The sequence below is a fragment of the Mucilaginibacter paludis DSM 18603 genome, from assembly GCF_000166195.2.
Classification (GTDB): Bacteria; Bacteroidota; Bacteroidia; order Sphingobacteriales; family Sphingobacteriaceae; genus Mucilaginibacter; species Mucilaginibacter paludis.
Genome location: NZ_CM001403.1, coordinates 8,199,731 through 8,408,322, shown reverse-complemented (window position 1 = coordinate 8,408,322; position 208,592 = coordinate 8,199,731). Strand labels below are relative to the sequence as shown.

At 42.9% G+C, this 208,592-nt stretch carries 150 protein-coding genes, 2 tRNA genes, 1 other RNA gene and 1 riboswitch (1 of these 154 cut by a window edge); of the genes, 91 read left to right on the top strand and 62 right to left on the bottom strand.

All coding sequences use genetic code 11. The features are described from left to right. Positions 1 to 322 precede the first annotated feature (322 nt). The 13 genes from MUCPA_RS35480 to MUCPA_RS35420 all read left to right on the top strand — a co-directional run bounded on the left by MUCPA_RS35480 (position 323) and on the right by MUCPA_RS35420 (position 18,204). Positions 323 to 886, top strand: a complete 564-nt coding sequence (locus MUCPA_RS35480) for a helix-turn-helix domain-containing protein (protein WP_040626875.1) — start codon at positions 323 to 325, stop codon at positions 884 to 886. A gap of 119 nt (positions 887 to 1,005) precedes the next feature. After that, positions 1,006 to 3,252: an InlB B-repeat-containing protein gene (locus MUCPA_RS37405; RefSeq protein WP_008513501.1), complete on the top strand. Its 2,247-nt coding sequence runs from the start codon at positions 1,006 to 1,008 to the stop codon at positions 3,250 to 3,252. An 80-nt stretch (positions 3,253 to 3,332) separates the two neighbouring features. Beyond that, positions 3,333 to 5,264, top strand: a complete 1,932-nt coding sequence (locus MUCPA_RS35470; RefSeq protein ID WP_008513500.1) for an OmpA family protein — start codon at positions 3,333 to 3,335, stop codon at positions 5,262 to 5,264. Between the two features lie 140 nt (positions 5,265 to 5,404). Beyond that, positions 5,405 to 6,358, top strand: coding sequence for a D-2-hydroxyacid dehydrogenase family protein (locus tag MUCPA_RS35465; protein WP_008513499.1), 954 nt, complete (start codon positions 5,405 to 5,407; stop codon positions 6,356 to 6,358). A gap of 141 nt (positions 6,359 to 6,499) precedes the next feature. Further along, the gene (locus MUCPA_RS39390; RefSeq protein ID WP_008513498.1) at positions 6,500 to 7,012 is read left to right on the top strand and encodes a nucleoside deaminase; all 513 of its coding nucleotides are present in this window, start codon (positions 6,500 to 6,502) and stop codon (positions 7,010 to 7,012) included. Between the two features lie 171 nt (positions 7,013 to 7,183). Then, on the top strand, positions 7,184 to 8,236 hold the full coding sequence (locus MUCPA_RS35455) for a glycoside hydrolase family 130 protein (protein ID WP_008513497.1): 1,053 nt from the start codon (positions 7,184 to 7,186) through the stop codon (positions 8,234 to 8,236). A gap of 86 nt (positions 8,237 to 8,322) precedes the next feature. Further along, the gene (locus MUCPA_RS35450; protein WP_008513495.1) at positions 8,323 to 8,514 is read left to right on the top strand and encodes a hypothetical protein; all 192 of its coding nucleotides are present in this window, start codon (positions 8,323 to 8,325) and stop codon (positions 8,512 to 8,514) included. A 151-nt stretch (positions 8,515 to 8,665) separates the two neighbouring features. Next, positions 8,666 to 9,436 (top strand): N-acetylmuramoyl-L-alanine amidase family protein, encoded by a 771-nt coding sequence (locus MUCPA_RS35445; protein WP_169316222.1) that lies wholly within the window; start codon positions 8,666 to 8,668, stop codon positions 9,434 to 9,436. Between the two features lie 234 nt (positions 9,437 to 9,670). Beyond that, positions 9,671 to 10,267, top strand: coding sequence for an RNA polymerase sigma factor (locus MUCPA_RS35440; protein WP_008513492.1), 597 nt, complete (start codon positions 9,671 to 9,673; stop codon positions 10,265 to 10,267). 90 nt (positions 10,268 to 10,357) lie between these two features. Further along, a complete protein-coding gene (locus MUCPA_RS35435) occupies positions 10,358 to 11,497 on the top strand; it encodes a FecR family protein (RefSeq protein WP_008513490.1) in 1,140 nt (379 codons plus the stop codon). A 175-nt stretch (positions 11,498 to 11,672) separates the two neighbouring features. Continuing rightward, complete coding sequence (locus MUCPA_RS35430; protein ID WP_008513487.1) at positions 11,673 to 15,137, top strand: SusC/RagA family TonB-linked outer membrane protein; 3,465 nt, start codon at positions 11,673 to 11,675, stop codon at positions 15,135 to 15,137. A gap of 13 nt (positions 15,138 to 15,150) precedes the next feature. Then, positions 15,151 to 16,623, top strand: a complete 1,473-nt coding sequence (locus tag MUCPA_RS35425) for a SusD/RagB family nutrient-binding outer membrane lipoprotein (RefSeq protein WP_008513484.1) — start codon at positions 15,151 to 15,153, stop codon at positions 16,621 to 16,623. A gap of 33 nt (positions 16,624 to 16,656) precedes the next feature. Next, a complete protein-coding gene (locus MUCPA_RS35420) occupies positions 16,657 to 18,204 on the top strand; it encodes an alkaline phosphatase family protein (protein ID WP_008513483.1) in 1,548 nt (515 codons plus the stop codon). Positions 18,205 to 18,284: 80 nt separating this feature from the next. Here MUCPA_RS35420 and MUCPA_RS36630 read toward each other — a convergent pair whose 3' ends face one another. The 5 genes from MUCPA_RS36630 to MUCPA_RS35395 form a co-directional block, all read right to left on the bottom strand. Further along, positions 18,285 to 19,175, bottom strand: coding sequence for a TlpA family protein disulfide reductase (locus MUCPA_RS36630; RefSeq protein ID WP_008513481.1), 891 nt, complete (start codon positions 19,173 to 19,175; stop codon positions 18,285 to 18,287). Further along, complete coding sequence (locus tag MUCPA_RS35410) at positions 19,151 to 19,732, bottom strand: hypothetical protein (protein WP_008513479.1); 582 nt, start codon at positions 19,730 to 19,732, stop codon at positions 19,151 to 19,153. The genes MUCPA_RS36630 and MUCPA_RS35410 overlap by 25 nt, the downstream gene beginning before the upstream one ends. 154 nt (positions 19,733 to 19,886) lie before the next feature. Next, positions 19,887 to 21,359, bottom strand: coding sequence for a hypothetical protein (locus MUCPA_RS35405; protein WP_008513477.1), 1,473 nt, complete (start codon positions 21,357 to 21,359; stop codon positions 19,887 to 19,889). A gap of 274 nt (positions 21,360 to 21,633) precedes the next feature. Continuing rightward, a complete protein-coding gene (locus MUCPA_RS35400) occupies positions 21,634 to 23,049 on the bottom strand; it encodes a pentapeptide repeat-containing protein (RefSeq protein ID WP_157544056.1) in 1,416 nt (471 codons plus the stop codon). Between the two features lie 465 nt (positions 23,050 to 23,514). After that, entirely contained in the window at positions 23,515 to 24,411 is an 897-nt protein-coding gene (locus MUCPA_RS35395) for a class I SAM-dependent methyltransferase (RefSeq protein ID WP_008513473.1), read from the bottom strand. A gap of 184 nt (positions 24,412 to 24,595) precedes the next feature. Here MUCPA_RS35395 and MUCPA_RS35390 point away from each other — a divergent pair, with 184 nt between their 5' ends. The 3 genes from MUCPA_RS35390 (at position 24,596) to MUCPA_RS38060 (ending at position 27,221) form a co-directional block, all read left to right on the top strand. Continuing rightward, positions 24,596 to 25,177, top strand: coding sequence for an RNA polymerase sigma factor (locus MUCPA_RS35390; RefSeq protein ID WP_008513472.1), 582 nt, complete (start codon positions 24,596 to 24,598; stop codon positions 25,175 to 25,177). Next, the gene (locus MUCPA_RS35385; protein WP_008513470.1) at positions 25,174 to 26,775 is read left to right on the top strand and encodes a hypothetical protein; all 1,602 of its coding nucleotides are present in this window, start codon (positions 25,174 to 25,176) and stop codon (positions 26,773 to 26,775) included. The genes MUCPA_RS35390 and MUCPA_RS35385 overlap by 4 nt, the downstream gene beginning before the upstream one ends. A 272-nt stretch (positions 26,776 to 27,047) precedes the next feature. Then, positions 27,048 to 27,221, top strand: coding sequence for a hypothetical protein (locus tag MUCPA_RS38060; RefSeq protein ID WP_008513467.1), 174 nt, complete (start codon positions 27,048 to 27,050; stop codon positions 27,219 to 27,221). Between the two features lie 231 nt (positions 27,222 to 27,452). On the opposite strand, the gene MUCPA_RS35380 is transcribed toward MUCPA_RS38060, so the two are convergent. Together MUCPA_RS35380 and MUCPA_RS35375 are read right to left on the bottom strand one after the other, a co-directional pair. Continuing rightward, a tRNA-Leu gene (locus MUCPA_RS35380) sits at positions 27,453 to 27,537 on the bottom strand. 52 nt (positions 27,538 to 27,589) lie between these two features. Next, a tRNA-Gly gene (locus MUCPA_RS35375) sits at positions 27,590 to 27,662 on the bottom strand. A 550-nt stretch (positions 27,663 to 28,212) separates the two neighbouring features. Here MUCPA_RS35375 and MUCPA_RS35370 point away from each other — a divergent pair. From MUCPA_RS35370 to MUCPA_RS35350, 5 genes are all read left to right on the top strand, one after another. Beyond that, on the top strand, positions 28,213 to 32,319 hold the full coding sequence (locus MUCPA_RS35370) for a hybrid sensor histidine kinase/response regulator transcription factor (RefSeq protein WP_008513464.1): 4,107 nt from the start codon (positions 28,213 to 28,215) through the stop codon (positions 32,317 to 32,319). Between the two features lie 409 nt (positions 32,320 to 32,728). Beyond that, positions 32,729 to 35,794 (top strand): SusC/RagA family TonB-linked outer membrane protein, encoded by a 3,066-nt coding sequence (locus MUCPA_RS35365; protein ID WP_008513461.1) that lies wholly within the window; start codon positions 32,729 to 32,731, stop codon positions 35,792 to 35,794. A gap of 18 nt (positions 35,795 to 35,812) precedes the next feature. After that, a complete protein-coding gene (locus tag MUCPA_RS35360; protein ID WP_008513459.1) occupies positions 35,813 to 37,342 on the top strand; it encodes a RagB/SusD family nutrient uptake outer membrane protein in 1,530 nt (509 codons plus the stop codon). A gap of 126 nt (positions 37,343 to 37,468) precedes the next feature. After that, positions 37,469 to 38,608: a glycoside hydrolase family 53 protein gene (locus tag MUCPA_RS35355; RefSeq protein ID WP_008513457.1), complete on the top strand. Its 1,140-nt coding sequence runs from the start codon at positions 37,469 to 37,471 to the stop codon at positions 38,606 to 38,608. Between the two features lie 103 nt (positions 38,609 to 38,711). Further along, positions 38,712 to 41,072: a glycoside hydrolase family 2 protein gene (locus MUCPA_RS35350; protein ID WP_008513455.1), complete on the top strand. Its 2,361-nt coding sequence runs from the start codon at positions 38,712 to 38,714 to the stop codon at positions 41,070 to 41,072. 275 nt (positions 41,073 to 41,347) lie between these two features. Here MUCPA_RS35350 and MUCPA_RS35345 read toward each other — a convergent pair whose 3' ends face one another. From MUCPA_RS35345 to topB, 3 genes are all read right to left on the bottom strand, one after another. Next, the gene (locus MUCPA_RS35345) at positions 41,348 to 42,484 is read right to left on the bottom strand and encodes a cysteine desulfurase family protein (RefSeq protein ID WP_008513453.1); all 1,137 of its coding nucleotides are present in this window, start codon (positions 42,482 to 42,484) and stop codon (positions 41,348 to 41,350) included. A gap of 86 nt (positions 42,485 to 42,570) precedes the next feature. Next, positions 42,571 to 42,685, bottom strand: a riboswitch (SAM riboswitch). A gap of 387 nt (positions 42,686 to 43,072) precedes the next feature. Continuing rightward, positions 43,073 to 43,975 carry a glycoside hydrolase family 25 protein gene (locus MUCPA_RS35340; protein WP_157544055.1) on the bottom strand — a complete coding sequence of 301 codons (903 nt, stop codon included), beginning with the start codon at positions 43,973 to 43,975 and terminating at the stop codon, positions 43,073 to 43,075. Between the two features lie 30 nt (positions 43,976 to 44,005). Continuing rightward, positions 44,006 to 45,853 (bottom strand): DNA topoisomerase III, encoded by a 1,848-nt coding sequence (gene topB / locus MUCPA_RS35335; RefSeq protein ID WP_008513449.1) that lies wholly within the window; start codon positions 45,851 to 45,853, stop codon positions 44,006 to 44,008. Positions 45,854 to 46,103: 250 nt separating this feature from the next. Between topB and MUCPA_RS35330 the strand changes: the two genes are divergently transcribed. Together MUCPA_RS35330 and nifJ are read left to right on the top strand one after the other, a co-directional pair. Then, positions 46,104 to 47,732 (top strand): NAD(P)-binding protein, encoded by a 1,629-nt coding sequence (locus MUCPA_RS35330; protein ID WP_008513448.1) that lies wholly within the window; start codon positions 46,104 to 46,106, stop codon positions 47,730 to 47,732. 27 nt (positions 47,733 to 47,759) lie between these two features. Further along, positions 47,760 to 51,335 (top strand): pyruvate:ferredoxin (flavodoxin) oxidoreductase, encoded by a 3,576-nt coding sequence (gene nifJ / locus MUCPA_RS35325; RefSeq protein ID WP_008513446.1) that lies wholly within the window; start codon positions 47,760 to 47,762, stop codon positions 51,333 to 51,335. Between the two features lie 71 nt (positions 51,336 to 51,406). Here the strand turns inward: nifJ and MUCPA_RS35320 are convergent, their stop codons facing one another. From MUCPA_RS35320 to MUCPA_RS35310, 3 genes are all read right to left on the bottom strand, one after another. Then, on the bottom strand, positions 51,407 to 52,306 hold the full coding sequence (locus MUCPA_RS35320) for an IS3 family transposase (RefSeq protein ID WP_157544057.1): 900 nt from the start codon (positions 52,304 to 52,306) through the stop codon (positions 51,407 to 51,409). Continuing rightward, positions 52,228 to 52,749 carry a helix-turn-helix domain-containing protein gene (locus tag MUCPA_RS35315; RefSeq protein WP_008503751.1) on the bottom strand — a complete coding sequence of 174 codons (522 nt, stop codon included), beginning with the start codon at positions 52,747 to 52,749 and terminating at the stop codon, positions 52,228 to 52,230. The genes MUCPA_RS35320 and MUCPA_RS35315 overlap by 79 nt, the downstream gene beginning before the upstream one ends. Positions 52,750 to 52,892: 143 nt before the next feature. Beyond that, positions 52,893 to 53,924, bottom strand: a complete 1,032-nt coding sequence (locus MUCPA_RS35310; RefSeq protein WP_008513444.1) for a class I fructose-bisphosphate aldolase — start codon at positions 53,922 to 53,924, stop codon at positions 52,893 to 52,895. Between the two features lie 397 nt (positions 53,925 to 54,321). Between MUCPA_RS35310 and MUCPA_RS35305 the strand changes: the two genes are divergently transcribed. From MUCPA_RS35305 to MUCPA_RS35295, 3 genes are all read left to right on the top strand, one after another. After that, entirely contained in the window at positions 54,322 to 55,179 is an 858-nt protein-coding gene (locus tag MUCPA_RS35305) for a universal stress protein (RefSeq protein WP_008513441.1), read from the top strand. Positions 55,180 to 55,316: 137 nt separating this feature from the next. Then, complete coding sequence (glgP, locus tag MUCPA_RS35300; protein WP_008513439.1) at positions 55,317 to 56,987, top strand: alpha-glucan family phosphorylase; 1,671 nt, start codon at positions 55,317 to 55,319, stop codon at positions 56,985 to 56,987. A 216-nt stretch (positions 56,988 to 57,203) separates the two neighbouring features. Next, complete coding sequence (locus tag MUCPA_RS35295; RefSeq protein ID WP_008513437.1) at positions 57,204 to 57,623, top strand: hypothetical protein; 420 nt, start codon at positions 57,204 to 57,206, stop codon at positions 57,621 to 57,623. Positions 57,624 to 57,949: 326 nt separating this feature from the next. On the opposite strand, the gene MUCPA_RS35290 is transcribed toward MUCPA_RS35295, so the two are convergent. Both MUCPA_RS35290 and MUCPA_RS35285 read right to left on the bottom strand, forming a co-directional pair. Further along, entirely contained in the window at positions 57,950 to 58,468 is a 519-nt protein-coding gene (locus MUCPA_RS35290) for an MGMT family protein (protein ID WP_008513434.1), read from the bottom strand. Positions 58,469 to 58,493: 25 nt separating this feature from the next. After that, on the bottom strand, positions 58,494 to 59,579 hold the full coding sequence (locus MUCPA_RS35285; RefSeq protein WP_157544054.1) for a baeRF3 domain-containing protein: 1,086 nt from the start codon (positions 59,577 to 59,579) through the stop codon (positions 58,494 to 58,496). 462 nt (positions 59,580 to 60,041) lie between these two features. Here MUCPA_RS35285 and MUCPA_RS35280 point away from each other — a divergent pair, with 462 nt between their 5' ends. Both MUCPA_RS35280 and MUCPA_RS35275 read left to right on the top strand, forming a co-directional pair. Further along, complete coding sequence (locus MUCPA_RS35280) at positions 60,042 to 60,908, top strand: universal stress protein (RefSeq protein ID WP_008513428.1); 867 nt, start codon at positions 60,042 to 60,044, stop codon at positions 60,906 to 60,908. Positions 60,909 to 61,171: 263 nt separating this feature from the next. Then, positions 61,172 to 62,752: a L,D-transpeptidase family protein gene (locus tag MUCPA_RS35275; RefSeq protein WP_233276825.1), complete on the top strand. Its 1,581-nt coding sequence runs from the start codon at positions 61,172 to 61,174 to the stop codon at positions 62,750 to 62,752. A gap of 70 nt (positions 62,753 to 62,822) precedes the next feature. Here the strand turns inward: MUCPA_RS35275 and MUCPA_RS35270 are convergent, their stop codons facing one another. Genes MUCPA_RS35270 through MUCPA_RS35250 form a run of 5 tightly spaced genes read right to left on the bottom strand, consistent with a single transcriptional unit; the run spans position 62,823 to position 69,323 of the window. Beyond that, complete coding sequence (locus MUCPA_RS35270) at positions 62,823 to 63,422, bottom strand: chemotaxis protein CheB (protein ID WP_008513424.1); 600 nt, start codon at positions 63,420 to 63,422, stop codon at positions 62,823 to 62,825. Then, the gene (locus tag MUCPA_RS35265) at positions 63,404 to 64,222 is read right to left on the bottom strand and encodes a CheR family methyltransferase (RefSeq protein ID WP_008513422.1); all 819 of its coding nucleotides are present in this window, start codon (positions 64,220 to 64,222) and stop codon (positions 63,404 to 63,406) included. The genes MUCPA_RS35270 and MUCPA_RS35265 overlap by 19 nt, the downstream gene beginning before the upstream one ends. A gap of 2 nt (positions 64,223 to 64,224) precedes the next feature. Beyond that, a complete protein-coding gene (locus tag MUCPA_RS35260; RefSeq protein WP_008513420.1) occupies positions 64,225 to 64,602 on the bottom strand; it encodes a response regulator in 378 nt (125 codons plus the stop codon). A gap of 10 nt (positions 64,603 to 64,612) precedes the next feature. Continuing rightward, entirely contained in the window at positions 64,613 to 68,176 is a 3,564-nt protein-coding gene (locus MUCPA_RS35255; protein WP_008513418.1) for a response regulator, read from the bottom strand. Positions 68,177 to 68,204: 28 nt separating this feature from the next. Continuing rightward, complete coding sequence (locus MUCPA_RS35250; protein WP_008513416.1) at positions 68,205 to 69,323, bottom strand: hybrid sensor histidine kinase/response regulator; 1,119 nt, start codon at positions 69,321 to 69,323, stop codon at positions 68,205 to 68,207. A gap of 514 nt (positions 69,324 to 69,837) precedes the next feature. Here MUCPA_RS35250 and MUCPA_RS35245 point away from each other — a divergent pair. From MUCPA_RS35245 to MUCPA_RS35230, 4 genes are all read left to right on the top strand, one after another. Then, positions 69,838 to 70,443, top strand: coding sequence for an RNA polymerase sigma-70 factor (locus tag MUCPA_RS35245; RefSeq protein WP_008513413.1), 606 nt, complete (start codon positions 69,838 to 69,840; stop codon positions 70,441 to 70,443). Positions 70,444 to 70,555: 112 nt separating this feature from the next. Continuing rightward, positions 70,556 to 71,554: a FecR family protein gene (locus tag MUCPA_RS35240; RefSeq protein ID WP_008513410.1), complete on the top strand. Its 999-nt coding sequence runs from the start codon at positions 70,556 to 70,558 to the stop codon at positions 71,552 to 71,554. 254 nt (positions 71,555 to 71,808) lie between these two features. Further along, positions 71,809 to 75,270 carry a TonB-dependent receptor gene (locus tag MUCPA_RS35235; RefSeq protein ID WP_008513408.1) on the top strand — a complete coding sequence of 1,154 codons (3,462 nt, stop codon included), beginning with the start codon at positions 71,809 to 71,811 and terminating at the stop codon, positions 75,268 to 75,270. A gap of 22 nt (positions 75,271 to 75,292) precedes the next feature. After that, positions 75,293 to 76,813, top strand: a complete 1,521-nt coding sequence (locus MUCPA_RS35230; protein ID WP_008513406.1) for a RagB/SusD family nutrient uptake outer membrane protein — start codon at positions 75,293 to 75,295, stop codon at positions 76,811 to 76,813. A 137-nt stretch (positions 76,814 to 76,950) separates the two neighbouring features. On the opposite strand, the gene MUCPA_RS35225 is transcribed toward MUCPA_RS35230, so the two are convergent. The 6 genes from MUCPA_RS35225 to MUCPA_RS35200 all read right to left on the bottom strand — a co-directional run bounded on the left by MUCPA_RS35225 (position 76,951) and on the right by MUCPA_RS35200 (position 84,494). After that, positions 76,951 to 77,715: an SDR family NAD(P)-dependent oxidoreductase gene (locus MUCPA_RS35225; protein WP_008513405.1), complete on the bottom strand. Its 765-nt coding sequence runs from the start codon at positions 77,713 to 77,715 to the stop codon at positions 76,951 to 76,953. Positions 77,716 to 77,819: 104 nt separating this feature from the next. Then, on the bottom strand, positions 77,820 to 78,725 hold the full coding sequence (locus MUCPA_RS35220) for a helix-turn-helix domain-containing protein (RefSeq protein WP_008513404.1): 906 nt from the start codon (positions 78,723 to 78,725) through the stop codon (positions 77,820 to 77,822). A 212-nt stretch (positions 78,726 to 78,937) separates the two neighbouring features. Further along, positions 78,938 to 79,945 carry a YncE family protein gene (locus tag MUCPA_RS35215; RefSeq protein WP_008513403.1) on the bottom strand — a complete coding sequence of 336 codons (1,008 nt, stop codon included), beginning with the start codon at positions 79,943 to 79,945 and terminating at the stop codon, positions 78,938 to 78,940. A 76-nt stretch (positions 79,946 to 80,021) separates the two neighbouring features. After that, positions 80,022 to 81,284, bottom strand: coding sequence for a sensor histidine kinase (locus tag MUCPA_RS35210; RefSeq protein ID WP_008513402.1), 1,263 nt, complete (start codon positions 81,282 to 81,284; stop codon positions 80,022 to 80,024). Then, the gene (locus MUCPA_RS35205; protein WP_008513401.1) at positions 81,281 to 81,958 is read right to left on the bottom strand and encodes a response regulator transcription factor; all 678 of its coding nucleotides are present in this window, start codon (positions 81,956 to 81,958) and stop codon (positions 81,281 to 81,283) included. The genes MUCPA_RS35210 and MUCPA_RS35205 overlap by 4 nt, the downstream gene beginning before the upstream one ends. 67 nt (positions 81,959 to 82,025) lie before the next feature. Beyond that, complete coding sequence (locus MUCPA_RS35200; protein WP_008513400.1) at positions 82,026 to 84,494, bottom strand: TonB-dependent receptor domain-containing protein; 2,469 nt, start codon at positions 84,492 to 84,494, stop codon at positions 82,026 to 82,028. Between the two features lie 63 nt (positions 84,495 to 84,557). Between MUCPA_RS35200 and MUCPA_RS38510 the strand changes: the two genes are divergently transcribed. Further along, positions 84,558 to 84,914, top strand: a complete 357-nt coding sequence (locus MUCPA_RS38510) for a hypothetical protein (RefSeq protein ID WP_217220380.1) — start codon at positions 84,558 to 84,560, stop codon at positions 84,912 to 84,914. Between the two features lie 41 nt (positions 84,915 to 84,955). Here the strand turns inward: MUCPA_RS38510 and MUCPA_RS35190 are convergent, their stop codons facing one another. Both MUCPA_RS35190 and MUCPA_RS35185 read right to left on the bottom strand, forming a co-directional pair. Continuing rightward, positions 84,956 to 85,204, bottom strand: a complete 249-nt coding sequence (locus tag MUCPA_RS35190) for a hypothetical protein (protein WP_008513399.1) — start codon at positions 85,202 to 85,204, stop codon at positions 84,956 to 84,958. 69 nt (positions 85,205 to 85,273) lie between these two features. Continuing rightward, positions 85,274 to 86,236: a YihY/virulence factor BrkB family protein gene (locus MUCPA_RS35185; RefSeq protein ID WP_008513398.1), complete on the bottom strand. Its 963-nt coding sequence runs from the start codon at positions 86,234 to 86,236 to the stop codon at positions 85,274 to 85,276. A gap of 222 nt (positions 86,237 to 86,458) precedes the next feature. On the opposite strand from MUCPA_RS35185, the gene MUCPA_RS38055 reads away from it, so the two are divergent. From MUCPA_RS38055 to MUCPA_RS35175, 3 genes are all read left to right on the top strand, one after another. Further along, entirely contained in the window at positions 86,459 to 86,614 is a 156-nt protein-coding gene (locus MUCPA_RS38055; RefSeq protein WP_008513396.1) for a lmo0937 family membrane protein, read from the top strand. 43 nt (positions 86,615 to 86,657) lie between these two features. Beyond that, positions 86,658 to 87,200 (top strand): YciE/YciF ferroxidase family protein, encoded by a 543-nt coding sequence (locus MUCPA_RS35180; RefSeq protein WP_008513393.1) that lies wholly within the window; start codon positions 86,658 to 86,660, stop codon positions 87,198 to 87,200. 299 nt (positions 87,201 to 87,499) lie between these two features. Then, positions 87,500 to 90,358, top strand: coding sequence for a TonB-dependent receptor (locus tag MUCPA_RS35175; protein WP_008513392.1), 2,859 nt, complete (start codon positions 87,500 to 87,502; stop codon positions 90,356 to 90,358). 104 nt (positions 90,359 to 90,462) lie between these two features. On the opposite strand, the gene MUCPA_RS35170 is transcribed toward MUCPA_RS35175, so the two are convergent. After that, positions 90,463 to 90,873 (bottom strand): energy transducer TonB, encoded by a 411-nt coding sequence (locus MUCPA_RS35170; RefSeq protein WP_083839410.1) that lies wholly within the window; start codon positions 90,871 to 90,873, stop codon positions 90,463 to 90,465. An 18-nt stretch (positions 90,874 to 90,891) separates the two neighbouring features. Continuing rightward, on the bottom strand, positions 90,892 to 92,475 hold the full coding sequence (locus MUCPA_RS36625) for an energy transducer TonB (RefSeq protein ID WP_008513387.1): 1,584 nt from the start codon (positions 92,473 to 92,475) through the stop codon (positions 90,892 to 90,894). A gap of 718 nt (positions 92,476 to 93,193) precedes the next feature. Here MUCPA_RS36625 and MUCPA_RS35160 point away from each other — a divergent pair. The 12 genes from MUCPA_RS35160 (at position 93,194) to MUCPA_RS35105 (ending at position 118,694) form a co-directional block, all read left to right on the top strand. Beyond that, a complete protein-coding gene (locus tag MUCPA_RS35160; protein ID WP_008513384.1) occupies positions 93,194 to 97,627 on the top strand; it encodes a hybrid sensor histidine kinase/response regulator transcription factor in 4,434 nt (1,477 codons plus the stop codon). Positions 97,628 to 98,287: 660 nt separating this feature from the next. After that, positions 98,288 to 100,558 carry a fasciclin domain-containing protein gene (locus tag MUCPA_RS35155; protein ID WP_008513381.1) on the top strand — a complete coding sequence of 757 codons (2,271 nt, stop codon included), beginning with the start codon at positions 98,288 to 98,290 and terminating at the stop codon, positions 100,556 to 100,558. Positions 100,559 to 100,583: 25 nt separating this feature from the next. Next, positions 100,584 to 103,850, top strand: a complete 3,267-nt coding sequence (locus MUCPA_RS35150) for a SusC/RagA family TonB-linked outer membrane protein (RefSeq protein WP_008513379.1) — start codon at positions 100,584 to 100,586, stop codon at positions 103,848 to 103,850. A 12-nt stretch (positions 103,851 to 103,862) separates the two neighbouring features. Beyond that, entirely contained in the window at positions 103,863 to 105,428 is a 1,566-nt protein-coding gene (locus MUCPA_RS35145; protein WP_040626859.1) for a RagB/SusD family nutrient uptake outer membrane protein, read from the top strand. Between the two features lie 22 nt (positions 105,429 to 105,450). Next, entirely contained in the window at positions 105,451 to 107,190 is a 1,740-nt protein-coding gene (locus MUCPA_RS35140) for a fasciclin domain-containing protein (RefSeq protein WP_008513376.1), read from the top strand. A gap of 77 nt (positions 107,191 to 107,267) precedes the next feature. Continuing rightward, positions 107,268 to 108,740 carry a fasciclin domain-containing protein gene (locus MUCPA_RS35135; RefSeq protein ID WP_083839409.1) on the top strand — a complete coding sequence of 491 codons (1,473 nt, stop codon included), beginning with the start codon at positions 107,268 to 107,270 and terminating at the stop codon, positions 108,738 to 108,740. Positions 108,741 to 108,762: 22 nt separating this feature from the next. Further along, entirely contained in the window at positions 108,763 to 111,969 is a 3,207-nt protein-coding gene (locus tag MUCPA_RS35130; protein WP_008513372.1) for a SusC/RagA family TonB-linked outer membrane protein, read from the top strand. 41 nt (positions 111,970 to 112,010) lie between these two features. Continuing rightward, on the top strand, positions 112,011 to 113,726 hold the full coding sequence (locus MUCPA_RS35125) for a RagB/SusD family nutrient uptake outer membrane protein (RefSeq protein WP_008513370.1): 1,716 nt from the start codon (positions 112,011 to 112,013) through the stop codon (positions 113,724 to 113,726). Between the two features lie 143 nt (positions 113,727 to 113,869). Next, positions 113,870 to 115,168, top strand: coding sequence for a pectate lyase family protein (locus tag MUCPA_RS35120; RefSeq protein WP_008513368.1), 1,299 nt, complete (start codon positions 113,870 to 113,872; stop codon positions 115,166 to 115,168). Between the two features lie 28 nt (positions 115,169 to 115,196). Next, positions 115,197 to 117,350 (top strand): hypothetical protein, encoded by a 2,154-nt coding sequence (locus tag MUCPA_RS35115; protein ID WP_008513365.1) that lies wholly within the window; start codon positions 115,197 to 115,199, stop codon positions 117,348 to 117,350. Between the two features lie 226 nt (positions 117,351 to 117,576). Then, positions 117,577 to 117,981 (top strand): hypothetical protein, encoded by a 405-nt coding sequence (locus tag MUCPA_RS35110; RefSeq protein ID WP_008513363.1) that lies wholly within the window; start codon positions 117,577 to 117,579, stop codon positions 117,979 to 117,981. A gap of 179 nt (positions 117,982 to 118,160) precedes the next feature. Beyond that, positions 118,161 to 118,694, top strand: a complete 534-nt coding sequence (locus MUCPA_RS35105) for an OmpA family protein (protein ID WP_008513361.1) — start codon at positions 118,161 to 118,163, stop codon at positions 118,692 to 118,694. Between the two features lie 678 nt (positions 118,695 to 119,372). Here the strand turns inward: MUCPA_RS35105 and MUCPA_RS35100 are convergent. The 3 genes from MUCPA_RS35100 to MUCPA_RS35090 all read right to left on the bottom strand — a co-directional run bounded on the left by MUCPA_RS35100 (position 119,373) and on the right by MUCPA_RS35090 (position 123,017). Beyond that, positions 119,373 to 120,218: a transglutaminase-like domain-containing protein gene (locus tag MUCPA_RS35100; RefSeq protein ID WP_008513360.1), complete on the bottom strand. Its 846-nt coding sequence runs from the start codon at positions 120,216 to 120,218 to the stop codon at positions 119,373 to 119,375. Further along, positions 120,215 to 120,967 (bottom strand): peptidase, encoded by a 753-nt coding sequence (locus MUCPA_RS35095; protein ID WP_008513358.1) that lies wholly within the window; start codon positions 120,965 to 120,967, stop codon positions 120,215 to 120,217. The genes MUCPA_RS35100 and MUCPA_RS35095 overlap by 4 nt, the downstream gene beginning before the upstream one ends. A 139-nt stretch (positions 120,968 to 121,106) precedes the next feature. Further along, entirely contained in the window at positions 121,107 to 123,017 is a 1,911-nt protein-coding gene (locus MUCPA_RS35090; protein ID WP_008513356.1) for an AAA domain-containing protein, read from the bottom strand. Positions 123,018 to 123,226: 209 nt separating this feature from the next. Between MUCPA_RS35090 and MUCPA_RS35085 the strand changes: the two genes are divergently transcribed. After that, positions 123,227 to 125,806 carry a BamA/TamA family outer membrane protein gene (locus MUCPA_RS35085; protein ID WP_157544053.1) on the top strand — a complete coding sequence of 860 codons (2,580 nt, stop codon included), beginning with the start codon at positions 123,227 to 123,229 and terminating at the stop codon, positions 125,804 to 125,806. A gap of 100 nt (positions 125,807 to 125,906) precedes the next feature. On the opposite strand, the gene bla is transcribed toward MUCPA_RS35085, so the two are convergent. The 12 genes from bla to rnpB form a co-directional block, all read right to left on the bottom strand. Next, positions 125,907 to 126,800: a class A beta-lactamase, subclass A2 gene (bla, locus tag MUCPA_RS35080; protein WP_008513352.1), complete on the bottom strand. Its 894-nt coding sequence runs from the start codon at positions 126,798 to 126,800 to the stop codon at positions 125,907 to 125,909. Positions 126,801 to 126,832: 32 nt separating this feature from the next. Continuing rightward, complete coding sequence (gene hisIE, locus MUCPA_RS35075; RefSeq protein ID WP_008513350.1) at positions 126,833 to 127,420, bottom strand: bifunctional phosphoribosyl-AMP cyclohydrolase/phosphoribosyl-ATP diphosphatase HisIE; 588 nt, start codon at positions 127,418 to 127,420, stop codon at positions 126,833 to 126,835. 89 nt (positions 127,421 to 127,509) lie between these two features. Then, the gene (gene hisF / locus MUCPA_RS35070; RefSeq protein ID WP_008513349.1) at positions 127,510 to 128,274 is read right to left on the bottom strand and encodes an imidazole glycerol phosphate synthase subunit HisF; all 765 of its coding nucleotides are present in this window, start codon (positions 128,272 to 128,274) and stop codon (positions 127,510 to 127,512) included. Positions 128,275 to 128,456: 182 nt separating this feature from the next. Beyond that, positions 128,457 to 129,206, bottom strand: a complete 750-nt coding sequence (hisA, locus tag MUCPA_RS35065; protein ID WP_008513347.1) for a 1-(5-phosphoribosyl)-5-[(5-phosphoribosylamino)methylideneamino]imidazole-4-carboxamide isomerase — start codon at positions 129,204 to 129,206, stop codon at positions 128,457 to 128,459. A gap of 9 nt (positions 129,207 to 129,215) precedes the next feature. Then, on the bottom strand, positions 129,216 to 129,869 hold the full coding sequence (hisH, locus tag MUCPA_RS35060) for an imidazole glycerol phosphate synthase subunit HisH (RefSeq protein ID WP_008513344.1): 654 nt from the start codon (positions 129,867 to 129,869) through the stop codon (positions 129,216 to 129,218). 73 nt (positions 129,870 to 129,942) lie between these two features. After that, positions 129,943 to 131,091, bottom strand: a complete 1,149-nt coding sequence (hisB, locus tag MUCPA_RS35055; protein WP_008513343.1) for a bifunctional histidinol-phosphatase/imidazoleglycerol-phosphate dehydratase HisB — start codon at positions 131,089 to 131,091, stop codon at positions 129,943 to 129,945. A gap of 335 nt (positions 131,092 to 131,426) precedes the next feature. After that, positions 131,427 to 131,702, bottom strand: coding sequence for a hypothetical protein (locus MUCPA_RS35050; RefSeq protein ID WP_008513342.1), 276 nt, complete (start codon positions 131,700 to 131,702; stop codon positions 131,427 to 131,429). Positions 131,703 to 131,704: 2 nt separating this feature from the next. Next, positions 131,705 to 132,757 (bottom strand): histidinol-phosphate transaminase, encoded by a 1,053-nt coding sequence (gene hisC, locus MUCPA_RS35045; protein WP_040626856.1) that lies wholly within the window; start codon positions 132,755 to 132,757, stop codon positions 131,705 to 131,707. Positions 132,758 to 133,217: 460 nt separating this feature from the next. Beyond that, positions 133,218 to 134,558, bottom strand: coding sequence for a histidinol dehydrogenase (gene hisD, locus MUCPA_RS35040; protein WP_008513337.1), 1,341 nt, complete (start codon positions 134,556 to 134,558; stop codon positions 133,218 to 133,220). A 66-nt stretch (positions 134,559 to 134,624) separates the two neighbouring features. Then, a complete protein-coding gene (hisG, locus tag MUCPA_RS35035) occupies positions 134,625 to 135,476 on the bottom strand; it encodes an ATP phosphoribosyltransferase (protein ID WP_008513336.1) in 852 nt (283 codons plus the stop codon). 515 nt (positions 135,477 to 135,991) lie between these two features. After that, positions 135,992 to 137,365, bottom strand: coding sequence for a sigma-54-dependent transcriptional regulator (locus tag MUCPA_RS35030; protein WP_008513334.1), 1,374 nt, complete (start codon positions 137,363 to 137,365; stop codon positions 135,992 to 135,994). Between the two features lie 147 nt (positions 137,366 to 137,512). Then, an RNA gene (gene rnpB / locus MUCPA_RS36645) (RNase P RNA component class A) lies at positions 137,513 to 137,905 on the bottom strand. A gap of 270 nt (positions 137,906 to 138,175) precedes the next feature. Between rnpB and MUCPA_RS35025 the strand changes: the two genes are divergently transcribed. Both MUCPA_RS35025 and MUCPA_RS35020 read left to right on the top strand, forming a co-directional pair. Continuing rightward, positions 138,176 to 140,569 carry an ABC transporter permease gene (locus MUCPA_RS35025; protein ID WP_008513332.1) on the top strand — a complete coding sequence of 798 codons (2,394 nt, stop codon included), beginning with the start codon at positions 138,176 to 138,178 and terminating at the stop codon, positions 140,567 to 140,569. Between the two features lie 152 nt (positions 140,570 to 140,721). Next, entirely contained in the window at positions 140,722 to 141,021 is a 300-nt protein-coding gene (locus tag MUCPA_RS35020) for a hypothetical protein (protein WP_008513330.1), read from the top strand. A 55-nt stretch (positions 141,022 to 141,076) separates the two neighbouring features. On the opposite strand, the gene MUCPA_RS35015 is transcribed toward MUCPA_RS35020, so the two are convergent. Both MUCPA_RS35015 and MUCPA_RS35010 read right to left on the bottom strand, forming a co-directional pair. Further along, positions 141,077 to 142,618, bottom strand: a complete 1,542-nt coding sequence (locus MUCPA_RS35015; RefSeq protein ID WP_008513329.1) for an MFS transporter — start codon at positions 142,616 to 142,618, stop codon at positions 141,077 to 141,079. A 140-nt stretch (positions 142,619 to 142,758) separates the two neighbouring features. Next, positions 142,759 to 143,094, bottom strand: coding sequence for a MerR family transcriptional regulator (locus tag MUCPA_RS35010; protein ID WP_008513327.1), 336 nt, complete (start codon positions 143,092 to 143,094; stop codon positions 142,759 to 142,761). A gap of 156 nt (positions 143,095 to 143,250) precedes the next feature. Between MUCPA_RS35010 and alaS the strand changes: the two genes are divergently transcribed. Beyond that, the gene (gene alaS / locus MUCPA_RS35005; RefSeq protein WP_008513325.1) at positions 143,251 to 146,034 is read left to right on the top strand and encodes an alanine--tRNA ligase; all 2,784 of its coding nucleotides are present in this window, start codon (positions 143,251 to 143,253) and stop codon (positions 146,032 to 146,034) included. Between the two features lie 337 nt (positions 146,035 to 146,371). Here alaS and MUCPA_RS35000 read toward each other — a convergent pair whose 3' ends face one another. Further along, on the bottom strand, positions 146,372 to 147,001 hold the full coding sequence (locus tag MUCPA_RS35000; protein ID WP_008513323.1) for a hypothetical protein: 630 nt from the start codon (positions 146,999 to 147,001) through the stop codon (positions 146,372 to 146,374). A 216-nt stretch (positions 147,002 to 147,217) separates the two neighbouring features. Between MUCPA_RS35000 and gatB the strand changes: the two genes are divergently transcribed. From gatB to MUCPA_RS34980, 4 genes are all read left to right on the top strand, one after another. Continuing rightward, complete coding sequence (gene gatB / locus MUCPA_RS34995) at positions 147,218 to 148,690, top strand: Asp-tRNA(Asn)/Glu-tRNA(Gln) amidotransferase subunit GatB (protein WP_008513321.1); 1,473 nt, start codon at positions 147,218 to 147,220, stop codon at positions 148,688 to 148,690. Continuing rightward, positions 148,687 to 149,811: a TlpA disulfide reductase family protein gene (locus MUCPA_RS34990; RefSeq protein WP_008513319.1), complete on the top strand. Its 1,125-nt coding sequence runs from the start codon at positions 148,687 to 148,689 to the stop codon at positions 149,809 to 149,811. Before gatB ends, MUCPA_RS34990 begins: the two co-directional genes overlap by 4 nt. Before the next feature lie 90 nt (positions 149,812 to 149,901). Beyond that, positions 149,902 to 150,591, top strand: a complete 690-nt coding sequence (locus MUCPA_RS34985) for a response regulator transcription factor (RefSeq protein ID WP_008513316.1) — start codon at positions 149,902 to 149,904, stop codon at positions 150,589 to 150,591. 470 nt (positions 150,592 to 151,061) lie between these two features. Next, on the top strand, positions 151,062 to 151,928 hold the full coding sequence (locus tag MUCPA_RS34980; RefSeq protein ID WP_008513314.1) for a DUF808 domain-containing protein: 867 nt from the start codon (positions 151,062 to 151,064) through the stop codon (positions 151,926 to 151,928). Between the two features lie 76 nt (positions 151,929 to 152,004). Here the strand turns inward: MUCPA_RS34980 and MUCPA_RS34975 are convergent, their stop codons facing one another. Genes MUCPA_RS34975 through MUCPA_RS34965 form a run of 3 tightly spaced genes read right to left on the bottom strand, consistent with a single transcriptional unit; the run spans position 152,005 to position 154,214 of the window. Beyond that, the gene (locus tag MUCPA_RS34975; protein WP_008513312.1) at positions 152,005 to 152,184 is read right to left on the bottom strand and encodes a DUF6496 domain-containing protein; all 180 of its coding nucleotides are present in this window, start codon (positions 152,182 to 152,184) and stop codon (positions 152,005 to 152,007) included. A gap of 24 nt (positions 152,185 to 152,208) precedes the next feature. Continuing rightward, the gene (locus tag MUCPA_RS34970; protein ID WP_008513311.1) at positions 152,209 to 153,051 is read right to left on the bottom strand and encodes an SDR family oxidoreductase; all 843 of its coding nucleotides are present in this window, start codon (positions 153,049 to 153,051) and stop codon (positions 152,209 to 152,211) included. Beyond that, positions 153,051 to 154,214: a zinc-dependent alcohol dehydrogenase gene (locus tag MUCPA_RS34965; RefSeq protein WP_008513309.1), complete on the bottom strand. Its 1,164-nt coding sequence runs from the start codon at positions 154,212 to 154,214 to the stop codon at positions 153,051 to 153,053. Before MUCPA_RS34965 ends, MUCPA_RS34970 begins: the two co-directional genes overlap by 1 nt. Positions 154,215 to 154,321: 107 nt before the next feature. On the opposite strand from MUCPA_RS34965, the gene MUCPA_RS34960 reads away from it, so the two are divergent. Both MUCPA_RS34960 and MUCPA_RS34955 read left to right on the top strand, forming a co-directional pair. Further along, positions 154,322 to 155,857 carry an FAD-dependent oxidoreductase gene (locus MUCPA_RS34960; protein ID WP_008513308.1) on the top strand — a complete coding sequence of 512 codons (1,536 nt, stop codon included), beginning with the start codon at positions 154,322 to 154,324 and terminating at the stop codon, positions 155,855 to 155,857. A gap of 209 nt (positions 155,858 to 156,066) precedes the next feature. Continuing rightward, positions 156,067 to 156,354 carry a hypothetical protein gene (locus tag MUCPA_RS34955; protein WP_008513307.1) on the top strand — a complete coding sequence of 96 codons (288 nt, stop codon included), beginning with the start codon at positions 156,067 to 156,069 and terminating at the stop codon, positions 156,352 to 156,354. Positions 156,355 to 156,773: 419 nt separating this feature from the next. Here MUCPA_RS34955 and MUCPA_RS34950 read toward each other — a convergent pair whose 3' ends face one another. The 4 genes from MUCPA_RS34950 to MUCPA_RS34935 all read right to left on the bottom strand — a co-directional run bounded on the left by MUCPA_RS34950 (position 156,774) and on the right by MUCPA_RS34935 (position 164,374). Next, on the bottom strand, positions 156,774 to 158,618 hold the full coding sequence (locus MUCPA_RS34950; protein WP_008513305.1) for a polysaccharide lyase family protein: 1,845 nt from the start codon (positions 158,616 to 158,618) through the stop codon (positions 156,774 to 156,776). A gap of 168 nt (positions 158,619 to 158,786) precedes the next feature. Further along, positions 158,787 to 160,181 carry a glycoside hydrolase family 88/105 protein gene (locus tag MUCPA_RS34945; protein ID WP_008513303.1) on the bottom strand — a complete coding sequence of 465 codons (1,395 nt, stop codon included), beginning with the start codon at positions 160,179 to 160,181 and terminating at the stop codon, positions 158,787 to 158,789. Positions 160,182 to 160,566: 385 nt separating this feature from the next. Continuing rightward, positions 160,567 to 162,870 (bottom strand): DUF5703 domain-containing protein, encoded by a 2,304-nt coding sequence (locus tag MUCPA_RS34940; protein ID WP_157544052.1) that lies wholly within the window; start codon positions 162,868 to 162,870, stop codon positions 160,567 to 160,569. A gap of 49 nt (positions 162,871 to 162,919) precedes the next feature. Further along, positions 162,920 to 164,374: a sialate O-acetylesterase gene (locus MUCPA_RS34935; RefSeq protein ID WP_008513300.1), complete on the bottom strand. Its 1,455-nt coding sequence runs from the start codon at positions 164,372 to 164,374 to the stop codon at positions 162,920 to 162,922. Positions 164,375 to 164,667: 293 nt separating this feature from the next. Between MUCPA_RS34935 and MUCPA_RS34930 the strand changes: the two genes are divergently transcribed. Both MUCPA_RS34930 and MUCPA_RS34925 read left to right on the top strand, forming a co-directional pair. After that, entirely contained in the window at positions 164,668 to 165,372 is a 705-nt protein-coding gene (locus MUCPA_RS34930; RefSeq protein WP_008513297.1) for a DUF3826 domain-containing protein, read from the top strand. A gap of 18 nt (positions 165,373 to 165,390) precedes the next feature. Beyond that, complete coding sequence (locus MUCPA_RS34925; RefSeq protein WP_008513295.1) at positions 165,391 to 167,049, top strand: polysaccharide lyase; 1,659 nt, start codon at positions 165,391 to 165,393, stop codon at positions 167,047 to 167,049. A gap of 338 nt (positions 167,050 to 167,387) precedes the next feature. Here the strand turns inward: MUCPA_RS34925 and MUCPA_RS34920 are convergent, their stop codons facing one another. Continuing rightward, positions 167,388 to 168,602, bottom strand: coding sequence for a pectate lyase family protein (locus MUCPA_RS34920; protein ID WP_008513293.1), 1,215 nt, complete (start codon positions 168,600 to 168,602; stop codon positions 167,388 to 167,390). Positions 168,603 to 169,173: 571 nt separating this feature from the next. Continuing rightward, positions 169,174 to 169,542, bottom strand: coding sequence for an iron chaperone (locus tag MUCPA_RS34915; protein WP_008513290.1), 369 nt, complete (start codon positions 169,540 to 169,542; stop codon positions 169,174 to 169,176). 231 nt (positions 169,543 to 169,773) lie between these two features. Here MUCPA_RS34915 and MUCPA_RS34910 point away from each other — a divergent pair, with 231 nt between their 5' ends. From MUCPA_RS34910 to MUCPA_RS34890, 4 genes are all read left to right on the top strand, one after another. Beyond that, complete coding sequence (locus MUCPA_RS34910; protein WP_008513288.1) at positions 169,774 to 172,542, top strand: DUF5695 domain-containing protein; 2,769 nt, start codon at positions 169,774 to 169,776, stop codon at positions 172,540 to 172,542. Positions 172,543 to 172,664: 122 nt separating this feature from the next. Beyond that, positions 172,665 to 173,585, top strand: coding sequence for an NADP-dependent oxidoreductase (locus MUCPA_RS34905; RefSeq protein WP_008513286.1), 921 nt, complete (start codon positions 172,665 to 172,667; stop codon positions 173,583 to 173,585). 269 nt (positions 173,586 to 173,854) lie between these two features. Further along, a complete protein-coding gene (locus MUCPA_RS34900) occupies positions 173,855 to 174,610 on the top strand; it encodes a hypothetical protein (protein ID WP_008513285.1) in 756 nt (251 codons plus the stop codon). Between the two features lie 453 nt (positions 174,611 to 175,063). Next, positions 175,064 to 176,578 (top strand): glycoside hydrolase family 30 protein, encoded by a 1,515-nt coding sequence (locus MUCPA_RS34890; RefSeq protein WP_008513284.1) that lies wholly within the window; start codon positions 175,064 to 175,066, stop codon positions 176,576 to 176,578. 83 nt (positions 176,579 to 176,661) lie between these two features. On the opposite strand, the gene nudK is transcribed toward MUCPA_RS34890, so the two are convergent. The 3 genes from nudK to MUCPA_RS34875 form a co-directional block, all read right to left on the bottom strand. Next, positions 176,662 to 177,243, bottom strand: coding sequence for a GDP-mannose pyrophosphatase NudK (gene nudK, locus MUCPA_RS34885; protein WP_008513283.1), 582 nt, complete (start codon positions 177,241 to 177,243; stop codon positions 176,662 to 176,664). After that, positions 177,224 to 177,589 (bottom strand): NUDIX hydrolase, encoded by a 366-nt coding sequence (locus MUCPA_RS34880; protein WP_008513282.1) that lies wholly within the window; start codon positions 177,587 to 177,589, stop codon positions 177,224 to 177,226. Before MUCPA_RS34880 ends, nudK begins: the two co-directional genes overlap by 20 nt. Before the next feature lie 63 nt (positions 177,590 to 177,652). Next, positions 177,653 to 178,231 (bottom strand): Crp/Fnr family transcriptional regulator, encoded by a 579-nt coding sequence (locus MUCPA_RS34875; RefSeq protein WP_008513281.1) that lies wholly within the window; start codon positions 178,229 to 178,231, stop codon positions 177,653 to 177,655. A gap of 780 nt (positions 178,232 to 179,011) precedes the next feature. Between MUCPA_RS34875 and MUCPA_RS34870 the strand changes: the two genes are divergently transcribed. From MUCPA_RS34870 to MUCPA_RS34825, 10 genes are all read left to right on the top strand, one after another. Further along, a complete protein-coding gene (locus MUCPA_RS34870; RefSeq protein WP_040626851.1) occupies positions 179,012 to 179,485 on the top strand; it encodes a TlpA disulfide reductase family protein in 474 nt (157 codons plus the stop codon). Between the two features lie 61 nt (positions 179,486 to 179,546). Then, positions 179,547 to 179,915: a hypothetical protein gene (locus tag MUCPA_RS38740; RefSeq protein WP_050982201.1), complete on the top strand. Its 369-nt coding sequence runs from the start codon at positions 179,547 to 179,549 to the stop codon at positions 179,913 to 179,915. 184 nt (positions 179,916 to 180,099) lie between these two features. Beyond that, positions 180,100 to 180,888 carry an MbnP family protein gene (locus tag MUCPA_RS34860; protein WP_157544050.1) on the top strand — a complete coding sequence of 263 codons (789 nt, stop codon included), beginning with the start codon at positions 180,100 to 180,102 and terminating at the stop codon, positions 180,886 to 180,888. 5 nt (positions 180,889 to 180,893) lie between these two features. Continuing rightward, on the top strand, positions 180,894 to 181,988 hold the full coding sequence (locus MUCPA_RS34855; RefSeq protein WP_008513277.1) for a cytochrome-c peroxidase: 1,095 nt from the start codon (positions 180,894 to 180,896) through the stop codon (positions 181,986 to 181,988). After that, entirely contained in the window at positions 181,988 to 182,836 is an 849-nt protein-coding gene (locus tag MUCPA_RS34850; RefSeq protein ID WP_008513276.1) for an MbnP family protein, read from the top strand. Before MUCPA_RS34855 ends, MUCPA_RS34850 begins: the two co-directional genes overlap by 1 nt. A 6-nt stretch (positions 182,837 to 182,842) precedes the next feature. After that, positions 182,843 to 183,892: a cytochrome-c peroxidase gene (locus MUCPA_RS34845; protein WP_008513275.1), complete on the top strand. Its 1,050-nt coding sequence runs from the start codon at positions 182,843 to 182,845 to the stop codon at positions 183,890 to 183,892. A gap of 9 nt (positions 183,893 to 183,901) precedes the next feature. After that, entirely contained in the window at positions 183,902 to 184,822 is a 921-nt protein-coding gene (locus MUCPA_RS34840) for a transporter family protein (protein ID WP_008513274.1), read from the top strand. 17 nt (positions 184,823 to 184,839) lie between these two features. Then, the gene (locus MUCPA_RS34835; protein WP_008513272.1) at positions 184,840 to 185,325 is read left to right on the top strand and encodes a hypothetical protein; all 486 of its coding nucleotides are present in this window, start codon (positions 184,840 to 184,842) and stop codon (positions 185,323 to 185,325) included. Positions 185,326 to 185,327: 2 nt separating this feature from the next. After that, positions 185,328 to 185,966, top strand: coding sequence for an SCO family protein (locus MUCPA_RS34830; protein WP_008513270.1), 639 nt, complete (start codon positions 185,328 to 185,330; stop codon positions 185,964 to 185,966). A gap of 17 nt (positions 185,967 to 185,983) precedes the next feature. Further along, positions 185,984 to 186,673: an SCO family protein gene (locus MUCPA_RS34825; protein ID WP_008513269.1), complete on the top strand. Its 690-nt coding sequence runs from the start codon at positions 185,984 to 185,986 to the stop codon at positions 186,671 to 186,673. 367 nt (positions 186,674 to 187,040) lie between these two features. On the opposite strand, the gene MUCPA_RS34820 is transcribed toward MUCPA_RS34825, so the two are convergent. After that, on the bottom strand, positions 187,041 to 188,273 hold the full coding sequence (locus MUCPA_RS34820; protein WP_040626850.1) for a hypothetical protein: 1,233 nt from the start codon (positions 188,271 to 188,273) through the stop codon (positions 187,041 to 187,043). Beyond that, positions 188,267 to 188,617, bottom strand: a complete 351-nt coding sequence (locus MUCPA_RS34815; protein ID WP_040626848.1) for a hypothetical protein — start codon at positions 188,615 to 188,617, stop codon at positions 188,267 to 188,269. Before MUCPA_RS34815 ends, MUCPA_RS34820 begins: the two co-directional genes overlap by 7 nt. 198 nt (positions 188,618 to 188,815) lie before the next feature. Here MUCPA_RS34815 and MUCPA_RS34810 point away from each other — a divergent pair, with 198 nt between their 5' ends. From MUCPA_RS34810 to MUCPA_RS34730, 17 genes are all read left to right on the top strand, one after another. Beyond that, positions 188,816 to 189,631: a PKD domain-containing protein gene (locus tag MUCPA_RS34810; RefSeq protein WP_008513267.1), complete on the top strand. Its 816-nt coding sequence runs from the start codon at positions 188,816 to 188,818 to the stop codon at positions 189,629 to 189,631. A gap of 45 nt (positions 189,632 to 189,676) precedes the next feature. Further along, positions 189,677 to 190,834 carry a S41 family peptidase gene (locus MUCPA_RS34805; protein ID WP_008513265.1) on the top strand — a complete coding sequence of 386 codons (1,158 nt, stop codon included), beginning with the start codon at positions 189,677 to 189,679 and terminating at the stop codon, positions 190,832 to 190,834. Between the two features lie 77 nt (positions 190,835 to 190,911). Next, on the top strand, positions 190,912 to 191,535 hold the full coding sequence (locus tag MUCPA_RS34800) for an outer membrane beta-barrel protein (protein ID WP_040626846.1): 624 nt from the start codon (positions 190,912 to 190,914) through the stop codon (positions 191,533 to 191,535). A 272-nt stretch (positions 191,536 to 191,807) separates the two neighbouring features. Then, positions 191,808 to 192,194, top strand: a complete 387-nt coding sequence (locus MUCPA_RS37400; RefSeq protein ID WP_008513261.1) for a hypothetical protein — start codon at positions 191,808 to 191,810, stop codon at positions 192,192 to 192,194. Between the two features lie 123 nt (positions 192,195 to 192,317). After that, the gene (locus MUCPA_RS34790) at positions 192,318 to 194,702 is read left to right on the top strand and encodes a TonB-dependent receptor (RefSeq protein WP_008513259.1); all 2,385 of its coding nucleotides are present in this window, start codon (positions 192,318 to 192,320) and stop codon (positions 194,700 to 194,702) included. 3 nt (positions 194,703 to 194,705) lie between these two features. Continuing rightward, entirely contained in the window at positions 194,706 to 195,482 is a 777-nt protein-coding gene (locus tag MUCPA_RS34785; RefSeq protein ID WP_008513257.1) for a DJ-1/PfpI family protein, read from the top strand. A gap of 18 nt (positions 195,483 to 195,500) precedes the next feature. After that, on the top strand, positions 195,501 to 197,855 hold the full coding sequence (locus MUCPA_RS34780; protein ID WP_008513255.1) for a TonB-dependent receptor: 2,355 nt from the start codon (positions 195,501 to 195,503) through the stop codon (positions 197,853 to 197,855). 113 nt (positions 197,856 to 197,968) lie between these two features. Continuing rightward, positions 197,969 to 198,823 carry a DJ-1/PfpI family protein gene (locus MUCPA_RS34775; protein ID WP_233276824.1) on the top strand — a complete coding sequence of 285 codons (855 nt, stop codon included), beginning with the start codon at positions 197,969 to 197,971 and terminating at the stop codon, positions 198,821 to 198,823. A gap of 49 nt (positions 198,824 to 198,872) precedes the next feature. Further along, positions 198,873 to 199,286, top strand: coding sequence for a hypothetical protein (locus MUCPA_RS34770; protein WP_008513252.1), 414 nt, complete (start codon positions 198,873 to 198,875; stop codon positions 199,284 to 199,286). A gap of 11 nt (positions 199,287 to 199,297) precedes the next feature. Further along, complete coding sequence (locus tag MUCPA_RS36615) at positions 199,298 to 200,068, top strand: MbnP family protein (protein ID WP_008513250.1); 771 nt, start codon at positions 199,298 to 199,300, stop codon at positions 200,066 to 200,068. A gap of 1 nt (position 200,069) precedes the next feature. Beyond that, complete coding sequence (locus MUCPA_RS34760; RefSeq protein WP_008513248.1) at positions 200,070 to 201,128, top strand: cytochrome-c peroxidase; 1,059 nt, start codon at positions 200,070 to 200,072, stop codon at positions 201,126 to 201,128. Positions 201,129 to 201,161: 33 nt separating this feature from the next. Beyond that, positions 201,162 to 201,656 carry a DUF3347 domain-containing protein gene (locus MUCPA_RS34755; protein WP_008513246.1) on the top strand — a complete coding sequence of 165 codons (495 nt, stop codon included), beginning with the start codon at positions 201,162 to 201,164 and terminating at the stop codon, positions 201,654 to 201,656. 5 nt (positions 201,657 to 201,661) lie between these two features. Then, a complete protein-coding gene (locus MUCPA_RS34750; RefSeq protein WP_008513243.1) occupies positions 201,662 to 202,108 on the top strand; it encodes a hypothetical protein in 447 nt (148 codons plus the stop codon). A gap of 107 nt (positions 202,109 to 202,215) precedes the next feature. Then, positions 202,216 to 204,522, top strand: coding sequence for a TonB-dependent receptor (locus MUCPA_RS34745; protein ID WP_008513242.1), 2,307 nt, complete (start codon positions 202,216 to 202,218; stop codon positions 204,520 to 204,522). A gap of 95 nt (positions 204,523 to 204,617) precedes the next feature. Next, complete coding sequence (locus tag MUCPA_RS34740; protein ID WP_008513241.1) at positions 204,618 to 206,873, top strand: TonB-dependent receptor; 2,256 nt, start codon at positions 204,618 to 204,620, stop codon at positions 206,871 to 206,873. 675 nt (positions 206,874 to 207,548) lie between these two features. Then, complete coding sequence (locus MUCPA_RS34735; RefSeq protein ID WP_008513239.1) at positions 207,549 to 207,950, top strand: response regulator; 402 nt, start codon at positions 207,549 to 207,551, stop codon at positions 207,948 to 207,950. Between the two features lie 111 nt (positions 207,951 to 208,061). Then, positions 208,062 to 208,592 carry the 5' portion of a universal stress protein gene (locus MUCPA_RS34730; RefSeq protein ID WP_008513237.1) on the top strand. Its footprint extends 306 nt past the window's final position, so the window shows 531 of its 837 coding nt (coding positions 1-531); the start codon lies at positions 208,062 to 208,064; its stop codon lies beyond the right edge, outside the window.

Genomic DNA, 208,592 nt, shown 5'->3' with positions numbered 1-208,592 from the left:
TTTATTTATTGAAACCGATTGATATTTAGTTTAATTTGAAATCAACTAAATATAAACTATAAGTTAATATGATACAGTTTATTCTCTAATAGTAATCATAACTTAATTTTTGGTTAAGTTTAAAAGGCTTGCGCCGATTGCGAGCTGAGTTTATTTTGTGTTTAAAGGCACATGTTGCATTGCCTTAATTTTAAGCAAAAGTACTTTGGTTTGAACAGGGCAGGCTATTTAAGTTGTCCAAACAAAAGGTTGAGCAGCTATTATGTTTTATGGTGTACCTTGCTGTACGTAAACGGGCACTTGCTTTGCAAGTATACCTGCAATGATACTGTTTATTAAAAATATGGTTTGCCTGAGCTGCCAGATAGTGGTTCAATATGAGTTAGAGAGGATCGGGCTGACCGTGATCAAGGTAAATGCAGGTGGGGTAGAAATTCTGGAACCAGTATCAACAGATCAGATGCAAAAATTCTGGGTCGCTTTAATTAAAGCAGGCTTGGAACTGATGGACGATAAAAAAAATATCCTGGTAGAAAAAATCGTCAGTGCTATTTCAGAAATGATCCAACATCCGGAAGGCATGAAGATTAATTTTTCTGATTATCTCAGTGGCAAACTCAATCTTGATTATACTTACCTGGCTAATGTTTTTTCGGAAACACAACGCATCGCCATTGAGCATTACATCATCATCAATAAAATAAAACGGGTTAAGCAATTAATTTGCAATAACGAGCTTAACCTCACCGAGATTTCGTGGAAATTGAATTATAGTAGTGTGGCTCACCTATCCACCCAATTTAAAAAAGTTACCGGTATAACTCCTTCCTATTACAAACACATCACCTGCAAGGGCTCTCTGCAGTTTGAAATGTGTGAATTATAGAACTTATTTAAAAAATTGTGTAACAGCTTCATCTAACACTTAGGGTAGGTTTGTATTGTCCTGAATTTTGACATTATAAATCCTCGCAATAAAATTCAACATCGTTTTAATAAATAATCATGAAAAGAATCTCTACTTTAACAGTGGATAGTCCGCAGCGTAAAGGTGCTGGCTATTCTAAAATCTTCAATGCCATCTGTTGCCTTGTGCTCCTGGCGGCCACCTTGATATCGAGTTGTAAAAAAGACAACTATAAAGGCGAAGTAGTAGGGGTGTGCCCCCTGGTTGTTAGTACCGACCCTATGGACAAAGCCGTAGATGTGGCTTTGAACAAAGTGATAGCGGTAACCTTCAATACCAGCATGAGCGCGGCCACTATTAATAAAACTACGTTCTCAATTAAACAAGGAACTACAGTTATTTCCGGTACTATTGCACCAACTACCAACGGCGCTAACTTTACATTTACACCGGACGTACCTTTATTACCGTTTACTGTCTATACCGGTACTATTACAACTGCGGCTACAGATACACTTCGCACCGCATTGGTGAGCGATTATGTATGGAGCTTTACCACAAGCCCACAAGTAGTTTTATCGGCCAACCCCGCAATTGGCGGAACAGTGAGTGGTGCCGGAACGTTCGCACAAGGTTCAACAACTACAGTTACTGCTACCCCTAACACGGGTTATACCTTTACCAACTGGACAGACAACGGTGTAATAGCTTCAACAAGTTCAAGCTATCAATTCACCATGGCTGGTAACAGAACTCTGGTTGCTAATTTTACAGCCATACCGGCTGGCCGTTTTGCGGTCACCTTAACATCCTTACCTGTAGCCGGGGGCACAACTAATGGCTCAGGTTCATATGCGTCTGGTTCGCAGGTAACGGTAACAGCAGCGCCTAATACAGGGTACACTTTTGTGAACTGGACAGAAAATGGCAATATTGTGTCGGTAAGCTCAAGCTATCAGTTTGCCATAGCCGGAAACAGGATATTGATTGCTAATTTTAAAGTGATACCTGCATCTCAGTTCGCGGTGGTATTATCATCAAACCCTCCAGCAGGTGGTTCAACAAGCGGATCGGGTTCATATTCAGCAGCGTCATCTGTAACGGTAACTGCCAATCAAAACCCTGGTTATACCTTTACCAACTGGACCGAGAACGGAAATGTTGTTTCAACCAGCGCTGTTTATACTTTCGCTTTATCTGCCAGCAGAACGTTGGTGGCTAATTTTGCTATCAATACCTATACGTTAAATGTATCAGCTACAAACGGCACAACGGCTAAAACGCCATCGCAGGCCACTTATAACAGCGGCACAACCGTACAGGTTTCGGCCACGCCCAATACTGGCTACGTGTTTTCTGGATGGAGCGGGGATGCCACAGGCTCCACAAATCCATTAACGGTTACCATGGATGCTAATAAAAACATTACAGCCAATTTTACGGCTATTACTTATACCCTGAATGTAACCGCGGTGAATGGAACGGTTGTAGCCAACCCTAACCTGGCAGCTTACAACAGCGGCGCCACTGTAATACTTACGGCAACAGCCAAAGCGGGCTACACTTTCAGTTCCTGGACGGGTGATGCTGTAAGTATTAGCAACCCATTAACGGTCACCATGAACGCCAATAAAAACATCACGGCTAACTTTATTTTAACTCCGGCCATTGGCCCGGTATTGCCGAGCCTTGGTACAGCGGCTAATTTTACCATTTTAACCAAAGCGGGTATTTCAACTACAGGTATTACCTCGGTTGGGGGCGATATAGGTGTGAGCCCGGCTGCGGCAACATCCATTACCGGATTTGGGTTAATTATGAATGCCAATGGCCAGTCGTCGCATACGCCTATTGTAACCGGTGTGGTTTACGCGTCTGACTATGCTGCGCCAACGCCATCTAACATGACGGTTGCCGTTAACGATATGCAAACCGCCTATACCACTGCAAACGGTTTAGTTACCCCGGCACCAATTGTTGATTTGTATGCAGGTAATATAAGCGGCAAAATTTTAACTCCCGGCCTGTATAAATATAACTCCGGAGTATTGATAACCAGCGCAGGTGTAACACTTGCCGGTGGCCCTAATGATACCTGGGTATTCCAGATCTCTCAGGATTTAACGGTAAACAATAGCGCTATCATTACCTTAACTGGTGGCGCCCAGGCAAAAAACGTGATGTGGGTAGTTGCAGGTCAGGCCACGCTTGGAACCAATGTTGATTTTAGCGGCAATATTTTAAGTAAAACACTGGTCTCTTTAAACACTGGTGCTAAAGTTACAGGCAGGTTACTTGCACAAACAGCCGTTACCTTAAACGCCAGTACTGTTATTCTCCCTTAATTATCATAACCTTCATCAATCCGGCCAACGCGGGATTGATGAGGTTAAAAAAAGTTCCACTAATTTAAAAGAGATTTAGAATGATACACCTCCATAAAAAAATACAAACAGTCATCATCTGTTCGATGATAATGATTTTAGCTAACAACGCACTTAAAGCACAGGTTACACAGCCTAACTGGTGGTTTGGAATATCCGGTGCCGCCAATTTTAACTGGTACGACGGAACTACTCAAAGGCTTAATGGCTCGCTCATTGTTCCGGCGGCTTTTCATAAAGGTTTTGGGGTACGCCCTTACGGTTCGGTTTTGGTTGAATACCGCCCGGCGGGTATGTGGGGTGGTGCTTTAAACGTAGGCTATGATGGTCGTGGAGGTAAATTTAAAGAGGTTGTGGCCCCATGTAACTGCCCCGCCGACTTAACTACCAACACCAGTTATGTTACGGTAGAGCCAAGTTTGCGCTTATCCGTGCCCAAAACAAACCTGTACTTTTTTGCAGGGCCAAGAGTTGCCTTTAGCCTTACCAACGATTTTACCTATACGCAACTTAAACAGCCTACTACCAATGCGCAGCTGAGCGATATGCATAAAACCATAATCTCGGGCCAGGTTGGCGTTGGTTATGAAATTCCTCTTTCGCCTGCGGCCAGCCTTACTAAAGTCAATCTTTCTCCCTTCGTTTCGTACCAGCCATATTTTGGTGAGGAGCCACGTGATATCGAAAGTTGGTCTATCACTACGGTTAGGGCAGGTATTGCCTTGAAATTTGGAAGGGGTTCAAAACTGCCTGTCAAGGATATTACAGCACCGCCCGTACCCGAAATCTCTTTTACTGTTCGTGCGCCTAAAACGGTGCCGTTGCAGCGCCAGGTAAGCGAAACCCTGCCTTTGCGCAGTTCTATATTTTTCGATGACGGATCGGCTGAAATACCCGGAAGGTACATTATGCTCTCCAATACGCAGGCAGGTAATTTTAAGGAAGAACAATTGCAAAAACAGCAGTCGGACAACACAACGGGCCGTTCTTCAAGGCAGTTGAATGTTTATCACAATATCTTAAATATTTTAGGCGATCGTTTAAGGGCGAATCCCGGTACAACAATCTCGTTAAGCGGTGCTTCGGGTAAAGGTATTGCTGATGGTACCGCACTTGCCATATCGGTTAAACAATATATTGTAAACACCTTTGCTATTGACGGATCGAGAATTGCGACTGAAGGACGTATTAAGCCGCTTATCCCTTCCGAACAACCTGGAGGAAGCAAAGAGCTGGTGCTTTTGCGTGCCGGTGATCGCCGGGTTGATGTAACCAGCACATCGCCACAGTTATTAATGGAAGTGGGCGGAGGCTTGATGAAACCGGTGCAGATCGAAGCCACCCAGGTTGATCCGCTCGATAGTCGCGTTGTGCTTAATGTAGATAAAGCTAAAGAGTTATTTAAATCATGGTCGGTAGACCTGACCGACGAAAGAGGCGTTGTACAACATTACGGGCCATTTACTAACAACCAGGAAAGCATTTCGGGCGCAGCTATTTTAGGCACTAACCCCGAAGGTAATTATAAAGTAGTGATGGTTGGCCAAACCAAAAATGGACTAACCATTACAAAAGAGAATTCGGTACACTTAGCAGGTGTTAATGAAGCGGTTGAAAAAGGTTTGCGCTTTAGTATCCTGTTTGATTTTGACAGGGCCAACTCCACAGCTGCTTACACCAAATTTTTATCCAATACAGTAGCTTCATCTATTACTGATGGCGCAACGGTTATCATCCATGGTCATACCGATATTATAGGTGAAGAAGACCATAATCTGAAACTTTCTCAGGAGAGGGCCCGCGAAGTTCAAAGCATTTTGGAGCGCGCTTTAGCCAAAGCCGGAAAAAACAGCGTCAAGTTTGAAACCATTGGTTTTGGCGAAGATGTAAGTCACTCCCCATTTGATAACAACCTGCCCGAGGAGCGTTTTTATAACAGGACTGTGATTATAGATATTATTCCGGTTAAATAATTAATTAATGGTTTTTTTTAGAAAGAAGACGGGAGAAATTCCGTCTTTTTCTATTTATATCCTGTTTGGGAAAGCTGAAGCACCATAGCGATTATGCAAAATCTAATCAAAAATGCGGCTAAAATTGATAAATTGGACCCATGAATTCAAAAATACAAATAGCCGTATTAGACGACTATCAGCAGGTAGCGACAGCTACTGCCGATTGGAGCGAAGTACAGCGACGGGCACAGGTTACCATCTTTCATGATCACCTGTTTAATGAGACCGAGGTGATCAATCGCCTGTTGCCTTTTGATGTGGTTTGTGTGATGAGGGAGCGCACACCATTAAACAGGAACATTTTGAGCCAGTTGCCTAATTTAAAGGTGATTGTATCAACAGGTAAGCGCAATGCATCTATAGATGTACAGGCGGCAGAAGAATTTAATATCCGGATAATGCCTACCGGATACATTGGTACCGGCGCACCGGAAATGACCTGGGCCATGTTGATGGCTATTACCCGTCATATTCCCCTGGAGGCCGCTAATGTCCGGTCGGGGGGATGGCAAACTACTATTGCTGCCGATCTTACCGGCAAAACCCTCGGTATCATCGGGCTCGGAAATATCGGCGCAAAAATGGCTGTCTATGCCAAAGCGTTTGATATGAACGTGATAGCCTGGAGCCAAAACCTTACCGAAGAGAAAGCCGCGGCTTCCGGTGCTAAACTGGTAACTAAAGAGGAGCTTTTTAGCCAGGCTGATTTTGTAACCATTCACCTGGTTTTGAGTGATCGCAGCCGCGGTATTGTGGGTGAGGTGGACCTGAACCTGATGAAGCCAACGGCTTATTTTATCAATACTTCAAGAGGGCCTTTGGCCGATGAGCAGGCTCTGATTAAAGTATTGGAGCAAAAAAAGATAGCAGGCGCCGCACTGGATGTTTTTGAAACAGAACCGCTGCCGCCCGGGCATCCTTTCCGCAAACTGGATAATGTACTGGCAACGCCGCATATCGGTTATGTAACAGAAAATACTTACAAGCTATTTTACGAGGATACCGTGAAAGCGATATTGAAGTGGTTGGATACCGTGCCCGAAAATAGCTGATTGTTGCACAACTATCGACTTTTATCGGCTTGTTTTGAAAGGGCGCCCATTTACGGACGCCTTTTTTGCTGATTTTAATTAATGTAAAACTAATAACGTTATACCGGTGTTTGTTGGGAAAGAAAATTCAAAATACAGCGAATGAGGAATACCGAAGTTAATGCGGAGCATTTAAAGTTTATGAATATGGCTGTCAAATGTTCTTCCGATAATCTGAAAACCAATTTGGGCGGCCCGTTTGGGGCGATTATTGTAAAAAATGGCAAAGTTATAGCGTGTGAAGGCAATACGGTAACCAGCTCAAACGACCCGACTGCTCATGCCGAGGTTAATGCCATTCGTGCGGCTTGCCAGGCCTTAAAATCGCCCGATTTAGAAGGTTGTATTATGTACACCAGTTGCGAGCCTTGCCCCATGTGTACCAGCGCCATTTACTGGGCTCAAATAAATGTGGTTTATTACGGCAATACCAAAACAGATGCCGAATGGGCTGGCTTTAGTGATACTTTTATTACCGAAGAACTGGCTAAACCCTTAACAGGCCGGAAGGTTCAGTTTAAACGAATTGGCGCAAGCGATGCCATCAGGGTTTTTGAGCAATGGATGCAAAAAACCGACGATGAAAAAGATGCTACCAAGAAGGGTACACTGTAGCTGATTGTGGATCATTCCGGAAGTGAAAAGTCAGGAGCCCGAAGTAACAGCGTATATTTTACACGCTGTGCGAATGCTATTCACTTGCCTATAGCTTTCGATTTATCTTTTTAAATTAAAACCTATTTCAAAACCGTAGTGTTTAGAAATGACATCAACCTGAAATGAAACATGAAAGATATAGCCCGTCGTTTTCCGGAAAATCCGATATTATCGCCCTCGGATTTAAAGCCCAGCATGGATGGCTTACACATTGCCTGCCTGTTAAATCCAGGTGTGTTTCAATTTGAGAATAAAACGTGGCTACTGGTACGCGTGGCGGAGAGGCCCGAACAAAGTGATGCTGTGATCTCGTTCCCCGTTTTGACCGAAACCGGCACCACCGAAATTATGGAGATAGCTTTGGATGACCCAGACGTTGTTACTACTGATCCGCGCGTGATAAGATACCGGGGTGTGGATTATTTAACTACACTATCCCATTTGCGCCTGCTTTGTAGCGATGATGGAATTAAATTTTACCAACCGGAGGGCTATCCACCCTTATTTGGAATAGGAGCTTTGCAAACTTTTGGCATTGAAGATTGCCGCGTAGCTCATTTGGACAATAAATATTATCTCACCTTTACAGCAGTATCGGCCAGCGGGGTGGGGGTTGGTTTACGCACCACTACCGATTGGAAGAACTTTGAATCGCTTGGCATGATATTGCCTCCTCACAATAAGGACTGTGCCATTTTTGAGGAGAAGATTAACGGAATGTATTATGCCCTTCACCGGCCCAGCAGTGTTGATATTGGCGGCAATTACATCTGGCTGGCACAATCGCCGGATGGTATCCACTGGGGCAACCACCAGTGCCTTATTAAAACCCGTTTAAATAGCTGGGATAGCGCCAGGGTGGGGGCGGGTGCGGCGCCCATTAAAACCGAAAAAGGATGGCTCGAAATTTATCATGGTGCCAATTACGAGCATCAATATTGCCTCGGCGCTTTTTTGCTGAGTCTTGACGAACCTTCGGTAGTAATTGCCCGTACCGTTGATCCGATTATGGTGCCAACGGAAAGTTACGAGCTGACAGGCTTTTTTTGGCATGTGGTATTTACTAACGGGCATATAGTTAACGGCGATACCATCACCATTTATTATGGCGCGGCAGATGAGTTTGTATGTGGTGCGCAATTTTCAATGAAGCAAATATTCCAGGCCCTGGAGATAGTTTAACGGTAAAGATGTTAGGATAAGAAAACTGCTTGATAAATAATTATAACTGGCTCTAACAAAATAAATTGTTATACGTTTAACCTGTTATGGACGATGATAAAAAACATTACCACTTTGTGAACAGCCAAACAGGTAATGTTATTGCTTATTTATCTGTGCCAGCGTCTGCATCGGCTGAATCTCTTGATGTGATTCTGGATAAAAGGAGGAAGGAATTGGCTGTGGAACATGGCTTATACTTTGAAATCATTTACTGGAAACTTGAAAGAAAAAAATAATAGTAAGCAGTAGTCGTTGTGAGTTAAAGCCTGTGGTTAGGTAAATTTTGCAAAGTAAAGCTCTGTATTGCTTTATGTTTGCTTTATTATTGATTGTGTTTTGTTTTAAATGATGCTATCTAATTTAAAAAAGTTCTTGTTTTTTTGGCTGATGTTAACACTGGCGTTTAGTTCAAACGCCCAGCAAAAAGATCAATCCGTCCCTACATCGTTTAAATTTAAAACCGTTGTGATCGACGCTGGGCACGGTGGCAAAGATCCCGGTGCGCATGGTGCCATATCGCTTGAAAAAAATGTTGCACTTGCCATCGCCAAAAAGTTAGAAAAAGCTATAGAAGCGCAAATTCCGGATGTTAATGTGGTGATGACGCGCAGTACCGATAAGTTTATCGAGTTGAATAAACGATCGGAGATTGCCAATAAAAATGGCGCCAATCTATTTATATCTATCCATTGTAACTCTTCGCCGCAAATCAGGGCCGATAATTATCATAAAGGGGTATTGCTGCTGGTGTATGGCTTTCACAGAAACCAGGAACAGATGGAAGCGCTCCGCGAAAACGCGTCGATCTACATTGAAAAAAACTACAAAGAAACCTATAGCGATTATAACGAAAACGATCCTACGGCTTTTATCGCTTTAAATGCCTTCCGCCAAAAATACCGTAAACAAAGCGTTCAGTTTGCCGAATTAATTAACCAGCAGTTTACAGCCAATGATGGCCGCCGCAGTTTAGGAGTTAAGGAGCAGGGGGTTTTGGTATTGGCCCATAGCGCCATGCCCGCCGTACTGGTTGAAACTGGCTTTATCAATAACATAAGCGAAGAAAAATACCTTAACTCGGACGAAGGGCAGCAAGCCATCGTGCATTCCATTGTGGCAGCTTTAATTAAATACAAAACCAGTATGGCGGTTAGATAGGGGGGGGAAGATGTAAGAAGCAAGATGTAAGATGTAAGATGTAAGAGGGGGGCCCAACTTTACTCCCTGATTTATTGTTTTATATTGAACTTTTTTCTTTTCCTGCTTCTTGTCTCTTGCTTCTTACATCTTATGCCTCATTTCCAACAAGCACCCAGTGTTTTTATAGAGTTAACATTAAGCTAATACGCTTGCCTTTATTTTGCAAAAGTTAATAGTCCTTAAAGTTAATTTATGGCAGAGGTGGAAGTACTTTCGGATGCAGAACTGCAGGAGCTTATGGTTAACGGCGATTATCAGGCTTTTACAGTAATTTACAGCCGTTATGTTAATCCCTTAAAACAGTTTCTGTTCAAGATTTTAAAATCCACTGAACTTACCGAGGATATTACCCAGGAGGTTTTTATCAAAGTATGGGCAAACCGGGCCAAACTGGCTCAAATCAAATCATTTAAAGCTTACCTATATATCGCTGCTCGCAACCATGCCTTAGATAGCTTAAAGGCTGCGTTCCGTTCGGAAGTGGCCATGGGCGAAGTTATCCGCAGCTTTATAGAGCAGCGCGATAGTACGGCCGAAAATTTACTGGATAAAGAATACCGCTTGTTTTTAGACAGGGTATTGGCATCATTACCTGAGCGCACGAGAGAAATTTTTGCCCTATGCCGTGAGCAGGGAAAATCTTATGATGAAGTGGCCGATATTTTAGGTATCTCGCGCAACGCGGTAAAAAATCACATGGTGTTCTCCATGAAAATTCTGAGCAATTCTGTAAAAAAAGAACTGGGCATTTCGCTTAGCATACTGTTAACGGTACTTTTCAGGGGCTAAATAGCTACTTGTGTTAAGTAATTATTAAATCTCATCTTTCTGCTACCCTCCATTTAACTTTTACCGTCTTAGTACTAAAAGCCATCAATAATGGATGATAGATACTACAAGCAATTAGTTAGCCGCTACCTGGCCGGAAATGCCACTGATGATGAACTGGAAGTTTTTGCTCATCTGGTAAAAGAGGGCAAGCTGGATGTTTATTTGAACGAAGCGATAAACGTTGAAGCTGGCATCCATGCTGATGATGAAATATCAACTGAAAGGGATAACAAAAAAAGCTTTGTATTTGCGGCCTGGCTTAAATATGCGGCTGCTGTTATCTTGATGGCATCGGCTTCGGTAATCGTGTATTCACATTTTACGCATCTCAATAAACCTGTAGCTGTTACAAGGGTTATTAAAAACGATGCGCTGCCTGGCGGAAACAGGGCGATATTGACCTTGGCTAACGGGAAAAAAATAGTTTTGGGCAATGCGGGCAATGGCACCATTGCGTTACAGGGCAATACACAGGTTGATAAGATACGCAACGGACAATTGGTTTACCAGGCTACAGGCAGCTCCGATAAATGGCAAAATGCTACAGCCAACCAGGTTACCTATAACACCGTGAGCACGCCAAAAGCCGGTGAATATGAAATAACGCTGCCTGACGGAACCAAAATCTGGCTCAACTCGGTTTCGTCCATTACTTTCCCAACAGCTTTTACCGGCAACGAGCGCAGGGTGAGCATTACCGGTGAAGTTTATTTTGAGGTGGCTAAAAATAAAAATAAGCCATTTATAGTTGAAACCAGGGGCCAAAATGTAACGGTGCTGGGTACCCACTTTAACATTAACGCCTATGATGATGAAAATACCATTAAAACCACTTTGTTAGAGGGCAGCATTAAATTATCCGCGCATAGCAACAGTAAAATATTAACTCCGGGGCAGCAGGCCGAGGTAACCAACAACCGGATCACCATTATCAATAACAGCGATACCGAAGCCGCCGTGGCCTGGAAGAACGGCTACTTTGTTTTTGATAATACCGATCTGCCAACGCTTATGCGCCAGCTTTCGCGCTGGTATGATGTGAATACGGTTTACAACGGCAACGCTGGCAATCACGAATTTGTTGGTCAGATTAAGCGGAGCGTAAAGCTATCAAGCGTACTGAAAATTTTAGAGGCAAGCGGCGTGCACTTTAAAATAGAAGGTGAAAATCTTTATATCCAACCCTAATAAACAATAAAATTTAACAAGTTTTAATCCCCAAAACACAACATGGAAACAGTACAGTAAAAAACTATACCCACAAAAAAACCGGAAGTGCTGCGAACACGACCGGCTATATGCCTGGGTAGCCAAAACAATCTTTTAACTACAGAATTTTTATTAACCCAAACAATGCAAAAGTATGCAATTCAACCAAAGCAGGAAAGGCCCCGCTCAGGAAGTTTTTCCTTATTCCAAAATTTTCCTGGTAATGAAATTAACTTTCATATTATTAATAGTAGCGTGTTTACATTTATCAGCAAAAACATCGGCCCAGCACATCTCCATAAACGAAAAAAATGCACCGTTGAGCAAGTTGCTCACCATTATCAAAAACCAGAGCGGTCAAAGTATTTTTTATGATAATACGCTGATTAAAAAGGTATATGTAGAGAATGTTTACTTACGCGATGCCACCCTGGAACAGGCTTTAACGCTGGTACTCAAAGGCCAGCCCTTTACTTATACCATTGTTGATCATACCGTGGTAATTAGTACAAAAGGTAGCGCTAACCCAATTGCCAATATACCCGTGCGTATAACCGGTACGGTTACCGATAACGAAGGCAACCCGGTGCCGGGTGTAACGATCAGCATCAAAGGCACAACCCATGCAGCCGTTTCTGATACTAAAGGGAACTATGGTATAATGGCCGAAGAGGGGCAAACACTGGTATTTTCGTTCATCGGCTTTAAAAAAACCGAAGTACTGGTTAGCGGCAAGCACGTTATCAATGTAAAACTGGTGCAGGATGCTACCCGGCTCAACGATGTTGTGGTAACCGCCCTTGGCATTAAACGCGAAGAAAAATCGCTGGGATTTGCCGCACAAACGCTAAAAAGCAACGCGGTTGAAGATGCCAAGACCAATAATTGGGTTAACTCCCTTTCGGGCAAAGTAGCCGGTTTAAATATCCAGGGTACAGGCTCGGGGCCTATCGGTTCTTCGCGGATTACCCTGCGTGGCGAAAACTCTTTAAACCTTGACAATAACCAGGCGCTTATTGTACTTGATGGTGTACCTGTTAATAGCAAAGTGACCGGCACCGGCTTTAAGGCGCACTTAGCCGCCGATAGCCCGGTAGATTTTGGCTCGGATGTTTCGGATATTAATCCCGATGATATCGAAAGCATTACTGTACTTAAAGGGCCCGGCGCGACAGCGCTTTACGGTAGCAGGGCCGCCGGTGGCGCTTTGATTATCACCACCAAAAGTGGAGCCCGTAAAGAGAGCGGCCTGGGTATTACCTACAATTTAAACGTGAGCATTGATCAGGTTAACCGTTGGCCCGATTATCAATATGAATACGGCGAAGGCAGAACCACAGCCTACTACTCTTATGGCGACAGTCCGGACGGTATCAATACCAGTACCAACGCCGCCGCTGGCCGGGCCTGGGGGCCTAAGTTTAACGGGCAATCTTATTTTCAATACGACCCAAATACACCCGACAATAAAGCAACTGTGCGCACGCCCTGGGTTGCCTATAAGGATTATGTAAAGGGCTTTTTTCAAACCGGATCTACCGTTACCAACAACCTGTCTATCGAAGGTGGCGACGAGAAGAGTTCGGCCAGGCTTTCGTTATCACATTTGGATAACAAATGGATCATCCCTAATACAGGTTTTGCGCGTACATCGGTAGCGCTATCGGTTAATCATAAAATGACGGATAAGCTCAAGATAAGCGCAAAAGCCAATTACACCAACAAAAATAGCGATAACCTTCCGTCGGCGGGGTACAACAACCAAACGCTGATGTATTTCCTGGCGATAGGTACAGCGGCCAACATTGATCACAACTGGTTTAAGCCTTACTGGCAACCGGGGCTAACTGGGGTAGCGCAAAAAAATCCGTTTAACCCTGGGCCGGATAATCCTTATATCGATATCTACGAAGATTTAAATAAACTATCAAAAAACGGGTTTATCGGTACAGTTTCTGCCAATTACCAGTTTAACAGTAAATTGGAACTGATGCTGCGTACCAGTTTGGATATGTCGAGCGAATTTCGTTCTCAGCAACGCCCTTACAGTATCACCAAATATCCTAAGGGTAGCTACCGCGAAGAGAATGTTTATAGTTACGAGGCCAACAATGATTTATTGTTAACCTATAAGGATAAAATTGGCAAAAAAATAAAGTACTCCATTAACGCGGGTGCTAATGCCTTAACCACGGATTACAATTTCGCGGGGATGTATGCCGATCAGCTGGCGCAACCGGGTGTTTACCAGTTATCTAACAGCCTTGATCCGGCCGTGGCCGATCCACAACGCACAAAGAAAGCCGTAAATAGTTTATACGCTGCTACGCAATGGTCGTATAACGATGCCTTCTTTCTGGACCTTACCGGTCGTAACGATTGGAGCAGTACGCTGCCTTATAAAAACAATTCGTTTTTCTATCCCTCCATCAGTACCAGTTTCTCATTGGGCGATATATTTAGCCTTCCAAAACAGGTTTCGTTTGCCAAGCTGAGATTATCATACGCCCAGGTAGGTAACGATACCAGGCCTTATCAAACTTCAAAATACTATGATAAGATTTACAGTAACAGCTTTACCTCGCCTACAACCTTATATAACCCCACACTTAAACCCGAAATTACGTCAAGTTACGAGGCCGGTTTGGATTTAAGGTTGTTTAATAATCGCCTGTCAACCGATATTGCTGTTTACCGCAACAGCAGCCGTAACCAGATATTGGCCATCCCGCTCGATCCAACTTCCGGTTACGCCAATGCCTTGGTAAACGCCGGATTGATTGAAAGCAATGGGGTAGAGGTGCAACTAAAGGGTACACCGGTATTAAAATCTAACTTTAGGTGGAACACTACCCTTAACTGGAGCGAGAACAGGAGTTACGTGCGTGAACTGACTAATAGTTTAAATAACTATGTTATTTACAGTCACGATGGTAACGTTACCATTGAAGCCCGCGTGGGTGGCCGAATGGGCGACTTATACGGTTTGGGCTACCAGCGCTCGCCCGAGGGGAAGGTTATTTATAACTCTACCGGATTGCCTGCTCCACTTAACCCAACCTCCAAATTATTGGGCAATGCTTTCCCTGATTGGAAGGTCGGCCTTTTAAACGAATTCAGTATTAAAAAAGTGAAGTTTAGTTTCCTGCTTGATTATCAGCACGGTGGCAAAATGTTTTCGCAAACCAACCATAAAAACAATACGCTGGGTAAAACCAAGGTAACGCTGCCCGGCCGCGATAATGGGATTGTAGGCGATGGCGTGGTACTTGGCGCCGATGGTGTTTATCGCCCCAATACGGTTAGCGTATCGGCCAGCTCCTACTACGAAAACTATTACGCCATTAACAATGCCGAGAATAACATATTTGATACCAGCTATTTAAAACTGAGGGAGGTGCGCATTGAATTTAACCTGGCTTTGGCATTGCTTACCAGGGCAGGCTTAAAACAAACCAGCGTAGCAATTTATGGTCGCGACTTATTTGATATTACCAAATATCCTGGTTTTGATCCGGAAGGCGGAAACTTGAACAGCGGCACCTTAACACCCGGTGTTGAGCTGATGCAGTTCCCTTCGCCGCGAACTATGGGTATTAACCTCACCTTCAAACTCTAATCATCTTTACACCATGAAAAAAGTATATCTAATCATTTTGCTGCTCAGCTGCCTATCGGTATCGTGCACCAAAAACTTTGAACAGATCAATACCGACCCTAACCGACCTAAGGATGTAAACCCAGGCGTAGTGCTCGGCCAAATGCAATATCGTATTGTGAGCAGTAGTATCAGCGCTGCACGTGGCTTTACCCACGAGCTGATGCAGGTTGATGCACCGCGCAGCAGTAGCGGCGGCGGTGTACACCGTTATGTAATTACGCCCGGTACCGGCGTATGGACCAGCTTTTATACTTATCTGGCCGATATAGAGTTAATAATAGCCAGTGCTGATAGGTTAAAAGAGCCCAATTACAAAGCCATAGGTTTGGTTTATAAATGCTGGGCCTATTCTATCCTGACGGATGTTTATGGCGATGTGCCTTACTCTGAAGCTATTAAAGCAGATAATGGTAATTTTTTGCCAAAGTTTGATAAGCAGCAAGATATCTATACCCAAATTTTGAAAGATCTTTCGACAGCTAATGATTTGTTCGACGATTCAAAAGCGCTTACCTACGGCGGCGATGGCGTTTACCCGTCTAATGCCTTAACAAGCGGCAAAAACCTGGGGATACAGCGCTGGAAGAAGTTTTGTAACACGCTGCGCATCAGGCTGCTGCTACGTTTGATTAAACGTGATTCGGAATTAGGCATCAGCGATCAGATCAAAGCTATACTGGCTAATCCAACTAAATATCCTGTATTCGCATCGAATGCCGACGAGGGCATCTATAAGTTCCCGAACGTTTACCCATACTTTAATCCGTATTATACCGCAAGGCAGTTAGACTGGCGCGACGGTACCTATTATACCAAATTTTTTATTGATCACCTGAACAGTTGGAACGACCCGCGTCGTGCCGTGTGGGCCCTAACCGTACCGGTAAACGGGCAAAATGTTTACCAGGGGATTGAGAGTGGATACCCCACCACAACCGAATATGTGGTAGGTAAAAACTCCAGTTATACGGATGCGCTTAAAACATCGGCCATAACCGGGGTGATGATTACTTATGCCGAAGAGGAATTTATGATGGCCGAACTTGCCCTAAAGGGTTTTACTGCTGCCGGCAACGCAAAAACACATTACGAGAACGGTATAACCGCCTCGATGGTGCAATGGGGCGTTGCCTTACCAGCCGGTTATTTACAACAGGCTGGCGTGGCTTATGATGAAACGGCCAGTGCGGATGCGCGCCTGCAACTGATCATGATCCAAAAATATTACGCCTACTTTTTTAACGATTACCAGGCCTGGTTTGAAAAAAGGCGTACCGGCTATCCGGTATTGCCCCGTGGATCGGGAATCCCGGCCGAAAATCAGTTTCCAAGCCGTATCCCTTATCCAACTTATCTGCAATCGTTAAACCCGGCCAACCTGGCCGCGGCGGTAGCCGCTATGGGTGGCGATAATAGCAACATCAAGGTTTGGTGGGATAAATAATTAACCAGTTTAAAACGATAACGATAAAATATCATGTTTAAAAAAACAATCATACTACAGGCGTTTGTATTACTGCTTGTGGCAGCCGGAGCCAATGCCCAGGTTAAACCGAACTCGAAAGAACTAAAAACGCTGATCGTGTTTTTTGACGGACTGCGCCCGGATTATATTACCCCCGAGGCAATGCCCAATTTATACGCCTTCAGGAAACAAGGATCGTACGGTAAACAGCACCATAGCGTTTACCCAACCGTAACCCGTGTTAATTCATCGGCTTATTCAACAGGTAGCTATCCGGCTAAAACCGGCCTGATGGGCAATACGGTATATTTCCCCGAGGTGGATCAATTAAAGGGCCTTAATACCGGCGAAGCGGAGGATCTGAATCGCATTAGCAAAGCTACTAATGGTAAATTGCTTACCACCGTATCGCTGGGCGAATTATTGAAAGCCGCTGGCAAGCGCATGATGGTGTTCAGCTCCGGTTCAACCGGGCAGGCCTTATTGCAAAATCATACGGTTAGCGGCGGCGCTATTGTAAACCCATCCATGATTTTGCCCGAATCGTTTAAAGATACCGTAGTTAACTCCATTGGCCCTATACCCAAACATGAAAAACCCAATACAGCCCAGCACAAATGGGTTGCCGACGCGCTGATTAAATTTGGTTTAGCCGCCAATGGGCCTGCGGTAAGCGCCATCTGGTTTTCTGACCCCGACGGTACCGCCCATGCCGATGGTATTGGCAGCGAAACCGCTATGGCGTCGATCCAGTCTGTCGATCACGAATTTGGCCGGATAATGGAGTACCTGAAAAGCAACAACCTGGATCAGGTTTATAACATCATCATCTCGACAGATCATGGTTTTGTTACCCATGTGGGCAAGCAGAACGTAACCAGCGTGCTGATTGAAAAGGGGCTGAAAAAGGATCGCCTATCGGATGATGTTGTGGTTGCCGAAGGTGCCATCTATGTAAAAAATCATGACGCTGAAGTAATTAAAAAGATTGTTGCCACCCTGCAGGAACAGGATTTTGTTGGCCCGGTATTTACCAAAGGTACTAACCCTGGCGACCTGAAAGGCTGGGTTGCAGGAACGCTTGCCTTTGAGGCTATCCATTGGAACCATCCTACGCGCTCGGCAGATATCCTGGTAGATGAAAAATGGGATAACAGTAAAAATAAGTTTGGTTACGAAGGTACCAGTTTTTCGGGCGGTGTTGCGGGGCACGGCGGGTTTAGCCCGTATGAGGTGCATATCGCACTGATGGCTGCCGGGCCGAGCTTCAAAAAAACATTTGAAAGCGAACTGCCTACCTCCAACGTAGATATTGCGCCTACGGTATTATACCTGCAGCATGTACCCGTGCCCCGGCAAATGGACGGTCGCGTTGTTTACGAATTGCTCAATGAAAAAGTACCATCATCAGCACCGGTAACAGCAAAAACAGATTCCATAGAAACGGAAGTTTCGGCACCCTGGGGAACTTATAAGCTGATGATACATCGTACCATTTTAGGCAAATACAACTATATCGATTATGCCAAAGCTACCCGTGTTTTGAAAGATATCAAGTAGCATGGCTATCGCGTAAAGCGGTAAAAGGCTTTGCGAAACTGACGAAAGTCCCCGGAATTTGCTTTCCGGGGATTTTGTTTTTAAAGGGCGATCAAAGTTTTCAATTTATTCATTAGGGCATCACCCCGTAAATCCATGGCAATAATTTTGCCTTGCGGATCTATCAACAGGTTGGTAGGATAGCTGTTGATATCCTGATAGCCCGGTATGCTGGTACCGCTGGCTTCCATTTTAATATTGGGCCAATTGATATTGTGTTCTTTTAAAATCTGTAGGGTAACGTTCTGATCTCGATCATCAATCACGCCTACTATTTCCAATTGTTGGCGGTTGTATTTTGCATAAGCCTCCTTCAAATAATCAAACTCCTGGATACAGGGGCCGCAGTAGGTACTCCAAAAATCGATAAAAACATATTTACCCTTTAAGTTGGCAGTGGCTATTGATGTGCCCGGCGAAGCATTTGGGTTGATGTTAATGCCCTTAACTGGAGGTGCTATAAAACCGGTTTGCCTTAAAGTTAGAGCTGGTGCTTTTTTAACCGCCGTTTGGGGGCTTGTGCCCTTGCTGTTTAAACCGGTGGCAAAGCCGTATATATCATTACCAGTCAGTGTGATCTCTTTGGTATTATCGGTAATGTTAGATACCAAAAGTTCATCATCGCCAATTTGCACAACTTGATCTTTTTTAACACGTTTGTCCCAGCCAATACTGGTGAAATAAGGCCGGTCGGGCAGTACTGTGATGTATGGATTCGCTGTATTGCTACCGGTAGCGAGCAGGTACGGTTTACCTTTGTATACGAAACGGCAATACCCGAATTCAGGAAATGTAAAATCCATTCCCGAATGATGGGGATCGTTGGATTGCGCTACAAACACCAGCTTTTTTTCGTTTTTAATTTCCCCGTTATTGGCATAAGTGATGTCCACCAGTACCGACGCATTCAGGATAGCGCTTTCATCAAGCACATTTTTAAAAGCGGCCTGATCACGTCGTCCGAAAAATCGCCGTTATTGTTAGCGTCAACCATATAAACGTGCTCTTTATTAGCGTTAATGCCACCTAATGCCGAGATATAACATTTAACGGGTTTCCTGGATAACTGAAGGGTATCGGCAAGTTTAAACTTAAGCTGAGCCAGTTTTTCGATAAGAAACTCTTTGGTGTACAGATGAGCCACATAGTTTTGATAGTAAAACTGCGGGCCATCCAAAATATAAAAGTATTCTATTACATCGCTCAGGTTTTCCGGCTTGTTTTTCATCTCCGGATATGCCTTGTACTCTTCTGGCTGTTGTTCCCGGATGACAGCTTTAGTAGCAATACCATACGAACTTAAACCGTCAGAGCCCAGGCCCGCAACCTTTTCTAAATGGAAGGTGATGGAACTTTGCTTAACCGGAGCAGTTTGGTTTGGCAGCTTCATCCTTGCCGATTCAGGATTGGTTTTGGACTGACCAAAGACCGGGTTGGTACATAAAAGAGAAATCCCTGTGGCCAGGACAGTTAGTAGGCGATGGTTCATGGTTGATAGTTTAGTCCATGGTCCATAGTCGATAGTCCATGGTGATTGGTGTTTTAGTCTACGGTCGATAGTTCATAGCGATTGATTCTTTTTAATCCATCCCATAGCCCACATCGCAATCCATGGACTATGGACCATGGACTATGGACCATATTTATACGTCCTTAGCAGCAGTAACTTCTTCCTTTTTAGGCGGTTTTACTTGGCACGAAAAACCGAACAGGCGGCGTTCCTTAATCATGGTAGCTACTTCGGCGGGTACAAACTCTTCCCAGCCGTCTACGTTATCTTTAATCATCTGCAACACGTTATCGGTTTCTACCGATAAATTATTTTCGTTATAATGCCTGATGTCTTCAATTTTGTTATTAGAGATCAGGTAGCGGTATAAATCGATCAGGTGTGGGGGCGGGAAAAATTTGAGGCAGTTCCATATTACGCCGTCGCGCAGGGTAGGGTATACAAACAGCTTTACCTTGCGGCTAAACAGCGTAGCGAACGATTCCAGGATACCGCCGGGCAGGTCGGTATAATGTTCTTCCGAAAAAATATAGTCCAGATTAGGGTAGCCCAGAACCACGCCGATTTTTAACTTGGTAATTTTTGAAAGATAGGCCACCAGCTTATAATACTCGTGGAAATTGGAGATCAGTACTGTTTGGCCGAGCGAGCAAAGAATGTCTACCCTGTCGAGGAAATCTTTTTCATCAATTTCGGCGGTTTGATCGGCATTGCGTTCTTTGAGCGATTGCAGGGTAAGTTCGGTAACCACAATCACGTTAGTTTTATCAACATCCGATTCCTGCATAAACTGCTTAACACCCGTATTCAGCATATCCAGGTGCACGTTGATGATAGGCCGGAAGCGCCCGCGAATCACTACGATATGTTTTTTATACATGGCTTCTGACGGCTGCATGTTTTTGCCATCCGGCCCGAAGAGAGCTGCGTCAGAAAATCCGTATTTTACGAGGTGGAGGCTCATTAGGCGGTTATCTACTTTGGTAAAATCGGGGCCTTCAAAACGGATCATGTCAATCTGTATCCTGTCTCTCGATAAGTTATCCATCAGCGAAAGCAAAAATACCGGTGGCACCTCGTGATAATAAAAACAAGCATAAAGCAGGTTTACGCCCAGTATACCTACGGCCTGTTGCTGTAAATTATTATCGTTATCCAGCAGCTTGACGTGCAGTACCACGTCGTTAAACTCGCCGTTGGGTTGCAGCTGAAAGCGAACCCCCATCCAGCCGTGGCCATCGTTAGTTTTATTGTAGTTAAGCGCCGATACCGTATCCGAAAAAGCAAAAAAAGTGCTGTTATTACCGCGTTGTGCAGCCAGCCGTTCAATTAACAATTCGTATTCATGATCGAGCATGGATATCAGCCTTTGTTCGCTCACGTAGCGGCGTACTTGCTGCACGCCATAAATGGCATCGGAGAATGTCATGTCGTAAGCCGACATGGTTTTAGCAATAGTGCCTGATGACGCTCCCGCCTTGAAGAAGTTGGCGGCTACGTCCTGTCCGGCTCCAATCTCGGCAAACGAACCATAAATTTTAGGATCAAGATTGATAGCAAGCGCCTTTTGTTTGGTTCCAATATCTTTATTGTGAATTGCATTCATAGACTTTGTTGTTTATGTTTACTGTTGCCAGTATCATGATCTTTAAAATGCTTTAAAATTACGAAATTTTTAAGGATTTTGGGGTAACGAGGTTTGAAAAAGAAGCGTAGCGCCCTTTGTGACAATTAAGACGAAGTAAACAAATGTTGGTTTAATCGATTATAAGCGCAGCTTAAAGAGTTATATTAATGTCTTGATTACGATTTATTTACATAAATATTGTATGCTATATAAGATTACATAAACGGAAATTAAACATCGACCTGGGTTGTTTTTACCAAAAACTAAAAGGATCGCCAAATAACAGTAGAATTGTTAGTGAAAATAAGTATAGGCTTATTAAATTTTGTATGCCGATCAGTATCCGGGTATATCCCCAGGGTTGTAATATGTAATCTTCCGCCAGCAGCTTTTTGGCCCAATCATTAATATTATATGGTCCAAAGCCAATCGCAAAAGAGGTGATAATGCTCAAAAAAAGTAACCTTCCCGGATGGATTTTATCTGTTATCATTTCACCACTTGTTCCTGCATGTTTAATATGAATTTTAAGTTTGTCGATAAAGAAGAGGAAAAGATAGGTTTTGTAAAAAACGTATATAAGGATCAAAAGCAAAATTAGCGGTCGTAGGGGATTTAGACCATATGAGCTTGTAAAGTCAAAAAGTAGATAATCGATAAATTTGGTTGCCGTAGACGAGGTTAGCGTATGTTTTTTTCGTTGTATTGCTGCTGTTACTTTTCTATGAGCATCTGTAAACCCAGCTGTTTTTAATTTTTCTTTTAGTTTAATAAGGGCTCCTGGATCTGTACGGTATGTTATTGAGTCCAGGTTGTAGGACGATGCTATGCCTTGTATATTAGGAAGACTATCAGGTTCGAATATCACACCTGCCATATTAGCACAAGAAAAATCTACGTTTTTAAATTTAGTATTTGTGAAAATTGCACCTCTAAGGTCAGAACCCAGAAACATGCAGTTTTTTAAAATTGCTTTATTGAAATTAGTGCTATCCAGATGTGAGTTAAAGAAGTTAACATTAGTGAATGTTGAATTTGAAAACTCGACATTGTTTAAAAGCGATGAATTGAAACCGGAACTGTCGATTATTGTTGAGCTTAAATCAGCTTCTATTAAATTTCCATTATAACATACTTTGTTGCTGATTTTTCCTAGATTATCTAAACGCATACCTTTTTTACCGTTGAGCCATAAATCGTGATCTATGATTTTTTGTTGAAATGATAACGAATCAGGGCCTGTTACAAGCAATTTGAATGAATGCTTGTCTTTATCTAAATTGTTGAAATTAGTGATATGGTCTGCCTGTACTTCTTTGAAAATTATCAAATTTGAACTGCATTTTTTGATGTTTTTCCTGTTTTTTTTATCAATTACAGATTGATTACCGCCAATATAAAGTGTGTCTTTTTCTTTGGTTATAGTATAAGTGTATAAAATGTAATTTGCATCCTTGTCAGTAGACGTAATTAAAGGATGGACTTCCTGGAATTTCTTTTGGGGCATCCAATTGTAAAGTTGAGTACTGTAAATTCGCTTATCAAAAAGAAAAAATACGCGAGATCCTATACAATCGCTTATGATAATGGAGAATAGGTTTTGTTGATTGTTGGCTTTATCATCATTTGCCGTTTGAATGAAAACTGAACCCTTTAGAGAATCCGCCAAATTGTTGAATTTGTAGCCTCTATCTATATATAAACGACTATTAATATTTAATTCTTTGATTGTATATATTTTACCGCTATTAGTTGTAATATAATTGGGAGTGTTCCGACTTTGATAGAATGTGAATATCAGAAATATTACAAATGCAATACTATCATAAAGTAATATATGTTTTAAGTATTTAAAAAACCTCTTGTGCTTGAATAACAAAACTCCGTTTGAGATTAATATAATCAATATTCCAATGGTTAGCATTTTGCAACTATTTTTAAATTTTATAGCGATATTAATGAGTTTCTTCTTTTGTTGTTAAAAGCTTGATTTTCTGTGTATTTTGTAATATAAATTTATATATAATATTTTAATTTTAATAGTCGGCTTCAGCGCTTTTTGAAATTTATTAGCTTAATTAAAAATAGAACGGATTGTATTTTAAACGATGGCTTAATGGCAAGTTTAGCCTTTCTATTTCGAATATGGATTAACCGGAATATTCACCAAATGATAGCCCTGCTTTTTTAACGCCTCAATACATCCTAATCCAGGTCGCTCTTTAAATATAATGGTAGCCAAAACCTGGCCGGGCATAAGCTTTAACTTAACCAGCACATCTAAAATTTGCTTTTTTACCCGGATGGATAAAAATTTTTTATGGCTGGTTTTGAGCTCGTCGGCACCTTTAAAATAAAAGTTAGGGTTGATCTTTTTAAAGGCCACCATGGGCAAATTAAGCCCGGCAGCAAATTTTTCAAACTCGCGTTCAGATACCTTGTAAACAAAATTGCCTACGGGCTCGAAAGAGAAACGGTTTTTCCATGCTTTGTTGAGCAGGTGCACATTTGTAGCCAGTAAGTTGTTGATGAAAAGCAGTAAGGGCATTTTTAATACCGGGTCTTGCGGTTCAATAATCACTATTCCTTTTTTGGCCACGCGGATCATTTCGTACAATGCGGCATAAGGCCTGGGGAAGTGGTGGTATGATTCTTTACACAGTACGTAATCAAATTGTTGATCGGCAAAGGATAATTTTTCGGCATTTTCGGCAGCATAAGCCGATATGACGCCTTCGTCTTTGGCCACTTCTAAAAAATCGGTGCTCAGGTCGGTAGCCAGCGCATCGTTGCCGCTGGCTAAAATATATTGCGCGTCAAAACCATAAGCATCGCCCACGGTAAGCCATTTTTGCGGTTGTTGGCGGAGCAGGGGATCGAGGCAGTTAAAAAATAATTGCTGCAGCCAATGTGCGATGTGGTGGTTGCCGGCAGATTTTGCTTTACGGTAGCAATCAATTTTGGATTCCCTGGTGGGGAAGTGTTTATTGTACCAATCGGTATGGCGGTTGTAACTCTCCTGGTAATACATGTTTTGTTCGGTTTACAAACCTTACGGCTGCCGCTATCAAAACGCTGGTTAAAAAGTGTTACATTGGTTAAAATAAAACTATATTAAAAAAAACTAAAAATAAGTTGAGTTTCACCCAGCGTTTGGTGTATCCCATGCGTAATAGCAACGAGAACTATGTATACCCGACCACCGCACCACCTGGATGAAATTGTTTATTAAGCAAGATGCTAAACTGATCAATGGCTGTAAAGCCAATGACCGCCAGGCACAGGAACGGTTATATAAACTGTTCTATCCTGAAATGTTACGCGTATGTTGCCGTTATTTAAAATCGAACGAATTGGCGCAGGAGGCCATTAATTCGGGCTTTTTAAAAGTGTTTCAAAATATGAACGCGTTTGATGTGCAAAAAGGCGAACTGGGAGCATGGATCAGGACGATCATGGTAAGATCGTGCATTGACCTTGGCCGAAAAGAAGCGAAGTTTGCCGAGGTAAACAGCCAGGAAGAAATTGAAGATATTTTTATTGAGCCTGCTGTTTTAGATAAATTGTTTGCTGAAGACCTGTTAAAAGCCATAAGGCAGTTGCCGGTTGCAACACAACTGGTATTTAACCTTTCGGTAATTGACGGGTTTTCGCACAAGGAGATTGGCGAGCAGGTAAACATTAGCGAGAGTACCTCCAGGTGGCATTTATCCGAAGCTAAAAAGCAGCTCAGGGTGATGCTGGCACCTGTTATTAAAAGTATTGATAAACCAACTGAAAACCAAAAGGGAAGATGAGAAATTCAGCAAGGTATCAAAAACTTTGGCGCAAAAAAATGGACGGTCTCCCTGTAAAAGAGGATATGAATTTGGCATGGGCCAATATGCAGCAGGCACTTGATGAGCAAATGCCGGTTCTGCCCATCCCCACGAATAATCCGGGCTATTTAAGCGGCCTAAAGCTGATTAAATTATTGAGTTATCTGTTGCCAGCCGTAGCATTAATTGGCACAGGGATTTATTTTGCAGTGCCGGCTCTAAAGAAAGATAGCCCTAATAGGGCGAACAAGTGCCGCGTCAGTTCAATACATCTTGTTAAATCCACCGCCGATAAACAAGATACCTGGACAGACAGTGTTGTTTATCGTGGTAAAACTAACGTTACCGCTACAGACGGTTTATTGGCATCGTCAGCCCCATATAATAACGGGTTAAGTAAAGTACTTAACCAAGCAACAAAGGAGCAACTGGTTATTGAAGCAAAGGGTAAGGCGTTTATTATACCTGAGCGGGGTAAAGATAGTGCCTCGGTAATTCCTTCAAGTGTTGATGGTCGGTCACCGGTAAATTATACTGCTCCAGAAGTAAAAAACATCAAAAAATATGAAAGACCGGGGTTGATATCAACCCGTGCTCAATATGATAAAGGGCGTTTATCTCATTTATCAGCAAATAAACACATTGCCGCCCGTTCCGGTTCCGTGATTAACAGATCGAGCCGAAGCTCACTAAATTTGTTGGCAGATAGCGGAACTGAGGATATTCATTCGGCCCAACAAAAAGCGGCGGCATTTAAAAAATCGGATAGCATACTCCGCGCTGGTATTGACGACATCGTTAGCCAACCGAAAAGTGATCCGTCAATATGGTTAACTACCGGCAATTCGGCTCCGCTGAAGGATACAGTGCTTAGTAGGAAGGAAGACGGCACCTCAAAGGGCGGTAGTATATCGGGGCAAGGTACCGGGGTTATTCAGGCTAAACAGCTGAAAAGTAAGCAGGTTAAGAACCATACTGCAAAAGAAATGATAACGCCGCCGTACAATTACGGTATTGAGGCGGGCCTTAATGCAGGGAATGGTAATGGCGGATTGTATTTTGGAGTGTTTGGCTCATATACCCTCAAAAACCGATTGTTGGTTAACGCCGGATTCAGGTTAAATACACCTCAATCACTTTCGGGGGAATTTGAGCACGTTAGTTATTACCGCCCCGACTCATTGCCACCCTTTAAGTTTATTGACGAGCGGAAGGTGATGGTATTGCATATGCCTATTACGCTCGAATATAAATTATCGAATTTATTGAGCATAAAGACAGGGCCGGTAATTAGTTTGGCAATCAAACAATCGGAGGCGAGTACCACCTTGGGCGCAATTGTTGATCAGCGCGATACGGTATACCACGGTGCCGAGGTTAAGAGCGCTTTGCTTGGTACGGGCGTCAATAAACTGAGTTTTGGCTTTACCGGCGGGCTAAGCCTCCAGATCCGCAGCAGGTTTAGTATCGAGGGCAGTTACCAGTTGTTTTCGCCTTTTAAAATCAGCAACGCGCTGGGTGGGTATAGCAAACGTTACCAAACCTTCCAGGCCGGAATTACCTACCGGTTTAAATAGTGAGGTTATGCTAAGCAACAAAAAAAAATAAAAGGTTCCGCTCAACGGGCTACAACCTTATTTGCATATATTACAAATAAACTTTTGATTTTTTATTAAAGGTTAAAATAAGGCTTTGGCTGCTTTACTCTAAAAGTAGATAGCTTATTTTAGATAATTGTATATTTTTTCGAGCTTTTTAAGTGTTACTTGCTTTTCCCTGCAAGAAATAAATCTATTTCCTCCGCGTTACCCATAGCACGTATTGTGGTGCTCGAATAAGGATAACCCGTATGTCTAACGATCCCTTTAATAGCCACGGTTGGTTTTTTAATGAAACACAAAATGGAGTATTTATGATGGATTTGGCTGGAACCATTAGTGGTGATGTAGATCTTCATGCCATGCCAACAAGATATTTAAATGGAGGCGACCTTTTTTTGGCTAAGCCATTACCCAAAAGTTGAATCTGAGAAAATGAACATTAACACATGAGCTAATTACTAACAATTTCTTAAATTTTTAAGATCAGAAAATGTTTTAAATAACGCCCCTGTTGATGTTCCGGTAACAGGTAAGTTTTTTCTTATTATATAAGATTCCGACCAACCGCAACTCAGGGCTTTTTTGTATCACTTATATTGCACAACAAAGCCCAATACTTTCATATCAGGCTTTGTGTCGATTCAATTTCTAAGTACCCAGAGCGGGAATCGAACCCGCACTCCGTTTACGGGAACAGGATTTTAAGTCCTGCGTGTCTACCAGTTCCACCATCTGGGCAAGGCAATTAACCTTGTAAAAATAAATCCCTCCTTTTTAGAGAGGGATTTAGAGCGAAAGACGAGATTCGAACTCGCGACCCCGACCTTGGCAAGGTCGTGCTCTACCAACTGAGCTACTTTCGCATTTTTTTATTTGAGATTTTGGTGTGATCTCAATTTTTTCCCTTTCGTTTTGCTTATAGCTTATAAACTTTTTCGTTGTTGGGAGTGCAAATATAGCCAGATTTGGATTAAGTGCAAGTATTTTTTTGAGTTAATAAACATTAGATAGGTAACTAATTTATAATGAGTGACAATAATGTGCCTACCCGTTCATAACAACAGGCTTGTTACTGGAAACAATGACTGATTTGAATAATTCAAGCACCTTATCAAAACGGGCAGGTAAATAAAAAAATAGACAGAGATGGCGCTCATCCAAAAATGCAGTTCAGCCGGAGTTAATATTGGCACAGTTATTTGGCTATTGGACGTTTATCAGTACAGCAATGCCCGCGAACGATAAAAAAAGGAATTTCAATCAGCGCAGGTTTTCCTTTCTTTTAGGTTCAAAACATCGCGGTCTGAACAAAATTTATATATTTATGGCCTTTAAGCCAATTATTTGAAATCCTTTATTGTCATTTTTAAAAGCATTAGGCCATGTTTTGCCCTTAGGTATAAACTGGTTTTTTTGCTTGCCCTTTGCATAGCCTTTAAATCTTCCGCCCAGGCCCGTAAATTAAAATTTAAGCACATCAGTATTGAGCAGGGATTATCCAACAGTACCATCGAAGTTATTTTTCAGGATAGCAGGGGCTTTATGTGGTTTGGCACCCGCGATGGGCTAAACCGGTACGATGGCAATAGCATTACAGTTTACCGCAATAATTTAAAGGATACCACGTCCATCAGTGATAACTATATCAGCTGTATTTACGAGGATCGATATCACAACCTCTGGATAGGTACCATCAATGGCTTAAACAGTTATAATTCCGACAGGAATAACTTTATCAGGTATAAGCATAGCGGCAGCAATGTTAATAGTATAAGCAGCAATAACATTACGGGGATTAGCCGCGATAATCACGATGGTTTATGGATAAGCACAAATGGCGGCGGGCTTAACCATTTTAATTTGAATACTCGCACTTTTAACCGCCCATACATCAACCGGCAAGCAGCCGACATTCATTATCTATATGCGGATAAAAATCAAAATTTGTGGCTGGGCACTGCCACCGGATTGGTGTTTTTTGATGTTAAAACTAAAAGGTTCAGTTCATATCCAAATCGGGTGGATATTCCAAAGGACTCTAAAACCAATGTGATCAATTTTATTCAGCAAGATGCTTCCGGGGCACTATGGCTGGGTACCGAAGATAATGGTTTGATTTTGTTTGACCCTGCAAAAAATGTTTTTACGCCGATCAGGCATAGTGATCAGGATGATGGGAGCTTATCAGGCAATATGATTAAAAGCTTATTGGTTGATCATTCCGGTCAGCTATGGGCGGGCACCATCAACGGCGGGCTTAACCAGTACGATGCTAAAAATCATGTTTTTAATCATTATCAAAATCAGCCCCAAAATTCGTCCAGCCTATCTCAAAGAACCATTTCCGCCTTGTTTGAAGATAGGCAAGGTAATTTATGGGTAGGCACCCATCGCGGCGGCATCAACTTATATACGCCAGGCGCCGATAAATTCAAGTTGTTTCAGCAGGAAGCTTCGGGTAAAGGTTTGAGTTATAATGATGTTAAAACTTTTTGCCAGGATAGGGATGGCGATATATGGATAGGTACAGATGGCGGTGGGCTTAATTTATTTGATAAGGAAATCAATATCGTCCGGCATTACAGGTACAATCCCAAACAGAAAAATACTTTAGGTGCCGATGCTGTATTGGATATCACCCAGGATAGCCGGAACAATATTTGGGTAAGCACTTGGGGAGGCGGGCTTAACCTGCTGGATAAGCAAACTGGTAACTTTACCCGTTTTTTAAATAATCCGGCGGATAGCAAATCCATCAGCTCCAACAAAGTACAAAAGGTATTTGAAGACAGCCGAAAAAACCTATGGGTGGCAACCTACTACGGTGGTCTTAATCTTTACAATCGTAAAACGCATACGTTTACTCGCGTAAATTACGATGCGGCCCATAAAACCAGTTTGAAGGGTAACAACGTGATCTCGGTTAACGAAGACAAAGCAGGCAATATTTGGATAGGAACAGACGACGGCGGACTAAACTGCTACGATCCGGTTTACAAAACCTTTACTCATTATTTTGACGATGGAGAGCGGATGCCCGATCTGCGGGTAATATTTGTGGACAGTAAGGGCAGGGTGTGGATAGGGCAGGCCGGGCTTTACTTGTTTGATGCTGTACATAAAAAGTTTGCTTTATATACAGGTAAAGGTGGATTATCAACCGAGTTTATCAAGGGGATTGCCGAAGATGAAAAAGGTAATTTCTGGATCTCTACATCCAACGGACTCACCCAGTTTAATCCCGACAATTATTATTGTAAAAAATATAATACCGGCGATGGCCTGCAAGGGCTGGAATTTGAGGCGAATGCTTTTTTAAAAACCAGGGACGGCCAGTTGCTTTTTGGCGGGGTTAACGGGTTTAATGCCTTTTACCCCCATAGTATCAGTGTTAACCAATTTATACCGCCGGTATATATTACTAATTTTCAAATTTTTAATAAAAAGGTAATTGCCGGCGAAAAAGACTCTCCGTTACAAAAAGACGTCAGCTTAACAAGCCAGATTAACCTTACTTACCGGCAATCCGATTTCTCGTTTAATTATGCCAGTTTAAATTACACCTCGTCGGATAATAATCAATACGCTTACAAACTTGAAGGACTTGATAAAACCTGGAACTATGTTGGCAATCAAAAAAAAGCCAACTATACTAATTTAAGTCCGGGCACTTATACCTTCAGAGTAAAAGCTTCAAATAACGACGGGGTTTGGAACGAGAAAGGCGCATCGTTAAAAATTGTGATCGCGCCGCCATTCTGGAAAACCTGGTGGTTTACCTTGCTCATCGCAGGTATTGTATTTATGAGCACCTATTATATTTTAAGGTTAAAAAGAAACCTGGAACTAAGGAAGCTCGAAGAGCAAAAGCGCGAAGAAATACACCAATTGCAGTTGCAGTTTTTTACCAACATATCGCACGAATTCCGCACGCCATTAACTTTAATTCTGGGCCCGTTGGAAATATTGAGGAAAGGGGAGAGCCGTATTGGCTTCACCCATTATTATAATACCATACACCGCAACGCTAACCGCTTAATGGGCTTGATCAATGAGCTGATGGATTTCAGAAAGGTGGAATCGGGCGTTTTAAATCTGAAGGTGATGCCCGGCAACCCCAACCTGTTTTTGAGCGAAATAGCGGATGAGTTTTACGACCTGGCCCAGGAAAAGAATATAACATTTAAAGTTAATCAATCGGATAGGGTATCCGAAGCCTGGTTTGACAGACAGATAGTAGAAAAAATTATGTTAAACCTGGTTAATAATGCCTTTAAATATACGCCCAATAATGGTGAGATTGTTTTGGAGGTATTATCATCCCTGAAAGACTTTAAGGCCGCTTTTCAAAACGAGCTCATGATTAAAAATGGCTATCAATCCAAAAATTATATTTATTTCCGCGTGGCGGATAGTGGCATCGGCATATCTAAAGAATCTATTCAGCACTTATTCGAACGATATTACCGCATCACTGAATCGCACATGGGCTCGGGTGTAGGGTTGGCTTTTGTAAAAAGCTTAACCACCCTGCATAAAGGCGAAATTTATGTTTACAGCCAAAAAGGGGAAGGAACCGAAATTATTATTGCTTTGCCATGTAACGCCGCAAATTATGATAAGGACGAGCGCTGGCTACAAAATGCCGATGCCGGGATACAACTGGAAAGTATTCAATATAAAGGGGCTCAATACCTATCCACTGCCGAAGTCGCTCCACGGGTAGCTGTTGTTAATCCGAGCCTGGCTACCGGTTTTAAACACGTTTTAATTGTTGACGATAATGAAGAGTTAAGAGCATTTTTGATAGACAGCTTAAGCCCATATTTTGAAGTTGATGGCTGCGCGGACGGGTATGCTGCCCTCGAAAAAATAAAACACCACGTTCCGGACCTCATCATCAGCGATGTAATGATGCCCGGGATGGATGGAAATGCCTTTTGTAAAGCGGTTAAACAAAATGAGGCCACCAGTTATATTCCCTTTATTATGCTGACGGCCAAGGATGCACTCGATTCAAACATCGAAGGGGTAGAGTCGGGCGCGGATTTTTACTTTGCCAAGCCGATAAGCATCGGCTTATTACTGTTAACTATCAATAATATTTTTGAGCAATCGCAAAAGCTGAAAAAGCTCTACATCAACAAGCATTATACCGAAGGCCGGGAGCAAGTACACGCTGCTAAAGATAAGGAGTTTTTAGATAAATTAACCGGCGTTATTGAGGCGCAGTTAACTAACCCCGACCTCGATGTTGATTATTTATGCAGCGAGCTCAATATGGGCCGCACCAAGTTATACGAAAAATTAAAAAGCACCGCGGGTCAGTCTATCATTGAGTTTGTGCGGACGATTAAACTGCGTAACGCAGCCCGCATCATGACGCATGAAGACGTGAGCATTACAGAAGTAATGTACAGGGTAGGCATCCAAACCCAATCGTATTTTACCAAAGCCTTTAAAAAGGAATTCAATAAAACCCCATCCCAGTTTTTGCAGGATATTGACCGGAAAAATTAAACAGCCCATTTAAATCGTGCCCGGTAGAAGTATACTTTCTTCTACTGCCCACTCAAGCTCTTTCCTTTTAACTGGCTTGGGCTAAAGTTAAGTACCAAATGTGTTTCAATGTGGTTTTTTTTATAACGATCTGTATTTCAGTTGTTCAATTGATTTTTGGCCATGTTTAGAAGCCTGAATAACGGTAATTTGAACTAAAAGAGAGTTGATTAGGACAAGACAATTTGTTTAACTATCCCTTTTTTTGTTAAACCAATTTTGCTGATTATGAACCCTTGTTTATCCTTTTCAGGCACATCTGCCTGTACCATAGTTTTTACTAAACTGACAGCCCATTCAGGTTTTACATAAGCGTCTGCCTGATAGTTGATGTGCAAAAAATAATACCCAGTTATAAACCTAAAAGATAATGATGAACAATTTTACTTTTCAATTTCGGAGGATCTGGACTTTGCTGGCCATATTGATAGCCGGTTTAATCACTACCCCCATTTATGCGCAAAGCAGCATAACGGTTAGCGGTACCGTTACCGCGCAAGAGGATGCCTCAACACTACCCGGTGTAAGTGTGATCATCAAAAATAACACCCAGGGTACCACTACAGATATAGGGGGTAAATACAGTATAAAAACTACAGTAGGTGCCATCCTGATATTTAGAAGCGTTGGTTACGGCAGCCGCGAAGTTACTGTAACCGGTGCAACGCTGAATATTGCGCTAAGCACCCGTTTAAATAGTTTAAACGAGGTGGTGGTTATTGGCTACGGTACTACAACCAAGCAAAATATAACCACCTCGGTTGCCAAGGTTGATCCCAAAAACGTTCCGCAGGCGGCCAATAACTCGGTGGGGCAGTTGCTTTTTGGGCGTGCGCCCGGTTTACAGGTTACGCAGGCCAGCACACAGCCGGGCGGCAATATTAATTTATCCATTCGCGGGCGCGGCAATCCGTTATACGTGGTTGACGGCGTTATTTTTCCGGGTGATGGCCTTGAGCCGGGCAACGGCAGTATAGCGGGCGAAACCAATGGCGTTAGCCGCGGGGGGCTTGCGGGTATAAACCCCAGCGATATTGAATCCATTGAAGTATTGAAGGATGCCGCCGCCGCCATATATGGTGTAAACGCAGCTAACGGTGTTATTTTAATTACAACCAAAAAAGGAAAAGCGGGGCGAATGAACGTTACTTACAACGGCAGCTACTCTTTCGAAAAAAACTATCCGTACCTGCAACCCTTAAACGCCACGCAATACGAAACACTTTATAACCAGATCACCAAAGATCAAACCAATGCCGCTCCAAAGTATTCGGCTGCCGATATTGCCAATGCTGGGGCTGGCACAAACTGGCTCAACCAGGTTTTTCAAACGGGCAGCATTAACAATCATATGGTGAACATTAACGGCGGCACCGATAAAACCACCTATTATTTATCCGGCGGATATTACGACGAGGTTGGAACCTTGAAAGGAGCCGGGCTTACCAAGGTTACCGGTAGGGCAAACCTGTCATTCAATTTAGCCAAGTTTTTAACGCTCAATACCAATTTTACCGGCAACTCCAACAAGTATTTAAATTCGTCTTCGGGCGGGCAAACCGGGGGCTCCGGTAGCCAGGGCTTCGGTATCATCCAGGCGGCTTTAGGCTACCCTGCCAATGTACCGGTACGGGATGCTAACGGTAATTATTCGCAATTTGGCGTAATCACCAACCCGGTATCGTTTCAGGATATTCAGGATCAAACCAATTACCACTCTTTATCTGCCAATGTATCCGCCGATGTCAAATTCATTCCGCAGGTTTTAACAGGCCATGTGTTATTTGGCGATAATTACGAAAGTGCAACCCGTAACTTTTTTGTACCCAGCACGGTATACTATTACCAGCAAAATATTTCAAGGGCATCGCTTAACTACAATAACCGCGAAAACCAAACGGTGGAAGCTACCTTATCTTTCAAAAAAAGTTTAGCTAAAATTGTAAATATTGATGCGGTAGCCGGTTTTGGCCAGTATAAAAGTACCTATAGCTCGTTCGGCAGCCAGGGGCAAGGCGGGCAGGATGCCATAGGCACTACCAACCTGGCCCAGGAAGCCAGCAACCTGGGGATTACCTCATCGCAAACAGCAAATAAATTAAGGTCGTATTTTGCCAGGGGCACTTTTGATTTTGTTGATCGTTACCTGCTCACTTTAACCTATCGCTACGATGGTTACAGTTTGTTTTTCCCGGATAACAAGTATGCCTCGTTCCCTTCGGTTTCCATCGGGTGGAAGATCAATAACGAGTCGTTTATGAAAAACATCACGTTTATCGATCAGCTGAAACTCCGTGCCAGTATCGGTACAACCGGCCAAACACTCGCCGGTACCGCAGCATACGGCGGATATTCGGCCGATGGCAATATCACCTACTTTAATAACGGGGCGGCGAGCTATGTAACCCTGAGCCGCTATGGTGTTGATCAGCCTGATTTACAATGGCAAAAAACCACCAATAAAAATATAGGGCTTGATTTCGGTTTTTTTAAAGACAGGATAAACGGCTCCATCGATTTTTTTAAGGATGATATCAACAATCTATTAGGTTACTATTCTGCCGCCCCTTTATCGTATCTATCTACCGAGCCTTTTAATGGTGGCCACCAAACCAGAACCGGTTATGATATCGGTATCAATACGCATAACCTGAAGGTTAAAAATTTTGAATGGAACACCAACATCAACATTTCGCATTATGTATACAAATGGGTGGAGCGGTTTAAATATGATAATATAAACCATACTTATCAAAGTGATACCGATCCGGTTAATGAAATTTATTACTTTAAAACCAGCGGCATACTGCAGGCCGGGCAGGCGGTACCTTTGTCGCAACCAACCGCAGGTGGTGCTAACCTGCCAGGGGCGCCTATTTTTGTCGACGTGAATAAAGATAATAAGCTCGACGGTAACGATGTATTTAAACTCAACCCCGATCCTAAACTCAGTATTGGTTTTGGTAACGATTTTCACTACAAACAATTTGACCTGAGCATCTTTTTTTACGGCCAGTTTGGTGGTACCGGTACCAATTATAACAATGCCTGGGGCGATCTGTCGAGCATCGCGTCCGGCACGCAAGGTGGCACTGTGCAGGCGCTTAATGCCTACACCTCGGCTAACACAAGTGGTACTCGTCCTGGTGTAAACTACATTGAAAGCGCCGCGGGATTACTGGTTGGCTCCGACCTTAATTTAGTAAGTACCAATTTTGTGCGTTGCCGTAATTTAACGCTGGGCTATACTTTTAACTCGGCGTTTGTAAACAGGTTTACCAAATCATTAAGGGTGTTTGCCGATGCTCAAAATCTATTCATCATAACCAACTATAAGGGTGTTGATCCGGAAGTTTACAATACCGGCGTTAAAGGCGGTTATGCTCCGTATCCTATGATGAGGACATTTTCTTTTGGTGTAAAGGCTGGGTTTTAAACTATAATGCAAAACAACATGAAAAAAATATTGATACTGATGATGACGGCCTCCCTTATCATGATAAGTGGTTGTAAAAAGGGCCTTGATCCGCAAATTTACGGATCGTTATCTACCACAAACTTTCCTAAAACCGAGGCTGATTTTGTTAACTACGTGGCCGAAGTATATAAACCATTTCAATCCAAATGGGGCTATACCGAACCGGCACCGCTGGGTTATCAGAACGACTGGTTCAGCCCCGAATATGGCGACATTATGATGTTTGATTTACCTACCGACGAGTTTAATACATATACCAACTGGGGTGGCATTTTTCAGCAATTCAGTTCGGCAAATTTCACTTTCCTTATCAACCAGGGAACTGGCAGTAACCACTTCGAAAAAATACGCTTTGTAACACGCCTTACCCAGATTATTGACGACGTAACTAAATCAACCATCAGCACGGCATCCAAAACCAAGTATACCGCTGAGGCCCGGATGTCGAGGGGTTGGAATATGTACTATCTTTTACAGTTATACGGCCCCGTGCCGGTTATCCTGGATCCGGCTTTAATTAATACCGACGCCGAGCTTAATTTAACGCGCCCATCACGCGCCGATTTTTTAGCAGCCATCGTGAGCGATTTAACCTATGCAGCCGCTAACCTGCCGGTTACACCGTCGGAATACGGCCGTTTTAACCAGGCTATCGCATTAACAGTATTGATGCGAACCTATATGAACGAAAAGGATTTTGTTAACGCCGAAAAAACAGGACGCCAAATCATCGCCCTGGCAAATACTGCCGGTTATCGTTTGGTTGATGATTATGCCAGCATGTTTACCGAAGCCGGCGAGTTGAATACCGAAACCATGTTCGCCGTATCATGCGCGCCTAACCAGGACGGTGCCGAAAACCACGCCAATTTTAACGCCTGGGACTTTTATACCTATCCTAACGGCTATCCGGGTAATAGCATCCAGAATTCGTATGCCGGTTACCGTATCCCTGCTCCTATATCGGCAACCTGGAATTTTTATAATTCGTTCGATCCGGCCGATAAACGCAGAAAGTTATTGATAGCCAGCTATGTTGATAAATGGGATCATACGGTAATGAACCAGGCCAGCGGATTGGCGGGGCCGGTAGTGGCGAAATATCCGGATAATGGTACCGTGGCCAACTCCGCGCAAGGTAATGATATCCCGAAGGCGCGCCTTGGTGATGTATATCTGATGCTTGCCGAAGCCATCAATCAAAACAGTGGCCCAACAAGCGAGGCTATAGGGTATGTAAACCAGGTAAGGCTTCATCACGCTGGCTTAGGCGTGGTTCCCGCAGCCAATACGGTTGATAAAGCCACTTTTGATGCCTGGATATTAAAAGAAGAAGGATGGGAAACTTATTTTGAAGGCTATCGCAAAATGGACCTGGTGAGGCACGGCCAATGGCCCTCGGCATTACCGGCAGATAAAAACCATGGCCCGTATCTGTTTCCGGTACCAACCTATGAGATTACCGCCAGCAAAGGCAAGTTAACACAAACCCCAGGATATAATTAAAAATCAAAGGTGGCTGTATTAAAGATATATGCGATACGAACAACGGAATAAGTACGATTTTGGTAAATCTGGCAAAGCTATGATGCCAAACTTTATGAACTTTATGGTTTTAATTTTAATCTTAAAATGATGAAGAAGGAAAAGCCCGGTCAAAGATATTTGATGTTCGATGTTTCAAATGGACTTTTAATACAGCCCCTTTATCATATCTATATGATGTTTAAAAAAATATTAATACCCTGTGCGCTGGTTTTACTGGTGAGCATGGCCTGCAAAAAGGGATCGACTTCTACCGACAGTACCACCACAGTTACCAACCCGCCGGTGGTTCTATCCGCCACGTTTGCTAAAGGGGCCGACATAGGCTGGCTTACACAGATGGAATCTTCAGGATACCAGTTTTTTAATAGCGCAGGCACCAAGCAGGACTGTTTGCAAATTTTAAAAGATAAGGGCATCAATTCCATCAGGCTACGTGTTTGGGTTAACCCGGCTGATGGCTGGTGCAATACGGCCGATGTGGTAGCCAAAGCCATCCGCGCAAAAAATATGGGAATGCGCATCATGATCGATTTCCATTACAGTGATTCCTGGGCCGACCCGGGTAAGCAAACGAAACCGGCGGCTTGGGTAGGGCAAACTTTTAGCGCTTTGTTAACTTCGGTCTACAATCATACATTCACGGTATTAACCACCCTTAAATCAAACGGTATCACACCCGAATGGGTACAGGTAGGCAATGAAACTAACGATGGGATGTTATGGGAAGATGGCCGGGCATCTAAAAATATGCAGAATTTTGCCAACCTCATCAACTCGGGGTACAATGCCGTTAAGGCTGTTAATCCTTCTATCAAAGTGATTGTCCATATCTCCAACGGATATGATAATACCTTGTTCAGGTGGATGTTTGATGGGCTTAAGGCCAATGGTGCTAACTGGGATGTTATCGGCATGTCCTTATATCCAACAACTACCAATTGGGCCACTCTAAACTCTCAATGTTTGGCTAACATGAATGATATGGTAAGCCGCTACGGTAAAGAAGTGATGATATCCGAAGTAGGTATGGATGTTATCGCCGCCAGTACCTGCAAAGCTTTTTTAACCGACATCATCAGTAAAACCAATAGTGTAACAGGCGGAAAGGGCCTTGGCGTGTTTTATTGGGAACCCGAATGCTACAACAATTGGCAAGGTTATTCCTTAGGTGCTTTTGACAGTACCGGCAAACCTACAGTAGCAATGGACGCTTTTATGAACTGATGAGTAATTCTGTTTTCAATTAACATGCGCTATCAACTCAAAAACCGCAGTACTGGTTTCTAAATTAATTAACCAGATACCTGCGCACTACAACTTATAAGATATGACTTCCAAGCCTCTTATTTTTTTTATTTTAATACTGCTCACTCATCACAGTTATGCCCAAACTATTGATAAACCGATCAACTTTAATTCAAACTGGGAGTTTGTAAAAGATATTGATACTTCAGCCACGCAAACACTATTATTAAAAAATGCAGGTAGTATTACATGGCAAAAGGTATCCCTGCCTCATACGCCCCGGCTGGAACCTGTTGTGAAAACAACTTTTGAGCAATGGCAGGGTACTTGCTATTACCGTAAATATTTTACCTTGCCTGTTGCCGACAGGCAAAAGCGAGTGGCAATCAAATTTGATGCGGCCATGCACGAGGCCGACGTTTATTTAAACGGAAAACATTTGTTTAAACATATCGGCGGCTATCTGCCGTTTGAGATAGACCTGTCAAATCGACTCAATTATGGAAAAGAGAATTGCATCCTGGTAAAACTCAACAACCAGGATAATCCGCACATCCCGCCAGGTAAAAATATTAAGGATCTGGATTTTAATTATTACGGTGGTATTTACCGTAACACCTGGTTAATTGTGGAAGATAAAGTTCATATTACCGACGCGGTAAGCGCGAACCGTGAAGCAGGCGGCGGTATCCTGATCCATTATGAAAAGGTAAGCAAGGCAACTGCAAAGTTGCTTGTGAAAACCGAGGTGCAAAACGATAGCGCCGATCCTTCATCCATTCAAATTAAAACTATCTTGGCAGATGCTAAAGGAAAGCTGGTGGTTTCCTTTTTATCTGCTCCGCAAAATCTTAAAACCAACAGCCATCAAAGTTTTGAACAAAGCCTGTTGGTTAAAGCGCCACAGCTCTGGTCGCCATTGCAGCCTTACTTGTATACGCTTCATGTTCAGGTAATTAAAAATGGCAAGGTGATCAGCCAGCAAACGCTTAAAACGGGCGTGAAGACTTTCAGGTTTGGGGCTGATGGATTTTATTTAAATGGCGATAAACTTAGCATATCGGGTACCAATCGTCACCAGGAATATCCTTACGTGGGCTATGCCCTGAGTGATAACGCACAGTACCGTGACGCCTGGAAAATTAAGCAAGCCGGCTTTAACTTTGTGCGCTGTTCGCATTATCCGCCGTCTACTGTATTTTTAGATGCCTGCGACGAGTTGGGGATTATGGTGATGGATGCCATTCCGGGCTGGCAGTTTTTTGGAGACGAGATTTTTCAGCAAAATAGTTTTCAGGATATCCGTGATATGCTGCACCGCGACCGCAACCACGCCTCCATTATACTTTGGGAAGCATCGCTGAACGAATCGGATATGAGCAAGCCATATATGGATAGGGCGAACCAGATTGTACACCAGGAGCTGCCGTTTACCGACGTGTTTTCAACCGGGTGGAAAGATTATGGTTACGATGTTTCCAACCCGGCAAGGCAACATGCCAAAGCACCCGATTACTGGAAAAACTACAGCAAGAAAAAACCATTACTGATAGCAGAGTATGGCGATTGGGAATATTACGCCCAAAATGCCGGTTTCAATCAAAAGGAATATGCGGGTTTAAAGAGCGAAGCGCGTAATTCGCGCCAGTTGAGAACGGATGGGCAGGATAGAATGCTTCAGCAGGCACTTAATTTTCAGGAAGCACATAACGATAATTTATATGGACCTGCCGTGGGCGATGTAAACTGGCTGATGTTTGATTATAAGCGTGGCTATGCCGCAGATATCGAGTCGTCGGGGATTATGGATATTTACAGGATTCCTAAATATGCTTTCTATTTTTATCAGAGCCAGGCCGGTCCGGTTACGGATGGTCGTACCTTTGGTAAACCAATGATCTATATTGCCAATTACTGGAACAGCCCTGCTGATAAAACGGTTAAAGTATACAGCAACTGCGATGAGGTAGAGCTTCTGATTAACGGTAAATCAATAGCAAGGCAACACCCTGATCATGATCAGTATTCGGCCAATTTAACGCATGCGCCGTTTACCTTTGATTTAGCCAAATTTGAACCCGGCAAAATACAGGCCATAGGCTATATCAACGGAAAAAAGACAATTGAAAGCACGCGCGAAACTGCGGGTAAACCGGCGGCCATTAAATTGACCTTTGATTACAGCGGAAAAGGAGCAAGTGACAACGATGTGATTTTTGTTTATGCCAGTGTGGTTGATGATAAGGGAACGGTTGTACCGGATGCTAATCCTCAGGTAGATTTTTCTGTAGACGGAGATGCTCAGATTATTGGTCAGCCATCTGTAAAAGCCGAGGCCGGTATAGCTACGGCTTTACTTAAAATAAAAAAATTGGGTAAGGTGCTTACAATCAAAGCTGAGGCAAAGGGGTTAGATGGTTCGGTTGTAAGTTTAGTTCAATAGTGATTTTCCTCTAAATTATTGATAGTGAGTGTGGAACTTTATTTCTGAATCTTAAGAAGCGTCGTCGTCTGATGGTTAGCGTAACAAAGGCTACTACGGTGAGCCTCGGCCAGCTGACAACGACATCCTTTTTTTGTGTGAGAAATTGTGATAGGACAAGCGAAGCAACCGCCGACTATCTGGCGCAGGTAAGCCTTAGTGCGATTGCTTCGTTTCTTTTAATTATGTGATGTTCTTGCTGTTGGTTTGCGACCCAATAGTATCCGTTATGTTACCTAAGCCGCCACAGTTTGGTATATACTTGATAATACCTGGATAACGTAATCAATTTCCTGTAGTGTATTCAATTTACTGAAAGAGAAACGGACAGTATCGTATTGTACAGGGATACCAACAGCTTCCAACACATGTGATGCAGCACCTTTGGAACAGGCGCTGCCGCCCGATACAGATATGCCCGATTGGTCTAAATGGCGCAGCAGGTCAGGATACGCACAACAGTACGGAAAGTTTACGCTCAGTACGGTATACAAACTTTGGTCGTCGTCGGATGAGTTTCCATTAAACTTTATATCCGGAATAACATCAACTAACCGCTTTTTTAAATATCGTTTGATGGATAAGATATAATCGTGGTCGCGTTTGAGGTGCAGGTTAGCAATTTTTAAAGCCGAAGCCAGCCCAACAATACCTGCGATATTCTCCGTTCCGGCCCTTAAACTGTTTTCCTGTCCTCCGCCCTTAATCAGTTGTGTTAATTTGAGTCCTTTCCTGAAATATAAAAAACCAATACCTTTGGGTCCGTGGAATTTATGGGCAGAAGCGGTTAGGAAATGAATTTTGCACTGTTTCAAATTAAAGCGGTAGTGGCCCATAGTCTGAACGGTATCGGTATGAAACAAGGCATCATATTTTTCACAAAGCAAGGCTATCCTTTCAATGTCATTGATATTGCCTATTTCGTTATTGGCATGCATAATAGAAACCAGGCTGCGCGATTTGGTTCTGAGGAGCAACTCTAAACCGGCATAATCCAGGTTTCCCTTCTCATCGTTTTTAACAAAACTGATTTGAATATCACCTTTAACTCTTAAAGCCTCTAACGTGTTTAAAACGGCATGATGTTCCATACTTGTGGTGATGACATGTTTAACAGCGCCAAATTGTACAGCAGAAAGGATGGCAATATTATCTGCTTCAGTTCCTCCTGAGGTGAAAATGATTTCTTCGGGCAATGCGTTAATCTGCTGGGCAATAATTTTTCTGCTTTCTTCAATTGCGCTTTTAACTTCTCTGCCATGATGATGCTGTGAAGAGGGATTACCGAAATGATTTAACAAAAAGGGAGTCATGGCTTCAAAAACTTGTGGTTCAAGCGGGGTGGTGGCGGCGTTATCCAGGTAAATTTTCATTGTTGATAATGTTTTATAAGTTAAACTACATGTATTAACTTATCCGGAAAGCGGCAGCAGCTTGATGACCAGTAAAATATACTGTCAACTTATCTTTCCCCCGCGTATTGATGGGGTAGGAGTTAGCACCTTTTAGCAGCAAGAGCTGTACAGGTTGCTAAGACTTCATCGGGCCATTCCCTCAGTCTTTCTGGATAAGTATATAAAGAACAAGCATTCCATTTGAATGACCATACAAATATATATAAAGTCTATAGATTTTATATATATTTGTGAAAGTATTTTATTTTTTGCTTTTAGAGCTTAAATGGATCGGGATGTAAACACAGAGGGATGTTGCTGCTATTAAGCAGATAGATAATTGATGCTCTTTATACAACAGGCTGTAAGGTAATTAAGTATCAGTTGGAGCGGGGGGAGAACATATAGCCTGAATGAATCCGAACAGTACATGCTTCTCTCAAGTATGCTGCAATGCTTGCTTGCTGTAAAACTGAATCGTATCATGCCTGAGCTCAATGAATTTCAAACTCGTACCATAATTCCCATTAATTAACTAACTCCTGGATAAGCCATCTTGCCATAGCGCTATGGCTTCAATAGCTTTCTAAAAGCTACGCTATCGCCTTTAAAGGTGTCAAAGTCAACCACATGATGAATGCCGTTAACGGTTGCTTTGCTGGTGTGCTGCCAAAATTGCCAGTTGGCGGCCCGGTTAACATCCGTTTCGGGTTTATCATAGTGGGCTATCCATAGTGGATATTCGTCATAATAGCCCTTGAGGTAATCCTGGTAAAAACTCAGGCCCGAATAAATGATAGGTTTAATATAGGTTTTATGCCGTATGGTGGCAAAAAAATCATTTAAGGTAACGCGCATTTGTTCGGGGGCAACTCCGTCAAGCTGTTCTACATCCACTACCAAGGGCAAATCATTTTTTTCGAGTTTAACGGTTTTTAAAAATAGTTTTGCCTGTAGCTTTCCGCTTTTGCCCGGCCTAAAGTAATGGTAAGCACCGCAAATGATACCGGTTTTGGCAGCCTCGCGCCAGTTACGCTGGAAGTACGAGTCAACAAAATTCTCGCCCTCGGTAGCTTTAATAAAAGCGAAGCTAACGTGCAATCCGTTTTCTTCCATCTGCTTCACTTTTTGCCAGTCTATTTTACCCTGCGCGTAAGATACGTCAATACCATGAATGCTGTATTTTTCTGATACGTGTACATTGAAGCTTTTGTAATGCCGGTAGTTAATATCCTCGCCAATATCGTTTATCCAATGCCACAACGAACTAAATCCGTTGGTAATGTAGCGATAGTAAAAAGGAGAGGCCAGTATGAGCACCACCACGGCGGCTATAATTTTCAACTCGGTTATACCATGTTTTTTAACAGGCTTTTTAGCAGGTGCCTTGGGTTTTACTGTTCGCTTAGGCGCAACTGTTTTTTTTACTGGAGGTGTTTTGGCAGCGGGTTTACGGGGCGGGGTTGTCACTTTGCAAAAATACAAAAAACGTTAATCAAATTATTTGGCCAGCACCTTTTCCGTAGGTTTGATCACCAGGCTTTTTCCTGTTTGGAGCAATTCTTTGGTTATGGTACGCGTATAAGCTTTAATCTCTTCCTGGAAATCAGCAACCGATGCGCCGCCGCGAATCTCTTCAAGCCGTTTTTCCCAGTTGCCGGTTAGTTCGGCCTGTGCTATCTGCTGATGCTTTACCACATGGTAAACGGCCAGGCCGGTTTCGGTAGGTACCAGGTTTTTTTTCTCTCTCGAGATGTAGTTCCGTTTCAGCAAAGTTTCAATCATTGCTGCCCGTGTTGCCGGCGTGCCCAGGCCACTGTCTTTCATCGCATAACGCAACTCCTCGTCATCAATTTCTTTACCGGCAGTTTCAAGGGCCTTCAATAAACTGGCTTCATTATATAGCGGCTTGGGTTTGGTTTGTTTTTCAAGCAGGGCTTTATCAATCACAGGCAAGTTTTCGCCTGCCTGTACTTTAGGTAGTGTAGCATTTTCTTCATCCTTCTTCTCATCATCCGTCTCATTGAAAACCGCGCGCCATCCCGCGGTATGGATCACAGTACCGCTCGCCGTAAAAAGCGAGCCCGATTGCACCGTGATCTTGGTAACCTCTTTAATACAGTCCTGACTAAAGGCTTCCAGCATACGCCCTACCACCAGGTCGTAAATGGCCTGTTTATCCGGCATCAGTTGATGAGCGGGCTCTCCGGTTGGTAATATAGCGTGGTGGTCAGTCACTTTTTTGGCGTTAACGCTGCGTTTGTTCAGTTTTGCCGTTGATAGTAGTGTGGCCTGCTTACCAAAGTCGGCGTGGGCCTTAAAATGGTCAATTAGTGCAGGTACACCCGCAAACACATCGTCCCCAATATAGCGGCTACCGGTACGCGGGTAGGTTACTAATTTGCTTTCGTACAGGCCTTGCAGTAGGTTTAAAGTTTGCTCGGCGGTAAATCCTTTACGCTTGTTGGCCTCCTGTTGTAAACTGCTCAGGTCGTGCAGTAGCGGTGGCGGTTCCTTGCGGGGCTTGGCTTCCACATTCAGGATATGGCCGCCCTGGGGGAAACCGGAGCCTACATCTTCAACTAAATCAAGTATAGCTTGCGCTTCTTCCTTTGTTTTAAAGTTTTTTACGGATACCGCTTTAAATACCTGCCCGTCTTTATCAGGTTGAATGGCCACCTGGTAAAAAAGTTCGGGTACAAAGTTTCGGTTCTCCAGGTATCGGGAGCAAATCATCGCCAGGGTAGGGGTTTGTACCCTGCCGAGCGATAACACCGCGCGGGTTCCAGATGAAAGGCTTAGCGCTTGTGTGGCATTCATGCCAACGAGCCAGTCGGACTGTGAGCGGCAATGTGCAGAGTTAAACAGCGTATCATAATCAGTGCCCGGCTTCAGGTTCCTGAAGCCTTCTTTAATCGCTTCATCCGTTTGCGATGATATCCACAGTCGTTTAAAAGGCTTTTTACATTTTAAGTAATAATAAATATAGCGGAAGATCAGCTCGCCCTCGCGCCCGGCATCCGTAGCAACAATAATTTCTGTAGCTTCATCAAACAAGGCTTGTATGGTAGCCAGTTGTTTTTTAACCGAAGGGTCTTCTACAATGCCGTCCTTGGTTTTTACCTTGCGAATGGATAGTTTAAATTTTGCAGGCAGCATAGGCAGGTTTTGTACATTCCAGCCGTAAAAACCGTATTCCTGGGGTGGTGCAAGTTGCAGCAAATGGCCAAAGGCCCAGGTAAAGGTATAGCCCTTACCTTCCATATAACCATCTTTTTTGGTGGTAGCCCCAAACACTTTGGCTATCTCGCGCGCAACAGAAGGCTTCTCGGCAATGATCACTTTCATAAGAGGCCGAAATTAGCCAAAGGAACAGGGCCGTGCAACAATTGTGGAAAGGTAGATGAAATATAGCCTTGGACTTAAGTATAAGCAGCGGATGATAGCATGATCCGGGGCAAAAGAAAAGTGATCTGCATCAACTAATTTTCGTGTTAAGGGTATTGTGATAAAAAACGGGCGCAATATATGATCGCAATCAGTTTTGGTGGTGATAAGGCACATGTACGCAGCCAACCAGAGCTGATAATTTTACCATATGATTAATAAACTTCATGACATAACTAATCCTGCTGATCTCCATGATCATAGCGAGGGGACTGGCCCGGTGAGGAAACAACGCCCGGTATATATTGATATGTTACCGCCCTGCAACCAAAGTTGCCCGACCGGAGAGAATATACAGGCCTGGTTATCCCTTGCTCAGGAAGCTAAATATGAAGCCGCGTGGCGGGTAATTATGGAAAACAATCCGTTACCGGCCGTTTGCGGCAGGGTATGCTACCATACCTGCGAGGATAAGTGTAACAGGGCGCAAATGGATAGCACGGTAAGTATACATGCCGTAGAACGGTTTTTGGGTGATGAAGCCTTGAAGCAGGGTTGGAAAGTTGAACCCGCTGTTGCCGCTACAGGCAAACGTGTTTTAATTGTCGGCGCGGGGCCAAGCGGCCTGGCAGCAGCTTATCATTTGACGATGATGGGGCATTATGCCGAGATTCATGAAGCGGGGCCCTTACCTGGGGGGATGATGCATTTTGGCATCCCCGCATACAGGCTACCCAGAACCGAGCTGGAGCTGGAAGTGGAACGGATAAGGCAGATGGGCGTTTCTATCATCTACAATCACAAGGTTGAGGATATATTGAAAGAAAAAAACGAAGGCAACTTTGATGCTGTATTTGTGGCTATAGGTACCCAGTTATCCCGTAAAATTGACATTCCCGGCAGAGATGCCGGGAAGATACTGGATGCCGTAAGCTTTTTAAAACAAGTAGAAGCGGGGGAGGCACCCAAGCTTGGCCGCCGGGTAGCTATATATGGAGGCGGTAATACCGCCATGGATACTGCGCGCACCGTTAAAAGGCTCGGCGCATCAGAAGCGATGATCATTTACCGCCGCGACCGCGATCATATGCGCGCGCATGATTTTGAAGCACAGGAAGCTTTGGACGAAGGAGTGCAAATCAACTGGTTACGAACCATTAAAGAGATGGATCAGGATGGTTTTGTGGTTGAAGTAATGGAACTGGTTGACGGAAAACCCGTGCCAACCGGCAAGTTTGAAACCCTGGAGGCTGATAATCTGATATTGGCTTTAGGCCAGGATGCCGATACAGGCTTTTTAAAAAACGTTACCGGCATTGCCTTTAAACGCGATGGCAGCGTAGTTGTTGGCCCGGATATGATGACAGGTGGCAAAGGCATATTTGCCGGTGGCGATATGGTGCCGGGTGAGCGTAGCGTTACCATAGCTTTAGGGCACGGCAAAACTGCCGCCCGCAATATCAATGGTTATTTAATGGGCATACCTTATCAGCCTGCGGCCAAACACCCCGTGGTGGGTTTTGAGGGCTTGCACCGCTGGTATAATACCTACGCGCCAAAAACCAAACAGGGTGCCCTGTCATCGGCCACCAGGGTTGATAGTTTTGATGAGGTAATTAACGGATTGACAGAAAAAGAAGCCCGGTTTGAAGCCCAGCGATGCCTGTCGTGCGGAAATTGTTTTGAGTGCGATGGTTGCTTTGGCGCCTGCCCGCAACAGGCCGTTATCAAACTGGGGAAGGGTAAGCGTTATGCTTTCAATTATGATGAATGCACAGGTTGCGCTATCTGTTATGAGCAATGCCCTTGCCATGCCATAGCGCTTGTAGCCGGGAATTAATGATTACCTTTTTAAAAGAAATTTAAGATGAGCAATAATTTGCCAAAAATTGCCACACTGGACGGAAATGAAGCCGTTACTTATGTGGCCTACCGTGTTAACGAAGTATGTGCTATATACCCTATTACACCGGCCTCAACCATGGCCGAGCTGACGGATGAGTGGAGTTCAGCGGGTAAAACTAATATCTGGGGAAACGTTCCGGATGTAATAGAAATGCAAAGCGAAGGCGGCGCGGCAGGCGTTGTACACGGCTCGTTGCAAACCGGCGCGCTTACTACCACCTTTACGGCCTCGCAAGGCTTGTTGCTGATGCTGCCCAATATGTATAAGATAGCCGGAGAACTTACGGCCACTGTTTTCCATGTAGCTGCAAGGGCCCTGGCCGCCCAGGGATTATCCATTTTTGGCGACCACAGCGATGTAATGGCCGCACGTACCACAGGTTTTGCTATGCTGGCGTCGGCTTCGGTGCAAGAGGCGCATGATATGGCCATGATCAGTCATTCGGCAACCTTAAAAGCAAGGATCCCCTTTATACATTTTTTTGATGGCTTCCGCACATCGCACGAAATCAATAAGATCACACTCCTGTCTGACGATCAGATCCGCGCGATGATCAGCGACGAACTGGTTTACGCCCACCGTAAAAGAAGCCTCAATCCGGATAATCCTTTTATCCGCGGCACTGCCCAAAACCCGGATATGTATTTTCAAGGCAGGGAAACGGTAAACCCTTATTACGCGGCAACACCCGGTATCGTTCAGGATACGATGGATGAATTTGCCAAATTAACGGGCCGCAACTATCACATCTTTGATTATTATGGCGATCCCGAAGCGGAAAGGTTGATTGTGATTATGGCTTCCGGAGGCGAAACCGTGAAAGAAACTGTTAAGAAATTAATGGCGGAAGGCGAAAAGATAGGCGTGATCCAGGTGCGCCTGTTCAGGCCTTTCTCCTTATCGCATTTGCTTTCAACTCTGCCGACCAGCGTTAAAAAAATAGCAGTACTTGATCGTAACAAAGAACCCGGAGCCGGTGGCGAACCGCTTTACCAGGATATTGTTACTGGTTTGTTTGCCGCTTATAGCGAAGGTTTGTTAAGCCAGATACCTCAAATTGTGGGCGGGCGTTATGGGCTCGCTTCAAAAGAGTTTACGCCCGGTATGGTTAAAGGTATCTTCGACTCGCTCAAGGCAGATAAACCTAAAAATGGTTTTACCATTGGTATCAACGATGATGTTTCGCATACCAGTTTGGACTATGATCCCTTATATAACATTGACCCGGAAGATCAGGTTTGCAGCATGTTTTTTGGCCTGGGTGCCGATGGTACCGTTGGAGCTAACAAAAACAGCATAAAAATTATTGGTGAAGAAACGGAACTACATGCCCAGGGATATTTTGTTTACGATTCCAGGAAGTCTGGAGCGCAAACCACTTCGCATCTTCGATTTGGAAAAAATCCTATCAGGGCGCCCTATTTAATTGATAAGGCTGATTTTATTGCTTGCCATAAATATAACTTTATTGGCAAGGTTGAAATGTTACGCTATGCTAAACCCGGCGCGGTGCTGCTACTGAGCAGCCCTTATAATAAGGACGAAATTTGGGACAAGCTACCCCGTTCGTTTCAGCAGGAGCTGATCAGCAAAAAAATGAAGTTTTACACCATTGATGCCACCAAGGTAGCGCAAGCAGCTGGTTTGGGCCAAAGGATCAACACGGTTATGCAGACTTGCTTTTTTGCCCTTGCAGGCGTTTTGCCTAAGGAGGAAGCTATCGAGCAGATTAAAAAAGCGATCCGCAAATCCTATCAATCAAAAGGCGAAGCGGTAGTATTGCAAAATTTTAAGGTTGTGGATGATAGTTTGGCGCAATTGTTTGAAGTTAAAATTGCGGCAACGGCCACCGGTAGTATTTACCAGTCGCCCGTTGTGGCACAAGAGGCGCCGGATTTTGTGCAAAAAGTTACCGCCGAGCTACTGGCCGGCCGGGGCGATTTGCTGCCTGTAAGTATGATACCGGCAGATGGTACCTATCCAAGCGGAACTACCAAATGGGAGAAACGGAATATATCCGATGTAATAGCCGTTTGGGATGCCGACAATTGTATCCAGTGCGGTAATTGCAGCTTTGTTTGTCCGCATGGCGTCATCCGTTCTAAATTTTACCACCAGGATTACCTGGCAGATGCGCCTGAAGATTTTCAATCGTCTCCAATTAACGCCCGTGGCTTTCCGCAAACACGCTATACCTTGCAGGTGTATGCCGAAGATTGTACAGGCTGTAACCTATGTGCCGAAGTTTGCCCTGTACTTATTCCGGCTGAAGGCAAAACCAGGAAGGCTATTAACCTGGAGGAAAAAACACAGATTGAAATTGACAGGGAGAATATACGCTTCTTTGAGTGCCTTCCGGTTAACGACCGCTCAACTGTAGACTTTTCGTTGGTAAGAGGGACCCAGTTTTTGGAACCTTTGTTTGAATTTTCGGGCGCTTGCGCCGGATGTGGTGAAACTCCATACATTAAGGTACTTACGCAATTATTTGGCGACCGTTTATTAGTGGCTAACGCTACTGGCTGTTCCTCCATCTACGGCGGTAATCTGCCTACCACACCCTGGACAGTTAATCAGGATAAAAGAGGCCCTGCCTGGTCGAACTCACTGTTTGAAGATAATGCCGAATTTGGGTTGGGTATGCGAATATCGACAGACAAACAGTTATCGATAGCCAGGACTTTAATAGATCAGTTACGGCCCGAATTGGGCGATGAGCTGGCCGATGGCTTATTGAATTCTCCACAACAATTGGAATCGCAAATAGGCACGCAACGTGTTCGGGTTAGTGCGCTTAAAGCTAAATTAGCTCAACTGACGGTTCCGCTGGCAGAAAAACTATTGTCGGTAGCCGATCAAATGGTGCGCAGGAGCGTTTGGCTTATTGGTGGCGATGGCTGGGCCTACGATATTGGCTCATCAGGCCTTGACCATGTGCTGTCAACCGGCAGAAATGTGAATGTGCTGGTGCTCGATACCGAAGTATACTCCAATACAGGTGGGCAAATGTCTAAAGCTACACCTACAGGAGCTACGGCTAAATTTGCCTCATCGGGCAAAAAAGTAGGTAAAAAGGATCTGGCTTTGCAGGTAATTTCTTACGGAAATGTTTATGTGGCCCAGGTTGCCATGGGGGCTAATCCGCAGCAAACACTGCTGGCCATGCGCGAAGCTGAAGCTTATAACGGCCCATCGCTCATCCTGGCCTACAGCCATTGCATCGCTCACGGCATCGATATGGAGAAAGGATTAAATCAGCAAAAGCTGGCCGTTGCGAGTGGGTACTGGCCTTTAATCAGGTTTAACCCGACATTAAGAGCGGCAGGCAAAAATCCATTTGTTCTGGATTCTCCGCGTCCTGATATCGCGTTTCGTGATTATGCTGAAAATGAATTGCGTTATACCTCCCTAAAGAAAAATCATCCTGTAGAAGCCGAACATTTGTTAAACATAGCCCAGGAGCAGGTTAACTTACGATGGAAAACTTATGAAGATATGACCGGATGGAGGGCCGAAGCATTTTCGCCGATGATGTAAGTAAGTAGCGGATAATAAGAAGAGGCTGCATCATGTTGGTGTGACCCCAAAAAGTTGGACAGTTTACAAAATTAAGTTTTTTGTACGAGAGCTCGGTATTCCACCGGGCTCTTTCCATTTAACCTGTTTTTTATTCTTTCATTGTTATAGTAATGAATGTATTCTTTTAACGAAGTTATAAATTCTTCCGCAGTTTCAAAGCTCTGTTTGTACAGTAATTCTGTCTTTAAGATCCCAAAGAAGCTTTCGGCCAAGGCATTATCCAAGCAGTTTCCCTTTCTGGACATGCTTTGAATAATTCCATGTTTTTCCAAAGCCTTTCTATATCCATAATGTTGATATTGCCACCCTTGGTCAGAGTGAAAAATAAGTCCCCTTATATCTTTCACTTTATCAAAAGCCTCATATAACATTTCATCTATCATCTGCATATTTGGAGATTTTGAAATACTATAAGAAATGACTTCCCCGTTGAACATGTCAATTATAGGAGATAAATAGATCTTCTCCCCTTTAATGTTCATCTGAGTGACATCCGTAGCCCATTTCTGATTAGGCAGATTTGCCTCAAAATCCCTTTCAAGTACATTAGGGGCAATTTTACCAACCTCACCTTTGTATGAGCGATAACTTACTTTCCTGATATTGCATTTTAGGCCTAATGTTCCCATCAATTTTTGGACAGTCTTGTGATTTATGCTATAACCCCGGTTCTTCATTTCGGCGGTGACCCGCCGATAACCATATCTGCCTTTATGCAAGTGGTATATACTTGCGATCTCTTCTTTTTCATGCTTGTATTTATCATCATTTAGGCGCTTGCGATGATAATAAAATACAGAACGAGCCATCTGTTTGCAATCCAATAGAATTGAAACATCATGTTCGGGCCTTAGTTCTTCGATGGCTTTTGCCCACTCATGCGTTCGCGGGCTTCTTTTTCCTTGACTAAGGCCGTGACTTTTTTTAATAGTGCGTTCTCCGCCCGCAAACGGCTATTTTCCGCCTGGAGCTTCTCTACTTCTGTTTCAGGTTCAAGCTTCTTTGATCTTCCCATGCATTTAGGTGGTCGTCCAGGATTCTTTTGCTGGTATAGTACTGCATATCCCTCAACCCGTACTGATCTTACCCAGCGCTCTAAAGCAGTCTTGCTTAATCTATATTCCAGAACAACCTGATTTAAAGGTACTTTTTTTTCTATGACAAGCCTTACAACTTCTTCTTTGAAATCAGGCGTGGGCTTGACGTTAGGTTGTTTGAGCAGCCCACTTTCGCCATAAAGATCATATTTCCGAACCCATTCCAATATCATGCCTTCACGGATATGGCGTTCGCGGGATATCCGTAGAATCGGCTTTCCCTTTCTTACTTGAGAAACTACATCAAGTTTCTCTTCAAATGTGTGCTTTGACATAAATAATAAACCCCAAAAGTTTTTGTCTAACTTTTGGGGTTCACTTCAGTTGGTGATCAGCCTCTTTTAACTGTTAAATAATCTTTATTCTGGTTGGGGGCTTAACCACTCAGTATGATACAGAGTGGCTTGAATAGCGCTTTTCAAGATTGAATCTCCGAGTCTGCTGTATATTCTCCGCGATTTGCCTGGCGGTTACAGGCCGCACGGTGAGCTAAGGCCTTTTGCGCGGTAACTATATTTTGGTCATTGCCCTTCCAGATCTCAAGTGCAGGTTGCTGAACCGCACGCGAAAAAGAAAAGGTAAGCTTCCAGGGCATTACTTTATCAAACATCTGGTGCATGGCATTCAGCCTTTGTGTAGCAAGTTCGGCAGCTTGTCCGCCTGATAAAAATGCGATTACTGGTACCGCCGCCGGAACACACCTCAAAAAGCAGGAAATTGTAGCGTTGGCAATTTCCTCTGCGCTGTTTTGCGCTGACGCATCTTTGCCTGGCAGAACCATGTTGGGTTTCAATATCATACATTCTAAATCAACGCGGTGCTGGTACAAAGCATTAAAAACTGCGTGTAGTACTTCTGTGGTTACCTGGGCGCAAACTTTAAGCGAATGGTCGCCATCCATAATTACTTCTGGCTCAACAATAGGTAACAGACCGGCCTCCTGACAAAGCGCAGCATAACGGGCTAACAGGTAAGCATTTGCTTTAATACTTGTTGCAGTCGGTAAATCCTGGCCGATGGTGATAACTGCGCGCCATTTAGCAAACTGTGCGCCCATTTCATGGTACTCCTTTAAACGTTCAGGTAGTTTATCAATGCCCTCGGTGATCTTTTCTCCGGGAAAGCCAGCCATAGGTATGGTGCCTTCGTCTACTTTAATCCCGGGAATAATGCCTTTGTTTTTTAATATGTCTATCAATAATGTACCATCTTTTGCACGTTGCCTTATCGTTTCATCAAACAAAATGGCTCCGCTGATACTTTCTTCCAGACCTGGGGTGGTTACGATAAGCTCCCGGTATTTGCGGCGGTATTCTTCATTTTGTGGAATTCCCAGATCAGCAAACCGCTTGTTGCAGGTTGCCGTACTCTCGTCCATTGCCAATAGGCCCTTATCGTTCGCCATTAACTGGGCAGCAATATTTTTTAACAACTGTTGGTTTGAGTCCATAATAACCGATGTGTTTTACATTTAGAACTAAGAAAAAATAACTGCCGGATGAATAAAATATACAGGTATTGATATGCCGCAAGGAACGGTTTATACAGTTTTACGGAGGAGTTGAGTATGAGCGCATAGTAATTAATCAACATATTAAAAGTGAATTGGTTTGTTTTTTTCAATATATCGTGCTGCATTTATAGCTAACTGCTTAGTATTCGGCTTGGGGTTAATTGGCATGGTATCAATAATAAAGTGATCTCTATCTCAATATGATCGCTGCTATGATGCTGGAAGCAAATTGGGGCAAACATTGAGTGTTGTATCATACTGAAAGGTGAGTACTGTCATTATTTATATTCTGCAGATTTACCAGTTTTACATCATCAAGCTTTGATCAGAAAACATGAAGACATTATTATTTCCAACTGATTTTTCGGCTACTTCGATGCATGCCATAGAGTATGGATACCATTTAGCTAAGCAAATAAAGGCCGATGTGATTTTATGCAACGCGTTTATTCTTCCTGCAGAAGTGCCGCAATCCGGTTTGGTTGGGCTGCCTATAGATGATTACGATAAATTAGTTGAAGAAAACGAGGTTGAGATAGCCAAAATAAAAACGCATTTAGAGTGTATCAATGATGGCGAGGTTTTTAAGCCGTCAATCACTTTTTTCAATGAGGTTGGGTCGGTAGCAGATGTGGTAAGCCATATAGCCACCGAAAAAAAGTGCGACCTGGTAGTTTCCGGCACGCATCAGCCTGGTTGGGGTACAATATTGATAGGCAACCATAGCAAAATATTAATCGATTGTATTCACAAGCCCTTGTTGCTTGTTCCTCTCTCAGCCAAAATCAAAATACCCAGGCGGATAGCATTTGCAACTGATTTTAAACATCCGGAAGATGATTTGGAATTGGCCTGCTCAATAGTGCCTATGGCTGCATCGCTCGAGGCCGAAATTTATATCACTCATGTGTATAATATAAAACATGTTGACCAGAATATCCCCGACCGGATGGCCCAGTTTGTTAACTATTGTGCAAATAAAACGCAATATCCCTTTATCTACGCCAGTATTATTAACAATGATCAGCCTATATCGGGCTTTGATAAACTATGTGCCGATGGCGATGTTGACTTGTTGGTGATGGTGCATAGGCCTCATAGTTTGTTCAGCGCCCTTTTTAACGGAAGTTGCACGCAAAAAATGGCTGCGCACATTAACATTCCGTTATTGGTTTTACCGTCATTAAAATAAGGGATTAAGTCTTACAAATAGTGATACGTCATAAGCGCATAGCCAGGATATTTAAATGGCCTTTAAGAAACTTTAGTTGGCTTTGACAGTTGTTACATTGTGTGTTTAAACAGTTACACTTCATTTTATAATCCGTTATGCTAAGCAGAGAAGAAATTTTTGGCTACGAAGCCGATCCGAAATATAATACCATGGTGGCGTATTTTTCGATGGAATTTGCTATCGATCAGGCCTTAAAAACCTATAGTGGCGGTCTTGGCTTTTTGGCAGGCTCACATATGCGCAGCGCCTATCAACTTAAACAAAATATGATAGGTATAAGCATGCTATGGACTTATGGCTATTACGACCAGGCCCGTGATAGCGCCGGGTTTTTAAAGCCCGCGTTTATTGAAAAACATTATTCGTTTTTAGTAGATACCGGCATTACGGTTATAGTGCAGGTGCATCGGTCGCCGGTGCATGTAAAAGCTTACCTGTTAAAGCCCGAAACCTTCGGCACTGCGCCCGTTCTGTTTTTAACTACTGATATTCCGGAGAACGATTACCTATCGGATACAATTACGGCACGTCTTTATGATTCTAACGAGGCTACCCGCATTGCCCAATCAATGATATTAGGCATTGGCGGCGCCATGGTGCTGGACGCCTTAAATATTGAGCCGGATGTTTATCATATGAATGAAGGGCACGCCGTACCACTTAATTTTTATTTATACCAAAAATATAACAGCCTGCAAGAAGTGAAAAAGCGGGTAGTGTTTACAACCCATACGCCTGAAGTGGCCGGTAATGAAGAGCACAGGTTTGGTTTGCTTGATGAAATGTCGTTTTTTGGACAGATACCGGTGCCTCAGGTTAGGGAAATGCTGCAAATGAATGGCGACGGGTTTAATTATACACTGGCGGCACTTAAATTTTCGCGCAAGGCTAACGGTGTATCTAAAATACATGGCGAGGTGGCCCGGAAGATGTGGCAGAGTAACCCCGGTATCTGCGATATCATATCTATTACAAACGCCCAGGATAAGGCTTATTGGAAGGATGAAGTTTTGGACGAGGCTATTACAAACGGCGATGACGATGCTATTGTGAGCAGGAAAAAGGAATTAAAACACAACCTTTTTAAAATTGTGGCCGACCAATGCGGTAAATTATTTAAAGAAGATGTATTGACAATAGTGTGGGCCAGGAGAATTACCGGGTATAAGCGCGCCGATTTTTTAATGGCCAATTGGGATCGTTTTGTAAGCCTGATCAGTAACACGCAACGCCCTGTGCAAATGATTTGGGCTGGAAAGCCCTATCCGGAAGACAAGGGTTCGATTGATCAGTTCAACTATATTATGGGCAAAGTGAAAAATATGCCCAACTGCGCAGTGCTGATAGGATATGAGCTGGAATTGTCTGGTGTGTTAAAACGTGGCTCTGATGTTTGGCTTAATAATCCGCGAATGTATCGCGAGGCATCCGGCACCAGTGGAATGACGGCGGCCATGAACGGCAGTATCAATTTATCCATGCCCGATGGCTGGGTGCCCGAGTTTGCCGTGGACAATCAAAACTGCTTTTTAATACAGCCTGCAGCTGATGACTTACCTGAAGGAGAAAAGGATAGGCAGGAGAATGATAGCTTACTCAGCGTTTTAGAGAATACCGTTGTGCCCCTTTATTATGACAACCATCAGCAATGGCTCAGTATTCTAAAAAAAGCCGCTCACGATGTTGTTCCTGCTTTTGAAGCGGGGAGACAGGCAAGGGAATATTACGATTTAATGTACAATGCAAGCAGGGTACCCAGCGAGTAGCCTTATTTTGTTTTGAGCATGATCATATTTTTTACTGACTGGTGTCATTTGAAAATGGGGTTAATGTGATGATTTTTACGTCTGTTATTGAATCGTTACCGTATGCGGCTGATGAATAAAAATACGTTTAAGTTATGGTTAAGGGCATTTAGCTATTTATAACAAACTACTCAACGTCAGTCACAAATCAAAAGAAAATCAATTAATACAAATCAGATGGAAAATATATCTACACTGTCAAGTTCCTCCGTTCAATACTATGTAACCTCCAGAAAATGGCTTTCAGATCTTGAATTTTTTAAAATTGAGACGGCTTTTTTGCACCGTTTATTAGATGAACATTTTACCCCACTGTCTGATCAGACTTACATTTTGAAGTTACGACAAGTAGGTAAAAGGCTGTTAAATTTAGAGAAAGACGAAAAAGAAGCCCACCAACTTATTAAAGATCAACTTAAGCGGGTTGAGCTGATATCCGAAAATCTTATTCCTGAAATTAAGGAAGCTCTGCCGGTAGCACAAGCAGAGTTAGAGATTACCATGACCAAGCTCACTGCCGAATATCGTGAAGTAAAAAAAGAATTATTCAGATTGGTTGAATGCGTAATGCATAAAAATAAGTTTTTGTTGAGCTAACAGGAGAATTGTTTTTACCGTTTTTAGCTAAAATATGATTTGATTGGCCAAATTACAATGTGAGTTCTTGAAATAAGGTGGTTTTATAATTGACCGAAATAACACTGCGATTTTATTATTAACTATCTTATTTAAAGTACTTTGCTGTGGTTTTGTATTGGCACTCTTGCTGCCGGATGGGCAACGATACTAACTCATTATTGCCAATATTTGTCGCAGATAAAAGTGTGGTGTATTACAGATAAAATTGTAACTATCTCATGTTAAGTGACGGTCAATACGTTATTGAAGGTATTGGAGCCCGTTCTCTCCAATACCTCTTTTACTCAAATGAGGTTATAACTATCGGCGAATAAACGATAGGATAAATTAATCAGCCTGTTTTTATAGTTTTTAACGGATAGGCTATAATCAACTTCGTTTTCTATAATTTCGAAGCCCTCCGCCCGTAAATACTCAGCCTGTTGTTGTTTGCCTCCCGGAAATTTAGCATTTAGTTTACCATCCTCTTTTAGTACCCTCCAATAGGGGGTTATTTCGCTTTCGCCGTTTAGCCTGTCTTCTTCAGCGGCCTGGGCTGCAATGCATAAGTCTATTCCTGTACTTAGCGGGCAGGTCATGTCGGCGTGATACTCGCTTGCCAGGTGATTTCTAATAATATTTACCGTAGTTACTCTGCCTATTGGAATTCTTTTGATAATTTCATCAATCAGCATCGGCGTAGGAATAAACATTTTGCCGTGACCCATTTTTCTGGCCCATAAATCGGGTATATCAATCACTTTAGGTTGTATGGGTTTCTCTCTTTTCTCCCTCCAACTTTTTCCTGTTATATATTTCATCATGGTGTAATTATTTAGTTCATTGTGATTAGTAATACTGTACCAGCGCGATATGGTGGTAGGTATCCAAATCACCGTCGTTAACAAATTCAACATCGCCGCCATTTTCAAGTACTTTTTCTATCATGTCGTCTACGCTATCTCTGTCATAGATTGTCCTTTCGCCGGTCTGGCTTGCTTGGGCGGTAGTTCGGCCAGCAACTTGATGGTCTTCAAGATATCTAAAGTTTTTTTCAACAACCAATAGTCGGCCTTTATGATGATTTATTTCTGCCCATACATTCTTCACTCCAGTTATCAGTTTGTTTTTAGCGTTCTCAGTTTGCAGTTTGGCCAGTAAATGATCTTTTTGTTGCTTATGCCAGCTGACAATGTGCGGTTTTAGTGCGGCTTTCAACTCAGTAAAAGTAGCATACTCATAGTTGCCTTGCACATAATCAACAATTGATGCGGCATGTTTTGTGATCTTTTTAAAATGATCAACAATATCATCGGTACCCATTATAAAAACCGGTAGAGGGTAGGCCAGGGTAATCTCATCAAGGGATTGATCCATATGATGTAAAACCCGGTCTGTAAATTCAAACTGGCTTGGAGGCCCGTCATTTTTAGTGATATCGTTAGTATAGGCATAAATTAATTCAGGCGCATGCGGAACTACCCGGAAGAATTTGCTCGAGTTAATTAAAAACACCTCACTCTTTTTATCGGTAAACAAAAGCAACAGGTACTTTTCAATTTGTTTTTTATTATAAACCAGGTCTCTGATCTCGAAAGAATCGTCGATAGTTATTTTTTCGTTTACGGTGGTATCAAGGTATATTACTTTTTCAAAAACCAGCGAAACGTAAATAGCGATGCTTTTTTTGTTTGTGTTGAAACTTAAATTCCGGATGATTTTCCGTAGTTTTTCTGTAATAACAGCGCATACCTCAACGGGGTAGTTTTCAAGTAACTCTTTTTCTGCGCTTTCGGCAATTAATTTTAATGAAAGGATCAGTTCCGTTTTTGAGTTGGTTTTGGGTTCAAAAGGTATCATGATTGAAACTGATGGCCTATAGTGTAACGCACCTATTACCTGCCGGATTTCTGGTGTCAATAGTGTGTTCATCATAAATATTTATGGCGTAAAGTTCAATGATTGAAAAATGAAAAACTTTGACGGTCATCATTAAAAACACTGATTATTTACACTATCCGGCGGGCTTGCTTACTTGCAGATGATGGAGATGAGGTATATGTTGATCTGAACAAAGTTTTCTGCCTGGTTAAATATGCAGTGCTATGATGAATTTAATGTACTGTAGATAAGGTGATTAATAAAAGTATTCTTACTCTTGATGTTGCTTGATATCATAACACTATTTAATGCGATGATATTTAAATTATTATTTAATGATCTGGTTATTATTGAGTTGTGGTATTTAAGATGTGTTAAGTAGTGTTGTTTTGTACCTAATTAAGTGTCAGTAATTTAAATGACACCTGTCATTTTTTTATCAACTGTGTATGGGCAAATTTGGATGCAATAATAACCGTGCCTGTTTAATAATAAGGCGATTACTAAATTCTGACCATGAAGACAATTCTGCTATTGACTGACTTTTCTGAGAACGCAGATCATGCCGCGCAATCAGCTTTGATGCTTTGTTCAAGGCTTCACAACAATTTACTTTTATTCAATAATTTATGTGGGGCAACGGTATCTGAGGGTTATGTGGGGAGCCAATGGTTGCAGGATAGCTTGCCCGAGTGCGAACCAGAACGGTATCTTAACCTGCAAAAAACTGCTGAATTTATTGAACAGCAGGCCGTTAATTTAAAACGCGGGCAGTATAAGCCGAATGTTTCTGTTGATTGTGGGGCCGGAAACATAGGGGAAAATGTAGAGAACATTATGCAGAGCAATGACATAGAGTTTGCTCTGATGGGTGGCGGTGTAAATTGCACGCTCGAGCAGATTTTGAATGATAACAACACATCTACAGTTATCGATTACATCAGCCGTCCGCTTATCATTGTTCCGCAGCCGTCAACGTTGGATAAATTGAAGAAGGTGACTTTCGCTACCGGCTTCAACGAATCGGATATCAACGCAATTAGGTATATCTGTAAATTGGGATCGGTTTTTGGTTTTCAATTGGACATTGTACATGTGGATCCTCTGGATAAAAAAGGCGAGATTCAGGACGAAATAGAAGCAAACTTTAAAAAACAGGTAACCGAATTGAATTACCCTCAAATAACATTTAACGCCGTAAAAGGCAAAGATGTTGTTAAACGTCTGATACGCCTATGCGAAGAATCGGAATCAGAACTTTTATCCGTTGTATATTATGATCAATCTTTTTTTATCCGCATGCTGCATCAAAGTACCGCAAAAAAAGTGCTGAACTATCAAAAGGTGCCGCTTATGATTCTGCCTGCTAAAATGTGCAATTAAGCTATTTGCCCTGGCGCAGAATAAATGAGGTATTCAGTATTTTGTTCCTGTTAAAATTGGAAGTCAAAAATAATTTGTGCTTTTTTTTGGTAATTTAAGCCTAATCATTTAATTGAAAATTACAGGCTTATTTAATTTGATGTTGGCAAACAGCTATCTTTAGGGCGCTCGGGCTGAATATATCGGCCTAATTGTTGATCATAAATGCTATGCCCTACGGATATTTAAGATATACTTTGCTGTTGCTTTTTGCTGGCTGTTTAATGATGAGTTCCTGCGTTCATTACCCCTCAAAAACTTCTGTTACAGACTCTTTGCATAAAGAGTGGAACAAAACTATTCCGGGAAACTTCAGCGGCCAGTCTGAAGCAGTTTTTGACAGCCTGGGTATCGGGTCGTTTTTGAAAAAATACCCCGGATTTAAAATTTACACCGGTGAGATCAATAGTTTTTATAAAAAAAGAAATTACGCTTACGCCTGGTTTGAGAAAGGTAGCCTGATTGAACAAGCAGGCAACCTGGAAAACCGCGTACTCAACTTGCAAAACGAGGGTGTGTATCAAAAGCCTCCTTATCAAAAAGAACTCGACTCCTTAGTTAATAATTTAAATACCCGGGCAAAGCAGCCTGATATACAGGTTGAGCTGATGTTAACGGCCCAATATTTTGCTTTTTCGAAATTAGTATGGCAGGGTATGGATAGCACGGCAAGTTCGTCTGCACGGTGGTACCTGCCTCGGAAAAAAGTAAACTATGCGCAATATCTTGATAGTTTAATAAAAATGCCGTCTAAGCAAGCTGCTGCCGCCGAGCCGGTTTACCGCCAATACGAACTGCTAAGAAGCTATCTGCGCAAATACTACTTACTGAACGAACGGGATAAGTGGTCAAATATCACTTTAACAGGTAAAGTGTTCAAACCCGGAGATACAGCCGCCGTAATTGCCACTGTAAAAAAACGGCTATACCTATTGGAAGATTTTAAGGGCGATACGCTGGATCGTGCTTATAACGCAGACCTGGACACTGCCATCCTTCAATTTCAAAGCAGGAATGGGTTGCTGGCCAATGGCCTGTTGAATAAAGAGACGGTTGCCGAAATGAATGTTCCGTTGAAAAAAAGAATACAGCAGATCCTGGTGAATATGGAACGCTGCCGCTGGCTGCCTATAAGTTTAAATTCGGATTATCTGGCCGTTAATATCCCCGAATTTAAATTACACGTTTTTCATGCTGATAGTTTATTGTGGAGTTGCAATGTAGTGGTAGGGCAAACCATGCATCAAACCACTGTATTTTATGGCGATGTGAAGTACGTTGTATTTAGCCCTTATTGGAATGTACCACCGAGTATTGTGCAGAAAGAGGTTGTTCCGGAAATGAAAAGGCATCGGGATTATTTATCCACTCACCGGATGCAAATCACAGGTTACGCAGATGGCCTGCCTACAATAAGGCAATTACCAGGGCCCGAAAATTCTCTTGGCCTGGTGAAATTTCTTTTTCCAAACAGCTATAATATCTATCTGCACGATACGCCCTCCAAATCATTGTTTGGCGAATCGGCAAGGGCTTTTAGCCACGGCTGTATTAGGGTTCAAAACCCAACCAAGCTGGCAAATTTTCTGTTGAAGGATCAAAAAAACTGGGACGCTCAGAAAATTGACGTAGCTATGCACGCCGGGAAAGAGCAATATGTTACTTTACAAAATAAGGTGCCTGTTTTTATAGCTTACTTTACTGCTTTTACAGACGGAAACAATAAGTTGAATTTCAGGAAAGATATCTATAACCTCGACGATCACCTGGCTTCGATGCTTATCGCTGAAAAAACCAGCTATTGAATTTCTTTTGACGGTATTATGTTAAAAGGGTAATTTCCTTTTGTAGAATTAATAGATATATGCGTAAAGATCAATCGGAGTTGCTATTTTTATTATCCTGTTGATAGTTAAGTAGTTTCGATATCTCTTGCCTGTTTAGTACAAAATCTGCCAGCCCTTCGTTAATTGCGCTCTGTGGCATAAAGGGAACCAACGCATCGCTGGGGTTTTGGGCTATCAGTACTCCGCCGTTTCTACGCACATGCATAAAGCCTTCGGTTCCGTCGGCATTGGCGCCGGATAAAAGGATGGCAAGCAAGCCAGGCCCGTATGCTTCGGCGGCAGTTTGAAATGATACATCGATGCTTGGTCTGGAAAACTGAACCTTTTCAGAACAGTCTAATGAGAAGGAATGATTGCTTTCAACCAGCAAATGATAATCTGCCGGGGCAATATAAATTACTCCTGGTTTTATCTGTTCTTTATCTTCAGCTTCTTTAACATGTAATTTTGTTTTATGGCTTAATACCTCAATTAAAGCTGAATCATGGTTGTATTTACGGTGCAACACAATGATGATAGGGATAGAGAAATTAGTCTCCAGCCTGGTTAAAATAAACATCATTACTTCGAGGCTTCCGGCAGATCCTCCGATAATAATGCATTGGGTATTTAATACATTTTCCTCCATATTTTTTCTTTACCTATTTGCCGGTAGCGCGAAACAATCGGCGACAACTTTAAAGTCTCCTTGCTTCCCAGTGCTAAAAAGCCCAGGCTATCCAAACTTTCGTCGAATAATGCAAAAACTTTGCCCTGTAATTCTCTTTCAAAATAAATCAACACATTGCGGCACATAATCAGTTGAAATTGGTTAAAAGAACTTTCGGAAACCAGGTTATGTGTAGAAAAAACCATACGTTTTTTGAGTTCTTCGCTAAACAGAACGTGATCGTAACCGGCCGAATAATAACTGCTAAAATCTTGATTTCCACCTGCCTGCCTGTAGTTTTCGGAGTACTGCTGCATATGGTTGATAGGAAAGATGCCCTCTGCCGCTTTTTTTACCACCTCGGAATTAATATCTGTGGCGTATAATATCGATTTGTGTAATAAATTGGCCTCCTTGAGGAAAATAGCTGTAGAATACACCTCTTCGCCTGTAGAGCAACCAGCATGCCATATCCTGATAAAAGGATAGGTAGCCAATACTGGCAATATTTCATTTTTTAGTGCCTGGTAAAAAAAGGGATCGCGAAACATTTCAGTAACATTCACTGTAAGCTGTTCAATAAACCGGTTAAAGTAGTTTTCATCCGTACGTACTTTATACCTGAATTCCGCAAAGCTCGGGAAACGGTCAAGGATATACAGGCGGTTGATCCGGCGCTTCAAAGAGGCTTTGGAATAGTCTGTAAAATCATAACCATAAGTGTCCAACAAGTCTGTTAACAGTAAACTAATCTGCTGGTCGTCAACCGGTGATTCCATAATTAGCTGATGTATTGCTTTAGCAGGCTAATCATCATATCTACATTAACAGGCTTTGAAATGTACGCATTAGCTCCAGCGGAAAGGCACTTTTCACGATCGCCAGGCATGGCCTGGGCGGTAACGGCAATAATGGGTAAATTTTCACGGCCGGGCACTTTCCTGATCACGCCGATGGCTTCATAGCCGTCCATGTCGGGCATCGTCATGTCAAGCAATACTATGCCGATATCAGGATTCTCGGTCAATAATTTGATACCCGGTTGTGCGGCCGTAGCCGAAAGGCACTGATAACCCTTGCTGCGTAAAACCAGGCCTAATGCAAATATATTGCGGCTGTCGTCATCGATGATCAGTACCGGTGATGATGGATTATCCATGTTTTATTTATTATCTTTTGTCAAACAGCCAAACTCTTAGCAATGAGGTTAACTGATCAATGTCTACTGGTTTTGAAATATAATCTGAAGCACCCGCTGCAATACATTTTTCGCGGTCGCCTAACATCGCCTTGGCGGTTACCGCAATTACCGGTAAATGTTTAAAATGGGGATGCTGCCTTATCCTGGCTGTGCTTTCGTAACCATCCATTTCGGGCATCATCATGTCCATTAGTACAATTGCCGTTTCCGGATGGCTATCCAATTGATGTAACGCCTCTTTACCATCTGTGGCCGAAATTACCTTCATGCCGTGCTTTTCGAGTGATTTAGTCATCGAGAAAATATTACGCACATCGTCGTCGGCTATCAGCACTGTTTTATCTTTCAGAACCTCATTTAAAAGACTTGGCTTTTTGTTGCTCGTATCGATGTTGTCTTGTTTTTGATCTTCAATTAGGTGCAAAAATAGCGTTACTTCATCAAGGATGCGTTGGTAGGAGTGGGCGGTTTTAACCACAATGGTATCTGCATATTGGCGGATACGGCTTTCTTCGCCCGAGGATAGGTGTTTACCCGTAAAGATGATAATGGGCAGGTCTTCCAAACCGGGGTTGTGTTTAATGGTTTCAAGCATTTCGTAAGCATTTTTATCCGGAATGCCCATATCCATAATTACGCAGTCTACTTCTTTATTTTTCAAGGCGTCAACACTTTCATTCACACTTCCCGCTATGGCGGAAGACACCTTGAAGGTTTCAAGAAAGTAAGAAAGTGCTTGCGCGTGCCTTGCATTTTCTTCAACAATTAATACTTTTTTAGGGTTTTTGCTCCACGCTTCCTCCAACTTCTGAAACATCTGTTTCATTTGATCCATCGCTATAGGCTTATTGATAAAATCAACGGCACCTTTCATGCGGCTTTCCCGTTTTACCTCCATCGATGACATAATGTGGACGGGAATATGACGCGTAGCGCTGTTACTTTTCAATTCTTCCATCACTTCCCATCCATCTTTTACGGGTAGCTGAATATCCAGCAAAATGGCTACAGGTTGATATTGCTGAGCCAGCGCTATCCCATGATCTCCTCTTACGGCTACAATTCCTTTATATCCACGTTTGCGGGTAAAGCCCAAAAGCGCCTTACCAAAGGCTGTATCGTCCTCAACAATCAAAACTACTTGATCATAGGGCTGTAAGTTGTTGCGGTCATCTTCAACCGCTTCAGGAATAACTGGAACTACATATCGACCAGTCATTTTGAGCTCCTGCTCATCATCGGTTTTTAACTTTTCGGGTTGGGTTGCCGGGTTTTGAGTGGGTACAATGGCTTGCCTGTCCATAGGTATGGTGAGTACAAATTCGCTACCCTTACCTGGTTCGCTGCTTAGGCTGATTTCTCCGCCCAATAGGCGCGCCAGTTCACGACTGATTGAAAGACCCAGTCCTGTTCCGCCAAATTTGCGTTTGGTAGAACCATCTGCCTGTTGAAATGCGTCGAATACCAATTGCTGCTTATTCTGCGGAATACCAATACCCGTATCGGTTACTGCAAATTGAAGCAGATTACCGGTAAGTTCAGGTTGGCGGAGTGTTAAAGATACCTGGCCCTTACTGGTAAACTTAAGTGCGTTCGAGAGCAGGTTCTTTAAAATTTGCTCCAATCGCATTCTGTCTGTTTCAAGTTGCGTTATCTCAGACAGCTCGTTTTTGATAATAAAATCGAGTTTTTTTTCTTTGGCGATAGGAGCGAATAGGGATTTAATATCGTTCAATACACCTTCTACAGACACCTGTTGATATTCAAGTTCCATTTTGCCAGCCTCAATTTTCGAAAGGTCCAGCAGTTCGTCAATCAGGTTGAGTAAGCCATTTCCCGAATTAAGAATTACGCTTGCTGATTCTACCTGGTCGGGATTGAGGTTCTGCTCGGTATTTTCGGCCAGGTAACGCGACAGCAGTAAGATGGAGTTAAGCGGCGTGCGCAGTTCATGCGACATATTGGCCATAAACTCTGTTTTGTACCGGGTGCTCTGTTCCAGTTCTTCGGCCTTTTGTTGAATTTCCTGGTTTCGGGCATTAATCATCCGGTTTCGCTCTTCCAGCTCAAGGTTGGTTTGTTGTAGCTCTTCCTGCTGTACCCTTAATTCCTCCTCGGAGGTTTGCAGTTTTTGGGTGTGGGCTTCCAGTTCCGTGTTCAGATTTTCAAGCTCGCTATGCTGGGCCTGTAACTCTTCCGACTGCGCCTGCGTTTCTTCCAGTAACTCCTGCATCCGCTTACGGTTTTGTGCTCCGTGAATGGCAATGCCGATATTGGGGGCTACGGCTTTCAAAAATTTAAGTTTTCTATCCGGATAGCTGTGGATAGATGCCAGCTCAATAATACCTGTTACCTGGTTTTCGTGGTGTATTGGTACAACTAATAAATGCTGAGGCTTAATGCTACCAGTTGCATGGCTAACGGTAATAAAATCATTTTTAATCTCTTTTAGCCAGTACGCTTCATCGTTTAAAGCAGCCTGGCCCACTAACCCTTCGCCCAGAGCTATCTTAGGGCTGGCATCTGTTAAGGCAAAACCGCTCTGCAGCCATAGCGCATTATCCTCCAATAAATATAAGGCGCCTACCTGGCTTGCTGTATAAGCTGCTAAAAATTGCAATATCTGGTGTGTGAGCATTGATTGTTCCTTCTCGCCAATCATGCGGTCGTTCAATTGGCTCATCCCGGTTTGCATCCATTCGTTATCAGATAGCCGTTTGAAGGAATATTCTAATGATTCGGCCATTTTATTCAACGACAAGGCAAGGCTGCCCAAACTGTCTTTTTCATGATCATCTACCCTGATGGTATAATCGCCTGTTGATATTTGCTCTGCAATGTGTTGAATGATATTGATCCGCCTGCTAACTTCTTCATCCTTATCCTGGAGTTCTTGTTGCAGGCGCAATCTTTCAGCCATATCCGCAGTTACCTTAATGTATGAAAATATCGAAACGCCCATGGCCAGTAATGCTGCAAAAACTATAATAAGGGGAGTTAGTGATGTGAATTTTTTTAACGTGCCGTTCCGACTACTCAGCAAAGCCTTTTCGGCCGCCTCGGCAGTGTCAACTTCTTTACGCAGGGCGTCCATGGCTATTTTGCCATAACGCAGGTCGTCTACGGTTACCGCTTTGCCCGAGCGTTTTTTCTCGAGCATGTTTTGCAGAGCCGTGAGGCGTTTTAACATAATATCCTTAATATGGCTGATGTTCAGTTGTTGTTGCGGATTGTCTCCTGTCATATCCTGCAAACGGTTCACCATAGTCAAAGCCCGCCCATAGGCGCCGGTATAGGGTTCTAAAAAATCATCCTCGCCGGTAAGCAGATATCCCCGTTGCCCTGTTTCGGCATCCTTCATGGTCGACATCACGCTTTCAAGGCCCTGTACAACTTTGGTGCTATGCTCAACCAGATCTGCACTTTCCAATAAGTTTTGTATACTTACGTAAGATGCAACAGAGCTGATAATTAACAAAAGAAGGGATAAGCCAAAGCCAATTTGAAGGTTTCGTGTGAGCGTCGTTCTCATTCGGTGTATAAAATAGGGGGATGTGTTTTTAATTCAGATCGGCCATAACCGGATTTATCGGAATCTTAAAATAAAAGGTTGAGCCTTTGCCCGTTTCGCTCTGCACGCCGTAGGTTCCCTGGTGGCGCTTAATAATTTCGGCGCAAATGTACAGGCCCATGCCCAGGCCCTGAAAACGGTTGGCATTCTCTTCTACGCGGTAAAACTTTTCAAAAAGTTGCAGTTGCCGTTCGTGGGATATGCCGATACCTTGATCGATGACGCTCACTTGCAAATGTTTGTCGGGCAAAAGCTGAACATCTACAGTTACCTCGTTACTATCGGGGGCATATTTAATAGCGTTACTCAGGTAATTAAGCATTACCTGTTCCAATCGGTTTTCATCGCCTAACAAACTTATTCCTGATAAGCTCACGCCTGTAGTGGTAATTTGTTTGCCGGGGTATGAATGCCGGATACTTTCTATAGCGTTTTGCATAAAAGGCTCGAGCTCAAAATGCTGATAGTTGAACTTTATTTTACCGGATGCTATCTTGGTGGTATCCAATAAATCGGCTACCAGGTGATTGAGTTTATCAACTTGCTTTTTTGAGCGCTCAAGGAAGATTTTGGTTTGATCGAGCCGCTGCTTGCCGAGCGAATTTTCCGCTAATTGCAGATAGCCTTTTACAGAAGTGAGTGGAGTGTTTAACTCATGACTGGCAATGCTGATAAATTCATCTTTTTTAGATTCGGCCAGCTTACGTTGCTCAATTTCGGTTTGCAGGGATTGCTGTACCTGGTTTAGTTTAATGAATGTTTTGATCTTTAACACCAGGATGTCCGTATCGAAGGGTTTAACAAGATAATCCCTTCCGCCCGAGGCGTACCCTTTGGTAATAAACTCTTTGCTTACGTTTACGGCCGATAAAAAGATAATAGGGATGTCGGCGGTTTTACTGTAGCCGCCAATTGCTTCGGCAACCTCAAAACCGTCCATGCCAGGCATTTGCACGTCAAGTATAATCAGATCATAAGGATGTTTTAATACTTTTTTTAATGCTTCTTCGCCTGAAATTGCAGTATCGATCTGGAAGCCACGGCTTTCAAGTGTTTTGCTTAATGCTATTAAATTTTCTGATTTATCGTCAACGATCAGGATCATCATTTATCCATTTGGTAGAATGAAAAGCTAATATAATAGAACAAAATTAATTATGATGAAAAAATAAGCTAACTCACAGAAAGCGGCTTTTCGTTTAGTTATATTTAGCTGCAGCTGATAGCTGTTCTTCATTAAAATTCTGTGTATTAAACTGTCTAAATTATCAGCATTAAACAGCTTTTGCGGCATTGTGTTTTTATAAAGTTAAAAAAGTTATCAGAGGTTAGTTAAAGCTTTAGCTACGGCTGTTTATTTTAGCCGGGGGTTGTTTTAGATTGATATGTAAGGAATACTGCGGCAAATTAGCAACACACAGGATGGAGCAGGATGCGCGTTAAAATGGTATCTTATACTTTTATGTTAACATTCAATTTCCGAACATGACGTTTTCGGTGCCAATTAAAAATTATCTTAATAGTTAAATTATATTAATCTTATATTTGGAGGTACTTAAAGCGGAAATATTGAATTGTTGAAATTTCGGCATTATTATTGACTGTGAATAGTATTAGCCATTGTGAGTAGCGTGTGGAATATTGAAATTGAAAATGAGAAATCATTGGTAGCTAAAATAGCGGAAGGTAACCATAAGGCTTTTACTTCGTTATTTAAAAATTGCTACAATAAGGTTTACAGCTACGCGATGAAAATTTGCCAGTCGGAGTTTGTTGCCGAAGAAATAGTGCAAGACGTTTTCATGAAAATCTGGATCAACAAGGCAAGTTTGCCGGGAATTGAAAATATCGGCGGGTATATTTTTACCATGACGCGTAATCAGGCTTTGCAAGCACTCAAAAAAATAGCGCTCGAAACCCATTGCAATGCGGTTAAAAATCTGGATTGGACCGAGCTTGACAAACAAACCGAAAACTACATTAATTATAAGGATGCCAAGATGATTTTGGATAAAGCCATAGCTACCTTGCCATCACAACAGAAATTAGTTTACCATATGTGCCATATGGAAGGAATGAAACACCAGGAGGTAGCCAACCAACTGAGTATTTCGAGGCTCACCGTTAAGGTGCACCTGAGGCAGGCAGTAAAAACCGTACGCGAGATAGTACTCTCAAACACCAGCTTTTTATTTTTCTTAATTGTAAATCAGCTATTTGAAAAATAATTGCTTTTTTATCATTTACAACTACTCCCTTTTCTGCTGCCGATCATCATCATCAATATAAGGTTAATTGCACTACTGTAGTTTCTGCAGTAAAATGACCACCAATACCTAAATGGAAAATTTTCGGCTGAGCTATCTATTTCAAAAATATATTGACAAAACCTGCACTCCGGCGGAGTACCAGGAGTTGATGATGTACATTAATGACCGCGATAATGATGCGTTATTAAATCAGTTACTATATAACGCGGGGGAGCATTTGCCAGATGAGCAACTATCCCCAATAAAAGCGCGGAAGATTCTTAAAAAAACTATTGCAGGTACCGAAGCTTCCTCAGCAAGAACAATAGTTTCAGCTAAAAACCTACCGGCTTTGCTTTGGCTGGCGGCATCTGTTTTACTTGTCGCGGGGCTTAGTTTTCTGTTTCTAAGCCATTATACACAAGCGGCCGGTGATATTAAAATAACATATTCCAAGCCCGTTAACGATCATCAGCTGATCCGCTTGAGTGATGGAACCACGGTAACACTTAATAAAAACAGTCGTATTGAATACCCCGAAGCTTTTAATGGTTTAACCCGAGAGGTTACATTAGTTGGTGAAGGTTATTTTGATGTGAAACATGATGGCCATAAACCATTTTTGGTTCATGTTGGTAAGCTAACAGTTACTGTTTTAGGAACAGCTTTTAACATTAACGCCAATAGTATTAAAAACAATATAGCGGTTACAGTTACCAGGGGTAAGGTTTCGGTAAGCGACCAGCATAAAGTTTTGGGTACGTTGGTCCGTAACCAACAAATCAGTGTCAATACAAAAAGCTTAGTGTCTAAACAACTTGTTGTGAATGCCGGCCAGGTTATTCAGTGGCAATCAGACGATCTGTTTTTTGATGATGTAACGATGGCTGCTGCCATGAAGACACTTGAAAACCGGTTTAATACCAAAATAGATTTTGATAACGAACACATCAGGCACTGTACTTTAACAGGTGCCTTTACGCATCACGAAAGTTTACAGCAAATATTGAAAGTGCTGTGCTCTTTTAACAATGCTACATATTTAATTAAGCCCGACCACGAAGTTATCATCAGCGGCCCGGGCTGCTAAATTTAAAGCCAACCAATATCAATGATATAATGAAAAAAGTTTACCTGTAGTAATTAAAAAAATCTCCCTGTATCAGCAGGGAGATAGTTTGTAAGCCTGTTTCCGGCGCCAACCGTAGGCAGGCATGTTTCAATTAATTATTTGAGAACCAATTAAAACCAATCAAAATTATGATTTTTTCTGAAAAACCAACAGAAAACAGGGAGTTCTATGCTCCGCCTCCAAAATTTAATTTAAATTTAATACATCGGCTTATGCGGATAGGTTTATTAGCCGGGCTTTTTTTGGCAACAACATCACAGCTATTGTTGGCATCACATGCACGGGCGCAAAAAACAAGCGATGTTCAGGTCAGTTTTGAACTGAAGCATCAGTCTGTAGTTTCGGCACTAAAAAAGCTGGAAAAGGTTACTGCATTCCATTTTATTTACCATAATGAGGAAGTTGACAAAATTAACCCTGTTAGCATTCCGGTTAAGGAGCGGTCGGTAGATGAAATACTGAATTTAATTCTGGAAAATACCTCGCTCACTTATAAACAAATGGATAATAGTATCCTGATAGTAAAAAAGGACGCGCTTCCGGCAGATTCAAAGACAAATACAACCACAAAAACTTTACCTGTATTTGAAGTTGGCGGAACCGTTTTAGGGCCGGATAATTTACCGCTGCCCGGTGTGAGCATCAAAGAGAAGAACACCAGCAATGGCGCGGTTACCGATCTGGATGGTAAGTTTAAAATAAAAACACAAGGCGCCAATGCTATATTGGTGTTCAGTTACATTGGTTTTGCAACCCAGGAGGTACCTGTTAATGGCAGGGCAACCATAAAGGTAGTACTGGCTGATAATGCCAGCAAACTGAACGAGGTTGTTGTAGTTGGTTACGGCACGCAAAAAAGAGTTGCGGTTACGGGCGCTATTGCCAAAATAACTGATGCCCAGATAAATGAAAGGCCGATAACAAGGGTTGAGCAAGCCTTACAAGGCCAAATAGCCGGTGTTGCTGTCCGTTCAACTTCCGGGGCACCGGGTAGCGATATCCAGATCAATGTGCGTGGAGCCGCATCTTTAAGTGGTAGTTCAACCCCTTTATATATTGTTGATGGTGTTCCACTGGATAACCTTTCGGGCATTAACCCGTCCGATATTGCATCAATCGATGTTTTAAAGGATGCTTCTTCGGCTGCTATTTACGGTTCACGTGGTTCTAACGGTGTTATTTTAGTGACCACCAAACGTGGAAAAACCGGGCAACCTGCATTCTCGGTGTCAGCTTACACCGCTTTGGCTACCGCCGAGAGAAAGGTGCAGGTAATGACATCCGACGAATGGATCGAGTTTAATAAAAAATGGCTCGACAGGCAATGGGTAACTAAAACCGGCCAGAGCGCAAATGTTAGTCAGGCCGATAGGATTGCTTACGCAAACCGTACCGATGGAAAAACCTATACTACCCGTAATGATTTATTGGGCATCCGCGCTACTTATGGTATTTACGATCCGTATTGGGGAACGAGCGCAATTGAACCTATTGACTGGCAGGATCAGTTGCTGCGCTCTGCACCGGTAAACGATTTGCAGGTTAGCGCATCAGGTGCTAATGATGTGTTGAATTACGCTATATCCGGAGGTGCCTATAACCAAAATGGTATTGTGGTCGGCTCATCTTATACCCGTTACTCCTTTAGGGCAAACTTGGAAGCTAAAATGAGTGAGCGCGTTAAAATTGGTCTCATCCTGGCACCTTCAGTGGGAACCATCAACGGTACCAACGTTGACGGTAAAGATAATGCCGTATCCCGCGGTTTAAGTTTCCCGGGATGGGTTTTAGCCGGAAGCGGTAACATGGCCGGCGCTTCGCCTTATAAATACTACGATGGCTGGGGGCCGGGCGCAAACAACGTAAGCCCTTATGTTCAGGCTGTATATAATGACCGTATTAACCAGGATGTGCGTCTAAATTCTGCCTTTAATACCACTGTTAATATTATTAAAGGTTTAGATGTAAATGCGTTAATTGGCTGGAACTACCGTGGTAATACCAATCGTACCTATAGCCCAACCTGGATACAGGGTACCTGGGATTCGGCAACTCCGGGCCAACTTTCGTCGTCCCGCAAAACCACCACGATAGCAAACAATTTGCTATACCAGGGTACTATCAATTATAAAAAGGATTTTGGAAATAATTCTTTCACTGCTTTATTAGGTGCTACGCAGGAAACCAATAAAGACGAAACTACTGATCAGGGCCAAACAGGTTTCCCGAATGACAAAACTTATATTTTTGATGTTACAAGGGGCACAACAACCAATTACAACAGTATTTATGCAACAAATAAGGCGATTATATCATACTTCGGCAGGGTACAATACAGCTACAAAAACAAGTACCTCTTTTCCGCCTCGTTAAGAACGGATGGTTCCTCCATATTTGGGCCTAATAACCGTTGGGGTTTATTCCCATCGGTTTCCGCAGGGTGGGTGTTGAGTGAGGAAGATTTCCTGAAAAAGATTGACTGGATGGGTACTACTAAACTGAGGGCAAGCTGGGGCCGCGCAGGTAACGACCGTATTGTAGCTTCAAGCTACGTATCAAACATGGTAGCCTTAAATTATCCTACCGGTGATGCGCAGGCAATAACCAACGGATTTGTTGTGGGCAACATATCAAACTCCAGGCTTCGCTGGGAAAAAACAGATAGTTATAACCTGGGTTTGGATATCGGTTTATTGCGCGACAGGATAAGCTTATCGCTCGATGCCTATTACAAAAAAACAACCGACTTATTATTGAATGCTCCTGTATCGTTAACAACAGGCTTTGCCAATATGTATGATAACGTGGGCAGCATGGATAACAAAGGTTTTGAGGTTGAGTTAAACACAGTAAACATTGCTAAAAAATCCTTTAAATGGAACACCTCTTTAAATATTTCAATTAACCGGAATAAGATCACCGGGTTAACCAACAACAATGCTGATATCAAAATAGGGCAGGGCAACACCATCATTCAGCGGGTAGGTTCGCCTATCAACTCTTATTACCTGCTTAAGGCTATTGGGGTATTACGCGAAAGCGATTTTACTAAAGATGCATCCGGAAACTACGTAGCCAAAGTTCCAATTTATTCGGGCCAAAAGCCTGGTGACACCAAATACCTGGATGCTGTTGCCGATGGTAAAATTGATGCCAATGATTATGTGGTAGCAGGGAACTATCAACCTGACTTCGATTTTGGTATCACCAATACTTTTACTTATAAAAACTGGGACCTGACTATATTAATACAGGGCCGGGTGGGCGGCGATCTGCTCTCTATAGGTTCGCGGGGATGGAACAGGGCAACTAACGATACCCGTTATAATTATATGCAAAGCTGGTTAAAGGATGCCTACTGGTCTGAGGCTGAACCTGGCAATGGCAAAGTGCCTGCTTTTTTCTCGGCCGTAACCAGCCAGTACGATACCAACTGGATGTACAGTGCCAGTTACCTGAGGCTTAAAAATATAGCTTTGGGCTATAACCTGCCTGTATTAAAAAAGGCGTTTAAGCGATTAAGGGTTTACGCATCATGCGATAACGTATACCTATGGGATTCATACTATCCGGGGTACTCTCCTGAAGCCGCAACCCAGGATAACTCGTCGTCCGACTGGGGTTCTTATCCATTGGCCCGCACGCTTTCATTTGGTTTAACCGCAAACTTTTAATTGAGCCTTAAAATTTACAGTAATGAAAAATATAAAAAATTACATGATCATCTTAGCGGGCACCGCCTTGCTGATGCAATCGTGCAAAAGCACCATCGATATATCCCCGATAGAAAATAATACCTCGAAACAATTTTATTCAAATGAGATCGAGATCAAGCAGGCCGCAATCGGCATTTATGCCCGCTTAGGAAGAAACGGAACCAATACCGATTTTGCTACCGATTATTTTTGGCTGGCATCAGAAAACCGGTCGGATTTGTTGTATATCGCCGGGGAAACATCAGCACAAAATGATCAGCTGGAGTTACGGAAATATTTAACCACATCAACCTCTGGAACTGTTTCGGTCATATTTTCACGACTTTACCAGGTTATTAAAGAGGCCAATAACCTGTTATATTATACCAAAGAAGGTGAATATTTACGGTACCGTGCCGAGGCGAAGTTTTTAAGAGCGTATGCATATTCAGAACTGGTGAGGTCGTTTGGTCCTGTTGCTTTAGTGACTGCGCCGATTGAAAATTCGGATGCTGTTGCCCTGCCACGCGCTCCAGCCGTGGATATTTATGCGCAAATTATTTCTGATCTTCAATATGCGGCTGCTAACCTGCAAAAAACATATACCGGCACCGATGCTGGCCGTGTTGGCAGCCTGGCCGCTAACGCACTGCTCGGACAGGTGTACATGACCATGGCAGGTTACCCCTTAAATGATGCCACTGCCAACGCCAAGGCCGAAGCTGTTTTTGCCGGTATTATTACCGATGTAAGCGCCCGTTTTGGCCCGGTTTACGCGCAATTGTTTACTTTGGCCAACGAGAATAAGTATGATCTGTTCTCTATCCAATTCGCGTCAGGTGGTTTAGGCACGGGCTCAAGCCTGGCCGGTTATATCACCAGCTCGGCATCATCGGGCACCCCTTTTCCCGAATGGATGTATAATAGTTATACGCTGCAGGGGCAGGATATGCGTGTAGATAGTATTTTGGTGAAGGAGATGAAAAAGAATAAGGATCTGCGTTTTTCAGCAAGTATAGATACAGGATATTACAATGCCCTCAGTACCGTTACAAACCGCCTTTTTATTGCCAGGAATATTGTAACCAAGTTTTTGGAGAAGGATAACACCAATACCAGGATCAAATCGTGGAATGATCAACCCAGAAACTTCCCGATTATCCGCGACGCGGACGTTTACCTTTTATATGCCGAAGCCTTAATTCAGGATGGTAAAGCGGGTACCGCAAGGCAGTACGTTAACGCGATCAGAACAAGGGGAGGTTTACCGGTACTTACCGCCGACCCTACACTGGCCGATATCAAAAGAGAAAGAAAATACGAGTTTATTGGCGAGGGCAGAAGATTTTTTGACCTCGTGCGTTGGGGAGAAACCGAAGCGGTAAGCACTTTAGCAGCTTCTACTACCTATTACCACTCCAAGTTGAATGGCCAGTTACCAACCAAGCGCGATTTGTTGTTACCTATTCCGCAAAACGAATTGAAAACCCGCTCTAACTGGGCTCAAAACTTTGGGTATTAATTTCCATCATGTTGATGTAAATAAAAATAGCTTCCAAAAGGAAGCTATTTTTATTTAATGCCATTTGGTGGTTATCCTCCTTTTTGTTGTTCGCAGGCAGAGTAGAACAGCGTAGTCTTTTCAGGTGCTGATCGTGCTTACAAATTAGCGCCACCGGATACTTCAATGCGTTGCGCATTAATCCACCTCGCATCATCACTGCATAAAAAGGCTACTACTCCGCCAATATCTTCCGGCAAGCCAACGCGGCCAAGGGCGGTGGTTGACTTAACATAGTCATTATACTGAGGATTATCGCGCACTACGCCGCCACCAAAATCGGTTTCAATGGCTCCCGGCGCAACGATGTTCACGGCTATGCCGCGGGCACCCAATTCTTTGGCCTGGTATTTAGTTAAGGTTTCTATAGCGCCTTTCATTGCCGCGTAAGCTGAATAGCCGGGTGCCGTAAAGCGGGCCAGTCCTGTTGAAAGGTTGATGATTCTGCCACCGTTGTTAATTAACGGAAGTGCTTTTTGCGTTAAAAAATAAACACCTTTAAAATGAACGTTCATCAACAGGTCAAACTGTTCTTCTGTGGTTTCGGCAAAGGGAGTATTCATGCCTATACCTGCATTATTTATTAAAAAGTCGAACTTATCAGTATCGAAAACCTCTTTCAAAACAGTTTTTACTTTGTTAAAAAATGCATCAAAGGTTTTTACTTCACCTGTATTAAGTTGCAGTGCGGCTGCCTTTTGCCCAGCCTGCTCAATTGCGGCTACTACGGCCAATGCTTCGTCCTTTTTATGATTATAAGTTAATATAACGCTGATTCCTTTTTTGGCAAGGCTCAAAGCCATGTCTTTACCTAAGCCGCGGCTGCCGCCGGTTACTAATGCTATTTTACTCTTTGTTTCCATCTGGATATCTGTTTTAAATTTTTGATGAAACAAAGATGCGGTAATAAAAGGCGATGTTGTTTGCAAACATCAATCCAATGTTTACGAAATTCAAATACGATAGGCTAAGCTCTGAAGCTCATCGGCGCAAATGAAGTTTGTTTCCTGAAGAAGTTTGAAAAATGAGATACCTGCTCAAAGCCCAGGCAATAGGCAATCTCGGATATGTTCCAGTCGGTTTGTTTAAGCAGGATTTTGGCCTCCTGTATAATCCGGCCGGTAATGATATCTGTGGTTGTTTTGCCGGTATTTTCTTTCAATACTTTATTCAGATGGTTTACATGTACAGCTAACCTGTCGGCATAATCTTTCGCTGTGCGTAAATTTAATTTTTGATGCGGCGATTCTATCGGGAACTGCCTTTCCAGCAACTCAATAAAAAGGGAAGAAACACGCGCAGAAGCTGTATGTGAAGGATAAAGGGCTGTTAGCGGTTGGAGTTTTTGCCCGTAATGGATCAATTCGAGCACATAATTACGTATCAAATCATATTTGTAAACATAATCGGATGAAAGCTCCTTGTACATCTTGCTGAAAATAGAGGCAATGTCGTGGGCCGCTTCGTCTGTGAGTTGAAAAATAGGATAGCCGCCGGGCTGAAATATGGGCAGATCATCCAGGATTACCCCGCTTTTAGCCTGCACTAAAAAATCGCTGGTAAAAATGCAAAAAAAGCCACTTTGCAAATCGTCCTGCGGTATCCAGTTGTAGGGTATTTTGGGCGTAGCAAATAATATGGCATTCTTTTCAATATCAACCACTTTGTCGGCGTATTCTGCTTTATTACGTCCGCTGATGATGCTGATTTTGTAATACGCGCGCCTGTTGTAGGGCATAAATCCCTTCTTTTTCGACGGGGCAATTAAATCAGCTACTTTAAAAACATTAAAATGGCCAATTTCTTTATTAATGCCTTCGGGGATAAGCGTTGCCGTTTGCCTGTAAAAATCTTCAAGGGTTGTAATTTCCATATTGGGCTGATTTGCAAAATTCAAATATACTGAACTTAATTATCAGTACCACGGCATTACCGCTAATAAGCGCCCGACAGCAGATTACACTATAAAAATTGAGCCTGATGTGCCAAAAATAACATCAAGCTCAATCAGAAAAAATGCAGGTAGTACGCTAAGCCGGTATACTGTATGGCTTGGCTACACTATGATAAAATCAATAAATGATTTTATTGCAGCTTGTACACTAATACGGTAAAGGTATGCGGCAAAGCTTTGCGTGTTCCTTTTTCAAACTCGGCTACGCTTAGGTATATTTTATGGGTTTTGGTATCTAAAGCAAGTGTTTTAGCACGATATTGTGTAGTAAGGGTTTGAATGGTTTTATAGGCGTTGGCAGACTCTTGCTGAATAACGGTGCTTGTACCGTCGCCATTGGATACCAGTATCAGTTTAGTTTCGGCATCGTAAGCTACCGCATCAACACCGGCTCCAATGGGTATGGTGGTAATTACTTTACCGGTTGTGATATCAATTACGCTCATGCCTTTATTTTCGCGACAAACGGTAAACAAGCGTTGATTTTTTTGGTCGAGTGCCAGGCCGGTGGGGCCGCCGCATGGCGCCAGCGGGTAGTTTTTAATTACCTTCATGGTTTTAGTATCTATTACATCAAGGCTGCTCTTATCCTCCAGGTTATTGTATATTCTGCCTTTACCATCAGATACGGCGAATTCGGGCGCGCCGCTTAGCTGAATGGTGCCGGTTTGCTTTAACGTATTCGGATCAACTATAGAGGCATTTTTGCTGTCGCCGTTAAAGGTTAAAACTTTATCCGAGAAGGGATCGTAAAGAATGGCATCTGCACCCTTGTTGCTCAATGGGATAGAGGCTATTTTTTTTAGTGTTTTTAAATCAAAGGCAACTGCCGCGTTACCCCTTCCATCACTGATAAAGCCTTTATTAACCTTATTATCAAAGGCAATACCGTGTACACCCTGCATGCCATCTATCGTGCCGATCAACTTTTCGGTAGCTAAATCAATCACATTTACTTCCGTACCGTGCGAAACATATAAGCGATTGTTTACCTTATCAATGGATAAATAATCGTAGCCGCCATCACCGGGAAGGGCTATCTTTTTATCTAAAACATATTTTACGTTTTGTGCCCGCACTGTTAAGGATACTGTGGCGATTAACAATGCGCCTGTAAGGCCTAAAAAAAACTTTTTCATTTGGTTAAAGCTGTTTAATTGATTTGTAAGGTAAAGCTATCAACTGATTCTGGATACAATTGGTAGATAATGAAAATCAGACAGCCGCTGCGGTAAAATTAAGGCTGAAAGTGTGGAAAGGCGATTCAAAGCTATAGCCGAATTGCAGGCCGTAATTAGTACAGATTTGCCTCGAGATGGTAAGCCCAAGGCCGGTGCCTTCGGATCCGGATGATTTGTTGAAGCGCTTAAAAATATCTTTATCCTCTAATGCAACCGTGTCGCCGGTGTTTTGGATAATCAGTTTTTCGGCGGTTAAACGGATGAGGATCTGGCCGCGGTAATAGTTGTGCCGCATGGCGTTACTAATCAGGTTGTTCAGCAATATCTCCGTAAGGTACCGGCTTATCAACAATTGTTTTTCTTCCAGTTGGCATACTACGCTTATTTCTTTGGAGCCGAACAGTTCTTTAAATTCGCCAATTTTTTCTTCTATTAGTGGCTTAAAGTCAATCAGTTGCTCATCGTGCAATAGCTTGTTCTCTATTTTAACAAGTAATAATAAAGATTGGTTTAACCGGCTCAGCCGGGATACTGCTCCGTAAACATCAGTCAGCAAATTGCTTTGTGGCTCGTTATATTCCCCGGTTTGCAAAAGGGTGTCCAGTTTGGAGTTGATTACCGCTATGGGCGTCATCAGTTCGTGAGCCGCGTTTTCTGTAAAATCTTTCAGATCCCGGTAATCGCCTTTTACCCGTGACGACATTTGCACAATAGCCTGGTTCAGCTCGTTAAATTCATCAATTTTTGAATGCGCCACGCTTACATCAGTACCATCGCTTAAATTAAACAAACGTAGCTGGTTCAGCATGCTGTAAAAGGGCTGCCACATCCTGTTCAAAACAAAGCGGTTTGTTATAAATAAGATGAGCACCAGGAACACAATTACGCCAATGGTAATCATAAAAACAATGGTGATCAGATCCTCAGTTTCTACCTTTGATTCTGTGATGTTAATCTGGTAATAATGGCCGTTAACCAGTGCGGATGTCAACAATCCGCGCCCGGATTCGTATTGCTGCTCCTTTTTATTAAAAAAATCGCTGTTTACAAATTGCCGCTCGATGGGATGGCTCAGCGGCGAAAACTTAACTTGCTGATATTTGGAGTCTGCAGGTTCGGGCAGGCTGTTGTATTTCCCTATATAATCTAAAATCTCCTGCTCTTCAGTTTTAATGTCCTTGTCAACCTGGTGGTTCAGGATGTAACTAATGGCCTGGTAATAAATAATACCTGTAATAAACAGTACAATAACAGTAGTTAGTACATTAATGCGGTTGTACCGGGCAAAAAGCTTCATACATCCGTTAATTTATAGCCCATGCCATAGCTGGCTTTGATGTAATCTTTTGCTCCGGCTTCTTCCAGCTTTTTGCGTACGTTTTTAAGGTGCGAGTAAATGAAATCAAAATTATCGGCCATATCGGCGGTATCGCCCCAAAGGTGTTCGGCAATGGCGTTTTTAGATACAACTTTACCTTTGTTGGCAAAAAAGTAAAGTAAAAGCGCATACTCTTTCCGGGTAAATTTAACCAATTGGTTATTCACCTTAACCTCTTTGGCAAGCAGATCAATGCTGATCTCGTTAAAAGTAAGCACATTGCTTCCGCTAAACGTCTTCCGCCTGATGATGGCGGTAACCCTGGCCTTTAGCTCAGAAAGGTGAAAAGGTTTAACCAGGTAGTCGTCGGCACCCAGGTCAAGGCCCGCTAACTTATCATCCAGAGAGTTTTTGGCCGATATAATCAATACGCCATCGGGGTTATGGTTTTCTTTCAGGTATTTTAAAATATTCATTCCGCTGCCGCCGGGCAAATTGATATCGAGTAAAATGCAGTCGTAACTGTACATACTTACTTTGGCCATGGCCGATGCAAAATCCTTAGCGGTTTCGCAAATGTTACCGGCTTCCGAAAAATAAGATTCTATACTTTCAGACAGCCCTTGCTCGTCTTCAATAATTAAAATTTTCATACAACCCTTTCTTTTTTAAATATAGGTATTACATCAATGATAGCAAGCCGTATAACTAAATTGGCCACTATAGGTCGTTCGGTATGCCGGGAGGACTAATATCCTCATTTCTATCTTTTTTAAATTCAAGTTTGCCAAATTTGTAGCTTAGGCTGATACCGAACCACCGGTTAGGTACCTGCCGTTGCGAATACTGGTAATTACCGGGCGTAATAACGGTTTGACTTTGCTTAACATATTGGCTAAAAGGCATGTTGGTTGTTAAGCCTATACTTGCCTTTTTATTGAGCAACTGTTTGCGAACGGCAAAGTTATAGGTTGCCAACGATGAGTTTTTGCCGTTAAGCAAAAACCTTGGACTTTCGTAATTAATAAAGGCTTCGGCGGTAAAGTTGTGCTTAAAATCGTATGATGCATTCATATTCATCCGGCATTCATAGCCGCTTACAAAGTCGGGCGTGTTGGGCAGGTTTACCGTCACCCGCCTGTTAGACGCCATAATTTGCGGCCTTAATGTGAAATTTTTACCTATCGGTAGTGAGGCTGAAATGTTGATACCCGTGCGCACCTCGGAGCCCACGTTGGCCCTGGTTGTTACGTACACATTTTTATAGTATTTCCCGGCAACCAACAGCGAGTCGTAAGGGGCTGTATATTGCTTGATATCAAATCCGTTATGCCGGTAAAAGCCGGTGATATTGATATTGCCACCTTCCTCAAATGACTTGTTAAAACCTAATTCAAAGTTGTTACCTATCTCTGGGTGCAGATTGGGGTTGCCGTATGAAATATTGTAAGGATCGCTGCTGTTGACAAAAGGATTAAGGTCGCCGAAATCGGGGCGCTCAATCCGTTTACTATAGGCTACTTTAATCGTTGTGCTTTTATTTAATTTATGTGATAAAACGAGTGACGGAGACAGGAAATTGTAAGAGGGGATAGAAGCTCCTTGAAAATCTACACCTGTATTGGTATATTCATCTCTTAGCCCGGCTTTGGCATCAAAAAACTTAAATAACTGAAAACTTGCCGAAACATAGTAAGCATAAACCTGCCGGCTATAATTAAAACTGCTCGACTGGCTGGCTGAATAAATAAACTGGTTAAGGCTGCTATTGAACGGATTAACAAGCGATGTGCTGTTGATGTTTTCAAACTCAACTTTAGCCCCTGTTGCAAAGCTTGCATCGGTATTTAAAGGTAAGGTATAGTCCACGGATACCTGGTGCTGCTTGTCGTTACCCGGATTATTTCCTGTTGAGCCCGACGACGGTTTGGCGCCATTGATATAATCTTGTTTCTGATAATAATCTCCGCTGTTTTTACCAAAGCTGGCCGTATAACCGATGTTTAATTCTTCGCCATCTTTTTTGAAAGTTTTTTTATAATCGGCATGTACGTCAATTGCATTTTCTCCGGAGTGGCTGTTTGAATTACGCATTGAAAACAGATCAGAGAAGGGGAAGTTGGAACCTTTGATCTGCTCGTCTTGCTGGTTGGTTAATCCTTCGTTGTAATTGCTGAAATGATGCATACTGATACCAAAAGTAAGGTTGTTTTTTGGGGTGATGGCCCAGTCGAAGTTGATGCCCGACTGATAGCTGTTTCTTTCCAGGTAACCATAACCGTTTTGCAACTGGTTTGAAGTAGTGTCAGTTATCAAATTTGTTTTGTTGCGTGTGTTTAAAGTTTTTGAACGCAGTGTTTTATTAGCGCTGAAAAACAAGTTGACACCAAAATTATCAGTACGCGCGTTAAGGTTAACGGATGTGTTTTCCAAACGCGTACCTGCGGATAAGTTTATGCTTCCGTTATAGCCCTTTACCTTATTATCCTTTAATATAATGTTAATGATGCCCCCTGTGCCCGAGGCATCGTATTGAGCGCCCGGGCTGGTAATCACTTCCACACTTTTGACCTGGCTCGCGGGGATAGATTGCAGAGCATCGGCAAGGCTTGTGCCAAATATACTGGAAGGTTTGCCATTGATCAGAAATTTAACGTTTGGGTTGCCGAGCAATTCAACATTGCCGTCAATATCTACAGATACCATCGGCACTTTTTTTAATAAATCTGTAGCTACGCCACCTTGCGATGTAAGATCGTTACCTGCGTTATAAACCAGTTTATCAATCTTATTCTCTACAGCACTGGCCTGTGCAGTAATATTAACACTGTTGAGCATTTTTTGGTTAGGCGCAATAACAATTGTATTTAACCTAATGCTATTGGACGTTGCGTTGATCAACAGGTGCTCTGTTAAGGCTCGTTTGTATCCCAAAAAATCTATCGATACCTGGTACTCACCATCAGGGATATTGGTTAAAACGAAATTGCCTTTCGCATCTGATGTTGTACCGTTGATGGGTTGGAGCTTTCCCTGTTTGTAAATGGCTATTGTGGCATATTCTATAGGCGTATTGGTAACTGCGTCTTTTACTTTACCGCTAATTTTTCCTTTATCCTTCAGCCCGCTTTGCGCAGCTGCAACAACAGGAATAAAAACCAGTAGAATTAATGTGGAGAAGTACTTCATGTATGATTAGTGTTCCGCAAACATCACTATCAATTTTGTAGTAAATTTGGATATACGTATCATTTGGAAAAAATGGCTGCTATGATGATGCATCAATTTTTTTCAGGGGGGAGAAGAGTAACATTGATCAACGAAATCGTTTATGGCTTACTCCTGAATAGGCGAGGGCATTGCCGAGTTGCTGTACTTGTTATATCAAATCCGGAAAAAAACGGAGCTTTTTCACTAAATAATAACAAAGGGACAGGATGCCTCGATATGATTGAGTATTTCGATATCGCAGGTAAAACGGTATTATCAAAAATAGCCTATAGGATAAATATAATTGTGCCCGGCAAGTTATTATTGTGCACAGATATCTTGTTCAACAAAAATATCAAAAGTAATCGTGGTTACTCTTTGCCAGTTTTATTGAGATGAGTAACCACGTTGACACGGGAAATTATTGGTTTGGGACCGATCTAACTTTCCAGCGTTTGCATTACATCCTCAGCTTTGTCTGATGGCTGGTCTTCGTTGAGTGAGGTACCTGAAGTAGTAACTTTTGCATCTGATGACGGCAAATCGCTGTCATGATTCTTTTTGTTCCAATGCTCCAGATGATTTAATAACCAGTCGACTACCTTCAGTTGAACAAGTTCTGAAGTAAACGAATTAACAGGCTCTGCCAGCTCCCTAAGCTGCTGCTTTACTTTTTCAATTTGTTTCATTGGTTTTAAATATGGAAAAAAAATAAAAGACAGACAAATAACGTTATTAACATTTACTTAACGCCAGTATTATTTTGCTGTGTCGTGATGTTGCCTTGGCAATACAGCCACATCTTTTTCCTCTTCTTTTTGCTCCACATGTACCGCAAAATCCGCCGGTTCAATTTTAATTCCGTTAAAGTCGGCGTAGGCTCTTGTAAATTCTGCTCCAAAATAAAGAATTGCCGCCGTATAATAAATCCACAACAGGATCACGATTAATGATCCTGCGGCGCCATAAGTTGAACTTGTTCCCGATTGATCAATATAAATTCCAATAACCAACCTACCTATCATGAACAAAATAGCGGTAAAAATAGCTCCGGATACTACGTCTTTCCAGGCTATTTTGGCATCGGGAAGCATCTTGAAAATAATACCGAATAACACGGCAATAACAATAAAGCTGATGACTATATTGATGACGCTTAACAGGATAACTGTGATATCCGGCAAAAAGTTTTTCAGCCTGTCGCTCAACGCGAGGAGGGCGCCGTTAACCACAAGCGATACCAACAGTAAAAATCCGAGGGTAATAATAAGTGACGAAGATAGTAAGCGGTCTTTAATAAGTTTAAGCCAACCTTTTTCTGGTTTTGCTTTTACTTGCCAGATAATGTTGATGGTATCCTGTATTTCGCCGAAAACCGATGTGGCTCCGATGATGAGGGTAACAACCCCAACAACTACCGATAAGGTAGATTCTCCGGAGAGTTCGAGGTGTTTGATCATGTCCTGGATTTGCTTAGCCGCATCGTTGCCAACGATGCCGTTAATTTCTGAAAAAACCTTACCCTGAATGGCATCCTTTCCTAAAAATACGGCGGCAAGCGAAATTAGCAACAACAACAGCGGGGCAAGCGAGAAAATTGTATAATAGGCAAGGGAGGCGCTATACTTGAGTGCTTTGTCGTCCATAAAACTATTAAAGGCGGCCTTTAAAATAGTGAATCCGTTTTTAAGGGCTTTTATGCTGAAGTATTTTTTCATCATTTAGTTCTATTTTTAATTGTTAAGAAATAATTCTTAGCAATATTTATGCCTCGCTTAAATTTATTTAATAATGTATGCTATTGTAAACCCAATTTTGATATTCCCTACACATCATTTAAAAAGTATGGCCCATACGGTTGATTTAACATTGCGCCCTGCATTGGTATATAAATTGTATACCGATAACAAGTAAAATTCAACATACACTAAAAAACATTAACCATGAGATCATTACTTTACATCGTTGCCGTTATCCTGATTATAGGATGGGCATTAGGGGCCTTCGTTTATTCAGCTGGCAGCTTAATTCACATTTTATTAGTGATTGCTATCATATCACTTATCCTCGGCTTCATCAGGCGCGACGCGGTTGTTTAACCCCCGCTGCCTCATTCTATCAATCTATTAAAAAAAAATACCTATGAAAACCACAAAAAAACAAGCAGTGCCTTCAAAAACAGGCAAAATGGAAGATTCTGAATTCCATGAATTTTTTATTGACGAGTTAAAAGATATTTACTGGGCCGAAAAACACCTGGTTAAGGCATTACCTAAAATGAAGAAGGCTGCTACAAGCAGCGAATTGGCCGAGGCCTTTGACAAGCATACTTTAGAAACCCAAACGCATATTGAAACCTTAGAACAGGTTTTTGCTTTGCTTGACGAAAAACCAGCTGCAAAAAAATGCGATGCGATGGCTGGATTGCTGGAGGAGGCTAATGGTATTATTGAAGATACCGATGCCGGTACCATGATACGTGATGCGGGACTTATCCTGGCGGCTCAAAAAGTTGAGCATTACGAAATTGCTACTTACGGTACGCTTAGAGTTTTTGCTGCAAACATGGGCCATACTGATGTTGCTGACCTGCTGTCGCAAACATTGGAAAACGAAAAAGCTACAGATGTAGCACTAACAACCGTTGCGGAAACTTTTGTTAACGAGCAGGCCGCAGCCGAATAAAACATCCGATTACAATATGTACATCAAGGGCCGCTTAAACTAAGCGGCCTTTGTTATTTAATTATGTCCACGTACTACTACAAACCGGAATATGCTTGCTAATCGTCCATAGGCAATTCCTTGCCGACCATTTAACAACTTTAAACGATAAAAGCCCATGAAGCCCTGGTTCCACGGTATGAAAAGCAGCTTCTGACGGATGGTCGACTAATCTTAGCCAATGGTCTATTGCATTTGAGCAGCCAAATTATAGCCCGTTTATTTGAGTTAATAATTTTTGTCAACTCAAAGACCAGGATATGTTTAGGAAACTCATATTGATGTTATTTCTTTTTTTGTCGAGTCAGGGCTTTGCGCAACAAACACTCACAGTTAGCGGCATAGTGAAGGATTCAACGGGACTCGCTGTACCCGGCGCAAAAGTTACCATGCTGATGGCAAATGATAGCTTATCAGTAAGTACAGGTACTAATGGCGTGTTTAGTTTTACAAAGGTGCAGCAGGCTCCGTTCAGTATTACCATTTCGGCACTTGGGTACCTGCCTAACCGGAAAGCTTATAAGGGAGTTACCAAAACCGGCGCGTTTTTTTTAGGAACAACTGTGTTGAAAAATAGCAGCACCTTGCTTAACGCGGTAAATATAGTAGGAGTAAACCCCATTAAGTTAAAAGAGGACACTGTAGAGTTTAATGCAGCCGCCTATAAGGTTCAGGATGGCGCACCCGTTGAGGATATACTTAAAAAGCTGCCAGGGGTTGATGTGGATAAGGATGGCAACGTAACTGCGCAAGGGAAAAGCGTAACCAAAGTACGGGTAAACGGGAAGGATTTTTTTAACGGCGATGTAAAAACGGCTACTCAAAACCTGCCAGCCAGTATTGTACAGAGTATCCAGATTATTGATGATTATGGCGACCAGGCTAATCTGACCGGGTTAAAGACTGGAGAATCTGACAAAATATTGAACATCACCATCCGGCCCGATAAAAATTACGGCTATTTCGGTCAGCTTAATTTAGGTGATGGCGCAGATGCGCAAAGCGGCGTATTAGATAAAAACGAGAGTAACCGCTACGTTGCCTCCGGAAACCTTTTTAAATTTAACGGCGACCAACAAATTGCCATTTTGGCCAACCTGAATAACACCAACGCTAACTTGTTCAGCTTCGGTGGTGGCGGCCCAAGGGGTGGTGGCCCTGGTGGGGGCGGCGGCGGTCCATCCGGAAACGCTGCAAGTTCAAACGGCATTACCGCCACTCGTTCGGCCGGTTTAAATTATCGCGATCAGTGGGGTAAAAATATCTCCGTTTATGGCAGCTATAGCTTCTCCGATAATACGGTGAATACGCTCAGTTCAACCATTCAAAGCAATTCTTCTTTAAATTTGCCAAGTATCAATAACTACAGCAGCAATCAAACCGACGGTAAGCAAAACCACCGGTTTAATTTAAACATCGAATACAAAATAGACCCACTCAATTATTTAAAAGTTTCACCTACTTTTAGTTATGCCGGGGTGAATACCAGCCTGGTTCAAAATAGTACGTTAACCAATAATAATACGGTAGCGAGCGATTATATCCTTAACTCAACCTTAAACTCATCATCTCCAAATTATGGTGCAAATGTGTTGTATAACCATAAATTTAATACGAGCGGGCGCAACTTCAGCGTCAATTTTAGTGCTGGTTCAACATCATTAACCCAAACACAGAACCCGGTATACAGCTATTTAGCTGGGGTAGCCAATGCACCTGTTAACCAACTGATTAGTACTGACGTGAAACTTGATAGCGTAGGCGCTTCACTATCTTACATGGAGCCTTTGAGCAAACGATCGTTTTTGGAACTTAACTATGCCTATCATTATGCCCATACCACGTCGGATAAAGCAACCGACACTCTAACTACCGCCAACACCCGCAACCGGTATAATTTGCTAAGTAACGATTACGCTTTTGATTTTATTACTAACCGGGTGGGTTTAAACTACCGTTTTATTGAGCAAAAATATAACTACACCCTTGGTGTAGCACTGCAACCGGTTTTATTGAGCGGCTACTCGGCCAAGGCGGGAGCAGATACGCGTGTAAGTACGCTTAACTTTGCACCCAATGCCCGCTTTGTTTATAATGTCTCGCGCAGCCAGTCGCTTAATTTTAACTATAGCGGAGCGAGTAATCAGCCTATCTATACAGAATTACAGCCCGTAACTGATTTTTCAAATAGCCTTTACCCGGTGCAGGGAAATCCTGATTTAAAGCCCGAGTTTAACAACAACCTGTCGTTACGCTACAATAAATTCGACTTTATGTCGGGCAACGTACTTTTCGCAGGTTTATCATTCACTCAAACAAACAATAAAATTGCAGCTAATACCATTACTTATCCGCAAAGTTATACCCCCGATAGCAAGCTTGCCGGTACTATTTTAACACGATACCAAAATGCGGATGGCTATTACAGTGCTGCGGGTAATTATGTTTATGCCAGGCCGTGGCAGGAAAGGCGCTACACGCTAATGTTTAATGGTAACATCAGCTATAGTAACAATATATCATATGTGAGCAATGTGGCACCGGTAACTTATGAACAGACCACGGAGAAGAACATCGCCAAAAGCATTAACCTTACCCAGGGCGTAAAATTCCGGACCAGTATAGATAACATCATTGATGCCGAATTGAGCACCAGCTATGGAGTTACCAGTACCAATAACTCGTTAAAACAAAATAATCTGAACAATAACTTCCGTACGCTGAACCTGGGGTTGAATGGTAAAAACTATTTTTATAAAACCTGGACATTAAGTTACGATTTTACGAAGACATTATACTACGGTTATACCGGGGCTACTAATCCGAACATCCTGAATGCCTATGTAGAGAAGAAATTTCTGAAGCTAAATGCAGGAGCTCTGCGCTTATCAGCTTTTGATTTGTTTAACCAAAATACAGGATTCAGCACCACGCAGAATGGTAGTTATATTACGCAGACAGAGAGCAACAGGCTGGGCAGATATTTCCTGCTGACCTTTACGCTACGCCTGCAGAAATTTGCCGGCCAGAAGCCAGGACTGCCCAATGGCGCCCCTCGTGATGGTAATCCGCCAATGGGTGGTCCGCCATTAGGAGGGCCGCCAATGGGCGACTATTAGCAGCACCCTTCGGAAACTTTGTAATCCCTTATGATGCAGTTGTGTATTATAAGGGATTACCTGCGTAAGATATTTTCGTTTTAGTATTTTAACCTTTTGTAAGTTCAACTGGCAGTTAATGCAATTTTAAAAGTATAACGAACCTTAATAGGTGCGCCATGCTGCATCCCAGGTTTCCACATCGGCGAAGAACTGATTACCCTCACTACCTCTTTGTCCACAATATCCGATACGCCTTTAACCACCTTAACATCGGTAATGCGACCGTCTTTTTCAATGGCCATGCTTATGGTAACAATACCTTGCATATCTTTTGCTTCGGCATCTTTATCATAGGCTATATTTTTTGAGATATATTTATAAAAAGCTTTGGCGCCTCCCGGAAATTTAGGTTCAACATCCAGTGCTTTATTGTTTATTTTGTTTTCGGGTATTTTGGTTACAGTAACTCTCTGCGCCCTTAAAGTATAGGGCAGAGTTGTTATTAGCAGTATTAAAAGATATTTATTCATCATGAAATAACGTAAAAGAGATTAATTAGTTGCTTTATCTGTTAACGTAAATTTAATAGGAATTTGATACGATACAGGTACTTTTCGCCCATTTTGTTCAGCTGGCTTCCATTTAGGTGAAGCTAACAACACACGAATTGCCTCCTGGCCCAGATCATCGGCCGGACTGCTTATAATTTCAACGTCGTTAACACTGCCATCCTCTTCTACCACGAAAGATAAAAGTACCTTACCCTCGATATTGGCTTTTTTTGAGCCCAACGGGTAACTGATATTTCCGGCGAGGTATTTAAAGAAAGCAGGAAGGCCGCCACCAGGGAATACTGCACCTTTGCTCGATGGATTAAACAGATCCTGTTTCATGATCTTCCGTTTCGGTTTTTTAATAACCGGTTCCTTCTCCTTTTTGGCCAGCAACGGTTCAGTTTTCTTTGGCAAAGCCGTAAACGCTTTTTTTGCTATCGGTGCTGCTTTTGGTGGAGCTGGTTTGTTTGTGATAGGTTTTATAGCTTTTTTATCCACTACCGGCAGCGGTTTTTTGGCCACCGGCAAAATTACCTTTTTTGCAACCGGAGGTACGATCTTCGGTGGTACTGCTTTTTTTACTACCGGTGTTGCCGGTTTTTTAGCAACAACAGGCTCAGGTTTCTTCACAACCGTGGGAGTAACTTTTTTAATTACCGGCGGTGCCAATTTTGGAGGATCTGCTTTTTTCACCGCGGGTGGTATTGGCTTTTTGGCAACCAGCAGAACAAGTTTTTTTACGGGTGGCGCGATAGCCTTTTTAGCCACTGGTGGCAGCGGTTTTGGAGGAGCCGTTTTTTTAGCCACTGGTGGCAGGGTCTTTTTAGCAATCGGCAGAACCGGTTTCTTAACCACGGGCGGAATAACTTTTTTTATTACCGGCGGAGTAACTTTCGCTATAACCGGCTTTTTAGTCACCGGCGTCGCCATCTTTTTAGCAACTGTAATGGCTGGCTTTTTTAGCAAAATTGGTTGCGGTTTTTTTGCAACAAGAGCGGCAGGCTTGGTAGCAACAGGTTTCCGGGTTTTTACAACTGGTAGTGTGGGTTTATTTACAACAGCCGGGGGAGCTTTTATTGCCGTAGGGGATGGTGCACTGTTAACAGCTTTTACAGGTAACGCCGTAGGCTGGTTATTGGCCAGCAATTGCTTTACCGGAGCTTTTGGCGGCGTAGCTGTGTTTGATCCGCTGATGGCTATAGCGATATTGAGTACCATATCCATACTCACTTTTTGGCCATTGAGCATCGCTGGTTGCCATTTGGGTGAGGCGCTTACCACCTTTACCACCTCCTGGTCAATTACGGGCGACAGGCTTTTTAATATCACGACGTTGGATATGCTGCCATCCGCGCCTATGCTCATCAACAAAATAATTTGTCCTTTAACGCTGTTTTTTACTACGTGATTGTATTGTAGAGTTTTAGAGATATAGGCGTTAAAATCTCCCTGTACAAATTTGGCTAAAGCATCAACGTGCTTATAAGGGAGTTTGCTTATTTTATAGGCAACGGTATCTGTTTGTGCCTTTACAACGGCCGAAAAGCAAAGCAGTGGTAAAAGAAACAGATACTTTTTCACAGTTACTAAGGTATTAGTTTAAATAAAACAACGGTAACTTTTACGTTAAGTGTTTAAAATGTTACTTAAAAATGGAACATATGCCTTTAATTAATCTTTTAGGCAAGCATAAATTAAACTCAAATAATGTTTTATTATTACATACTTAGTGCGGTATAACAACGTTTGCAAGTTTTGAATCACCACAAAGGCAAAAGCTTCAAAAAACCGGCGCTATATGTATTTGTATAACAGTTTGTTTGAGTAGTTAGCTTTGGTTATCGGTAGCCATAATCCAATCAGCCGCCCTTTAAATGTAATTAATGCATTTAATCAATTTAAAAAAAAACTGCAAGGCTGCGTAACCTGCGGAATGTTGTAAGCGTAATAATGGTATAATTTAATATTTATCATTATGTTTCAAATTGTAGCTGCCTTCTGTCTCGTGATCATCGTTTTTGTGTTTACCGGTCTTGTGCACCGCGAACAAGAAGACGAATGGCAGTAAAAAAATGCTGCCCGGTTATATTTCTTGTACTCTAAGCACTTGGCAAAGTGTTCCCCCTCCCTTGTGGTAAGTTGTTGCAATTGCACCGGCCATATTTTCGCCATGTAACAATTATCAATTAAAAGCATTATATTTATTCCATAAACCCGATATTGCGCCATTCATAAGTGGTGCTCATGCGGGGTACTCCATCTTTGCTTTTATAGACCTTTAATAAGTTTTATTTTTATAATGATTAGTTGGAATTTGCTTAACCGGCTTTCTCTGATTTTTGCAATCCTGTGTTTCGCTCTTAACACTGCCGCGCAGCTAAAGTGTAATTTAAAGCACTATTCAACAGAAGATGGCTTATCGCACGATAGGGTTTTGTGCATGACAAAGGACAGCGAAGGCTTTATGTGGTTTGGCACCTGGGATGGCATTAACCGGTTTGATGGTCACAACTTTATAGCGTATAAGGCCCGACCGGGTGATAGCTCAAGCCTTAAAAACAACAAGATCCGTAACATTATTGAAGATAAATTAGGTTACCTATGGGTAAAAACCTACGATAACGAAGTTTACCGTTTTGATAAGCGTACCGAGAAGTTTTTGGCTATACCTGGTACCGAAGTTCGCAGTCGGTTTAAAAATATCCTGATCAATAAAATTGTACCGGTTTCTAACGGGGATACCTGGCTGGTAACTGATAAACACGGCTTGTTATGTGCTGTGGGCAGCAAATCACTAAATCCGCCGGTTACTGTGCAATATGCCGAAGCCTTGGGTGGCGAGTACAATATTTGCAGTAATGATATCAGGTTTTTATTTGAGGATAGCAGGCAAAGGCTTTGGATAGGCACCTCAAACGGTGTGGCATGCTTGGTTAAGCGTGGCGAAAAATACACTTCCCTTATTTTTGAAAACCAACTGCCCTATTTTAGCCGCGAAAGCAATTTTACCTGTATCACCGAGAACAACGGAATAATATATCTGGGTACCGCAAATGGCAGGCTATTATGTTATCAGGTGAATAGCAATAGGTTTCACGCTGTTGACGTTAGCGCAGGCATAGCCATTAACGATTTATGTTTTTCTAAAAGCAATATACTTTATGCTTCAACACAGGGTAGGGGGCTTGCCATAATCAATCCTGCAAATTTTAGTATCAAGTACCAGGGTATTTATAACGGCGATAAGTATAATTCGTTGTTTGAAGACCAGGCGGGCTTGTTATGGATTGAGCCCGAAAAAACGGGTGTCATCAAATACGATCCCCGTAATAGCTCTTTTAAATTATTCACCCAAAAAACAGATGCAAATATTTCCGGTCCACATACCAATTACAACGTCATCAATGGCTCTAATGGTATAGTTTGGGTAAGCATGCGCGGCGGCGGATTTGGCTATTATGATGCAGGGAAGGATGAGATATCTTATTTTTATGACGAGCCCGGAAGCCTTAATCAACAATTTTCAAATATCATTACCGCTTTATATGTTGATGCTTCGGGCATACTCTGGTTAAGTGGTTATGAAGGCAGTATTTACCGTGCCATTTTTCAACCAGATAACTTTACTCATCACCTGTTGGTTAAAAACCCTAAAAATAAAACTGAGAACGAGGTAAGGGCGATTTATGAAGATAGAGACGGTAAGCTGTGGATAGGTACAAAAGCTGGCGAGATTTATGTATTGAAAGATGGAAAAAGGCTGGATAACCCTTTTGTTAATATGCCTGCAGGTGGTATAGGCAGCGTGTACACTATTATACAATCAAAAACTGGATCGATATGGCTGGGTACCAAGGGTAGTGGCTTGTATAAGGCAGAGCAAGTTACCAAAGACGGCAGGCGGTATACCTTAACCCATTATGACTCGGATCCGGATGATGTTCATAGTTTAAGCAATAAACGCATTTACTCTATTTTAGAAGATAGCCGGGGCCGGATTTGGGTTGGTACGTTTGGCGGCGGTATTAACCTGTTGGTTAAAGATGGGCCGAAGGCCGTTTTTAAAAATAGCAACAACTCGTTTAAAAATTATCCCATAGCAACTTGTAACGTGGTTAGGCATTTGGGCGAAGATGGCAACGGTTTTATTTGGGTAGCTACCACAAACGGGCTGGTGATATTCAACCCTAACGAAAGCTCGCCTGATGATTATAAGTTTTACAGGCATTACAAGGTTCCTGGGGATGCTACCAGCCTGGGTAATAACGACGTGCAATTTATCTATAAGGATAAACAGCGCCACATGTGGATAGGTACCTTTGGCGGTGGTTTACATCAGCTCATTTCATCTGGTGGCCTGCATCAAAAACTGCAGTTTAAATTTTTTAATACTTCTGATGGTTTGCCGAACGATATTATATTGAGTATAACGGGCGACAATAAAGGTAACTTGTGGTTAACTACCGAGAATGGCCTCTCTAAATACGATGTTAAAGCCCGTCGATTTCAAAATTATGATTACTACGATGGTTTGCCAAATTCAAAGTTTTCTGAGGCGGCATGTTTTAAATCGCGTTCGGGCAATATCCTATTGGGATGCTTAAACGGTTACATATCTTTCAATCCGGATAAAGTATACAATACCAAATACAAAGCAAACATTGCATTAACCAATATCCAGATCTATAATAAAACTGTAATTGCGGGTGCGCCAGGGTCTGTGTTGAAATACCCGGCAGACCAAACTGATCACATCACCTTAAATTACGATCAGAATCTGATAGGGATAGAATATACGGCGCTTGATTATCGCGAAAGCCATAAAATTTTATATGCTTATAAAATGGATGGACTGGATAAAGACTGGAACTATGTTAAAACGCAGCGCCAGGCCACTTATACCAACCTTGCGCCTGGCAAATATATATTCAGGGTAAAAAGTGTAAGTTATGATCTGTTTAAAAACATACCCGAAAAAACTATTGCCATCACCATACTACCGCCGCCCTGGCTTACCGTGTGGGCGTTTATTGGTTACTTTATACTGGCTTTCGTATTACTGGAAGTAGCCCGCCGCATAGTTTTTACCATGATCCGTTTGCGTAACAGGGTGGTTGTTGAGCAAAAATTGACAGAGCTGAAGTTGCAGTTTTTTACCAACATATCGCACGAACTTAAAACGCCGCTAACCTTAATTGTTAGTCCGCTGGAAGAAATCACAAGAGCCGAAAATCTGTCGCCTAAGGGGAGGGAATACATTAACGTAGTGAATAAAAATGCCAACCGGATGATTCGCTTTATTAACCAGTTATTAGATTTCAGGAAGGCACAGAGCGGTAAAATGCGTTTAAAGATATCGGAGGTTGAAATAGTTGGCCTTGTAAAACAAATCAGTTTGTACTTTACCGAATTGGCCAAGGAAAAGCAAATCGATTTGATTGTAAAATCAAACGTTGATAAGTTATATGCCTGGGTAGATGAGGAGAAGCTTGATATTGTGATTTACAACCTGCTCTCCAACTCATTTAAGTTTACTCCTGCCCACAGAAAGATTGTGTTGGAAGTTAAGTTTAACAGCGGAGACACTTGCTTTTACATTAACGTGATTGATCAGGGTGAGGGCATACCCAAAGATAAACTCACGGAAGTTTTTGAACTTTATTACGAAGGCGACAAAACAAACGGCAGTAATTTAAAAGGAACTGGTATCGGCCTGGCTTTATCAAAAGAGCTGGTAATTAATCATCACGGAAAAATAATTGCCCAAAATAATACCGACGGGGGGGCAACCTTTAGTCTGGAACTTAAAACAGGCAAGGAACACTTTGGTAGTAAGGATGTTGATTTTGTGAACGAAAACCATGTACCCGAGTTTGTGCAATCATTTTATGTAGACAAACCCGAAACCACAGTTGTTGGGTTGCCACAAAGTGATGCTAATGCCTACACGGTACTCATCGTTGAGGACAATACCGACTTACGACGGTTTTTGTATAGCCAGCTATCCGTTAATTATCGCGTAATTGAAGCGGCTGATGGGGAAGAAGGTTTAAGGATAGCGCAAGCCTCGCTTCCGGACCTGGTTGTGAGCGATGTGATGATGCCCAATATGGATGGCATACAAATGCTTGATCAGTTAAAAAATAACATTTTAACCAGTCATATTCCCGTGATACTGCTTACGGCCAAGTCGTCTGTTGATAACCAGATAGAAGGTTTAAAATACGGCGCCGATTTTTATATTACCAAACCATTTCATACCGACTTTATAATGGCCTGTATTGAGAGCCTGATTAAACAACGTAAGCAATTATTTGAATCTATATTAGGCAATAAAAGTATCCTACAGCTTTCACCTGGCGAAGTATTCATTACATCAAAAGATGAGCAATTATTAAAAGAAACTATCAGGATAGTAGAGGAGGGTATGAGCGATCCTGATTTTAATATTGATAGCGTTGCTATTGCAGTAGGCTTAGGCCGAACCACTTTTTATAAAAAATTGAAGAGCCTTACGGGCCTGGCACCAGTTGAATTTGTGCGCGATATCAGGCTTCAACGCGGCGAACAGTTGCTATGCGCCGGGGAGTTTAATATTTCGGAGATTGCTTATAAGATAGGCTTTAGCAGCTCAGGGTATTTCAGCACCTGTTTTAAAGAAAAATATAACCTGACACCATCTCAGTATTTGAAAAAAGAAAAGAGCGCAACTTTGCATAATAATCTCAATTAATTGTTAAATAGGCCGATAACAAACCGTTTAGTGATTAAATATGCTGTATTGGGTTTTAATACCAGTATTGTTAACTCTTTACACCGTACAAAGCGCATTTGTGTTCTCATCTCATTATCTGCTTTACCTATTTTCGCATTTTGGTACCTTTTACTTTAGGGGATCTGTTGTTGCTCCGTTAGGGGCGACCCCGTTGCCTTGAAGTGTTACGTCGTATGATCATAAAAGCGATAAGTCCAACTGCTACCGCTTCTCCTTTCGGCATATAAAATCTGCTATCCCACAAAAAATAACTTCGTGTTGTTTTATCTAAAAATAAAAAAAAAGCAAAAAAAGGCTTTAGGTAGCTTTGAGGCGGGTTATTCACCAAATTTTAAAAACAATTCGTCAAATTTTGTACACCCAAAATACCAATTTGCGATAGGTTTGTAACACAATTATAAACAAGGTCAATACGTCAAGGCCCAGTATTTTTAATCATCCGGTATAAAATTAATGCTATAGCATAGCGCTAATTTGTTAACTGTTTTAAAAAGAAAAACGCCTGAAGTTTGCCCGAACCAATTATTAAAATAAATACTAACGGTATAGTAAAATATAAACCTGTGGGCATAAAATTGGCTCGCTGAAGCTTATTACCCTTTTTTATTTTATAAATCTATGATTAAAACTCTACGACTCACTTTTCTCTTTTTAACGCTTGCTTTGGCCGTAACAAGCTGTAAAAAGAAGTTTGATGATTATTATGCGGTTCCCGATGGTCTGGGCGATCCCATTTATCAAACCTTGCAGGCAAAAGGTAATTTTAAACATTACCTTGCTTTGGTGGATAGGGCCGGGTATAAAGATATCCTTAGTGCCACAGGTTGGTTCACGGTATTTGCCCCCGACGATGCCGCCTTTACAAAGTATTTTACCGATAGCGGCATATCAACCGATGCCGCTATAAGCGATTCACTCGCCAAAGGCATTGTTAAGTTTTCGCTGGTATATAACGGCTACCGGAAAGATCAGTTGAATATTTACCAGATAGCCGGTACGGTTGGTAATCCGGGCATGGGTTACAAAAGAAAAACCACTTATTACGATGGTATCCAACAAAAAGGTGATGCCGTACACAAAAAAATTATCGCCACCAACAGGAATAATACCAGTGATGGTAAAGTTACCACCGTGCGTTATGTGGATGGTGATAATAACAACAAGTATATTCCATACTTCACTGATGTGTTTATGGCAACCAACGGACTGGGCGCCAGCGATTATAATGCCTTTTATCCAAACTCAGCATACAGTGGTTTTAACGTATGTGGCGCTAATGTTGTAAACAGCGATATCATAGCTTCAAACGGTATTATCCATGAAATTGACAGGGTAATTACGCCTTTGCCGAGCATCGACCAGTACATCAGGCTTAATGCCAACTACAGCGATTTTAAATTGTTAATGGATTCGCTGGCTTATTACGTTGCCAACGTTAACCTTACCCATGCCAACTCGGTGGCCACCGGCTCGGCCGATTCGGTATACGTAAAATCATACGATGGCAGGCTGGCTTACTGCATCAACAACGAAAATTATCAAAGCGGTGGAAGTTTCATTACTACAGCATCTCAGGCTGCCGGGTGGAGCATATTGGTGCCCAATAACACCGCCTTAAGGGCCTACCGGCAAAAAATATTATCAAAGTTTGGTAATTCGTTTTTCAAAACCGCACCGGCAAGCGTGGTTATTGATTTTGTTAACTCCTTAATGTGGCCTTCTAACTTATGGCCGAGCCAGTTTACCTTAACTAACAATTACCAGTTAGAGCCGGCCACTGTTGATATGGGTAGCATTGTTGATAAGCAGATACTTAGTAACGGCACATTTTACGGTGCAACTCAATCGCAGGAGGCTAATGTTTTCCGTACGGTTTATGGTGTTCAGTACCTGGATCCTAAATGCAGTATTATCTTGCAAGCCTACAGTTCGGGAGCTCTGCCTATCAAATCTCAAACCACCCAACCGGGTGTGAAAAATACGGTGATATTAATGAATGATGATGTACTGACCGCCAATGGATGGAGATATTACGAAGCCGGTGCAACCAGCGCTACAACAACGGCGTGGGGATATAAGGCAGTTGGCTCAACCAGTTATTCTCAAAGCGCCGTCTATCGTGATGTGATTTTCCGGATGTTTCAAACAGGCGTATTGCCTAATATCGATTTAACAAGCCTTACCGGCACCGGGATTGTTGAAACCATTAACCATGAGTTTATTAAATATAACAACGGTAAAATACAAACAAGTGGCACACTTGACGCGGGTGTTGATTTGAACGTAACGCAAACCAATAAAACTTCGGTCAACGGTACAGCTTATTATGTTGACGGGATGCTATCGTTCACCAATAATAACGTAGGCTATCATCTTCAAAAACTGGCAGCACAATACCCGTCAACCTATTCTTCATTTTATTATTATCTGTCAACTGCGCCAAATACTTTATACAATGCTACCACACAAGCTATTGCAGGTATAAACACAGGGGTTGATGTTAACTATACCGTCCTGGTGCCTACCAATGCCGCCATAACACAGGCTATAAAAGACGGTATGCTGCCCGGAAATAAAACCACAGGAGCCCTGCCAACGGCAGCGCCAAGCTCTGCGGCCGACCTGGACCTGGTACGTAAATTTATTCTGTACCACATTATTAACGGCAGCTCGCTCGCGGTAGATCAAAAAACAAGGCAGGATAACTACCCAACTCTGTTGCAAAACGAGAGTGGAGCCACCACGTTTGTAGGGGTTGAAAACGCGCCCACCTCGATGACGGTGATTGACCGCACCAATAAGTATATAAACGTAATTCTGGGTGCCACCAGTAACCAGTTATCAAACCGTACTATTATTCATTCGATAGATAAATATCTGCATTATTAATTAAGCCCATACCGAATAACAAAATATGAAAACACTTTTACTAAAGAGTTTGTGCTTTTTGATTGCCGGAATTTTGATTGGCGTTATGCCGGTACAAGCCCAGGTTCAACAAAGTATAACTATCCGGGGACGGGTTATCGATAAAAAGGACAAGCAAGCCATTATTGGGGCATCAGTTATTGAGTTAGATAATAACAATCGTACGGTAACAGGTGTATCAACAGATATCGATGGTAATTTTGCTATTAAAATATCCAAACCCACTAACCAAATCTCGGTATCATTTATCGGATACAAAACATTTTTAACCAAAGCTATTAACGATCGGCGGGTTATTAATGTACAACTTGAAGCTAACACCGGCCAGTTGGTTGAAGTATCCATAACAGGCAACCGTACCGTAAATAATGGTACCGGTTTAAACATCGATGCACGTAACTCTACTATGGCATCGGCAACAATAAACGCTAAAGATCTGGAAGAACTGGCGGTAACGTCAATTGACCAGGCATTAGCCGGCAGATTGCCAGGGGTAGATTTTGGCGCCACATCGGGAGATCCGGGTGCGGGTATGTCTATCCGGATAAGGGGTACCGCATCCATTACGGGGAGTGCAGAGCCGTTGATCGTTCTGGACGGGATGCCCTACGAAACCGAAATTCCAAAAGACTTCAACTTTGGTACTGCCGATGATGTGGGCTATGCCCAGCTACTAAATATTTCGCCTTCGGACATTAAGGACATTACCGTTTTAAAAGACGCAGCATCAACGGCGGTATGGGGTTCAAAGGCTGCGAACGGCGTATTGCTTATTAACACCAAGCGTGGCGCCATGGGCAGCCCCGTTGTTACCTATAATTTTAAGGGTACCATGGCTCATCAGCCTAAATCAATCCCCATGTTAAACGGAAATAGCTATGCTACGCTTATTCCCGAAGAGATTATGAATGCCACCGGCGCTCCGCTTGACTTTTTGGGGAATAACGGGCAGAACAAAGCTTTTCAGTATGATCCCTCCGACGCGTTTTATTACTATAACTATGGACAAAATACCAATTGGATAGACCTGATTACCCGCACCGGGTACACCCAGGACCATAACATCTCCATGAGCGGGGGCGGAGAAAAGGCCAGGTATTATACTTCCTTTGGTTATTTGAATCAAATAGGTACCACACTCGGTACTGATCTGGGGCGTATCACAACCAAAATCAATCTCGACTATACCGTATCCAGCAGGCTGCGTTTCCGTACGGATTTAACTTATACCCACGTCAATAACACGCTTAATTATGATAATTCGTTAAGAACGGTTGCTTATAATAAAATGCCTAACATGTCGCCTTATCTGTTTGATGAGTATGGGCATATCACAGGCGCTTACTTTTCTCCCGAATCCAATATTCAGGGTAAATATCCTGATACTTATAATCCGCTGGCTTTGGCTAATACCGGCTTGAGCCATTTAACCGGCGAGCGTATCACCCCCAAATTTAATATCCAATATGATATTATACCATCTTTGCTGGTTTCCACTGTCGATCTTCAGTTTGATATCAACAATACCAAATCGAAAACATTTTTACCGCAGGTAGCTACCGGCCGGCCAAGTACAGAAAATACGGTTAACCGGGCTTCTGATGCCGATGGAGACTCGTATAATGTGCAGTCGAAGGTGAATTTGATTTACACGCCATCGCTTGGCGAAAAAAGTACTTTCCAGGGCTTACTTTCTTTCCAGACTGAAGATACCAAAACCGCATCTTACAGCGAAGCAACTGCCAACACCGCCTCGGCAAATTTGCAGGATGCCTCCAGCCCCGGTTTAAATAGCCTTGGTTTAAGTTCGTCCAATAGCGAAAGCAGAAACTTTGGTGTTTTAACACAGGGCCAATATGTTTACCTGGACAGGTATATTATAAGTTTAAACGCCCGCCTGGACGGTAATTCCAAATTTGGCCCAAACCACCGTTACGGCATATTTCCGGGTGTTGCCGGCAGGTGGCGCATTTCCGGAGAGCCTTTCATGAAAAAACTGACCTTTTTAAACGAGTTAAGTTTGAGGGTAAGTTACGGAGAGGCAGGGCAGGCCCCAAGTGGTAGCTATTATGGCACTTACTCGCCACTCAGCTGGACATATAATGGGCAGGCGTCGGTGGTGCCCAATAAGGTGGAGCTAACTAACCTGAAATGGCAAACCGTTGTTGGCAAAAACATTGGCTTTAACCTGGGGATGTTTAACTCGCGTGTTAAGGTTGATATGGAAGTGTACCAAAACACAACCAAGGATATGTTTTTTGATGGTTTAAATATTGCAACCATAGCAGGTTACAGCAACATCGGCTTGAATATCGGCACCCTGGAAAATAACGGGTGGGAGCTTGGCATTAACACCATTCCAATCAAAACGCGGAATTGGGTAATCGGCTTTGATTTTAACATTGCGCAAAACGCCAACAAGTTAACTTCGGTATCCGATTTTTATCCGCGCGAGAGTGTTATCGGCGTTCCAGGGCTGGGTAAGTTTAAGTCGTTCCTGTTGTTAGGCAATCCTTTCGGTTCTTTCTATGGCTTTAAGTACGATGGCGTGTATAAAGATAAAGAAGCAACCGTTGCCACTGACGAGAATGGCAAGCAAATAGCCGATGCCAACGGCAACAAAATTTATATGCGTTACAATTACCCGCTGGTTAACTATGTTTTTCAGCCGGGAGATGCTAAATACGAAGATATTAATCATGATGGTAATATAGACTACCGCGACCTTGTTTACCTGGGCAACGGTGTACCCAAATTTACAGGTGGCTTTGGCCCTAATATTACCTTTAGGGGTAACCTTAAAATATCGGCATTTTTTAGTTACCGCTGGGGCTACCAGGTTATCAACGCCGTTAAAATTTCAACCACTAATATGTATACGGTTAATAACCAGAGTACCGCTGTGTTAAGGCGGTGGCGTAATCCCGGTGATGTAACCGATATACCCAGGGCTTTATACCAGGCAGGCTATAACTGGTTAGGATCAGACAGGTATGTAGAGGACGGATCGTTTGTCAAATTAAGTTCGGTAACGGTAAGGTATAATTTGCCTAAAACACTGTTGCAAAGAGTTAAACTTAGCAACGCCAGTTTTTACGTAACCGGGCAAAATCTACTCACTTTAACTAAATATACCGGTCAAAACCCAGACGTAAGCACATCAGGCGATAACACGCCGTTTTCTTTCCCGACAGATAGTGGTTTAACTCCGCCCGCAATTACCTATACCCTGGGCTTAACAGTAGGATTTTAATACGATTTAAAAATGATGAAGATGATTAAAAATAGTACATATAAAATTTTGTTGTTGGTAACGGTATTGGTAGCCGGCGTATCATCATCATGTAACAAGTGGCTCAACATTAAACCGCAAGACGGCCTGGTAAATCAGGATTACTGGAAAACAAAAGAGCAACTGGCAGCCGCGGTAACCGGTTGTTACGCTTCAATGCTTGATGGGGCGGCGCTGCCATTAACCAAGTACATGTTTATTTGGGGCGAGTTAAGAGGGGATATGGTTGTTGCCGGAACCGAGCCCGCCGCCGGAACGTCTACCGCGACATTGAGCACATTAACACGTGATGAATTAGACATGTTGCATACCGACATTGTGGCAACCAATACGCTTAACAACTGGGATGCTTTTTACGAGATCATCAATTATTGCAATAACGTGATCAAATATGGCCCTGGCGTAAAAACAAACGATAATACCTTAACGCAGGCTGCTCTTAATGCCTATATTGGCGAGGCCAGGGGGCTAAGGGGCTTAATGTATTTTTACCTGTTAAGAACCTTTGGCGAGGTACCTTTAAAACTGGAGCCAACATCAAGCGATGCCGATATACAACCTTTAGCCAAAAGCACCAGGGCGCAGGTTGCCGCTCAAATTATTGATGATCTTAAGTTTGCCGCGGCAAATGTGCTGGTTTCGTATGGTAACATAGGTGATGATAAAGGCCGTATTAATCAATATACTGCTTATACCATATTGGCCGATGTTTATTTATGGACGGAGGACTATCAAAATTGCATTGATGCCTGTAACAAGGTTATACAATCAAACAACTACCAGTTGTTTCCTGCCGGAACTTTGCAAGCCGATTGGTATAACAGTGTTTTTTTTAACGGAAACTCAGTGGAGGGGATATTTGAATTGCAATTTTACGCGCAAAAGTTAAATCCGTTTTTTAATATGTTTGCCGCCACCGGGAGGGAATTTAAAGCAGCCGATTGGGTGGCAACCGGAGATCTGTTCGGCACCGATATCGTTGATGCTACCAACAAAGATATCAGGGGTGCAGGTGTTTCCATGTCTGAAGGAAGCGGAGGCATCACTAAGTACACCCAGTTTGCCACAACGGCAACATCATACAGTCATTGGTTTCTATACAGGTACTCGGATGTGTTGCTGATGAAAGCCGAGGCCCTTACCTGGCTAACACCGGGCAACGTGGCAAATGCTACGGCGGCCATTGCGATAGTTGATCAGGTAAGGCTTGCGCGCCATGCGTTAAGCAATGTGAATGGAACTACCATATCCGATCCGGATCCCAATATTACACTTGACGTATCGAACTATATTTTTAACGAGCGTGCGCGTGAGTTTGCATACGAAGGTAAGCGGTGGTTCGATATATTACGCAATGCTAAGCGAAATAATTATGCCAACATCATTATTTTGTTGAACATCGTTTCGTCCAGTGCTCCCGCGGATAAGCAGCAATCTGTTATCAATAAATATAAAGATATCAGGAGCCACTATCTTCCCATATACTCATACGAGATACAAACTAATAACTTATTAGTTCAAAACCCATTTTATCAATAACCACCTATTAAACCTAATTATTATGGAACGGAAAATTAATATCAGGTTATCAGCAATGTTCATATCGGCCATGTTGATGTTCGGCATCTGGGGATGTGTGAGGGAGTCTATACAGCACACCACATCAGATACCGTGAATATTACGCAATACCTGGGCAAATACCCGGCTAAGTTCTCGCTATTGAGCCAGATATTGACTGTATCAGAAACGGCATCGTTTTTAAAAGCTTATGGCTCGTATACGCTATTTGCGCCAACCGATGACGCTATAAGGGCATATCTGAAAACTATGGGTAAAAGCAACGTTCAGGATATTAGCGGCGCCGCCTGGAAAGATTTTGTTCGGTTCCATCTTCTTGCCGACTCTGTACCCACATCCAGGTTTACCGATGGCAAGCTGCCAACTTTAACCATGTATGGCCAGTATTTAATTACCCTTGCCACCAATACAAACGGGATCACCCAAATTGTTGTTAACCGCCAAGCCAATATCAGCCAGGCCAATATATCAGTTGGTAACGGTATAATACATGTTGTTGATCATGTTTTAACACCGGCAGCGCTTACTGTTGCGCAAACTATCGAAGCTAATCCTAAATATTCCATATTTACGCAGGCCCTCAAAGAAACCACTTTATACGACTCTTTGAATTTAGCTACAGCGAATAACCCGGATGCCGCGCGAAAATTTCTAACAGTGATTGCCGAAAGTGATGATGTATTTAAGGCGGCAGGGATTACCAGTTATGCCGCGTTAAAAGCTAAGTATTCAAAAACAGGTAGCCCTCAAACTCCTACTGATAGTTTACACCTGTTTATGGACTACCATATTTTATATGGGGCTCAATACCTGGCCGATATTATAACCCAGGCAGCCTGGCCTACATTGGCGCCAGCACAGGTTATAACCTCTAAATTATCGGGTACAACGGTATTGATTAATGATGATGACTTTAATGGCGTACACGAACAAGGGCAGGTTTTAACCCGCGATTTTAGCGATGTTACCGCAACCAATGGTGTTATAAACGATGCTGCTACGCATTTTGGTATTAAGGTACGTAACCCGTACCCGGTTTACTGGGATGTAGAAACCCTGCCCGAGATCACCAAGAACACCAGCGTTTATCAGCAACCAGGGATATATACCTATACTACCGACGAAGTTAAGGCTATGCCCAATATCAAGTTTGCTTCGGTTACCTCAAAATTTGCTTACTACGGAAGCTCGCAAACGGTTTCAAAAGCTTCGCATGGTAAGGATGTGCTCCATGTGCCTCTTGGAACCAGCGGCGACCCGGTATGGGTTGAATTTAAAACTCCTTTACTTATCCGTGGTACATATAAAGTTTGGGTTTGTATTTATGCACAGCAACAAGGATCGGCCCCGGCAACCGAGGCATCAGTATCCATGAGTGCAGATACCATCAATTTCAAGCCATTAGCCAATGCGCGCACCATCAATTTTGCTACAAAACGCCCCGGCTTGAAAAAAACAGTGAACGGTAGTAGTGTTGACGATCCGGACGGTGAGGAAGCTATTGGTTTTAAAACCTATATGGCAAGTACATCGGGCCCGCAGGTTGGCAGGTTGGTAGGTGTTGTTACCATAGGCCAGAGTGGGCAATACTGGATCAGGTTTACCGCGGTAAACGGCGGGCAGCAAACCAATAACATCGATATGATACACTTTATACCGCTTGGTATGGATCAGCAGTATCCTAAATGGAACCCTGATAATTCGGTAATAAACAGGCCTTAATAAACATTAGTAACTCCCAGACTATAATTTTTGGTTTGGGAGTTAAATTGAATTTCAAGATTATACTTATTATTTAAATGATGATCAATTTTAAGATACGATATACCTTGTTGTTATTCGCCGCATGCATCTCACTACAGGCCTGTAAAAAAGCCTGGCAAGATCATACCGCGATAACTATCGAGGCGCTCAATAAAACGCTGATACAGCAAATTAACGAAACACCCGATTTGAGCACCTTTAGTACCTACCTGGTGAAAACCGGTTATGATAAAGTACTGGCATCTTCAAAATCGTATACGGTATGGGCGCCAACCAATACGGCTATGCAAACCATCGATGCAGCGATATTGGCCGATACAGCCAAACTTAGGCTGTTTGTAGCCAATCATATTTCGTACCAGGAGTATTTTACAACCGCGCCAAACCCTTCACTGGTAATCAGAACGTTGAGCGGCAAGAATATAATTTTTACACCGGCTACGTTTGAAGAAGCCAAAATTGTAAAGGGGAATGTTTATGTAAAGAATGGTGTACTCCATACCATCGACCAGGCTTCGGGAACCAAACAGAACGCCTACGAATTTATGATGAGTACCGGGCTGTCTACCAAACAGCGGGGATTTATTCAATCGCTATTTCATACGGAGATTGATACAAGCAAGGGAGTAAAATTATATACCGACCCAATCACCAAAAAAACAATTTACCAGGCAGGTACAACTTTCCCGGTAACTAAAAACACCTATTTTCAAAGAGTATCCGATATCAGCAGCGAAGACAGCCTGCTTACCTACATTATATTGAGCGATGTTGCCTACGATGCCGAAAAAGCTAAAATTGGCAGGTATTATAATTTGAGTACATCTGCCACCAAAACCGATACGCTTACCCAGTTTGCCGTTGTTAAAGATCTGGTTGTTAACCATGTTTACACTATTGATAATTTACCTGATACGCTAACAACAGTAAGTGGTGTTAAAATACATTTAGATAGAAGCGCTATTATTCAAACTCAAAAGTTAAGCAACGGTATTGCTTATGTAGTAAGCAGCATTGGTTATCAAATACTTCAAAATAAGATCCCCGTTATTTATATCCAGGGAGAACTGCCCGATTCGGTTCGTGTACCATCAACCCTTTCTATAAGAACTAAAAAGGACCTGAACGACGTAAAATATACGGATATGCAATCCAGGAGTATTACCTCATCGCCCGATCCGCTTTATTACTACAGGTATAAAACTACCGTAAACTCCGCACAATATAAAGTTTACTGGCGTGCGGTTAATGATATTTTTACAACATCATTTAACCAGAAAGTTGATTTTAGCGCTACAAGATACTACCCCAAAGCGGTAGAAACTCCATTAGCAACCATGGGCTATAAAGCAGTTGCGGTGAGCGACTATTCGGAAGTTTACCTGGGGCTTTATACACCTGCCAATTATGGTACCCTGTATACATTTCTGGTTTCGGCTACCGGCGTGGTCAGCACCGCGCCAAGCGCCCTTTCACTCGATTATATAAAATTGGTCCCTGTTAATTAAATAGCTGTCATAAATCAACCATATGCATTTTTTTACAAAATCAGTAAAAATACTAATCCTACAGGGCTTAATTGTGGCGGTTGCGCCATCGCAACTTCATGCACAATTGCCCGACTCTTTAAAAAAGGTCAAAACTTCTCTGTCTGATTATAAAAAAATAAAGATAAGCGGCACAGTAAAAGAAGGCGCCACAGGCAAGCCGCTTCCAGGCATTAATATCGCGGTAACGGGTTATTCGGCAGCTTTAACAGATGATAAGGGCCAGTTTGCCATCAGCGTGCCTGATTATAATGCCTCATTAATTATTTCGGGGCCGGGTTATCAACGTAAAATAATAGCTTTAAAGGGTAAGCAAACGTTGCAGATAACCTTGTTTGAAGAGGGCTATAACTCGCAATATGATCTTGCTTTAATGCCGTTTGCCATGGTACCCAAAAGCCAGGTGCCCAATGCGGTGGCTTCCATTAATACCCAGGGCACCTGGAACCGGGCCCTGGAAACCCCCGACTCATACCTCCAGGGCCGGGTTGCCGGCCTTGATGTTGTGCGCCGCTCGGGCACGCCTGACATTGGTGCCGACGTACTGCTACGCGGGTATAATTCGTTATACGCCACCTCGCAACCATTGATAGTTGTTGACGGTATTATTTACGATAATAACAACTACGGAAAGTCAATTATTGCGGGCCATGTTACCAATCACTTTGCCAATATCGATCTGAAAGATATTGATAACATCACCGTGATTAAAGATGGAAGCTCCACCTATGGTACCCGTGCCGCCAATGGTGTGATATTAATTACTACGGGCCGTGCAAAAGACGTTGCAACCCGTTTTGATTTTGCTGCCTACGGCGGATACAACTCCAGCGTAAAAGAGCTACCGGTAATGCAAGCTGATAACTACCGCATTTACCTTGCCGATGTACTGAAAACCATACCCGGAGTTACCGATGGGCAGATACAGGCCTTACCTTTTATGAACGATAACTCAAACCCAACGGCTAACCCCAATTATTATACCTATCACCAAAATACCAATTGGCAAAAGCAGGTAATGGGGAGCAGCACGAGCCAGAATTATTATATGAAGGTATCCGGGGGAGATAACATAGCCACGTATGCATTATCTGTTGGTTATTTAGGTAATAAGGGTGCAACCAACAATACCGATCTCACCCGTTACGAAACAAGATTTAATGCCAACCTTAATTTATCAAAAAAGCTGGTATCAAGGGTAAACCTGGCTTTTACCAAAAGCGAGCAGAACCTGCGCGACCAGGGGCAAGCCTATAATACCAATCCCCTATATCTTAGTTTAATTAAAGCTCCTTTTTTAGGGCCCAATGTGATATCAAGCAACGGGATACTATCCCCAAATCTGGCAAAGGCCGATACCTTCGGTATCAGTAACCCCGTTGTCGCTGCCAGTAAAATACAGGAGCTAAACCGTAATTACAGGTTTATAGGGTCGGTAGCGTTTGATTACCAGATCAGTAGTCAATTGGCTGTTAAAACCCTTGTTGGTTTAACTTATGATAAGGTTCGCGAAAATTTGTTTTACCCGGCAAATGGCATAGCGCCATCAACCTATAACACTTTTGTGGCTAATAACCAGGCGGCGGCCAACGTACAACGTTTGTTTAGTTTGTATACCGATAACCGGCTGCAGTATACCCATCAATTTAATAAAGAGAACCAGATTAGCAGCAACTTAGGGTTCAGGTTTAATAACAGCAACAGCGAATCCGATTATGGTTATGGGTTCAATACCGCCAGCGACGACTTTGTAAGCCTAAGCGGCGCCAGTAGCGCTAACAGGATAGTAGGTGGCTCTTTAGGTAAGTGGAATTGGCTTAATACTTATTTCAATACAGATTATAACGCTTTTAATAAATATTTCCTTTCGGTTAACCTCGCGGTAGACGGTTCTTCAAGGTTTGGAAACCAGATACCCAATGTTTTAACCATTAACAGCAACAAATACGCGGTGCTCCCGTCATTAGCTGCCTCATGGTTAATTTCGTCGGAAGGTTTTATGGCTAAGGCTAAATTTATCGAGCTGTTAAAACTCCGCGCAAGCTTTGGTTTAGTTGGTAACGATGATATTGGCAACTACACTGCGCAAAGCTTATACACGTCGCAGGCATTTTTAAGCAGGCAGGGACTTGTGCGCAGCAGCATTGGCAACCCGCAGTTACAATGGGAGGGAGTAGCAAAACTCAATGTTGGTTTAGACGCTGGCTTTTTAAACGAACGCCTCAATGTAAGTGTTGACGTATATAACGATAAAGTATCAAAAATGTTGATCTACCAACCAGCCATAACAGCTTCTGGCTTTGATTATGCTGTTACCAATAGTGGCGGTATGCGCAACAACGGTATTGAGGTAGCTTTAAACGGCAGGCTGTTAAATAAAAGCACCTTAAAATGGGATATGGCTTTAAACGTGGCAGCCAACCGTAACAAAGTTACAAATCTGCCCGGCGGAAGCAGCATCATCAGCACCTACGCCGGTGCAACCTTTATAACGCAAGTAGGCCAGCCAGCCAATTTATTTTATGGTTATAAAACAAATGGAATTTATACCTCAAATGCCGAGGCGACAGCATCGGGCCTGACCAATAAATTAGCTAACGGCTATACCGCCCCGTTTCAGGGCGGAGACGTGAAATTTGTTGATATGAACGGCGACCGTGTAATAGATGATAAAGACCGTACCGCCATTGGCAACCCTAATCCGGATCTGATCGGATCATACAGCAACGTGTTTACTTATAAAAGATGGTCGCTTGATGCTATGCTGGCTTTTAGTATCGGCAATGATATTTATAACAGCACGCGCGCCAGCCTGGAATCACTCTCGGGGGTGCAAAATCAAACAGATGCTGCCGTAAACAGGTGGCGGTTTGATGGGCAGGTTACCAATATACCCCGCGCATCTTATGGCGACCCGATGGGTAATTCAAGATTCTCTGATCGGTGGATAGAAAATGGCTCATACCTGCGTTTGCGCACCATTACCCTGAGCTATAGCGTGCCTTTAAAAGGTAGCTTTTTACGCTCGGCCACGGTTTATGCTATAGCCAACAACCTGTTTACCGTGACTAATTATTTAGGTTACGATCCCGAATTCAGTTCGTCAGGTAGTTTGTTTTCACGCGGTGTTGATGTTGGCTTGGAGCCTATGGTTAAGTCGATGCTGTTAGGTATACGTATAGGTTTATAGTGATCGGTTTATTAATAGATAGTATAAGAAATAAGACATATATGAACAAGGATTTATCTGGTTTATTAAAAAAGATTTTACTGTTAACCTTATGCGTTGGCACACTCCCGTCGTGCAAAAAAATGTATGATTTACAGCCCCAGGATTCGTTGAACGGAAGCCAGGTTTATCAGAATATATACGATGCCGACGCGGCTGTGCTGGGTATATACGGGCAGTTTATCGGCCTGGCCGACCGGTATATCATCCTGAACGAGTTACAGGGCGATCTGGCCGATATTACTCCCAACGCCAGTAATTATCTGAAGCAATTAGGTAACCATACTGTCACCGCGGATAACCCATATGCGGATCCGAGGCCATTTTATAAGGTGATCAATAGCTGTAACGATGCATTGAAAAATTTTGGCATCATGCATCAAAGCAAATTGCTTGATGATAATCAGTACTATCAGCGTTACAGCGACATTGGTATTTTGCGTTCATGGTTATACCTGCAGGTGGGGATACAATATGGCACCGTTCCGTATGTTACCGATCCGATTGCAGATGTGAATGACCTGAATAATGAGAGTAAATTTCCTAAAATAACATTCGACCAATTGTTAGATAAACTGATAGCCTTCACCGGTACTATCCCCACACCATATCTCGCTCAAAACACCTCGGTAACAAGCCCTACCTTACTTGTTGCTAACAGTAACTATATTTTGAAGGATGGTGTATTTAAATTTTTTATTCATAAGAAAAGCTTCCTTGGCGACCTGAACCTATGGAAAGGCAATTATCTGCAAGCGGCATCTTATTATAAGGATGTAGTGGAAACGGCCACCTCGTTAGTTGCCGGTAATGACTTTGATATTCAGTTGTATGATACCTACCGGGTTACTAATGATAATAGTGGGCGTAATACTTTAATGACAACGGGCACAACAAACCCTTGGCCTGCTATTTTCTCAAATCCTTTGTCGGAAACCGAAACTAACCGTGAGCGCATGTGGATACTGCCGCTTGACCAGAATTATAATGCAAACCCTTTTCTGGCTCTGTTTTCTTCAACTTCAAGCTATTTGCTCAAACCTTCGGCACTGGCCATCAACAACTGGGATAACCAAACACGGTCTGACGGCGGCTTAGGCGACCGAAGGGGCTTAAATGGATCGTACAGGGTAACCAAAGGAAAGCCAGAAATTGCAAAATATCTGTATAATTATGATCCCCTGCTGCCCTTAAGTACAAAAACCGGCATCTGGTTACTTTACAGAGCCGGAGCCCTGCACTTACATTATGCCGAGGCCGTAAATCAGTTAGGCCGTAGCCAGCTTGCGGGAGTAGTGATAAACGATGGCTTTTATACCGGTTTCCCTGGCAGCGTAAGTTCCTATAACGGAGTGCCGGAAGCGTATCCTTTTAATTTTAACGCGGTTAAACCCAGCGGAGGCATCAATGGAAACTGGTACCGCAGCATAGGCATCAGAGGGCGCGCTGTTAACAAAAATGTAACCTTCGACCCAACCAACCTGGTTACCGATACTGAAAATAAAATTATTGACGAAGATGGCCTCGAACTGGCATATGAAGGTTACAGGTGGCCCGATCTGCTTCGCGTAGCTTTAAGAAGGTATGCAACCGACCCCAGCTACCTTGCTAATAAAATAGGGGCTAAGTTTGATGCAGTTGGTAGCGCAGACGCAAGTACAGTAAGAGCACGTTTATCAAACAAGGCCAATTGGTTCCTGCCGTTTAAATGGCAATAATTTGCTTGGAATGGAGATTTGTTAAGATAACAGCTCAAGAAGTTACAGGAATCGGTAACGGCGATATCAAACCAACTACATTAAAAGAATCAACCTAAATCCTATTTCAAAATCATCTATTTAAAACATAAAAACTAAAATTAATGCTTAAAAGTATCTATCTCACATCATGTCTTAGTTGTTTAACTATTTTAACTTTTGCGCAACAACTGGCCTTCCCTGGTGCAGAAGGCTTTGGCCGTTTTGCCACGGGCGGGCGCGGCGGAACAGTTTACCGCGTAACCCATTTGGGCGATACGGGAGCAGGCTCTTTTCGCGATGCTGTAAGCCAGCCTAATCGAACCGTAGTTTTCGATGTAGGTGGTGTAATAAAAATTAAAGATAAAATACTGGTATCTCCGCATGTTACCATCGCAGGGCAAACTGCCCCTGGCGATGGTATTGTAGTTTATGGTAATGGAGTTGGCTTTTCTACTGATGATATCACCCGTTATATGCGCTTCCGCGGAAGTATAACTATGCCAAGGGGAGCCTGCACCGTTACCGCGGATAATGCAACCAATGTTATTTTTGACCACGTAACCATTGAGTGGGGCCGCTGGGATAATTTGCATATTAAGGGGACCTCAAACATTACCTTACAATACTGCCTTATAGGCGAGCCGATAGATCCGCAGCGCTTTGGAGCTTTATTTGAGGATCCGCGTAATGTAACCGTACATCATTGCCTTTGGATAGATAACCACAGCCGTAACCCTAAAGCCAAGGCGGGTATTGAATACGTTAACAACGTAATTTACAATTGGGGTGTTAACGGGTTGGTTGGCGGCCACTCCGGTGCCGATCATTTCCAGGATATTATTGGTAACTACTTTATAGCGGGGCCAAACTCCGGGCATGCTTTTTTAGGGATGTTTACCACTACCGATCATGTTTATCATAGTGGTAATTATATTGATATGAATAGGGACGGTGTTTTAAATGGTGTGAAAGTTTCGGATACCGATTTTGTAAGTAAGAGAGTAAAACCTGCTATTGTTGTTGATTCCAATTCGTTAAAGGGCGCATCGTTGCGTATCGAGCCTAATTTTAAAAGGACTGTTAAAGTAGATGATGCAGCGGTAGCCTACCAGTTGGTGCTGAAAGAGGCCGGCGCATCGTTACATCGTGACGCTGTTGATACCCGGATTATCGGTTACCTGCGATCGTTAGGTACAGCAGGGCAGATATTTAAAACTGAAGCTGATGCCGGCGGACAGGGCGAAATGAAAAATGGAACGCCACCAACCGATACCGATGCCGACGGTATACCCGATGCATGGGAAAAAAGTAATAAACTAAACCCCAACAAAGCCGGTGATGCACAGCTGATTGGCAAAGACGGTTATAGCAACCTGGAAAGATATTTAAACGGGCCTGCAATTAAACAAGCAAAAAAATAGTTATAAGTGGTAATTGTAAGAATAGAATATGTCTGGAAATACGAATAAGGTTAAAATAATTTCTTTTTTGATACTGGCTATCCTTAATTGGCTGCCTGGATCTGCTCAAACACCAATCAACAGGATGGCTGTAGTAAGCAGGCATAACGTGGTTGTGCGCAAAATAGATTCGCTATCCTCATTATCAGTAGGTAATGGCCGTTTTGCGTTTACGGTGGATGCTACAGGGCTGCAAACATTCCCTGAAAGTTATCAAAAAGGAGTGCCACTGGGCACACTTTCCGAGTGGTGCTGGGATACCTTTAAAGATACGGTTGGTTATAACCTCTCTGAGGCTTATAAAGAGTATCATCAACAAGGCCGTAAAGTAACCTATACTGTGGAGTGGAAGGAGCCGAAGCGAAAAAAAGATGCAACACTTTGGTTCAGGCAAAACGTACACCGGGTGCAACTCGCGAATCTTGGGCTCGAAATAACTAAGAAGAATGGAAAGCCCGCCCTACCTAAAGACATCCGCAATATCCACCAGGTACTCAACCTGTGGACTGGCGAAATTAAAAGTAATTTTACTGTTGATGATATTCCCGTTCAGGTTTTAACGGTATCTCATCAGGATAAGGATATTGTTTCAGTGTCGGTTAAATCAGCGTTGGTTAAGCTGGGGCGCTTAAAGGTGAGGCTACGCTTTCCGTATCCAACAGCCGACTGGACGGATGTTGGCGATAATTGGAACGCTCCCGAAAAACATCAAACTGTAATTACCTCATCGGCAGAAGGACATGCCATCATTAACCATCAACTGGATTCGGCTTTATATTTCACCGCTTTAAACTGGACAGGGAGAGGTATTATCTCGCAGAAAAAGGCACACTATTTTATCGTTTCGCCAGATAAAACTTCCGATAGTTTTGAGCTGAGCTGCGAGTTTAGCCCAGTGCAGGATACTGAACCTACACCATTATTTGCTGCAGTAAAAAACAATAGCGTTACTGCCTGGAAATCCTTTTGGAGCAGGGGAGGGGCGATTGATTTTGCTGGCAGTACCGATCCCCGGGCTCATGAACTGGAGCGCAGGGTGATACTTTCTGAATATTTGACCAAGATACAGTGCTCCGGCGGATATCCTCCGCAGGAAACCGGGCTTACCTATAATAGCTGGTATGGTAAACCGCACCTGGAAATGCATTGGTGGCACGCCGTACATTACCCGCTGTGGGGACGGCCAGACTTGCTGGAAAACAGTATGGACTGGTATTTTAAAATAGAAGACAGGGCGAAGGCGATAGCCATGCGCCAGGGATTTGAAGGCGTGCGCTGGCCCAAAATGACGGATAATAAAGGTAACGAAAGCCCATCTTCTGTTGGGGCCATGCTGATCTGGCAGCAGCCGCACTTAATTACATTTGCCGAGTTGGACTATCGTGATCATCCTAACCAGCAAACGATTGACAAGTACAAGAACCTGGTTTTTGAAACGGCAGATTTTATGGCTTCATTTGCTACTTACGATAAAGAACATGACCGTTATGTGCTTGGAAAAGGTTTAATACCGGCCCAGGAGAGGTTTAAAGCCGAAGATACTTATAACCCCACTTACGAACTTGCTTATTGGAACTGGGCCCTCAGGGTAGCCCAACAATGGCGCGAACGTAGCGGGTTACCGCGTAACCCCAAATGGGATGATGTAATAAACAAGTTATCTGCCCTGCCCAAACAAAAAGGGCTTTACCTGGCTACCGAAAGCGCGACAGACTCTTATACCAATCCGCGATATATTACTGATCACCCCTCCGTGTTTGGTACCTACGGCATGCTGCCAGAAAGTAAAATGTTGGATAAAGCTGTTATGAAAAAAACTTTTAACTATATATGGAAAAACTGGGTTTGGGCAGATACCTGGGGATGGGACTTCCCGATGACTGCCATGACTGCCGCACGCTTAGGTATGCCTGAAAAAGCCATTGATGCCTTGTTTATGAAAGTGCATACCAATACTTATTTGGTGAATGGCCATAACTATCAGGATGGACGCCTTCGTATTTATCTACCGGGTAACGGCGGCCTGTTAACCGCTGTTGCCATGATGTGTGCCGGTTGGGACGGTTGTACGGTTAAAAATCCAGGGTTCCCTAAAAACGGAAAGTGGAAGGTGAAATGGGAGGGTTTAAAACCGATGCCTTAAAGATTGATTGATTGATTGATTGATTGATTGATTTTTTTAGGTCAGGGCTATAGACTGTTTGCAAACTTAAAGACGAAGTTAAAAAGCGGCGCAAACTGAACGAAAAATTCAAGGGTTGGTCTGCGCGCTTTTTAGCCTTATCGGTTTAACCATAGCTAAATGATCGGTTATTGCTGTAACAAAACCTTCCCAGCGGACGTAATAGGAGTTAATAAACCTTGTTGCCATGACCGATAAACAAACTGAACGTTATGATAATCTTTTAGGATTACTCTTAAAACCGGAGGGCTATTCCTGGTTAAGTTATACTAAAGAAGACGACGAACTGGCGACCACCAGAGATTTGATTTTTCTTGAATCTCAGCAATTGGTTACCTTGGTGAAAACCCTGAAAAGGATTTATAGCGCCCACATTACTGATGAAGGCATCGCTTTTATCAATGCTGGCGGATTCGCCGGTTTGGGAGCTCGAGTAATTACTGACTATTTAGTAGCCGGTGTTCCATCTTCAACACTCAGTGAGCCTGTCAGCACAAAGATGCTTCCTAAAGGTTACGCTATGTTATTCTTGCTGGTGTTGTTACTGATAGCTACCTGGACTGTAGTTAGCAATTTTTTGTTAAGCCATTAAAATTAGCAGTTTTAATATGGTATTGCGAGTTGTGGTTTATCTCACAGGTATAATATTTACCTGCTGGTTTAAATTTTCACCTATAGGATTAACACATAAATTTGTTACTTGTAAAAGTACTTACGTTCTTACAACATAATGGCCTTTTTTTTATATTTATACCATTAACAGTATAAATTATGATGAAGGCCCGTAAAAATTATTCCGTTCCTGTTATAGCCATGCTGCTTGCATTTTGTTTGCCGGCATGTAAATCAAAAAAGGAGATTGCCAAACCACAACCTCCACTGGTTGAAGTGGTAAAGAAGGTTCCCGAAGAAAAAAAGCCTGAACCACAGGTTGAAGCACCAAAAGAAGTTGCTCCCGTAGTTGAAAAGCCAGATTATAATTTTTCAAATCTGCAATTTGAATTTGATTCTGCTATCTTAAAAACCTCATCTTACCCAATGCTGGATAAAGTTGCCCGGGCGATGAAGTTGGATGCATCCGTTAAATTTGTTTTGAATGGTTATTCATCTGCCGAAGGTACGCCTGAACATAATTTGCTGCTTTCAGAAGAAAGAGCTAATTCGGTAAAAACATATTTGCTAAATGCCGGGGTAGATGCTTCGCAACTCACTGCAAAGGGTTACGGTGATAGCAACCCTATTACACCCAATACTACAGAAGAAGGTAGAGTATTAAACCGTCGCGTAGAGATCAAAAAGCAATAACTGATTGATTTTTAGGTGTTTTATTGTTCAATCGTCATTAAGGAACGAAGCAATCTCTACTTAAGCAGGTCCGCTCTGTAGATCTGCCCTGTATAGTTTAGAGATTGCTTCGTCGTACTTCCTCGCAATGACGGGGGCAAGAAGCAGCTTATTAAACTACCTTCACCAGGCGTCATTGAGTAGCCCACCGGGCTTCACCCCGGAAAAAACAGGGATGACATTCGAAACCTCGCAGACTGTTAAGTGCAGAAAGAAAAGTGCGCAAAAGCCAGACTGCACGCCGGGCCGGGAGCTGGCCTGTGGGCGGAAGGATCGGGCAGTCTTGACTTTTTTTGTTCTTTTTGTGTCAAGACAAAAAGAACAAAGCCCTTCGCGCGGCGATTGAGCGCGCCGATGTTCTAAATTAAGAATACTGATTATCGGAACGAAAATAGACGCGCTGATAATCAATAACTTAAGAAGATGTCATTATAAGTATCCGATCCGGCCCAGTCGGGAAAAAAATAGAAAATGACGTTTGAAAGGGCTCTTAAACTATGTCATTGCGAGGAACGAAGCAATCTCACGGAGGCATGTTCGCTCTGCATAGTTCGCTATTGCTTCGTTCCTCGCAATGACAGTTATATGTTGGCTATCAATAACTTAAGGGTATGCATTCAAGCTGTTCAGCCTGATCCCTTACAAATAAGTTAAACCCGATGATTTACTGTCCGTGTAGTTAAATGGCTTAAACTTATCTTCGGCCAGTTCGCACGATGCGGAGATGAATGTGCAGTTAACATGCCCAAAAATAGTGGCAATGGCGGTATCAGCTGCATCCCGTCCTGTGGCTATTTTAACCAAGCCATTTAGCGGAGCTAATTTGGTGGCATCAAATATCACCCATTCGCTGCCTAAAAAGGCCTCAAAACAAGCGTGGAAATCCGGCGGATTTAATTGATACGAATACCCCGTAAAGTATCTTGCCGGGATAGAAAGAGCACGGCATAAGGCTATCCCAAGGTGAGCAAAATCACGGCAAACACCGGCTTGCTCCGTTACGGTATCATAAGCCGAAGTTTGCGAGTTAGTTGAGCCGCTTAAATATTCCACATTCTCATAAATCCATTTGGTAAGGCTCAATACCTTTTCAAAGGCGTTATCTATTTTACCGAACTTATTGTTGGCAAAGCAGTAAAGCTTATCCGACTGGCAGTACCTGCTGGGCGATAAATAAGGCAATACCGAGGCATCCATCTGGACGATAGGTACCTCGCTAAGCAGGTTGCGATTGGTTGTTTTATAAGATGTATCTACCAGCGCGCTATAGTTGATATTTACATTTACCGGTTGGGTGATTTCAAGGCGAACGTAGCGGTTCTCGCTGTAAAGTGTAGTTAACTCTTCTATCTTGAAATAAGGTTCGATAATTAAAGATTCTTCTAATACCGATTGAGCCGCAGAGCGTAAAGCATGAATGTTTAAAATGAGTGTTGATGGTGTTATAACTTCGTAACCTAAATTTCCTGAAACTCTGAACTTCATGCTTTTTTTTGTTTTTTATCTGATTTGCCGAGTTTATTAAACGCAGTATCCATCCATTGGTTTGGAATGTTTTGTAATGCATTTTTTAACTCATCATCCCACTGAGCCGATACTTTTTCAAGGTCCTTTTTATCATAATGGTGTTCCACCAAATTGTAACTTCCACTCTGGTACAAAGCCACATCAATAGGGAAATCAACATCGGCAGCGCTTATCCTTGTTGAATCGAAAGAGAGAAACCCGGCTTTAAGCGCAAGCTCCAGGCTCGATTCGTTATCCAATATCCGGTTTAAAATTGCCTTACCCTGCGCGGCATTGCCTATAATAACATAGGGTGCGCCCTCGCCAAGTTCTACCCAGTTACCTTCGGGGTAAAGCAAAAACAGTTTATGGTCTTCATCATCCTTTAATTGCCCGCCGATAATGGTATTGAGGTTAAACCTAAATCCGGCTTTTTCTAATGCAGGCTTGTCTTCTTCTGCTACGCGCTTTACCTGTTCGCCAAAGGCGTTAACGGCCTTGTATAGTTTGTTGTAGTCGTCTACCCCGCTTTCAAGCAATTCATTAAAATAAACAATCGCCTTATCACGCACAGAACGGAGGCCGCTGGTCATGATAAACATGGATGTATGGTCTTTTTGAACAGTAAACAGTTTCTTTTTGGTGGTTACATCTGTTCCTGAAGTAATTCGGGTGTCGGCAAGAGCAACCAGTCCTTCTTTCACTTTAATGCCTAAGCAATAGGTCATGATCTTAAATACAATCTGTTAAAACTAAACTGCAAATTAACTTTAATAAATGAATTTTGAGCCGTTCCCGGTATAATCTTTAATCATTGTAAATCAGTGATTTCGCCGAATTCTATGCTGAGGCCAAATAAGTTGGATGCTAATCCATGGCTACAAAGTCCCAGGCGCTTTGGTATCCGTTAATTTGCTCGGCATATTTTATCATATCCGCATAAAAAGGAGCTTGTGCAAGGGTAGAGCTATCGCCTATGATGATCAGCTTTTTACGCGCTCTCGTCATCGCTACATTCATCCGCCTGATGTCAGATAGGAAACCAATTTCCCCTTTGGTATTGCTCCTCGTCATGCTGATATAAACAATATCGCGCTCTTGCCCCTGGAAGCTATCAATGGTATTTACCGAAATTTTATCCTGATATAACTGTAAACCTGGCCAATGCTGCTGTTGATCCTTCAGCAAACGGATCTGTTCTTTATAAGGCGAGACAATAGCGATGGTGGGAAAATTTTCTGTTGTATAATGTTCGTTAAGTTCTGTAACAAGTTTTTCCAGGTGTTTAAATAAAAATCCTGCTTCTTCGGCATTGGCCATGCTTGTACCTTCTGGTTTTTCGTCAAACCCGCAACCGGCGGTATCAACATAACTAAACGGCGCATCGGCCGTAAAAAGCAGCCTTTGTGCTACCGAAGCATGTGCCTGCAACTTATTTTGGTAGAACACCTGCGATGAGTAAGTCATAATGGCCTCGTTCATACGGTATTGCTCTTCTAACAACACAACAGCCTCCGGATGCAGGGTAATGCATTTTTCCAGCAGGGTATTGCTCAGCCCGTCATGAGCGGCTTTGGCAGATTTAATTGTTGGCGAAAGTTGAAAATGGTCTCCTGCCAAAATAACTTTTTGAGCCTTGAGTATGGGTATCCAGCAGGCAGGTTCAAGGGCTTGTCCGGCTTCGTCAATCACCACCGTGTTAAATTGCAGGCCGCGGATGGTATAATGATTTGATCCGACCAGGGTGGCGGTAATAACCTGTGCCCTGCCTACCAGGTCGTCAATAATGTATTGCTCAGTTTTGCCAACATCTTTCATTATCTTATGAGCCTCATCAAACAAAGCCTTTCGTTGATCGCGCTCTGCCTTGCCGAAGCTGCGTTTATATTTATGAGCCATATTTTTAAACTCGGCGGCCTGCTTTTTTAGCTTTTTGATATCTTTCATGCGCCCATGTTCGGCCATTTTGCTGTCCAAAGTTAGCGACATCAATCTATCCGAAACCCGTGCCGGGTTACCTATCCGTAAAACATTTAACCCCTCGCCAGCTAACTTTTCGCTCAGCAAGTCTACAGCGGTATTACTTGGCGCAACTACAAGTAGCTGTTTCTCACCCTGGCTAATCAGGCTTTTTATAGCCTGCACCAGAGTGGTAGTTTTACCGGTACCAGGCGGACCGTGTACAATAGCCAAATCCTGGGCCGAAACAATTTTTTCTACAGCCGCTTGTTGTGATGGGTTTAAACCGGTTAGTTTAGGCAACAACAATGGAGCCGAGAAAGTCGGCTGCTCAGCGCCGGTGAGTACTTTAACCAGTCGTCCTTCGCCCGCTTTTTCCGAAAGTACTGATGCTTGTTTAAGTGCGTTTTGCATCTCGTCATAGCTGTTGTCATCAAACAACAAATCAATACCAAGTTTGCCGTTCCTGCACCAATCAGGCAATTCGTCAGTAAACAGCGTTATCTTTACCCTGTCGCCACTTTGATAAGCTATCGTTCCTTCAATGCGATCTTGCCGGGCATCATGGTTTGAAAATAGCGCCGCCGAAGCACCGAACCTAAGCTGATGGCTGATGTCCTGGTGCGTAGTGCGCTCCAATTCTACGGTAATATAATCTCCCCGGCTGGGTTCTGTGCCCCTGATGGCTACAGGGTACCAGGTTAGTCCGGCTGCTCTGCGGTCGGCAACTGACGATGATTCGGTTAGTTTTAAATACGAACTGCGGTCCTCGTTCTGTTCAATCTTTAGCAGATCCAGCAGCTTTTTGAAATAATGCATGTACAAAGGTAGCAGGATGCTTAGCAATGGAAAATACGGCCTGATTAAAACAGGTTAACTTATAGCAATAGTTCCTTTTGATTTTTTATAAAAATGGCCTTTCGATTTGTAGGCAATAAGTAATAAAAGATGTTATTTTTATAGAAATTAAGGATTATCATCTTCATATTGATTAATCTTTAAATACTTTCGTGTCATCATTTATGCGCATGGACAAACAGAGACTCCATTATTTTTTATTATTCCTCCTATTAGCAGTGCCGGTTAACCGCGTTTTTTCACAAGATCGTATACTGCATGATAGCGTAACGGTGGCTATCGAACCTGCATACGACCAAGTAAGCAAGGCACATCGGTTTCTTTTTGGCGAAGACTACCGCAGGCTATGGGCCACGCCGGTTAAATTTAGAGTATTCCATTTATCGAAAGAAAAAGGCGGTCTTACCATATTGCAAAAAGGCGGAGGCATGCAGTCTAAATCGCTCAGGCTAAAAGATGCTACAGGCCAGGAATGGGTACTCAGGTCTGTACAAAAAAATCCCGAAAAGGTATTGCCTCCAAATCTGAGGGCTTCGGTAGCCAAGGATATCGTTCAGGATCAGATCTCTGCCGAACATCCTTATGCCTCGGTAACCGTGCCGCCTATGGCGCAGGCTCTGGGCATTCCGCATGCGCATCCGGAGCTGGTTTATGTACCAGACGATCCGGCGTTTGGCGACTTTAGAAAAGATTTTGCCAACCAGGTTTTTTTATTTGAAGAGCGTGAGCCTTTAGACGTTGAAAAAACGGATAATACTGAGAAAGCACAGAAAAAGCTACAGGACGATAACGATAACAGGGTAGACCAGAAAATGGTGTTGCGGGCGCGTTTGCTGGATATGCTGGTAGGCGATTGGGACCGCCACGAGGATCAATGGCGCTGGGAGAGAAGAGATAATGATACCGGCATTGTTTATGAGCCTGTGCCCCGCGACCGTGACCAGGTTTATTATGATGGATACGGCGTTTTTCCGTGGTTGCTCTCCAAGCATCTGCTGATGGCCAAGTTTCAAAGTTATGGTAATAAGATACTGTCGATAGGGAGGTGGAACCGTAATGCCCGTTATTTTGACCGCTATTTTTTAAACGGATTAAGTGAACAAGACTGGGAGCAGCAAATAGATTTTGTGCAACATACACTAACGGATGAGCTGATTGAAAATTCGGTTAAGCTGATGCCCGCCAGTATTTATAAAATTAGCGGCGAGAGTATTGTGAAAAGAATGATTAACCGAAGAAACAATATTAAACAGCAAGCCCTGAGATATTATCGGATTTTATCAAAAACTGTTGAGATCCCGGAGAGCGATAAACGCGAGTATTTTGATCTCACTAATCAGCCGGATGGTAAACTTTTAGTTAGAATAAACAAGCTGAAAAAGGATGGAAGCCAGGAACAGGTGATTTATAACCGGACGTTTGATCCGAATGTTACCAAAGAAATCAGGCTCTACGGAATGGATGGCAAGGATGTTTTTGCCGTGCATGGCGAAAACTCATCGCCGGTAAAGGTGAGAATGATAGGGGGCGATGGACACGATACCTTTTTAATAGATAGTAATATACGCGGCAAGGGAAACCGCTATGTTTATGATCGGTCTGATAAGAAAAACGATTTGCCCAGCCGGAGCCAGGCTCATTTACGTACTTCAACGGATACTGCAGTTAACAATTTTAACAAAACCAGTTTTAAGTACGATTATCTACAACCCTTGCTTTTAGCCAGTTATAACAAAGATTACGGCGTACAGTTAATAGGCGACTTTATTTACCAGAAACAAGGCTTCCGGAAGGATCCTTACGCCTTTAGGCAAAGCCTGCTGGTTAATTACGGCCTTGGCACTAACTCTTTATTGTTGAATTACAAAGGCGATTTTAGGCAGGTTATCGGTAATAATGATTTATCAATTAACGTACTGTCCAAAGGTCCCAATTACACCAGTAACTTTTTTGGCGTTGGAAACGAGAGCGTTTTTGTAAACTCAGGTAAACAGAAATTAAGATACTATCAGAATATTTATGACTATATGGATGCTGATGTGAGGCTTAAGCATACCTATGGTAACTGGACAGCCAGCGCGGGTATTACCGGACAATTTTATAAAGGAGATGCCGACGATAATATCAGGAAGTATTTAGGTGTTTATGAGCAACAGCATCCTGATGAAAATGTATTTGGTTCGCAGGGGTATGCCGGGCTGTTGGGCACTGTAACCTTAGATACGCGTGACAAAGGGACACTTCCACACAGGGGCGTTTACTGGCGCACCGATGTTAGCGGTTTAAAGGGTTTTGGTTTAGCCGCCCATAATTACGGGCAGGTGTTATCCGAATTTACGTTCTTCCTAAATCCCGCTCAGGATTCTGTTTTGGTTATCGCCAGTCGTTTTGGGGGAGGCACAACTGTGGGTAACGCGGCTTATTTTCAACAAATTAAACTTGGCGGAAACCAGGGGTTGCGTGGATTTAATGATAGCCGCTTCACCGGTAAAACCATGGTTTATAACAACCTGGAAGTAAGGTTTAAACTATTTGATTTTGTATCCTATGTAACTCCCGGCACAGTAGGGGGCATCGCCTTTAATGATGTAGGTCGGGTTTGGGAACCCGGTGAATCATCATCTAAATGGCATGATGGTTATGGCGGAGGGATTTATTTTATACCTGCGCAGTTAGTTTTAATACAAGGGGTAGTAGGGTTTTCCGGCGAAGGAGTGTACCCCTATATTTCTGCAGGCTTCAGATTTTAAAATCGGTTGCTGTTAGTAATAACTACCTGATATGTTAAATGACCGAAGTTTAACTCTAATCAATGGTGATGTTAAAGCGAAGAATATGGAAGATGCGACTTTACTTTAAAATAGCATCATCATAAGCTGCCTTCGCTATTCGTGCAATGACCGATTCGCGGGTAGTTAGATCGGCAGTGGAGTTTGTGATCATGATGGCTATCGCTAAATGCTTCCCGTTGGGTAAGGTGATTAAGCCTATATCATTAGTAGCTGCCGAAATTCCCTGATCGTTAGTGCCGGAGCGGCCCGTTTTGTGAGCCACTATTGTACCAACCGGCAATAGGTCTTTAATTTGATTTGGCCCGGTACTGGTTGCTTCCATTATTTTCCACAAATAGTCGTGGCTGGCCTTGGAAAGGAAATTTGGTTTAGTAGCAATATCCAGTAAACGCACCATCGTTTTTGGCTCAACCCAATTGGTAAACTGCACATCCCAACCTTGTGCCATCTGGAACTCGGATGCTTTAACAGCGATCTGTTTAATGCCAAAGCTATGCATATACTGATCTACCACTTCGGGGCCACCCAATGTTTTGAGCAAGATATCGCAGGCGTTGTTATCGCTAAGGGATACCATATAGCTCAATAGCTCGCTGATTGAAATATCAACATTGCCTTCAGGATACTTATCACGCAAGGGGCTATAAGTTTTAGGTAGATCACTTTTATCGATATGGATCAACTGGTTTAAAGTAAACTGGCCCTCATCTATATCATGTAAAACAGTAATGGCGATAGGAAACTTCATCACGCTTTGCATAGGCAAATGCATGTTGCCATGATAGGATAGCGTGTCCCGGCTTTCTATATTAAGCATGGCAAAACCTACCGTGCCCCTGGCGTCCCTGGCTATCGAGTCTATTTTAGCATGCAGTGCGGTTATCTGGGCACTAACATTTGAAAAGGCAAAAACGCCGAGCACTAAAGGGAAATAGAAAAACGCTTTTGACATGGTTTGCTATATGAGCATCAGTAAAAAAAGCCTTATTTGTGCCTCGATTCCAGGTTTTTGGCAATCACTTCCAGGTTCAGGTTCTTTTCGCGAAGCAGCACCAACAGGTGAAATACCAGGTCGGATGCTTCGTTAATCAAATCGGCTTCCGTTTCGGCCAAAGCTGCAATTACCGTTTCAACACCTTCTTCGCCAACCTTTTGCGCTATTTTATTTAATCCCTTGTTACGGAGTTTGTTTACGTAAGAAGTTTCAACCGGATTATCATACCTATCGTTGATAACGTTCTGTAATTCAAATATAAAGTTATGGTTATATGAAGTATTGAAGCAACTGCGCGAACCGGTATGGCAGGTGGGGCCATCAGCCTTAACTTTGATCAGCAGGGTATCGTTATCGCAATCAACAGCTATACTTTTAACATGTAAAAAGTTATTGCTGGTTTCGCCTTTGGTCCATAGGCGGCTTTTAGACCTGGAAAAAAAAGTAACGATGTTTTCCTGAACAGTTTTTTCGTATGCTTCCTGGTTCATGTAACCCAGCATCAGCACTTCCAAAGTTTGCTCATCTTGTATCACTACAGGTACCAAACCGTCGCTTTTATTAAAATCAATATTCATAGCTATTTCTAATCATCGTTTCATCAATAAACGATTGTTGTACAAAATCTTTGGTCAAATTATTTAAAGTCACTTATTGGCTAAACTTTTTAAACCGGGCTTATTCTTACTTCAATACCCTTGTTCTTTAACACAGCCTTTAAATCCGGGATTAAAATCTCTCCATAATGGAACACCGAAGCCGCTAAAGCTGCATCAACGTTGGCCTTTTCAAACACATCCACAAAATGCTGAACCGAACCTGCGCCACCCGAAGCAATCACCGGGATATGCACGGCATCGTTTATGGTTTTCAGAAAGCTATAGTCGAAACCCGCTTTGGTACCGTCATGATCCATCGAGGTTAACAATATCTCACCCGCGCCACGGCTTTCAGCCTCCAGTATCCAGTTAAAAGTTTCTTTTTCTGTAGGGATACGGCCACCGTTTAAATAAACAATGTTTTTTCCGTCGGTGTGTCTTGTATCAACAGCCACCACCACAAATTGTACCCCGAAAGCTTTTGCCAGCTCATCAATTAGCGCCGGGTTACGCACGGCTGCCGAGTTGATAGAAATTTTATCGGCACCTGCATTTAACAGCGCATCGGCATCTTCAATAGCGTTAATGCCACCGCCAATGGTAAAGGGAATGTTAATGTTACGGGCAACGGCTTTCACCAGTTCTACCATGGTTTTACGGCGCTCGTGCGTAGCGGTGATATCCAAAAAAACCAATTCATCGGCACCTTGCTGCGAGTAGTTCCAGGCCAGTTCAACCGGGTCGCCGGCATCGCGCAGGTCAACAAAGTTCACACCTTTTACGGTGCGACCGTCTTTGACGTCGAGGCAAGGGATAATTCTTTTAGCTAACATAATTTTCTACACCACGTCATTGCGAGGAACGAAGCAATCTCTACATCAGCAGAGCGGCTTTGCAAGTTCGCCCTGTATAGCATAGAGATTGCTTCGTCGTTCCTCCTCGCAATGACGTTTTTTTTAAATTTAATCATTGTTTTGGGCGCACAATTGGATCGTAAATGGCAATGATTGGCCCCCTATATCGATATCAACGACTCCAAATTCCAGTTTTTAATTTCCTCTATCGTGATCCGCCCTTCGTAAATGGCTTTGCCAACCACGCACGATTCTACCTTAATTTTGTTTAGCTGTTCAATATCTTTCATTGAGCTTACTCCGCCTGATGCAATCAGTTTAATAAAAGGGGAGTGATCGAGCAGTTTTTCGTAGAGGTCAACTCCGGCGCCGCCTAATTTGCCGTCTTTATTGATGTCGGTACATAAAAAGCGGAAGAAGCCTAAATTGAGGCATTTATCAACGTAATCCATCAGTTTGATCGGAGAGCTTTCCATCCATCCCGAATATTTGATTACTTCGTCAAGCACATCGATGGCGACTACAATTTGATCGGAATGGCCGTCTTTGGAGGCAAACTGTTTGCTCAGGTCTTTTAAAAAGTCGGGATTGGTGATGGCTTGCGTACCAACTATAACGCGGTGTATCCCGGCATCAATCAGCTCTTTTACTTTATCAATGCTGCGGACACCGCCGCCGTACTGAACCTTCATATCGGTTTTACGCACAATGTTGAAGAGATATTCCTGGTTACTAAAATCGTTTTTAGCTCCATTTAAATCTATCACATGGATAAATTGCGTACCGTTTGATTGGTACCGTTCAATCATCTCTTCCAGCGAAACGTCGTACTCGGTTACTTGCTGGTAATCACCTTCGCGTAGTCGAACTACTTTTTTGTTCAGGATGTCAATAGCGGGGATAATATACATTGTACTCTATTAAAGGTTTGCAAAGTTAGTTAAAAGATACTCTCCAAAAGTACCTGATTTTTCGGGATGAAACTGCACGCCAAAAAAATTATCCTTCCAGATAGAAGCCGAAAAAGGCAACGTATAATTTGTTGATGCCAGCGTATAATCGGCATGATGCTCGATAAAGTAGGAATGTACAAAGTAAAAGTGCGACCCTTCGGGGATATTTTTAAAAAGCGGGTTTTCTTTTTCAGGATAAACCTGGTTCCATCCGGTATGGGGCACCTTAAACTCAGCACTGTCTTTAAATCGCAGCGTTTTTACGGGTATGATATCCAGCAGGTCAGAGTCACCTTCCTCAGAATACGAAGTAAGCAATTGCATTCCCACGCAAATACCTAAGGTAGGTTTATTCAGTTTTTTGATAGTGGGCACCAGGCCGGTTTGTTCCAACTTGCTCATGGCGGCTCCCGCATGACCTACACCCGGGATGATATATCGGTCGTACTGCTCAAAATCGGCTTCGTTATGGATCATGCCATAGCTGATGCCCAAACGGTCTAAAGCGGAGGTTAACGAGAAGATGTTACCCGCACCGTAATAAATGATGCCGAGGTGCCCCCCCCGCCCCCTGAAGGGGGAGCTATTGTCCTCAATATCCTGGTTGATATTATTATCCATTTCTATACTCAAAAATCAAATTCTCAAATCAAACTCTAACTAATTCCTCCCCCTTCAGGGGGCCGGGGGGCCTCTACAATACGCCCTTTGTGCTTGGTAAAACCATATTATTTACATCGCGGCGCACGGCCATTTTGATGGCTTTGGCAAATGCTTTAAATATAGCTTCAATCTTGTGATGCTCGTTGATGCCTTCCGCTTTGATATTCAGGTTACATTTTGCTGCATCGGAAAAGGATTTAAAGAAATGGTAAAACATTTCGGTCGGCATTTCGCCTATCTTTTCGCGCTTAAAATCGGCATCCCAAACCAGCCAGTTGCGGCCTCCAAAATCAAGGGCTACCTGGGCAAGGCAATCATCCATAGGCAGGCAAAATCCGTACCGTTCTATTCCGCGTTTATCACCTAAAACGGTGGCGAAAGCTTCACCTAAAGCGATGCCGGTATCCTCAATAGTATGGTGCTCATCGATGTGCAGATCGCCCTGGGCAACAATCTCCAGGTCGATGCTGCCGTGGCGTGCTATCTGGTCGAGCATGTGATCAAAAAAGTGCAGGCCGGTCATCACTTTGGCATCACCTTTACCGTCTAAATTAATCTTAATGAAAATATCAGTTTCTTTAGTTTCGCGGCGATGTTCGGTAACGCGTTCGCCCAATTTTAAAAACTCATAGATCTTCTCCCACGACGGTGTTTCCAGGGCAATTACGGGTTTCAGGTCAATCTGTTTTTGATCGGCAAATTCGCCTGCACCCAGGGCCGGGTTATTATTTAGCCAAAAAGCTTTTGCGCCCAGGTTTTTAGCCAGTATGACATCGTTCAGGCGGTCACCAATCACGTACGAGTTTTTCAGGTCGTAAACCTCCTCATCAAAATATTGGGTTAACAGCGCTGTGCCGGGTTTGCGGGTAGGAGCATTATCCTTGGCGAAGGTACGGTCGATCACTATATTCGAAAAATTGATTCCTTCGTTGGAAAGTGTCTTCAAGATAAAATTATGTACCGGCCAAAAGGTATCTTCCGGATAAACTGCCGTACCTAAGCCGTCCTGGTTAGTTACCATCACCAGCTCAAAACCAAATTCGGCGGCTATTTTAGGCAGGTATTGCAAAGCGCCCGGATAAAATTCCAGTTTCTCAAACGAGTCGATCTGCTCGTCGGCAGGTTCTTTAATCAGTGTACCGTCCCGGTCAACAAAAAGTATTCTTTTCAGCTTATTCATTCCTGTTAAAGGTAATATTTTTAGGGTTTAGATATTTATAGTGACGTCTTCTTAAATGGCTGATTATCAACACGTATATTTTTGCTCCGATAATCAGTATCTTTAACTTAGAACATCGGCACGCTCAATCGCCGCGTGAAGGGCTTTGTTCTTTTTGTCTTGACACAAAAAGAACCAAAAAAGTCAAGACTGCCCGATCCTTCCACCCACAGGCCAACTCCCGGCCCGGCGTGCAGTCGGGCCCTTTGCGCACTTTTACTTCTGCGCTTGTTAATCTATAAGGTTCAAACGTCATCCTTATTTTTTTCCCGGTTGGCAGGGTCCGTTAATTTTAACTAAGCATCATTTACACCGTATTCAAAAAGTCTTAAAGCAATTTGCTTAGCGGTTGGTTTACTTGGTAAAGCTGCAAGCCAATCGCTTATAAAATCTTTAGCTGTACCAACTTCTAAAAAATACACGTATTTCGCACCATCTTTTACTCTTATTGTGTTGCCATCTTCAGCTTCAAGCAGTACAATTTCTGAATTGATAGATAGCTCATCTTTTTGAAAAATAATTAGTTCATCACCGATACGCTCTAAATCGGTTACGATGTATTCAAGCGTCATGATTAAATCAAACTCATGGTTTCCAGCGTTTCTGTGAGCGTTACATTTTCTTCCGGTGTGCCAACGGTAATCCTCAAGCAACCCTCGCACAATTCTACCTTAGAGCGGTCGCGCACAATAATACCCTGGCCTACCAGATGATTGTAAATCCCCCTGGCATCAGTTGTTTTAACCAAAATAAAGTTAGCATCCGATGGGTAAATATCCTGCACAAAATCAAAACGCTTTAAACTGAGTACCAGCTTATCCCGCTCTAAAAGCGTTTGTTTAATCCAGTGGTTTACCTGGTCAACATTCTGCAAGGCTTGCAATACCAGTTGCTGGGTGGCTTCATTAATGTTATACGGTGGCTTCACCTTATTCATCACCTCAATAATTTCTTCGCTGGCAAAGGCCATACCCAAACGCAAACCTGCCAGGCCCCAGGCTTTAGATAGCGTTTGCAGTACCACCAGGTTAGCATATTCGGTAAGCTCCTGTATAAAGGTTTTTTGCCTGCTGTAATTAATATAAGCCTCATCAACCACTACAATACCGTTAAAGTTTGCCAGTAAGGTTTCTACATCGGTACGGTTAATGGAGTTGCCGGTGGGGTTATTAGGCGAGCAGATGAAAATCATTTTAGTATGCTCGTCAATCGCTTCGGCAATGCCCTCCATATTGAGCTGATAATCAACCGTGAGGTTAACTTTGCGCGCCTCTACATCATTAATATTGGCCGATACCTGGTACATGCCATAAGTTGGCGGTACGATGATGACGTTATCAATACCGGGGTTGCAAAAGCTGCGGAATAGGATATCGATAGCCTCGTCGCTACCGTTACCTAAAAATATATTGGGTACCGGTACGCCCTTAATCTCGCTCAAACGCTTTTTTACGGCTATTTGTAAAGGATCGGGGTAACGGTTATATTGCTCGTGCAAAGGAGAGCCGAAGGCATTTTCGTTGGCATCCAAATAAACACTGGCCTCCCCCTGAAATTCATCACGTGCTGATGAGTAGGGTGTGAGGTTTTTGATATTATTGCGAAGAATGTTATTTACGCTAAACATAATGTTATTTCTTAGAGCGTCATTGCGAGGAACGAAGCAATCTCTATGTTGTACAGGTCCGATTAGTATCTTCGACCGGCTTACGTAAAGATTGCTTCGTTCCTTATAACGACGCATTGTTAATGTGTTGATTATCAGTATGTTTATTTTTACACTGACAATCAGTATCCTTAATTTATAGCATCGGCACGCTCAATCGCCGCGTGAAGGGCTGTTACGTTATTCACTGTTGTTTGTTTTTGGTGTGAATGATTGCTGACGCAATTTGTCTTGACACAAAAGTAACCAAAAAGTCAAGACTGCCCGATCCTTCCGCCCACAGGCCAAACCCGGCCCGGCGTGCAGTCGGGCCTTTGCGCACTTTTCTTTTTTGCGAAAAACATCTTACAGGTTTCGAATGTCATCCCTGTTTTTTCCGGCTGGCCGGATCGGATACTCGCAATGACGATTTTGTTGATTTTTATTTCCCCATTCTCAAACTTACCGCATTTTTATGCGCATGCAAACCTTCCAACTCGGCCAAAATTTCTACCGTAGGCCCAATGTTTTGTATGCCTTTCGGCGATATATGCTGAAAGGTGATCTTTTTTACAAAGGAATCAACCGATACACCCGAATAGGCCCTGGCATAAGCGCTGGTAGGCAAGGTATGGTTAGTTCCCGAGGCATAATCGCCAACACTCTCGGGCGTTAAGTTTCCTAAAAATACTGACCCGGCGTTAATAATCTGGTTGACAACCGACTGCCAGCTTTCGGTAGCTAATATTAAATGCTCGGGGGCATACAGGTTGCTGAATTGCATGGCCTGATCCAAATCATTCACCAAAACAGAATAAGAGTTAGCTATCGCGTTACCGGCAATCTCTGCTCTTGGTAACGTAGGCAACTGCTTTTCAAGCGCCTTATTGGTTAGGTCGATGATGCTTTGCGATGTACTTACCAAAATAGATTGACTGTCGGTACCGTGCTCGGCCTGCGCCAATAGATCTGCGGCTACATAGTCTGGGTTGCTGGTTCCATCAGCAATAACTAAAACTTCTGACGGCCCGGCAGGCATATCAATAGCACAGGTGGTGGTTGATTGGATGATGGTTTTAGCCTTGGTGACAAACTGATTGCCAGGGCCGAATATCTTATCAACCGATGGAATTGTTTCGGTACCGTAGGCCATCGCGGCAATAGCCTGGGCGCCACCTGCCAGGTAAATTTTCTCAATCCCAAGCAATTGGGTAACGTAGGCTATAAAAGCATTTACCTTACCGCTTTTTTGCGGGGGGGAGCAAACTACAATCTGGTGGCAGCCTGCAATTTGGGCAGGGATACCTAACATCAGCAAGGTGCTTGGCAAAACAGCGGTTCCGCCGGGGATATATAAACCTACACGCTCAATGGGCCGCAACTCGCGCCAGCAGGTAACGCCGGGCATGGTTTCAACTTTGTCTTCGGTTTTTAATTGTGTTTGATGGAATTTTTTGATGTTTTGATAGGCAGTTTCCAAAGCTTGTTTTTGCTCGGGTAACAGCGTAGAGGCTAAGGCGGCCAGTTCTTCCTTATCTAAATAAAGCTTTTGCAGGTCAACTTTATCAAACTTGTGCGCATAATCAAGTAGGGCACGGTCGCCATACTCACGCACCTGGGCTATTACTTCCTCAACAACACTTCTGATCTCGTTCGCCGGATCCACATTGCGCTGAACCAATGCTTTAAGTTCGGCTGCTGTTAAAGCATTGTAAGCAAATGAGCCCCCCAGTCCCCTGAAGGGGGAGCTAATGTCCTCAGTTTCTTTTTTGATATCTGTCATGTCTTATCAATAGTTATCAATATCGTTTCGTTTTGCATACTTCCTCCCCTTCAGGGGGCCGGGGCCCTATACGATGATCTTTTCAATCGGCATCACTACGATGCCCTGGGCTCCGGCTTGTTTTAGCTTGCTGATCTTATCCCAAAAATCGCGTTCGGGGATAACGGTATGTACTGCAACCCAATCTGGTTCGGCCAAAGGCACCACCGAAGGGCTTTTTACGCCGGGAAGCAAATCAATTACCTGTTGCAAATTGGCTTTGCTTACGTTAAGTACTACATATTTGGTTTCTTTAGCGCGCAATACCGATTGGATGCGGGCTATCAACTCTTCTATCAGGTCCTTATTCTCGATGTTCTTGTTACCGATCAGGATTGCTTCCGACGACATCACATCGGCAAACGGTTTCAATCCGTTACTTTTCAGCGTTCCACCGGTGGAAACAATATCAAAAATGGCATCGCTTAAGCCTAAGCCCGGCGAAATTTCCACCGAACCGGAGATCATCCTTACATCGGCCTTAATATTGTTTTTAACCAGGAATTTTTCAAGGATGGCGGGGTAGGAGGTGGCAATGGCTTTACCACCCAGATCTGCCAGGGTTTCAACCGGGCTGTTATTCGGGATGGCGATCTTCAACGTGCATTTTCCAAAACCCAGACGTTGCAGGTAATCAACATCTACTTCGGTTTCTTCAATCATGTTTTCGCCAACAATACCCAGGTCGGCAATGCCGTCCTGAACGTATTCAGGAATATCATCATCACGAAGAAAAAGGATTTCTAAAGGAAAATTGGATACCGGGGAAATAAGCGAGCTTTTGTAGTTCTCGAAATTTAAGCCGCAATTTTTTAATAATTCAACAGACTTTTCATTCAGGCGGCCCGATTTCTGGATCGCTATTTTAAGTGTTTTCACAAATTTGGTATTAAGAATAGTAAAAGATGGAACGGGTTTGTTAATAAAAACATACAGATATGCGAATCGTTACTTTGTACGATGATGCAGATGCAGTTGATGTATGTTAAAACCGTTCATTTACTTGAGGTAAGTTGTGGCAAATATAGAGAGATATTGGATAAATCAAAATTATTTTACAAACCTGATAAGGCAAACGCATTAAAAAAGTTCATTTGACTTTATTGGCGCAAAAAGGGAAAGCTCCTGAAAAAAGGGGGGGCGCCTACGGAGCCAAAACTTCTTCTTTTTGTTCCCTATAAACAGGAAGCTCCTACCGGAGCTCCTTAACGGTTTGTTTTTGACTCCAGCGGAGTCGCCTGTTTATAGGATAGAGGCCTTTAACCTGCTTTGGCTCCGTAGGGGCCTCCTCTTATTTTTTAATGCGTTTGCACTGACAATCCTGAAATATTACGGAAGGCCATAGCCAATGGTATTAATTAAAGCAGTAAGGGCCCGCAGGCCCTTACTTAAACTTATTCGCCTCTTTTAAGGCCGTATTTTTCAATTTTACTGTATAAGTGGCTTCGCTGAATGTCAATATCATCCGCTGTTTTTGATACGTTCCAGTTGTTTTTTTCCAGCTTGAATTTGATGTATTCCCTTTCGGCAAAATCCTTGTATTCCTGGAAGTTTTTAAACTGATCGAAATCGGTTTGCGGCGCCGCGGCAGCAATGGCCGTAACGGGAGCAGATGGGTTAGCAAAGGCCTTTACATCGCCATCGGTAATGGTTTTATCGCTTAAAATAATTAAACGCTCAATCATGTTACGCAATTCGCGGATGTTACCGGTCCAGGGCAGGGCCCTCAATGCTTCAAGAGCGGGCTCCGACATCCGTTTTACCGGCATACCGTAGTCGCTGCAAATTTCTTCCAGAAAGCTTTGCGCTAATAAGCCGATATCGTCCCTGCGCTCTGCCAATGACGGAACATGGATCAGGATCACGCTTAGGCGATGGTACAAGTCCATCCGGAAATTACCGGCTTCGATTTCTTTCAGCAAATCTTTGTTAGTTGCCGCTATCACGCGCACGTCAACATCAATTTCTTTCTCGCCACCCACGCGGGTAATTTTGTTTTCCTGCAAGGCACGCAATACTTTGGCTTGTGCCGACTGACTCATATCGCCAATCTCGTCCAAAAATAAAGTTCCGCCGCTGGCCGATTCAAATTTACCAATCCGTTGTTTGATAGCCGACGTAAACGACCCTTTTTCGTGGCCGAATAATTCGCTTTCAATCAATTCGGATGGTATGGCGGCGCAGTTAACCTCAATCAGCGGCGCGTTGTTACGATGTGATTTTTCGTGAAGCCAGCGTGCCACCAACTCCTTACCGGCACCGTTGGCACCTGTTATCAGTACACGGGCATCGGTAGGGGCAACTCTGTCAATAGTTTCTTTAATTTTGCTGATCCCTTGCGATTCGCCTAAAATTTCGCGGGTTTTTGATACCCTGCGTTTTAATACTTTGGTTTCGGTTACCAACGATCCGCGATCGAGGGCATTACGTACCGTAATCAATAAACGATTCAGATCTGGTGGTTTCGAGATAAAATCAAAGGCGCCTTTTTTACTGGCTTCAACGGCGGTTTCCACGGTGCCGTGGCCGGATATCATGATAAAAGGAAGATCAGGTTTGATAGCTAATCCTTCGGAAAGTACTTCCATACCGTCCATCCGATTCATTTTGATATCGCAAAGAACCAGGTCGTAGTCATTTTTCTGGATCAGCTCCAGGCCGTCAATCCCATTGTCTATATCATCAACCAGGTAGTCTTCGTATTCTAAAATTTCGCGGAGTGTATTTCTGATTGCCCGTTCATCATCTATTATCAGGATCTTTGACATATATTTATGTAATAGTTATTAAGGTAGGGTTAAAATAAGCGTCTAAGTTATATAAAATTTGTATAGAAAAGTAAACACAAAAAAAAGCATACTGTTTTTGAAAAGTAAAAAAATAACCCCTTCTCTAAAAAGAGAAGAGGTTAAAGTTTCAGTAGCACATCTGTAAGCCGGGTTCTGTCCTCCGGTTTCCCGGGTTTCTATCATTAATCTGCTCCGTACATTGCTGTCCGGCTCTATCAACCTACCCATCCCAACGTTGGCCCGCCTAAACGAACCACACGGAAGCGAGCAGCCTCACTTTCGGGACCTATTTGGTTTTTCAACTCCTGAGGTTTACCGCAATGCATGTCGCCATACATAGCTGTGAGCTCTTACCTCACATTTTCACCCTTACCCCGGTTTTAACGCCGTGGCGGTATATTCTCTGTGGCACTTGCTGTCGCCCACTGAAGGCGCCTTCCCGTTAGGAAGCAGGATGCTCTATGTTGCCCGGACTTTCCTCTCTGCGTTTGAGCGCATAGCGATAGAACGATCTGCCTTGTTGCAAAGGTACACAATTGGGTTTGATGGTTGTATGGTGTTTTATATTTATTAACTATTGCTTTTGTTTTATTTTTGGATGTATAAAGATTTGTCAACTTTTTAAAAGTTGACAAATCTGAGCAGTTCGAAAACGAACACCATCTGTACGGTTTTGATACAGGTGGATATGAATGATAAGTCATAATTAATTAAAATACAGCGTCTTAAAAAGAAGGCACAGTATTTCCTGATAAAATTTGATGGAACTTTCACGACATAAATAAGGACATGCTAAAGAATTATTTTAAAGCCGCCTGGCGAAATACTTTTCGTAACCTAAGTTTTAATGCCATCAATATTGTTGGATTAGCCGCAGCTTTGTCAAGCTTTATCATCATATTACTTTACCTTAATTATGAGTTAAGCTACGATAAATGGAGTCCCGAACTAAGCAAGGTCTATAAAGTTTCCATGCAAATGAAAGGAGAGGTGCAGGAACGGACGCCTGCGCCTTTGGGAGCGCTGCTGGCTCGGCAATTTCCTGATGCGGAAGCCGCCACCTCCATCCAGCCCTCTGGCGACTATGAAGTTTTACTTGATGCCAATGGGAAAAAAATATACCAGAAAAATGTGGTAAGCGTTGATTCGAGTTTTTTAAAAGTATTTCCTTATAAGTTACTGAAGGGCGATGCCTCTGCCGCCTTGAATCAACCAAACGCTGCCATATTGAGTGAAGAGCTATCCCACAAGTTGTTTGGTGATGCCGATCCCACCGGAAAGACGATCAAGGTTTATAATGATATCCAGTGCGTAATAACAGGCGTAATGGAAGAGCCTAAAGGCCCTTCGCATCTTACAGTTAAAATGCTCATGCGCAACCCCCATGAAAAACAAGGCAACTTTTGGGCAAATTATTCTTTTGTAACCTATCTTAAACTAAAGCATTATAATTCTGAGCCTAACACAGAAGATGCCATCAACAGGATATATTATAATGATCATTTAAAAAGAGATAGCAGATCTTTTGAAGGATATAAACGTGCCGGTCAGGAAACATCGCTGTTTATAGATGCTGTGCCCCAAATATATAACTTCCCCAAGCATGGCAGCAGCCCGTTCAAGGTAGTATCCATACTGTTGACGCTCGCGCTATCGTTATTACTGGCAGGTTCAATCAATTTCAGTAACCTTTCCATAGCAAAGGCAGTCAATAGGGCAAAAGAAGTCGGCGTACGCAAAGTCCTGGGTTCCAGCCGCAAGCAGTTAATCCTCCAGTTTATGATCGAAACGAGCCTGCAATGCCTCATTAGTTTAGGCATGGCGGCTATTATTGTTTACCTTGCAATTCCCTATATCAATCATTCTTTTAATATCACATTAAGCTTTTGGCAACAAAACAACACGCTAATGCTTATGGGGCAAATAGCACTTTGCTTGTTGATCGTCGTCCTGCTTTCAGGGTTGTACCCATCTTTACTTTTGTCGCGTTTTAATACTACAAAAGTTTTAAAAGGCAATTATTCCGGTGGCAATAAAGGCACACTTTTACGCAACAGCCTGATCGTTTTGCAGTTTATGGTTTCCGTTTTTTTTATCATATCGATCTTGGTTATCCATAACCAGATGGATTATATGGTAAGTAAAGACAAGGGATTTTCCGGCGATCAGGTGATGCGAATTGAAGTAACACAGCGAACAAGGGAAGCCGGGTTTTCCGCTGTTCAAAGTGCCTTGTTATCTATACCAGGTGTTAAATATGTTGCTAAAACTACCAAGGTGCCAGGAGATAACCTGTTTGTGGATACCTCGACTATTGGTTTCAAATACAATGGCAAGGGCTACCGCCTGTCGTCGGTCAAGGTCAGTAAAGATTATTTTAACACTTTACAAATCGCTTTAATAAAGGGCCGGTATTTTACAGATGGGGTTGCTGATCAAAATACCCGCTCAGCTATTATTAATGAAACAGCAGCGAAAAAACTGGGTGTCACCAACCCGATAGGCAGCACTATCACTTTTCCATACTGTGATAGTATCCCATTGCACATCGTCGGTGTTGTAAAAGATTTTCATGTTGAGGGCTTTGAAAGGGAAGTGCTGCCAGAAGTGTATACTATAGGTAATAAAGCATGCATGTATCAGTCAGGTGGTGCAATGGTGGTCAAATTAAACAGCAGGCATGTTCAGCAATCTGTTGCAGCAATTGAACATGCATGGAAAGGTATTGAACCCGCCTATCCGATCCGTTATTCCTTTTTGGATGATAATTTTAACAAGCTGTTCCTTTCTTATACTAAGCTTCAGCTGATCCTCACCTTTTTTGCAGTGATTGCCATCATGATTTCCGTGATGGGGCTGTTTGCCCTCACGGTATTCTTTACACGCCAGCGAACAAAGGAGATAGGTATTAGAAAGGTATTGGGGGCCACAGTTACACAACTTGTAGCCTTGCTCAGTAAAGAATTTGTATACCTGGTGCTTCTTTCGGTGGTTATTATAACGCCTATTGCCTGGTGGTTTATGCAAAAGTGGTTGCAAACATTTGCTTACCGCATTAATATATCTTGGTGGCTCTTTTTTGTTGCTGGATTTGCGGCCATTCTGATCGCATTGGCAACCATCGGCTTTAAGTCGATAAAAGCTGCTTTGGCAAATCCTGCCAAAAGTCTGAGAAATGAATAAATAGCGTTGCGTCAATATCGCGGGAAGTCTGGAATGCCCAGTTAGTTCAAAAGGGCCAGAAGCCGGAGCTGGTTTTAATCGCATTCCGGCTAAAACTTAATTGTGGCACCGATGTTGCTATTACAGATCCTGACGATCAATAAATAGTAATCATGAAAAAAATTAAATTCTTAATAATCCCGGCCTTGCTGTTATCATTCCAGGCGATGGCTCAGCATCAAACCCCTTCTGATGGTAAAGTGGGTAAAACCATCAATAAGATCGGAAACAAGACTGCCGAAGTTGCCGTAAAGGGCGCATCTGCCGTTGGTGATAAAAAATACGATTCGAAGGTAGGGCCAGGTGGTCAAACCATCTATATCAACAAACACTCCCGCTATTATTATGTAAATGGCCGTGGAAAAAAGGTTTATGTAAGCAAATCAAAATTAAGGAACGTACATCACAGATAAATCGTTTCGATAGTGAAAGCCCGCAAACTTAAAGTCTGCGGGCTTTTTTTGCGAGTTAATTACCGGTTTTTGGTACTACATTCTTAATAAACCCTACCGCCATGAGTGCGCCTAAAAAGCCCAATCCTGCGGAAATCCGCATAATATAGGCGTATGCATCAATAAAGCTTTGATGATAAGCAGCTTTAACCAGGGCGCTGTCGCGAGCACTAACTTTCTCCGGAACTTTGGCGTTACCCAAATTGGCGCCCTGGCTCATCACCAGTTGCCGGTTGCTATCATTCAACGGCACTGATTTGATATGCTGTTGTAATGCACCCGAAAATAGCAAAACGGCCAAAGCACCCAATATCGCGTTAGCAAATACATTGGAGATCCTGGTCACGGCATTATTTACCCCGGATGCCGTTCCCGAAAAATGATCGCTGACGGAAGCCATTACTGTTGCCGTAAGCGGCGCCACAGTGAACGACATTCCCAGTCCGAAAACAATTATGCCCGGAAAAAATGATGTCCAGTACCCGGCGGGGCCCTGGGTTTGTTTTACAAACGAAAGCATCAACAAGCCTGTACCTGCCAGTGCCGGGCCGCCTATCAAAAATAACCTTGGCCCATGTTTGTCTGCCAGGCTCCCGGCAAACCTGGCCAGGGTGATCATCAAAACCGTGAAAGGCAAAAAGGTAAGCCCTGATTGTAACTGGCTGTAACCTTGTACCTGTACCAGGTTTAAACCCAAAAACAACATACCCGTGCCCAGCCCCGCGTACAAAAAGAAGGTCAACAGGTTAGCTCCGCTAAAAGTGAGGTTAGCAAACAGGGTAAGCGGCATCATGGGGTATTTGCTTTTGTTTTCAATATAAATAAATGCAGCCAAAAGCAACAGGCCAGCCGTTAATGCACAATAGATCTGCCAGTTAAGCCAACCTACCGCCGGGACGCGCAAGAAGCCAAATGTGAGGCAGGCCAGGCTAAGGGCAATGGTGATAGCGCCAGCAAAATCCAGCGGATGCCGGTTGGCATCTTTAGTTTCATCTACGCGCAGCCACAACATCAGCAGGGCAGCAAGGCCAATGGGAATGTTGATGAAAAAAATATAGCGCCATAAACCAGCATCGCCCAAAGCGCCCCCAAGTATAGGGCCACCCATGGTAACTACCGTGGTAAAGGCCGACCAGGTGCCGATAGCTTTACCCCGTTCGTTCTCGTTGATGGATGATGAGATGAGCGACAAACTCCCCGGAATCATCAAGGCACCGCCAATGCCCTGAATAATGCGGAACAGGATAAGGAAAGTTACATCGGGCGCAAAACCGCATGCCAGCGAGCCGCTTATAAAAACGCTTATGCCTACCATGAATATTTTTTTTCGTCCCAACTGATCCCCCAGCGATCCGCCGATCAGGATCAGGGCCGCCAGCATCAGCAGATAAGCGTTGATGATCCAGAATAAATCGGTGCCGTTAGCTTTGAGGCTTTGTTGCAACGAGGGTAGTACCACGTTGAGCGCTGTTCCGTCGATAAATGCCATGGCGGATGCCAGTATAGCTGATACCATGACCCATTTACCCTGGGTGCTGTGAAGCGCGACAGTTTGCATGAATGAAGTTAGTGAATAATTACGGTAGCCGGAGAAAAATTTGGTATCTGTAAAAGATTAAAAAGAGAGGGCTTATTTAACTATTAAATTACCGCTAATGACCAGCCATCGCCAGGATATTCGTGCTGGGGAAACTCAAACTACATCTGATCCCTGACTTCCAGTAAAAACTGTTTCAGGGTTTCCAGCGAATTGATGATGCTTTGGTTGTCTTTGGTGTCGCCCAGGTTTTCTTTCAGGTAATCTTTAGCGCCTTGCAGGGTATAACCTTTATCGCGGATCAGGTTGAAAATAATCTTCAGGTTCTCAATATCCTCGGGGGTAAAATACCGGTTGCCTTTTTTGTTTTTTTTGGGTTGAAGAATATCAAATTCCTTCTCGTAAAAGCGCAGGAGCGATTGATTGACATCAAACATGGCTGAAACTTCGCCCATGGTATAGTATAGCTTGCTGATATCGCGTTCTTTGTAAGGCATGATGCAAATTTAAGTCTTTAGTCTAAAGTCTTTAGTCTAAAGTGAAAAAATATCTAATTAAGCAAGTCGATTTATATAACAAAGACTCTTGACTATGGACTAAAGACTTCGGACTTTCGACTAAAGACATATCTTTGCACACTCAATTTTATACAAATGACTGCTCAGGAAATACGCCAGGCTTTTTTAGATTTTTTTGCTTCCAAAGGACATACCATCGTGCCATCGGCACCTATTGTGGTTAAAAACGACCCTACGCTCATGTTTACCAACGCGGGTATGAATCAGTTTAAATCTATCTTTTTAGGAGAAGAACCGGTAAAATTTCCACGCGTAGCGGATACGCAGCGCTGCCTGAGGGTATCGGGCAAGCATAACGATTTAGAAGAAGTTGGAATAGACAGCTACCACCATACCATGTTCGAGATGCTCGGCAACTGGAGCTTTGGCGATTACTTTAAAAAGGAAGCCATTGCCTGGAGCTGGGAATTACTCACCGAAATTTATAAATTAGATAAAAGCCGCCTATATGTTACCTATTTTGAAGGTGACGAAAAAGAAGGCTTAGCAGCCGATACCGAAACCCTGGAGTTATGGCGCGAATTTGTTGCCGACGACCATATACTACCCGGCAATAAAAAGGATAACTTTTGGGAAATGGGCGAAACCGGCCCCTGCGGCCCTTGCTCTGAAATACACTACGATGGGCGTACCGATGCTGAACGTGCTCAAATTGACGGCGCTACCTTGGTAAACGGCGTTGACGACAGCGTAATGGAAATTTGGAATGACGTATTTATGCAGTTTAACCGGCTGAAAGACGGTAGTCTACAACCGTTACCAGCCAAGCATGTGGATACAGGCATGGGCTTTGAGCGTTTGGTGCGTATAATGCAAGGCAAAACATCTAATTATGATACGGATGTTTTCCAACCGCTGATCCAGTTTATTGCGGAGAAGAGTGGTATTGTTTATGGGCCTCACCCTGCCCTCTCCAAAGGAGAGGGTTCTGATTTACAGGCTTCAGAAGCGCACGCTTTAAAAGTCCTCTCCTTTGGAGAGGATTTAGTTGAGGCTAAGACTGATGTTGCCATGCGTGTGATGGCTGATCATATCCGGGCTATTAGTTTCGCTATTGCGGATGGGCAGTTGCCTTCGAACAATAAAGCTGGTTATGTGATCCGCAGGATTTTGCGTCGTGCGGTACGATACTCTTATCAATACCTTAATTTTAAAGAGCCGTTTTTAAATCAATTGGTTCCCATTTTGGCTCAACAGTTTGTAGGGGTATTTACTGAGTTGGTTAATCAGAAAGATTTTGTGCAGAAAGTTGTTCTTGAGGAAGAGGTTGCATTTTTGAGGACGCTTGATCGTGGGATAAATAAATTCGAAGAATTTATACAAAAGGAGGCACAGGAAATTGAACTGATTAAAAACCTGGCCAATGATTCATCGTCGAGTCTTCCTACTGCTTTTAAAGATTCGAAGACAACTATCATTCGTGGAAATTTTGCTTTTGAATTATCTGATACTTACGGATTTCCTTTGGATTTAACAGAACTTATGGCACGAGAAATTGGTTGGACTGTTGATGTTGAAGGCTACGAAACCGCCCTTGCCCAACAAAAATCTCGCTCCCGCGCTGCCACAGCCATTGATACCGGCGACTGGATCCTACTAAAAGAAGATGACACAGTCGAATTTGTAGGCTATACTGAAACCGAAACCATAGCCCACGTAGTAAAATACCGCAAGGTAAAAGCCAAGGGTAAGGAGCAATACCAGATCGTTTTAGATAAAACACCTTTTTATGCCGAAAGCGGCGGACAGGTGGGCGATACCGGTGAATTGATTTTTCCGGACGGGGAGATCGTCCCGGTAACAGATACCAAAAAAGAGAACGGGCTGATTGTACATTTTGTAGATCAACTGCCCGAGGATATTGACGATGCTTTAACAGCCATGGTCGACGTAGATAAGCGTAAGGCAACCAACAATAACCACTCGGCAACGCACTTGCTGCATGCCGCCTTGAAGGAGGTATTAGGCAGCCACGTTAACCAGAAAGGTTCGTTGGTAAATAATGAATACCTGCGTTTTGACTTTTCGCACTTCAGCAAGGTGACCGACGAAGAAATAGCCCGCATTGAAGCCATTGTGAACGAAAGGATCAGGGAGAACATATTGGTTGATATACAAGAGTTACCTAAGGAAGAAGCCATAGCCATGGGCGCCAATGCCTTATTTGGCGAAAAATATGGCGATACCGTGCGGGTGGTTACCATGGACATGAAGTTTAGCATCGAGCTTTGCGGCGGTACACACGTACAATCCACCGGTCAGATCGGTTTCTTTAAAATTATTGCCGAGAGCGCGGTAGCCGCCGGTGTCCGCCGGATCGAGGCCATTACCGGTGTTGCGGTTGAGCAATATTTTAATGAGCAGGGCAAACTGATACAACAACTTAAAGAACTACTTAAAAACCCAAAAAACGTAGCCAAAAGTGTTGAAGGCTTACTTGACGAAAATAGCAGGCTGAAAAAAGAACTGGAAAAATCCGTTTATGAAAAGGCCGCAGGTTTAAAACAGGTGTTGGCTGCGAAAGCAGAAGCCATTAACGGCATTAACTTTATAGCCCAACAAGTTGATTTGCCCAATGCCGATGCCATCAAAAACCTGGCCTACAGCCTGAAAGATATTGTGCCTAATTTGTTCCTGGTGTTAACTGCCCAAATTGACGGAAAGCCTAACATCACCGTAATGATTGAAGAGAGCCTGGTGAAAGAAAAAGGCCTGAATGCAGGCAATATTATCCGTGAGCTGGCTAAAGAGGTTCAGGGCGGTGGCGGCGGTCAGCCGTTTTATGCTACCGCAGGTGGCAAGGATGTTAGTGGCTTGCCAAGGGTATTGGATAAAGCAAGAAGTTTTATCCCTGCTTGATGTAAAAATAAAACTCAATGTCGTTTAGTTAAGCAGTTTCGCACAGGGGGGCAAAGTTAGTCGCGCGCAACAACACACCCCTGCAGCCGCCCCCTCTCAAGAGGGGAGAAGAGTAAAAACGTTCATTATCAATGTAATATGCAAGAAAAGCGGCGGCCCGCGCGATTCCCCTCTCGAGAGGGGCGGAGGGGTGTGTTCTATACAAGCGGTGTTCAACTCCATTCCCAACTATACCACATTGAGTAAATAGTGGTTAAAAAAAATCTTCTGTGAGCGATGATGTATCATAACAACGCCTACAGAAGATTTTTTTTGCTATTGCTTAATAGCGATATATTTAGTCTTTACGTCCGCGGCCTTTATCACCATCGTCGCCACGTCCATGTCCTTTATCACCATCGTTGCCAGGTCCGCGGCCTTTATCACCGTTGTTGCCAGGTCCATGTTGATTCCCACGGTCGTTACCAGGTCCGTTATTATGCTGATTTCCATTTCCACGGTCGCCACCATGATTCTCCATTTTTTTAGCCTGGCCCGGAGGCATGCCATGTGAATTGCCACGTTGTTTGTAACGTACATCGCGTGTGTCACGTATAATTTGTTGCTTGCCGTTATGGCCTTTAAATTTACTGTACTGTACCCTATCCTGGTTAAAGTTTAAATAGGGGCGTGGCCTGTTTACTACCACTTTATAACCTGAATACAGGTCATAATTGCTATATCGTGCGGGTAAGGCTGATGCATATATCCATCGCCCGTTGCTTAAATAAATAAACTGATGAGATGATACACTGTAATAACTTTCAACATCAGGCAGGTAATAATAATCGGCCCTGTCATAACCCACCGGCCCCCAAACGGGCTGCGTACCAATATTAATGTTCACGCTGATTTGCGCATTTGAGGCGGAGTGGATGGTTGTAAGCAGTAAAACGCTCAGCAGGCACCGGAAAATAATTTTGTTCATGGCTTGTATAATTACTTTTTGTTGGATAGATTTAGTATTCGTTTGAATACAATTTTGTTTACGATGGATATGTTTTTATTTAATTACCCATCTGTTAACATGAATAATAGTTTCAATTTTTATGCCGATAATGTTTTTAGCATTAGGCATAAAAACTAATAAGTTTATATTTGAAGCGACTTAGCCCTATTGGCGGGCTGAATACCTTTTTTTAGAATGACAAATACAACTGTTGCAAACACCGAAAAGTATGAGTTAGTAGTAGGCCTGGAAGTACACGCGCAGCTCTCAACAGCAAGCAAAATATTTTCGTCCGATTCGTCAGCTTTCGGTGGTAAGCCCAATACCCATGTAAGTCCGGTTTCATTAGGCCACCCGGGCACATTACCCCGCGTTAATAAAAAAGCTATTGAATATGCCGTTAAATTAGGGTTGGCTGTTGATAGCCGCATCAACCTGAATAACCATTTTGCGAGGAAAAACTATTTCTACGCTGATTTGCCTAAAGGCTACCAGATTAGCCAGGACACCGAACCCATTTGCATTGGTGGCAGTATAGAAGTGCACTTAAAAAGCGGCGAAACCAAAAATATTGCTATCCACCATATTCACATGGAAGAGGACGCGGGTAAAAGCATGCACGACCAGCATGGCACCGACTCGCTGATCGACCTGAACAGGGCAGGGGTGCCTTTATTGGAGATCGTATCCGAACCTGACATCCGTAGTGCCGAAGAAGCGCACCATTACTTAACCGAGATCCGCAAACTGGTACGCTACCTTGATATTTGCGATGGAAACATGGAAGAAGGCAGTCTGCGTTGCGATGCCAATATCTCGGTACGTTTAAAAGGCGCCGAAAAATTAGGTAACCGCTGCGAGGTGAAAAACCTTAACTCTATCCGCAATGTACAGCGGGCCATTGAGCACGAGTTTCAGCGCCAGGTAGCCGTGATTGAAGCCGGAGGGCATATCGACCAGAATACGCTGAACTTTGATGATAATACAGGTGAAACATCGGTACTCAGATCGAAAGAAATGGCTAACGACTATCGCTACTTCCCCGATCCAGACCTGCCGCCAGTTATTTTAACCGAAGACGATGTTCAAAAGGTACGCGCCATGATGCCCGAATTGCCTAAAGCGCTTTATCATAAATATATTAACCAGTTGGGCCTTTCGGTTTACGATGCATCCGTTATTACTGCCGATAAGGATCTTGTTCATTATTTTGAAGCCTTAACCGGCCTTACCGATCATTATAAAACTGCGGCTAATTGGATGATGGGCCCGGTGAAATCATATCTGAATGAGCAAAACATCAGCATTAACGATTTAACTTTAAAACCCGCACAACTGGCAGACGTGATTGCTTTGGTGGATAGCAACAAGGTTAGTAACTCGGTTGCGGTACACAAAATATTCCCGGTGTTAATTAAAAACCCCGATAAAACCGCCCACCAGGTAGCCGAAGAGTTGAATTTATTGATCAGCGAAGATTCTTCGGACGTAGCCGGTTTCATCAAACAAACACTGGCCAAGCATCCTGATAAAGTTAAAGAATACCATAAAGGCAAAAAGGGAGTTTTAGGTTTATTTATGGGCGATATCATGAAGTTATCCAAAGGGAAGATAGACCCCAAAAAAACCAATCAATTATTAATAGAAGTATTGGAATCATCAAAATGAAATTAAAAGTAGTTCCCGTTATTTTAAGTTTTTGTGCTGCGGCTTTAGTATCCTGTAAAGACAAAAATGCCTTTGTGTTAAACGGCGAGATCACCAATCCTAAAGATATTAAAAAGGTGTATTTGTTGCAGAGCAACGGCAACCAGCTTGAAGTTGTTGATTCGGCTGCGCTGAGTGATCGCGCTCAGTTTTCGTTTAAAAGGCCGGCACCTACGCCAAGCCTTTATAAATTAAGGATTGGCGGGGTACTGTACGATTTGATTGCCCAGAATGGAGATGAGATTAACTTTAAAACCAATATCCAGGATACCACCAATGCATACGAAATAACAGGATCGTTGGAGTCGGACAAGATCAAGGCCTTTAATAAAATCAGCAACCATTACAGCAGCATCAATGATAAAATTATAGCCGATTATAATTACCAAACTCAAACCTTAAATAAACCCGCCGCGCCACTGTTTGCGGTTGCGATGGAGCGCTTAAGAAAAAATCAAAAGGCACTTTCGCTCGAGACGGTAAAATTTATGAACGATAACCTGTCATCGATAGCTGCCTTTTACGCATCAAACAGTTTGGCATTGGCAGACAATGAAAAAGAGCTTATCGCTTATGCCGACCAGATCAAAAATCAATTTACCGACAATCCGCTGGTAACCGATTTTAAGAAACACATGGCAGAATTGGTGCCTACTTCCGTTGGCCACAAAGCCCCCGATTTTACGATACTGGATACAGATAATAAGCCTGTTAAGCTATCCGATTATCGCGGAAAATATTTGATGATTGATTTTTGGGCTTCATGGTGCGGCCCCTGCAGGCAGGAAAATCCTAATGTTGTTAGGTTGTATAATCAATTTAAAGACAAAGGACTTAACATACTTGGCATATCGCTCGACGAAAAAAAGACGGATTGGCTGAAAGCTATAGCCGATGATAAATTAACCTGGAGACAGGCTACCGAATTTAAAAATTTTGAGAGCCCGGTGGTTAGAATGTATCATATTGAGGCTATTCCATCTAATTTTATGATTGATCCTCAGGGAAATATCATCGCCAAAAATATTACCGGTACCGAACTTGAAGATTTTTTAAACAAAACGTTCAGTAAATCTCAATAGAAAGTTAAGTCTATGTAACTATTAACAATTTGTTAATATGGGGTTAACCTATTCCTATAATTAAGCTTATACATTTACAAAAAAAACAATATGAGCAATTCAAAACAAAAGATTCTGATCGTTGATGATGAACCGGATATTTTGGAGTTGATTGAGTATAACTTAAAGAAAGAAGGTTATCAGGTTTTTGTTGCTAATAACGGCCAGGAAGCCGTTGCCGAGGCCAAAAGATCATTACCAGACCTGATTATACTTGACATTATGATGCCTAAAATGGATGGGATTGAAGCCTGCCGTATTATGCGCACCATGCCCGAATTTAAAAATACCTTTATGGTTTTTTTAACCGCCCGCAGTGAAGAGTACTCGGAAATTGCAGGTTTTAACGTTGGCGCCGACGATTATATAGCTAAACCCATTAAGCCACGCGCCCTGGTTAGCCGTATTAACGCAATATTAAGGCGCAACTCACCATCAGAAGAATTATCGGACAATAAACTTGAAATTGGCGATTTAGTGATTGACCGCGAAGCCTACCTGGTTTTTCAGGGTGGTAACAAAGTTGTTTTGGCCAAAAAGGAGTTTGAGCTGCTTTATTTGCTGGCATCAAAACCAGGTAAAGTTTATACCCGCGAAATTATCCTGAAAAACATCTGGGAAGATTCTGTAGTGGTAACCAACCGTACCATTGATGTACACATCCGTAAACTACGCGAAAAATTAGGCGAAACCTATGTTTCAACTGTTAAAGGCGTGGGTTACAAGTTTGAGTTACATTAAGTAATCAGGACAAAAAAATAGCTTTAACGTAAGCAAAATCTCCTGCATACCACCAAATAGACGGCGGCATGCAGGAGATTTTTTGTTTCAACTCTTCTCAGTGTATACGTTCCTGGCAACCAAAAATCTGTAGCCTGCCAAATAAGCTGAAAACTTTCATATTCATCTTTTTTTGATGTGAACGGCGGTGCTAAGTATTTAGTTAGTTATAAAAGTGGTTAAGCGCTTTATCGAAGGTGCCCGGACACTAAGAAAACCAGAATAAGCTTTCGCTCTGCGTGAAAACAGGAATATGAAGTGAGGAGTTTAACTTCAAAATTGTTAGTGGGATGTGTCCATTATATGTTAATTTTTTTCAGCCTACCTCCATCAGGTTAATCAAAATGATGGCATTTACACTTAACAATTCCAAACTAATTTCAAAAAAGCGTGTTTAAATCTGTATTTTGTGACCTTACTACTTAATCAATATGGCATCAGGTTTTTTTGCAATTTTGGATGATATAGCGAGCCTGATGGACGATGTAGCCGTAACTACCAAGGTAGCGGCAAGTAAAACTGCTGGTATATTAGGGGATGACCTGGCGGTAAATGCTGAGAAAGCTACTGGCTTTGTATCATCGCGCGAACTACCGGTACTGTGGGCCATTACCAAAGGCTCGTTAGTTAATAAACTGATTATCGTTCCCATTGCTTTAGCATTAAACTTGTTTTTCCCGATAGCTGTAAAATTGGCCTTGGTTTTAGGCGGCTTTTACCTGGCTTATGAGGGTGTTGAAAAAATAATAGAGTATCTTTTTCACCGTTCGGATGGTGCTCACCAAGAAGACAAGGAACATGCCAACAATGATAGTGCTGCCGAAAAAGCAAAAGTTAAATCAGCTATAACCACCGACTTCATTCTATCTATTGAGATCGTTATTATAGCGCTGGGTACAGTTGCCGAAGAGGGTATAGTTACACAGGCAATAACGGTTTCCATTGTGGCCTTTCTGGCAACCGTAGGCGTATATGGCATAGTTGCGCTTATTGTAAGAATGGACGACGCGGGTTATCAATTGATTAGCCGCTCAAATAACAAAGGCATTTTTTCGTCGTTGGGTATCTTACTCGTAAAATCTTTACCGGTTATCATCAAAATACTGAGCATTGTTGGTACAGTTGCTTTGATTTTAGTTTCGGGTGGCATATTTGTTCACAATATTGAGTATTTGCATCATTTATTGCCAAACATTCCATCCTTCATTAAAGAACTTTCCATTGGATTGCTTGCCGGATTAATTGTGGTTGGAGCGGTAACAGGTGGAAAAAAATTAATATCTCTATTTAAAAATTAGCCAACGATATTTCTTTGAATCAGATAATTAAACCGGCGGCAATTGCCGCCGGTTTAATTAGTCATTCCATTGTGACCTATGTTTCTTTCTTTTTAGGAACTTTAGCGCCAGCTTTCCTGGCTTCAGAGAGGCCGATAGCTATGGCCTGTTTTTTCGAGGTTACTTTTTTACCGCTACCGCTTTTAAGCGTGCCTTCCTTTTCTTCGTGTAAAGCCTCGTGAACCTTGCCCTGTGCTTTTGCTGAATATTTAGTCATGATGATAAAAATTATAGTGTTTTGTTAACCATTAACTACCTCACCGCCGTTAACATGAATGACTTGCCCGGTGATGAATGAAGCATCGTCTGAAGCCAGGAATACGTAGGCCGGGCCTAATTCTGAAGGCTGACCGGCGCGCTTCATAGCTGTTTCACTCCCAAAGCTTTTAATTTTTTCCTCATCAAAAGTAGCCACAATTAATGGCGTCCATACCGGACCCGGTGCCACGGCATTCACCCTGATTTGTTTTTCGGTCAGGTTAGTGGCCAGCGAGCGGGTAAAAGATGTGATAGCACCTTTGGTTGAGGAATAATCGATCAGGTTGGGAGAGGAGCGATAGGCAGTAACCGAAGTGGTATTGATGATACAATCGCCTGCACTCATATAGTTCAGCGCCGCGTTGGCGAAATGGAAATAGGCAAAAATATTGGTGCGGAAGGTATCATCCAATTGTTGCTCATCTATAGCTTGTGCATCTTTCTGCGGTACCTGCATCCCGGCGTTATTCACCAAAATGTTAAGCTTGCCCAGTTTGTCCACGGTTTGCTTCACTGCCTTTTTGCAAAACGCGCTCTTTTTCACGTCGCCCTTAAGCAGTAAACATCTCCTACCTTCGGCTTCAACCAGCTTTTGGGTGGCCCTCGCATCAACATCCTCGTCATAATAAACAATGGCAACATCAGCGCCCTCACGGGCAAAATGAATGCTTACCGCCCGGCCAATGCCGCTATCGCCACCCGTAACCAAAGCAACTTTACCCCCTAACTTACCTGAGCCCTGGTAGGCAGGCTTGATATATTGCGGCGCAGGGTCCATCATGGCTTCTATGCCAGGTTGTTTGTTTTGCTTGGCCGGTGTTTTCATCAGGCAAATGGTTTAAGTACAACCTTTACACAATCGTCTTCTTTTTTATCGAAGATTTCGTATCCGCGGGTCACTTCACTCAGCGGTAAAGTATGGCTGATGATATCGTTCAGAACTACTTTTTCTTCCTTCACTAAATCAATCAGGTGATCGATGTAATTTAGTACCGGGGCCTGGCCCATCTTCAACGTAATACCCTTGTCAAACAGGCGGTGCAACGGGAAGTTATCATAGGTAGATCCGTAAACACCCATGATAGATACGGTGCCCATACGGCGTACGGCTTTGAAAGCCATATCAAGTACCTTCATACTGCCAACCTCAAAATTGATCATCGCTTTGGCTTTATCCAGTAAGTCGCGTTCAGGCTCGAAGCCTACTGCGTCTACACAAACGTCGGCGCCGCGTCCTCCGGTCATACTACGGATGGCCTCTACCACGTCCACTTCATTCGGGTTCAGGGTTTCCACTTTGTTAACTGCCTTGGCCTTCTCCAGTCGATAATTTAACGGATCAATAGCAATAACGCGGCTGGCACCGTTGATCCATGCTGCCTTTTGAGCCATCAGCCCAACAGGACCGGAGCCGAAAATAGCCACAACCTCGCCGCCTTTTAGTTGCGCCCAATCAATGGCCGACCAGCCGGTAGGGAAGATATCCGTAAGAAAAAGCACCTGCTCATCCGTCATGTTATCCGGTACAATGCGTGGGCTGATATCGGCGTAAGGTACCCGTACGTATTCTGCCTGGCCGCCCGAATAACCTCCATACAAATCGGTGTATCCAAACAGGGCAGCTCCTTTTTTGTCAGCTATATCGCCATCAGGGCCGTAGTGTTTGTAATTAGAATTCTCGCAAGCCGGTGATGAGCCATGTGTGCAGAAAAAGCAATGTCCACAAGCTATCGGGAATGGTACAACTACGCGGTCGCCCTTCTTCAGGCGGGTTACTGCCGAGCCAACCTCTTCTACAATGCCCATAAACTCGTGTCCCATCACCATCGGGTGGGTTTGCGGTACTCCGCCGCTCAGAATATGGAGGTCTGATCCGCAAATAGCTGTCGAGGTAACTTTTAAAATAACATCCCCTTCGTTCTCAATACGTGGGTCTTCAACGGTATCATAACGGATATCGCCGGGTTTGTGAAAAACTGCTGCTTTCATAAGTATTTGTTGTTATTGATGTTTTTTATTAACTTTAAAGAAAATATATTGTTTTATTTATTGTAAAAATATCAAAACAGGAAGGTAATTGTCTTTGTAGTAGAAATATGACAACAGCTACTAACTCAATTGATCGCGACGGATACCATCAAAGTGTATGGCAGGTCCAGTCCCCTTTAGCCTTATCCGCTCCTGTTCCTGGTGATGCGGTTTACGATTGCCTTATTGTTGGCGGCGGCATTACCGGTTTAACTGCGGCCTTGTTATTGCAACAGGATGGAAAAAAAACAATTCTTACCGAGGCGCATACTATAGGCTTCGGCAGCACCGGCGGCACCAGCGCACATATCAACACTTTTGCCGACACCACTTTCCTGGAAGCTGAAAGCGCTTTCGGCGAGGAGGGCGCAAAGCAATTTGCCCAGGCTATAAAAGAAGGTTTTCAACAGATTAAAACAAATATTGAGCAGTTAGCCATCAATTGCGATTATGAAGATAAAGTTGCTTACCTGTATGCCGAAGACAAAGACGAGGCTAAACAGCTTGATGATATTTACAACGGAGCCATTAAAGTAGGAGTAGAGGTAAGCCGTGCCACCACGGTGCCTACTACCGTGAGCTATGTGCAAGCGTTAAAATTTGATGGACAGGCACAGTTTCATCCAATTAAATATTTGCAAGCTTTACAAAAAGGTTATGCTGCTGCGGGTGGTATTATTTTGGAAAACACACTGGTAGAAAGCCTGAGCCAGGAAGATGATATCCATATTGCCAGGGCGGGCAACGTAAGCATCAAGGCAAAAAAAGTGATCTATGCCACCCACCTGCCGCCAGGTATCAATGTGTTTAATTTTAAATGTGCTCCTTATCGCAGTTATGTAATGGCTGTTAAGTTAATCAGCGGGGATTATCCTGATGATCTGATCTATGATATGCAGGAACCCTACCACTATATACGCAGCCATCAAATAGATGGACAGCAATTGCTGATTGTGGGCGGTTTGGACCATAAAACAGGGCATGAAGATCCTGAAAAAGCATTTGCTGATCTTGAAAAGTATATCCGACAATATTATGACGTCTCCGCGGTTAAATTCAGATGGTCATCGCAGTATTATGTTCCTGTAGATGGGCTGCCTTATATTGGGCAAATGCCGTTAGCGGCAGCTGGCGTTTACTGTGCAACCGGTTATAATGGTAACGGGATGATGCTTGGTAGCGTGGCTGCCCGCATCCTTGCTGATATGGTGAGCGGCAACGAGAGCCCCTATGAAAAATTATTTAACCCATCGCGTGTGAAGCCTGTTGACAGCTTTACCGAATTTGTAAAAGAGAATGCTGATGTGGCCTATCATTTTGTGGCCGATCGTTTTGGTCTTAACCAATTGGAGTCTTTGCAACAAATTGAAAAGGGCAGCGGTAAGCTTGTTGAGGTTGAAGGGAAAAAGATTGCCGCTTATTGCGATGAGGAAGGCATCATCCACGCCCTTAACCCAACTTGTACACATGCAGGCTGCGTAGTGAATTGGAATGCCGAGGAAAAAAGCTGGGACTGTCCATGCCATGGTGCGCGTTACGGTATTGATGGTAAGGTACTTACCGGGCCGACTACTATAGATTTGCAAAAAATAGACAATGGTTAAAACTGAAATAGTTTTCCGTATCTGCGAATAACCTGGGCCTGATTGGATTTTGGCTTTAGTTAGTTTGTTGATTGCCGGCATGTGCAGCTCCCTACATCGTATTGGTTGTTGAAGAAAAAAATGCCTTTTAAAACATCTTGATAAAATTATCTATAATAGAGTTATCAGGAAATACATTTAATTTAGGCAAAGCATTAAATTTGCAAACGATGACAACTAATCCTAATATGAGCTGGGTTTATGATACCATGTTTAGTATCCCCGGTATGAACGAAGCGGTCAAGATTGACCTGAAATTGAACCGTAAAACCATCCTGTTGTTAGACAGTGTGATTGGTATCGGATTGAGCAATAAAGAAGGTGAATCTGCACCGGGTCTTACAGAGATGATCCCAAAAGAGATGCAGGACGAGCTGCGGGCTTTTTCTGAAGAATGCCTGAGTAAGGCCGGTTTGACCGAACTCAGCATAAAACTGAAAAATTTCCCGGGCAAGTAAATTAAAACTTGTTTAACGTTTTTCAGCTGTAGAAATGAAGCTCTGGATGAAGTAGCCCAGATTTTCAAAACATGAGCTTCAAAGTATTGAGCGATGTCAAGTTATAGATCTGCTACGATATTGGGTTCTCAAAACTTATAACAAATGCAACGAACATAATGCCTGGCAAAAAATCGTTGCATTTGTTTTGTTATGTATGACCGGCCTTAAGTCGATAGTTGAGCAATTATATCACTTAGAATGGCTTAATGCCTGAAAGGATTGTAGGCAAGTTCATATTCAAATTTCTGTAAGTTGTTATAAGAGTCTGATCGCACTAACAAAATCAGATCGGGCACAATTTCGGTAAAGATGCGTTCTCGTTACAGCGATGCAATTAGAAAAAAATCAGCTGTGCCTTCCTTCGCTATTATTAATAGCTACTGCGGTATTTCCATGCTGATATAATCGTACATGATATGATCTGTTCTGTTTTTTCCGCTGTTGCTGACAAGCGTGATGCTGTTATTGCCCCTGTGTAATTTAGATACGGGAATCTTCAATACATAAGTGCTGTATTTAGCGTGTATGCCCTGCCGAATCAAGGCGTTTCCGCCCGTTTTTAAGGTTGGCAGAAAAGTATCAAACGGGGTGATATCGTCATTTATAAAAGTAACGAGGCGGGCGCGATCAAGACTGGCAAAAGCAAATGTGAGCGTTGCTTCGCCGCCAACTGAAGGTAGTTTATCGAGGTTAAAATTGATTTTCCATGGCCACTGGCTAAGAGTGCCATCATTATTCCAGTAGGCGCTTTGCACATAATTCCAGTCTTTACGCCAGTCGCTGGAGCCAACATTGTAAATTAAGGGATTAGGTAAAGCAGGCGAGTACGTTTCCCACATAAATGGATGCCAGTATTGGTTCCCGAATTTAAACTCGATTGCAGTACGGTTAGGTATCCCTATCTCCCACATCAATTTTCCCTTATCACGCGGAATGACCCAGGTAAGCGTGTTTATTTGCTTAGTTTCACCACTTGATATGTTGATACCTTGCTTTTCAAATTCACCTACGGCGCCGCTGGCATAGGCATGTAATGTATATTGGCCTGGCCTCACATTGGCGATGGTGAACTTACCCTCATTGTCGGTTTTTACCCAGTATTGGTAGTTCTTTGAATCGTTTTCCCAATCGACTTCGGGAGTAGTCAGCCCTATCCAGGCATTGGCGCCTTTAACGTCCGGTTTATAAGGATCATTAATTTTAAATGTACCTGCTAACACGCCGCGATGAGCACTGTTGGGATATTCTTCAACACCGGTTAACCATGTATATGGCCATTTTGCTTTTTCTTCAGCTACTCTTTTTTGGGCGTCCGCCCACAACGCGTTTGGCACATCGTTGCTTGAGTTTACAAACAGCAGGAATGGACCAAATATTTTACTCCATTTTTCACCAGTCGCAACACTCGTCACGCTGCCCGCGTAATGGTTGCGGGCAAAATGCAGGTGATTGATGCCGGCAGCTGCGTTCAAGTCGGCTTGAGTGGGACCATCATTTAAAAAATCGTATCCTCCTAAAACCATCCACGCGCCTATTTTATTTTTATTGCTTGTATGCCCCCAGGTTCCTATATCATAATAGGCTGCGCTGTAGTTGTATTTACATTCATACTGACCGGCTTTAATACCGTTTTTTAGTTTAATTGCTTCCGGTATAGTCGTGCGTTCTGCATTTCGGTAATCGTCAGCACTGGGCATGTCCATATTTCGCAATAAATCAACATTGATATGGTCAAAAACACCATCGGGTAGTTTCCACACATACCGCCATTCACCAATTCTGCCCTGAGGATATCTTGCCTCATGGGTTAATAAAGCGTAGCAATATATACCAGCGGTACCTTTTTCGATAACATAGTGGCATTCAATATCGAAGGCTTGCTGCCTTAACCCGGGTTGCCAGCGGCTCTTAAACATCACATCCACTAAATTGGGGGTGTTAACCTTCACCGAAACTTCGCAGTGGCCGGGCTGAGCATAGCTCTTTCCGCCATCCATGCTGTAGTAACCGTCCTTTAAAACCTCTATGCCCCTATATCGATAACTCATCATATGGGCACTACTTTTATTAATAACAGCCGATACGATACCATTGTTGAGCAACACACGGTCTCCCTGGTCTGTAAACATAGCGGTATCTGCCTGCTTATAACCGGCTGCAAATGCTATTGTGGAATAAACGGTGAATAGCAATATAAAATTCAGAGGGTTCCTGATACTCATATCTTTTGATTTTGGAGTTAAAACTACATTCAACTACAAGTAAATAATGATAAACGGGCGGTCAGAATGTAAAAGCTGAGCGCGTGAGAAACTGATTTTTGGCTTATTGATCAGCAATACAAGTTTCTATTTTTTTCTTAATCTATAGCGGCTAAAATGGCCATCTTGTTATTTAGTTATCTGCACCGCGCTATCGTTAATAGCGAATGGGTGGTTTTGCAACATCCGGTATATTTCGGCACCAGCCATTAGTACCGGCCCATAACCATGAGCCGCGTAAACATTAACCGGCCGGTAGCAATAAAACGCGGGATCAAAACCCATGCCGGTACCTACGCAAGTGCCTTCAACCTGTCCTTGCCCATTTACGCGGGTGCTCACCGCGTTCCAGGCCAGCAGTGCCGCCGGGCCGTAGGCTTTGGCATCGAGCCAGCCTTTGTTTATGGCCCTGGCAAAGCAATAGGCATAAATTGCTGTGGCCGAAGTTTCCAGGAACGAGTCGTTACGGTCGAGCAGTTGATGCCAAAAGCCGGTGGCATCCTGGCGCTGGGCCAAACCTGCAGCATGTTTTTTCAGCATCTCTAAAATTTCTGTCCTGGCTGGATAATTTTGCGGAAGCGCGTCGAGTAGTTCAATTTTGGTGAGGATAGCCCATCCGTTTGCCCTGGCCCAGTGAAACTGGGGGTGTGGGTCCATATCCTGTACCCAGCCGTGCATGTATAAGCCGCGCTCGGTATTAAACATGCGTTTGGCAAATTGGCGGTATTGTTTAATGGCTTCGTCGAAATATTTAGTGTCACCGGTTAGCACGCCCATTTGTGCCAGGGCAGGCAGGCTCATGTATAAATCGTCCAGCCATAAGGTATTAGGGTGGGGGCGGTTGCGCGCCAAAGTTCCATCGCTCAGGCGGAACTCTTTGGTCAAAATATAATTGACATAGTTATCAATTATGGGCCGCAGTTCCGTTTTTAAAAGTCCCGACCTGCTTGTTTTGATCATGGCCGCTGCCATTGATCCCGCATCATCCAGGGCATGCGGCTCCAGTACCGATCCAACGGACGTTACCGTTTGTGGCGATGTTTTTAGATAAATTTTAAATCCGGCTACGGCATCGGCTAAAAATTTCATCCGGTTGGCGGTATAATCAATGTACCGGCGGTCGCCGGTGGCGGCGCCTGCTTCAAGCATGCCTGTATAGGTAATGCCCCATTCGTAACTGATCAGTCTGAAATCTCCGGGTTTAAAAATACTCAACGAGTTGAGCTTCGAGAAATCGGTAATTACGCCGTTTGTTTTTTGATCGATCAATTGATAAGGTGTAGATGCGTTAAGGTACACGTATACCCTATCTAAAACAGCTTTAACACTGGCCTGCGTAGTTTCGCCATAAGGCGTAATGTAGGCAGGTTTTAACAAATGCAGCGGAGCAGTTGCATCGTTAGCTTTTACCGGTGCTGTTTGCGCGTAACAAACCGGCAAAACAAATTGACATACAAGTATAAAAAGGCAACTCCATAGGCGTTTCAAAGTAAGGGCACGGCTTTTAGCGAAAAAAAACTTCATTTTAGTGTAGCGGTTATTTGGTTAGCTATTGGTTATAACTGTTGTTCAGGCTTCTCATTCCTGGTATATAGCAAAGCAATGCCTGTTATGTCTGTAAAATGCCTTTTCCTTGCTGTGCTTTTGTATACTGCATGGATGTGCTGTCAATTGTATTTTTAGCCCGTTGGTTATAGGCTATACTATTTACACGCAAAAGCCTTTGTTTGCGCCTTAAAGTTATTAAAAACTAATTTGTTTTGCATATAGCTTCCGGCTGGTTTTATTTTTCCTGGTAGCTTTAGTTTTTATCGTTAAATGAGATGGGCAGGTGCATGGCGGGAGATAGAGAACAGTTGGAGGGATTAAAGCAAAACCTACAGGTAACTCACTATTTTCTTCTGGTTGGTTAGTTCAAAAACAGATTAACCAAATCCTGCATGCGTTCATGGGGCAAAACTTTTAACAGTTCTAATTTTCCGTTCTTTACAATAGCTTCAACGGTGGTGTTGTAAGGCGCATGGAGTTTAAAGTGAACATCCCATGTTTTGGGCCATGCCGGGAAGAGGTAGATTTTTTTATCGTCGGTTTGGAGCAACATTTCCTGCAGGCCTATCATGCCCGAGCCTCCCCAGTTATGGTCGGGCGTCCAGTCGAAGCCCGGCCCCCAGAAAGCTGGGAACCGCCTACCGGAATCTTTCATTTTTAAAACGTTGAGTTCGGCGGCTTGTTGGATAAGGCCCAGGTCGGCAGCAAATATGTTATCCTGTTTCCAGCCAACAGCGCTTCTAAATTTAAGGGCATCGGTATCCTCATTAAAAGTATGGATAGCGGTTTGCAAATCGGGTTTGCCCACGCCATAAATACCCCATGGGAATACAGGGTACAGTTGCGGCGTTTCTACATTATTAATCCGCTCCCATAGCTGTGCCGGGGCAATAGTTTTATGCCCGTTAAATTCGCGATAAGCCATAGGCGGAATGCGCGAAAGCATTAAGGCCCAGTCCTTGCGTTTTTCCTGGTTTAAATATTGAGGTGGCAGGGCAAGTAACCGATTCAGTATGGTTTGCAAAGCGGCAATGGTGGTGGTAGAATTATAAGCCATTTTATAAGTTTCGGCTGCCGAACCGGGGTAAAATACCAGGTGCCCTGCACCATCAAAGGCTTTACTACCGCGTTGTTTGGCCAGGTACTGATAGTGCTCATTATAAAAAGTAAGGCAGCTTTCAATAAATGGAATATACCCGCTGATGTCTTTACCGGTATAACGCTGTATATCGAGCATCATCAAGCAAAACTGAAAAACGGTATCCCATTCATACTCCAGCCAGGCATTGTATTCCATGCCTTTATCGTAATTTGCCGGGCGCTTGGTGCTATATTCGGCATAGTTAGGCAGGCCAAAGTTTTCCAGTTGCTCGGTAAAGCTGGCGCCTTTATGCTGCCAGTAAACTTCAGTTCGTAATTCGGCGTTCCGGAGAGCTTGCAGGTAGAAATCAAACTGAGGTTGCATCATATCCCAGTCGCCAGCCTTCATCATCGGGAAATAAACCAGTCGCTGGTTTTGGGCCGTCATCAAGCCGCCGCCCCAGTTGCGGAAATCGGGGCTGAACTTCAGTGTCGAATCCGTTAGAACAGGATCGTAAGTAAACAGGCCGCCGTTAAATTTAGTAGGAGAGGTGCCATAGGCATTACAACCCAGCATATACCTGAATAACTGGTAATTACGGCCTGCCTGCCATTCGGCAGTATTGGTTTGTTCCGGTTGAATGTAGATATAGCTTCTGCTCCAATACTGGTGCCACCACTCGCGGGATTTGTTTAAGGCTATATTTTCAGTTTGCTTCGCTTTATCAATGATCGTCTTTAAGCCAACTTGCCAATCGGTAAGCGTTGCCGATTGCTTGCTGTATAATACAAGCTCAATATTTTGTGAACGAGATGGTTTTTTGCTTTGCAATTTCCAGCCGGTAAATGGCGTATTGAGGTAGGTACCTGTATAAGTGCCCGCCGGGATGAGGTTTTGCCCCTGTACAATGCCACCAAAAATTAGGTTTTTGAGCGGATTGAATAGCTGTCCCTTTACAGCTTGCATACCTTGCTGCTGCACTGTGGCATCAAATACAGTACTGTCCCGGTTTCGGTGATAAAACGTTACCGTATTTTGCTGAAAGCTTACGGAATCTTTCCGCGTTTTTACGTTCCCTTTGGCGGCAAATTTATAAGAGTTTTCGTTATTCTCTTTACCCAAAACAGGGTGGTCGTGGTCTCGCCAGTTTTCAAGGGCCGCTTCGGTTTTTACAGGCTGGTTGCTTGTGATATTGATATGTACAACAGGATTAAACACATCAACCCAAACATTAACCTGCGCGGCCAATTTGCCGTTTGAACCGTTAATTTTCACACAGCCATCCTGCAATACCAGTTCCTGTTTAAAATCTTTCCCGTCAAAGGGGTTGGGAGAGAGCTTAACCCTCAATCGACCCAGTTTTAAAAAGGCATTATTCTCGTCGAAGGTTCCGCTTTTAGATAAGTAGATCAATAGTTCGCCTTTTTCTACCCAAACGTTTAGGCCGATATCGCCGCCCCCGCAAGGCATGGATTCGCCTGAATTTTTGCTCTGGCTGTTCCAAATGATGTTGCATTTGTTCAACTCATCGGTTTGAGCTTTGGCGCTACCGGCAAATGCTATACAACAGACAAGCCATAACATAAAAAGGCTCAATATTTTACGCTGGGAAATAAGCCGGAATGCCATTGATCTATTTTGCATCATAATCCCAATCATCTGTACGGAAGGATGATACCGGTAGGCCGTCAGTTCCGTAAAGTTCGCCAACCACAAAATCTTTAAAGGCGTAGCGCACCGCCACAGGCTCTTTTACCTGGTCGCTGCTTACCGTAACCGAGCTGCCATTAATTACCGCTTTCGCGGGATAAAAATGCTTATCGGCTCCGGCTATCTCAAACGTGGTCAGCTCTTTAAAATAAGAGGTTAAGCCATTTACAGCATCTTTAAATTTTACCACGGCGGTATTGGCTTTAACGGTTAACGATTGGTACGATGGGCTTTGGAAACCGAAACCTTTAATGCTATATGTTTTACCAAGCGCCAAATAAGCCAGGCGGGTTCCGCTCTGTTCTTTCCGTGGCGGATGTATCGTTACCTGCTCGCCAATATCCATTAATACAGCCATACCTGTATTGGGTATTTTATCGGCCTCTATCCGCTGAACATCCCTTAAAAACGCCGAATTGTATTTTCCACCCTTGTTATATGGCGGAAGTTGAGCATAGTCGTAAGGTGCAATTTGCGCATAGTAAAAAGGGAAATCACCAAGCCCCCATTGGGTGCGCCAGGTTTTTACCATCGTTTCAAAAAGCTGTTGGTATTGGGATGGATTATCATAATTAGATTCGCCCTGGTACCAGATAGCGCCTTTAATGCCATAACCGATAATGGGGTACAACATGCCATTATATAAGGTAGTTGGGGTACGGCTTACCTGTTTAATGGAATCGCCAACGGCTGGTACCTTAATTTCGGGGAACGCTTTTAGGGTTACAGGATCCATCCAGGCCTGGATGGATGATCCGCTATAGGCGCAAAGAATAAGGCCCACGGGTACATCGAGCATTTTATTGATCAACCGGCCAAAATAATAACCGGTGGCGCTGAAGTTGGAAACCGATTCGGGCGAGGCCTCGAGCCACTGGCTTTTTTTAGCGTCAGACTGTAATTCAGTTGTTGACCAACGCGGCACCGTAAATAAATGGATGTTTTTGTTTTTTGAGTTGAGGATAACCTCGTTTGTGCCTATAAGCGGTTGCCCCTTAAAGCCTTTCATGGGCATTTCCATATTGGACTGGCCGGTGCAGATCCATACTTCGCCAATTAAAACATTATTTAAAACAACCGGCTTGCCATCGCTCACGGTAACCTGGTAAGGCCCTCCATAAACAGGTGTAGCAAGCTTAATGATAAATTTGCCGTTTGTACCGGTAACGGCGCTATAAACCTTTTTGTTCCATGATGTAGTTACCGTAATGCGGGCGCCTGCCTTATCCCATCCCCAAATGGGTACCGACGATTGCTGCTGCAACACCATGCCATCTGTAAACAAAGAAGCCAGCTTTACCTGAGCTTCAGTTTTAAATGCACCTGTAAAGGCCCATAAAAAAACGGTAACATAAGCTATTGAACGTTGTACTTTCATTATTTAATTTGATTGTATGCGGGTTATAAGTATTGTAATTGGTATTAGGTAAGAAAAATATAGCATAAAGCATCTCTCATAAGGGTTTGCTTCCTGCTTCAAACTTCTCGCTTCCGTCTCCTATTAATATCAAATGTAGATTATCTTTTTTTTAATGTAGATGCCCAGCCTGCAAATAAGATAAGATTGTACATATATCTGGTAATCTATTTTAATCAAGCGCAACAGGAGTATGTAACTTTACCTTTTTAAAACCCATTTGCACACCAATTGCATCATAAACCCCTAAATAAATGAAAAGTACTTATATTATTTTTGCTTTCTCGATAGCCTGTGCCTTGTTTTCTGCTGGCTTGTATGCACAGACTGCCACACCCGCAGGCGACAAAGCAACAACGGTAAAATCCAAGTCGGACCCGGATGTCAGGGCAGGCCAATGGGTAGCCGCCCTTAACTTAAACGATGCCGCTAAAGAAGCTCGTGTAGCCGCTGTAATCACCGCCCATTTAATGGCAGTTCGCGATTGGAACAACAACCATCCTTATACTTTAACACCCGAAGGTATCAATCCCATCACTGGCAAAGTATTCAGTAAATTAGAGCGCCAGTTGATCATCAACTCAACCATTCCTAAAACCGTTCATGATGACCTGATGGCTGGCCTGCGCAAAGACCTGACGGAAGAACAGGTAGAACTGATACTGGATAAATATACTATCGGCAAAGTAGCCTTTACCATGAGCGGGTATAAATCCATAGTACCTGATTTAACGCAGGTTGAAGAAAGCTTTATTTTAACCAATTTAAAATTAGCCAGGGAACAGGCGGTAGATTATAAAAATATCGACCAGATCTCGGTGATCTTCAAAATATACAAAACCAAAATAGAAGATTACTTTAACAACAATGGCCGTAACTGGAAACAGATGTATAAAAATTACGCCGACCAGGCCAAAGCTAAAAAAGCAGCAGGTAACGCTAAACCTGCTAAACCCTAATTTAAAAATCAAATTATAATGATCATTAAGCATAAACATCTTTTTGCTGCTGCCAGTATGGCTATTTCTGCTTTGGGTTTCCACACCGCACAGGCACAGTATCCAAGAGTTCCTCCGGCAATGCAGGCTAAATCCGATTCGGTGATGAACGCCGAGAAGCGGCGCTCGGACATGGTATGGGAAAAAATACAACCCATTATACAAGCCGACGAAAAAAACGGGAAACCTTACATTCCATGGGCCGCCAAGGCTTCTGATCTGCCTCAAGCCAAAATCCCGGCATTTCCGGGCGCAGAAGGCGGCGGTGCCTATTCTTTTGGCGGTCGTGGTGGCCGTGTCATTGTGGTAACCAGTCTTGCCGATTCGGGGCCGGGTACCTTGCGCGATGCCTGCGAGCAAGGCGGGGCCCGTATCATTGTGTTTAACGTGGCTGGAATTATCCGGCTAAAACTGCCGATCAGCATCAGGGCGCCTTATATTACCATTGAGGGCCAAAGCGCGCCTGGCGATGGTATTTGTATAGCCGGTGAATCAGTATGGATCGATACTCACGATGTGGTAGTACGCTTTATGCGTTTCCGCAGGGGAGCTACCGATGTTACCCGCAGGGACGATGCCTTTGGCGGTAACCCGGTTGGCAATATCATTTTGGATCACGTATCCGGAAGCTGGGGGCTGGATGAAGTCATGTCGTTCTATCGCCACGTATATGATCGCAGCGGCGCGCATGATAAGTTGCCTACCGTGAATATCACCGTACAAAACTCTATTTTTGCTGAAGGTTTAGATACCTATAACCACGCTTTTGGCAGCACGCTTGGTGGCCGCAACAGCACCTTTATGCGCAACCTGTGGGCCAATAATATCTCACGTAACCCTTCAGTGGGTATGGATGGCGATTTTGGCTTTGCCAACAACGTCATCTTTAATTGGTGGGATCGTAGTATTGATGGCGGCGATAATAAATCGTTATACAACATCATCAATAACTATTTCAAACCGGGGCCTATTACATCTGCCGATAAACCTGTTGGCCACCGTATTTTAAAACCGGAATCGGGCAGGGATAAATCAAATAAAGGTTTATTTGGCCGTGTTTATGCAAATGGTAATATTATGGAAGGATATGATAAAGTAACCAAGGATAATTGGAACGGTGGTATACAAATTGAAACTATGCCCGATGCAGGGCGGTATACCGATAGTATTCGCGTAAATACACCCTTCCCAATGGCTAAGATCACGATGATGACAGCACAGCAATCTTATGATTATGTATTGAAAAACGTAGGAGCTTTTTTGCCTAAGCAAGATGCGGTTGACAAACGCATTATTGAGGAAGTAAAAACCGGGAAAATATCGTATGTTGAGGGTACAGACAATAGTAACGGCAGCCAATGGGTTAAACACCGCTTGCCTGATGACACTTACAAAAAAGGCATCGTTACTGATCCGGCGCAAGTGGGCGGATACCCTGAATACAAAGGCACACCTTACAAAGACTCTGATAACGACGGTATGCCCGATGCGTATGAATTGAAACATGGTTTAAACCCGCACAATGCTGCTGATGCTTACCAGTTTCCCAAAAATGGCGGCGGCTATACCAATATTGAAATTTATTTGAACAGCCTTGTGCCATTGGGTACGATTATACCTAACCTTGCCAGTAAATAGAATTGCAATTTTTCGTGATAAGCCTGCTTTCCAAAAGGGATAGCGGGCTTTTTATATACAATAAATATTGGACGGCAAGGGATTAGATGATTAGCAACTACAGAAAGCGGAATCATTTAAAAATGGCCTGATAAAAGTTACCGAGGTTATCAAATTAAAGCAATGCTAAACTAATTTTTTTGCCACCTATTAGCCATTTGTAATTTGCCGATTTACTCTTATAAATTACATTTACCCTAATAAAATAAACAAAAAGAGGCTGATCACGATTTGAAGTGATAGCCTCTTTGAATAATTAAGACCTAAAGTAAACCCAAACTATATATTTATCTGTTTAATTAATGCGGCCCTGCCTGGCTTTGTACTGTACTTGGAACAGAGCTGGCGGCAATAACCGAATAAGTATAGGAAACCGGCGTACTACCAGGCCAGGCGGCACCAGATACACCGATGCTACTGGTATTGTAAGTGTTATTTTGCTCACAAAACGTATATGCCGTATGGGTGGCATCATCCAAACCGACCTGATTTGTTTGGTTGGTTTGATAAAAGTAATTACTCTCCGAATAAACTTTGGAGCCGCTACCAATTTGAATAGCATTATACTGACCACTGCCAGACGTGCTGTTATCGAAGTAGTTGTTGTAAAAATGGACATACCCGCGACATAGCGGACGGCCTTTTAATAATGGACCGAACCAATTATGGTGCATAGTGATATGCAGTTTTTGAGAGCCGTATGTATAAGAGTCTGTGTAATTTTGACCTATAACAGCACAGAGCCGCTCATCGGCAAGGGGCTGATAATTACCAACCCAGTTCCAAGACGGATTTGGGCTCATATTTAACCAACTGCTGGTAAAATAAAAGTGACAGTAAGAGATGGTAAGATTATCGGAAAGGAGAGTGGCACACCAAAGATCATCGCTTGTATTATAGATTGCGCAATGATCAAACCAGACGTTGGTACAGCGACGGAAAGAAACACCCAAGTAATTTACACCGGAATGGTTACCGGAAACGCTGATATCTGTTTCGCTTGATGGCAAAGCCTGCAATGCTGGTATATTGCCATAGAAGGTGATGTTTTTGACCAATATATTTTGAATATTAGTACCGCTTGAAAGCAATTCGCCATCAAACTTTAGCTGAATATTTTGCAGAATCGCACCCCCACCGCTGGCCCCTTCAATGGTCGTATTATTCCATGCGGTGGTAGAAAATGTGAACGTTAAAGGCACTGAACCACCATATATATTACCACTGATAATGATATGACGATTGCCGTTGCTAATAGCGGTTTGAAGCTGACTTAAATTGGTGACTGTAACTGCGGCGAGTGAACCTGCACCTGTAGTTGTTGAATACCCGCCACTATTGGTAGTTGCTAAAGTGGCCAGACTGTTAGTTGCGTTAGAAAGACTTAAACTTGGCTTCAAGCTATCATTTGCCGTATCTTTCTTGCAGGCATTAAAAAGCAATAGTGAACACGTCAACATTGCAAGACAAAATAATTTAGTTTGACTTTTCATGAACAAAAAATTTCTTCTCATAGAATTTAAGATTAATGGTTAATTAATTGGTGTTTATTTAATGTTGACAAATGCAGTTTAAAAAACATTCATCAATACAATTGGTGAGTCAAAACTAATGAGAGTGCAAAAAGAGGATGTTCGAAATTTGCTCGAATTTGTTCAAAATTCGGTATATTATTCTGAATGGGACGTTTGACGCATAGATAGTTAGGAAACAGTATGGAGTTATAACACACTGGCAGATAACATTTATTGTTTAACCTGGTAGTTCGGCAACAATGTCCTTGGAACCTACGACACCGTTTAAACGTATTTGTCAACATTAAACAAACCCCAATTTAAGCTAAAGCTTATTTAATCTCTGTTTTTGATGAGATGTTTCTAAATAAACAGGTGCCTGATTTTGAACGCAATCGGGTGCCTGAGGCGCTGGGTTACCAATTTGGTAAATCGTAGATAGTGCAGGTGGGTTGGATACCCAATATCATTACGTGCCGGTTCAAAGCAACTATAAAACAACCTGATTCTAATGTACCGCATCAATTGCAAAAATGCCCCATAGTGCGAACATAAGCTATAGGCGTAAGTATTATTTCTCCCGGCACTCCTCCATTCTAAACCTTGATATTGAAGCTAACAGATCAAAAGGAAAAGGGTGATCTATCGGGAACCTGATGGTTGATTTAGAGATATCGTAAACCGAAAGTTCATCTTTAAAAGTTTCTAAAACTTTACCGGGATGGGGGATGGTAAGTGAATAGTGGTTTTTATATGCCGCGAAATACAGCATTACCCTACCATATGTAAAAGCGGGAATTTGGTAACTTATAGTTTCAAGGGCATCCGGCGCTGTCTTTTGAATGGTATGGCGCACTTTTTCGAGTGTTTCCCTTATCGTTTGCGGAAAGGCGCTGATGTACTCGTCGACTGTTTCAAATTTTACCTTTTTTGCTGACATGGTGTTTAATTTGGTTTACAAAGATAAGTCCTGTAAGATAGATCATGGCGCTCAAAGCCAAGATATTGAAGCGAGGAGTGGGGTTAAGGCAATATTGTAAACCCAGCTATCATTAATGGCTAATAAGTAGCTACCAATAGGCAAATTAATGGTAGCCGCAACGTTACATTTCACTTAGTTTTGATGTTGTTAAAATCCTTCATTACGACATTTTACTCATATCATATCCATATGTTTCCCTTTGTAGCAAAGCAAAAAAAGTTATGTAAAACATTGAATTGTCTATTGGTGATTGCCGGGGGCTTGTTGTGTAGTTCCGAAAGGCTTATAGCACAAGATCCGTGGAAAAATCTGGAATCGAAACCTGCTACCCTGGGGCTTGAAAAAGGCCTTCTCAGTTTTAAAACTCCGGCCTTCCGGCTGCAATTAGTTAAAGCGTCGCAAACCGTAGCGACGCTGCAATCCAATGTCGATACCGTTTTTGATTTTACACCTCACGATCGCCTTAAACTGCGCAGTGGCAACCACATGTATCACCTGGGCGATTTAAATATACGTTTAAGAGAGCAAGGGCAAACCGGGTGGAAAAGCTATTCAACTGCAAGCGGAAGGCAGGAGGTTAGCCCGATAAGTACCGGCGGGAAAAATGTGCTTGCCGCTGCCGATTTAACCAACACCTTACCAGACGGTATGCCGATCCGCGTGGAGCGGTATTGGGAATTAGTTGATGGCCAATTGGTACTGCTTTTTAAACTGAAAAATATCAGTAACCGTGTTGTGGAACTGGGCTCGCTGGGCATCCCCATGATTTTTAATAATATACTTCAGGGTAAAACACTCGAAGACGCACACGCTACTAATGTTTTTTACGATCCCTATATAGGGAAAGATGCCGGGTACCTGCAAGTAACCCGCTTAAACGGGCATGGCCCGGTTTTATTGGTATTACCTTTTAACAAAACGCCTTTTGAAGCTTATAACCCTTTGTTGGACGACCCCACACCGCGTGGGATTGATTTTGAAGGGTTTTACGAATGGATGGTACATAGTAAAGCTTACGCGGAAAATGATTGGAGTAAGGCCGAACCATGGAACAAGCCAACAGCAGTAAGTTTAAATCCCGGAGGCACTACCGAATACGGCGTTAAATTTATACTGGCCGCTTCGCCACAGGATATTGAGCCTACCTTGAAGGTAAATAACAGGCCGGTAGCTATTGGGATACCCGGTTATGTGCTGCCGATGGATGTTGACGCTAAATTATTTTTAAGTTACAGCAAGAAGGTCAGTGCCTTACAGGTAGAGCCGCAAGGAGCATTAACCGTTAAAGCCGTTGCTGATGGCAATGCTACACATCAATTATACCAGGTAAGAGGTAAAATATGGGGCCGCGCCAGGTTAACTATTACCTATCAGGACGGCCTTATTCAAACTGTTAATTATAAAGTAATTAAGCCGGAAGCCGAGGTGTTGAAGGACTACGGGCATTTTTTGACCCACGAGCAATGGTTTGAAAACCAATCAGATCCGTTTGGGCGCGATCAGTCTGTAATCAGCTATGATTATGAAAGCAAGAAACAGGTAACACAAGATAGCCGCGCATGGATACCCGGTTTAAGCGACGAAGGAGGGGCCGGGGGCTGGTTAGGCGCTGTGATGAAAGAGGTGGTGCAGCCTGATAAAGCAGAAATTGCCAGGCTGCAGGTTTTTGTTGGGCATACTATGTGGGGTAACATACAACATAACGAGGGCGAGCAGAAATACGGGGTCAAGAAAAGTGTTTTCTACTACCAACCCAATGAGATGCCGCCCGGAACCTATAGCGATACCATCAACTACAAAACCTGGGCCGCCTGGGATCGTAAAGCCGCTAACGATGTAGGCCGGTCATACAATTACCCGCACGTGGCCGCGGCGCATTGGGCGCTTTACCGCCTGGCGCGTTATCATACCGGCTTAGTTACCGATAAGCCATGGGCATGGTATCTACAAAACGCCTTCCATACTTCAATGGCTATGGTGCAGTTGGCGCCCTATTACGCCCAGTACGGCCAAATGGAGGGGACGGTGTTTTACCTGATCCTGATGGACCTCAAAGCCGAAGGATGGCAAAAGGAAGCCAACGAACTGGAATTGGCAATGAAGGCAAGGGCCGATCATTGGCGCACCTTGCTCTATCCCTTTGGCAGCGAAATGCCCTGGGATTCTACAGGGCAAGAAGAAGTGTACCTTTGGTCGGATTATTTTGGCTATGCAGACAAAGCTGCAACAACCATCAACGCTATTTTTGCCTATATGCCCACCATTCCGCATTGGGGCTATAATGGATCGGCCCGTAGGTATTGGGACTTTTTATATGGGGGAAAACTTTCGCGGATAGAGCGGCAGCTGCATCACTACGGATCAGGTTTAAATGCTATACCTGTTTTATCAGCCTATCGCAAAAAGCTGGGCGATTTGTATATGCTTCGTGTGGGTTACGGTGGTTTAATGGGATCTATCGCTAACATTACACCCGATGGCTTCGGCCCGGCAGCTTTCCATTCTTTCCCTTCCACTTTAAAAATTGACGGCTTATCCGGCGATTATGGGTCTAATTTTTTTGGATACGCTGTTAACAGCGCAGTCTACCTTACCCACGATGCCGATTTGGGCTGGCTTGCCTTTGGCGGAAATCTTACCCAATCAGGCCCATGGGTTAATGTTGCCATAACCAATGGCTCCAGGTCAAAAATTTACATAGCACCGGCGGCGCTTTGGCTTACTTTAAAAGCGGGTACATTTAGTAAAATAGCCTATAACACAACTACAAAAAAGATTTTAGTTTGGCTCGATAGAAAATACGATGATACACCTGTGGCTTACCTTGATGTAAGCCAGTCCCCGGTAAAAACTGGCAGCTATACCGTAGAAAAAAACATAGCAAAGAAAAGAGGAGCATACGTGATTCCATTATTGAATGGATTAAGGCAGGTTACTTTAAGCCCATCAGCTGATTAACCGAGCAAAAAGCCTTCGTATTATTGAATATCTCATTAGTGCTTTTGTGTCACATTGCATAAAAACAAAAATCAGTGGCTGGTTAACCAATAGGAGTTTCTTAGCTTTACAATAAAAACACTATGAAAGCAATACAATTTACAGGATACGGAAATTCGGATGTGATCAAACTAAGTGAGGTGGAGAAACCGGCGCCTAAAGCAAACGAGGTTTTGATCCGTGTTGCGGCTACAACCGTTAACCCAATGGAAATAAAGGTACGATCTGGCTTCTTTAAAAATCAGATACCCATCAATTTTCCATATACCCCGGGAGCAGATGCCGCTGGAACCGTAGAGGCTATTGGCAATGAAGTAAGCAGGATAAAAGTAGGAGATAAAGTATTTGCGAGTACGTTTGGTGGTACTTATGCCGAATATGTAGCCATTAAAGCCGACCAGGTAGCTGCCATTCCAACTGGCCTGAACTTTAACGAAGCTGCCGCGCTGGCTATCCCACTGGTAACGGCTTATACCTTTTTGATAGAGGAGGGTAATGTACAGGCCGGGCAAAAAATATTGATTCATGGGGCTGCTGGTGCGGTAGGCGGTATCATGGTACAAATGGCCAAAGCCCTTGGTGCCTATGTTATCGGCACAGCCTCTGGCAACGGGGTAGACTTGGTTAAGGCACTTGGGGCCGATGAAATAATTGACTATAAAAAACAGGATTTTACCCAACTGGTGAAAGATGCTGATGTAGTGATAGATTTAGTTGGCGGTGAAACCCAGGTTAAATCATTTGATGTAGTGAAAAAGGGCGGCTTATTACTCAGCGCCGTAATGCCCCCGTCTGCTGAACTGGCAGCGCAAAAGGGAATATCGGCCCGGTTTGCATCCTCTGAGGCATCCTATAAAAAATTGGAATATGGAAGGCAGCTGGTAGAACAAGGAAAAATAAAAACGGAGATTGCCCAGGTTTTGAAATTAGAGGAAGCCGCGGCAGCCCAGGATCTTGTTTCTAAAGGCGGACTTAACGGCAAGGTGGTTTTGGCTGTTGACTGAAAAGCAATATGATATTTGATTAAATGACAGGCGGTGGCATCTTGTGACTAAGTACCCATGACTTACAATTAGTTTTGTTGTGTAAACAGACTGACCCTCCGGATGCGTAAATTGAATTATAGGGTTTGGCCTGTTTACTACACGAACTTCTTTTCAGGCTGCGTTGCGCCCAGTAAGTTAATCAGCTTGAGGTGGACATTTTTGTGTTCTATATATTGATATCGGTAATATTTCATATATATTTGAATCACATATCAAACTACCTTAAAATGAAACCTATATCCTTATTATCAAAGTATGCTTTTGGCGTATTTTTAATCAGTTCGGTAATTATATCGTGTAAAAAGGGTGCCGAACAAACAAAAAATAGCAGTGCTGGTTATGGCAATATTTCCTATTTTGCTAAAGCCTCAGTCTCGGCGGGTGGCAAAACAGTCGCCAGTATTAAAAGCTTAGCCCTGTCTGACAGCGCAGCAACTACAGTGGTTGTCGATTGGGCCTCGGCATCCGTTTATGTAGAAAAGATTTCGTTTGTTGGGCAGAGTGACAATCTGCTGGATACTACGATAACGATAGAAAAAAAGCTGAATATTTTTAACGCAGATGCTCTTGCGGGGGTATTTCAATTACCTGCAGGCTCTTACAAAAATGTGCAAGTAAAAATGTTCTGTAAAAAATCCGCAAAATCCGACCTTGCCTTCAATCTTAGAGGGACGTTTACCAATACAAAAGGAGGAACAGACAGCGTTTTGGTTGCAAGTTCTTTACCCTTTGAAGCTAACATTGCCGTTACCGACATCGTCATTGTTCCTGCTGACAAATATAAAATAACTTTCAACTTCGACCTCAGTAAAGTACTAACGGGAATTACGAACAGAATGCTGGAAACAGCCAAAAGTAACGTTGGTAAAGATAATAAGAGGACCTATATTATTTGGAAGGGCGGATCTGCTGAAGAACCATTTTTCAACCAGGTGATAGCCAACTGGCAAACTGTCGCGAGCGTTGTAGTTAACAAAGAATAACGAGCTGATCCCGCGCTCAGAGTGCGAATAAAGTCGGCCTATCCTGCGCCTTTAAACCCGGTATTGGAGAGCGCCTTCATGGTTATATAGTAATAAAGGCGGCTAATTAGGTCGCCTTTATTACTTTTTGAATTAAATAAAAGAGGGATCAACCCTTTGGCTTTCAATGGATGCACCACTTAAGTGGTTACCATGCTATCAAATGGGTGAGGAACACGGTGATGATGGGTTTGACGAACCATCCAGAAATATTTCAACTTCAAACTGCAATTCAAGCAAACTGTCCGTAGATCGCCTTAAATTATTTGATCTGCAAAAAGTAAGATTAAATATCATTAGGCAAGAAACAGTAAATTAAAAGCTAAAATATGGGTAGAATACCTATTGCAATAGACGTAGATTTGAAATATAGTCTGAACTAAGCCAGCTATAAATAAACCGAATATAAATTTTATGCCTAAAGCCAAATTTCACCAGGCTAACACCTTAATAATTTATAATATGATACCGTTTGTGTTTTTTAAAAATCTTCAGCAATTGTTATTGAAGAAGATGAACTTAAAAGTGCTTTTGGTAATTCCCACTATTATTTTATCGGAAACAGTAAGCGCCCAGAAGATAAATTGGATTTCGTCAACTGTTGACAAGCATTGGGTAGAGAATAAAAAATTAAGCTTTAATAACAACGACACAGCTCAAGCCGATATAGTGATCAACCCCGATCAAAAAAAACAGCAAATGGAGGGCTTCGGAGCCTGCTTTAACGAAAAAGGCTGGGAGGTGTTGCAGGGCCTTCCTTCTAATAAAAAAGATGAAATTCTCAGAAATCTGTTTTTAAAAGAAGGCGCCAATTTTACTCTTTGCAGAATACCCGTCGCTTCAAATGATTATTCTTTCAGCTATTATTCCTTTGATGATGTTCCTGGCGACTTTAAAATGCGAAACTTCAACATCGACCGGGATCGCTATATTTTAATACCCTATATCAAAGCCGCATTAGCGCTTCAACCTGAATTGAAAATCTGGGCGTCTCCGTGGAGCCCTCCTGCCTGGATGAAAGTAAATAACCACTATTCGATGAATGCAGGAGGCCCTGAACAATATGCTTCTGACATGGCTCCCGAAAGGCATATCGGTAACAACGCAACGGCTTTTAAAATGGAAGATCAATATTTAAATGCCTATAGCCTTTATTTATCCAAATTTATCCAGGCGTATAAAAACGAGGGTATTAAAATCGGCAGGTTATGTGTTCAAAATGAAATCGTCTATACGCCGCAGTGGCCAAGCTGTACCTGGCGACCGGAGGATTTGGCCTATTTTATAGGTAAATTTATTGGCCCCCAATTCAAATCGGAACAGATAGCTACAGAAATTTGGCTCGGTACAGTCAACACATCTGATGCAAATTATACAAGAACCGTATTGAATGATAAAAATGCGGCATCGTTCATCCGTGGTATTGGTTTTCAATGGGATGCTAAGCATCAAATTAAAACAATACATCATGAGTTTCCAGATATGCCCATTATGCAAACGGAATCCGAATGTGGCAATGGTGAAAACAATTGGGGATCATTAGAATACACATGGTCATTAATTCACCATTATATAAGCAATGGCGCCAGCAGCTATATGTACTGGAATATGGTTCTTGATGAAACCGGCAGAAGTAGCTGGGGATGGGTCCAGAATGCCCTGATATCAGTAAACAAGCGCAGCGGCGAAATTAAATATAACCCAGAATTTTATTTGATGAAACACCTTAGCCATTATGTATTGCCCGGATCGTATTTGCTAAAGTCTTCTGCTCAAAAGGATCATCTCGCATTCCTTGACCCTAACGGAAATAAAGTACTGATGATCATGAATGCGGAAGAAAAAAACAAAAATGTGAAAATCATATCGAACGGAAAGTCTGTTGTTATAAGCCTTTTACCCAAATCAATGAATACATTGGTTTGGTAGCCAATTTAAAAACTGTTGATATACAATCTTCAATGCAGGAAATCGCAAATCATTTTCCATCTATTCCAGCATTGTAAGGCTCCTTAGAGAATTTTCTTCAGCCTAAGATACTGCAGTAACATGATGGTTTTGCCATCTTTAATCTCACCCGTGTCAATCATTTTTAAAGCGGAATCAAACATCATTTCCAAAACTTCAATATCCTCCTGTTCATGTGCAAGCCCTCCGCCATCACTTACCTTCATATCGCTTGCATATTCCGCAATAAAAAAATGCAAGATTTCTGTAACAGAACCTGGCGACATATAGGCTTCAAATATCTTTTCGACCCTGGAAATATGGTAACCTGTCTCTTCTTCTGTTTCTCTTTTGATGCACGCTTCTGCATTATCCAGCTCTAAAAGGCCCGCACAACTTTCAATGAGCATGCCTGTAGGATTGCCATTGATATAAGACGGCAGCCGGAACTGTTTGGTCAGAATAACAGATCTTAATTCCCTATTATATAATAATATGGTAGCGCCATTTCCCCTGTCATAGGCTTCCCTGCTTTGTGTTCGCCATGTACCATCTTTCAATAAACAATCATAGGTGATTTTTCGAAGCGTGTACCAATTATCGGACAGTATCTCCGTTTTTAAAATCCTAATGTTGTCCGTTTGCATCGGGTACCTCATCCAATTGATAATAAACTTTTAAGCCTCTTTCTGTGGCAATTCTAACATCTTCATCTGCTCCCTTAGAAATACCCTGAATACGGAATACAGCATCGCACTTTTCCAAAAGGCGGTGGGCGGCAGGATATTGGATTGCTTCCCAAGCCTCATCGCCGGTTTGGGTGGAGCCAGCCAGCTTAATCAGTGGCAAAGCAACCCATTCCCCAATCATTGGAACATGTCCTTTCCTGAATAATGGCAATGCAACCGCTTCCAGCCGGTCTAAATTTTTTCGCATTAATTCGGGGTTATCATCGGTGCCGCTTCTATACGGTCCTGCAATTAATATGAGCATAGTTTATATATCCTTAATTTTTGCTAAGTAAAGTAATGGCCTTTAGTAAAAAAATAAGGTATATTAAGTTTTCTTGTTTTTTTTGATGGCACTTAAAAACTCGGGGGTAATTCCTAAATAGGATGCAATCTGTTTTTGAGCTACAAGTTTGGCAATGTGAGGATATTTAATTAAAAAACTCTCATAACGCTCCTCAGCGGTTAAGGACAGGTTTTCAATTACTCTTAATTGCTCCCTGGTGTAAGCATTTTGCATCAGTATCCTAAAAAATCTCTCAAATTTGGGTACCTTATAAAATAGTTTTTCAAGGTGTTCTTTGCTCAGCTGAATGATGCCACTATCCTCTAAAGCTTCGATGTACATCATGGCAGGCTTGCCATTTAAAAAGCAATACATATCTGTTACCCACCAATCCGGTGCTGCAAACATAATTGTTGACTCCCTTCCTTCTTTATCTAAATGATAGGCCCGTAATACGCCGCTGTGAACATAGTTGATGTATTTGCAATTTTCACCAGATTTCAAAAGCAACGTTTTTTTGGTTACGTTTTTAAACTTGATCAGTGATAGAAAAAGGGTAGTTTCCTCTTCGTTCAGATCAATGTGCTTCAGGATATTTTTAAGGATCAATTCATGGCTCATGGATCAAAAATAACATCTTCCCAGTGTTATAACTCTATTTATTCGTTGCAAATAGACGGCCTGTATAATCATTGAAAACAATTCAATCTTAGATAACCACAATTTAAGCCATGAAACTACCCCGTAATCTGGCGATCCTTTCGTGGGGGTATTTGACATTTTCCAATAAAAAAGCCTCACGCTTTTAGCATGAGGCTTTTTTTTTTCTGGCGGAGAGCTATGGTTCAGAACCTTACCTCTTATGTGCTTATTATCAGTAATTTACATTTTAAAAAGTTCCTTACTCTACGAATGACGCATTCAGCAAGTTTACTCTAATTGTTAAGGCAAATATAGCTAATTTCCGTGTGTTTCAAAAATCTTTTAAATTTTCAGCACTCTAATTTATTTGATTAATTTCATTAAAAGGTTCGGGATCCTTCATTTCAATATAGCTTTGATTTATAAATAGTTAACCGGAATTTGACGCATTGTCAACTATCAGGAAATATCGTAAACGATAAGATTCATGAATTTTATCTGATATGTTTTGTATCAAAAAATCAGTATAGTCAATTTATAAGAAATTGCAAACCTGTGGTTGTTTTACCTTTAACATGCGTCTTAATTTTTACATTGTTAGTTGTAAAGTTATTATTCATAATTTGAATGTATTCAAGAATTCAATACTCTCTTTTAATTAATGAATGTTCAGATGTCTTCGCTTATAAAGTTTAGTGGACTAAAGATCAATTGAATTACTGAAAATTCAACAATTTGCGTAGAATTGCACTATTAAATATGAGACAGTTAGTCCTTTTGTTGTTTAGTGCTGCGACTTCAATGTTAGGTTATGCGCAACAAGTAAAGATTATAACTTCCAATCAACTAAATTCCCGATTTAAAAAAGGTGAGGATACAACCTATGTCGTGAATTTTTGGGCAACCTGGTGTTCACCTTGCATTAAAGAACTTCCATCCTTTGAAAAATTAAAAAAGCACAACTTTATAAAACCGGTTAGGGTTATTTTGGTCAGTACTGATCTAAGAAAAAAGGATTTAAGTTATATCAGTGCATTTGTTAAAAAATATCATCTAACAGATGATCTCTACCTGCTAGATGAGGAGCCAGCCGATTATCTATCTGCGATCAGCAGCAAATGGACCGGGTCATTACCGGCTACATTGATTATCAAACCCCGTAAAAACAACCGCGCCTTTTATAATAGGCCGCTTAGTTACGAGGAACTGGTTTCAATTATTGACGCGGATTGACTTAATTAATAAATAATTCAACTTGCGCCCTACTTTGTAAACACTTAGCTTTGCACCGGATATGCGAAACCGGATAACAGCTTTCTGTTTACTTGCAGCGTTGATCAGTTCTTACTGTTCAACGTATTTTGTTTATGCAGGTTTCAAGGTTAACCAAAAGTATATCACTGAAACCCTTTGTATCAATAAATCCAGGCCCTGGATGCATTGTAACGGTCACTGCTACCTGATGAAAAAGCTGAAGCAGACGGAAGAAAAGGAAAAGAAACAAGAACAACAGGAGCAAAAAAGCCGCTATCAGGAAAATTTACCTGCCGAACCTGTAACACTTACTTTCATTGCCGAAGTTATCAAAGCGGAATACCCACCGTCATTAACGCCCGGTATAACTGACCGGCCCTCCACTATTTTTCAGCCTCCGCGCGCGTAAGTAACATGCGCTGTTGACCTCCCCTGTATTTTTTGCGCGGGCAGGCTAACCATGCGCGCGCTCCACATTTATTATCAAGCATTTATTATTACTTACACAGGTATGCCTTGTTTGGGCGTACCTCATTTCACCGATTTTTACGTGAAGCTGCAAATGCATGCTTCCGCTATTATACTTATTCATCATGAAAAAATTTTTATCGATCATATCAATATCAGCCATCCTATTTACTTCTTGCTCTAAAAACAACGATGTAAAACCCGTTGAAGTTCCTGAGACAGCCGGCAAAGCAACCCTTACATTTGATGCCGTAGCAGGCGCTTCGGACTTCGCGTTAAATAAGGATTTTACCGCCAGCGGTAAGACCTGGAATTTCACCCAATTAAGGTATTGGGTGAGCAACGTTGTGCTGATAAACGACAAGGGCGAAGAGTACAAAGTTCCGAATTCCTATTACCTGATGGAAGAAAACAATCCCGCTGAGACCAACAGTGCTTATGTCTATCCGGCCAATAAACGGGAAAGCATCAATCTGACGGATATCCCGGCGGGCGATTATAAGTCTGTTAAATTCTCGGTAGGCGTAGATACCAAATACAACAGTAACCTGAGCTTACAAGCCGGTGAGCTTTCCCAACTGAACGGTATGACCAATGTTTCCTGGATGTGGGCGACCACATATATTTTCTCTTCCCTGAAAGGAAAAGTAACGGAAGGTACTACTGTCAAAACCATTGCCGTAGAAACCGGACTGGATGCCAATTACAAATCAGTAACACTGGCTTTACCGTCAACTTTACATATCGGATCAAGTAAGTCATCAACCATTTCATTGAATACTGATGTGACCAAGATCACCGATGGCGTGGATATTATGGCTACGCCGACCATAGGCGCTTCACAGGCAACCGTGATGGCTTCGGTAGCAACCAATTATTCTACCAAAGTATTCACTGTAAAATCGGTTAACTAAGCGTGATGACCGGCGCTAACGCATACCCGCGTTTTGCCGCCATGCTGCTGCTTATCGGATCGCTGGCAATCTCTTCCTGTAAAAAGGACGAGGTTGCCGGTACTGATCCGGTCGTTACAATGCACCCGGCCGTTTTGGCCGTACCGGCTAATTTTCCGGCGGTGGTGAACGATCCGGATAACCCGCTGACAAAAGAAGGCATCGCATTAGGCAGAATGTTATTTTATGATACCCGGCTTTCGGGGCTCAACAAGCTTTCCTGTGCCTCGTGCCACCGGCAGGATCTCGCTTTCAGCGATGGCCTGGCACTGAGCAATATCGGGGAATCCGGTAATACCATGGAGCGCCATTCACCGGCACTGATCAACCTGGCCTGGGCAAATAATGGCCTGTTCTGGGATGGTGGATCGACCAACCTGGAGTCTCAGGCCTTTGGCCCGCTGAGCAGCGCGGACGAGATGCACCAGAACCTATATGAACTGGAAGCGGAACTGAAAGCGGTACCTGACTACGTGCAACGTTTTAAGACCGTGTTTAACAGCGAGGTCAAATCAGCGGCTATCGTTAAAGCTCTGGCACAATTTGAACAGACACTGATCTCAGGCAACAGCAAATATGACCGGTATAGCCGGAAAGAAAACGGCACAAGCCTGAATGGTGAGGAACAACTGGGTTTATCACTTTTCAACACTAAATGCCGCAGCTGCCATGCCGGTGAATTGTTTACAGACAACGGCTATCATAATAATGGCATTGACAACGACTTCAGTAATGATGCTTTTGAAAGGATCTTTATGGGCCGTTTCCGCATCACCAATAACCCGGCCGACCTGGGCAAGTTCAAAACGCCCACCTTGCGCAATATTATGCTGACCGCGCCATATATGCATGACGGCCGCTTCAAGACCATCGGTGAAGTGTTGGCGCATTACCATAACGGCATAAAAGTTTCGCCGACAACCGATCCGCTGCTTTACCAGAATGGCGGGCAGGCAGGCGTTCCGATGACCGGCCCGGAAATGCAGGCGATAAAAGCTTTTTTAGCTACGCTGACCGACACAGATTTTATACAGGATACCAAACTTAGTAAACCCAACTGATGAAAACATTCAAATATCATTACTTGCTCATTGCCGGCTTTATGCTGGTTCTTTTAAGCTGCTCTAAAAAATCGGACGTAACGCCGGATTTCGTGGAAACCAACCTGGCGCCTTTTTCGGTGGAGTTTGACAATATTGTCGGCGACCGTACCCTTTCGCTGGATAATACCACCAGCTTGTACACCAATGCCGCCGGGGAGAAATTCTCGCTGTCCATGCTGCAATACTACATCAGCAATATCAAGGTAAGCACGGCTGACGGTAAAACCTATACCGTCAAACAGGACAGCAGCTATTTCCTGATCAAAAGCTCTGATAAGGCGACCCGATTCGCCAAAGTAAAGGTGCCCGAAGGTGACTATACCAAGTTAACCTTTACCCTGGGCATAGACAGCTTGCGCAGTACCATGGATATCAGTAAACGGACGGGTATTCTTGACCCCGCGGCCACCGGCGACCATGATTCGGGCGGCATGTACTGGGGCTGGAACGCAGGTTATATTTTCTTCCGTATGGAAGGCAACTCCAGTGTTATTTCGGATGATGTGAATGGTGACCCTACCGGTAAGAAGCAATTCAAGTATCATATCGGCGGTTTTGGCGGCTATGTTGCTCCAACCATTAATAATATCAAAACCATCACCATTGACCTGACCACGGCCGGTATCGCCAAAGTACGCAGGGACCGTCAAAGCAATGTGCACCTGTTTGTCGATGCCATGAAAGTGTTTAACGGTAAAAATGCTTTCAGTATCGCGGCCCATCCGAATGTGATGTTCAGTGATTACAGCGTAAATATCGCGGCTAACCTGACCGAAATGTTCAGGCATGACCACACCGAAAATTAGATCAAAATGAAGAAAAAAGCATTTTGGATAGTAATGGGCGGTTTCACCCTGTTTATGTACGCCTGTAAAAAGGAAGCACAGATCAAAGAAGTGGTCAACTCGTTTTTAGGTTTTCAGAAACCGGCCAATTTTCCCGAACCGGTCTATAAACTGGAAAACAATAAAGTGACCGAGGCGGGATTTCTACTGGGGCGCAGCTTATTTTATGAGCCACGGTTATCGAGGAACAATACTGTTTCCTGCGGCTCCTGCCATATCCAGTCCTCCGGCTTCACGCAGCACGGGCATGATGTGAGCCATGGCATAGATGATCGTTTGGGCACCCGTAATTCACCACCGATCATGAACCTGGCCTGGAACAAAGCCTTTATGTGGGGCGGCGGGGTTTATGACCTCGATCTGCAGCCCATCGTGCCGATCACCACGCATGAGGAAATGGACGAAAACTTAGAGAACGTCATGGGCAAACTGCGGTTAGTGAGTAAATATCCCGCGATGTTCAAGGCCGCTTTTGGCAGCGAAGAGATCAATACAGCAAGATTCATGAAGGCACTGTCGCAATTTATGGTGATGTGTATCAGCGCCAATTCAAAATACGATAAAGTGATGCGCAAGGAAGGCGGACAAAGCTTTACGGCTGACGAACAGGCGGGTTATGCTTTATTCCAGGCCAAATGCAGTAGTTGTCATAAAGAGCCTTTATTTACCGATGGTTCTTTCCGTAATAACGGGTTGGCACCCTCACCGATCAACGACCAGGGGTTGTATACCGCTACCTTGCAACAAACAGATCGCTTCAAATTTAAAGTGCCGAGTTTGCGTAACCTGAGTTATACCGCCCCTTACATGCATGACGGACGATTCCTGACACTTAGCGGTGTCTTCGACCATTATAATGGTGAAGTGCAGCCTACTGTTAACCTCGATCCTTTGCTACGGCAAAATGGTAAGCTGGGTATGCCGCTTTCAGCGGATGACTGTAGTAAACTAACTGCATTTTTGAAAACCCTGGACGATGCGGACTTCGTCACCCGCAAAGACCTGGCTGAACAATAATTAATCAACATGAAAAAATATATTATCCTGCTTTTCCTTTCGGCCATGACCTACCCGGTGCTGGCCTGCGATATCTGCGGCTGCGGTGTCGGCAGTTATTACCTCGGTATCCTGCCGGAGTACCAGAAACGCTTTATCGGAATACGGTATCAGCACAAGACCCTGATGACGCATTTAGGCCCTTTCGGCGAACGGACGCCGATCACCTCGGATGAAACCTACCAGAGCATGGAGGTATGGGGCGGCTGGAATATCGGCAAAAAATTCCGGGTACTGGCTTTTGTGCCTTTTAACTTTAATGACCGCGTGGCACAGACCGGCAACGGTTCGAAAACAGGCCTGGGCGATATCGCTGTAATGGGGTATTATAACCTGTTCAGTCACCGCTCAACGATCAGCAATAAGCTGCTGGTTCAATCGCTGTGGATCGGCGGGGGCATCAAAGCACCTACCGGAAAATATGAACCGGGCGAACGTCTTTTGGTCAATGAATCGCCCAATAACTTCCAGCTGGGAACTGCCAGTACCGATTTTACCCTGAACGCTGCTTATGATGTACGGCTGATGGACTTCGGCATTAACGTTAATGCCAATTACAAGATCAATACGAACAACAAGTACGATTATCGTTACGGAAATAAGTTAACCGCAAATGCGCTGGCTTACTATAAGATCCGTTTGTTCAACAAGGTAACGGTCGCTCCTAATGCAGGCGTATTGTACGAAACTTCAGAAAAGGATATGGAAAGCAACAAATATCCGGTGGATGTTTCGGGCGGGCATGTTCTATCCGTAATCGGCGGACTGGAGGCTAACTTCAGTCGTTTTTCAGCAGGGGCAAACTACCAGGATGTTGCTGCGCAGCATCTGGCTAATAATCGGGTAAGTGCGGGTAATCGCCTGATGGTACATTTCTCAGTCGCCTTTTAACTTAAAATCAAATTATCATGAAAAAACTTATCAAATTATTTTTTTGCTTTACCGGCCTGGCGCTTTCCGCCTGCCAGAACGACCCTGATTACAAAGCCGTACGGCAGCAGGTGCTGGACCAGCATGACAAGATCATGATGGACGGCGAAAAAGCCATGACTTTTAAAATGAAACTGGATACACTGGCCATGTCTGCCCTGGCTAAATTTAAACAACAGCAACCATCACTGGACACAACTGCCGAGCTACAGCAACTTAAGACTTTAAGCAAAAAGCTAAATGATGCAGATGAACGTATGAACGACTGGATGCATAATTTCAAGACGGATGTCGATGGGAAAACAAACGCAGAAGCGGTCAGCTATTTTAACGGGGAACAAGTTAAGATCAGGCAACTGGACAGTATCTATAAAATGGTCTTAAAAGAGTCAGCCGATTACCTGAAAAGATTTAATGTCAAAACTGATACTTCAATGAAAACTATGGACCATATGAAAATGTAATCATGAAAAAACAAATTTGTTACCTGGCCGGTGTATTGCTGATCGCTGCCTGTCATTCGGCCCCCAAAGAATTGCCCATATTAGGCCCGCGAGAGGCGGTTCAAAAAACGGTGAATGGCAAAACCGTCACAGATACGGTCTACCAGACGATCCCAGCCTTTAAGTTCCTTAATCAGGATAGCGCGATGATCGATAATCATACTTTTGACGGCAAGATCTATGTAGCTGATTTCTTTTTTACCTCCTGTCCGACGATCTGCCCGGTCATGCACCGGAACCTGCTGAAAGTATATGAAAAATATAAAGGGCACCAGGAAGTGATGTTGTTATCCCATAGCATTGATTTTAAGTATGATATCCCGCATGTGCTGAAAAAATACGCGGATAAACTGGGGATTACCGGAACGCAGTGGGAGTTTGTCCATGGCAGCAAGGAAGCTGTTTATACACTGGCGCAAAAGAACTACCTTGTATCGGTTGCACAGGATGCCGGACAACCCGGTGGCTATGTTCACCAGGGATACCTCGTACTGATCGATAAAGAAAAGCGGGTTCGCGGAGCTTATGACGGTACAGATGAAAAACAGGTAGAACAAATGATGAAAGATATGGATACCTTGTTGTCAGCCTATACCCATTAACTTATTTGAATAGCGTAATGAGACCAAATAACTTGAAAAAAAAGAAGGAAGATAAGCGCCGGGGCTTGCGCATAACCGCGGGTACCCTGATCCTGATCGCTGTCATTGCGGTAATATGGTCAAGCAGCAACGTTAAGCCTCCGAGACTGCCATTCCTTGGGGATCCGGTTTATAAAAAGAAAAATACTGCTCAAGGACCAAAAACAGATACGATCTATCCGATAATTCCACCTTTTTCCTTTACAGATCAGCAACGGCAACCTGTGAGCAACAGTACCTATAAGGGACATATTTATATAGCTGATTTTTTCTTCACTTCCTGCCCGACGATCTGCCCTGTTATGAGCCGTAACCTTAAAAAGGTTTATGACCATTACGCCGATGTGCCCGGGCTAATGTTCCTGTCACATACCATTGACCCTAAGTTTGACACACCTGATGTATTGAACCGGTATGCAGAGAAACTCGGCGCGGACAGCAAACGCTGGCATTTTGTAACCGGCCCCAAAGAGGTTATTTATCAACTGGCAGAAAATGGCTATTACTCACATGCAGAAAAAGATGATGCTGAAAAAGGCGGCTTTATACATAGTGGGGCGTTTATTCTGATCGACAAACTGGGCCGTATGCGCGGTATGTATGACGGCACCAACGATTCTGAAGTTGGTCAATTGATCAGAGATATCAAAGTACTCTTAACAGAATAATGATTTATGCCACCTTTGTTATAAATTAAAAAAAGTACAATGCTATTTGTCTGCTGATCTCGCTCATCGTTACAGTTTTTAACAGCTTTTTGTATATGCTGGTTTTAAGGTATATCTCAGAACATACATTATCTTGCTTGCACTTGCAAGCTATATGACGTTTTTTATTGTTAGACTAGTTTAATACCCTATCAGAATTCTTTATAATTTAATTAAATACTGATTGCGCCTCACCAATTATCTGAATGCGTGTACTATTAAATGTGTTATTTTTTTAAGAATTTGTGTTTCTTATTAGTATTCTGTGCATATATAAAAATTGCCCTGCATAAATCAATATGCAGGGCAAAAATACATTCCTATTGGGTTAATTTAATTTTGTTTTTACAGATCTGATTATAGTGTAAGGAGATCCATTATTGGGGGGAGTAACTTTGATGGTATATCTTATAATAGCATTATTATACTGGAGTTTGTTAGGAGCTATATATCCTGGTGTAAGACCAACTGCTGAAAACTTTACCTGTAAGGTATTAAGATTAGTTACATCAACAGCAAAGTATTCAGTACCTAATATATTTTCCTCTCCGCTGTAAGTGCTTGTTGGAGCGTTCGAAGATGCAGAACCGTCATTTAATATGGTTTGTTGTGGATTTGTGTATTTTAAATATGACGAATGTGGTATCAATAGATCCTGACGAATAATTTGAACAGTAGCTCCATTATTTGTCAGTTCTGGATTTATGTTTAGAACTGTAGGAACTGACTTGGTAAAAGTATGTGTATATGTCTGTCTGTCCAAATGTTGGGGGAATGGAAGAGGTCCATAAAGAAAAGCCATACTTGTACGAGCCACGTTAAACGTTAATTTGGGATTACTTCCAAAATTAAATACCCCTAATACTTTGTTGTAAGCAGGTACATAACCTGGCCCATTTTGGCTATTTTGTGATCCAGGAATAATTAAGGTAGTGCTTGTGATGCCAGAACTGCTGGAAAAACTTCCTGATAAATTAAGATTTGATTGCAATTTAAGGTCGACCATTTGTGGGCTAGAAGATGTGCCGCCAATGATGGCGCTAATTAATCCTGTAACAGCACCTGTTAAGCCACCTTTAAGGCCACCTATAACTGCTTCAACAATATTTGACTTGTTTGCCTTAACTCCATTTAGGCTGGATAATCCTGCTGCATATAAAGTACCTTTTGCTGCATTATTGAGTAATCCACTAGGATTGAAGCCTCCTGACGAACCCGTACCGACTGTACCCGTAAGAGTTCCATTTGACTCACCATTTAAAGTTACATTACTCACACTAGTCGAAGCTAGATTCCAAACAAAGTTCAAGTTTTGATAAGAAATATTAGGTATATTCGAATCATAAGCTGTTTCAAATTGACTAATAAACCATGCGCCTGAAGATTGCAATCCATACTTATTTACCCTTGTTACAGAATTAATGACAGTGTCTACGTTTGCAATTGGATTATTGAAATTGACAATTGATGACACTGAATTTCCAGCTATTGCTAAGCCATCCGTTAAGTAAGTTGAGGGAACAGGTGTCCCCGCTGGCAAATAAATATAAAATCTTAACACCCCGTTGTATTTATTATATAATGAAAAAAACGAAGTGAGGATGATTGATTGCTTGAAAAGGTATTATATACCAGTGACCATCCATCCGCTTTCTTATAATCGAAAGCTAATTCGGGTGCAAATAGTTGATTTGATCCGGACGCCCAAGGCACTAAAATTGGAGATTCTCCGCTTGGAGTCGGCATGTAGTCCGTATTCTCCCAATCCAATGGAAATGCCGGAATTGCAGCTTGAATTGGGTTTTTAGTTTTGATGGTTAATCCGCCATCATTTTTTTTACATCCTGTCAGAATAATGATTGACAGAATAATTAATAATGTAGAAAATGTAATTTTTTGTTTCATTTTTGTGATAATTATAAAAGTTAAAGAATTTTTGTTATTCGCCCCGGAGGCTAATTTATAATATTTTAATTAACTATCAATTAAATTAAGCAATTTTATATCATATATGTAATTATAGGTTATTTTTTAATGTCATAATACGCAAAAGAAAAATATAACTTTATCAATCCGATTAACTAATTTTATAAATAAATTTTTATGAATAAACATAATCTTATCCCATTAATAGTGATAATCTTCCTAGTTTTTTCGTCTTGTAATAAAAAGAATGATAGTCCTGATAAAAAGCCAAATACGCAATTTGGCATATTTCAGTTGGCGGGAAATCCTGCACAATTTTCTGTTGATACAACATCGAACTACTTTGCTTCTACAGATGAAGAAATTGTTACAAGAAATCTAACAGAAGGAGCAAAAACATTCATTTGGGATTTTGGTGATGGTAGTACGTCGACAGAGCTATCACCTAGACATATATATGCTAAATCAGGCAAATATTCTCTCAAATTAACGGCAATTAACAAGGATAATGTAAATAATGTCAAGGTTAAAACGGTCAATGTTACTGAGAAAGTGCTTACTTTAATTAGGATTTCCTCACTTAATTTTAATTCCGGTTTTATTGATCAATTGTCTTGGCCAGCTGATCAACGTGCAAATGTGTATGTGGAAGTTAAGGAGCTTCAAAATAATATTTTTCCTGAATATACAAACCTTAGTTATAATGGTGAAGTGATTTATAAATCTGACCTTTTGAAAAATATTACAGTAAAAGATGTTCCTATAGTTATAAATGTCAATTCAGGTAAAACTATCAGTAAATTAAAACTGTTGAATGGCAGATACGGATTCAATATTCATGTGATTGATTCTTCCGGTACTGACCATATAATTAGTTCTAATTGGGGATCGGGAGTTATATTAAGTTACCAGACACTCATCTTAGAAAAAAAATTCCTTATACAAACTCAATTCAACGGTGTATCAGTAAACTTTGAATGCAATGATAGATAATGCCATGTTTTTACTGCTGATCAATACATTCAAGATGATTAGTTTATGACTATTAGGCAAAGTTATTACATATTTATTCTACTGCTTTTTATAGCTGGAGGTTGTAAAAAAAACACCCCAATAAAACCGTCTAAACAGTACAAAAATTTTTCTGAAGTTTTTGAAGGATTCGTTAGCAATATGGCCAAACGTTATATGTTTTGGGATAGGGAAAATGTTGAATTGGATGACATCAAATCTAAATACTCGCCACTTTTTGCGGAACTCAATATCCATGATCCTAAAGATATAGCGAAAAGCGTGAATTATTTTCATGATATATCGAAAAATTTGGTTGATAATCATTTTCAAATCAATTTTTTAGTAAGTCCAGTTAGAGGCAGAATTATTTTTCCCTCGTCTGAAAGAAAACTGTCCGATATAGGAATTATTTTTCCTTACACAGATGTCGTTTGTAATTACCTGGATCCTGGGTATAAACTATCGCATTTTTCACTTTTTTCAGCCTCAAATGACAAATTAGATCTACTTACTGGATTGATTAACGGTAATATCATTTACTTACGTTTTAACGCCTTTAATATTCAAAGAGCAATAAATTCCAGTGAAGAAATAAATCAAACCTTTCAACAATTTCTTGCTTATTTGAAAGAAACACAATTTAAACCATATGCTCTTGTTATTGATGTTAGGCAAAATAGAGGAGGAGATTTGTCTGATCTATCTTTTTTAGCGGGGTATATAGTCGCTAAAGACGTAAAATTTGGGTATTACAGAACTAAGAATGGTGCAAATCCATTAGACTATACTGAATGGATTGATGCACGATTATTAGCACGCAATTCAATCGCGCCGAACATATCGAAAATTGTTCTGTTAACAGACAGAAATACGGCATCGGCTGCTGAGTCTTTAATCTTCTATTTTAAAAGTTTTCCTAATACCACAATAATTGGAGAAACTACTTGGGGAGCAACAGGTTTATTGACTGACCCAAATATGTTTAATACCGGAAATTTTGAGTTGCCTGGATTTATGTCAGTACAAATGACATCTGTATCCTTTAAGTATTTAGACGGCCGTTCGTATGAAAATCAAGGTATTGAGCCTAACTTGGTTATTCCCACGGATGTTAAATCTCTTAAAGCAGGAAAAGATCCTCAAATAGAAGCTGCGATTAAATTCATAAATTCCAGTAATTAAGTAAAACGAAATTGAAAGTATTCACGCTATTTTATTTAGTTCTGTTTTGTCTCATTCCGTGTAAATTATACTCGCAAATGCTTTTCGGCGTAAAATATGGTATAGTATATGAATCTGTTTCTAAGTTTTATGATAAGGAGAATTTTAAATCCTTATCGTTACCAGGAGCGCACTTGGGATTATTTGTATCACCCAAATCACCCTTTACCAACGTACGGTACGTCATTGGATTAAATTATTCTAAAAGACTATATAAAATATTGAACAAGAACAATCTTGATATTTCTAATACCTATAGTTCGACTTTTTTTGAAATACCAATTAACATACAATATAAAATCATCACAAAAAAGCTTTATTTTGATTTTAATCTCGGTCCTACATTTAGTTGTTGGAAATCTTATTCAATCAAGCAAAGCATTCCTGATATCTATAATACAAACATTACTAAAGATAATCAAGAAATTGTTACTATAAAAAACAATGTGATCAATATTGAACTTAATGGAGCAAAATATAATCGTTTGCAAATCGGAGCTTCTGCCGGAGTAGGATTTGGACGGAGGATTGATAAGCGAATCGATATCTTAGCAGATGTGAATTTGCAAAAAAGCTTATCTGGACAACTTAAAAATAGTCAATATCAAAGAAAAAGCAGCCTCCTTTTACTTGATTTGGGTGTGATATATAGCATTTATTAAAACAGTTATTAGAATTATTATCCCATAGTAGACGTTATAAACTACTTATAAGAATATGCAACGCACCCACTTCTGCAAACTATAATAACTTCATTTCTTTCATTGCGTTATTCTAAAATCTTTTACAAGCATTTTGTCATCGATATTTAAATAAATAAGTATTAAACAATGCAACAAAGTAACGATAAATAAGGTCTATTTACAATCATTCTAAATAAATACAATACTTTCCTGAAAGAGCTTTAACGGCTTATATTTTATAACTTTGCAAAATGTTTCGCCAGGCAACCATATTTCTTCTGATCCTGACCACGCTTACGGCGAACTGTTCCCGCTTTTTTGTTATAGCCGGGTTTGAACTCAATAAGAAATATATCGTTAGCAACCTCTGCGAGAACAGGAACAGGCCTTATCTGCATTGTAACGGTAAGTGTTATTTCATGAAGAAAATCAGGCAATCCGAAGAAAACGAAAAAAAAGAAGCGGCGAAAGATAACCTGAACCGCCTGGAGGTTTCGTTTTTCTATGAAACGTTTAAGTTATCTTTTCCCGAACCGGTACTTTTAACCGGCATTGAACAATATTTTCCGGTATATACCTATCAGTATACCAGCCGCTATCTTTCAACCATCTTCAGACCGCCTAAGCAGGCCGCTTAATTACCATTCATTTAATGCTTCGTTAACGGTTTTATAAATTCCGTGCGATCAACCTATTTATTAAGCATTGGTTAAATACCAGCATCATATGCTGTGTGTAAACTCTGCTATTACAGCGATCTGATGAAATTTCTATACATTATCATTCTATTTTTATTTTCTATTCCAGCCCTTGGGCAAACCATTAAAGGTAATATCACTTCTACCGACGGGGAACCCCTAAGCAATATCAGCGTGAAATTGGAGGGAACCGATTTCGGTACACGTACCGCGGACAACGGTGATTTTACGCTCCGAAATATAAAACCGGGCACCTACACCTTAGTGGCTTCCGGCATCGGTTATTCCGCTAGCAAACAAAACCTCATCGTCATTAACGGCAAAAACAATTTCATGACACTCGAACTCGATAAAGCTACACAGCAATTATCTGAAGTAATAATAGGCAGCCGCAGGACCCGCCAGCGGGATAAGGCGAGCAGCATTGCAGCGAGGCTGCCATTAAGCAATATCGAGAACCCTCAGTCGATTAATACCGTCTCTAACCAGGTCATTACTGAGCAGGGAGCTACTGACCTGAACAGTATCATTAAAAACATTCCCGGTGTGGTTAAAGCCTGGTCATCCGTTTCTGCTTATTATACCAGCCGCGGCTTTAATACCCGCAATTATATCCGAAATGGCGTATCAGGCTATTCTACCGCGGATCCGGATATCGTCAATATAGAACAATTGGTGGCTGTCAAGGGGCCATCCGGAACATTGTTCGGCAGCACCTTGGCATCCTTCGGTGGTGTTCTTAACCGCATTACCAAAAAGCCTTTTGATACCACACATGTGGAGATTGCTTATCAGGGAGGCAGCTATGATTTAAACCGTTTTACGGCAGATATCAATACACCGCTTAACAAAGACAAAACCGTTTTATTACGTGTCAACGCCTCACAGCATTACGAAGGTAGTTTCCAGGATGCCGGTTTCTTGCGCAGCACATTTATTGCGCCAAGCATTTTTTATAAAGCCAGCGACCGCCTCAGCTTCTCGCTTGATGCGGAGTTCTACAACCGGGAAGGGACATCCTTACCGCAGATCACGCCGGTAGGCCCTATACAACCTGGATCAACCAAAATATGGGCGAGCAATCCATCCCAGTTACCACTGGACTATAAGCGTTATTATGGCAACAATAGCGTAACGTTAAAAGATCCAGCCCGGAGCTTTTACGGCCAGGTGACCTACAAAATCTCCGACCAGTGGACATCTCAAACAAACCTAACCAGAACAGGCACAGAAAATACCGGCAACTATTTGACTTTTACATTACTGAAAGGCGACAGTGCGCTTGTACGTAATGTATCCAATTACCCGGCCAGTCTAATTACAATCAGCCAGATCCAGCAAAACTTTATCGGCGATTTTAAGCTGGGTAAACTACGTAACCGCCTGGTTGTTGGTTTGGAGTTTTACCAGAACTCATCTGCTTTCGCGTCTAATTCACTTGCCGGCTCTGGTGGCCGCAAAGCGTTTGACACCTTGTTTGTTACCCGTTCTATGCCGAATTACGAACTGATCGGCCCGGCAAATATCGCTAACAAATTAAATGGGCTTGCAGCTATCTATTCTTCATCCAGAGTAAATACTTATGCAGCCTATGCTTCTGATGTAATTAACGTCACTGACCGTTTATCGGCATTGTTAAGTTTAAGGGTTGATCGTTTTAATAACAAAGGTACAACCAATACAACCACCAACGTCACCACAGGCAATTATGACCAGACTGCTTTTGCGCCCAAATTTGGATTGGTTTACCAAGTCGTGAAAGACCACGTATCCCTGTTTGGTAACTATAACAACGGTTTTCAAAACGTAGCGCCTGCTACCCAGCCGGATGGTTCGGTATCGGCGTTTAAACCCCAATATGCCAACCAATTGGAAGGTGGTCTGAAAGCTGAATTGGCTCATGACCTGTTGAGCGCTACGATCAGCTATTACAATATCAAAGTTGAGAATACACTAAGGCCTGATGTTTTACGACCGACGTTTACCGTTCAGGAAGGCACACAGTTTAGCAGAGGGGTAGAAATTGATCTGTTTTCCCGCCCGGTCAATGGCCTGCTCATCAATGCTGGATTATCTTATAATGACAGTAAGCTTACTTCTGCAAACGGAACGGTCAATGGCCTGCGCCCCGTAAATTCCGGCCCGGACAAAACAGTTAACTTTTACACCAGTTACATTCTTCCCTTCACGTCGATGCAGGGTTTGGGCGTCGGTTTTGGCGGCAATTATTATAGCCGTAACCTGATCGTTAACAATACGACCAACGGGCAATTCTACCTGAATAGTTATGCGTTATTCAATGGTGCTATATTTTACAACCGTCCGCGCTACCGCTTTGCTATTAATGCAGATAACCTGGGCGATAAACAATATTACAACGGTGGCTTTGGAACCATCACTCCCGGTATGCTGCGCAGATACATGGCTACCTTAACTCTTATATTCTAAAGCATGATAAAAAGGATCATCTTAATTGTGGTAATCATTGGCATCCACCAGATAGTGAATGCGCAGATGATGGTGAATGCCCGCATGGGGCAGAAAAAATTTGACAAGCCGCTGAATGTTGCGGTCTTTGTTTATAATGGTGTTGGGCTGGGTGATATGAACGGCCCGATTGATGTGTTTACTAAAGCTGGTAATATGACCGGCGGCCAGTATCATGTTTATACAGTAGCCTTAAAGCCGGGAACTGTAACTACGCAGGCTGGCGGGTTAAAATTCATGCCGGATTACACGGCTGATCAGATGCCCCAGCCCGACATTTTGGTTATTCCAGGCGGCTCGGTAGGCTTGGCGGACTCGATGCGTTACAATCAGCCGGTACTAAATTTTATCAAGCAATATGGAGAAAAGGCCCAGGTGTTGATGTCCATTTGCACGGCGGCCTATTTCGTTGGCCAAACCGGCGCATTTGACGGACACAAGGTAACCACGCATTTTTTCCAGGCAGAAGATCTGCAAAAACAGTTTCCCAAGTCAACGGTGATCCAGGATGTTCGTTTCGTGGATGATGGAAAATTGGTGACTGCTTCTGGTGTAACTACCGGTATCGACGCCTCGCTGCACCTGGTTGCCCGCTTTAGTGGTGACCGGATGGAAAAGTTAGTGGAGGGCGCTATACAATATAATATGAAGGAACACGACGAATGGCCCGAAGCAGTGGGCGGGATGAGGTTTGACCGTGGTATGCGTGAACAACTTAAAATGTTAATGCCACATCAATAGTCTTTTAAACTAAACATCATGAAAAAATTTATAAAACTTACAACCCTTTTCATGCTATGCTTTAGCATAACAGTATTCGCTCAATCAGGCAAAATACAGGGTACGGTTACGACCACCAGTGGAGAAGCGATCGTCAAAACAACGGTTAAATTACTCAATACCAATTATGGCGATATTTCAGACAGTCAGGGTAAATATAGCATCAACAATTTAGCAGGTGGAAATTATACCATCAGTGTTTCAGCGGTCGGCTACGCCTCGCAATTGAAAGCCCTTGAATTAAAAAAGGGCCAAGTGCTGATCCTTGATTTCAAGCTGGCCGAAAGTAGCAGCCAATTAAATGAGGTCACCGTATCTTCAGAAAAACGCCAGGAAGCGATCCAGAAAATACCGGCCGCGATTACTTCTTTAGATGCCAAACAGATCAGGGATTACCGTTTATGGGATATTACCAATCTGACGGCCATCGCCCCGAATCTATTTGTGGTGGAACACGGCAATAGTACCAGCTCTAACTTCTTTAATATACGTGGCGTAATGGGCTTTTCTAATGAGCAGGCCGTAGCTACTTACGTCGATGGTGTTTATCAATTCGATTATTTTTCCGCGCCGCCCTTGTTCAATGATGTGCAGAGTATCGAGATATTGCGTGGTCCGCAGGGAACGCTATATGGGCGTAACGCTTATGGAGGTGTGGTTAATATCACGACCAAACAACCCGGTAACACACCTTCCGGCTATGCGGAAATGATTTTTGGTAATTACGGCCAGCAGCGTTATACGGTCAGTCTTTCAGAGCCTATTGTGAAAGATAAGCTGTTTAGCAGCGGCTCTTTTAGCTATAATCACCGTGGCTCGATCTATTATAATGAGTTTACCAAAAGCGGTTTTGACCGCAGGGAGGACTACTCCGGTAACTTTAACTTACGTTACCTCCCTTCAGCGAAATGGTCACTGGCATTAAATGCGAAACTGGAGAATGACAATGACCGGGGCAGTTTTCCCTGGATAACTTCTTATAAAGATGTTTATGCAAAGGCCTACCAGGTAAACACTAATAACACCAATGTAGAACGCCGGAATAATTTCAACACCTCTTTGGCGGCCAATTACTACGGTAAGAATTTCAACTTCACTTCGGTATCTTCCTACATCGACTGGCATGCTTATTACGAGGGAAGAGGCGTTGATTATGATTATAGTCCATTAGACATCATTAGTACTGCGCCTGATCAGCGGCAACATGTTTTTAGCCAGGAGATCCGGTTTAGCTCACCATCGGCAAGCCAAAGCAAGCTTAAATGGGTGGCTGGTGCCTACGGTTTTACGCAAAATACCCATATGAATGCACCTGTTTTTTCCGGGCCGGATGCCGTGCAAAAAGACGGAACCCCCATTCCACCTTCTACCACGACCAGCATCAGCCGCGGAAACAACAAGGGTTATGCTTTTTTCGGGCAGGCTACGTACTCACTTGCCCGCAAACTGGATTTCACCGCCGGTATCCGCTACGACCACGAGACCCGTGACCTTAATCAATATGCTGATTACGAACAGGAACCTAATCCCGTAGTATCTTCGCCAAAACAATTTTACAAGGCGAACTTCCATGCGGTAACGCCAAAATTTGTATTGAGTTACCAATTACAGGAAAACATGCTGCTGTACGGCAGCTATGCACGCGGCTTCCGTGCCGGCGGGTTGAATACCAACGCGACCGATCCGGCACAGGTCCCTTACCAGCCCGAACATTCGGACAACTACGAGATCGGCTGGAAAAACACTTTTTTGGATAATAAGCTAAAACTAAACCTGACGGCATTTTACCTGCAGCAGCATAACCAGCAGATCAGTACCGCCATGGACGGCATCAATGCCCTGATCCTTAACGTGGGCGAGATGCACAACAAAGGCGTAGAACTGGAATTAACAGCCTTGCCTGTAAAAGGCCTGCAGATCGACTGGAACGCGAGTTATTCACATGCCCGTTATACTTCATTGCTGTTATATAGCACGGATGCGAAAGCCGTGGTGAATTACAAAGGCGGCCAACCCATCAATACGCCGCCGGTTACTTCGATGCTGTCAGCGCAGTATACCTATGGCTTTAAGGGAAGCAAACAACAGTTAGCCGCCTTCGTCAGGGGCGAATACCGTTACCTGGACAAATATTATTTCGATTTTGTGAACGGTTTAAGCCAGCCGGCCTATAGCCTGTTCAATGCCAAAGCGGGTATAACCTGCAAGCATTTTGAACTGAATTTCTGGGCTCGGAATATCACGGATAAAAAATACATACCATATGGCTCCTTTAGCACCTTCCTGTTAGGAACCCCAAGGACTTACGGAACAACATTGATCGCTAAATTGTAAAGACAAGGGTAATGAAAAAACTATTTTTCGCTGCACCGATTGTTTTAATAATGGCAGCTTGTACAAACAAACCTAAGGCAAACAAATCAGCCGAGACAAACAGTCACATAGATATGTTACCTGAACCAAAAGTGCAGATCAAAACAGTGGGCATCTTGTTATATGATAACTACGCGGTTTTAGATGCGATGGGACCTTACCATGTGTTAAGCGAACTGATGGGCGCTAAGGTGTTTTTTGTAGGGCGTCACAAAGGCGTGATCACTACCGGTGATGGTATGAAGGTGCAATGTGATACGTCTATCAATGAGGTAAAACAACTGGACATCCTCGTAATTCCCGGAGGATTGAACGAAACTTATAACGCAACAAAGGATACTGCTTTGCTCAACTGGATCAAAGCCATCGATGTACATTCCAAGTACACCACCAGCGTTTGCACAGGTGCCTGGATACTGGCTTCGACCGGCTTGCTAAAAAGCCATGCAGCCACGACCCACTGGTTCGGCAAGCATATCTTGAAAGACCAATTCGGGATTACCGCAGAAGATAAACGTTATGTGCAAAGCGGTAAGTACTGGACAAGTGCGGGCGTTTCCGCGGGTATCGATATGAGCCTGGGTTTGATCAACGACATCATGGGTGAAAAGTACACCCAAACCGTGATGCTTGACCTGGAATACGATCCGCATCCCCCGGTTAAAGGTGGCAGTGAGCATAATACGGATAAAGCGATTGTAGAAAGTGTACGCACCATGTATAACAGTGCTTTAGAACCTTTGGTGCACCCTGAAAGCGTATCCGCAAAAGCTAAAATTGATAATGATATAGACCCAGTTTGCGGAATGGCCCTTACTGGTTATGCTGACACGGTACATTATAAAGGAAAAATAATTGGATTCTGCTCTGCACGTTGCAAAGCCGGTTTTCAGAGAAATCCTACTGCTTACGAACTGCATGTACGCTAACCAAAACTCACGAAATGACTTTAATCGCTAAAAATTAGTACAGCAAAAAATGACAGAGATCGCGACCTCCTCTATATTGGCCTTATCGGCGCTGACACCAGCAGCGATGTTCAGTTACCTGGGTCTGGAGAAGTATGGCGATAAACTGCGCTTTTCCTGGTCTAAGAGTACGCTTGTATTTGATATGCAGGTTCATCAAGCCACTGTGGAGCGGCACGTAAAGCGCCATTTTAAAAACCAATTAAAAGAACAGGTGACCTTAACCATCGGCGGTGAAAAGATGAAAGGATTCATCAGGCAGGACGGCCGCAATCAATTCACCTTTTATATCAATTACAATTCACCGGTTATAAGCGTGCAAAAAGTTGATAATGGCTGGGTAGTGAACAATGACGAAGAAAATGATGTCAGCGAACTCACAACTCATTTTATTATGACTTTAGAAAACAGATTATACAATTAAATCCATTCATTATGAAAAAGAACCTGCTTTTTATAGCCTGCATGATTGCCATAGCAGCAACCGTGTTCGCTAACCCTCCAAAAGGGAAAACTAAGGACGCTAAAAAAGGTAATTTAGCTGTTCATTTTAAAAATGTCGTTGACGGAAGAGAACTGAAGCTAAACGATTCCACTTCGCTTTATAAAAATGCCAACGGTGACGATTTTAAGTTAACCACTTTCAAATATTATATCAGCAACGTTAGCCTTATCGCCAAAAACGGCAATAAGGTGGCCATCCCTGATTCTTATTACCTGGTCAATGCTGCGGATTCTAGTACGCTCAATCAGCAGATCACCAACATACCCGAAGGAAAATATACCGGCATTACTTTTACCATCGGTGTAGACAGCGCGAGGAACTTTGCTGGTGCGCAAACCGGTGTTCTTGATCCTGCAAACGGGATGTTCTGGAGCTGGAACAGCGGGTACATCTTTGTTAAGCTGGAAGGTATATCTCCGAAATCAACCGCTAAAAAAAATCGTCTGACCTTTCATATCGGCGGAGCTAAAGATCCGGGCAATACCATTCGCACCTTTACACAAACTTTCCCAAAAAACCTAAAGATCAGTAATGGCAAATCGCCTGAAATAGAGGTGGCAGCCAATGCCGATGCCTTGTTCCAGGGTAAAACAACTGTTGATTTTGCCAAACTAAATTTTACTATGGGTGGCCCTAATTCTGTTATTGTCGCTGATAACTATGCAGACGGACTTTTTAAGATCACCAAGGTAAAAAACTGATATGAAAGCTAAGGGAATTGTCTTTTTAGTGCTGCTTGGTTTTATCACCATTTGCACTGCGTTCAATTATGGGTTTAAGGGAGTTAATTATAGTATCGTAGCCGATAGCGTTCGCTTCGCCGTGCCTGCCAATTTTCCGAAACCTGTATATGATTTTAAAGACAACCCTGTAACCAGTAATGGCTTTAAGTTGGGCAGGATATTATTTTACGATCCGATCATCTCAAAAGATAAGTCGATTTCCTGCGCAAACTGCCACCAGTCCTTTGCCGCTTTTGCCAACCTCGACCACGCGGTAAGCCACGGTGTAGATGAATGTTTGGGCACACGTAATGCGCCGCCCTTATTTAACCTGGCCTGGCAAAAAGAGTTTATGTGGGATGGCGGTGTGCATCATATTGAAGTTTCTCCCATGAACGCCATGACCAATCCCTGCGAAATGGCAACTGACCTGAATACGATCGTTAGCAGGTTACAGGAAACGAAAGCGTACGCTACTTTATTTAAGGCGGCATTTGGGACAACTGAGATCAATTCACAGCGGACGTTCAGGGCACTGGCACAGTTCACCAGTATGCTCGTTTCGGCTAATTCCAAGTATGATAAGTATATCCGGAAAGAAAAAGGCGGTGACTTTACGGCGGAAGAAACAGCAGGTTATGCCTTATTTAAAAAGAAATGCAGCACCTGTCACCAGGAACCATTATTTACTGACCTGGCTTACCGAAGTAACGGCCTTGACCTGAAGCCGGATGATATTGGCCGGGACAGTATTACGCACCTCGAAACAGACCGGGGTAAATTCCGTGTGCCATCCTTACGCAATGTCGAACTTACCAGCCCTTACATGCACGACGGCAGGTTTGAAACATTGAAAGAAGTATTGGCCCATTATAACTCCGGCGTGAAACCAACCGCCAACCTTGACCCTTTATTACGTCAAAACAATGTATACGGGGTCAAACTTAGCACCATTGAACAAAACCAATTGATCGCCTTTTTGAAAACCTTAACCGACCACGAATTTGTGAATGATAAGCGTTTCCAGGCACCTGAATAAAAAAGAAAAATTAACTATTTAAAAACTACAGACATGAAAACACTAAAAACAACTGCATTATTATTTGCGATGGCATTACTATCGGTTTTAACCGTTAAAGCACAGAGCGCCCAAACAAAGCCCGTCAATACGGTGATCACCAATTACCTGGCATTAAAAGATGCCTTAGTTAGTGGTGATGGTACAGTAGCCGAAAATAAAGCGAAAACTTTGCTGGCATCAATTGGGGAGATCCCCAAAGCAGGGTTAAATGCCGATGAAGCAGCTTTACTGCCTAAATTGGAATATGACAGCAGACATATCAGTGAGGTGAACAAGATCGATCACCAGCGCGAACACTTCGCCAGCCTTTCCAACAACCTGTACACTTTAGTTAAAAAACTGAAGGTAAATAATAACGTGCTTTACCGCCAGTACTGCACCATGACCAAACGTTATTTTCTAAGCGATTCTGATAAAGGGAAAGACCCTTATATGGGAATGAGCAATTGCAGTAAAGTCACCGAAACATTAAAACCTGTAAAATAAATAACATGGAAAAAAATCAAATTGCTTCGATTAGTTTACTGTTGAGCCTGATCATAATGCTGGGTGCCTGTAAACCTAAAACGGATGTAAATGCCTTGCGTAAGGAAGTTCTGAGCCTGCATGACCAGGTAATGGGCGAGGATGGTAAAGCGGAGAGCAACAAAATGGCGCTGGATTCCATGATTAGGGCCATGCCTGCAAAAGCCGAAAATGTTAAACCCTTAAGCGATAGCATAGGAAAACTTAGTGACCGGATGATGGACTGGATGCACAAATTTGATCCGGATCAGAAAGGAAAATCAGAAGGACAGGTTAGCAGCTATCTTAGCGGCCAAAAGAAGCAGTTAAATCAACTTGACAGTACGTACAAGGTCTTGCTAAAAACATCTGGTGATTATTTAAAGAAACAAAATATAAAAACCAGCGACAGCATGCCGGGAATGAAGATGTAAGACTATTAGTGTTCTTCACATCGAAGAGGACGATCCCATCTCTGTCAACATACTTTATTACACACACGTCTGGCGGATCAAACGCCAGACGTATATTTCTAACTTTTATGAAAAGAATTATACTTCTTATATGCGTGATATGTTGTGCGGGTAACGTCTTTGCACAAACTGTTCGCGGCAAAATTTTTGATGCCATTAGCAGGGAACCAATTCCTGGTGCGACAATTACAGACACAACCGGCACTTCAGTCACTTCGGGAAGTGATGGCGGCTTTAAGATCAATACAAAGAATCAGACTTTAAAAGTGAGCTTCATCGGCTACCAGACCCGCCGGATACCGGTAACCGGTACCATGTTGGCTATTGCTTTGCAACCGTCAAAGAATCAATTAAACCAGGTGGTGGTTAGCGCCAATCGTACTGCCGAAAAACGAAGCGAAGCGCCGGTCGCAATTTCCACCATATCCGGGAAAGTCATGCAGGATACCAAGGCACAGCGTTTGGATTACCTGTTGAATAAGGTGAGTGGCGTAAACATGGCCAGCTTAGGTAACGAATATAATCAGATCGCTATCCGCCAGCCAGTTGGTCCCAATAACCGGTTCCTGTTCCTGGAAGATGGCTTGCCAATCCGCACTTTCGGTGTGTTTGATCATAACGGCCTGCTTGAAATGAATGCGACCGCCGCTAAAGAGATCGAGGTGATCAAAGGCCCGTCATCGGCCTTGTATGGCGCGGAAGCCATTGGCGGTGCGGTAAATGTTATTACGCTTGCTCCCCCTGTCTATACCTCAGGTTATGCCAGTGTGCAGTCAAGCAATCGAGGCTACCGCCGTGTTGACGGGCAGGTCGGCTCTACTTCGGGAAAAGTGGGTTTTTTGCTAAGCGGTTATTATGCTAATCAAAAAGATGGCCCGATCCAGTACAGTGATTTTCATAAAACGGCGATCACCGCCAGGCTGGATTACCATATCGACAGCGCCACCACCTGGACGAACAGCGCTACCTATACCAATTTCTTCAGTGATATGTATGGTAACCTGGATAGCGCGCATTTTGCCCAGCATAATTATTTGACGAACACGCTGTTTACTTACCGGAAATCTAACGCGTTTCGCCTACGCTCGACCATCAGTCATAAATGGAGTGAGAACGGTTCGACTAACGCGACGTTTCTTTACCGCGATAATTCGGTGACACAAAATCCGTCTTATGCTATTTCAACTTACCGGACAGGCGGCAAAGCCACAAATCCAGTATCGCCCGACACGGCAGGCGGCAACATCAATACCAATGCGTTTAAGTCCTACGGCTTATACCTGCAGCATGTGCAGCGCTTTAAATTTCTGGATAGTAAATTGATCATCGGTACCAGCGGCGAGGTTAGTCCACAGTCGTTTTACCAGGATTTTATCTGGGTGAAGAAGCAGACTCAAAATGGCATCACCAATTATGTGAGTTTTACGAATCCCAACCCGGAGATCGTGATGGCCAATTACAAAACGGTAATCAGCAATTTCGGCTCGTATGGAAGCTATGATTTTAAAATTGCCGAGGGCTTACGCGTATCGGCGGCATTGCGCTATGATGCTTTCCAATATGCTTTTGTGAACGCCTTACCGGGATCACCGGTGACCGGTGGCCCATCGCAGATCGTGAATTATGGCAAGGTCGCGCCGAAGATTGGCTTTACCTATAACCATAACGGCATCGGTTTTTACGGCACCTACAGCGAGGGTTATGTGCCACCGCAATTAACGGATGTATTCGGCATAGCCAGCAACAATGCTTACCTGTTGCCGCAGACTTTTAAAAATTACGAACTCGGCGGCTGGCTATCCCTGCTGCAAAACAAGCTTTACATTGATTACAGCTTTTACCTGATGAACGGCACCAATGAGATCATTACCGTTCAGCAAGCCAACAATACCTATGCTTCGCAAAATGCCGGTGCTACCCGTCACAAAGGTGTGGAGTACGGTTTGACTTATCGCCCGACCGATGACCTTTACTTGCGATTGAGTGGCACCAATGCGCTGCATACCTTCGTAAATTACGTAGAAAGCGGTATTAATTACAGCGGCTACGAAATGCAGACCGCGCCGCATTTTATTGGTAACGCAGAGGTGATGTACAAGCCACATTATATTAAGGGTTTCCGCATCGGTCTGGAAGAGCAGAAGGTCGGCAAATACTACCTCGATAACTTGCAGCGATACACCTACGGGGGTTATAGCGTGACCAATATTCGCACCGGTTACCTATGGGGTCCGGCAGAGATCTGGATAAACGCCCTGAATGTGTTTAATAAATATTACGCGACCAAGGGTGCCAAGTCAGCTTATGGTTATAGCTACAGCTTAGGTGATCCAAGGGCTTTCACCCTGGGATTAGCTTATCATTTTGGCCGATAACACATCAACAAATGAGCTTCCCTCATTCAGCTTTTAATTAACTTCGCAGCTTGAGGGCATCCTTTTAATCTTTGGATGCCCTTCGTTTATTTTATATGAAGAGACTTTTACTTACAGTGTTGCTTATTATCCTTGTTCGTGCTGCATTTGCTCAGCAAAATTCGTTATCTGGTCGAATAATAGATAGTGCAACGAATGTTGCAGTAAATAACGTGACGGTGACTTTAGACAATGGCCAGGCAGATGTTACGGACGAAGCCGGTAAGTTTTTCTTTAAGAAAGCAAGCGGCAAAAAGTTTACCATATCTGCGGTAGGTTACCGTAAAGAAGTAGTCAATTTATCTTCATTTGTTAACGGGCAAACCACCCGGATAGCGGAGCAGCAAACCCGTTTGCAGGACGTTGTAATTACTGGTAACAATCGGAACCCCTATAAAGCGATTAGCGAAACACATATTAAATTGCGTGGCGTTTCCAATTCTCAGGAAGTATTGCGTATTGTACCCGGATTATTTATCGGGCAGCACCAGGGCGGCGGTAAAGCCGAACAAATCTTTTTGCGAGGCTTTGATAATGACCACGGAACGGATATTAATATGAGTGTTGACGGAATGCCGATCAATATGGTTTCCCAGGCGCACGGGCAAGGCTACGCGGACAGCCATTTTATCATTCCGGAAACCATCGAGAGCACTACTTATCAAAAGGGTATGTATAATGCGGAAAAAGGTGACCTCGCCGTCACAGGCTTCGTGAACTTTAACACAGCAAATGCGATCAGCTCGAATATGCTTAAAGTGGAAGCCGGGCAGTTCAATACTTACAGAGTAATGGGAATGGTCAACATTTTGGGTGAGAAGGCCAAAGTAAACAACCAATCCTGGTATGCAGCTTCTGAATATCGTTACAGCGACAGCTATTTCGATAACCCCCAGCACTTTAAACGTTTTAACTTCTTCACCAAATACCACGGTAAGCTGAATGATAAAAACTGGTTGACGCTAACAGCATCCACTTTATACAGCAAGTGGAAAGCTTCCGGCCAAATACCCGAAAGCGCCGTTAATGATGGAACAGTTGGCTTTTATGGTGCCATTGACCCGAACGAAGGCGGCATTACTTCCCGTAGTAATGTCAATGCGCAACTGTTAACCACACTACCGAACAACGATATCATTAAAAATCAGCTTTATTATTCCCGCTATAAATTTGACCTGCATACCAACTTTACTTTTTACCTGGTAGATACCGTCAATGGTGATGAGATCAGGCAGCGGGAAGCCCGTAACCTTTATGGTTACAACGGCAGCTTTCTGCATGAAGGATATATCGGCGATACAAAGGTCACTACAGAAGCAGGTATCAACGCCCGGCTTGATATGACAACAAATTCAGAATTGTCGAATACGGTAAATAACTTCACTGTCATCAATCCTTTCAAGTTGGGCGATATTACGGAATTGGGGACAGGTGCTTTTGTTAATGAAACATTCCAATTCAGTTCTAAATTTAGTTTGAACGCTGGATTACGATTTGATCAGTTTCACTACAAATACAATAACAAATTAGCCAGCGACAGCACCCTGAACGGTGTCGGTGTCTATACAGCCAACAACAACATCATTAGCCCGAAATTGAACTTTTATTACCAAGCTACAGAAAAAACACAGTTATACTTATTCTTAGGCAAAGGTTTCCACTCCAATGATACCCGCGTGGTGGTTGCTGAAAAAGGATTGCAAACCTTGCCTGCTGCTTATGGCGCTGACCTGGGAACAGTATTCAAACCTGCTAAGAATTTGTTGTTTAACGCCGCTTTATGGTACAGCTATCTGCAAAAAGAATATGTTTATGCAGGTGACGGTGGTACGGTTGATTTCAGCGGACGTACACAGCGCTTGGGTTTCGACTTCTCAGGACGTTATCAGCCTATTACTTCTCTGTACTTTGATGCAGATGTAAACTACGCGCATGGCCGTTCTTTGGATGATCCTAAAAGCGAGAATTATATTCCTCTGGCACCGGTATGGAGCAGTACAGGCGGTATCACTTACATTTTTAAAGATGGTTTTAACGGAAGTCTGCGTTACCGCTGGTTGGGTGACCGTGCTGCCAACGAAGATTATTCTTTAAGAGCGGAAGGCTACTTCATAAACGATCTGGTATTAAATTACACTAAAAAGAAGTATGAGTTAGGATTAACCATTAACAATCTTTTTAACGTGAAGTGGAAGGAAACACAGTTTGAAACGGAAACCCGATTACGTAATCAATCTGCTGTTAACGGGATTGCTTTTACGCCGGGAACTAAGCTTGCTGCAATGCTTCACTTAAGTTACTTTTTCAGGTAGCGTTAAACTGCCGGAATAGTTTTTTTATAATTCAACATCTTTCAATTACTCAACTTACGATAGAGGAGAGGGAGAGTTCTGTGCCTAAGTTCTTAGGTGCTTATTATCAGTGATTTAAATTTAAAAAAGTTTCTTACTCTACGAATGACGCAAATAGCAAATTTACTCTAATTGTTAAGTTGGATAAACCAATTTCGTTGACCACTCTCCGCCAATATAATTTCTTATTGTAAAAACTTGAAGGCTAATGGCAAATGTGGTCATTTGAAAATCGGCAACAGGGGGCAATCATGTGTGGTTTATACAATCTCGCGCAGCATTTAATTAAGTATATGGGGCAAATTCCAAGTCACCTGGAAATTTAACTTTTCTAACTTGCTTTGAAGGTTTTAAAATGTTCTCTGCCGTAGCCCTCATACGTTATCAACTATCAAGCTGTTAGTTTGATGTAAATCAATGCGCATGATCTGCGATCCTGAGATATCCGCATCAGTTGAGAATAGTCAGCGTTTGCGAAGCACTTGGAGGCTCAATGACCGGAAGATGCTTTTCTGGTCATTCGTCAATTAAATAATTGATTTAAAACAATTGAAACTCAATTTTGTAGTCCATTTAGTCCTTCCTAGAATACTCCTTTAGTCTAATATTTCACCAGTTTAAATACACCTGCAAGCTATGAAGCAAAATATACTTGTCATTGAAGACAATGACGACATCAGAGACGGCACTGCAGAGTTATTGACTTTGGCAGGATTTGACGTCACAACGGCAAATTGTGGGCAACAGGCGATCCTTCAAATCCAATCGAATATTCCCAGGCTGATCATCTGTGATATCGTCATGCCAGGAATGGATGGCTTTGAGATACTGGCTTATTTAAGGAAGAGGAGCCGAACCAGATTTATCCCATTTATTTTCTCAACAGCAAAATCAGAGCCTGTTGACGTTTACAAAGCCCGGAAATTAGGCGTTGCCAATTACCTTATTAAACCGTTCGATGACAAGGAGCTAATGAATTGTATAAACATAACTTTAAACGGTGCTTTTGTTGTTTTTATATCTCTTTTCGCACTGTAGTCGATAAGTTTTAACCATCTTAAATGACCAGGATCATTTATTGGCTTGTTGCCTATCATTGCCGAAAACAAGAATTTCTTTCGTCTTCGGTTAAGTTTCTTTAGCGATAATATGAAAAAAATAAGCGTAGTTTTTGATGGTTTGAAGTTTGCAAACAACACGCTTACTTACGGGATTAAACTGGGCGAAAATAGCAATGCGCTACTATCAGGTGTCTTCTTAGAGTCCTTTCTTTACAACAGCTATACCCTCGCTGATCTGGTAGGAACGCAGGGGCTGTCTCAGGTTAAAATGAAACACCTTTTGGAGAAGGATGAAAAAATGAGAGTAAAATCGGTTGAAGCTTTTGAGCAGGCTTGTAAAAAAGCAGAGATTAACTACTCCGTTCATCATCATCCAAGCTTCGCTATACCCGAAGTACTTAGAGAAAGTATCTACAGTGATCTGCTGCTGATTAGCGCGGATGAAACATTCAGCCATGTTGCGGACCAGCAGCCTACACAATTTATCCGGGAGTTATTGGCAGGTATACAGTGCCCGGTATTAATTTTACCCAAAGAGTACCGCGATGTAGAAAAGGTAGTGCTTTTATACGATGGAAAACCGGCATCGGTATATGCGATAAAGATGTTCAATTATATG

Bases quoted from the DNA above. Each gene is read 5' to 3' on its own strand.
- hisF (WP_008513349.1), bottom strand. From the start codon at position 128,274: ATGTTAGCTAAAAGAATTATCCCTTGCCTCGACGTCAAAGACGGTCGC.
- MUCPA_RS35030 (WP_008513334.1), bottom strand. From the start codon at position 137,365: ATGTCAAAGATCCTGATAATAGATGATGAACGGGCAATCAGAAATACA.
- MUCPA_RS35110 (WP_008513363.1), top strand. From the start codon at position 117,577: ATGACCGATAAACAAACTGAACGTTATGATAATCTTTTAGGATTACTC.
- MUCPA_RS35135 (WP_083839409.1), top strand. From the start codon at position 107,268: ATGATGATCAATTTTAAGATACGATATACCTTGTTGTTATTCGCCGCA.
- MUCPA_RS34830 (WP_008513270.1), top strand. From the start codon at position 185,328: ATGAAAAAACAAATTTGTTACCTGGCCGGTGTATTGCTGATCGCTGCC.
- MUCPA_RS34955 (WP_008513307.1), top strand. From the start codon at position 156,067: ATGACAACTAATCCTAATATGAGCTGGGTTTATGATACCATGTTTAGT.
- MUCPA_RS35010 (WP_008513327.1), bottom strand. From the start codon at position 143,094: ATGCCTTACAAAGAACGCGATATCAGCAAGCTATACTATACCATGGGC.
- MUCPA_RS34890 (WP_008513284.1), top strand. From the start codon at position 175,064: ATGCCTAAAGCCAAATTTCACCAGGCTAACACCTTAATAATTTATAAT.
- MUCPA_RS35150 (WP_008513379.1), top strand. From the start codon at position 100,584: ATGAAAACACTTTTACTAAAGAGTTTGTGCTTTTTGATTGCCGGAATT.
- glgP (WP_008513439.1), top strand. From the start codon at position 55,317: ATGCTAAGCAGAGAAGAAATTTTTGGCTACGAAGCCGATCCGAAATAT.
- MUCPA_RS35140 (WP_008513376.1), top strand. From the start codon at position 105,451: ATGGAACGGAAAATTAATATCAGGTTATCAGCAATGTTCATATCGGCC.
- nudK (WP_008513283.1), bottom strand. From the start codon at position 177,243: ATGCAAACGGACAACATTAGGATTTTAAAAACGGAGATACTGTCCGAT.
- MUCPA_RS35480 (WP_040626875.1), top strand. From the start codon at position 323: ATGATACTGTTTATTAAAAATATGGTTTGCCTGAGCTGCCAGATAGTG.
- MUCPA_RS35420 (WP_008513483.1), top strand. From the start codon at position 16,657: ATGTTTAAAAAAACAATCATACTACAGGCGTTTGTATTACTGCTTGTG.
- MUCPA_RS35025 (WP_008513332.1), top strand. From the start codon at position 138,176: ATGCTAAAGAATTATTTTAAAGCCGCCTGGCGAAATACTTTTCGTAAC.
- MUCPA_RS35450 (WP_008513495.1), top strand. From the start codon at position 8,323: ATGGACGATGATAAAAAACATTACCACTTTGTGAACAGCCAAACAGGT.
- MUCPA_RS35265 (WP_008513422.1), bottom strand. From the start codon at position 64,222: ATGGAATCACCGGTTGACGACCAGCAGATTAGTTTACTGTTAACAGAC.
- MUCPA_RS34835 (WP_008513272.1), top strand. From the start codon at position 184,840: ATGAAAAAACTTATCAAATTATTTTTTTGCTTTACCGGCCTGGCGCTT.
- MUCPA_RS34920 (WP_008513293.1), bottom strand. From the start codon at position 168,602: ATGAGAAGAAATTTTTTGTTCATGAAAAGTCAAACTAAATTATTTTGT.
- MUCPA_RS35115 (WP_008513365.1), top strand. From the start codon at position 115,197: ATGTCTGGAAATACGAATAAGGTTAAAATAATTTCTTTTTTGATACTG.
- MUCPA_RS35435 (WP_008513490.1), top strand. From the start codon at position 10,358: ATGGATGATAGATACTACAAGCAATTAGTTAGCCGCTACCTGGCCGGA.
- MUCPA_RS35305 (WP_008513441.1), top strand. From the start codon at position 54,322: ATGAAGACATTATTATTTCCAACTGATTTTTCGGCTACTTCGATGCAT.
- MUCPA_RS34800 (WP_040626846.1), top strand. From the start codon at position 190,912: ATGCTTTTCGGCGTAAAATATGGTATAGTATATGAATCTGTTTCTAAG.
- MUCPA_RS34940 (WP_157544052.1), bottom strand. From the start codon at position 162,870: ATGTTATGGCTTGTCTGTTGTATAGCATTTGCCGGTAGCGCCAAAGCT.
- MUCPA_RS36615 (WP_008513250.1), top strand. From the start codon at position 199,298: ATGAAAAAGAACCTGCTTTTTATAGCCTGCATGATTGCCATAGCAGCA.
- MUCPA_RS35465 (WP_008513499.1), top strand. From the start codon at position 5,405: ATGAATTCAAAAATACAAATAGCCGTATTAGACGACTATCAGCAGGTA.
- MUCPA_RS35170 (WP_083839410.1), bottom strand. From the start codon at position 90,873: ATGATGAATAAATATCTTTTAATACTGCTAATAACAACTCTGCCCTAT.
- MUCPA_RS35175 (WP_008513392.1), top strand. From the start codon at position 87,500: ATGTTTAGGAAACTCATATTGATGTTATTTCTTTTTTTGTCGAGTCAG.
- hisB (WP_008513343.1), bottom strand. From the start codon at position 131,091: ATGAATAAGCTGAAAAGAATACTTTTTGTTGACCGGGACGGTACACTG.
- bla (WP_008513352.1), bottom strand. From the start codon at position 126,800: ATGTCAAAAGCGTTTTTCTATTTCCCTTTAGTGCTCGGCGTTTTTGCC.
- MUCPA_RS35155 (WP_008513381.1), top strand. From the start codon at position 98,288: ATGATTAAAACTCTACGACTCACTTTTCTCTTTTTAACGCTTGCTTTG.
- MUCPA_RS34990 (WP_008513319.1), top strand. From the start codon at position 148,687: ATGAAATTAAAAGTAGTTCCCGTTATTTTAAGTTTTTGTGCTGCGGCT.
- hisIE (WP_008513350.1), bottom strand. From the start codon at position 127,420: ATGAATATTGATTTTAATAAAAGCGACGGTTTGGTACCTGTAGTGATA.
- MUCPA_RS34945 (WP_008513303.1), bottom strand. From the start codon at position 160,181: ATGAAGTTTTTTTTCGCTAAAAGCCGTGCCCTTACTTTGAAACGCCTA.
- hisH (WP_008513344.1), bottom strand. From the start codon at position 129,869: ATGGATAATAATATCAACCAGGATATTGAGGACAATAGCTCCCCCTTC.
- MUCPA_RS35130 (WP_008513372.1), top strand. From the start codon at position 108,763: ATGCATTTTTTTACAAAATCAGTAAAAATACTAATCCTACAGGGCTTA.
- alaS (WP_008513325.1), top strand. From the start codon at position 143,251: ATGACTGCTCAGGAAATACGCCAGGCTTTTTTAGATTTTTTTGCTTCC.
- MUCPA_RS34750 (WP_008513243.1), top strand. From the start codon at position 201,662: ATGGAAAAAAATCAAATTGCTTCGATTAGTTTACTGTTGAGCCTGATC.
- MUCPA_RS35210 (WP_008513402.1), bottom strand. From the start codon at position 81,284: ATGAAGCTTTTTGCCCGGTACAACCGCATTAATGTACTAACTACTGTT.
- MUCPA_RS35285 (WP_157544054.1), bottom strand. From the start codon at position 59,579: ATGATGAACACACTATTGACACCAGAAATCCGGCAGGTAATAGGTGCG.
- MUCPA_RS35120 (WP_008513368.1), top strand. From the start codon at position 113,870: ATGCTTAAAAGTATCTATCTCACATCATGTCTTAGTTGTTTAACTATT.
- MUCPA_RS34790 (WP_008513259.1), top strand. From the start codon at position 192,318: ATGAAATTTCTATACATTATCATTCTATTTTTATTTTCTATTCCAGCC.
- MUCPA_RS35445 (WP_169316222.1), top strand. From the start codon at position 8,666: ATGTTAACACTGGCGTTTAGTTCAAACGCCCAGCAAAAAGATCAATCC.
- MUCPA_RS35470 (WP_008513500.1), top strand. From the start codon at position 3,333: ATGATACACCTCCATAAAAAAATACAAACAGTCATCATCTGTTCGATG.
- MUCPA_RS34755 (WP_008513246.1), top strand. From the start codon at position 201,162: ATGAAAACACTAAAAACAACTGCATTATTATTTGCGATGGCATTACTA.
- MUCPA_RS35350 (WP_008513455.1), top strand. From the start codon at position 38,712: ATGACTTCCAAGCCTCTTATTTTTTTTATTTTAATACTGCTCACTCAT.
- MUCPA_RS35105 (WP_008513361.1), top strand. From the start codon at position 118,161: ATGATGAAGGCCCGTAAAAATTATTCCGTTCCTGTTATAGCCATGCTG.
- MUCPA_RS35395 (WP_008513473.1), bottom strand. From the start codon at position 24,411: ATGTATTACCAGGAGAGTTACAACCGCCATACCGATTGGTACAATAAA.
- MUCPA_RS34855 (WP_008513277.1), top strand. From the start codon at position 180,894: ATGACCGGCGCTAACGCATACCCGCGTTTTGCCGCCATGCTGCTGCTT.
- MUCPA_RS35290 (WP_008513434.1), bottom strand. From the start codon at position 58,468: ATGATGAAATATATAACAGGAAAAAGTTGGAGGGAGAAAAGAGAGAAA.
- MUCPA_RS37405 (WP_008513501.1), top strand. From the start codon at position 1,006: ATGAAAAGAATCTCTACTTTAACAGTGGATAGTCCGCAGCGTAAAGGT.
- MUCPA_RS34805 (WP_008513265.1), top strand. From the start codon at position 189,677: ATGACTATTAGGCAAAGTTATTACATATTTATTCTACTGCTTTTTATA.
- MUCPA_RS34950 (WP_008513305.1), bottom strand. From the start codon at position 158,618: ATGAGTATCAGGAACCCTCTGAATTTTATATTGCTATTCACCGTTTAT.
- MUCPA_RS35310 (WP_008513444.1), bottom strand. From the start codon at position 53,924: ATGGACTCAAACCAACAGTTGTTAAAAAATATTGCTGCCCAGTTAATG.
- MUCPA_RS34980 (WP_008513314.1), top strand. From the start codon at position 151,062: ATGGCATCAGGTTTTTTTGCAATTTTGGATGATATAGCGAGCCTGATG.
- MUCPA_RS35255 (WP_008513418.1), bottom strand. From the start codon at position 68,176: ATGAGAACGACGCTCACACGAAACCTTCAAATTGGCTTTGGCTTATCC.
- gatB (WP_008513321.1), top strand. From the start codon at position 147,218: ATGACAAATACAACTGTTGCAAACACCGAAAAGTATGAGTTAGTAGTA.
- MUCPA_RS35090 (WP_008513356.1), bottom strand. From the start codon at position 123,017: ATGCATTATTTCAAAAAGCTGCTGGATCTGCTAAAGATTGAACAGAAC.
- MUCPA_RS35250 (WP_008513416.1), bottom strand. From the start codon at position 69,323: ATGATGATCCTGATCGTTGACGATAAATCAGAAAATTTAATAGCATTA.
- MUCPA_RS34745 (WP_008513242.1), top strand. From the start codon at position 202,216: ATGAAAAGAATTATACTTCTTATATGCGTGATATGTTGTGCGGGTAAC.
- MUCPA_RS35330 (WP_008513448.1), top strand. From the start codon at position 46,104: ATGATTAATAAACTTCATGACATAACTAATCCTGCTGATCTCCATGAT.
- MUCPA_RS35185 (WP_008513398.1), bottom strand. From the start codon at position 86,236: ATGATGAAAAAATACTTCAGCATAAAAGCCCTTAAAAACGGATTCACT.
- MUCPA_RS34900 (WP_008513285.1), top strand. From the start codon at position 173,855: ATGAAACCTATATCCTTATTATCAAAGTATGCTTTTGGCGTATTTTTA.
- MUCPA_RS35240 (WP_008513410.1), top strand. From the start codon at position 70,556: ATGGAAAATTTTCGGCTGAGCTATCTATTTCAAAAATATATTGACAAA.
- MUCPA_RS34880 (WP_008513282.1), bottom strand. From the start codon at position 177,589: ATGCTCATATTAATTGCAGGACCGTATAGAAGCGGCACCGATGATAAC.
- MUCPA_RS35230 (WP_008513406.1), top strand. From the start codon at position 75,293: ATGAAAAATATAAAAAATTACATGATCATCTTAGCGGGCACCGCCTTG.
- MUCPA_RS34810 (WP_008513267.1), top strand. From the start codon at position 188,816: ATGAATAAACATAATCTTATCCCATTAATAGTGATAATCTTCCTAGTT.
- MUCPA_RS34760 (WP_008513248.1), top strand. From the start codon at position 200,070: ATGAAAGCTAAGGGAATTGTCTTTTTAGTGCTGCTTGGTTTTATCACC.
- MUCPA_RS35425 (WP_008513484.1), top strand. From the start codon at position 15,151: ATGAAAAAAGTATATCTAATCATTTTGCTGCTCAGCTGCCTATCGGTA.
- MUCPA_RS34735 (WP_008513239.1), top strand. From the start codon at position 207,549: ATGAAGCAAAATATACTTGTCATTGAAGACAATGACGACATCAGAGAC.
- MUCPA_RS35295 (WP_008513437.1), top strand. From the start codon at position 57,204: ATGGAAAATATATCTACACTGTCAAGTTCCTCCGTTCAATACTATGTA.
- MUCPA_RS35270 (WP_008513424.1), bottom strand. From the start codon at position 63,422: ATGGAGGAAAATGTATTAAATACCCAATGCATTATTATCGGAGGATCT.
- MUCPA_RS34985 (WP_008513316.1), top strand. From the start codon at position 149,902: ATGAGCAATTCAAAACAAAAGATTCTGATCGTTGATGATGAACCGGAT.
- MUCPA_RS38740 (WP_050982201.1), top strand. From the start codon at position 179,547: ATGCGAAACCGGATAACAGCTTTCTGTTTACTTGCAGCGTTGATCAGT.
- MUCPA_RS35125 (WP_008513370.1), top strand. From the start codon at position 112,011: ATGAACAAGGATTTATCTGGTTTATTAAAAAAGATTTTACTGTTAACC.
- MUCPA_RS34915 (WP_008513290.1), bottom strand. From the start codon at position 169,542: ATGTCAGCAAAAAAGGTAAAATTTGAAACAGTCGACGAGTACATCAGC.
- MUCPA_RS35235 (WP_008513408.1), top strand. From the start codon at position 71,809: ATGCGGATAGGTTTATTAGCCGGGCTTTTTTTGGCAACAACATCACAG.
- MUCPA_RS34850 (WP_008513276.1), top strand. From the start codon at position 181,988: ATGAAAACATTCAAATATCATTACTTGCTCATTGCCGGCTTTATGCTG.
- MUCPA_RS34935 (WP_008513300.1), bottom strand. From the start codon at position 164,374: ATGAAAGTACAACGTTCAATAGCTTATGTTACCGTTTTTTTATGGGCC.
- MUCPA_RS35405 (WP_008513477.1), bottom strand. From the start codon at position 21,359: ATGAATGCAATTCACAATAAAGATATTGGAACCAAACAAAAGGCGCTT.
- MUCPA_RS34860 (WP_157544050.1), top strand. From the start codon at position 180,100: ATGAAAAAATTTTTATCGATCATATCAATATCAGCCATCCTATTTACT.
- MUCPA_RS37400 (WP_008513261.1), top strand. From the start codon at position 191,808: ATGTTTCGCCAGGCAACCATATTTCTTCTGATCCTGACCACGCTTACG.
- MUCPA_RS34870 (WP_040626851.1), top strand. From the start codon at position 179,012: ATGAGACAGTTAGTCCTTTTGTTGTTTAGTGCTGCGACTTCAATGTTA.
- MUCPA_RS35355 (WP_008513457.1), top strand. From the start codon at position 37,469: ATGATGAAGAAGGAAAAGCCCGGTCAAAGATATTTGATGTTCGATGTT.
- MUCPA_RS35190 (WP_008513399.1), bottom strand. From the start codon at position 85,204: ATGAAACAAATTGAAAAAGTAAAGCAGCAGCTTAGGGAGCTGGCAGAG.
- MUCPA_RS35410 (WP_008513479.1), bottom strand. From the start codon at position 19,732: ATGAACCATCGCCTACTAACTGTCCTGGCCACAGGGATTTCTCTTTTA.
- MUCPA_RS35085 (WP_157544053.1), top strand. From the start codon at position 123,227: ATGGACAAACAGAGACTCCATTATTTTTTATTATTCCTCCTATTAGCA.
- MUCPA_RS34840 (WP_008513274.1), top strand. From the start codon at position 183,902: ATGAAAAAATATATTATCCTGCTTTTCCTTTCGGCCATGACCTACCCG.
- MUCPA_RS35200 (WP_008513400.1), bottom strand. From the start codon at position 84,494: ATGAAGTACTTCTCCACATTAATTCTACTGGTTTTTATTCCTGTTGTT.
- MUCPA_RS35390 (WP_008513472.1), top strand. From the start codon at position 24,596: ATGAAATTGTTTATTAAGCAAGATGCTAAACTGATCAATGGCTGTAAA.
- MUCPA_RS35385 (WP_008513470.1), top strand. From the start codon at position 25,174: ATGAGAAATTCAGCAAGGTATCAAAAACTTTGGCGCAAAAAAATGGAC.
- MUCPA_RS35275 (WP_233276825.1), top strand. From the start codon at position 61,172: ATGATGAGTTCCTGCGTTCATTACCCCTCAAAAACTTCTGTTACAGAC.
- MUCPA_RS35430 (WP_008513487.1), top strand. From the start codon at position 11,673: ATGCAATTCAACCAAAGCAGGAAAGGCCCCGCTCAGGAAGTTTTTCCT.
- MUCPA_RS35365 (WP_008513461.1), top strand. From the start codon at position 32,729: ATGATGAACAATTTTACTTTTCAATTTCGGAGGATCTGGACTTTGCTG.
- MUCPA_RS35160 (WP_008513384.1), top strand. From the start codon at position 93,194: ATGATTAGTTGGAATTTGCTTAACCGGCTTTCTCTGATTTTTGCAATC.
- MUCPA_RS34815 (WP_040626848.1), bottom strand. From the start codon at position 188,617: ATGAAACAAAAAATTACATTTTCTACATTATTAATTATTCTGTCAATC.
- MUCPA_RS35225 (WP_008513405.1), bottom strand. From the start codon at position 77,715: ATGGAAACAAAGAGTAAAATAGCATTAGTAACCGGCGGCAGCCGCGGC.
- MUCPA_RS35015 (WP_008513329.1), bottom strand. From the start codon at position 142,618: ATGCAAACTGTCGCGCTTCACAGCACCCAGGGTAAATGGGTCATGGTA.
- MUCPA_RS34875 (WP_008513281.1), bottom strand. From the start codon at position 178,231: ATGAGCCATGAATTGATCCTTAAAAATATCCTGAAGCACATTGATCTG.
- MUCPA_RS35100 (WP_008513360.1), bottom strand. From the start codon at position 120,218: ATGAAGTTCAGAGTTTCAGGAAATTTAGGTTACGAAGTTATAACACCA.
- topB (WP_008513449.1), bottom strand. From the start codon at position 45,853: ATGAAAGTGATCATTGCCGAGAAGCCTTCTGTTGCGCGCGAGATAGCC.
- MUCPA_RS35345 (WP_008513453.1), bottom strand. From the start codon at position 42,484: ATGAAAATTTACCTGGATAACGCCGCCACCACCCCGCTTGAACCACAA.
- MUCPA_RS34970 (WP_008513311.1), bottom strand. From the start codon at position 153,051: ATGAAAACACCGGCCAAGCAAAACAAACAACCTGGCATAGAAGCCATG.
- MUCPA_RS35280 (WP_008513428.1), top strand. From the start codon at position 60,042: ATGAAGACAATTCTGCTATTGACTGACTTTTCTGAGAACGCAGATCAT.
- MUCPA_RS34905 (WP_008513286.1), top strand. From the start codon at position 172,665: ATGAAAGCAATACAATTTACAGGATACGGAAATTCGGATGTGATCAAA.
- MUCPA_RS34925 (WP_008513295.1), top strand. From the start codon at position 165,391: ATGATCATTAAGCATAAACATCTTTTTGCTGCTGCCAGTATGGCTATT.
- MUCPA_RS38055 (WP_008513396.1), top strand. From the start codon at position 86,459: ATGAGATCATTACTTTACATCGTTGCCGTTATCCTGATTATAGGATGG.
- MUCPA_RS34775 (WP_233276824.1), top strand. From the start codon at position 197,969: ATGTTACCTGAACCAAAAGTGCAGATCAAAACAGTGGGCATCTTGTTA.
- hisD (WP_008513337.1), bottom strand. From the start codon at position 134,558: ATGACAGATATCAAAAAAGAAACTGAGGACATTAGCTCCCCCTTCAGG.
- MUCPA_RS34825 (WP_008513269.1), top strand. From the start codon at position 185,984: ATGAGACCAAATAACTTGAAAAAAAAGAAGGAAGATAAGCGCCGGGGC.
- MUCPA_RS34845 (WP_008513275.1), top strand. From the start codon at position 182,843: ATGAAGAAAAAAGCATTTTGGATAGTAATGGGCGGTTTCACCCTGTTT.
- MUCPA_RS34770 (WP_008513252.1), top strand. From the start codon at position 198,873: ATGACAGAGATCGCGACCTCCTCTATATTGGCCTTATCGGCGCTGACA.
- MUCPA_RS34780 (WP_008513255.1), top strand. From the start codon at position 195,501: ATGAAAAAATTTATAAAACTTACAACCCTTTTCATGCTATGCTTTAGC.
- MUCPA_RS34785 (WP_008513257.1), top strand. From the start codon at position 194,706: ATGATAAAAAGGATCATCTTAATTGTGGTAATCATTGGCATCCACCAG.
- MUCPA_RS35020 (WP_008513330.1), top strand. From the start codon at position 140,722: ATGAAAAAAATTAAATTCTTAATAATCCCGGCCTTGCTGTTATCATTC.
- MUCPA_RS34960 (WP_008513308.1), top strand. From the start codon at position 154,322: ATGACAACAGCTACTAACTCAATTGATCGCGACGGATACCATCAAAGT.
- MUCPA_RS35360 (WP_008513459.1), top strand. From the start codon at position 35,813: ATGAAAAAAATATTGATACTGATGATGACGGCCTCCCTTATCATGATA.
- MUCPA_RS35000 (WP_008513323.1), bottom strand. From the start codon at position 147,001: ATGAACAAAATTATTTTCCGGTGCCTGCTGAGCGTTTTACTGCTTACA.
- MUCPA_RS39390 (WP_008513498.1), top strand. From the start codon at position 6,500: ATGAGGAATACCGAAGTTAATGCGGAGCATTTAAAGTTTATGAATATG.
- MUCPA_RS35440 (WP_008513492.1), top strand. From the start codon at position 9,671: ATGGCAGAGGTGGAAGTACTTTCGGATGCAGAACTGCAGGAGCTTATG.
- MUCPA_RS35260 (WP_008513420.1), bottom strand. From the start codon at position 64,602: ATGGATAATCCATCATCACCGGTACTGATCATCGATGACGACAGCCGC.
- MUCPA_RS35205 (WP_008513401.1), bottom strand. From the start codon at position 81,958: ATGAAAATTTTAATTATTGAAGACGAGCAAGGGCTGTCTGAAAGTATA.
- hisC (WP_040626856.1), bottom strand. From the start codon at position 132,757: ATGTTTAGCGTAAATAACATTCTTCGCAATAATATCAAAAACCTCACA.
- MUCPA_RS35455 (WP_008513497.1), top strand. From the start codon at position 7,184: ATGAAAGATATAGCCCGTCGTTTTCCGGAAAATCCGATATTATCGCCC.
- MUCPA_RS35180 (WP_008513393.1), top strand. From the start codon at position 86,658: ATGAAAACCACAAAAAAACAAGCAGTGCCTTCAAAAACAGGCAAAATG.
- MUCPA_RS34975 (WP_008513312.1), bottom strand. From the start codon at position 152,184: ATGACTAAATATTCAGCAAAAGCACAGGGCAAGGTTCACGAGGCTTTA.
- MUCPA_RS35215 (WP_008513403.1), bottom strand. From the start codon at position 79,945: ATGAAAAAGTTTTTTTTAGGCCTTACAGGCGCATTGTTAATCGCCACA.
- MUCPA_RS34910 (WP_008513288.1), top strand. From the start codon at position 169,774: ATGTTTCCCTTTGTAGCAAAGCAAAAAAAGTTATGTAAAACATTGAAT.
- MUCPA_RS34740 (WP_008513241.1), top strand. From the start codon at position 204,618: ATGAAGAGACTTTTACTTACAGTGTTGCTTATTATCCTTGTTCGTGCT.
- hisA (WP_008513347.1), bottom strand. From the start codon at position 129,206: ATGTATATTATCCCCGCTATTGACATCCTGAACAAAAAAGTAGTTCGA.
- MUCPA_RS35315 (WP_008503751.1), bottom strand. From the start codon at position 52,749: ATGTCAAAGCACACATTTGAAGAGAAACTTGATGTAGTTTCTCAAGTA.
- MUCPA_RS34965 (WP_008513309.1), bottom strand. From the start codon at position 154,214: ATGAAAGCAGCAGTTTTTCACAAACCCGGCGATATCCGTTATGATACC.
- nifJ (WP_008513446.1), top strand. From the start codon at position 47,760: ATGAGCAATAATTTGCCAAAAATTGCCACACTGGACGGAAATGAAGCC.
- MUCPA_RS38060 (WP_008513467.1), top strand. From the start codon at position 27,048: ATGTCTAACGATCCCTTTAATAGCCACGGTTGGTTTTTTAATGAAACA.
- MUCPA_RS35220 (WP_008513404.1), bottom strand. From the start codon at position 78,725: ATGGAAATTACAACCCTTGAAGATTTTTACAGGCAAACGGCAACGCTT.
- MUCPA_RS35050 (WP_008513342.1), bottom strand. From the start codon at position 131,702: ATGACGCTTGAATACATCGTAACCGATTTAGAGCGTATCGGTGATGAA.
- MUCPA_RS34930 (WP_008513297.1), top strand. From the start codon at position 164,668: ATGAAAAGTACTTATATTATTTTTGCTTTCTCGATAGCCTGTGCCTTG.
- MUCPA_RS35095 (WP_008513358.1), bottom strand. From the start codon at position 120,967: ATGACCTATTGCTTAGGCATTAAAGTGAAAGAAGGACTGGTTGCTCTT.
- MUCPA_RS35145 (WP_040626859.1), top strand. From the start codon at position 103,863: ATGATGAAGATGATTAAAAATAGTACATATAAAATTTTGTTGTTGGTA.